This is a genomic window from Bifidobacterium felsineum, assembly GCF_002802915.1.
Taxonomy (GTDB): Bacteria; Actinomycetota; Actinomycetes; order Actinomycetales; family Bifidobacteriaceae; genus Bifidobacterium; species Bifidobacterium felsineum.
The window spans coordinates 57,672-288,357 of record NZ_PEBJ01000001.1 but is presented as its reverse complement, the minus strand read 5'-3'; the positions used below and the strand labels follow the sequence as shown (position 1 = coordinate 288,357).

Below are 230,686 nucleotides of genomic sequence, written 5' to 3'. Positions count from 1 at the left end.
TAGTACTGGTAGTAAGCGTTGTTCACCAGCGTGGCGCCTTTGGCGCCGTCGCCGGCTGCATAGGCCTTGTAGGCATTGTCGAGAATCGGGGTCATCTCATTGGCCACATCGGTCCAGGAGCGGTTGCCCTTGCCTGGGTTCTTCTTCTTTTTGGCGTCGAGCTCCTTGCGCTCCTTGGCCAGCTGCTTCTGCAGGGCTTCGGCGTAGGCCTTCGGCTTGGCGAGCGATGTGTTGGCGTCGAGCTGCTGGGCTGTGGCGTCGAGATCGGCGGTCAACGCGTCGATCTGCTGAGAAATCTGATCATCGTTGCCCGGGGTGTAGGAGAGATTCTGAATGCTTTGGAATGCTTGCTGCTGAGCGAGCTGCTTGTCTGCGCCGATGGTGTCGTGCACCACGGCGGTGAAGTTCGAAGCCACGTAAATCTGGTTGTAGGCGGACATGAAAGCCGAGGTAGAACCAGCGGTGTTGCCATCCTTATAGGTCTTCTGGCCTTCCTTCAGCTGCTTATCCATCGCCTTGGAAATGTCAGCCCAGGTGGCATAGTCCACACTGCTGGACGAGCTGGAAGTGGTGTTGCTATCGGCGAATGCCTGCGGCACAGCGACCACTGCAGGTGCGACAGTCGCGATGACGAGAGCAAACAGGAATGCAATGGCAGCCAAAACCCGCAGCTGACTCACGCTGTTATGCTCAGCGGATTGTGCAGCAGACTGTACGCGGGCGCGACGAACCATGCCATATTCCTCTCTCTATGAATGGTCTTCAACCAAAACCAACTTCACAAAATACAGAAAAAATTTTTGAAGAACAGTCTTGATTTTTTTGATAGTGCGAGGTAATTAAGGCACTGTTTGCATCAGATATTGTTGAAAATTGTCTCACTATTTGACCATAGGTGGCTCAGCGTCACTTCCTTTCCCGCAATGTGAACGCCGTTGCCACAAACAACGGCAGCGTGAAATACACCGGAATCGGATACCAGAACAGCGCTTCGGGCGAGGCATAGAGCGACAGCACGGTGAACATCAGCAGACCATAGGCGGCGAGCGCCTGAGCCGGCGTAAATCCGGCAGACCTCTGAACGGTACTGCCATACTGTCCATCATCATGACCGTCTCCGGCTATGCCTGCCGACAACGCATCACCTTTATCCTCGCCTCGCGCACGTTGCTTCCGCCGAATAGCCTGCACGATCAGTGCGATACCCAGACCGAGCGGAATCCAAGTCACATACAAGGCCATTGCAGTCAGCGGATTGTCCGCACGCACCCAGCGGTGAATGGACTGCAGCACATCATGCTTCCACTGCGGCTTGCGCGACGTGCCCATCAGCGGGGCAAGATCGCGTTTGATGGTGCGCAGTCGCTGTGCTGCAGTCGTCGATTCAGTGCTCGCGACCGCATCGCTCGCTTTCTCCCCTACCTCTGCCGGCAAAAATGATGCCCATTGCTTCAAGTATCCTGGTGTGAACAGGTAGTCGGAATCGGTTGGGTAGGCAAAGTTCCTGAGCGGATCCCACCATCCGCGCATCACACCGGCGTAGGCCTTCACATATTCACTTGGATTTGCGGCACCGAGCTGAACCCATGTTGCGAGCGCCGCGGTTTTTTGAGATGCGGTCGGCAATGGGTGCCCCGGCTCGGATTTGGTATACAACGTGGCGAATGTTTCATTCGTGCGCTGCGGTTCGATGTTGGCGGCCGCTTTATCCAAATCCATGATGGCATTGAGACTGTTGCGCTGAGAGTTGCTGATGGCTGTTGGATCATCGTGCGCGACCTGGGCGACTGGCTGGGTGATCAATCCCCATACTTCGCGCCCGGGTGAATGGTTCGCCTGTGTTGCGGCGGCTGCAAGTGGCGACCAGAGAGCTTGGGCTGCGATGATGGCGATGACGAGGCATACGAATGCGCGGAATCGATTGCTTGCACGCCAAGATATGGAACCTTGTGAACGACCGGCACATGCAGCAATCATGCCGATGCCGGTGTACAGCACGATCACCAGAGCTGTTCGCTTAGACGCGATGGCAGCGAACATCAGTACAGTGAAGACTATGGCCACCGGCATTCTGCGCAGCACTGCACCTTTCGTACGGCAGACCTCTGCGAATATCACAGCAAACGGCAGGAAGAACACCGTGTGCAGCGAATCTTTGCCCATGGTGGCGATGGAACCGACCACCACGTAGCTGGTCGCGAGATATATCAGGCTGAATATTCTCACCCATCGCGGGGTGCCGATTTTGCGGATATAGCACAGCAGAAATGCACTACCGGCGGCGAGCGCTGCAGTTTGAACGATGGTGTAGATGGCCTGACCGGCGAGCGGCGTGCCGAAAAGTACGCGGCCAGCATCCCAGAAGAGCTTGAAGATCAGCGTATCGAACAGCGGATGTTGCGTGTAATAGTGATGAATGCCGGAGGCTTGGAGGTATTGCGCGAGGGTGTCGTCGCGCATGGAGCCAGGCCAAGTGAGGATAAGCCAGGGCAACCATGCAATTACGATGATGAGCACATATGGCAGAAAGCGAACTCTGAGTGCTTCTGTCAGCGTGGACGGACGACGAGCACCCAACCAATGCCACGTCATGCCGCCGCAAGAGAGCGCTTGTCTCACGAGTTCGAATCTCGTATCCTCCGCCAACAATTTCGAACCCCTACCGTGAGCATAACCGTCGCTTTGCACTTCTCCTCGCATGGTTGACCAGCCTAGGTTGATTACGCGTGGAGGCGTTCCTCACTTATCAAGAATTCATGCAACCGTCCGAATTTGTTTACAGATAAGCGGTTTGCAGTCGCGTTAGTGCGCCTCGTCGCGCGAGCCCAACAGCACTAACGCGACACGCCGAATATGCATTTTTCCGCGAGCTATGGTAGCTTATTCGAGTTGCCTACGGAGCTTGCTTCTAGCAAACACTGCAGTGCATGGAGGATTCGCCTAGTGGTCTATGGCGCACGCTTGGAAAGCGTGTTGGTGTAACAGCCTCACGAGTTCGAATCTCGTATCCTCCGCCATCACCCCGAAGTCGTTACGATTTCGGGGTTTTTGCTTATTGTTTCAATTTATTGAGCGGTTTCGGACACGATTCGATTCAGCATCGAAAATACTGAATCAGTCAAGGAGGCCTAATGGACGCCACAGAACTGAATCCGATACTCAAGCGCGGCGAGAACATCTCGGTCGAGTTCAAACGCTGCGGCGTCCAGCCCGAGATGGACACGTTCGAGACGGTATGCTCGTTCAACAACCGATTCGGCGGGTCGATCTACCTCGGCGTGCTCAACGACGGCACCGTCGAAGGCGTTGATCGCGGTCAGGCCATCGCCATCGAGCGCAATCTCGTGAACGTGGTCGGCAACCCCAAACTGTTCAACGTCGCGCCAGCCATCGAGACCGAACGCATCGAATACGACGGCAAGCTCGTGATCCGCGTGTGGGTCCCCGCCGGCCCCGCCGTCGTCAGCTTCAAGCACGTGATCTATGACCGTGTGGCCGACGTGGATCGGCGCATCACCAGCGAGACGCAAATCGCGCAGATGCATATCCGCAAACAGAACCACTTCAGCGAACAGCGCGTATACCGGTACCTCAAGCCATCCGACTTCCGATTCGACCTGCTGCCGCGCGTGCGCAAGATGGCCGCGTTGAAGACGCCCGGCCACCCGTGGGCCGAAATGGACGACATGGAGCTGATGCGCAGCGCCGACCTGTACGGCGTCAACTACGACACCGGCGAGGAGGGCTTCAACCTCGCCGCCGTGATGCTGCTCGGCAAGGACGAGGTCATCTCACGCATCGCGCCCGCCTACAAGACCGACGTGATCGTGCGCCGCGAGAACCTGGACCGCTACGACGACCGGCTCATCGTGACCACGAACCTGATCGAGGCGCAGGCGCAGATCTCCGAGTTTGCGAAATGGTACCTGCCTGATCGGTTCATGCTGGAAGGCGACCAGACCGTGAGCCCTCGCGACATCATCATCCGCGAGCTGGTCTCGAATCTGATGATCCACCGCGAGTTCGTCAGCCCCTACCCGGCCAAGTTCCTCATCCTTAACGACGGTATCCACACAGAGAACGCTTCCAAAGCCATTTTCCAAGGTCAGCTCGCCATCACGAGTTTCAAACCAGTATCCAAGAATCCGTTCATCGCGAAGTTCTTCCGCAACATAGGTCTGGCCGACGAACTCGGCAGCGGCATGCGTAACCTGTACAAGTATTCGAAACCCTACTCCGGCAAGGATCCTGTGCTCGACGACGGCGACGTGTTCGAGGCATTTGTCCCTGTACGCTGGGTGGAGGGAGGTACCGCCGAAGGCGACGCGACGATCCGTGATGAAACCGCACGTGACCCGAATGAGACTGTACATGACCTTCATGAGCAGGAAAATGACCCAGATGAAACTGTAAATGGTCTCCATGAGCAGGAAAATGAACAGGTAAACGACCCTCATGAGCAGGAATATGAACAGGTACAAGCACCTTCCAGGGAGCAACTTATCCTCGACCTGATTCGCGAAAACCCGGCTATTACCTACCATGGGGCAGCAGACATTCTGAACGTGTCCTATTCCACGGTCCGAAGAGGTTTCCAAGCGCTACGGGAATCCGGAACGATCGAGCGCATCGGTTCGGACAGACGCGGCACATGGCGCATCCTCACCCCATCGCAGCCATCCCACGAGTGACTGAGACTCCTCGTCGATGCACTGGCAGTGTGATACAGGAATGGCTTCCCATCAAAATACATCAAATGAGCGCGAAGATGAGTCCACGGAACCGTCAAAACATGAAACGCCTGTCAGCAGTAAGGACGAAAGGGCGTGAAAGTCGGCGTCTCGTATCCTCCGCCATCAGGGTTTTGGCTTTTGCCAGAGCCCTTTTTTGTTACTCGCACAAGGTCTTGAGAAGCAAATGCCCCAGAATGCCGTGCACAATCGCGCATTTTTGGCCGTTTTGCAATGACGTACCACAGCACCCTTTACAAGCGCATTCAGCAGTAACGAAATATCAACGGTTTTCATGGTACGAAAATGCGCAACCTCCAAAAAATGCACTTTCACGCCACATTCGGATGGTACGAAATTGCTAATCGGCCAATTATGCGCTTTTGTGCACACTCATCACTCTTGCAGACTTCCTCCGCTCTCCGTCCTGCAGTTCAATCGCGACGCCCCACGGCATCGCAAAGGGCAAGGAGCACGACGAGTCAAAGCGCCGCACCCCCAACACAAGCGTCGACTTGCGTAATATGCGATTGCGTGTATTCTTGTGCAAGTTGTCTAACGGACAGCGAATCATCGCCCCGATAGCTCAGTGGTAGAGCACTTCCTTGGTAAGGAAGAGGTCGTGAGTCCAATTCTCACTCGGGGCTCTCTTTTTCTTTCACTTCGTACCGCGCTTGCCTGCAATCTTTACCGCAGTAACACTCGTAAGCGCCACCACGAACAGCACAGTCAGCACCGGAATCAATGCCGCATACCGATGCGCTTGATCCGGCGCATGCGTCACCACGAATGATGCCAGCTGGTTGCCGGACAATCCCGCGAATGCCCACGCGCTGAGCGTCAAACCGTGCGTGGTGGACACGGTTTTAGTGCCAAAATGCTGATCCAACAGCACCGGCAGCGTGGAGAAACCACCGCCATAGCCGGCGTTAACAAGGAACAGCATGGCGAGCACAGCCCACAACAGTGCGTTGTCGATGCTGTTAATCACCAACTGAAGCACGCATACGGCGATCGACATCACGAAAATCACCTGATACACGCTTTCGCGACGCTTAAGATAATCGGACAGTGCGGAGAATCCCACGCGACCGGCAGTGTTGAACACTGAGTCCACGGCAAGTACCAAACCGATTACACCGGCAATCGCAGCAGCAAAATCAGCAGTATTCAGCAATGCGTACTGCGGCAAAGCCTGCAGCACATCGTGGAGAATATCCTTCTCCTGGCTGATCAGCGCCAGGCCACAGGTGATATTGATATAGAACGCGATCCAAATGCCCCAAAACACCGGCTTCTTCAGAATCGATACGCGACTAACATGCGAGGCCACAGGATCATACGTCCACCCTGCCGGGCGACGAATCAGCAGGAATCCGACGAACATCATCACCGCATATACCGCGGCGAGCACATAGAACATGCCCACAAGACCCACGGCACCAATCAGCCATTCCATCGCCGGGCTTGCGAGAGCTTTGGAAAGACCGAATCCCGCAACGGCAACGCCTGTGGCCAGTCCTTTATTATCGGCGAACCAAAGCATCAGATTCTTGACCGGCGTCAGATACCCCACGCCGAGGCCCACGCCCATAATCGCGCCATAGCAAATGAACACGCCCGGGAGGAATCCCAAAGCGATGCTCACACCGGTGCCTGCAAAGCCAACCACGAAGCAGATCATCGAAACCAGCGCGGATTTCTTAATATCCTTCTCCACCATCGGGGCCGGCGAACGCCGCGGACATGCCAAGGAAGAAGATCGCAAGCGAGAAACCCCACTCCACCGATGCAGAACTGACGTGCAGCTGATCGGCGATGAGCTGCTTGAATACACTCCAGCAGTAGACGGTACCGATCGGGATATGTATCAACAGTGCGGGAATGATTGCGCTGGTCCAGCGGTTTCCGGAAGACTGCTTGACGGTGGCCATGCAGGTGGATCCTTTCGACTCTCGTACAGTTCTCGTCAGCCGTACGGAATCACCAACACCCATAAACACCACATAATGAATGTGCGTTTCTCCGGCGTCGTTGATTCCGTCGACGCCGACAAACAGCACTGTACCGCCACTTCATCGGCAGCACGCACACATCATTAGAGAACACAGCATGATATTGTTCACATTCGGATTGCACAGCAGAACAACCACCAACCGAAGAAAGCCCCGAACACCATGAATTCACACCTTGCCGAAGCAGGACGCACGCTGATTCCCCGCAAGGATGACCAGTACGGTCTGCTTTCGCCGGCGCTGGTCATTCTCACGTTCGTCGCCGGGCTGGTGGATGCCTTAAGTTACTTGGCGCTGGGCCATGTGTTCGTGGCCAACGTGACCGGCAACATCGTGTTCCTCGGTTTCGCGTTCGCCCACGCGCAAGGCTTCGTTTGGTGGACTTCGGCGCTTACGCTGGCCACGTTCATGATTGGCGCGTTTATCGGCGGGCGCATTATTCATTATTTTGGCGCCAATCGCGCACGCCATCTGCTGGTATCCACAGCCATCCAGCTGGCATTTGTGGTCGCTGCTCTGGTCGGCATCTATCTGCTCAACCAGTTCGCACCCGAGCCATCGATGGGCGGCACCGATGCCTCAGCCATCGCTCGCGCCGCGCAGCCCAGTCTGAACTTTCCTACCGCAAGGCATATTGATCTGCATATCATTCTGCTGATTGTGCTGCTCGCCCCGGCCATGGGCATCCAGAATTCCACGGCACGCAAGCTTTCAGTGCCTGATTTGCCTACGACTGTGTTGACGATGACGCTGACCGGCATCGTCGCCGATACGTCCGCACATGGCCATGAGCAGTCCAAACTTGGCCGCCGTGCCATTGTGATGCTCGCTTTGGCGCTCGGCGCATTGACCGGCGCCACACTGCAGACGCGCGGTCATGAAGACATGATTTTGATGGTGATGATCGTCTGCCTCGCCGCAGTCATCGCCATGATGCTGCCCTACATCCACTCTGATGCCCGCTGGATTACGGACAGCAAATAATTCCGTCCTTTACCTCATCAAACGTACGTTGAGGAACAATCGGCGTACGTTTATCGAGGGCAATCAGCACTCGATGCCGTATTCGGCGTACATGTAGGCGTCGTACTGATGCTCGCCGCCGAAGTACGCGTCGTTATGATGTGATTCCTGATGATTGTTGTTCGACTGCATGATTATTCCTTTTCCTAGCCTCATCGGTATTACGATCAGATATAGCGAACGTGCGTTACCGATCTATGCGCGACTAGCGAATCACAGATGAACTCACGGAGAATTTCAAACAATTCCCATTCATCGTCGCCTCAACATAAAGGAGGTTCATCATGCGCATTATCGAGCAGTTCTGCCAAGGTAAACGGTCGGATCAGTCGCGCAACGAGGATGGACTCATCGTCACAGATGGATTCGCGGCGGTGGTGGATGGCGTGACCAGCAAAAGCATCCGACATCTGTGGCAACCCAGCGGCGGAGTGGTCGCTAAAAGCCTCGCGCTTGAGACCATTGCCAAGATGTCCGCAACTTCCACGATGCGCGAGACCCAGCAGGCAATCGATGCGCGCTTCCAGCAGGCCTATCATGAGCGCGACTATTACGACATCCTCACTCGTGAGCCCATCGAACGGCTGCAGGCCAATACGGTGATTTATAGTGCATACCATCGTGAGGCATGGCTATTTGGAGACTGCCAAATCATGGTCAATGGTCAGCAGATTCCCACAGTCAAGCGTGTGGATGAACTTCTGGGCGAGCTGCGCGCGTTCACTGCGCTTGCTTTGCGCAAGCAACAATCATCTGCCAGCACCGCTGAAGCCGGCAGCGCTCTGAACAGCAGCGACCCCGCCCGCGACATGATTCTGCCATTCCTGCGTCTGCAATCCCGGTTTGCCAATGTGCGCGGCCCTTATGGGTATTTTGTGTTCGATGGATTCACGGACCCGACATACCCGATTCGCACAGTGCCCGTGAATCCCGGCGACGAAGTGGCGCTCGCCTCCGATGGCTATCCGATACTGCGGCCTACGCTCAGCGCCAGCGAAAGCGAATTGCAGCGGCTCAAGCGTGATGATCCAGAACTCATCAATGAATATCAGTCCACCAAGGGTTTCGTCAAAGGCTACGATTCGTTCGACGACCGCACCTATCTACGATTCATTGCATAAGGCCGCACCCCCAAAAAACTTCGGAATGCGGCCTTCACCATAATTGCTCAGCTGGAAACGCTTACTTCTTGGAAGCGTTCACAGCATCCACAGCCTTCTTGAGGGAGGTGGTATGAGCCTTGTACCAATCGGCCTGTTCGTTGAGCTTGTCAGTGGCGGACTTGAAGCCTGCGGTATCGTCGGCCACGCAGCCTTCATACACCGGCAGTTCCACGCTTAGCTCCTTGTTGAGGGCATCCAGCGCAGAGGCATCCTTCACATCCTTCCTGGTGAGGGACGCCGCCTCGGATGCATCACCATTGACCAGGTTGTTGTAATCGTTGGTGGCGTTACGCACGTTTTCGGAAGCTGCGGCACAGGCGGCGACCGCGTTGTTGTATTGGGCGTCGGAGTAAGCACGGAAGCCGAATACACCGGCAACGACGATAATGGCCACGACTACCACGGCGATAATGGCGACGGCCACCTTAGACATGTGCTTTTTCTGTGCACCGTCGTTGGTTGCGTTGGCGTTGTTTGCTGGTGCAGTCTGCTGCTCAGCGGACATACTTCGATCTCCTTTGTTCTCAGATCTCTCACCCGGTCAAGGAACTTGTCACACATTCCCGGGAAAACAAAAAACCCTCGCATCAGCGAGGGTCATTGGCTGGGATGCCTGGACTCGAACCAAGAATGGCTGAACCAGAATCAGCTGTGTTGCCAATTACACCACATCCCAATTTGGCTTGGCGTAGCAACTCCGAGGAGTTGTTCGTCGTACCCCCAACCGGATTTGAACCGGTGTTGGCGCCGTGAGAGGGCGTAGTCCTAGACCGCTAGACGATGGGGGCATATTCAGTTTTTCAACCGGCTGCTCGGCGAACCGCGCAACGAGTGATAAATATACGCAACTATTCACCCTCACGCAACTTACGGCGTGTCGCGCGGAATTGCAACGTTTTGGACGCCAAGCAATAGTTTCACTGAAGAACTCAATTAATCTTCATTCGTCATTCATCACATCAAAAAGACGGGCATCTGCTTGAAACAGACGCCCGCCTTCTCTCCCTCCGTCGCGCTTCGCGCGCCACCTCGAACGCAATTAAAGATAGCTTTCAGCTGACTTCATACTGGCTCACTGTCGTTCGCCCTCGCCTGAAAATACCTCCGGTGTTTTCTTTACAGCTCGGCTCATCAGAGGGAGACTCTCAAAAGGATCACAGGTGCTTGCGAAGGCCCTTCAGACGAGCGATGGAAATCGGCTTGCCGACGATTTCCATGGACTCGAACAGCGGCGGGGAGACGCGGCGGCCGGACATGGCCACACGCACCGGGCCGAAGGCCAGACGCGGCTTGTAGCCACCGTCTTCCACCAGAGCCTTGTTCAGAGTCTCGTGCAGGTTGTCGGTCTTCCAATCAGCCTCATCCACGCCTTCCAGTGCGGCGATGGCGGCGTCGAGCACTTCGCCGGCGGATTCCTTGAGCTGCTTGCGAGCGTCGGCGGCCGGTTCCAGGTACTCCTCAGTGGAGAGCAGGGAGCCCACCATGCCGGCGACTTCGCCAAGCAGACGCACGCGCGGCTGCACCAGCGGAGCGGCAGCGGTCAGGACCTCACGCTCGCGGTCGGTCAGCGCATCCCAATTGTCAGCGGAAACTACGCCATCACGGTGCAGATACGGCACCGAGCGGCGCAGGAAGTCCTCGGGCTCAAGCATGCGGATGTGCTCGGCGTTGATGGAGATGGCCTTGTCCAGATCGAAGCGAGCCGGGTTGGCCTTCACGTCGCGTACATCGAACTTGGCGATCATCTCGTCCATGGAGAACACATCGCGGTCGGGAGCGATGGACCAACCGAGCAGAGCCAGGTAGTTGAGCAGGCCTTCACGGATGAAGCCGGCGTCGCGGTGGTTGAACAGGTTGGATTCCGGATCGCGCTTGGAGAGCTTCTTATTGCCCTGACCCATCACGTACGGCATGTGGCCGAACAGCGGGGTGGTCTTGGCGATGCCCAGCTCTTCGAGGTAGCGGTACAGCACGATCTGGCGCGGGGTGGAGCTCAGCAGATCCTCGCCGCGCAGCACCACGTTGATGTCCATCATGGCGTCGTCCACCGGGTTGGTGAGCGTGTACAGCGGGTCGCCGTTCGGACGCACGATCACGTAGTCCGGCACGGAACCGGCCTTGAATTCGATGGTGCCACGAATCAGATCGTCGAAAGCGATGTCTTCGTCGGGCATGCGGATACGCAGGGCTGGCTTGCGATCCTCAGCGCGGAAAGCGGCCTTCTGCTCTTCGGTGAGGTTGCGGTCGTAGCCGTCGTAGCCGAACTCGGCCGGGCGGCCGGCGGCAAGGTTGCGCTCCTTGATTTCCTCAGGAGTGGAGAAGGATTCATAGGCGTAGCCGGCTTCGAGCAGCTTGGCGGCGACGTCCTTGTAGATGTCAGTACGCTCGGACTGGCGGTATGGGCCGTGGGGGCCGCCCACATCGATGCCCTCATCCCAGTCGATGCCCAGCCAGCGCAGGGCTTCAAGAATCTGGTTGTAGCTTTCCTCGGAGTCACGTGCGGCGTCGGTGTCTTCGATGCGGAAGATCAGCTTGCCGCCGGTGGCGCGGGCCTCAGCCCAGTTGAACAGGGCGGTACGCACCATGCCGACGTGCGGGGTGCCGGTCGGAGAGGGGCAGAAGCGAACACGAACGTTCGCGGGGAGTTCAGGTTTGGTGTTTTCAGCATCAGTCATAATCCCCTATTGTGCCGCGCGCGCCGGACGCGCATGGCCCTGCTGCAATGCATCCAACCCCGAACTCACTTTTCGTGCGAATAGTACGTCCAAGAGCTAAATAGTGGACAGTTTGCGTACTATTCGCGGAAAAGTGCATGGGCAGGGCAAACTAGCAGGCGAGGCCGCTGAAGAGTTCGGCCCAATCCTGTGAATCGTCTTCCCGAATCTCATGGAAGTCGGTGGATGCGTTGTTCACGCTCATGCTCATGTAGTCGTTGTTCATCGTTATCCCCTTATGTTCGCACCGGAAGCTTCCATTGCTTCCCGCCTTCGTCGCCGAAGTCGTGTGCAAGTCTTGTTTAACGATAACAAATCACACAAAAGCGCACATCTTGGCTTGATATCGATTTCATAACAATCCTGCGTTTTCTCCTTTGCAGCGCAATCTCGGGAAAGAGGCACGCAGAATTCAGACAATGTTCCGCTGATTTGCTTGGTTTTCGCAGAAAAGCTGGAAGAATGGACATTGACGATATCGTCTTTGATGAAAGGGGAATCAATGACCGATCCCAACAATAACGCGCCGCTGCCACAGGTGCCAGCGCCCAATAACGTCCCAGTCCCGCAACCGCAGCAGCCACAGTACGGCGCCCAGCCGCAGTATGATCAGCCTCAGTACGGTCAGCCGCAATACGCCCAACCGCAATATGGCCAGCCAGATGCGCAGCAGCCGCAATACGAGCAGCCCGCGCAGCAGTACACTTCCGAGAACCCTTTCACCCAGCCGCAGCAAACCCCTGCCTATGGTCAGCCGACCCAGCCGACCGAACCGCAGTATGGCCAGCAGTACGCTCAACCCACCTACTCGAGCCAGTACGGCGACAACGCTTACGGCAACCAGTACAACACCAATCCGTATGGCGCTCCGCAGTCCGCACCCGTCTACTCCACCTCGACTCCGGCCTCCGGAGCCCCGAGCGCGGCTACGGTTCCGCTGGATCAGCCATACTATGGCTGCCCATTCCCGGAAGCCTTCCTGCGCTTCTGGAAGAAGTACGCCGTGTTCTCCGGCCGTGCCTCCCGCAGCGAATTCTGGTGGTGGACGTTGGCACAATGCGGCGTCACTTTCGTACTCGGCGTTCTCGCCAACATTACAGATGACAAGCTCGCATTCCTTGGTGATTTGTGGTCTCTCGCCATCATCGTGCCCAGCATCGCCCTCGCGGTCCGCCGCCTGCACGACACCAACCGTCCCGGCTGGTGGGTTGCCGTCTATTACGGCGCATTGGTAGTCGGCGTCATTCTGATGATTGCCGGCGGCGCAGGCGCGATCTTCGGTGGCATCGGAGGCATGTCTTACGGCGACACGTACAGCAAGGGTTATGGTGCCGTCGCAGCCGGCGGTATCGGCCTGATTGTTGTCGGCCTAATACTTATTCTGGCTACCGCCATTGTGTACATCGTGTTCATGGCTCAGGACAGCAAGCCTGAAGGCGCACGCTTCGATAAGAACCCCGCACCGACCGGTTACACTGCAGCTCCGACCGCCACTCCGGAGGCCCCATACGGCAACCCCTACGGCCCGCAGTATGGCGCGCCGACGGCCCCAAACACCCAGCCTCCAGCACCGGGATTCAATGGCACAGTGCCCGCTCCTGAGGCGTCGGCTCCTGAATATGGCACTCCGGTTCCACAGCCGCAGACTTACGCCCCGGCTCCTCCGGCACCAGCCTATGGAACACCGACTTATGGGCAGGCAGCTCCATCCACTCCGGAAACCCCAACTTATGGCGCTCCTTCAACCCCTGCCGGATCAGCTGGTTCATCTACCAGCACTGGTGATGACGCCAACGCGCAGAAGCCTTGGCAAGGTCAGTGATGCGGTAATATCGCAGCCGCAATCCATAACATAAGCAATCCCCGCTCGACAACCATCGGGCGGGGATTGCTATAGGCAATGCAGCAAATCGTTATGCCACGCTCAAGCTCTGGGAAAGCGCATGGGATTCGCCAGGGGCCAGTGCCACCGCGTGTTCACGGCAGGAGGCGGCTTCGGCGCAGATGAATCCACGCCATTCGCCGGCAGTCTCGTCATTGACAAACGTGCCGTACGGCTTGCCAGGATTCCAGACCACGGTTTGCGGGGAACCGGACTTGGCGATGCGAATCGTGCGCTGTAATCCGGCGTCATGCAGCTCGAGAGTGCTATCGGACTCATAGACACGATCCACTGTGCCATTGAAGGTCACCTCCGGGTCGGACTGCACGCATGGCTTGAATCCATCGGTGGCATCGGCGTAGTGTGCACCGCCCAAACCAGCAAGACGCACGTTAGACACATCGCTCACATGGAAGTACGTGTGCAGCGCCGCCTCATAGGAGAACGGCACTGTGCCCGTGTTGGCCACGGTCAGCGTCATGGTTAGCGTATCGGTGGCATGTACTTCGAAATCTGCATGGAATTGCGGAGTCGGAGCGCTTTCGTTTGCTTCGGCCGGCTCAAGCCACGGCACGTCGCCGGGCTCAAGATCAGCGGAATCAAGCGTGTAATGCGCATACTCATGGCTGAAGGACTCAGCGTCCAACTGCCAAGTGCGAATGCGGCCAAAACCATGATTCGGCTTTTTGCCGAGTCCATGGCCGTCAGCGAATCCCGGGCCGAACCACGGGAACACAATTGGCACACCGCCGACAATCGCCTTGTTATCAGCCAAAATCACCGAAGAAGGGCTCCATACCACGTCTTCATTCTGGTCAGCCGGACGCCAACGCAGTACGTGTGCGCCATAGTCGCTCACGGCAGCGCTGCCGCGGCTGTTATTGAGATTGCGAAGAGCGAACCCACTGCTCATATTGCCTCCTATGCAAACAACGATTTCAATAGGAAAGTCCCAATATCATAAGCCCGGCTCCCCCGAGGAAGGAACGAGGAACCGGGCTTATGAGGTTCTGATTCAGGCTTCGATGAAGCCAAGATCGGCAAGGAACGTGCGCGTCTGTTCCTTGGTCTTGAACACGGCGGTGTTGCCAAGGATTCGCTCGCATACGCTGCCGAGCTCGTCCTGTACAGCAGCATGGATGGCATCGCGGTCGCGGTTGCCGTTCAGAGCGGCGGTCAGCTCATCCCATTCCAGCGAGAACTCGCTCACCGATTCCGGCAACGGTTCACCGGCTGCGAGCGCGTCTTCGATCCGACCAAGCTGATCAACCAAGCGGCCGGGTAGAATGAACAGGCCCTGCGCCTCAATCAGACCAACCGGTTCCTGCTTGATCGGCCAGAATTCGGGGTGCGCGTGGAAGATGCCCTCCGGATACTCCTCGCTGATCGCATTGTTGCGGAAGATGAGGCTCATCTCGTAGCCGCGCTCGGTGATGATGGCGCTCGGCGAGACCGCGGATTGGCGGTTGCCGTCGGCGTCATGGCTGGCGATGTTCGCGGCCGCATCGTCATACTGCTGCCAAGCCAAGCGGATCTTGTCGCTGGCCTCGATAATCGAGTCGCGATTCTTGGAGACCACACGCACTGCAGTACCGGGCCAATCCAGAATCTCGACTGTGGCATCCGGGTAGCCTGGCACCTCGAACGTAGCCCAAGCAGCCGCCTTGTGCATCGGCAGCAGTTCGCCGCCGCCCTGATAGTGATCATGGGCGAGCACCGAGCCGCCGATACGCGGCAGTGCCGCGTTGCAGCCGAGGAAGTAACCCGGGAAGCGGTCCACGAAGTCGAGCAGATGGCCGAACGTGTCACGGTCGACGTGCATCGGCGTGTGCTCCATGTTCACGCAGATGCCATGCTGGTGGAAGTAGCCGTATGGGGAGAACTGCCAGAACCAGGGCTCGCCACCGAGCGTCACCGGAATCGTGCGCAATGTGCGCTTGTTGCGACCGGCGAAGCCTTCATTCTCATGGCAGATTGTGCACTTCGGGTAGCCACCGGCCACCGCATTGCCAGCAGCGGCCTTCTTCATGTTCTTGAACTCCGGCTTGGCCAGGTTGATGGTGACCACCAGACCATGGGAGTCGAAGCGCGGGTTCTTGTCAAGCACCGCCTTCTTTACGTAGTTATTGGCCACGCAGTAGCGGTAAAACCAGTGCATGGCTTCCATGCCGCTGTCCGTGCCTTCCTCTTCCTCGAAGCTGTCTTCGATGGAGGACGGTGTTCCAGAGAGCAGACCCATGATGATGTCCGCGTAAACCGGGCCTTCTTCGGGCTCGAACAGACCGGCTTCTGTGGCTGCGGCGCGGAAGCCGGCTATCAGGGCGTCCGGGTAGGCGAAGGCGGATTCATCAGTATCGCTGTCTCTCCCCCAGTCAGCTTCGCTGCCAGCCCCCTCGTCAGAGGGGACCGAGAGAGGAGCGGCCCCCTCACTCAACGGCAAGTCTCCACCAGAGAACGCCGAGGCGGCAGGCGCACGGTAGGAGTCAAGGCCGAACAGGGCGAAGATGTTGTTGCGCGTCCAGTCGGCGTCGCGCTCGTCCAAGCCCAGATTGCGTTCGGCGAATGCAACCAATGCGTCGATGGAGTCATACACCTTGTCGAGGTTTGCGGCGGTCATCAGCGAGCCTCGCCTTCCAGCACATCGGCCACAATGGCCTTGATTTCGCCGGCCTTGGCTTCCATCTCCTCAACCAGTTTGATCTGCGTGCGGGCGCGGACCAGATTGTGCTCCGGGTACTTGGTGGCGAAGTAGGTGTCGCCAGCCAGGTAGTCGGCAAGGAAGCGCATGCCGCATTCCATCGTGAGCAAATTGCCGGCGAATGCGAACAGCTCGCCCTCGCGCGGCGCGACGCTTGCGCGCACGGCACCGACGAAGCCTTCGGTATAGGAGCGGAAGTACTCAGTGCTGAAGTGCACCTTGTCGAGGTCCTGCTCGTCCTCGAGGGCAGTGGAGGCGCCGAAGCGAATCGAGTCGCCGAAGTCGAAGAGCATGGAGCCAGGCATGATGGTGTCGAGGTCGATGATGGCGCGAGCCTTGCCGGTTTCGGCATCCATCAAAATGTTGTTGAGCTTGGTGTCGTTGTGGGTCACGCGCAGCGGAATGGAACCGTCCGCGAGACCATCCATCACCACTGAATACTGATTCTCATGGTTCAAGAAGAAGTCGATTTCACGCTGGCAGGTGGCGGCGCGACCGAGCTTATCCTCGGCGAGCGCGGCCTTGAAATCGGCGAAACGATGCGGGGTGTCGTGGAAATGGGCAATCGGCTCGGTGAGCTGGGAGGCGTCGAACTCGGCCAGCGTCTGCTGGAATTCACCGAATGCGCGGCCGGACTCACGGAATACATCCGCGTTCGGCACGAGGCTGTATGACTTGGTGTTCTCGATGAAGGCATATACACGCCATGCGCCGGATTCACGGGTCACATAGGTTTCGCCGCTCTTGGTGGGAATGATGTCGAGGGTTTCCTGGCCGCGCTCCCTGAGGAAGCTGGTGACCAGTTCGATGTTGCGCATCAGACCCTTGGTGTCCGGAAAGACGCTGGTGTTCATCTTCTGCAGAATATAGCGGCGTGCGCTCGTGGTGACGAGGTAGGTCACGTTGATATGGCCATCGCCATACGGTTCGATGCTGCGCACATCGCCTTCCAGCTGGAAGAGATCGGCCACAGCCTTCAGCTCGGTATCCTCAACTGCCATCATGCATTCCCTTCGTACTTGTCGTCTTGTTGCCGACTTCTTCGCCGGCAAACAATCCACAGATATCGCTCACTACTATTGAAACATAGTTAACAATTACCCTGCTGCAGGTCGCACGTACAGAAAACGTTGCAATAGTAAGGTTTTATCACCTATCGATAATTGCCATCTATGATTGCAGCAGTACAATTTTCATGAGTATCAGAACAATTTTTTGATATGAGGTAACTATGACACCGGTTGAGCATCATGTTGACACGGCGGTTTCGCATTATTTCGTGTACGTGCCCAGCCGCAATGCCCTGCGCATGTTCCTCTACCCCACGCGCATCGGCCTGTATCGCTATCTCAAAGGCTATTGGCTCAACCGCAGTTCGTTCGACAGTTTCATTCTGATGGCCGTCTACAGCGGCACGTTTACCTTCACCGTGAATGGGCAACGTTCGGTGGCTCATACCGGCGACCTGGTGTTGCTCGATTGCCACAATCCGAACGTCTACCAAGCGCAGGCCGAAACGGACTGCACGCTGCTGTGGATGCATTTCGACGGGCGACTTGCACATGATTATTTTGAGGCCATCCATACTGAGCTCGGCAATGTCATCGCTTTGAAGCGCGCCACATATGCCATCAGCCGATTCCGCATGATCTATGACACGTTCGCCGAGGAACGCAAGATGAGCGAAGCGCGCATGAATCTGGCCATCACCGAGATTCTCACCGAATGCCTGACCGCCGGCGAAGACGCCGAACGGGCCGGCACACCATATAACCAGCATGCCATCGAGGAGACGCTCGCATATATCGCCGCGCATCTGAGTGAACCGCTTCCGGTCGCCCAACTGGCCGCGATGGCACTGATGAGCGAATACTATTACATTCGCGTCTTCAAGCAGGTCACCGGCTACACGCCGCACACGTACATCGTCAACGCGCGCATGCATGCGGCGAAATACCTGCTCCTGACCGGCGAGGCCACATTAAAGGAGATCTGCGCCGAATGCGGCTTCTCCTCCACCAGCGCCTTCTGCGCGGCCTTCAAGAAGCGATTCGGTGTAACTCCCCTGGAGTTCCGGGCAGCGTCTCGAACGTGATCATTTGCCGGACGAGGCGAAAGCAACAAACGCCGCTATAGCTCCACGGTTTCCTTGTTGTCGTTCTTGACGTGCGCGAACTTGGCGGCGAGCGCCTCCTTGTTGCGCTTTTCGTCTTCCTCCTTGGCCTTCTTCTTGGCCTCGGCGGGATCCCAGAGCACATCGTCATGATGCTTGTTCCACTCGGCCGCGGCCAACGGCGCCACGAACTGTGCGGTCGCGGTCAACGTATCGGAAGCTTTGGCACGCAAATCAATCAGCTCCGCAATCTGCTCATCGGTCAGGAAGATACGCGGAATGGCGTACTGCTCGCGCAGTTCATTGACATACAACAGCACCGGCAGGGACTGCTTCGCCACCTCGCGATCGCTTTCGCTAGGGTCAGCGCCTGCAGCGACGCTGCCCAGCAATGCATCACACACGGCGAGCGCAAGAGCGAACCGAGAGGCCACGTCGGCGGCGGAACCGCTCAGCCCAGCCGCATCCTCGCCCTTCGCCTTGTCAACCTCGGCTTCGACCGAGGCGACCGTCTGTCTGACAGCGGCATCGGTAGCCTCCGGCCATTGCACACCAAGCGCCTCGGCGGCGGCATGAATCAGCGAAGCATCACCGGACTGCGCGTATTCCCCCATCGTCTCGTACGCGTCGTTGGCATCGAGCAACGCATCCACGATCTCCTGTGGGCGGCCTGGAATTACATCGGCGCCCTCATAGACGAATTCGGCGTCCGGCACGGTCACGTCTTCGCCGGTCAGAATGCGGGCGAACGCACGAGTGACGCGAACCTGCAGGTTCTCTCCGTATTTGACGTCGTTATCCATGTGCATGGCTTCGGTCAGCGGCCAGAGCGCAATCAACGCGGCACCCGTTTCAGCAGCCTTGGTGACTTCCGGCAACTCAGCCACACGCGCGATAGCATCACGATTCAGGTCAACGGTCATTACAGTGCTCCTTTGCTTCAATGCTTTCGCCCTTCAGTGGGCCGGCATGTTCTGTGATTGATTGTAGTGCGCAGCTACTTCACGTCCGCAGCCGGATCCACATACGTGATGGACATCACACGGCCCGTCTCATTGTCATAGGTCACGGAGGTCACAGATGCGAGCGCGGTTTTGCGCAGGAACATCCAATGCTCCGGGTGACCGGTCTCCAAGTAGTGACGGTAAGACCAAATCGGTGATTCATGGCTGACCACCACGATCTGCTGGCCGGGGTGCTGGGCCACCTTTTCTCGCGCGAACGCATCCATGCGGGCAGCGATATGCTGGTATGACTCGCCCCAACTGGGCTTGTAGAGGTTCAGCACCAGCTTCCAGTTGCCATTCTTCCACAGTGCGCCTTCGCCGTGGCCTATACGCTTGCCACGGAATTCGTTGCCGGCTTCGATCACGCGCTCGTCGGTGGTGAGCTTGAGCGGCGCTTCACCACGGGCCTCACGCACACCATTGAGCGCTTCGAGAATCGCACCTGCGGTCTCGCGCGTGCGATCGAGCGGCGAGGAATACACAGCGGAAATCGTATTGGTTTGCGGATTATTGGCCAGATAGGACGCCGTGGCTTCAGCCATCCGACGGCCTACATCGGACAGATGGAAATCGGGAAGACGCTCATAGAGCAGATGATCGGGGTTGTAGACCTTGCCATGGCGAACGAAATGGATGGTGGTGGCGGTCATCAGGCTCTCCTTTACGAACAATCACAAATCAGAATCAATCTTAGTGAAGCAGGAGCCGGCACAGCACAAGTGAACTTGATGAATAACTATCGTAAATTACCGCGTGTCAATCGAGGTCACCGCATAGAGTAGCGCGTGACGCAAATATGCGGGCTGGGGTTCGGTCCACGAATGGCGCGGCAAAGGCAGCGGCCATCACTCGTGCAAGCCAGTTCAATCCACGCAAACTTTGCGCGACCATGGACAACACATCATTCGATGAGGGCTTCGCCACCCAACGCCACGGGCAGCGAGGGACATCCAATCGGGAGCGGAAAGGAGCGTAGTGCTGTTATGTCCAATACGAACACCGTTACGGCCGCCATCAAGGAAGTAACCCACAAGGTTTTTGGCGGATACGCTGAGTTGCTGCGCATTCCGCATACCGCACGCTATTCAATCGGCGGCGTGCTCGCTTGTATGCCGTTCCCGATGGTGGGTATGACCATCACGATTTCCGTGCAGCATTACTACGGCAATTACTCGCTGGCAGGCATGTTGACGGCCATTCAGGCGATCGCACTGGCTGTTGCGACCCCACTGCTCGGCAAGCTGACCGATAAGTTCGGTCAGCGCCAGGTTTCGATTCCAACCATCATCGTGTGGATCGTGGCCGCGATTGCCCTGACCACCTCCATCACCAACCGTGCACCTGAATGGGTGCTGTATGCACTTACGCCGTTCCTGGCTGCGATTCCGCCGTGGGGCGCAATGAGCCGCGCGCGTTGGACCAAGATTCTGAAAGGTGATCATGAGCGCACGAATCGCGCGCTTTCGCTGTGCGGCGTGCTGGACGAGTGCATGTGGGTGGTCGGCAATCCGCTGGCCTCCACACTGGCCGTGATTTCCGGTCTGCTGGCGTTCTCGTTCACCGGTGTATGCGTGGTGGTGGGTGCGCTGATGTTCCTGACCGAGCTCACCACCGAGCCGCCGTCGCAGTCCGCTCTGGCTCGCGCGGAAGGCATCACCCGTAAGGAATACCGCGAGCGCGAGGCCGCCCGCGCCGAGGCATTGAAGGTGGAGACCGCCGCCGAGGAGACCCGTCACCGCTTGGAGCGCGAAGGCGTCACTGATGAGGCTCAAATCCAAAAGGCCATCGATGTGGCCGTGGCTGAGGCCCGCAGTGGCAAGAAGGCTTCCATCTGGGGGCCGGGCCTGATCGCCGTATGTGTGACCTGGTTTGGCTTAGGCGCATTCCAGTCGGCCGCGGGTATTTCGATCATCGCGTTCGCCACCGAGTCGAACATGAAGCAGTACACCGGCTTTGTGTTCGCATGCTTCTCCATCAGCTCGCTGATGGGCGCGCTGGTGTATGGCGCGAAGAACTGGGCGATTCCGCTGTGGAAGCGCTTCTACTTCTGCTTGGCTGTGGTAAACCTCGGCATCGGCACGTTCATGTTCGCCAAGCACCTGTGGGTGATTATGATCATCTATCTGTTCATCGGCGTATGCCAGGCACCCACGTGGATCAACGGTAACCAGCTGATGCTGCATCTGGTGCCGCCGTCTCGACTGACTGAAGGCATGGCTTGGATGGGCGCGATGAACTCCATCGGCTCCTCTGCCGGCTCCGCCATCGCCGGCCAGTTCATCGACCGCATGGGTTCGCACGGCGGCTTTATGGTGGTCACCACTTTGGCTATCGCCTCACTGGTGATTGCACTCGTCGGCTTCAAGCAGATCAAGGGCTCCACCGAGCAACCCACACTCACCGAAGTCACCGTGTGAAAGGGCCAAAGACATACGAATAGCGGGGGATGCAACTGCACAAAGGTCATTATCGCAGTTGCATCCCCCACGACGCTTAGCCTCGGAAAATAAGAAATGGCGGAATTCCAAGGTTTTACGGCAATAAAGAACGGGACGCAACCGCAATAATGGTGATTATGCAGTGACGTCCCGTTACCTTGTGGGACTCAATTGCATAATGTCCGCTATTGCAGTTGCGTCCCGTACTCCGCGACCGTTACTTCGGCCAGCCTTTGGGCGTGTGCTCGATGGACCAGACGCCGAGCTTATGGGAGAAGCTGCTCTGCCATTTGGCTTCCAGCTCTTCAGCGGTGAGGCGGTTCTCCTTGGACTTCAAACGGTTCATCGCATTGGTGTGCGTATCGTCAAGCAACCACTTACGAATCAGGAAGTTCCACACCATCACCACCGCGGTGGCCACCAGCTTGCCGATGTTCGTGCGGAGCAGATACTCGGCATGCTGCGAGACGAACGCGTCACGGTTCATGCCATAAGTGGAAATCCAGATAATTGCGTCATTCATGAACAGACCGATGATTGCGGCGCCCACGAAGATCACAATCTCCATCCAACGGGCCATATCGTCGCGGTGCTTGAACACGAATTTCATGCTCGCCAGATAATTGAAAATCAGAGAGATGATGAAGGAGATGGTTGCGGCAATCACATTGTGCATGTGGAATACACCGACCAGAAGGTTCAGGATGCCCCAGTCAATGATGAAGGCGATAACGCCCACAATGCCGAACTTCATAAGCTGTGCAATCAGTTTTCTCACAGTGGGTATTCAACACTATTGGGCTGACTGCCGGGCGGCATTTCGGCTGTTCTGGCGAATAATCTCCTCATTTCAGGCCTTGTGGATTACTACACTGGCAGGTGTACGCCATTCCAGTGCGTCATTCCATAAGGAGGAATCCATGCCCGTTATTCACACTCACGTTTCCGTCTCCACCACTCCCGAGCAGCGCGAGGCACTGAAAGCCGCCTACGGCAAGGCCATCACCGCTGTGCCCGGCAAGTCCGAGGGTTGGCTGATGTGCCCGTTCGAAGACAATATGCCGATTTACTTCGGCGGCTCCGACGATAAGCCGGCCGCCTACGTTGAGGTCAACGTGTTCGGCCGTTCCGTGCCGAGCTCCTCCTGGGAGAAGCTGACCGAGTCCATCATGGCCGCGTTGAACTCCACGTTGGGCATTCCTGAGGACCGCACGTACATCCGCTACACCGCCACCACCGACTGGGGCTGGAATGGCGGCAATTTCTGATTGCCACCACTACTGATGAGGGAGCTGTCAGCAAAGCCGACTGAGGGGAAACACCACTCAACATGAGAAAGCCCGCCATAAAGGCGGGCTTTCGCTGTTTTGTCTCTGCGACGCTCGCGACGCTATCGCTGCTCGCTGCTACGAAGAGCCCACTGGGCTCTTCGTCACACGATCTTCGGCATCGGGGTGGTCAGGCTCGTGGTCAGGTTGACGTGAGCCAGGCCGGCGCCGGCGTGCACTTCGACCTTCTTCAAGGTCACAGTGCGCTCCTCTTCCGGTGCACGATCGTTGTCGGTCATCGTGGCCGGGGACTTGACGGCCACGAAGGCCAAATCGTCCAGCGAGATGCCGGCGGACTGGCACAGCTCGTTGGCTTCAGCCAGGGAATCCAGGAAGCCGTCCTTGAGCAACACACGCTCAGCCGGCACACCGTAAGCGTGCTCGGCAACCCACTTGGCGTTGTCGATGATCGGCATGCCCTTGTGGCTGTGCTGGGCCGGCGGCATGGAGCCGTTGGACAGCACGTCCACGAAAGCGTCGATCTGGTCGGCGAGGCCATCGCCGCCATCGCGGTACAGGTTGCCGATAATCGGGTCGCGGAACTCCAGCTTTGCGGCGGTTTCGCGCAGTGCCGGAATCTGGTCGTCCTCGCCTTCCCACAGGTTGATGAGCGGGAATGCCGGAATATCCAGCTGCTCCAGACGGTCGACGTGGAACGGGTAGCGCCATGCGAGCTCCTCGTCATCGCGCCAGGTGGAGGCGCGGGTCACCACGATGGCGGCGGACGGCCACTGAGCGCCATACTCGCGGCATGCGATGTCCAGCCACTTCTGGGCGCCAGCGTCAGTGCCGTAGCCGGCCTCAACGATGACCACATCGTGCAGGGCGCAAGCCATTTCCACGGCGATCAGGGTCGGGATACCGATGGACACGTTGGCGAACGGACCACCGTGCACGTACACCGGGGAACCGTTCACGGTCTCAGTCAGCGCGGGCTTGACGGCATCGGACAGAATGCCGGTGATGCGCCACAGGTCCACGAATTCGCCGAAAGTCACGGCCTTGCCATCCTTGGTGCCGGCGATCATCTTGGAGACGCGGTCGGCGATCTCCTCCATGGAGCGGGAGAGCACCACGATCTGCATGAGCTCGCAGGTCGGGGTGAGCACCATCTTCTCCTTGACGTTGCCCTTGCCGTAATCCACGGCGATGGAACGCAGGGAGCGGCTCGGCACTTCGGAGACACGCGGCACGAGGATGTCGTCCAGCTTGCCCTCATCCACAGCCTTCTCGGCGAAGGAGACGATCAGGTTCTGGGCGGCTTCGATAGCACCCATCTCACCGCACAGACCCCAGTCGATGAGCTCCGGATGGGTCAGGGAAGCCTTGCCGCCACCGGAGGCACCACCCTTGGAACCGGCTGCGGTGATGCCCATGCTTGGCTGGCGCAGCACTGCGGTTGCGTCGATGCCGCGCTTGTTCAGGGCGTCGATCAGCGCGATGGTGGTGGTGGTCTTGCCTTCGCCACGGGATGCCTTGAGCGGCGTATCGGCGGTGACGAGCACCACCTTGCCGTGCTTGCGCGGGGCGTCCGGGTTTTCGGCCAGGTACTTCATGTAGCCGAATGCGTCAATCTTCTTGACCAGACCGTACTGGCTGGTGAAGTCTTCGATAGTGGTCATTGATAGGCCTTTCTATTGAAATCTAATGCGGATTATTACGATCAGAAATCGGACATGTGGAAGCCGTTCTTCATCTCCATGCTGCGGGTGTAGAGCACGGAGTCGAGCAGCTTATCGGTTTCTTCCTTGAGCTGGTCAGCCATGGTCTGGTTGGCGGCGGCCAGAATGCCGCGCACCTCGGCGTTGCGGGTGGCTTCGACGATCTCGTCCGGAATCATCGGCTGCACATCGCCGTCCACGTTATCGGCTTCAAACTCCTCTTCGGCAGCCGACTGTGCGGCTTCCTCGGCGGCAGTCAGGCCCAGGCGAGCCACCTGCTCATCGGTGGCGGCAACCAGACGGTGACCCATCGCACCGGTCTTCTCCTGGTAACGTTCGATGGCGTTGGAGGTGGAGCGGAAGGCGCCATCGCACAGGGCGGCGATGATGCGGTTGACCCAGTAGAAGTTCTCGGAGGTCACGCGGGTGGTGGTGTCTTCGAGGTAGGCAGGCGTAGTGTCCACGTTCGGGAAGAACGGCACCAGCGTGTTGAACGGGTTGGAGCCGTAGGCGATCCACTGCACGGCACGGGAAGCCTGCGGACGGTACGGGCGAATCTGCATCACCGAAAGCTGGCTCTGGCGGTTGATGCCGATCGGGCGATACATGTGGCGGGTGCGCTCATCGCCAAGCTGCCCGTACGGATCGTACGGAGTGCCCTGATAATGGGAGCTCAGCACGTACTTGATGTCCTCGATGGTCACCTTGCGCTCAGGCTGGCGGGCCCACGGGATGTCGTTGGATTCCGGCTTGTGGTCGGCGTCCGGGCCATCCCAGACCTCGTCATACGGGTTGAGGAAACGCTGCATGGACCATGCGCGCGGGGTGTTGTAGACGTGGTCGGAATCGGAGTGGGAGCCGAAGGCGTCACGCGGGTTGAACGGCGTGGTGTTCTCCACGGCCAGATCCAAATGGTTGGCTTCGATGAACTCGGCCAGATCGGCGGAGCACATGTGGTCTTCCTGATCGCCCAGAGCGTCGGCCAGATCGAATTCATCGATGCCCAGCTGGTTCGGCATGGTCACGTAAGCCTCATCCGGCACTCGCTTGGCAATCCAGTGATGACCGCCCACGGTTTCCAGCCACCAGATCTCGTTGACGTCGGAGAAGGCGACACCGTTCATCTCGTAGGTGCCGTATTCCTCGAGCAGCGCGCCGAGACGCTGCACGCCTTCGCGTGCGGTCTTGACGTACGGCAGCACGATGGTCAGGAAGTCCTCTTCGCCGATGCCGCCGGGTACTTCGGGCTCATCGCCCTTGGCCGGAGTGTATTCCACGAACGGATCGGCACCGAGCACGCGCTCGTTGGTGGTCAGGGTTTCGGTGGCGCTCATGGCCACGTTCGCCTCGTTCACGCCAGCTTCGCCCCAAATGCCTTCCTTGAGGTCGGCGTTCGGCACTGCGGTGTATTGCAGCGGATCGTCCGGCAGATTGATGGTCAGATGGGAGATGACCGATTTGTATTCGCGAGGCTGCTCCTCAGGCTTTACCACGATGAAGCGCTTCGGATTGAATTCGCCGTTTGAGGAATCCTCGTTGCGAGCGATGATGGTGGAGCCATCGTAGCTCGCATCCTTGCCTACCAGAATGGTGGTGCAGGCCATATTGCCTATGTGTCCTTTCTTGTGTTACTGAATCACGCTTTGCCGGTGACGAACATGCCGCCCTGATCGGGAGCTTCGCCGCATTCGCGCAGCTTGTGCAGCAGTTCGTTCATCCAGAATCCCTGATTGAGGCCGGGCAGCGGTTCCTTGGTGGCCCAGACATGCAGGTAGTAGTCGTGATCCTTGTCCGGCGGCTGCGGGCCGTTGTAGCGCATGATCACGGCCGGGTCATTATCGCGCCCCACGAACTTGGAGGCGGAAGAATTGCGGCCCTGCACGGCTTCGGGAATCATGGCCGGCATCTGGCGGGAGAAGTCCGGCGGAATGGCGAGCGCATGCGAGTCATTGAAGTCGAACATCAATGCGTCGATAGGCAGGTTCGCCACGGTCCAATGAATCCATTCGAAACCACAGACCGGAATGGAATCAGGGTCGGTGAATGTCCAATGCAGATAGCGGGCTTCCGGGTTCACCTCGTCCACGTAGAACGGGAAGGAGATGACCGGGACGCCGCCCGCCCGATATTCGGGCGCGGCCGCCTTGGCGAAATCGTCAGGCACCACCGTGAAATCAGCGGAAATCTTCATACGTTCCAGTGTATCGCGGGGCATGTTACCGCAAGACTTGCCGCGATAACAGCTTCGCATCCTTTCGCTACGGTACTACCGGTCGGTACTACAGCGCATATCAGACGAGGGTCTCTCCCCGATGGAAGAGACCCTCGTGATTATTGGCGATAAGCCGCTGATTACTGGATCAATGAGTCAGCAATCAGGCCTGATGACGGCGGTAAATCACCACGCTAGCGCCAGCGACCAGCAGTGCGACTGCGAAGAATGCAATCACCAGAACACTGCTGCCGGTGTTGCTCAGCTTCTGCTGATTCTTGTTGGCAGTGTTGTTCTTATTGGTGTTGGCAGCCGGCTTCTTGTTGTCGGTCGGCTTGTTGGTGTTCTGGTTGTTGCCAGAATTGTTCTGGTTATTGGAACCGCTGTTGTTCTGGTTACCGGTGTTGCCCTGGTTATTGTTGTTCTGGCCAGCGGCAACGGTCACTGGGGTCCAGCCGAGGAGGTTGCCGTCGTTGTCGTAGAGGGCGATCTTGTGGTCGCCGTTCACGGTATCGGACGGAATCTGGTATTCGACGTAAGCCTTGCCGTCCTTATCCACGCGGACTGCGGAAGCCTTGCCATCAGCGGAGTTCAGCTGCTTCGGCGTGGAATAGATGTAACCGGTCCAGTAGCAGTATTGGCCAGAGGCGATGGCGGTCTTGCAAGCGGCGGTGTCCTTGAGGCTATCCACGTACACGCGGTAGGTGAAGCCGGCCGTGGCCTTGCCGTTGTTATCGGCAACAACACCATTCTTGTTGGTGTCGGTCAGCTGCTCGGAAGCAACCGGGCCGTTCGCGGCGGCCTTGGTGGTGAAGTCCTGCGGCAAATCCTTCATAGCTGCTGCGTTGGAGTCCGCGGTTGGAACAAACTGGGAGCCATCCTTGAAGGTCAGCACGATGCCGGAGTAGATCATGGAAACTGGATCCTTGGCGGTCGTCTCAGACTTCGCGGTGTCGTATACCAGCTCCATATCAGCCGGAGTGCCGGTGAAGCCCCAGTTGCCATACTTGGTGTTTGCCAGCAGACCAGGAATCACGGATTCGATATCACCGGAAGCAGGCAGGGTCTTATTAGGCTGGTCCTCGGCCTTGTCCGTGTGACCACGGCTGAACCACTGGCCCATCACAGTCTGAGTAGAGATATACGGAGCCACGATGTTGCTCACCTTGTAAGCATCACCGGTTGTATCATCCTCATCCGAAATGGCGTTGGTCACGCAGTCCCAAGTAGCACGGGGGCCCCAGCCAACTTGCCAGTTTTCAGTGAACTTGCCGCTTACAGTGTAGATGCGAACAAGCGTGGTGGAGTAGCAAATCTTGGACACTTCGTTAATCAGCGACGAATCGACGGTGTAATGGGCCTTGAGACCAGCAGTGTGTGCACCGACATCCTCCACGGACTGGCTGTCGAGGGTCACCGGGGTCTTCCCATCCACATCAATGACCTTCACCTGCACGCCGCCAAAGGTGGCTACCACAGTGCCGTTCAGAGACGTGTAGTCACCGCTGCCGTTGATAGTATCGCCCGAGATAAGAACAAACGTCACCGTAGACGACGGCTTATGAAGACCGCGATAGAACACATCTACCGTCTGGGTTGCCGCAGAAGCAGTGAATACCGGATCGAAGTAGTTATTTGCTGTGGCCGAAGCGCCCAAAGCGGGCAAGTCGCCATAGTTATTCATGCTCGACAGCACACCGTACGGCTGGCCTGGAGTCAGACCGGTCAGCGTCACCTTGAACGCGGCGGACTTATCGACGTTCTGATAATCCGCACCATACATCAGCGGAGTGGACGGAGCCTCGACATTACTGATGGCCGGGCCGGCGGCTGCGGCCTTGGCCTGAGCCTTCGGAGCAGCCTGCTTGGTGGTCTTCTTGGTCTGCTGCTTCTCAGCGGTAGTCGGAGCCGGGGTCTTGGCAGCATCCTTAGTGGCCTGATCGTTCTGGTCAGCCTGCGTCTGAGCGGCGTCGGCCTGTGCCTGCGCGTTGGCAGTGGCCTGCTGCGACTGCGTTGTCTGCGGCGTGGTATCAGTGCCGGCGGTATCGTCGGCGTATGCCGTGCCAGCGCCTGCGAGCATCATGCTCAGACCGGCGAGGACGGCAACGACTTTGCCCATCTTCTTCATGGATATCTCCCTAATAGTGCGTAGCCACAGCGGCTACACTCCTAGACCGCAACGATACCCCCCCCGAGGCCAAAACCGTTTCAACAGATGGACAAGCAGGGCTGAAATTGGACGGGAATACGGCAATGTTCCATCAGGGGGAGGCAGAATCACGCCAACTATTTACGGAATGAGAGCGCAGAAGAGGGCTTCAAAGGTGAGCAGAGGGTTACCATTGCCGGCCAAACGCTTGCGGGCATGGGCCACCTCGTTAAGACGCGCCACAGCACCAGCGCGATCAAGCCGCACCGACAGCTCGGTGATGGCCGTACGATTCTCGAGGTTGATCAGCCCCACCGAATCTTCGGCATTATTCTGCAACACGGCCACATCTCGGTAGATGGAGGCCACGGAGTTCAACGCGCGGTCCAGCACGTCGCGCGTACGGCGGGTGGTGAATCGCTTGATGTCGTCTTTTTTGGCCACTTGATTGAATGCGCCACGCAACTTCGGGGGTATACGCTCCCCCTCCTGCAGTCCGTTGATGCGGCGGAATTCCGCCTCTTGTTTGGCGGACCATTCGTTGGCATCCGCTTCGGCCTGGCCTTTGGCGTTATCGATGAGATTGCCGGCGAGCAGCACGGCATCCGAGGCGCGGGCAAGGTTCAGCACACCGACAATCAACTCGTCACGGTCGGACATGACCCGTTCGTTCGTGGCATAGAGCCGGGCAATACCGATATGGCCTTCGGAAAGACGCGCGGCTCGCTGTGCGATTTTCGGCTCAGCCCCGGTATTCGCGATCAAGAAATCAGCCACGGCCGAAGTGGACGGCACAGCGAGATTCACCACACGGCAACGGGAGCGAATGGTCGGCAGTACATCCTGGGCGCTGGGTGCGCACAGCAGCCAGATGCAGCGCTCGGCCGGCTCCTCGATCTCCTTGAGCAGCACGTTGGTGGTGCGTTCGAGCATGCGATCGACGTCTTCGATAATGATGATGCGCCACGGCGCGGTGGCTGGCATCTGCTCGGATGTGGCGATGATGTCGCGCACCTGATCGATGCCGATGGTCACCTTATTGGTGGTGAGCACGGTGACGTCCGGGTGTGTGCCGGCGAGCACCTGCTGCGTGACGCGCGTGGGTTCGGCGCTCATGCCATGGTCCGGACTTTCCAGCGCGGCTGCGAACGCGCGGGCCATATTGGAGCGACCGGAGCCGGGAGGGCCACAGATCAGCCATGATTGCGTAATCTGGCTGGGCTCGCCTTGTGCGATGCGGCTCAGCATGTCAACGATGGGCTTCTGCCCCACCAATGAATCCCACACGCTCATTATGTCTCCCCCGTCCCCGTTGCCAGCGCTGTTTCGACTTCCAATTACTGTAGCAATCTGGCAATATCCGTTTCGATGGCAAACCACACCTGTTCAATGGTTTGACTGGCGTCGATGACGCGGAATCGGTCCGGTTCGGCAGCAGCCAAATCGAGGAAGGCTTGGCGTGTGCGAGCTTGGAAATCATCGCCAGCCGATTCCATACGGTCTTCCGCATGCTGGAGACGGTTATGCGAGAGCGCTGGATCCATATCCAGCAAATAGGTGCGGGCGGGCAGCAGGTTATTCGTGGCCCACATGCTTAAGTTTTTAATTTCCTGCGGCGTGAGTTCGCGGCCGCCAGCCTGATAGGCCAGAGAAGAATCAAGATAACGGTCTGTAATCACCACTTCGCCGCGTTCCAGTGCTGGGCGAATCGTTTCGGCGACATGCTGCGCACGGTCGGCGGCAAACAGCAAGGCTTCAGTGCGTGGAGCAATATCGGCCGAACCGCCTTCAACGCCGTGCAGCAGCATCCGACGAATCGCTTGGCCGAGCGCAGTACCACCTGGCTCGCGCGTCACCACGACCGTGCGGCCCTGAGTCTCCAGATATGCGCGCAACCGCTCAACCTGCGTGGTTTTGCCCACGCCGTCAACGCCTTCAAACGAAATAAACAGACCGGTCATGCCTCCGACCTTAGCGTGAGGCAGCGAAAGGGTCTACTTCTTCTTAGGCTTGGCGGCTACGACTGGCGGGCGGGTGAAGCCTTCGTTGGTGGTGAGCCAATCGATGTCGGCCTTTACGGTGGCTGCAGTGGAGCCGAGCTTCTCGGCAATGCGCGTGTTGGCCCAACCCTTGCCAGCCAGCTTCTTCACCTCAGCACGGCGTTCGGCACGCTTCGCTTCGACTGCACTCACTTTGGGCGCGGCCTTGGCCGCAGCGCCCTTGCCCTTAGCACCACGCCCGCCACGGCCTCGTCCACGCGTGGACGGGCCGGCAGCACGCTTCTCGGCCAGCAGACGGAACGCATCATCCGGGGTAATGGTCTCCGGCGTGTACTGGCGCGGCACCGTGCGGTTCGTCTCGCCATCGGTGATGTAGGCGCCAAAACGGCCGTCCTTGATGGTCACGTTCTTACCGGTTGCCGGATCGGTGCCGAGCTCACGCAACGGCGGCTTGGCGGCACCGCGACCGCGGCCACGGCCATACTTCGGCTGGGAGAACAGCTCCTTGGCCTTGGCCAAGTCCACGGTGAAAATCTCATCTTCAGAACCGAGCGAACGCGTCTCGGACTTGCCGTCCGCACCAGTCCTGGTCAGGTACGGGCCGTAACGGCCGTTATTGGCGGCCACAGTGAACTCGGAGACTTCCCCGGTTTCGGCGTTGGTCTCTTCATACTTGCCCACTTCGCGCGGCAGGCTGAGCAGGCGCAGCGCATCTTCCAAAAACAGTGATTCCGGGCTCATCGTCTTGAACAGCGACGCCATCTTCGGGCGTGGAGCCTCCTTGGCTCCCTCAGGCGTGGGCAGCACCAAAGCCACATATGGACCGAATCGGCCGTTGCGTACTTCCACCGTGCCGCCGGTGGCCGGATCGGTGCCGAGCTCGCGCGGTCCGCCGGAATGGTTGTCGATCAGGTCACGCGCCACGGCGACGGTCAGCTCATCCGGCGCAATCGTATCCGGCAAGGAGGCACGCTTCGGGTTGCCTTCGGCGTCCATGTGCTCCATGTCTTCCAAATACGGGCCGTAGCGGCCGACGCGCACATGCAGCCCATCGCCAATATCAATGGTGTTGATGGCTCGCGCGTCGATTTCGCCGAGCTGTGCCACCTGCTGCTGCAGGCCTTCATGTGCCTCGTCGGCATTGCGCGCGGCTCCCTCACCGGAGCCGAAGTAGAAGCGGGTGAGCCAATCGCGACCGGTTTCCTCGCCATGGGCGATGCGGTCGAGGCCGTTTTCCATCTCGGCGGTGAACTGGTAGTCTACCAGCTTCGGGAAGTTCTGCTCCAAGAGCTTGACCACCGAGAACGCCAGCCAGCTTGGAATCAGCGCACGCCCACGCTCGTACACGTAACCGCGATCCATAATCGTGGAAATAATGCTGGCATAGGTGGATGGGCGGCCGATTTCCTTGGCTTCCAAGGTCTTCACCAGTGTGGCTTCAGTGTATCGTGCCGGCGGCTGAGTCTCATGGCCATCCGGCTCCACGCTGGTAGCGTCAACGTGCTGGCCAACGGTCATTGGCGGCAGAGAAGTATTCGATTCGGAGGCATCGCCCTTGGCCTTGGCCGATGCGCCAGCGCCAGCGCCCGCCGCAGCGGCATCAGCGCCAGCAGCAGCCTTGGCCTTGCGCCCCTCGCCAGTCGCCTTCATAAAGCCCGGGAACTCAATCACCGTGCCGGATGCCTGGAATACCGCCTCGCCTTCCTCGGCCCCCGCCGGAGCGGACAGGCGCACGGTGGCGGTGGAACCAGTGGCATCGGCCATCTGGCAGGCAAGCGTACGCTGCCAAATCAACGTGTACAGTCGCAGCTGATCGACCGGCAGCTTAGATGCCAGCTCATCAGGGTCATGGAAGCGAGAGCCGGCCGGGCGAATACATTCGTGGGCTTCCTGGGCGCCCGCGGTCTTGGTGGCATACTGCTTCGGCTCAGACGACAAATACGCCTCGCCAAAGTGATAGCCCACCGCATTGCGAGCAGCGGCAATGGCCTCTTGGGACAACGTCACCGAATCGGTTCGCATATAGGTGATGTAACCGTTCTCATACAGGCTCTGCGCCGCGCGCATCACCGCACGAGCACCCATGCCGAGGCGATTGCCAGCGGTCTGCTGCAGCGTGGACGTAGTGAACGGCGGCTGCGGGCGGCGGCGATACGGCTTGGTCTCCATAGACATCACCGTGAAATCAGCAGTCCGCAACGCAGCAGCCACAGCAGTGGCCGACGCCTCATCCAGCTGGCGAACGTTGGCCTTGAAGCCATCCGGAGTCAGCTGACCGTCAGCGCCGAAGTCCTTGGAGCCAGCAAGTCGCTTGCCGCCGAGGGAAATCATGCGAGCGCAGAATTCCGCGGCCTCACCCTGCACATCAGGCGCGGCGAGCGTCGCCACGATATCCCAGTAGGGCGCGCGCTTGAATGCCATACGTTCACGTTCGCGCTCCACGATCAGGCGGGTGGCCACCGACTGCACACGGCCTGCGGAAAGGCCCGGCCCGACCTTGCGCCACAGCACCGGGGAAAGTTCATAGCCATAGAGACGGTCGAGAATACGGCGGGTTTCCTGGGCGTCCACCATATGCCCGTCCACATCACGGGTCTTGGTCAGTGAAGCATTGATGGCGTTCTTGGTAATCTCGTGGAACACCATGCGCTTGACCGGCACCTTGGGCTTCAGCGTCTGCACCAAGTGCCATGCGATGGCCTCGCCTTCGCGATCCTCATCAGTCGCGAGGTAGAGCTCATCGGCGTTTTTCAGCGCGGACTTCAGCTCGCTGACCGTGCGCTTCTTATCGCCGTCCACAATGTAATAGGGCTTGAAACCATCATTCACATCCACGCCGAACTTGCCGAACTTGGCCTTGTCCGCCGCCGGTACCTGGCTGGGCTGTGCGAGGTCACGAATATGGCCCACCGATGCCATGACGGTGTACCCTTTGCCGAGGTAGTCACCGATCTTGTGGGCCTTCGTTGGGGACTCCACGATCACGAGCTTGGTAGCCATGCCCTACTCCTTATTATTTTCTCGAAACTCACGGTGTTTCTGGCGTCATAATACTCATGAATGGTGTGCAACTGCCAAATTTGCGGCCGGTTGGCGGCTAAACAGTGGGTGAAAAGCCGGTCAACTCCGCGTTCGGTAGCATGCGCGATGCGTGCTCATCGCGTACCACGTTGCGCGCCTTGCACCGGCGGCGCAGGTGGCGCGCCAATCAATCCCAAACGGCTCAGCGGCGCTGCGGTAATGTGCCGCAATGCCAGCAGCAGGCCGAACGCGAGCGCGGTGACGCCGATAATGCCCACCACAGAGCTGACAATCGACCCCTGCACGGCCCAGCTGGCGATGACGTTCAGCCCCGGCAGCACCTGCCAAATCACGTATGCGCTGTAGAGCATCAGGAGCAGTCCGCCGGTAATCAGCACGCTGCCCACAATCTGCACGCTCACCGAAGAGACGCGGCGGCCGGGATCATCCATACCGGACGTGCGCGTGAAGGCCAGAACAATCAAGGTCAGGCCGACGACCAGCAAAATCGACATCAGCACGTCCGACGTGCGATGCCACTGCCCCACCATCACAGAGACACCAACCAGCACCGTCCAAGTACCGCCGACTACCGCTGCGAGCGCGCGGACCGCGCGGGGCACGGCGATCAGCAGCACGACGGCTGCTGCTGCGGCCAGCACCGTATGACCGGAGGGTGCGGAATTGACTACCGGCGAGTCGGTTTGGATGATGAACGGACGCGGCAGCACGCCTTTGAGTAGCGTCGAGGCCCAGCACAGCGCGGCTAGCACCGCTATCTGCCCCACCAGCCACCAACGGCGGCGAACCGCGGCTGCGACCACGCCGAGGGCACCCAACACACAGCTCACGGCGATGACCAGCCATGACTGCGCCACCACATTCATCACGCCGGAGGCCCAACCCGGCAGATTGCTCGGCAGCTGCTTCCAAACGATTTCGTCGTACGACTGGCCGTTTTCGGTGTGCACGCACAGCCACCAGATGCCGAATGCGGCGGCAATCATCAGCAGACCGAACACTGCGCACAGCACACGACTGGAGATGCGCGGCCGCACAGTCAGCGGGTCCAGACGGGCAAGACCGCGATCAAGATCATAGCTGAGGCCGCGATCGAAATCGACGACAGGCTCAGCCGTACGCTCTTTGCCAGGCGCTGAGCCTAAGGCCGCCAAAGGATCATGGACTGCACGTTGAGTTGCAAAATCCATGGAATCCACCATATTTGCAGGCGCGTGAGGATCGCGAATTACAGGATGCTGTGCGTCATTCATACCCATGACTCTACGGCCGCGCCCCGGACAGTACGCCGCAATACTCCGCGCTCAGGGCCAAATCCGCACAAACGAATAGAAAACCCCCACGCACCCGCAAGAGGCCACTTACCCTTGCTGCATTCCTGCCCTGGGGGAGTTGGGTGACATAGCGCCGCGTGGAGGCTTTGTACAGTGTAAGAACACGGGTGGACCAGCACAAGTCATATCGACTCCAGCTAGCGTCCAGCGGCCGTCCAGAGTCTGCTCATAGCAGGCCATATTTGTAAGGATTCGGCGTAAATACCCTGCTTTACGGACGGAAAATAGGCCAAAATTAGCCTGATTTTCAACCCCCGCGGTTACGGTGGCATGCATGGCCTCATATCAACGTCGCGCACGGGCCGGCAGCAATGGCCCCACCATTCGCAAGCCGCGCACCGCACAAAGCAAGACCGGACAAGCCGCTCAGGAAGGCGCATATTCGTCCGCGGCAACAGCATCAGGCCGCCGCAGCGGCGGTCGTGTAAGCGGTCACACCGACGCTGGTGCCGGCACTCGTCGCGCCGCCCGCAACTCTAGCCGCAACGCGCACGGCATTCACAGCACCAGCCATCGCCGCAATCATAAGAAGAACGGCGGCAACGGCAAGCATCGCGTACTGAAGTGGATTCTGCGCATTTTCTTAGGATTGTTCGTCTTGGGAGCGCTGGCCGGCATCGGCGTATTCGCATACCTGTATTCCACTACCGAAGTGCCGCAGCCGGAAAAGTTCGCGCTGGCCGAGAAAACCACCGTCTACTACTCGGATGGCACCACGGCCATCGGCTCATACGCTGAGCAGAACCGCGAAATCATCTCCTGCACCGATTTGCCGGATTATGTGGGCAATGCGATTGTGGCGTCGGAGAACCGCACGTTCTACACGGATAAGGGCATCGACCTCAAGGGCATCGCGCGCGCGTTCCTCAACAATGTGACCACCGGAACCCGTCAAGGTGGTTCGACGATCACTCAGCAGTACGCCGAGCGCTATTACTTGGGTGAGACCACCACGTACACCGGCAAGGCTCGCGAGGCGATTCTGGCCCTGAAAATCGCACAGACCGAATCCAAGGAGGAAGTGCTGTGCAATTACATGAATACGATTTATCTGGGCCGCAATTCCTACGGCATTCAGGCCGCCGCCAAAGCGTACTTCAATAAGGACGCCAAGGATCTGACGCTTTCCGAAGCCGCGATGATCGCCGGCATCATCCCCGCACCCTCCACCTGGGATCCGGCGGACAATCCGAAGATCGCGCAGCAGCGTTTCAAGCGCGTGCTGAACATCATGCAGGAAGACGGCTACATCACCGCAAAAGAGCATCAGGATGCGTCCTTCCCGCAAACCGCCGCGGTGGCGCAGCAGAACGAATATCAGGGGCCGAACGGCTATCTGCTCACCATGGTGAAGCAGGAACTGGTGAATTCCAAGGCGTTCACGAAAGAAGACCTGGATACCGGCGGCTACAAAATCGTCACTACCATCGATAAGGCCGAGCAAGACGTAATGCAGACCGTGGGCGATACGCGCGTCGATGGCATGCCCGACACCCTCCAAGTGGGCGGCATCGCAGTGGAACAGAAAACCGGCGCCGTGGTGTCGATTTACGCCGGTTCTGATTACCTCACCAAACCATTGAACAACGCGAATCAGGCTGTATTCGAGCCCGGCTCGACCATGAAACCATTCGCATTGCTCGGCGCGGCACAGGAAGGCGTGAGCTTTGACACGAAATTCAACGGCAACTCACACCAGCATTTCTCCGGCATCAGCGCCGAAGTGAATAATGCATTGAACGTCAATTGGGGCACAATCAATCTCTACCAAGCCACAGCCAACTCGGTAAATACGGTGTTCATGAACGTCAACGAACACCTGACGCCTCAACGCACGGCCAAAATCGCGCATGAGGCCGGCATCACCGGTGACATCGACGAAACCTCGCCATACAACGTGCTGGGCATCAATGCGCTGACCGTGTGGGATTTGGCGCAGGGCCACTCGACAATCGCGAACAATGGCGTGAAGAATACTCTGCACATGGTGTCTCAGGTTCTTGATTCCAATGGCAAGAACCTGTACAAGGCTCCTAGCGAGAACAAACAGGTATTTGACGCCAATGACTGCGCCCTTGTGCAAAAGGCCATGCAAGGCACTACCACCACCGGCACAGCAGCAGGCGTGTCCGCCGCTCTTGGAGGGCGTCAAGTGGCCGGCAAATCCGGTACCGCCAACGATGAGCTGGCCGCCTCCTTCGTGGGCTATACGCCAAGTTTGCTCAACGTGTGGGCTATTTGGAATCCGGACGCCGACGGCAATCCACAGGTGGTGCCTGCGTTCGGCGGATACGGTGTGACTTCCACCGGCTATCCTTCGCACTTGTTTACCGAATACATGTCTCAAGCATTGAAGGGCACGGCGGCCGAGCAATTCGCCACGGCGAAAGACACCGGTAAGGTCGGCGGCCCGGATGGCACATGGGGCTTAGGCTCTGGCTCGTCGTCCAAGTCTTCAACGAATAATCAATCCAATTCGGATAATTCTTCGGCTACCAACGATTCCAGCAAGACCGACAGCAATCAGACCGAAGCCCAAAAATTCGCTCAGCAGTGCCTCGCCAACCCGAGCTATTCCACCGATTGCCCGAATTATCCGGGCAATTCCAGCGGAGACGGCAACGGCGGGAACGGCGGGAACGGCGGGAATAGCGGCGGTAATTCAGGCAACGCTGATGCTGGTTCGACTGATACCGGCAATACAGGCAATACCGGCAACAGCAATGCCAACGCCGGTAACGGCAACAGCAACGGCAACGCCGGCAGCACTACTGGCGGAAACTCGTAAAGCCTGAAATCAACAGCTGAACAATAACGAAGAAGCTCCCTGAAATCTCAGGGAGCTTCATTTATATCCGCTGCGGGTTATGCGGGGTTATCCGCTTTTACGACTCAGCGAGCGCGACGGGAACGGTTGATGGCGGAGATGATGGCCTTCAGGGCGCTGGTGGTGATGGACGAATCGATGCCCACGCCCCAGACGATCTGCGCGTCATCGGCCTCACCGACCTGGCATTCCACGTAGGAGGCTGCCATGGCGTTGGTGCCTACGGACATCGTGTGTTCCACGTAGTCCATGATGGAGGCATCCACGCCGAAGTTGGAGATGGCGTTGAGGAAGGCGGCGATCGGTCCGTTGCCCATGCCGGAGACCTCGCGCTCCACCGGCTCGTCCACGCCCACGTTCACGCCGCGGTCGAGCAGGCGGGCCTTGAGCACGGTGTCGGAGCCGTCTTCGCCGGAGCTGATGGACACCTTGAGGAGCTTCAGGCGGCCCCATGGAGCCAGAGAGGCATCGTGAGTATCGCCCACGACCACGCCGGCGGCGGTCATGCCGGACTGTTCGACCGGCAGGTACTCGTCCTTGAACAGACGCCAGATATCCTCGTCCTTGACTTCCTTCTTGGTGTCGTCCGCGTACTTCTGCACGATCTTGTCGAACTCCACCTGCAGGCGCTTCGGCAGGTCGAGGTTGTGGTTGGTCTTGAGCAAGTAGGCCATGCCACCCTTGCCGGACTGGGAGTTGACGCGGATGATGGCCTCGTAGGTGCGGCCGATATCCTTCGGATCGATCGGCAGGTATGGGACCAGCCAGACGAAGTTGTCGAGATCGGCACCAGCGCGCTCGGCGGCCACCTGACGGGCTTCGAGGCCCTTCTTGATGGCGTCCTGATGGGAGCCGGAGAAGGCGGTGAACACGAAGTTGCCGGCGTACGGGTGGCGCTCGGAGATCTTGATCTGGTTGCAGTATTCAACGGTCTTGCGGATTTCCGGCACGTTGGAGAGGTCGAGCTGTGGGTCAAGGCCCTGGGTGAGCATGTTGAGACCCAAAGTCACGAGATCAACGTTGCCGGTACGTTCGCCGTTGCCCAGCAGGCAGCCTTCCACACGGTCGGCGCCGGCGAGCACGGCCAGCTCGGTGGCGGCCACGCCCATGCCCTCGTCGTTGTGCGGGTGCAGGGAGAGCACCACGGCATCGCGGTCGTCCAGATGGGTGGAGACGTATTCCACTTCGTCGGCGAACACGTTCGGCGTGGTCATTTCCACGGTGGCCGGCAGGTTGATGATCATCGGATGCTCAGGGGTGGGCTTGATCACGCCGATCACGGCGTTGCACACCTCGACGGCGTATTCCGGCTCGGTGCCGGTGAAGGATTCCGGCGAGTACTCGTAGTAGAGATCGATGCCCTTGGCTTCGGATTCGAGGTCCTTGCACAATTCGGCGGCATCGGTGGCAAGCTTCTTGATCTCTTCCTTGTTCTTGCGGAACACGACCTCGCGCTGCAGCACGGAGACGGAGTTGTAGAAGTGCACGATGGCGCGCTTGGCGCCCTTCAAAGCCTCGTAAGTACGACGAATCAGGTGCTCACGGCACTGGGTCAAAACCACGATGGTCACATCATCCGGAATCAGTTCACGCTCGATGAGCATGCGGATGAAGTCAAAGTCGGTTTCGGAAGCGGACGGGAAGCCCACCTCGATCTCCTTGAATCCCATGGAGACCAGAAGATTCCAGAAGCGCAGCTTACGCTCAGAATCCATTGGGTTCACGAGGGCCTGGTTGCCGTCGCGAAGGTCGACCGAGCACCAACGCGGTGCACGCTGCAGTCGCTTACCCGGCCAAGTGCGCTCCGGGTAATCAAACGGAACCTGCTTGTCGTATGCCACGTACTTGTTGTAGGGCATGCGGCTGGGTTTCTGCGGGTCGCCGATGAATCGTGCCGGAGGCAGCAGCGGGTCGTTGTTCCCCCCATTGGACGCTGCGGCAACCGCTGCGAGATCAAAAACGGATGATTGATCCTGACCCATTGTTCCTCCTTTTCTTATGGTTACGCGAGGCTTGGTTCTTCTGATTTGTCAAGAGCTCCGCGGATTTGTTAATGTGCACGAAACATCCTACAAGCCGGCTAGGGCAACAGCCAGCAAAATCGCCGTATTGTGGCGGATTCTCCAGACTTGCACCGTTCCGAAGGCACGGTAATACTTACATCCGCTATCACTATGGATACTCAGGAACATCCTCTACGGCATCGCAGGACTACAGTTGGGCTGCAACGGCAGCGTTATCGCCGCAACCGATATGTGATGTAAGGAAGCCACGCTCATGATTTGCCCCAAGTGCCATGCCTCGAATGCTGAAGACAGTAAGTTCTGTACCTCATGTGGCGCCCAATTGTCCGCCGCGCAACCGCGAACGAATAAGCGCCTCATCATCATACTTACAGCGGTGCTCGCAGCTCTTATCATTGCCGGAGTCGCGCTGTTCGTAACCTATCGCATGGAAGTTTGGGGAGGCAAGACGCTCCCGGATGCCAGCTCAATCGCGCAGGAGACCACCGATGTATCAGGCAAGAAGAAATCAGCGGTCAAGGCCAAGGATGTAATCAAAGCGCTGGAGGAAAAGGGTCTTGCCACTAAAACCGCGCAGGTCTTCTCCGGCGAGGAATCTGGCACTTTCCTCGGCTATCAAGGTGCACAGGCCGGCGAACGTGTGAAAACCGGGCAGACAGTGGTGATTCGGGAATCCGCGGGCCCTGGTGTGCCCAAGAATACGCTGGGCCAGCAGGCGCAAAAGGTGACACAGATGCTGGCTGATATGAACGTGCCGGTGCATTACAAGAAGATTTATGTATCTGACACCAAGAAGAATCCTGAAGGCTCTGTAGTGGCCACATTGCCGGAAGCCGGTCAGGCGGTCGTCAAAGACGCCAAGGATACCGGCATTTACGTTGGCGTGGCCACCAAAGCCGATGACAATGCGCTGCCGCTTGATGTGATGGGCAAAAGCGTCGATGAGGTAAAGTCCCAGTTGGAGTCCCAGGGGCATAGCGTGACGGTGAAGAAGCATTTTTCCTCAAAGGCATATGTAGGTAAGGTTTCAGGCGCTTCACCGGAGCCTGGCTCTGAGCTGAGCGCCGGTGAGGATGTGGTGCTGTATCAGGGCATCGACGCCTCCCAGACCAAGGAAGCGTTCACCGACACCAATACAACGGGATATTCGTTGGAAAACATGGCCGACGTTCCTCTGGCCGGTAGCACCAGCGCAACCGACGGACGTTGGTGCACCAATGCGGGCAAATGCATCACTATCAGCAATCAGCGTTTGGTCAAAAATGGTGCCGACGACAATAACAGCGACAGTTCATCCTATGACAATAAGCTGATTGCCTGCGACTCTATCCAGCAACCGTTCTGCAGTAGCTCCAAGGCCGACTATCTGGTTGAGCAGAACTACGGCGCATTCGAGCTGATGCCATACGACAGCATGACGAGTTACTGGTCTGATGGCACGAAGTATTCCCTTGGCGCTGTAAGTGCCATGCCTCTGCCAACCAGTGGAGAATACCGCATGCAGGATTTGTTCTTGGTGGTGCCCACAGGCTCCGACTTGAAGGGACTGGAAAGCAAAGGGTACTTCGATAAGGATGCTCTGACTGAAGCCGCCAAGCAGAAGGCCGTGGATACCGATCGTCCGTTTATCCTCTGGCGTGACCCTTCGCAGTACAAAACCACCACTGCCCCATATGGCCCCGACAAGGCCAATCCGTTCGTACCGTTCGATGGCCGTACCGGCAGCACAGCTGATACGGTCAAGATGAAGCCCGCCCCAAGCGACGAGAACGCCTACTATCTGGTGGAGTCCTCCGAACCGGATTGGCAGAACCTGCCCGATGCCGATGTGAACGCGCCGGAGTCCGGCACTTCCAAGAAAGCCGACTCTTCCTCCGCAGTGGATACTTCGCTATTCAAGCAAATCGCCAATCAATATCGATTCTTCTCCACTGGCGAGGGCTCGCAATGGGTGGGCCTGACAGTCAAGGACGATGGCACCTTCACCGGCGAAGTCAACGAAGCAGATGTCAGCAGTGGTGGCCCGATAGCCACCGCGCCACGTGTTTCCTATCCGTTCCACGGCAAGTTCTCGTCCATTAAGGCGAATAGTGCCAACGGGTACGACATGGAATGCGATGCATCCTCATTCGGATGGGACGGCAACGAATATCAGTACACCGACAGCATCGGCATCGCGCCGTGCGGCACATGGCACTGGTATCCGGCTAATACTCCGTTCTCTTCAATGGCATCAGGCACTGTTGTGCAAGAAGGATTGTCCATTAATTTCACCACTGAGGCAGCGGGCACATCAAGCTCCAACGTGCTGCTGTATGACGAGTCCGCCAAAGCTTCGGCGTTCATCCCATATACCCAGCAGTAACGCTGAACAAACCGCTGTTCCCTGTCAGCGTTTGCCGCTGACCAGCGAGCGTACCATCGCTAGGAATCCGAGGCTCATCGCGCCAGCGAGCACGGCGAAGACCTGCGGGCGGCGCAGTTCGTTGCGCAAGCTCACCGCTCCGGTCACGCAATGGTCCTCAAACCAGACGCGTACCTCATTGCTGGAGTATCGGCCCACCAAATCACCCCATGTGAGCATACGGGTCACGTAACCGGCCGGATTGCTTTCATGGAATTCGAACAGCCGGATGCCACGGTACCGGGACTTCGGCCCGTAGCATTCGAAGCCGCAGGTGGGCGCATAACCCAAATCGAGCCCATGCACATGGCCCACGAACGCGTTCTTGTGATCATGTCCGCAGAACAGCGCGAAATAGCCGCCGGCAACATTGAGCGCGGCGACCTCCCCCACGTTTTCGTCCGCGCAGCCGATGGCTTCGCCCAAGCGGGAGCCCGGGCGGCACACCTCGTGGTTCAACACATAGCAGTGGCCTTCGTGGGTGCGCGCACCTTCCACGGCGTTCGGCGTCCAGGCGGGCACCTCCTTCAAGCAGTCGTAGAACTCCTGCGGCGGAATGTGCTGGAAGGCGATGGCCGGCACCGGCTTGCCGTCGCCGTTGCGCGCACCCAGCTCATCCTGCACCGCGCCCAGCCATTCGAGCGCTTCCGGGGTCGGGGTGCCGTAGCCATCGGAATCAGCTAGGTCGAGGCCACGCGAGTTGACCACATAGGCGGGGTATTGGGCGTCGTTTTCACGCTCGCCAGCGACATCGACATCGGCCGCGTAATCGCCGGAGTTCACCATCATAACGGACATGGCCACGCGGCCCGAACCATCGGAAGCCTCGATGGGCAGTGCGAAGGTGCCGGGCTCGAGACTGTCGGCGGGGTTGAGGCAGCCTGGGAATTCACGGTAGATGTCATCCTGCTCGTCGGCCAGGATGCCGCATTGGAAGTCGTGATTGCCGTAAGTCGCGGCGAACGGCACGCCGGCTTCGATAATCGGCCCCAGGAAACCGGCGAAGGTGCGGCGGACCTTGTCGCGGGTCTGGTCCATCAGTTCGTCGATGGTGGGGGCATCGGGGTGCTCGGCGTCTTTGGCAAAGTGGCGCTTGACGCCGCGAAGTTTGGCTTCGACCTCGGTGACCGCACGCACGCGGGCGCCCGGCTCCTCGCCGCGGCGGCGCAGAAAGGTGTCGATGTAGGCGGGGTCATAGCCTCGGATTTGGTCGCCGGTGAATACCACCAGATCGGGGTCGGCTTCGCGAATGGCCTCGCGGATGAGTCGGATGGTGTCGGGTTGCACATCAGGGCCGTCTTGCACGTCGGCCATTTGCAGCACGCGGAAGCTGCCGTCTTTGCGAAATCGCAGGCTTGTCATGGTTCTTCAGTGTACGAGCGTGCGATGGTTTGCGCCCGGCTATTCACAGGACCGGCACAGGGCGTTTGGTGGGTGTTCAGCGGAAGAGGCTGACGCCACGGCGTGCAGCGCAGTATGCATTGCCAAGCCACGTATGGCGGGAGTTCGGCCAGACTGCCCCCAGGCGAGGCGCGTTCTGGCTCATCCAGATGCTGGGTACGCGGCCGTCCGCGGAGCGGGACCCGAGCAGATTGAAGCCGTTCTTGACCATCAGCCATTCCGGATGCTGGGTGGCGATGGCAAGGCCCTCTTCAAGGGTGAGCGGCAGTCGGTCGTCGGAATCGAGCAGTTTGCGAGCCACGTCCGGCTCGCGGTTGATGTAGCAGGTGCCGGTGTGCGGGTCGACCACCAAATAGAACGGGCCTTCCGGCGGCGTGAAACCGCTGATGGGCAGGAAGCTGGCGATATCGCGCGGGGGCATGGTGGTAAAGCCGGCCATGCGATTGATGGAGGTTCGCGCGATCAGCGATTCGGGCGAGACCAGCTCGCGAGTCGGCACCAGGAGAATATTCGAGCCGAGGTCGGAATGCTCGAGCGCGCCAATCAACGGGCGGGCCAATGCGCGGAATGCGGCGGCGGACATGTCCGCCACATCCGGGTAACCAAGAGCCACGATACGGTCAAGCTGTTTTTGCGCCTCTACTGATGCAATAGACATGGCTACAAGCCTAGCAACGTGGCGGCACAGGCGGTGCGTGAAGTTCAGGTGCAATGCCCCGCGGCCACCAGCACCGGCCATCATCATATGGGAAACGCGGCACTGCGAGTGCGTGGATTCCGTACAATATTGACCCGTATTCGGCTTCCGCTGTTTTGCGTGGCCGAGCGATCGTGTTCCTTGGACCCAGAAGGTAATTATGTCCGAAAAATTGAAGGTCGGCATTCTTGGCGCCACCGGTATGGTGGGCCAGCGTTTCGTAACGTTGCTGGAGAATCACCCGTGGTTCGAGGTGGTCACTCTTGCCGCTTCCGCGCACAGCGCCGGCAAGACGTATGAGGAGGCCGTGGGCGACCGTTGGAAGATGGAAACGCCGATGCCCGAATACGCCAAGCACATGGTGGTCGTAGACGGCGATAATGCCGAGGCCGTGGCGGGCGGCGTGGACTTCATGTTCTCCGCGGTGAACATGCCGAAGGACCAGATTCGCGCCATTGAGGAGCGTTACGCGAAGACCGAGACCCCAGTGGTCTCCAACAACAGCGCGCATCGTTGGACGCCGGATGTGCCGATGGTCGTGCCGGAGATCAACCCGGAGCACTTCGCGGTGATCGAGCATCAGCGCAAGCGTCTCGGCACCACGCGCGGCTTCATCGCCGTCAAACCGAACTGCTCGATTCAGGCATACACCCCGGCACTGGCCGCTTGGAAGGAATTCGAGCCGCATGAGGTGGTCGTGAGCACGTATCAGGCCATTTCCGGCGCGGGTAAGACGTTCAAGGATTGGCCTGAAATGGTGGGCAACATCATTCCGTTCATCTCCGGCGAGGAAGCCAAGAGCGAGAAGGAACCGCTCAAGGTGTTCGGCCATGTGGATTCTGAGCGCGGCGAGATTGTGCCGTTCGATGGTCCGCTGAAGATCACTTCGCAGTGCATTCGCGTGCCCGTGCTGAACGGCCACACCGCCACCGTGTTCCTGAACTTCGGCAAGAAAGCCACCAAGGAGGAGCTCATCGACCGTCTGGTGAACTACACCTCCCAGGCTGCCGAGCTGGGTCTGCCGCATGCGCCGAAGCACTTCATCCAGTACCTGACCGAGGACGACCGCCCGCAGGTCAAGCTGGACGTGGATTACGAAGGCGGCATGGGCGTCTCCATCGGACGCTTGCGTGAGGATTCCATTTTCGACTGGAAGTTCGTGGGTCTCGCGCACAACACGCTGCGCGGTGCCGCCGGCGGTGCTCTGGAATGCGCCGAAATGCTCAAGGCCTTGGGCTACATCACGAAGAAGTAGCACCACGCCAGTATGAGATAGCCCGTTGCTGCCGCATTATGCGGTGAAGCAACGGGCTTTCTCGCTTACGAGGGGTTGATTTGTGACTTCCGGAACATTTATCTGTTTTACGAGGGGTACCTCGAGAACGAAACCACGAGTATGAACCGCGTTCTCTCAACGTCATTACGCCATTTTGGGGGTGGCTCTACTTGGGGAGGAACCCCTCGTAACGGAGATAGACCTCCGACATAAGCCAAATCAACCCCTCGTAACGGAGAAAGCCCTCCAGATGGAGGGCTTTCTCATGTAATAGCGCGAATGACCTGCGATTACGCGCGCATACGCACAAGCTCAGCGGCCGGTACCGCCGTAAACCACGGCTTCAATCTGCTTGGCGTCGAGGCCGTAAGCGGTGTGCAGCGCCTTGACGGCTTCGTTGAGCTGCTCAAGCGGCACCAGGGCGGCGATGCGGATCTCGGAGGTGGAGATCATCAGCACGTTGATGCCCTTCTCGCTCAAGGCACGGAAGAACTTGGCAGCCAGACCGGAGTGGGTCTTCATGCCGACGCCCACCACGGCAACCTTGCCGACGTTGGTGTTGATGTCGAAGGAGTGATAGCCGAGCTCATCCTGCTTGTCGAGCAGCGTATCCTGCACCTGCTTGACGGCGGCCTCCGGAACGGTGAAGGAGATGTCGGCAGTGCCCACGGATGCGCCGGCCTGCACGATCATGTCCACGTTCACGCCTGCGGAGGCTAGCTCGGTGAACACCTTGGCGGCCATACCCGGTTCATTCGGCACGCCGCGCACGGTGGCCAGCGCTTCGGAGCGGTCATGTGCGATGCCGGAGATCACCGGGGCTTCAGGGCCGAGGTCGGGGAACAGGTCACCCATCGATTTTGCTTCTTCTTCAGTCATGTCTTGCCTTGTCTTGTTGAAAGTTTTACGTTTTCTAATGTCTTAATTGCACCGACAGCTCGGTCTCAGTCGATGTTCGGCAGCGTGCGCGGATCCACACCTTCCGGCACCACCAGCGTGCCCGGGCGGTGCGAGAACGAGGAGCGCACGTGCAGCGGCATGTTGAATCGCTGGGCGTATTCCACGCAGCGCAACGCGAGCACCTTGGAGCCGCAGGACGCCATTTCGAGGATGGAATCGTAATCAATCACCGGAATGCGGCGGGCGGCGGGCACGATGCGCGGATCGGCGGTGAAAATGCCGTCCACATCGGTGTAAATCTCGCAGATGTCCGCACCAAGGGCCACGGCGAGCGCCACGGCGGAGGTGTCCGAACCGCCACGGCCGAGCGTGGTGGCGTCACCCTTGGCGTTGATGCCCTGGAAGCCGGCCACAATGGCGATGTCGCCCAAGGCGAGCGCGTTCTTCACGCGGTCCGGCTTGACGGCCTTGATGTGGGCCGCACCATAACGGGCGTCGGTGAAGAAGCCAGCCTGCTGACCGGTGAACGAATGGGCGCGGCTGCCTTCGGCGTGAATGGCCATGGCGAGCAGGCTCATAGAGATACGTTCGCCTGCGGTCATGAGCATATCCATCTCGCGCTCCGGCGGGTTGGAATCGATGCTCAATGCCTGGTCGATGAGGTCATCGGTGGTGTCGCCCATGGCGGAGACCACCACGGCCACCTTGTTTCCTTTTTTCTCCGTCTCAACAACGCGCTTGGCCACACGCTTGATCGAATCGGTATCGGCGACCGACGAGCCGCCGTACTTCTGCACGATGAGAGCCACTGTTGTCCTTCGTTCTTCTCTTCAACTGCACTTCGAGCTACGGATACACTTGCGATGCCGCCGTTGCCCCACGTTTTGCGCTTTATTCTACGTAAGCGGCACGATTATAAGGAGCGCACGCCTTGCTATATGGCCGCACACCCATCATGCGGACGTGAACAATGCATGAATTAGCAGGCAGGATTTGCCCGCCACCTTACGGTTATTAGGCAATACGCCATAAAATGGTGGTACGTCGTGGAGGTTGCAATCGGCGCATCATTACCAGCAAGGAGGCCATCATGGCCGGCAAAAAAGATCATTCATTCAACTACTGGGCTATGAATTACCGCGGCAAGTTCCGTCGTACTAAGAAACTGATGCCCTTTACCATCGGCCTGTGTGTTCTTCTGCTGATTCTCGGAGTGCTTGCCGATGACCTTGTCAGAAGCCTGATTTGGATTGTCATCATCGCGGCGATCATGGTGGCTCAGTATTACTACACCAAAAAGAAGGCCGAGGAAGAGGAAGCGCAGGAAGCCGCTCAAAAGCAGGCCGCAGCACGCGCGCAGGCCCAGGCCGCTCAGGCTCAAGCGCAATTCCAAGCCCCTACTGCTCAGGGAGCTCCTACTCAGCCACAGGCACCGCAATCACCTCGCCAATAATGGAATTCTACTTCTCTCGCTAATGGCCCAGCTGCAACACCGTGCAGCCGGGCCATTTTCATGGAACGCATTACATCATAATGACGCCGATGCCGTTCCCACGATTCTTTCAGGCTATTGCCTCGCGGTTTTGAGGCAAACGCATCGAGCCGCTCAGGTTCAGGCGCTTATATAAGAACTACCGGCAAGCAAAGCCCCGGAAACGATTCGAAAGGATCGTGGCCGCAACCCTGCAAGCCAGCGAGGCACATGCTTCAGCGATGTTGATTGACCGCAGCGATCGCACCGCCCGGCAGCCCCATAACTATAATTGAACCCCTTTCTTCTTCTCTCTCCTTCTCTCAAAAGGCCCGGCCGCAGCACCTCGCAGCCGGGTCTTTTTCATGGAGTGCGTTTGACGCGTGTATGCGAAACAAGAGGTCTGTGGGACATGCATTTCTATTCGCATAGGCGTCTTGGAATAGAACTGGGTCGTGCGGGCGCTCTAGTGTGCCATTCGATTTCAGAAACGAGCTTTCTGATGTTACGCGGCACCCAGCTGCGGGACGCAACCGCAAAAACGCCGATTCTGCAGTTCCATCCCGTTTGATTCCGTCACAACAGTGCGGTCAAACGTTATACGCGACTATTGTGCCACACCACCACAATCAGAAAACCGCGGAAACAAGCCATTCTTGAAAACTGCGCCGTACCGGCGACACTATAGCGAGTGGGACGGAAATGCAAAAATGCCTATTTTGCAGTTACATCCCACCTGCTACCACTTAGATACGCTAGAAACGCATAGGCTTTTTCGATAGCACAACAAATCCAATCAGCAATGCAGCAAGGATGAACATCAGAGCAGCCTAGATTGATTGATTCTGCTTTCCGCATGGGTGAGCCACACCTCATCGTTGGCGAAATTTCCGTTTTGCTGGAGCGATTGTATGCGTAATGATACACGGGAATAACGCGCGTGAGATCAGGCACATATCAAGCAAGGAACTTCTGGACGGCACCGACGGAACACAGCCGTTATGCAATTGCTCGGCAAACTTCTTTTTCTCCTCCACCAATTAAAAAAGCGGAGCCAGCAAACTGACTCCGCTTAATGGATTAAGTTATTCTTACTTGTTCTCTACCCTAAGCATGGAGAGCACGCTTGGTGGCGCGGGACTTGAGGTAGACGGTCACGCCAGCACCTGCGAGGAGGGCGGCGATGACGAAGAACAGAGCAATGCCTGCAGCACCGGTCTTCGGCAGCTCGGTGATGTTCTTAACGTTCTTCACCTTGTAGTTGGTCAGGTTGTTGTCACCGGAGGTCGTCGGGTTGTCGAGGCTCAGAGCAAGGCCAAAGAGATCAGTTCCCTGGAATTTAGTGGCCTCGCCATCCTTGATAGTGACCTTGAACTTCGCGGCAACAGTTGGGTCACCAGAGTCGACATGGCCGAGGAAGCCCTCAGGCACCTTAGTCTCAGTCACTTCATACACACCATCGGCAAGACCGTCGAAGGTAACCACACCGTCGGAATTAGAAGTTGCAATCCTATCCGCATCCGTCGGAACGGTCGGATTGTCATCCTTATCGTTGCTGGTGTCATCTTCAGCAGCGGTGATGGTGAACTCGGCACCCTGCAGCGCATTGCCCTGAGCATCAGTCTTGGTGAAAGCGAACTTACCAAGCGTGAGCTTGGTCTTGTCTTCGGCCTTGGAGTTGTTGTCGTTCACCTCAACGGTGTTCGGCACGGAGTGATTTGTCTTCGCATTCTCGTTGATAGTGGCTTTGTAAGTCACTTCAACAACACGAGCAGTATCAGCGAGAGGCTCATCAGCCTTTTTCGAGTTCACATACTTGCTGAGATCGATGATAAAGGCCTTAGATCCATTGCCATCGAACTTCTTGGCGGTCTGCTCTACTTGTTCAACCTGTTTATTGAACGTCAATTCATATCCAGTTGGATTGGTGGTCTGATCATGTGCGGCAAGTTCCGCACCTCCAACCTTCACGATGAAGTCCTTGCTCAGGTCAACAGTCTGGCCGATGCCTGGCGTATCGGTGAGGGTGAACTTGTAGTTGTCAAAACCAGTGGTAACGGCCGGCAGCTCACTTGTAAGCGTGTAGGTAACGACTTGGCCAGTAGAAACTGTCTTGTCATTATCGTTCACAGTCTTGGCGACGGGAGAAACGTGATTCTTCAATGCAACGATGTTATCGCCGCTAGCATTGTTCGTTGGATCCGTCGTGTCTTTGAGCGGGTCAGTGATAGCACCATCAGAAACGGTACCGGAGGCAATTACAATCGGAGCAGATTGGGTAACAACCTTGCCGCCCTTGTCTCCGTTCTCGTCACCTTGCTGAATGTTGCCATTCTGCCCTTCAGTAATTGTGGCGTCGGTGATAGCCGCAGTATCAAGGAACAGGTAGACACCAGCCGGCAAGGAAACCGTGCGGTCCGTACCAGTAACGGCGAGCGTCGCTTCCTTCAAGTTTGTCGTATCACCAGTTACCAGAGCATTAGTCTTCAGCGACTGTGCGAAGTTACGAGTAGAACCCGTCCACGGTTTAGCAGACTCCTTATCAAGTGCACCTTGCTGCAAAGCCCATGCCATCAAATCAGTCGTATTATCGTTTGGAACGGTAAGAGCCGGTGTCGTATTAGCAACAGCAGCCTCAAGAGCTGTCTTGATGGCTGCGCGGTTCGCACCAGCTGCAGTCTGCACGCCATACTGTGCAGCGGTAGTATCAGCGGAGTTGGCATCATACTGCACATAATCAGCCAGCTTGTAGTACTTGATAGTGCGACCGGTCCACTGGCTTGCATCATCAGCGGTGAACTTAAACGTGGCATTGCTCGTCACCACGTTATTGCCGTCCACATCCACCGCGTTGGCGGTCATGGCGCCCATTGCCAGGCCACCGAAGAGGGTGGCGGCGGCAGCGAGGCCGGCGAATAGCTTTCTCATCTTCATGAGAAACCCTTCTTTCTTGTTTTCCTTCTTAATGTGTTTTGCTTTCGCGGAGAACGGGGCTGAACCGAAATACACCCCTTTCGGCCAGGTCTCCGCGATCCGCAAGTCTTGAATTGTGGAGGAGAATTGTGTTTTTCTGGGGCTCTTCCTCCGACCGCCTTTAGCGGTCACCTCACTCGTCAGAGGGAGGCATGAACTATGCAAGCCCCTTTCTCTTGCGATATTCATTAGTCAGAGCAAGCACTATCGCAGCGGCCACAGCCGCAATGCCGCCAATCAGCAGCCAGCTGCGTGCATCCGTGCCACCGGTGAATGGCAATGCAGCGATACTCCGCACGTTGGTCAACACACATTCGGAGGCTGAACCAGCGCGGGTTGAAACAGAGGTTGTAGCCGACGGAGCAAGGCAAACCGTGGCGTTCTCCAGCTTGGGCTGATTCCACAGACCATGCAGAGTCATATACGTATCACCAGTATCGGTAACCGTGATAATCGCATACGTATTGTTGGGATCAGGCAACGTATAACCATTCGGAGCCTGCGTCTCAGTCAACTTGTATTCCGTACCACGCTCCAAATTTTGAATACCGAAATGCCCTGCTTCCGGATTCTTATCCACGTACGCCGTATCGCTGTTGGACTTTTTCGAACACTCATTGGTGGTGCAGTCAACAACTTCGCGGGGATTCGAAGTCTGCCCATTGCTCCACTTGGAGATAGTCCACTTCGCGCCGTTCAGCACTTCGCCATGATCATCAGAGGCAACCTTTTCCCATGCAATCTCGGTAGGAACGTTGATTACCTCAGTGTCAGGCATCGCGGCGCTATGCCCGTTCTCCCACTTGGTAAGCGTTGCAGTCTTGCCGTCTTCAACAGTGAAGGTGTAATACGTGCCGGAATCGGGCTTAACATACCCTCCCGGCACTGTGGACTCCACCAACTTGTAGGTTCCCAGTGGAAGACCGGTTACCGTAAAGCGACCTACTCCTGGATTAATGTCGCAATATTTGGACTGGGTATTCGCTAGACATGTACGGTCAGACGTCTGCTCCGAAACGTAATCATTGATAACCACCGAGCCGAATGAGTCATCCATATCACTGGACGACGTATCCGTCTTGTACTTAGTCAGAGTCCAGCCGCTGTCCTTCAGATAAGCCTGATTTGTAATGTTCGCGACAGCCTTATTAACCTTGCTCCAACTCACACCACCAGAGCGAATGGTGTTGCCGATGGCGGTACCGTCATTGGCAACTGGTCCCAAATTATCAGGAGCATCATTCTGCTGGTAAAGACTGATCTTCGGCTCTTCTTTCTGAAGACCGTCGGCTTCAGCCACAACCTCAAATGTATAGACATTAGTCGTTAGCTTGTAGTTATCCGGAGCCGCCTTTTCCGTAAGGTAATACTTACCCGGTTTCAAATTATCGACACCGATTTTGCCTATTTCCGGATTGGTGTCACGGGGACCGTTATCCGCAATCTCAACGGACAGCCATTGAGTAGTATTGCCATCCGCATTCTGCTCGGTAACAGTTTGCCAGCAAGAAGGATTGGATGCCTTAGCGCTAGCCGTGCAATCCGCAGGGCGCAGACTCGGATTCATTGCACCACCAGCCTCAGTGCCGGAAGCCGGAGTCTTCAGCGTCCATACCGAGCCCTTCAAGAACTTGGTCGCGTCGGCAGCATCGACTTTGTCCCAGGAGGCCGCATACGGGTTGGAGAAGGAAATCACACCATTGCTGCCGAATGCGCCACCGGAAAGACGAGCCGCATTATTAGTAAATAGAACCGATGCATTGCTCTTTGCCGACTCTTTATTGGCATTACCATAAGCAGTCAAATCAGCCTTTAAAGCGATACCTGTATATACGGTCAACGTGCCCTTCGACTCGTCCCACGTACGGCTATTATCGTCTACCTGCTTATTGATGCCATATCCCCTTGGATTGGTGACCAATAGGTTAGAAGGTGCTTGTACAGGGAGTTTGTTCATAGACCCGTCTGCAGCACTAGCTTGGAAACGTTGCGGATAATTAGTCTCGCTATCGCCGTAGCGGGTCACATTATTGCTACTGGCCCCAGCAAAACCACCGTAATCACCTTCCCCATCATGGTCCGGCCAACCTGGCGCCTGATATTTATCCGCGAAACCATTGGCCTTGGTCTTCGGCGTACCATCCCAATACCAATTCACAGCTTTCTCAGAACGATCCATGAACCAAGTATTCAATAGGCGAAACACTGATTGAGCCTGCCCAGCACTCCCAGCACTCTGACCACGGTTCTTGCCCTTAGGATTCATCATGGCAAAATCTTCACCAGCCATGTACTGGTCACCATGATTGTCAGTATTGGAGTCGATGTTGTAATCCAACTTGTTGTCGAACAATGCAACGTTGCCACCCTCGGAAGCCTGTGCGCTTCCAGATGGGCACAGCCACAAACCGCCACCGAAATGACCCGCAACATTGTTCTCCGCAACAGCCTTGCCCATGAAAGACGTGGAATTTTCCTCAGTGTAGATAGCTCCACCAAGATAGCCAGACGTGTTGTTCCGATAAACACCGCCCATGAAATAGCCCTTGGATCCACCGTCCTGCAAGAAGATGGCCCCACCGGCACCACCGGTAGGCAACACTTTCTTTACTGTATCGTTGTTGAGATATTGGGTGTTTTCAGAGCCAACACCAGTAGCAGTCCAGTTACCATCGAATAGCGGCTTCTTGGAACTGTCATTCATATCATTGAGAATCCAAAGCGTGCCTTGCGCATAAATCGCGCCACCGCCAGACATGAATGCGGAAGCGTTAGCATGATTGCCCTTGAAGGTTACGGCACCTTGGATGCTCACCGTTCCGCTATTTGAATGGATTACTCCACCGCCGTAGCGCTGATACTTACCATCGCGGCATTCATTGGTCGTATCACCGTTCTTCTGACGCGTGCATTCAGCTATTTCCTGCGCATTACCAGTGAATGAACCACCGGAAATCGTGGTAGTACCAGAAGTCTGATAAATCACGCCACCATTAGCGGCTTTGTTGTTGTCAAAAGTGCCGTTGTAAATGTCTACAGTGCCACCGTTGTTGTAGACCAAAGTGCCCATGTCATGGCTCTTGCTCTCAGTGGTGTCATTGCCACTGAAGCTTCCGTTGTTGATGGTTAAGGATGCGCCCACATTCAGGTATGCGAAAAAGCGTTTCCCGTTCTTATACGAGAAGGACTTGTCCTGTGCGTCCTTGCCGATAATGAGATTGCCGTCATCAGCAACCGAAAAGAACGTGTCTCCGTTTGCCGTACTTGTCAGCACCGGATCCGCTGTAGTGTTCGCGGTAAGAGTAATGGACTTCGTAATGGTGGCTTGAGCCCCAGCCGGAACATCGATTGTCCCTGCAGACGTAATCGTTACCGTCTGATCAGTCGTGCTTTCCACACAGGACTTGAGCGTTGCCCAATCGGTCACATTAGCGCAATCGAGGTCAGCGGCAGGAACAGCGGCATTCGACGAATCTGACTGTGAGGACTGGGACTGACCGGATTGAGTCTGAGACTGTGACTGAGCGCCTGTGGTCTCCGGAGTGGGCACTGCGGATACCTCACCGTCAGCCTGGTCGGCCCACGTACTTGTTTCATTGGATTGCGCAGACTGGCCTGCGGAACCAGTACCGGTCTCCGCTATTCCCTGTGCGGCGTTCTCCGCCATTGCCGGCGTGGAGCAGACGAATAGCATGGCCGCCGCAAGCACAACGGCACAAACTGCCCATACCATCGCCTTTACGCGTTCGCCTATGCGCTTATCTTTGAACATAGATTCCCGTTCTGTCCCTTGATTTCCCCTGAACAACTGTTGTTACCCATCGAGTTATTCGGCCTCGTCGCCTTTTGAAGCAACTGCTATCGATGGTCTCTCTTGTTATTTCAATACCCCCTTAATACCCCTTTGTCAAAATAATTAGGGGGTACTTTACCGCTGGTCATATTTGCGAAAACCGCGAAAACATTGGTATTGCGCGAATCCGCTCAATACCTCGTATCATCCATACAACACCCTGTTATCAAATTGTTATATTTGACAATTCGTCAATACTTTGTCAACTCATTTACCATTTGAAGAAAACCACTTCGGGGGTATGAATGATGCAAGTTCGGGGGAACAGCGAATTTGCCGTGCGCTGAGGGGTTTGTGATTCGGCTTCGCCACAGAGTAACGTGGCCTGCGAAAGGCATAAGCATACAAGCACTCAGGCGCATGGTGCATGGCAGACACAGGGCACATGCGCGCACGGCATACGGCAACGATGGGGAGGCACTGCGGATGATATTGCGACGCAGCCATGCAGTGAAAAAGCCAAGCCGCAATGTATCGGCAAACACTGATACCGACGAATCCAGCGAAGCTCCGACTTCCAGCACTGCCACTTTTACCCCTGTCCCGTTCGCCGCAGCCATTGATATCTCCGACCTTACGGCCGAGCGCCGCCGGCTGAAGCGCAATCTCATTGCGATGCGACTGCTCACCATCGTGCTGCTCATCGCCGCTATCTCTGTGGCCTGTTTCCCATTGGCCTTGCAATTCCAGTCAGGCCTGGAATTGGCGAAAACTGCAGCCACCAGCGCGCAAAATGTGGCGAATTGGCCTTATCCGCAGGCTGATGATGCATTAAAAGCCGCGCGCGCATACAACAAGAAGCTTGCCGAATCCGGTCAGCCCGTGCTGGGCGAGGCCGTGGATCCGTTCTCTGGCGCGCAAGGCGGTTCGCAGGCAAGCGGCGAAGATTCCGCATCCGCGAAAGACAAGGAATACCAAAGCCTGCTCAACGCCGGCGGCGAAGTGATGGGCACCATCAAAGTGCCGAAGCAGTCGATTGACCTGCCAATCTACCATGGCACTTCCGAGGAGGCGCTGGCTTCCGGCGCCGGCCACTTGTATGGCACTTCGCTGCCGGTGGGCGGCGCTTCCACGCACTCGGTGATCACCGGGCATCGCGGCCTGGTGGAGGCCATGATGTTCACACGCCTCGATGAGGTGAAGGAGGGTGACTTCTTCTACATCGAAGTGATGGGCGAGACATTGGGATATAAGGTGGATCGCATTTCCGTGATTCTGCCGAACGACACCTCGCAACTCAAGATTGTGCCGGGCGAGGACCGCGTGACGCTGATGACCTGCACCCCGTACGGCGTCAATACGCATCGACTGCTGATTTCCGGGCATCGCGTGGCCATCCCGGTGCCGGCCCCTGAACCGAATGACGTGCACGATGCGCGCAATATCGCGATTGTGGTGGGCGTGGGCCTATTGGCTCTGGGCTGGTTCTTCGTATGGCTTGCGCGGCGACATCAGGTAACATTCGTGATGCGCCACGGTGCATGGTGGCCATATCAGAAGCGCCGCGGCATGCACGCGAACAATACGCTTGGGCCGCTTATGTAGACAGCTATTTCAGGCTTCGCGACGGCCTGCTAGGGCTCGGCCCAAGGTGACTTCGTCGGCGTATTCGAGGTCGGAGCCAACTGGAAGACCGCTGGCGAGGCGCGTGATCTTGACTCCTACCGGGCGCAGCAGTTGGGTGAGGTAGCTCGTGGTGGCCTCGCCCTCGATATTCGGGTCGAGCGCCATGATGATCTCCTTGACGTCCTTGGTCTCCAGACGCTTGAGCAGGCCCGGAATCTTGAGGTCCGCTGGGCCGACGTTCGCCATAGGGTTGATTGCGCCGCCGAGCACATGGTACAGGCCGTGGTATTCGCGTGTACGTTCGATGCTCATCACATCCTTAGGCTCCTCCACCACGCAGATGATGGAATGGTCGCGCCGTGGGTCGGCGCACACCGGGCAAGGGCTTGTTTCACACACGTTGCCGCAGATATCGCAGAAGCGCACTTTGTCCTTGACTTCTTCGATGGCCGAGGCCAACTCTCGCGCTTCTTCCTCCGGCGCGGAAAGCAGATAGAACGCGATGCGCTGCGCACCCTTCGGACCGATGCCGGGCAGGTTGGCGAACGCATCAATCAAACGTTGAATGGCGCCATCGTAGGCAAGTGCCATGGTATGTGCTCCTTATTGCTACTCACCAATATGCTTTTTGGCGGGTTGGGCGTTCTTCGGGTTCTTCGGATCGTCCGCTGCGAACTCCTTGACGTCCTTGACCTCAAACATCTTCTTCAAATCATCCAAGCTCATGGCTCGAGAGTCTCCAAGCGATTGGTCACTCATCGAGTATTCATCTTCGTCCGGGTCCACTTGCGGAGCAGGCTGGGCGCTGTGCTGCGGTTGCACCGCTTCCGGAACAGGCTGGTTCCACGGGTCAGGCTCAGGCGCGTATGCGTCCTGCGGCATCTCCCAAGCACTCTGAGGCTGCTGAGGCTGCGCCTGTTGATGCGCTTGCGCCTCTTGAGCCTGTTCCCATCCGCTGGGACCGGCAGACTGCTGAGTTTGAGGCTGGTTCCACGGGTCATTATCCGGGGCCGATGGTTGTGCCGGCTGTGGCTGATTCCAAGGATCATTCTCGACAGTGGCTGCCGGGCTCGGCTGGCTCCACGGGTCGGTCTCTTGTGCCGGCACCGATGACGTTGCTTGGCCGGCAGGCTGCTGAGTGACAGCTTGGGCGGCCTGCTCAGGCTGCGCAACCTGGGTGGGCTGCGCCCATGGGTCTATGCCATCGCTGACATCCGGCACTGCCACATGCTTTTTGTGATGCTCCTCATGCGGAGACAGTGCTGTGTCCGTCGCTGATATGGCAGATGCAGCAGTCTTAACTTCGGATGCAGCCGGCGCAGGTTTGGCCCACGGGTCATCATCCGGGAGCTGCGCAGCAGCTCGGTGACTGTCATCGGCGTCTTCGGATGACGCGTTCGCCGCTGCCGCCTTCTGTCCCTTAGGCTCACTGCCCGCATGCGTAACGGTCAGTCCAGAGCCCAGGTTCGCGGCGGCTAGGCCGGCCTTGGCCAAGGCAATCTGCTGCTTGACTTTGGCAAGCTGCTCGGGGCTCATGCGCTTGATTGACTCAACGCGTTCGCCGTTGGCGGCAACGGCTGTAGGCGCAATAACGGTTGTCAGGCCGAACTCGTTGCGCACCGCATCCTGCACCACGATTGCGGCCTTCTTGCCATTGGAATCCACGGCAAGAGCAAACGCATGCTGGCTCAGCGACTGGTCGAAGGTCAGCGACAGGCATGGCAAACCCTTGCGATTAGTGCCGAACTTCACGGTTGGTACTTTGGCTCGGGTCACGTATTCACGAATCGTTTCCGGCAGCTTGGCCACAGCGGCATCCCACTTCTCATCCACGGAGCGGGTGTCGTTTACGGGAGCGGACGTTACCGGCGCGGGCTGCGACACGTTCGCGGCGCCTGCCCAATCGGACGCATTGGCAGGGCCGGAGGGCTGTGCAGTCGGCTGCGGTATTGGCGAGACAGCTTGGGCGGCCATAGACTGCTGCACCCGATTACGGGCGGCGTCGGCGAAACCGCTCTGCGGCGCGCTTTGGGACGCACCTGCGAATCCACCACGAGGCGCATTCTGAGCGGGCGCGTTGTTCGCTGCATTGCGGGAAGCGCCCACGAAACCACCGGAAGCCGCGTGATGTTGCGCGCCAGAGCCAGTAGCCGCACCTGCCGCCGGCACATTGGCCGGAGCCCCCGCAGTGGGTGCGACGGAAGCGGTAAGAGCGAAACCGGATTCGGCACCGGCAAGCAGGCGGGCGGCCAACAGTTCAAGCCTCATGCGAGGTGAGATGGCACCGGTCATCGAACTCAACGTGGCGTTGATGATATCCGCCATAGCGGTAAGCGGCCCAAGCCCAAGCGCCGCAGCCTGGCGATGCAGATCATCCATGTCCTCGGCTTCAGCCATATCGGAAAGCACCGCCTCAGCGGAGGCACCGGCCAACGTGAGCACCAGCAAATCACGCACGCGTGCCAGAAGATCCTCCACGAACCGGCGTGGGTCGAATCCGCCCACCACAACCTTTTGAATCACGCCATACAGGGCTTCGCCATTATGGTCGATTACGGCGTCGATGGCCTCACCGATCAGAGCTTCAGGCGTGAAGCCGAGAAGAGCCACGGCGGCATCATGGGTGATGACGCCTTCCACAGAGCCGACCATCAGCTGGTCGAGCACGGAAAGCGTGTCTCGCATGGAACCGCCGCCCGCACGCATGGCAAGCTTTAAGACGCCGGGCTCGGGCTTGATACCTTCTTTAACGCAGATCTTTTCCAGATATGGGCCCATAACCTCCTGTGGCACCAGGCGGAACGGGTAATGATGGGTACGGGAGCGAATGGTGCCGATCACCTTGTCTGGCTCGGTGGTGGCGAAGATGAACATCACGTGCTCCGGCGGCTCCTCAACGATTTTGAGCAGCGCGTTGAAGCCCTGCTGCGTGACCATGTGAGCCTCGTCGAGGATGAAGATCTTGTAGCGGTCGCGCGCGGGGGCGAAACCGGCGCGTTCGCGCAGCTCACGGGCATCGTCCACACCGTTATGGCTGGCGGCGTCGATTTCCACCACGTCGATGGAACCCGGACCTCCTGTGGCCAGGTCCTTGCAGCTTTCACATTCGCCGCAGGGGTGCGAGGTGGGGCCTTTTGCGCAGTTGACGCAGCGCGCGAGAATACGTGCGGAGCTGGTTTTGCCACAGCCTCGTGGCCCGGAGAACAGGTATGCGTGCGTGAGTTTGCCCTCGTCAAGGGCTCGCATCAGCGGAACGGTAACCTGGTCCTGCCCGATCACACCTTCGAAGGTGTCCGGACGATAGCGTCGATACAGTGCAAGTGCCATAGTTACTAACCTACCTTGCCCTCGATAATTTGCGCGCGAATCGGCGGACAATCGTACACGCATACAGGTATTAACATAGTGTCAATAACGGTTGTCATCAGGAGGTACTCATGGGCGAGAACTTCGAGGAGCGGCACATCACCCGCGGCGACGCGCGACGCGAAGCCATTGTGCAAGCCGCACGCAAAATCTGCCTGGAAAAAGGGTTCTCCAAAATCACCGTTTCCGACATCGCCGGAGAAGTGGGCATGACCCGCTCCCTGTTCTACCATTACTTTCCCGATAAAGACGCCGTGGCCGACGCCGTGCTCGACGATGTGATCGACGAGATTCTCAACCGACTCGACCAATGGAACCACGCCCGCGAAGTCGGCAACGTGAACAAGGCCATGGATGACATGGTGCACCTGATTCGTTCGCTCATCGCCGACGAAAGCCCGTTCTCGAACCGTATGATTCAGGATGGTAATGCCGGGTTGTACATCAGATTCATCGACCGAGCCGCTGATCGCATCGCCGACTACATCGCCCAGACCACTGTGCGTGATTTCGAACAGCTGCATGGACTGCCGATCACCAACGTGCATGAAACATTCTTCACCCTGATTGTGGGGCTAATCTCGCTGGTCCGTTCGCACCCGGCAATCGCCGATTCGACCATTAAGCAGGTCATGGCACAAACGCTGCATATCGAAGGATATATAGCGTAGCCGCTTTGCTCGGGGCGGGTCAGGCAAAGGCTCCGGTAATGGGGTCGCGACCATCTCGAACTATTGCTTCGGCGACGCGCTCCTTGGAGTCGATCTCATGCGCAGCCACAGCCGGCGGCACGAGCACACGTAGCGCACAATCTTCCGCCACTACACGTACCGGCAGATGACCCACATACTCGCCATCCGCCATGAGAATCGGCGGCTCGTCGCCTTCCTGCGCACGCGTGATTTCAATCTCACGCACACGCTTCCAACCGAATATGTTGGAGGCAAGTAGTTTGCCGTTGTAGGCATTCGAAATCGCCACTACGCACTCGTGGAAGTTCGGCACATGATCCATCCATACCAAGTCGAGCAGGCCATCAGAGAAGCATGAATATGGCGAAACTTCAATACCACCGCCGATATGCCGCGAGTTCGCAACCGTGAGCAATGGGGAGATGATGTCCCGTTCCTCTACCGAGCCATCAGCCAGCGTGGCTTTGATGTGGTAGCCATACCGCTTCATATGCGTGAGCTCGACCAGCACCGCCGCGAAATACCGCAGACTGCCGTTGGGCAGATGCGAATGGTTCGCACGGTCGTTGATGCTAGCATCGATGCCGCAGGACAACATGCCGGCATAGTATCGATCAATGGGATGCACATGGGCGGCCGATTCGCCTTCCGGTGTCTCATATTCACTACCGGTGGAAGGATCCACCGAGTATCCACCCTCCAGGGAAGTCACCCTGCCCATGTCCACATCGATATGCGAGCCTCGCACGATGGCACCCACGATGCCTTCCACCGCGGTCTCGATACGATTGACCGGCAGTTTGAGGCCTCGAGCGAAATCATTGCCTGACCCCATGGACACAATGCCGAGCGGCTTACCGCTGCAGCCCACTGCATTGGCACCAAGCGCAATCATGCCGTCTCCGCCGACCACCACCAAGTAGTCGTATTCATGTGCCCGCTCTCGGGCTCGATTCAAGGAGTCGTTGAAACTTGTTCCCGTAAGATCGAGCACGTCGAAGCCATGAACGGTACCGGCTTCACGCAGCAGACTAAGCACCTGTGCGTCGACTTTGGCGCCACGGCCCTTATCGGACGTGGGATTGCCCACTAGCCCCACGACTGTGCGGCATTTGCTGCGTTCACTCTCGGTCATGCATCTCACCATAGCCAAAGGCGGCGAAAGCGCGCCAGAGACCAATGGCATGTTCTTGCCGCAGTGGCGTGTGATCAATCGCATTCCACAGGTCCGGCACGAGCCTCCTTGGTGACTTGCGGCGTGAAAGGCACTTGCGTGGCGAGCGCCATCACCACACGCACGTCATCATCAATCACCTCACATTCGACCATGACAGCGTTATTGGCCTCCGCCACCTTGTTGGCGAGCACGCATGGGGCTTCCATATCGGAATGCCACAATGCGTACGCCGTATTGAAGGCCGCCAAATCCGCGATGGAGCGCGCCTTGTGCTGGCAAATCAGCAGATTGCCCACACTGGCGATCAGCGCGAGCGCCGCGGCCGCCACCATAACGAGCATTGCGCCGGCGATAGTGCCGGAGCCTTCTTCAAGACGCGCTTTCATCGTGGGGAGTCCCTTCCATGTCATAGCAACCGAACACTGCCTGCGGTGGCATCATCTGCCGCTATTGCATAATCGCCGTGGATTCACCGACCACTTGTGCTGGAGTCAGATTCATCGGTCCAGGCAGCACTGGGCAGGTGACCCGAATATGGACCAGCTGTTCCGACTGCCGGATGGCGACAGCAACATCAGCCTCCATCACTGCGGATGCCATATGTTGTGCCGCGGAGCGATCACCAGTGACCACGAGTTCGCGTGCGGCCGCTGAAGCCGCGCTTGAACAATCCATAGACACCGCGACCACGCGCCCCAACGCAAGTACCAACCCGGCAATCGCGATGACGCTGGGCAACACCACAGCGAATTCAGCGGTGGCTGAGCCTTCATCGGTGCAAGGCGGAAGCCGGGCCAGCCAATGGCGATAGTTTTTGCGCGACATCATGTCACCCCACGTTCAGTGCTTTCTTCACGATGTTGAGCAATAGCGTTTTTACGGCGTCTGATTTCAAAATGGCGACCAGCAGGGCTGCGAACCCCGTAGCCGCTATCAGCACTACCGCGTATTCGGCCGTGGCGGCCCCCTCTTCAGGATGTTCCATGAACATCCGTATTTGGGAATCCAGCAGACATATGCGCCGGTTAAGCCGGGAACGAAGAGGCTCCGTTTCCGTCTTCAGGCTGGGTACGGCGGGTAGCGCTGGCTGATGGTGTGATCGAGTGGGAAGAGCGAGCATATCATGTTTCCTTTCTTGCAAAGTGGCACATCGTTGTGACGCACATCAGTGCACATCGTTGTGATTGTTGTGGTTGGCATGGCCCCCATGCCGGGCGAACCCAGACATGGGGTGCAATCCACTGTGGGGTATGCGGCGCGGAAATGCGAGCCGGAACGGGGTATGTGGTCCGAGCTTGCCAAGTTATGCACATCCCGGAGTGTCGTCCACAACAAATGTGGATAACTAGCCACATGCATCAATAGATACATCAGCAGTCCATCAGCTGCATACAAGGCAGCGAACCGGATTAATCAACGTCGCACTAACCGAAACTCGAATCAATCATGCACGCAACGCAGAGGAAAACTCACATCACGAAGGATGCGATGGACGGAATGACACCGATCATGATGAATGCCGGCAGAAAACACAGCCCTGTGGGCAGCAATAGTTTGACGGAAAGCTTCGCGGCATCTCGTTCGATGGCGCTCCGGGCGTCCCTGTCCAACTGTTCCACTGTGGATTCCAAACGTATGCCTGGAGCGTCACCGTGCTTCCATGACGGTTCCAATGCCGAACGAATCACCGCGATATAGGCGAGCACAGTAGTCGCATTCGCGTTTGTTGGATTGATCCCATGGTTGCTGACGCCGCTATTCGACCCGATTTGAGTTCCATGATCGGATTGCTCATGCTCCGCAATATGCCATGCATCAGACCATGTCACACCTCGTTGCATCATGTTTCCCGCACGAGCCACTGCTGTTCCGATACCGCCTCCCACGGCAGCACCCACCACTTCGCAGGCAGCTGGAATCGAAGAACCTTGGGTCAAAGCCACGCGCAGCAATCGCAGTATCAGCATGGTTTGCAAGACATCAGCCGGAGAATCCTGACGTTCGCGAACACAATCATTGGTCTGCACGTCATCGGCCCGTACGTTTGGCATCCGATTGTGAATCACCCGCGGCCGCAGACGCAACCACAGTGCAAGCGCGCAACTTACCGCGGCGACCCAGGTACCGTCGCCGGCCATCACGCACGCTCCCGCAGTAGCGCGCATACCCATAGCAAACCAGCTGCATAGCAGCAGGCTCCCAACAATAGACAGACCAGTCCACGAGTCTGATCAAGCAGGAACTCCAACGGGCGAGCGCCCAATAGTTCACCGAGCAGTATTGTTACGATCGGCAAGGCACTGAGTAACGCAACCGTGGCTTTGGGCACTGCGAGCGCTTGCGTTGTGAGGTTCTGCAGGAGTCTCATCTGCCGGTAGGCGGTCAGCGTCACCTCCAGGCATGGCGAAGCGCGGCACCCCAGCCGACTGCTGACTTGGGATGCCGCATACATGCTTTGCGCTATTCGCGTGACTTGTTTAGGGGTTTCGTCAGGCAGTTTGACTCGTTCGCATAGCCTCCGCAATCTTGCCTCAGTGAGCTCGTGAGTCGCAAAACGACTGCCGTATTGTTCTTCGGCGGCTTCAATCAGCGTGCCGCCACTGTTCATTCGCGCGATCAGCGCGGTCAGCATCGACGCAATGCCGATATGCGCGGCATGTGAGGCGGGGTCGTTCGTTGCAATGTCGGAGTGCGGCTGCCGGGAGGTGTGCTGGGCGTTATCGGCGGCCGTCATGCGCACGGCGACAGCAATTGGGCGCGGCCATATCAGAACGGCAATCGCCAATAAAACGGCACACCAGAATCGCATTTCAATCACCTCGGTTAGTTCATTTCATTACGCTCCACGCCATCAGGAATTGCAACCATTCCGGCTCATACGTCGGCATTCCGGAACCTGACCATGAGGCCAACGGCACACCTTGCAGCTTCCCGGCTACAGTGCACAACCGACCAATCTGAGCGATATGCCGATTCCCGTGTATTCGCTCTGCATGGAGCACAACGTCAAAAGCGCCTTCCGCGAGCATGGCCATGGCCTGCGGCGTGATGTTGGCTAATAAACCGAGCGACACCAAGCGCGAGGGCACACGGCTCACACTGTCCGCGTGCAATGTGGTTATGCCGCCACGATGCCCTGAATTGAATGCGCGCAACAGGTCCACAATCTCCTCGCCTCGGCATTCGCCCAGCACCACACGATCCGGACGCATACGCAATGTGGCTTTCACCAAGTCGGTGAGACTCACCGCGCCAGCTCCCTCAACATTGGCTTCCCGACCAATCAGCGAAACGTGATTGGCTCGGCCGAAATCACCAAGTTCACGGATTTCCTCCACAGTGACAATGCGTTCCATTTCTCCGCATTGCGCGAGCAACGCTTTGACGAGCGTAGTTTTCCCTGAACCAGTACCTCCGGTGATTAGAATCGTGGCCTTTCGGCGCGCGAGGCCCTGCAACACCGGCAGCCAATCCATCGGAAACATCTGATTGCGCGCCAATTGCAGCAATGACATGGCCTTGCCGGCGGGAAAACGTATGGAAATAGACGCGCCTTGCGGCACAAGCGGAGCGATTACCGCATGGACTCTAATGCCCTCGACGCTGGAGGCATCGGCAATAGGGCAGGCGTCATCAAGCCTGCGACCCATTTGCGCGCAGAGTTGCACCGCATATTCCCTCACGACTTGCGGCGAGCGGAATGGGATGGCCAACCGATACTCCTGCATGCCGCTGCCGCTATCCGCCCAAACACGTCCATCGCAGGTCACTGCCACGTCGGTTATGGCGGGATCGGCCGCCAATTCATCCAGCAAGCCTAATGAGAATGCGTATTTACGCGCTTGCACCTGCGTCATATATGTCCCGCTCTCTTTGCTTCCCCAGCTAGCGAATTATTAGCTTCTGGTTTCAGGATTCGATGTCTGTGGGCTGCTTATCGCAAATGGTTCGCTCCACAAGATCGGCGAGACGCTCGATGGCTTTGCGGTTATTTTTGGGTACCGCTTGGATGCCGAGCCCTTCCAACACATCACCACATAGACTGGTGTTTGGCTTGATGGGCCCTAGAATCTCGGCCAGCATATAGCCTTCCGCTTCCTCCATGCTCACACCTCCTCGGCCGCGTGGGGCACCACGAGGAGCGAATCCTATGAGATGCGGCGAGGAGCAATCCCAAGTGGACAGCTTGGCCCGATGGGTTCTGGCGCGAGCCAGCCCCACCACGGAAAGTTCCACACCCATAATCTGCATACTGCTTGTGAGATCAGGGACCGCTTCCACCAATTCACCCTGCCCAGCATCCACAACCACCACGTCATTGGCACTGGAAAGCGCACGCACCACAGCTTGCACCTCCCACCAGGTCGGTCTCAAACCAATCCAAGGGTTATACGGCAGCACGCGAACGCCATCCCATGCGATGAGCTCATCATTGAGCGCCTCACCTTCCACATTGCCCAATGGCGCGACTATCTGGTTGAATCGCAAACCTGATTCACGTTCGACGCCCAGCAGCAGGTCCATGCAACCGGATGCGAAATCGGCATCTATCAAAGCACATCTGCGGTCTCGTCCAGCCAGCGTCCGCGCCAGCATGGCGGCGGCGGTACTTAGGCCCATGCCACTGTGACTTGCCGTGAGCGTCACGACATTGTGCAGCTTCACGGACGTGGAGGCTGCATTGCGAGGCGCGTCTTCGGAGCGTTCCCTTCGGCAGGAGCTCAATGGTTTAGGAGGCCGGGAGGCCGGCGAATAGTAATGCAGCCTCGGCTGGGAATCAGGCAGCGAACGCGGATCGAGCTGAGGTTTGGCATGCGGTTGGCCGGGAGGCGCGGTTGCGGGTTTTGACCGTACAGACTTGGTTGCCAACCGCACTGAGGGAATTTCAGGTAATGGCACTGGATCAATGGCCGGTGCACGATCCGGAGATTGAGGCATGCCGGTCTCGCTTGTGCCGGCGCTTTTGCTTTTAACTGTGGTATTCATAGGCCGATTGAATCGCAGGGAACGCAAACGAAGCAATCGGGAACGACCTATGTGGTTCGAGCTTGCCTAGTTATCCACAAGCTGGCGTGTCATCCACAACAAATGTGGATAACTGGAAACCGGGCAAAACGACCTATACAAAAACCGAGCCTGTTTCACGAGATGTTTCACATTTAAACCACTCGCGAATAGGCTCGGTTTGCTCGTTACTATCTATGCAGTGCGCCTTTGCTTTCAGCACATCTCAGCACATCGCATCACTGCTTGATCACTTGTTATCCAGATGTTCGATACCGGATTCCAGTGTATCCAGCTGAGAATCAGTCACCTTCACATGAGCGCCGGACACCGATTCGGCCTTCTTCTTACCGAACTTGGCCTTGAACAGACCCACGATGGTCGGAGCCAGGGAGACCAAGAGAATCAGCACGATCACCAATTCGAAGTGATCCTGCACAGCCGGAATATTGCCGAAGAAGTAGCCCAGCAGTGTGAACAGCGTGGACCAAGTCAGACCGCCCAGCACAGAGAACGGGGTGAAACGGCTCCAGCGCATGCCGGAAATACCGGAGATGAACGGCATGAACGTGCGGATGAACGGGAAGAAACGGCCCAGGAATACGGCCAGCGGGCCCCACTTCTCAATCATGCCTTCGGTCTTGGCGATGCGTTCCGGAGTCATGGCCTTAACCTTGCCGGACTGGATGATACGGCGGCCGAAGAAGTGACCGATGAAGTAGTTGCACTGGTCGCCGACAATCGGGGCGCACCACACCACCGGCAGCAGGTAGAACAGCGGCAGCGCGGCCTTGCCGGTTGCGGCGTCCGGAGCCGCGAACACACCTGCGGCGAACAGCAACGAGTCGCCGGGCAGGAACGGGAAGAAGACCACACCGGTCTCAATGAAGACAATCAGGAAGATGAAGCCTAAGGTCGGCGCCACACCCATGGCAATCCAGCCGGCGATGGCCGCACGCGGATCCTTCAGTAATTCAAGAATGAAATTAATAAAACCCATACTATTCCTATGACATTCGAGCGAAAGCAGTTATTCGCATTCGTTCTACGGCGTTGCCCGAACCAAGGTTTGACCAGTCAGACATTCGCCTTGAAACCGTCAACCACACTACCAGCAGGCCACATCAAAAAATAACGCCCAGCCACTAAGGCTGGGCTAACAATTCACGCTTCCAAACGCTGGCGTACGAAGTCATCCAGCGCAGCGGCATTGATACCGTCATAGGAATCGATGGAAGCGAATTGGCCGAGGCCGGAGTTATCGGTGCGAATCCAACCGGTTTGGGCAATCAGCGTGGCTCCGGATGCGGCACCGGCCTTGAGACCGACCGCGGAGTCCTCCAATACCACGCACTTGGCCATGTCTTCCTTGGCGATGCCGAGCTTGGCGGCAGCGGCCAGATAGGGAGCGGGATTCGGCTTGTGCTCGTACGGATCGTCGCCGCATACATAGCCGGCGAACAGACCTTCGGACTGGGCCATGATGTTCTCCGCCATGCGTCGCGGAGATGTGGTGACCAGCATAGATGGGATGCCGGCGTCCTTCAGCGAGTGCAGTACCTCGCGCACACCCGGAATCCATGGCAAACGCTCCACCTCGGCCTTGAAGACATAATCCTTGAGCTGCTTGTCAATCTCTTCGACGCTCAGCGTGCAACCGCGCTCGATCATGTTGCGGGCCACGTTCGGCACCGGAGTGCCGGAGCACATCCAGCCGAGGTCTTCATTCCAGTCGCCACCATTGGCGTGAGCGATTTCGATTTCGCCGTCATGCCAAAGCGGCTCGGAATCGATAAGTGTGCCATCCAGATCCCAGAATACGGCTTTCAGCAGCATGGTTCCTCCGTTTGCGGCTATTCGTGCGGACTAAATTGTTGCTGCATCCATTGCACCAAGCCGACCAGACAGCCGGCGAGGGAGCGACGAATCAACGAGGAATCACCAGCCCCAGAGGACCATGGACTTGGAATCGTCGGCGGCATCAGCATCAGTGTTGCCATAGGCTCCGGCCTGCGAAGCCGCGGAGGTCGGGCGGCCCGGCAGCTCGCGGGTCTCGCGGCGAATCGCATTGCGCCATAGGCGGGCACGGTTCGAACGAGGCACTTCCACAATGTTGCCATCGCGGCCCGCGGCGAACACGCTTTCCTCACCACTGGTCTGCATGCGTTTGACTTCGCGGCGCAATTGACGGTTCTCCTCTTCGAGCTCCAGAATGCGCGCGATGCCGGAAAGATTGATGCCCTCGTCCTGGCTCAGGCGCTGTGCGCGGGCAAGACGGGCGATATCGCGCAGGCAATAGCGGCGAGCGCCACCGCCCGTGCGCTGCGGGCGAATCAGACCCAGCCGGTCGTACTGACGGAGGGTCTGCGGGTGGATATTGGCCAGTTCAGCGGTCTGGCCAACGGTGAAGATGGGCAGTTCGATATCGAAACCGACGTCATCGGCTCCGTCCAAATCAGCCCTGCCCATCACCAGTGCGGTGGCGCACATGGCGTACAACTGCCGCATTTGATTGGCTGTTCTAGCCATAGTGCACCTTCCTGAATTACGGTTTTATAGGCATTCTCCTCAGTCTGCCGAGGGCGGCCGGCTCCCCTCAGAGAGGGGAGCCGACGAGAAGAGCAAATCACCGGCTCAGATAGTCGCCGGCTTTTTCGTCGAACTCCTTGGCTGCATGCTTGAGCATCAGGCCCGGCTTGGTGGGGACCATGATCTGCACGCGACCAACCAAGTCGCCCGGCTGGTTGCCTCGCTTGACACCGAGGCCGGAAAGCTTGATTTCAGCACCGGAACTCGAGCCTGCAGGCACCTTGAAAGTGACCGGGTTGCCGTCGATATCCTTGGCTTCGACCTTGCCACCGGCAACGGCCTCGCCCACGGTGACAGGTAGGTCCATCACGAGGTCCGAGCCGCGCATGGAGAAGGTCTTGTCCGGCTTCACGGTGACGTGCAGGTACAAATCGCCCGCACGGCCGCCGTTGATACCCGGCTTGCCCTTGCCGGCCAGCTTGATCTTCTGACCGTCCTTGACGCCTGCGGGCACATGGGCCTTGAACTTCTTGCCGTCCACGGACAGGGAGACCGTGGCACCCTTGACCGCTTGACGCAGCGTCAAGCTGATCTTGGAGTTACGGTCCTCGCCGTTTTCAGGGCGCGGAGCCTCCTCATAGGAGTAACCGCCGGCATTGCCGTACGGCGACTGACCGCCGAAGCCGGCACCAGCACCTTGGCCGGCAGCACCACCGAACATGGAGAAGATGTCGTTCAGGTTCGGATTACCGCCGCCCGACGTGGAGAAGCGGATGCGCGAGCCATTGCCGCCCATGCCAGCGCCAGAACCGGCACCGAACATGGAACCGAAGATATCGGAAAAACCAGAAGCATCGAATCCACCGGAGCCAGAACCGCCGGCGAAGCGGGCGCCACCCATGCCGAACTGGCGAATCGCATCATACTTCTGGCGTTCGTTCTTATTGCTCAGCACGTCGTAGGCCTCGGAGATGTCCTTGAACTTTTCCTCGGCTTCCTTGGTCTTGTTCAGATCAGGATGGTACTTGCGAGCCAGCTTGCGGTAGGCCTTGGTGATTTCAGCTTCAGTAGCGTCCTTGGAGACACCAAGGACTTTGTAGAAGTCTTTGTTCAGCCATTCATTCTCAGCCATTCATGTCTCCTTTCTTAAAAGTATTTGATTCAGTATGTAGTCAGCAGTAGGCCGCGTGGGGCAGAGAGGGGCATCGCCCGACACACTCAAGGCTGCTGAGCCGTCTAATGGACAGTCCAGTGGACTGTCCATAGGCGAAGGGAGCAGCTTGCTGCGACGATTGCACGCAGTGCAATAGCCAAGCTTACGGTCTGGCGATGCCCCTCTCTGCCCCACGCTCCGTTGCATATATGCCGCAGATTTTACAAAGTCCCTTTTAGGGGGATGGATTAGTTGTGGGGGGAGGCTACTACTACTCGGGCGGCGCGGATGACGCGGTCGCCAATGCGATAGCCGGCTTCGACCACGGTATCCACCGTTTCCTTTTCAGCCTCGGCATCCGGCTTGTGCAGGATGGCCTCGTGCTTGGTCGGGTCGAACTCCTCGCCCTTTTCACCGAACTTCTCGACACCGAACTTCTCGAACGCCTTGTCGATCTTGGCGGCCACAGCCTTGAAGGAATCATCCATCTCGCTGTGTTCGCGGATACGGTCGATATCGTCGAGGGCCGGCAGCAGCGCGGTCAGCACGTCGATGATGCCGTGCTGACGGAAGCGCTCCTGCTCCTTGGCCGCGCGATTGCGGTAGTTGATGAACTCCGCACGTTCGCGCTGCAGGGCTTCGAGGTATTCAGCGGCTTCCTTCTTGGCCTTGCCAAGCGGAGTAAGGGTGTCGTCACCGGCGGCCTTGCCATCGGCATCAGCCGGCTTCTCTCCCTCAGCTTCGCCGTGCTCAGCAGCGGACTGGCCCTCGCCAGACTGCTTGTCGCCGGCGTTCGCCGGGGCCTCTCCCTCAGTCGCGGGCTTCGCCGAGCCAGCTCCCTCATCAGAGGGAATCGAGTCGCCAGCCGATGGAGCCGGCTTCTCCTGCGCAGCACCAGCTGCGGCGGAAGAAGCCGAGGAGGCTGCCAAATCGTCTGCGTCAGGCAGGTCGTTCAGGTAGTCGTCCTTATTGAACTCGGACATCACTTGTTGTCCTTGTCGTCATCGTCATCCACAACCTCGGCCTCGACGGTGTCATCGTCGGAGGAAGAGGAGGTGGAGCCAGCGGAAGCACCAGCTGCACCGGCACCGGCTGCGGCGCCAGCGGCACCCTCAGCACCCTGCTGGGCGTAGAGCACCTGACCGATCTTCTGAGCGGCGGTCATCAGCTCGGTCTGAGCGGTCTTGACCTTCTCGATGTCCTCGCCCTTCAGAGCTTCCTTCAGAGCGTTGACCTTCTCGGTGACTTCCTTGACGATGTCGTCGGAGAGCTTCTCCTTGTTGTCGTTGACGAGCTTCTCGGTGCTGTAGGCGAAGGCCTCAGCCTGGTTGCGGGTCTCGGCCTCTTCCTTGCGCTTCTTGTCCTCAGCCTCGTGAGCCTCGGCTTCCTTGACCATACGATCGATCTCGTCCTTCGGCAGACCGGAGCCGCCGGTGATGGTCATGGACTGCTCCTTACCGGTGCCCTTGTCCTTGGCGGAGACGTGCACAATGCCGTTGGCGTCGATGTCGAAGGTGACCTCGATCTGCGGGACGCCACGCGGAGCCGGAGCGATGCCGGTCAGCTCGAAGGTGCCCAGCGGCTTGTTGTCGCGAGCAAACTCACGCTCGCCCTGGTAGACCTGAATCAGCACGGACGGCTGGTTGTCTTCAGCGGTGGAGAAGACCTCGGAGCGCTTGGTAGGAATAGCGGTGTTGCGGTCGATGAGCTTGGTCATGATGCCGCCCTTGGTCTCGATACCGAGGGAAAGCGGGGTCACATCGATGAGCAGCACGTCCTTACGGTCGCCCTTGATGACGCCGGACTGCACGGCGGCGCCGACAGCCACAACCTCATCCGGGTTCACGGACTGGTTGGCTTCCTTACCACCGGTGAGCTCCTTGACGAGCTCCTTGACGGCAGGCATACGGGTGGAGCCACCGACCAGCACCACGTGGTCGATGTCGGACACGGAGATGCCGGCGTCATGCAGCACGTTGTTGAACGGAGTGCGGCAGCGACCGAGCAGGTCGGAGGTCATTTCCTCGAAGTGAGCACGGGTCAGGGTCTCATCCAGGTGCACCGGGGTACCGTCAGGGGTCATGGCCAGGTACTGCATGGAAATGCTGGTGGAGGTGGAGGAGGAGAGCTCCTTCTTCGCCTGCTCAGCGGCTTCCTTCAGACGCTGCAGAGCAATCTTGTCCTTGCTCAAGTCAACGCCGTACTTGTTCTTGACTTCGGAGACCAACCAATCGATGATCTTCTGATCCCAATCGTCGCCGCCCAGGTGGTTATCGCCGTTGGTGGCCTGCACCTGAATGGTGGAGAAGCCGTCGTCATCCTTGCCAATCTCCAGCAGGGAGACATCGAAGGTGCCGCCGCCGAGGTCGAAGACCAGGATGCGCTCGTCCTGCTTGCCCTTCTCAAGGCCGTAGGCCAGAGCAGCTGCGGTCGGCTCGTTGATGATACGCAGAACGTTCAGGCCTGCGATCTTGCCAGCGTCCTTGGTTGCCTGACGCTGAGCATCGTTGAAGTATGCCGGGCAGGTGATGACGGCGTCGGTGACAGGCTCGCCGAGGTAAGCCTCAGCGTCCCTCTTCAGCTTCATCAGAATCTGCGCGGAAATCTCCTGAGGGGTCCACTTCTTGCCGTCGATCTCGACGGTCCAATCGGTACCCATGTGACGCTTCACGGAAGAAATAGTGCGGTCAACGTTGGTGACGGCCTGACGCTTGGCCACTTCGCCGACGAGGATTTCGCCGGACTTGGAGAATGCCACCACGGACGGCGTGGTGCGTGCACCCTCAGCGTTGACGATAACGGTGGGCTCGCCACCTTCCAGCGTTGCGATGCAGGAATTCGTAGTACCCAGATCGATACCAACTGCACGTGCCATAATGTGTGCTCCTTTTGTTTGTTATTCGTTCTTACGTTTATCGCCCAAGTTCCTTGGGAATCCTTTGGGGATTCCTTGGTAGGTTCTCGGACCTTCCAAACTTGAGCCTACATCACTCAACTTCCCGATTGCAAGTTCTATTCCCAAATTCCCCACAAAAAGTTGAGCGTGTTGCGCTCAGGTTTTGACGCAGCCTATTTTTCGCTATGCGAGCCCCCCCTGAGCACCCCATGCAGCACATCCCGCAAGAAAAAAGGCGCAGCACGCAAAAAAGGCGCGAAGAGCAGATGCAAAGGGCACGCACGGCAAGCAAACGCGCCAATCCCTCCCAAAACTCCGCATTATTGCAATCGTTGTCAATTTGAGTTACTTTTATATCAGCACGTTTCACCATTGTCTTGCCAATTTTGACGGTACCTCAACGCAGAGAGGCCCTTGAGCAGCAATGCAAACGAAGAGCAAAGCAGCAGAGAAGCAAGGAGTTACCATGACTGGTGCATGCAGCAATGAAGCAGCATCCCCGCACAGTGACCAGCGCACCGAGAGTCCAGCACGTCTGGCGAGACCTCTTATCAAGCTCGCCAAGGCCGCAGGCGTGGCTACATCATTCATCGACCAGCTTGGCACCTATACCGAAATCAGCGACGCGGCACTGGTCGCCGTGCTGAAGGCCCTTGATATCAATGCCTCCAGCGATGAAGCCATCGAGCAATCCATCGCACATATTGAAGACGAAAACAGCAAACGTTTGCTGAACCCGACCATCGTCACCACCTGCGGCAAACCCACCACCATCGAACTGAACTGTCCAGCCGACACCGACGTCAACGCAACCGTCACCTTGGAAGACGGCAGCGTCTACGAATCAATCGTCCTTATTCCCAATCTCAATTCAGGCAGGCTGAGCCTGACCTTAAGCACCGACCTGCCGATGGGATACCATACGCTCACCGTCGACGCTGGCGAGCGTCACGCCACCGCAACCATCATCAATGCGCCCGAGCGCATCCCGGTGCCGAAAGCGGTAGTGGAACATCAGCGGTGGGGCTGGATGGTGCAGATGTATTCCGTACGCTCCCCCGAATCATGGGGCATTGGCGATTACGGCGATTTGAAGCGGCTCGCGCAGGACGCCGCCGAGAAGTCCGGCGCTGATTTCATGCTGATCAACCCGATCCACGCCGGAGCGCCGATCCCGCCGCTCGAGCCTTCGCCGTATTTGCCGGAATCCCGCCGATTCCTGAACGTAACCTATATCCGCCCGCAGGATATTTCCGAATATACCGCCTTGCCGGCCGACGTTCGTGAACAGGTGGACGCATTGCATGATTCCGTGGCGGCTCGCAATAATGAGTCCACGCCAATGGACATCAATGCGGCATGGGAAGCCAAGCGCCCGGCCTTGCGCCTGATCTTCGACGCCGGCCGCAATGCCAAGCGTGAGCTCGAATTCGAACATTTCAAAGCCGCCGCCGGCCCGGATCTCGACTCCTTCGCCACGTGGTGCGTGTGCTTCGAAATCTGGGGCGCGCCTTGGGGAGAGAACCGATGGTTCTTTGAAAAGCGCATCGATGATCCGGCCGTGCAGTCGCTGGTGGCCGAGCACCACGACCTGTTTGAGTTCAACCGCTGGTTGCAATGGATCGCCGCCGAGCAGGTGAACGAGGCGCAGCACGCGGCGCTGAATCACGGCATGGCTTTGGGCCTTATGCAGGATATGGCCGTCGGCGTGCATGGTCTCGGCGCGGACGCCTGGGCCAATCCGGAGCGCTTCGCCACCGGTTCGGTCACGGTGGGATGCCCGCCGGACTTTTATAACCAGCAGGGCCAGGATTGGGGCCAGCCGCCGTTCAATCCACGCCAGCTTGAAGCCACAGGATACCAGGTGTACCGGGAAATGGTGCATTCGATGTACGAGCATGCCGGGGCCGTGCGCATCGATCATGTGCTCGGGCTCTTCCGTCTGTGGTGGATTCCACAGGGGCTCGGCGCCAAGAATGGTGCGTATGTGATGTACAACCACGAGGCGATGCTGGGCGTGCTATCCATCGAGGCCACACGCGTAAACGGCATGGTCATCGGCGAGGATCTGGGCACCGTGCCGGCATATGTGCGTCGTATTCTCGCCGACCATGGCGTGCTCGGCACGGACGTGGAGTGGTTCGCGCGCGTGGACGATTCGCCGAATGCCGGCGACCCGTATAAGGAGCCAAGTGAATACCGCCGGCAGGCCTTGGCCTCGGTCACCACCCATGATTTGCCGCCGACCGCCGGCTACCTGAACTTCGAGCACGTGCAGTTGCGCGAGAAATTGCATCTGCTGAGTGAGCCGGTGGAATCATTTGCGGCTTCGGCGCTGGCCGAGCGCACGGCAATGATGAACCGCCTGGTTGCCAGCGGATACATCGAGCAGTCCGTGGCGGACGATGTGCCGAATCATATTCAGGAAATCGTCGAGGCGATGCATGCGATGCTTACCGATACGCCTTCCCTGCTGTTGCAGGCGGCGTTGGTGGATGGCGTGGGCGAGCATCGCACGCAGAACCAGCCAGGTACCTCAAGCGAATACTCGAACTGGCGCGTACCGCTGGCCGACGAGCATGAACATGTGGTGCATACCGGCGAGGTCTTCAATCTGCCGCGCGTGCAATCGCTTGCCGCCGTGATGCGAGGCGAACGCAAGTAACACTCAATCACGCAGATACCGCCATAAAGGCCCGCTTCAGCCGCTATGATATCGTTGTCACGAATGATTCATCGACAATGAGATGAGCGGAGGCGGTTATGACCAAGGCAAGCATCCAGGCAGTGGCACGCGAAGCCGGCGTTTCCGTATCCACCGTGTCCCGCACCTTCGCCAAGCCCGATCTAGTGCTCCCCGAAACTCGCGACAAGGTAATGGCGGCCGCCGAAAAGCTCGACTACTCGATCTCCCGTTCGGCAGCCGCCCTGAAATCCGGGCAGTCATTCCGCATCGCGCTGCTAGCCAGCGAAACCATCACCACATGGTTCAATGCCAATATTTTCGCCGGTCTTGACTCGGTGCTGCGCCCCGCCGGATACGACACGGTCCCCTACCCTATGCGCAACGCGGGCGAGCGCCAGGCATTCTTCGCGGACCTGCCTGTACGCCGCAATGCGGACGCCGTGGTGGTCAGCTCTTTCAACATCGAGCCTGCCGAGGTCGAGCGCCTCAAGCATATGCACGTGCCGATCATCGGCATCAATATCCCCTCCACCGACGGATTCGACGCAGGAGTCAGCATTGACGACCGCGCCGCCACGCGCTCCGCAATCGAGCATCTGATAGCCCTCGGCCACCGCCATATCGCTTTTGTGGGTGGCGAAACCATCGTGACCAGCATGAAATACAGCGCCGAGGCGCGACTGCAGGGTCTGCTTGACGCCGCTTCCGCACATCCAAATGTGACGGTGACGCATTTGCAGGTGCCGCGCAACGAAATGGAAGCCAGCGCAGTATTGAATGCGGTACTTACCGCTCCGGCCGACGTGACCGCTTTCTGTTTTGAGGACGATCAGATGGCGCTGCCGGCACTGTTCCGTCTGCGCCAATACGGTCGCCAAGTGCCGCAGGATGTTTCCATCGTGGGCTTCGACGATTTGGATCTGGCGCAGGCCGTGGGCTTGACCACGCTGCATCAGGATCCATTCGCCATGGGTGCCGCGGCAGGCCAGATGGCGTTGGACGCCATTGCCGGTAAGCCAATCGAGCCCGCGTTCCAGCAGCCGGATGCGCCGCTGATGCTGCGCGAGACCACCGCGCCACCACGCGCGTAACCTTAGCTATTCAACAACATTCTGACTACGTTGCCACGCAACGCTTAATAATACTTTATTTCTCTTTTTCACATTTGCATGATATCGTTGTCATGACATAAGCAACGAAGCACGTTCGCACTTATCCAGCCATAATCAAACGCAGCCTCTATCGCACACCACGCAAAAGGAGCCCACATGACCGCCAACAACCTCAATGACGACTGGTGGAAGCAGGCAGTCGTCTACCAGATCTATCCGCGCAGCTTCAAGGACGTCAACGGCGACGGTCTCGGCGACATCGCCGGCGTCACCGAAAAGATGGACTATCTCCAGCATCTCGGCGTGGATGCCATCTGGCTGTCTCCGTTCTATCCGTCCGACCTTGCCGACGGCGGCTACGATGTGATCGATTACCGCAACGTCGACCCTCGCCTCGGCACCATGGCAGACTTCGACGCGATGGTCAAGGCCGCGCACGCCGCCGGCATCAAGGTCATCGTCGACATCGTGCCGAATCACACCTCAGACAAGCACGTCTTCTTCCAGGAGGCACTGGCCAGCGAGCCTGGTTCCCCCGCGCGCAACCGTTATATCTTCCGCGAAGGCCGTGGTAAGAACGGCGAGCTGCCGCCGAACGATTGGCAATCCTTCTTCGGCGGCTCGGCCTGGGCCCGTGTGGCGGACGGCCAGTGGTACCTGCACCTGTTCGACAAGGCCCAGCCTGATGTGAACTGGAAGAACCCGGACATCCACGAGGAGTTCAAGAAGACGCTGCGCTTCTGGTCCGACCATGGCACCGACGGTTTCCGCATCGACGTGGCCCACGGTCTGGCCAAGGATCTCGAATCCAAGCCACTCGAGGAACTCGGCCGCGAATACAACGTAGTCGGCGTGCTCTGCCACGACTTCTCCCACCCGCTGTTCGACCGCCGTGAAGTGCACGACATCTACCGCGAATGGCGCCAGGTGTTCAACGAATACAATCCGCCGCGCTTCGCCGTGGCCGAGGCCTGGGTGGTTCCCGAGCACCAGCACCTGTACGCTTCGATGGACGAGCTGGGCCAGTCCTTCAACTTCGATTTCGCCGAGGCCAACTGGTTCGCCGACGAGTTCCGCGAGGCTATCGCTTCTGGTCTCAAGGCCGCCGCCGAAACCAATGGCTCCACCACCACGTGGGTGATGAACAACCACGATGTGCCGCGCAGCCCATCCCGCTACGGCCTGCCGCAGGTCAAGGGCGCACCATACCACCAGCTGCCGCACGACTGGCTGCTTCGCAACGGCACCACATACCCCGAAGATCGCGAACTGGGCACCCGCCGCGCCCGCGCCGCCGCCCTGATGGAGCTCGGCTTGCCCGGTGCCGCCTATGTGTACCAGGGCGAGGAGCTCGGCCTGTTCGAGGTTGCCGATATTCCGTGGGATCATTTGGAGGATCCGACCGCGTTCCACACCAATCAGGCCACGATGGATAAGGGCCGCGATGGCTGCCGCGTGCCGTTGCCGTGGACTGCTTCCGATGAGCCGAAGCTTGCTGATTTCAGCCTGCCGATTCCGGCCGACGATGGCACCGGTGAAAATCATGTGCCGCTGTGCGCAGCCGGTCAGTTCGGCACGGGAGCGTCGTTCGGCTTCTCCCCCGCCGTCTGGTCCGACGGCAGGACCCCGGCCGCAGACCCGCATCTGCCGCAGCCGTTGTGGTTCAAGGATTACTGCGCCGACGTCGAGCAGGCCGATCCGGATTCGATGTACACCCTGTACCGCACGGCCCTTGAGATTCGCCAGCATCAGCTGACCGCCACGCGCGATACGACTGCCGCTCAGGTTGACATGGGCGATGACGCAGTGGCGTACACGCGCACCGCAACCGAAGGCCGCACGTTCACTTCCGTGACCAACTTCGGCGCCACTCCGCTGGCTCTGCCCGCAGGCGAGGTAGTGCTCGCCTCCGGCCCGCTCACCGCCGACGGCAAGCTCCCGACCGATACCTCCGCCTGGATTATCGAGTAATCCGCGCTACTGCCAAGTCAATAATGCATCAAGGCCGCCGTCCGAACGAATCCGGGCGGCGGCCTTTATATCATGCTCTAATCAACTAAGCTCACTGAACCTGGGCGCGAGCGATCTTGCCGGTGAAGGAGTTGGCCTCATCGGCGTCCTTGACGCCGTCCTTGTTCCAGGAGAACATGGCGCGCAGCTTCGGGCCAACGGTCTCGATGCGCTCGTTGGAGTACTTCTCCTGCAGCTCCTTGAAGTGCGGGGCGCCGGCATCCTGATCGTCGATGAACTCCTTGGCGAAAGAGCCGTCCTGGATGCGCTGCAGGTGGTATTCCATGCGCTTGCGGCAGTCCTCGTTGATCACGGTGTTGGTGTAATCGCCATACTGAGCGGTGTCGGAGCAGGACCAACGAGCCTTGTTCAGACCACCCTCGTTCATCAGGTCGACGAGCATCTTCAGCTCGTGGCAGACCTCGAAGTAGGCGATCTCCGGCTGGTAGCCGGCGTCGGTCAGGACTTCGAAGCCCATCTCGACGAGCTTGTTCACGCCACCCATGAGCACGTTCTGCTCGCCGAACAGATCGGTCTCGGTCTCTTCCTTGAAGGTGGTCTTGATGGCGCCAGCGCGCAGAGCGCCGAGAGCCTTGGCGTAGGCCAGGGTCAGAGCCCAGCCATCGCCGCGCGGATCCTGCTCGACGGCCACCACGACCGGCACGCCACGGCCAGCGGCGTACTCACGACGAACGATGTGGCCCGGGCCCTTCGGGGCAACCATGAAGACCGGATGGTCCTCGGACGGCTTGATGTAGCCATAGTGGATGTTGAAGCCATGAGCGAAGGCGACGGCAGCGCCCGGCTTGATGTTGGGCTCGATGTCGTCCTTCCAGATGTTGCGCTGGTACTGATCCGGAGCCAGAATCATGATGACGTCGGCCTCGGCAGCAGCCTCCGGCACGGACTTGACCTCAAGACCCTGCTCCTTGGCGAACTCCACGGACTTGGAAGTCGGGCGCAGGCCGACGACCACGTCGACACCGGAGTCACGCAGGTTCAGCGCATGAGCGTGGCCCTGAGAGCCGTAACCGATGATGGCGACCTTCTTGCCTTCGAGCACGGAGAGATCGCCGTCGTTTTCATACCAGATTTGTGCAGCCATTGAGCACTCCTTTAAAAAAGCTTGCGTACCGTCATTCTTGCCGGCACACGGTGTTGTTGGTTGCGCATGATGTGCGCGTTTGGGCGTCCGGTTTGCCGGACTATCTCAAGCGTGGCGGGTGGAGCCTTGTGAGCGCGACCCGGAAACTGAGCTCTATCCTATCGGGAAGCCGGCGCGCGCTGGGCTGCCGTCCACAACGTGAGCCAGTTCACTAATTGACTTTTGCGCGCATTTGGACATTTTCTTATGATGCGGACGATTTATGGAAGGTCGAGATGATATTCGGCGGTACGTAATCGAAAAAACCGCGGCAACGCGACATCGTACCGCGCGACTTTATGAGCAATCTCTAAGAGCTAACGAAATTACGCCATTCTGCTTGTCACAAACACGCAAAAGCAGCGCACATACAATCGTGTGACACGGTGATGTGGTACACGATTACGAAACCGCTCATAATACAATCTCGTGGCACGCTGCAGAAGACACAACCGCAAAATCAATCGCCCGAAAAGCACAATGAAACATATCAATAAGGCCACCATCCCGCGCACAATCTAGTGCAACGAGATGGCGGCCTTTTTTCGCAATACGTTCAGCGGCTACTGCCGCTCAGTCTCACTGAACCTGAGTACGAGCGATCTTGCCGTTGAAGGACTCGGTCTCGTCCTTGTCCTTGGCAGCGTCGTTGTTCCAGGAGAACATAGCGCGCAGCTTCGGGCCGACGGTCTCGAGGTGCGGGTGAGAGTACTCTTCCTGCAGCTTCTTGAACTTCGGAGCGCCAGCAGCCTGGTCATCCATGAACTCCTTGGCGAAGGAGCCGTCCTGAATGCGCTTGAGCTGGTATTCCATGCGCTTCTTGGTCTCTTCGGTGATGACGGTGGAGGTGTAGTCGCCGTACTGAGCGGTGTCGGAGCAGGACCAACGAGCCTTGTTCAGACCACCCTCGTTAGCGAGGTCGACCAGCATCTTCAGCTCGTGGAACACCTCGAAGTAAGCGATCTCCGGCTGGTAGCCAGCCTCGGTCAGCACGTCGAAGCCCATGTCGCACAGGTGGTTGATGCCGCCCATGAGGACGTCCTGCTCGCCGAACAGATCGGTCTCGGTCTCCTCGGTGAAGGTGGTCTTGATGGCGCCTGCACGCAGAGCGCCGAGAGCCTTGGCGTAAGCCAGGCACAGCGGCCAGGTCTTGCCGTCCGGGTCCTGCTCAACAGCGACGACAACCGGGACGCCACGGCCAGCGGCGTACTCACGACGAACGATGTGGCCCGGGCCCTTCGGAGCAACCATGAAGACCGGATGATCGGCGGACGGCTTGATGTAGCCGTAGTGGATGTTGAAGCCGTGAGCGAAGGCCAGAGCAGCGCCCGGCTTCAGGTTCGGCTCAACGTCCTTCTTATAGACGGCTGCCTGGTACTGATCAGGCAGAAGGATCATGACGACGTCAGCCTCAGCGACGGCTTCCGGGACGGACTTGACTTCCAGGCCCTGCTCCTTGGCGAACTCCACGGACTTGGAGGTAGGACGCAGGCCGACGACCACGTCGACACCGGAGTCACGCAGGTTCAGTGCGTGAGCGTGGCCCTGAGAGCCGTAGCCCAGGATGGCGACCTTCTTGCCATCGAACACGGACAGATCGGCGTCCTTCTCGTACCAGATAGTTGCTGCCATTTTGGCGCTCCTTTATATCTATTGTTTATTTATGGGGTGAGTATTACTTACTGCATTGCGCTCGTGCGCTGCAGAAATCTTCTTTGGTTTTCCTTGTGGGCTTTTCCGATATGCAGGTTTAGTCCTGTTGATTTGGAAAAGCCCTCAAGGGGTTCACGTTGTGGAATCAAAAAATTTCACGCTGCGAACCAGTTTTTAGTTATAAATTTGGGTGATTTCACTGGGGGTGCGGAAAGCTGCCATGGGGTGAAAGGCTTATGATCTCTCTCCCAGTCAGCTCCGCTGCCAGCCCCCTCATCAGAGGGGGCCAAGGAAAAGTCACTTCGTGAAGTCAACGTCTTTGGTTTCCTTGCAGGTCAGCACGGAGACCAGGCAGCACACGGCCATCACGCCGAGGTAGAGGCCCACGGAGTGCACGCCCCAGTTGTGGGACAGCCAGGTGGCGATGGTCGGCACGAAGGCGGCACCAACGATGGCGGCCAGGTTGTAGCCGATGCCGGAGCCGGAGTAGCGCACGTTGGCGTCGAACAGCTCAGGCAGGAAGGCGCCAATCGGGCCGAAGGCGATGCCCATCAGCGCGAAGCCAATGCACAGGAAGGCCATGTTGGCGGCGAAGTTCTTCTGCCCCACAAGCTGGCCGTCCAGCAGGAACGGGAAGAGCAGGGCGAAGACCACGAGTGCGCAGGAGGAGAAGGTGAGCACGCGACGGCGGCCGAGCTTATCCGCGTAGAGGCAGGAGAGCACGATGAACAGGGCAAACACGCAGATGGAGATCATGAGCATGAGCAGGTACTCCTGGTTGGTGAAGCCCAGGTTGCCACCGCCGTTCGCGGTATCCTTGGTGCCCCATGCGAGCGACCAGGTGGCGAGCGTGTAGAACAGCGTGTAGGTCACAGCCACGAGGAAGGTGGCCTGCAGCACCTGGCGCCAGGACTTGCGGAAGACCTCGGTCAGCGGGGACTTGACGACCTTCTTCTGCTCCTGAGCCATGCGGAAGACCGGGGTCTCCTCCATGTGCACGCGCACAACCAGACCGATGATCACAAGCACTGCGGAGAGCAGGAACGGCACACGCCAACCCCAGGAGAGCATGGCGTCCTGATCATTGAAGGATTCAAGCACGAAGTAGGTGCCGTTGGATAGGAAGAAGCCGATCGGTGCGCCGAGCTCCGGGAAGGAGCCGTAGAGTGCGCGCTTGTCTTCGGGTGCGTTCTCGGTGGCCACCAAAGCGGCACCGGACCATTCGCCGCCCAGGCCGATGCCCTGCACGAAGCGCAGCAGGCACAGGATAGCGACTGCGAAGACGCCGGCCTGTTCGTAAGTGGGCAGGCAGCCGATCAGGAAGGTGCCGACGCCCATGGTCATCAGCGAGACGACCAGCGTGGTCTTGCGGCCCATGCGATCGCCGAAGTGGCCGAACACCAGCGAGCCGAGCGGACGGGCGATGAAGGCGATGGCGAAAGTCAGCAGGCTCATCAGCAGGGCCACGGTCGGGTTGGCCTTGTCGGAGAAGAAGATGTGCGGGAAGTAGTTTGCCGCGGCGGTGCCGTAGGCGTAGAAATCATAAAACTCAATGGCGGTGCCGACCATCGATGCTGCGATCACGGTTTTGACCGAATCGCGGACCATGGCGGCGGCCTTGCCAGCCGCTGCGCTTGCTGCGCTGGCCGTCTGTTCCAGACCAGTCTCTTCGAGAGCTGCAGTCATTATTGCTCCTGTTGGTTCTCACCCTGCGCTAACCCAACTTGTCAGGGCGACTGTTCCGCAGTGTTCCACGGTATGTTTCACACTGCATTGCTTCTGTTGTCTTACTTGTTACTGCTTGCTATCTGCCCGCTGTTTCCGTCCTGCGGGGTTTGCCTAAGCCTTGTGAGCGCAACAAAAAAGCCCCGCAACTTGCAGGGCCTTACCGATTGTGTCAGCTTGATTGGCCCTGCCTTCGTTGACGGGGCTTCAAGCATCATGCCGAATTAGTCCGCCAGCGAAGACGGGCTAATAATTCGTGCGGATACAAACGCAGAAGCATTGAATCCAGTCATCGCGTGGCCTCCTTTCGGTATCGAGCGAGTCCGTATGACCCGAACTGGAAAGTTAAGATAGGTTCGCTTTGCCCGCCAATCTAGCAAGGGTTCACATTGTGGACAAGGCGAATAAAACCTACCGCGTGGTCTCGCCGGCGATGAAGGATACCGGCACTACCTGCCCGGGCTGTGCGGATTCGCTGGCATTGCTCGGTTCGCCGGCTTGCCCACTACGCTCCGATCCATTCTCAGCTTCGATTTGCTGGTCCATCTGCTCGGCGAGCGCCGCTGCGATGCCCGCGAAATCCTGCCGCACCATGGTCAGTCGCTTACCTGCCAACTCGGCGGCCATAGTGCCGTCGTACGCAATAATCTGCAGCTCATCAGGCACATTGATGCCGCGGCGTTCAGCTTCCTGCAACGCCATCGCAGCGACCACATCGGAGCCGACGATGGCATCGACGTCGGGATACCGCTGGAATATCGCGGCGGCAGTGGCTTCGTGGGCCACGACATCGGTGACGGAACCGGCTTCCACATAGTCGCAGGCAATGCCGGCTTCAGCCGTCATCTGCTCCACGGTCAGGTGGTAGCGGACAGTGGGGAAAGTGGTGCCTTCGGCGAACTGCGAGCGCGGGCCGCCGACGAGCACCACATGCCGCGCGCCGGAGCCGATGAGTTGGCGTGCGATCATTCGGCCGCCGGCCTCATGGTCGGAACGCACCGAGGGCACGCCTTCGCCCAGGATGCGGTCGAATGCCACAATCGGACGGTTGATGGAAGTCCAGTAATCAGGCTGGTGTTCGGTGTGGGCGGCCATGATGATGCCGTCCATCATGTGCCGTTGCAGCATGTTCACGTATTCGCTTTCGCCGGTTGCGGCGTCGGCGGTGGAGCACAGTAGGGTTTTGAGGTCGCGTTTGGCGAATTCGCGCTGCAGATGCGCGGTGAGCGTGGCGAAGAACGGATGGAGGATGGTCGGCACGATTACGCCGATGGTGTTGGTGCGATTGCGGTAGAGGTTGCGCGCCAGTTCATTGGGAATGTAATGAAGCTCATGCATGGCCGCCTCAACTTTGGCGCGCATGTCATCGGAAACATAGCCGGTGCCGTTCACCACCAACGACACTGTGCTTACGGATACTCCCGCTTCCTTGGCCACGTCGCGCATGCCAACCATGATTGTTCGCCTCCATCGGTTCGTTCGTCACATATCGCGCATCGCCTCAAACAATCATCATCATCGCGATACGCGAACGGGGGCGTGCATCTGCTGCACACCCCCGCATTTTCGCACTGGAGACCAGTGTACTCGAACCGGTTTTATTCGGCTGTCTTATTCTTTGGTTTCCTCGATTTTTTCGGCACCGATCAGCGTTACGATGCCGGCGAGCAGCACCATCACGATGCCTGCCGGGAAGAGCAAGTAGTAGCCGAAAGAGTGGGCAAACGCGTTCACCAATATGGCACCGATGATGGCGGCGAGCGCCAGACCAGCGGAGTTCGCGAGCGCGTATACGCCAAGGTCATGGCCGGCGTTGCGCGGGTCGGGCAGTGAATCCATCACCAGCTCCAAGCCGAGCGCATCGTAAATACCGAATGCAAAGCCGGAGATGAGCGCGAAGATGATCATGCCGTTTTCGCGTGCGGTGCCGGTGGACCAGACGCCGAGGCCCCAGGCCAGAGCGAGGCCGATCGCATAGGTCAGGCAGGCGCCGGCCACCACGGTGGAGGTGCGGATGCCGCGCGCTTCAATAGCCTCGGAAATGGGGGCTGCGGACCAGGAGGCGATGGCGGCGCCGATCAACGTGGCCACAGCCATTGCGGAAATCAGGAATCCAGCGGGGATGGTCAGCGGAGCGGAAGTGAATTGCACGGTTTTGCCATACACCCAGAAGCGCACGAGGTACCACAGGAATACGCTGGTCAGCCCAACGCCGGTCATCATGCAGGCTCGGGCGGTGAAGACGCGGGCGAATGCAGGCGCAGCGGTCGGCGGGCGCAGCTGGTCAAGTACCTGGCCGCTGTCGAACCGTTGACGCGGCAGTTCGGTGCTGGAGGGCTCGCGCGGCAAAATCAATGCTGACGCGATGCCGGAGATAGCGAACAGAATCGCAGTGTAGATGAACGGCGAATAGGAGTCGAACATCACGCCGAACGCGGCGAGCAGTACGCCGAGCGCCTGGGCGAGCATCACACCGATGCCATGCCAGCGTTCGATGCGCGGACGGAATTTATCCGGCACACGCTCGCTGATCGCGCTGGCCAGGGGCGCGGAGAGCATGGCATAGGCGAATTGCATGAGCACCCAGAAGAAGCACATCACCACGATGCTGGTATCCTGCCCCAGCACCAAGGTGAACAGCGCGCACAGGATGCCGCCGCCCACCATCCACGGGGTGCGGCGGCCAAACGGGGTGCGCGTGCGGTCGGACAAGGCGGAGACCAGCGGGGTGAGCAGGGCCGCTGCCACCACGCCGACGATCACCAGCACGGCCAGCGGCATGGCGAGTTCGGTGGCCACGGGGAATGGGCGGCCTGTCACCGGGTTGATGGTGATCTGCAACTCAGTGGTGTCGTAATGGAACAGTCGGGCCACGGCATTGGGCAAGGCGATGGTGTTCAACGCAACCCATGGAGCGCCGACGAGGATGGATGCGGCGAAGAAGCCCCAGTTGAGGCGGCTGACCTTGCGGGCATCCGGCTTTTCACCGTTGGCGGCCACCATCGGGTCGCGCATATCGAGGTAGGCGGAGGCCATATCCGGCGCGGGGGCATCCACGCTGGCGGCGGCGGCGACCGCGGTAGCGGTGCTGGATGCCGCGAGGCGCACGGCCTGGGCTTCAGGCTGATCGGCGGATGCCTCAGGCGGGCGGCGACGGTTTTTGATAGCCAGTCGGGCTACTGCGGCCTTGTCTTCCGGGCTCAGCGCCTTATCCAAATCGGGGCGATCATCGATGCCCGGGCGCACATATGGTTCCAGCATGGTTCGATCTTCTCTCTCGTTGCTCTCTCGCTTGGCGTTGCTTGGGCTCGTTCCGCGGTGTCGCGGATTTCTCGCGCCATGCAACGTAACGCAAAGCCGCCCGCACGCACTTACCTCAGTGCATTGCAGACGGCTCATCTTTTCATGCGTTTATTTTACGCCGGGGCAATACCGGCGGCATATCGCGCGGCAGGGCGTGGTACTAGAACAGCAATCATAAAAAAATCGGCCCGCCTCGGTTCCTTGTGGGAATCGAAACGGGCCAATCACTAAGGGAATTCTTCGGGAGAAGATTAGGTTATGGGCTACTTGATGCCCTTGATTTGCATGATCAGGAAGGCGGCGATGAGCACCACCACGATGCAGACCGGGAACACCAGACCGTAGTTGCCGCCGGTGGCCATCACCACGCCAGAGGTGAGCAGGGAGCCGAGCACGGTGGAGAGGGTGTTGGCCATGTTGAGCACACCGAGGTCCTTACCGGCTTCCTTCGGGTTCGGCAGGATGGAGACGTTCAGAGCCTGGTCGATGGCGTTGTAGACGCCGTAGCCGAAGCCGGCGATGGCGGCGAACAGGTACATGCCCCATGCATTGTGGAAGATCCACGGCATTGCGGCGCCGATGGCGAACAGCACGCTGGCGGCAGCGACCGGAATCTTGCGCATGCCGAGCTTATCGGAGATCGGGCCGGAGACCAGGGCGGCGATCAGGGAGACGACCATGGTGATCACGGACATGGTGGCGATCACGCCGGCGGCCGCGGTCTTGAGCTGTTCGGCATCGTAGCCGGAGTCGGAGAAGGTGTAGTACTTGACCACGTAGAGCAGGTAGCCGTTGATCATCTGGTAGCCGGCGACCATCATCAGACGGCCGAACAGAGCGTAGTAGAAGTTGCGGGAGCCCTTGCCGTGCGGCGGGATGAAGGACTTGAGCACCATCTTCACGCTGATCGGATCGCGCTCTTCGTCCACATTGGAGGGTTCGCGCGGCCAGATGCCGACCACGATGATGCCGACGAGGGCGAAGCCGAGAGCGCCGATGGCGAAGCCGAGGTCGATGTTGCTGATGAGCATGGAGCCGACCAGGGAGCCTGAGGTCTGGCCGAGCACGCCGCCTGCACCCATGAAGGAGGAGACGGAGCCACGGAACTTGTCCGGCACGCGGTCAGACAGGGTGGCGACGAACGGAGCGTTCATCCAGTTGTAGAACAGCTGCATGCCGCACCAGAGCAGCAGGATGAGCGGCAGGGAGCGGGTGACGAGCAGGCCGGCCACGCAGGCACCGCACAGGATGCCGCCGCTGATGATCCACAGCGTGCGCTTGCCCCACTTGGAGCGGGTGATGTCGGAGAAAGTACCGAAGATGATGTTGGCGAACAGTGCCACCACGGAGCCAACGGAGTTGATGCTGGCCATGAAGGCCTCGCGCTGGCCGGGGGCGATCTGATCCACGAGCTGCGGCACGAGGATGGAGGACAGCGACACCCACACGATGCCGGTGATGATAAGGCTGATGGTGAAGCCGGCGCCCAGACGGAACACGTCCAGGACGGACGGGCGGCGACCGTAGCTGTCGAGTTCGTTTCTATTGACTGCGGGTGCGTTTGGCGCCGCTGCAGTTTCGATGGTGTTTTCCATGGTTCTCTTCCCTGTGCTGATGGGTTTACAGGACTCTTCGATGACGTCTGTAGTTATGCGGATCGTGGAAGGCGGCAACCGTGGTGCGAACTGCGGGGTTTCCGATGGTGAGACTTTCAGTGTCTCTGACCTATGAGGCCTCTTGCGGCAACTCCTGCGTTGACTCGTATGTCGTCTGCTTCGAACCGGTTCGATAATACCGCGGAGTCAATCGTTTGACCTAATTGATTCGGCGTGTCGAACCGGTTCGAGACGTGTGTCTCTCATCCTCCCGCACTTTTGAATACTTTTCGCACGAAAAGCGCGCAAATTAGCCCATTTTTGCACCCTAAGCGCACGTTTCGCACGAAAAGCGCGCAGAGGCACAAGAACTCAGGGCGTCTACTAGGAGAGGCTGGCCACCGGCGGATCGCCCAGCAGATCGTCGGTGCGGTGTTCGCCGGTGGAGTCAGTCCAGACCAAGCTGGCGACCGGCTCGGTGTTATCCGCACCGAGGCCGCGGCCGGGCTCGAAGATGAGTGCAGCAGCGGTTGCACCGTCGGCGGCAGTCCAACGGAAGGTGATGGACTTATCACCATCGACCTCATAGCTGAATTCGCCGTCGAATGCGGGCAGTTCATTGCGGAACTTGGCAAGCGCGTTCAGCGCACGCACTACCGGGCGGGCGAGATTCTCATCGATCTCAGCCGTGGAGTAGTAGTGACGGTTGATATCGCGGCCGTTGTTGGTCTTGCGCAACAGTTCCATATCATTTTTGCCGGCAAGCGCGCCCACGTAGTAGACCTGCGGCACACCAGGCAGGAAGAACTGCACCGCGCGGGCGGCGATGTAGTGCTGGTCGTTGCAGCCGAGCGCGGAGTAGTAGGTGCTATTGACCTGATACAGATCAAGGTTCGACGCGGCGGCGCCGGTGGCGGCCTGGGATTCGCCGTGGGTGTTGGCATGGATGGTGTTGACCAGATTATCCACATCCTCGTCCGGCACAAGGCCCTTCAAGGAACGGTCAAGCTGGTCGGAGCCGATGTCAATCACGCCGATGCCGTCGTGCGTATCGAGCACGGTGACGGCGTTGTTCGGGCGGATCTCGGTCCAGTGCGCAACCGGCTCGACATGGCCGGTGAACAGGGAGTGAAGGAGCAGCGGAGGCAGGGCGAAGTCGTAGACGCGGTCCACCTTGGAGGCGATTTCGACCTGCTTCTTGTAGTAGGAATGCACCTCGATGAGGATTTCAAGGCCGCGCTTCATGCCCTCTTCGCGCAGACGGGAGATGAGTTTGAAGGTCTTCGGGGTCATGAAGCAGCTGGTGCCGGCTTCCTTGGCGCCGTAGCCGACGGCATCGAGGCGGATGTAGCTCACGTGACTGGCGGCCATCTGGTCGAAGATGGACATCAGGTATTCCCAGCCCTTGTCGGAGTCGGTGTCGATATCCACCTGCTGCGGGGTGAAGCTGACCCATACCAGGCGGGTCTTGCCGGCGAACTTGTAGTGGGTGAACGGCAGGCCCGGGCGCGGGCGGTAGATGCCGGCCAGGTCTTCCTCGGTGGCGCCGTTCGGGAAGACGGAGCTCATCGTGAGGAACATCGGGTAGTATTCGGATTCCTCGCCCTTGGCGAGTACGTCCTGGAACTGAGCGGATTCCCAGCTCATGTGATTCACGATGGCGTCCACCATGATGTTGTGGGTCTTGGAGAGTTCGGCCACGTCGTTCCACGAGCCGAGGCGCGGGTCGACCTTGGTGTGGTCGATCGGGTCGAAGCCAGCATCCGCTCCATCGAATGGGGTGAAGAATGGCAGGATGTGCACGCCGTCGTAAATGCCGTTGAAGCGCGTGCGCAGGATGTCGGTCATGCTGGCGATGGTGCCGTCGCCGAGGCGATCCGCGTAAGTGATGAGTTGGACTTTGTTCTTCACTGCAACTCCTGTGTTGTATCGGGGTGCGATGTACCGGGCGGCCGCGACCCCTCTACCACTGAGTCACGTATTCGCAACCTCTGAAGCGCTCAATGCTGACCGTTTCAGACTGCCGTCGGATCACACCTTCTGTATCGAACCGGTTCGATATTATCGCCGCCGCAACCCAACCGCCAATCCACCCGGCGTGTCGAACCGGTTCGATACCGAAACATAAAAAAGTCCCGCCGCTCAAACGGGACTTTTTTAGCCTACTAATCGCCTAACAATCAGCAATCAGAGTCATGCTCATCGTCAGTCGGTCGGAACCTTGCCTTCCTGGGTGTGATCGAACTTCGGCACGTTCTGGTCATCGAACACGTAGACGCCGATGTTCGCGGAGCTCGGGTCGTTGTTCTTATTGAACGGACCGATGCCGGTCAGACCCTTGTAAGTGATCTCCTTGCCGGACTTCAGCGCGGCCACGCAATCCTTGTAGGTGCTGCACTTGGTGCCACCATTCGCACCCGAGACCGCGGCCATGTTCTTCTGGATGGTCGCGCCATCCGCGGAACCGCCCTTCTGCGCGGCGAGGGCCGCGAGAATGATGCCGTCATAGGTCTCAGCGCCGTAGGTAAAGGTGGAAATATCCTTGCCGTATGCCTTGACGAGCTTCTTCTGGAATTCGTCGGAAGCCATCACGCCCGGAATGGTGCCCTTGGCGCCTTCGAGCAGACCGGCGTCAAGATCCTTGGAGTAGTCGGCAGTGTTGCCATCCACGAAGTACAGCTTGTGCGTATCCACGCCCTGGGATGCGAGTTCCTTGACCAGCGACTTGGTCTGGTCGAAGGCCACAATTGCGATGGCGTCCGGGTTTGAAGCCTTGATGGCGGTCACAATTGAGGAGAAGTTGGTCTCAGTTGGGTCGAAGGCGCTGTCTGCGCCATACACCACGTTCACACCAGCACCCTCAACGGTCTTGACGATGGTGTCGCGCAAACCGGTGCCGTATTCATCATTAAAGACTGCGACCGCCAGGTTCTTCACGCCATCTTGGGCGATGACTTGGCCAAGAACCGCGCCCTGCACGGAGTCCGGCGGCACAGTACGGAAGAAGTATGGGCTTAGGCCGGAGAAGTCGGAGCTGGTAGCACCCATCGAAAGCATCGGCACATTGGCCGAAGTGATGGTCTTATACACGTTCTTGACCACGGCGCTGGAGGCCGGGCCGATGACGAACGACGGGTTCTTGCTCATTACGGATTGGGTTGCGGAGGAGTTCTGATCGGCATGATCGGCGTCGGATGTATCGGCGTCCGTGGTGGTGATGTCTTTGCCCAGCACGCCGCCGGCCGCATTGATATCCGAAACAGCCAGCTTTTCGGCGGCCAGCTCAGGCGGCGCCAGGTATGCCAAGGAACCGGTTTCAGGCCACAGCCCGCCGAGTACGAAGGTATCGGTCTTCTTGGCGGACGCGCCGGAATCGCCAGATGCCGAGCCGCTCGAACCGCAGCCCGCGAGCGCCATGACCGCAGCAGCCGTAGCGGCGATGATTGCCATGGACGTTTTCTTAATGTTCTTATTCATAAAGCCACCTATCCTCTCTATTCCCTTTCGGGCAGTGGTCTTTTCGATTGAGATAAGGAAACGCGGTGCCGAATGATTGATGCAATTGATTGAGGCTGGCAGTAGGAGAAAAACAGGAGCTGCGCCTTGCAATCGGGTCTTGCAATCGGTTGTGGATTGTTCCCCGTTCTCAAATCTTGGCTTTGAGCCTATGCGCTGGTTGATTCGTGCAGATTGTTCGCATGTAACCAGCTGATGAAGCCCGAAAACTGTTGGAAACATGCGGTTTTGAGGCATTTTTTACAGATGATTTTGGGCATGCTTGCGCCCGGCCGATCTCTCCCTCAGTCTCGCTATCGCGAGCCAGCTCCCTCATCAGAGGAAGCCAAAACTCAACGCCTTTCTACAAGAAGGCAAGTGATGTGTGCGGAGACGCCCGTCCGAAGCCGAAGGCGTGACCAAACACGTTATACGCACGTATCATCTGCCGTCTGCAAGAAGGTCGTTGATGCGCGTGGCTTCTAGGCGCACCGAGGGAAGGCGTACGAAGGTACGTCGACCGAGGAGCAACGACGAAGACACGCCATCAACGGCCTTCTTCGGCGACCTCCTGTTCGAGGTTGCCCAAATACAGGGAAATCACCTTCGGATCGTTGAGCAGATCGCGCCCGCGGCCGGAATACGCATTGCGCCCCTGGTCGAGCACATAGCCTCGATCGCAAATCTGTAAGCATCGGCGGGCATTCTGCTCGACGATAATCACGGAGACACCGGCTTTGTTGACCTGCCGCACGCGGATGAAGGTCTCGTCCTGCAGCATTGGAGACAAGCCGGCTGAAGGCTCGTCAAGCAGCAGCACGGATGGGTTCATCATCAGGGCGCGGGCCATGGCCACCATCTGCCGTTCGCCACCGGAAAGCGATCCGGCGAGCTGGTCCTTGCGCTGCTCGAGTTTGGGGAAGATCGAGCAGACGTAGTCGAATCGTTCGTTGAACTTTTTGGGTGCCTGGTAGGCGCCCATGTGCAGGTTTTCGGCGATGGTGAGCGAGGGGAACACGTTCTCGGTCTGTGGCACGAAGCCCACGCCGAGGGAGACGAGCTTGTCGGCGCGCAGATTGGTGATGTCGTTGCCTTTGAAGATCAGCTTGCCGGAATGGATGTGCACCAGACCAAACAAGGACTTCAGCAGCGTGGATTTACCAGCTCCGTTCGGACCGATAATGCCCACAATCTCGCCTTTATGCAGGGTAAGCGAAGCGCCATTCAGGATATTGACGCCGGGCAGGTAGCCGGCCACCAGATCCACGGCGTCGAGCAATGGCTCACCGGCCGGCTCTCCAACGTGGATTTCGGAACGCGGGCAAGTATCGACAGTTGAAGTGTCTTCGTTGTCAGTCATCAGTGTTCCTCGCTTTCCTTCAAATCGAGGACGGAATCATCGCCAAGGTCGATGTTGGCATGCGCGCCAAGGTAGGCGTCGATCACCGCTGGATCGTTCATCACGGACTTCGGCTGGCCTTCGGCCACGATTTTGCCTTCGGCCATTACGGTGACCCAGTCGGCGATGTGGCGCACCATGTTGATGTCATGCTCCACGAACAACACGGTGGTGCCCTCCTCGCGCAGCGACATGATGTGGTCTAATAGCGATTGCTTCAACGCCGGATTGACGCCGGCCATCGGCTCGTCAAGCATCACTAGTTTCGGGTCGCGCATCAGCGCCCGTGCCATTTCGAGCAGTTTGCGCTGGCCGCCGGAAAGCGAACCGGCGAAATCATCCTTCTTTTTGATGAGCAGGAAACGTTCAAGCAGCGCCTCGGCTTTCTCGACGTTCTCCTGCTCCTGCTTCTTCCACAATCCGGGGATCAACGAGCGGAACATGCCTTCACCCGGCTGCACGGGAGCGCCGAGCAGCATGTTGTCAAGCACGGTTAGTCGGCTCATCACTTTGGTGAGCTGGAAGGTGCGCACCATGCCCATACGCGCCACTTTTTCCGGCTGCATGTGAGCCATGTCCCGCCCATCGAATCGCCATTCGCCGGTGTTCGGCGTATCGAAACCGGTCATCAGATTGAAGAACGTGGTTTTGCCGGCACCATTCGGGCCGATCAGCGCGGTGATGCCGTGGCGTTCGATTTCGAAATGCTCAACGTCCACAGCGGTCATACCGCCGAATTTGCGGGTCACGTGGTCCGCCACCAGAATCGGGTCAGGTTTGTGCACGCCGGGCTTGTTGTCCACGAATTTCAGGTCTTTGGTGACCTTGTCGCCGTAGGCGGTGGAGATCAGCTTCTCGCCCTCTGGGGCTTTGGTGGCCCACTTAGCAAGATCTTGGAACGGCTTTACCTCAGGCTTTACTTCCTTTATTTCACGCATCGAACGCCAGCTCCTTTCGATCTCCCAGGAGGCCTTGCGGTCTGAATATCACGAGGCACATCAGGGCCACGCCTACGATCACCCAACCGAGCGATTCCACCTGGTTCGAGGAGATCACCGTGTCTGGAATGGCCCCGCGCATCACTTCCTTGACGAAGGTGAGCAGCACCCACAGCAGGCAGGAGCCCAGAATCGGGCCGAAAATCGTGGCCGCACCGCCGAGCAGCAGAATCGTCCATGTATAGAACGTCACCGCACGGCCCAGCGAATCCGGCTGCACCGAGCGCGGCAGCACGAAGATGATGCCGCCGAGTGCACCGAAAATACCGCCGAGAATCAGCGCCTGCATCTTGTAGGTGGTCACGTTCTTGCCGAGCGAGCGAATCGCGTTCTCATCCTCGCGGATGCCTTTCAGCACGCGTCCCCACGGGGAGTGGAACCATCGCCAGCACAGCAGTGCCGCCACAGCCACCAGTATCCAGGCCACGATGCGCAGCCACCAGGAGTTCGCGATGTTGTTGTTATACGTCCACAGCAGGAAGGTTGTCGCGCCATTGGGCAGCGGCGACGTGCCTTCGAACTGGGTGGTGAAGTCCTGCGGTGAGATGCCTGCGGAGCCGCCGGTAATCTTGGTCATGGCTGTGGAGCGGCCAATAATACGGATGATTTCCGCGGCGGCGAGCGTCACCATAGCCAGATAATCAGGGCCGAGTTTCAGGGTCGGAATGCCAAGCAGCAGCGCATAAATCACAGCGAGCGCGATGGCCGCGCACACCGAGGCGAACAGGTTCGCGCCCATCGACTGGGTGACGGCGAATCCGTAGGCGCCCAGCAGCATGAATCCCGCCTGACCCATGTTCATCAAACCGGTCATGCCGAAGTGAATATTGAGGCCGATTGCGGCCAGCACATAGGCCGCAGTGGTCGGGGCGATCAGTTCGCCCAATGTATCGGAAATAATAGTGAGAAAATCCATGATTCAGCCCACCCTTTGCTGCTTGCCGAACAGACCCTGCGGGCGAATCAGCAAGACGATGATAAGAATTGCCAGCGCGCTGGCGTAACGCATGTCATTGGGGATGATGAGCGAGCTCATATCCGCCACGATGCCGATGATCAGGGAGCCGACGAGTGCGCCGTTCGCGGTACCGAGGCCGCCCAATGTAACCGCTGCGAACATCAGTAGCAGCAAGGTTGCGCCGGTGTTCCAGGAGATGCCGTTCAGGTAGATGCCCAGCAGTACGCCGGAGAGCGCCGCCATGCCGCAGGAGAGAATCCATACGATGCGCACGACTTGTTCCACGTTGATACCGGATGCTGCGGCGAGCGCGGCATTGTCGGACACAGCTCGCGTGGCGCGGCCGAGTCTGGTGCGATATAGGAACAGGCTCACGCCGACGATCACGATGATGGCGATGGTTGCCGCGATCAACGTTGGTGCATCAGTGGTGACCGGGCCGATATTGAAGCTGGCGGACACTGATTTGGTGATGCCTTTGATATCGCCGCCGAAGAAGAACTGGAAGGTGTACTGCAGGGCCATGGAAAGACCGATGGTCACGATCATCTGCTGCATGGTACCCACGCGCTTGCGGCGTAGCGGCGCCCAGATGATTTCGTTCTGAATCCAGCCGGTAAGCGCGCCGATGAGCACTGCGAAAATCGCGGATGGGATTAGCGGCCAGTGCAGCACCTGGGTGCCGACGTAGGCCATCAGACCGCCAAGCGAGACCTGCTCGCCGTGGGAGAAGGAGCTCAGCCCTGTGGTGCCGTACACCAGGTTCATGCCCACGCTCATCAGGCCGAGCATCAGGCCGAAGATGATGCCGGAGAACAGCTGCTGCCAGACGCGTTTGCCGATGTTGGCGCCGATTGCGGAACCGTTGGTAGTGGTTGCGGCGTCGGAGTTGGTGTTGGCGGATGTGCTGGTTTTGCCTGAGCTGCTCGCGCCGCTGCCACCGCTGCCGGATGTTGCGGCGGCCGGCGCGGGTTTATCGAACCTGACCACTTGGCGAGCTTTGTCGAAACTGTTCTTTTCTATCTCCACCTGTGCGGTGGCGGCTTTGAGGCCATATTGCTTGGCCACCGATTCGTCCATGGTGACGGTGTATTTGCCGTCCGCGGAGACCGAGAACGCCCAGTTGCCTTGTGCGTCCGTGGTTGCGGTGGCGGATTCCTTACCGGAAAGTTTGAGCTCGACGTTGGCGATCGGCTGCTTGTTGGCATCCTGCAGGATGCCGTTGACGCAGCCATTGGTCGCAGTTGGATTGCAAGTGGGAACGGCTTCGGCTGCGAATGCGCGGCCGGGCGAAGTAAGACTGATACATAGCGCCATCAATAGGGCGAAAATTGCGGATATAAGCAATAATCCCAGTCGATGACGCCGCACTGATAGAGTTACGGCTGTCATATAACTGTCCTCTCTGGATTGATTTTCAATCTAGAGAGGCAATCCACGGATGCCGTTGCACCAAGGTTTCTCTTGCGTTACCGTGCGCGCGATTCGTTACACGCGCATAACGTGGAGGCCGGCTAGCGGATAATCAGTGCACAGTGCTGCCGACGAGCCAGCCGAGCGTCACGCAGATGATCGGCACCACAATAGTCGCGATCAAATAGAACGTGGCCATGCCGAAGTGACGGTTGCGGAACAGCGAAACCATCTCGTTGATCGCCGTGGAGAACGTGGAGAAACCGCCGAGGAAACCGGTCACGAACAGCAGATACGTGGATTCCGGCACCACCTGCTGGGCATAAGCGGCGGCAGCCAGACCTGCGCAGAATGTGGCGATCACATTGATGACGAACGTGGATAGAGGGAACAGTCGCTTCCAGGTCTGCTGAATCGACGTGTTCAATACGAAACGTGCAGTGGCGCCAAGGCCGCCGCATAGGCACACGAGCAAGTAAGTCATCAGTGGGCCTCCCCGGTAGTTGGATCTCCAGTGAGGGGGATTTCGTCGGTGATGGGTGCCGGTTCGAACGATGGTTCAGCGGGCGCCGTTGGGGCCAGCGGAGCGGCCGTTGGAGTTGCTGGAGCATCGTTTGGATTCTCGGCGGGTACAGGCGTACCGCCGGTAAAAGCGGACGGAACATCCGCGGCAGCAGGCGCAGCAGTCGCCGATGCATCAGCTGATTGAGTCGAAGCAGTCGAATCGGCTGCATTTGGCGAGTTGAGCAGCACAGTTTCGCCGACAGTCACATGGCGACCCGATCCACCTTGTGCTTGTTGACGCTGCAGTGCTTCAGCGGCAAGTCGAGCGGTTTTGCGAGCGGTGATCACCAAGCCGAGCTTGGCGCCGACCGCGGCGACAATCAGACCGCATACGAAGCTGAACAGCAGATAGAACACCGCGCCAAGTACATGGCTGGTCTGCAGGGAGGTCAGTTCCTCGATCGCCAGGGCGGAGAGCGTGGAGAAGCCGCCGCACATGCCCATGCCAAAGCCGCGGGACACCAGCTGCCGTGTGCGCTTGCGGATCCAGGCCGCTTGCGAAAGGTACGAGGTCAGGCATGCGAAGATGAAGCATGCGCACATGTTCGCGATGAATGTGGGCAGGTGGAAGAAATGCCAGAAGCCCAGCGGCTGCGCGGTGGCGGGCACGAGGAAGCTCAAGCCATAGCGCAGGGCGGTGCCGAGCGTGCCACCGAGGAAGACCACGAGGTAGACCATGCCGTCGGCCAGCGGATTGAATCGGGCCTGCATTTTCTTCATTGGGGCCAGCGGAATCTTCGGCGGATTGGCTACGGCCGCGGCGCCCTGTGGCTTGGGCATGGATTGTGCGCGAACCTGGGCCGCGGAGATTTCCATCGTGCTGGGTTGCGGCTCGGCAGTGGGAGCCGGTGCGACTACTGGGGCTGGAGCTGCTGGAGTTGTTGGGGCTGGGGTTGCGGAAGCAGCAGTAGAAGCCGCGTCCGCAACCTCAGCGTTAACGTCATCGCTTGTGTTATCGGACATGAGTCATATATCCAACTAATAAGCCTAGGGCCAAGCGGACGGGCTCAGTCGATCAGCGAGTGCACGGAAATGATGTGATCGCGCTGCGGGCCGGTGCCGATGGCGGAGATGCGGCAGTTGCTGAGCTCCTCGAGGCGCTTCACGTAATCCTGGCAGGTGGCGGGCAGCTCCTCGAACGTGTGGCAGTCGGAGATGTCTTCATCCCAGCCCGGCATGGTCTCGTAGATCGGCTTGGCGGCGGCGAAAGCGGCCTGATCGGTCGGCATATCGTCGTGACGTTCGCCGTCCACGTCGTAGGCCACGCAGATCGGGATTTCCTTGAGGCCGGTGAGCACGTCGAGCTTGGTGAGCACGATGTCGGTCAAGCCGTTGACCTGGGAGGCGTAACGGTTCACGACGGCGTCGAACCAACCGCAGCGACGTGGGCGGCCAGTGGTCACACCGAATTCGTGGCCCTGTTGGCGCAGCCATTCGCCGGACTCGTCAAACAGCTCGGTGGGGAATGGGCCTTCGCCCACGCGGGTCGCGTACGCCTTGGAGACGCCGATCACGCGGGTGATCTTGGTGGGGCCCACGCCGGTGCCGGTGCAGGCGCCGCCGGCGGTCGGGTTGGAGGAGGTGACGAACGGGTAGGTGCCGTGGTCCACATCGAGCATGGTGGCCTGTGCGCCTTCGAACAGCACGGTCTTGCCCTCATCGAGCGCCTTGTTCAAGATCAGGCCGGTGTTGGCCACGTACGGCTTCAGGCGTTCGCCGAGCTTCAAGAGCTCATCAGTGGTCTGGTCCACGTCGATCGGGCGACGGTTGTAGAGCTTGACCAGCATCTGGTTCTTCTGGTGCAGGCTGGCCTCAACCTTGTCGTGCAGGTGCTTGGCGTTGAACAGGTCGTGGACGCGGATGCCGACGCGGTTGATCTTGTCCGCGTAGGCCGGGCCGATGCCGCGGCCGGTGGTGCCGATCTTGTGCTTGCCGAGGAAGCGCTCGGTGACCTTATCGAGCGTGCGGTGGTATGGGGCGATGATGTGTGCCGCCTCACTCACCTTCAAGTGGGAGCAGTCGATGCCGCGGGCCTCGAGGCCGTCAATCTCCTGGAACAGCACTTCCGGGTCGACCACAACGCCGTTGCCAATCACCGGGGTCAGGTGCGGGTTGATGATGCCGGAGGGCAGCAGGTGCAGGGCGTAGGATTCGTTGCCGACCACGACGCTATGGCCAGCGTTGTTGCCGCCGTTGAAACGTGCGACGTAATCGACCTTGGTGCCGATCAGATCGGTTGCCTTGCCTTTACCTTCGTCGCCCCACTGGGCACCAATAAGAACAATTCCAGGCATGTTGGCCTCCCCGATTTGCACACTGTTGTACGTTGTTTGGTACGTGTTTTGCGCGTTATTCTGCACGTTTTCGCGCGTTGCCGCCGCGTTCCCACGTACGTTTCCGCCGGGGACTAGGTTACCTTACGGCCTCTACTCGCGGAAGGCCCGGTCTCACGCCACGCATGCCCCCGCGCCGGAGAACCAGAGCTCAGAGGCAATCCCATGTGTACAGCACATGGGAGAAATCGAGCTGTTCGAGATCCTCGCGGCGAATGAGGAAGTTCGCGCAGCCGGAATCGCCCCACATCAGCACGTCGTCGTAGCTATCCACCTTCAGCAGCACGAGCTCATCGTCATAGTCCTCGCGCACGTCGGACTGGGTGAACACCGGGTGGCCGCCCATCTGGAACCACGAACCGGGAGACACTGCGTTGAGTTGGTCCATCACCGCTTGATCAAGATCGCCCACAGCATCCTCGGTTGCCTCGATCACAGCGGGGTCAAACTCCGCAATGATGCTTTCGTACGCCGGCTCGAACTCGTCGCATTCGTGCGACACAGGATCTTCGATAAGCGCCGGCCGCAGCGCGCAACCATGGAAATTCGACCGGAATGGCGTGTGCAGATCAGGGTCGGAATCAGCACCGATATGCGGAAGCCGCACAATCTCAGCACCGCTAAGCACGGACGGAACCTCAGGAATATAGCGCACGCACCGATTATCGTTGTCGGCTTCGCTATCGTAGTCGGCGGATAAATCACAGCCATACATAATGTCCGTGCCGATGAAGAACTGAAGCAGCCCCCGCGTGGGGTACCCTGGCAGACTGGGCTCCGTGCAGCGGATCTGCATCAACGGGTACAACGGGGAACCGTCCGCCGATGTGACCGGAACGCCCTGAGGCGACCAATATGAATCGCCTCCGATAAAATTCCCCAGCAAATCAGGGCGCACATCGAGTTCAGGCGTGAACGAAACAGCCATTTTGCTCGTATCACGCACAATACGACGTACGATTTCTTGCACCAGCGCTTGCGCAGCGTCACTATTTTCCAATGTCATAACCCCGCCATTCCTTTCCTACTGCTCAAATCTTGACTATTTCAACAAGTACTGCGCCATAACAGCTGAAAGCTGTAGAGCCTTGGATGGCCCGGAAAAGAGCTGACGACATCGGCACTGAAAGCTGCACATTGGAAGGCTGGGACTAGAGCCAGCAGGCCGCTCCGCCGATGCGCTTACTTCAGCGCCTTACCGGCGGAACCGAGCTGCTGGCAGGCCTCGATCACGCGCTGGGTCATGCCGGCTTCGGCCTTGCGACCCCAGGAGCGCGGGTCGTAGAACTTCTTCTCGCCCACTTCGCCGTCGATCTTCAACACCTTGTCGTAGTTCTCGAACACATGGTCGGCAATCGGGCGCGTGAAGGCATACTGCGTATCGGTGTCGATGTTCATCTTGACCACGCCGTAGCTCACCGCCTCCGCGATCTCCTCCGGGCGCGAACCCGAGCCGCCGTGGAACACGAGCTCGAATGGTTTGCCGTTCGGGAATTCCACCTGGCCGGCAGCGCTCGGCAGTTCGCCTTCCGCCACGGCACGAGCCACGCGGGCCTGAATCTCACCCAACAGTGCCGGGCGCAGCTTCACGACGCCGGGCTTGTATGCACCGTGCACGTTGCCGAAGGTGAACGCGGCCATGTAGCGTCCGCGCTCCCCCAGTCCGAGTCGACGGGCCACTTCCAGACCGTCCTCCGGCGTGGAGTATAGCTTTTCGTTGATTTCAGCGGAGTGGCCATCCTCTTCGCCGCCAACCGCACCGATTTCAATCTCAAGCACGGTGTGCGCCGCCTGGGATTTCTCCAGCAGCTCCTCGGCGATGTTCAGATTCTCGCCCAGCGGCACGGTGGAGCCATCCCACATGTGCGACTGGAACGTCGGCTCCTTGCCGTGCGCCACTTCGTCCGCCTCATAGGCCAGCAGCGGGCGCACCCAGTCGTCCAAGTACTGCTTGGCGCAATGGTCGGTGTGCAGCGCCACGGTGATGTTCGGGTACTTGGCCGCAACCACGTGCGCGAATGCGGCGAGCGCCAGCGAACCGGTGACGCGGTCGTTCACGCCCTGACCGGACACGTACGCCGAACCGCCCACGGAAATCTGAATGATGCCGTCTGACTCGGCATCGGCAAAGCCCTTCAACGCGGCGTTCAGCGTCTGCGAGCTGGTCACATTGATGGCAGGGTAGGCGTATCCGCCACGGCGGGCGGCGTCAAGCATTTCGGCATAACGTTCCGGTGTTGCAATTGTCATGGTTTCATTATGTATCGCGCCCTGCCCGCCGAGTCGCCCGCTCGGTTACGTATGGCTGTGCGATTGGTCACATCTCGGTAAAATTTTGAAATAAACCGCGACTTCGTGAAAAGAAGCCACTGACGAACTCTCAGTGGCGTAAATTCTCGAAATGAGCCCACACTTCGTGAAAAGACGTCACTCACATCATCTCAGTGTCGTAATTTCACGAACTGTACATTTTCTTCGAAATTTTGAGCCGCTGAATCACCGTCAGCGGCTCATTTTCACGAGGTTCCCTATCTTTTCGAAAAAATAAGCCACTGGCTATCGCATCCTCACCGCACCAGGAACACCATGATCAGAATCATCGCGAATCCGGCCAAATCAGTGGGAGTAAACACCGCTCCGGCGAACAGCACGCCGGTGATCGTGGCGGTGACCGGCTCGCTGGTGCCGAGCATCGTGGCGCGCATCGCCCCGCACCGCTGTGTTCCGGCCAAAAACAGCCAATATGCGCCGAATGTACCGCCGACAATCGTGAACGCCACCAAAACCAGCCCGAATGCGTCCAATGAGGGCGCATTGGCCCACGGCCGCACAATCGGCAGTAGAATCAGCCCGGAAATCACGAACATGATGCCGTTGACGGTGAAGTTCCCCCACCGTGCCATCATCGCAATCGGCGCAATCGACATGATGGAAGTGCACAGCGCGTCCAATAATCCCCAAAACAGTCCGGCGAGCGGCAGACTCAGTTGGCTCAAATCGCCTCCGGTGGCGATGAGCACAGTGCCAGCGAACGCCAGTGCGATGCCGATGCTCTCCTTAATTCGCGGCAGTCGCTGACCGCGCACGCACACGATGGCCAGCACGAACAGCAGGTTCAGCGTCTGCAGCACGGTTGCGGTGCCCGAATTGGTCCAATCGATGGCTTTGAGATATGCGACCTGCACGAACAGTACGCAAATCAGCGAGCACGCCACAAGTTTCAGATAGGAGCGACGGTCCTTGAGCGCGCCAATCAGCAGCTTCGGTGTGAACGATGCGGAGCATGCGATGAAGATTGCGCCGGCCGCCAGTTCGCGCACACACGCGATCCACAGCGGGTCGGCATGGTAGTTGCCCATCAGCAGTTTGGATACGGTGGCGTTGACGCCCCACAATGTACCGCCCGCAAGAACCAGCAATGCGCCAATCAGGATGTCGTGCGGGGTGCGTTCGAAGGTCGGCGTTCGCTTGGTGCGCGGTGAGGAAACTACGGAATCTTTCATCGCGCATCACGATACGCGCGATATTGAAACGACACGGGCATGCCGCAGATGTATACGCAGATATATAGGACCTCTAGGCAACCCGTCAGCAGCGATGCTCTACTTCACTCGCCGTTCCCGTTTGATGATGGCCCGCAGCCGGCGCACTTCGTTCTCCAATGTGACGATGTGCATGGCTTGCTCGCGAATCAGCCGCTCTCGCCGGTCTTCATTGTCGTCCGAGAGCATTGGATTCGTCTCGCCATCTTTATTCAAAGCGTCTTGCAGACTGGGGTCGGAGCGCCAACGGCTCATGCAGCGCTCGATGCGCTTGGGCCCCAGCACTTCGGGAGCGAGCCCGTATTCGCGGAATACACGCGTTGGCGATTCACCTTTGCGATCGCGCGCAAGGCACTCCAATTTGAACGCGTCCTCATAGGTGATGCGCGTTGGCGAAGCATGCCGCACCGCCGGCAACGTATTGAGGTATTCCACTTCCTCGTCCCGGAACACCCTTTTCCCATACTTCATAAGCGTCTATTTCTCCGCGTCAATGTCGGAAATGATTCATCAACGTCTTTGCTGACTAGTTCAGTTGTGATGGCTACTACTTCAATAAACGATTGATAGCGCTAAGCGTGATTTATGCGAGGAGGCCCGCAGAAATATATCCGCGGACCTCCTTGATTAGCTAGCTGGAAGCGGACTGGAATACAGCTTGGTTCCAGCGGTCAGTTCAGGCTTGGAGGGCCTTGCTGGTGCGGCGGCTCTTGGCGAACACGGTGGCGGCTGCGCCCGCGAGGAGCAGGCCGATCACGGTGAACAGGGCGGTGCCCGCGGCACCGGTTAGGGGCAGCTCGGTGATGTTCTTCGCGTTCTTCACGGTCACGATGGAGGCAACACCACTGCCGAACACGGAAGCGAAGGTCTGCAGGCCGCCGCCCGCGACGATCTCATACTTCACGTCCGTCAGCTCGGCGTTCTCCTTCGTGCCGGACACGGTAGCACTGATCTTCACCTTGAACGTCGGGTCGGAGGGCAGCACATGGTCCTTAGGAGCCGTGACCTCCTTGACGGTGAACGTGGACTCGTACTTCGTCTTGTCGTTCGCATCCTGCTTGAGACCAAGCGAAGCGAAGGATGCGAGACCGTCCGCACCGGAGGTGGCGGTCAGATTCTTCGAAGTAAGGTTAGTGCCATCCTTATCGATAATCTGGAAGACAGCGCCGGACAGCGGCTGGCCGGAGGTCTTGTCGGTCTTCTTGATCTTCAGCGGCACGTTGAACACCTTCTCGTGATCCTCGCGCTCGGTGACGGTCGGAGTGTCACCCTCGTCGTAGATCTTCGGGTTGTTGGAGTACTGCAGCTTCACGTCGTTCTGGGCGCCATCGGTGCCGATCTCGGCGGTGACCAGGGCGTTGTAGGTCAGGGTCACGGTCTTGCCGGTCAGATCCGGGGTGCCGGCGGTCAGCACGGTCGCGGTCTTATTCGGGGTCGGCACGCCGTTCACATATTCCCTGTTGATGGTCTTGGTGCCAGCCTTGGATTCGATGTAGGAGGACAGGTCGACGGTGAAGCCGGCAGCGCTCTTGGTCAGCTCGTAGCCCGGAGTGGTGGGGGTCTGGGCCGGGATGGGGTCCGTGACGCCGTCGATCGTGACCTTCAGGTCGAACTTGTCATCGAACTGAATCTTGGTGGTGTCATTGCTCGTGGTGTCGTTCCTGATGGAATCGATGATCTTGAACACGTACATGCCCTTCTGGTAGCCCACGTAGTTCGGCACGGCCGTGGTCACCTTGAAGTTCGCGTACTCGCTCTTGCCGATCACCTGGTTCGTGACCGTCTTCTCGAGCGGCGGCACGTTGTTCTTCACCTCGACCTTGCCGGAGGCGTTGGTCACGTCCTTGACGGACGTGCCCACCAGAATCGGGATGGAGTTCGAAGCCAGCTTGCCGTTCGCGGCCTTGTCGATGATTAGGTAGATGCCACCCGTCACGCCATTGTTCAGCGTGTACACGTTCTCACCGGTCTCATCCGGGTCACCGCTGTTGGCCGTGGCCTTGTAGCCGGACCACTTGCCGTCCGTGTTACCGGCCGTGCCCTGGAGCTGGTGGGCCAGATCGGTCACGAAGTTGCGCAGCTCGCCCGAATACGGGCTGGAGGTCGAATCCTTCAGGTTGGCGGCCACCCACGCCATCGGATCGCCATCCTTCGACGCGTTGTAGGCCGTGCCCGACAACGCGTTCTTCACGTTCTGCTCGACCGCGGACTCGGTCGCGACGTCCAGGCTTGCGCCCTCGTCGAAACCGGCCAGACGGATGGCCGTGAAGCTACGCTCCTTCAACGCGTTCGCCGAACCAGTCACCGTGATCGAGTGACCGTAATCGGCGGCAGTCAGACCATCCGCCGCGCTGGCGGTGGTGACGCCCAGGGCCAGGCCGCTCACGCCGACCGCGAAGGCGGCAAGGGCGGCGAACCCCTTCTTCAACAATGAACCCTTCATCAGAGATCATTCCTTTCTCCGCCCCCTTGGCCGGCTTCCTACACCGGTAGACTGGAGGCTGGTTGTGGTTAATACCAACTGCAATCACCCGTTCGGCGGCGCACTCACGCCAATGAACCACGCCGCCGAACGGCCTTATGCACACCCGCCATGCAATGCACCTCACACAGCGGGAAGTCTTTAATTTCTATTCAGTTACGAAGCGGACGGCCTTGCGACCGGCTGTGTCCCTACGGGCTACGCCCGCTTCTCTCCCTCAGGCGGCTTCGCCGCCAGCTCGTCCAGCAATTAAGGACGAACTTCGTTCGCCTCTCTTGTTGGCTCGACTGTCGTCTCGCACATTGCCTACAAACAGCTCTGCTGTTTGCTTCACGGCAATGTCCCATCAGAGGGGGCCAAGAACAATCCCGAGTGGCTTTGGCTCCCTCTGATGAGGGAGCTGTCGAGCGAAGCGAGACTGAGGGAGAGATCGCAGGCGAAGCCCGCAAGGACACTGCCCGGAGCGAAGCGACGGCCCTGGGCTCACAGGAGTAGCTCCTCCTTCCGCTTGCGCCATTCGTGCCAGATGGCTCCAGCAACGACGATGAACAGCGCCAGTCCGCCGCCAATGGCAAGCATTCCGCGCGCAGTCCCCACGCCACCCGTCAGCGGCAAGAACGACAACACCGGCTTCTTCTCGTTCTCAATCGAAATCGACTCATCTTGTGCGCCATCTACGTAATTCCACGCCCAATGCCACTTTCCGTTCGCACCTTCAGTAGAAACGTAGTAGAGATACAAAGTATGAACCGTTTGATCGAGCTTGTAACCGTCTGGAGCCTTCGTCTCCGTCAGCTCATAGGTGAGCGGGTCACTGAAAGTGGCCATACGCGTGGGGTTAACCTGCACAGTGAAGTACCCCGATCTTTTATCCAAATCCTCACCTGAATATGAGCCGCCCTTGTCATGAGTCTCGTTATCCGTGACCTGCAACGAGTCATACTGATTGCGCGTGTTCACGAGTTTCCACTCGGAACCGCCCAACGCGTTAGCCAGGTCATCGGTCTTCTTCCACGCCACCTGCACAATCGGGTAGTTCGGCACGTCACCAGAACCGTTGACCTTCACCTCCTGACCGGGTAAAACCGTCACCTTATACTCTGCGTCATCCGGCAAGGCATAACCGTCCGGAGCCTTAGTCTCAGTGAGCTTGTAGTCGCCCGGCTTCAGCTTGGATACCTGGAATGTGCCCGTTTGATAAGTACTCTCGTTCATACCGTTGTCGTTGTTCACATCGCAACCACCCTGATACGAACACTTCGACCACGGGGCATCCGCCGGCGCTGAACCCTCCACTGAATCCACTGCCTCCAAATGCCACTCAGAACCATCCAACGGATGGTAGGTGTCGCTGTCGGCACCATCCACCTTCTGCCAAATCAGAGTTCCTGGCTTCTGCTTATCCGTGACCAACAAGTCCAGCTTTCCGCTCGAACCCCCGTGCGTGTCACTGTTCTTATTGTTCGTCCACTTATAAGTGATGTCGCCATTGGTCTTGGAGATTTTCAACGTCCAAATGGCATCCGACAATTCGTATCCCTCTGGAGCCTCCGTCTCCTTCAGCTCATATGTTATGCTCCACGCACTGCCACTTGGTATTGGCAGCATAACTTCAAATTTGCCGTCGGTCTTATTCAAATCGGAAGCATCATTATCCGCGATGTTGCGAACGATACCGTTAAAATCTTCAAAGCAGATTGAAGTGGAGCCAACGGCCACCATATCTGTACATGTCAGACTCCATTTGGATCCAGGTAACGGATCACCATTAGGATTGGAAGCGTCTTTCTTCTCCCAAGTGATTGGCACACCCACGGAATTGGAATACGGTATAAACGTATTGCTATTAGACGTGGAAGCGTTTACCTCTCTGTCATACGACGTGGTATTAATCACATAACCGTCAGGGGCCTTAGTCTCGCGCAACGTGTAATGGCCATACGCCAGATTGTCCACCTTGAAAAAGCCACTGCGATTGTCTGAATCCAAATCCCCGTTATCAACGATATGCAGTTCCTGAGCAGACGGGTTATTATCACCGAGCTTGCATTCTCCAGATGATTCGCAAGGACCAATCAAAGACCATTCGGACCCTGCCAAAGGCTTGTTCAACGCATTATCTTCTATCTTCTTCCAACGAAGAGAGCCCTTGAGTTTCTCGTTTGGGATTCTCTGCACTTCTTGGCCCTGAAGCGTCGGATACGCATAGGAATACGGATCGGTAACATTTAGCGTGTACACGCTCGTATTCAACTGATAGTTATCCGGAGCCTTGGTCTCCTCCAACGTATAGGAACTATTCAAGGGAAGATTCTGTATCACGATATAGCCGGGGACCTCACTCCAATCCCACTGGGCCTCGTTACGGTTATCGTCCGCGGATACCTTATCCACAATCTTGCGGCTCCACGGATTATTGTTTTCCTCTAAATCCTTGCACTCACCACTCGAACATGTCAGCAGCCATTCAGAGCCAGCAAGCTCTTTGTTCGATGTAGCGTCGACCTTGTACCAGGCCGCTTTGCCCTGATACGCGGTGTTTGACACTTTGCCACCGTTCACAGGCAACGTGGTAATTCCGTTACCGGTTACGGTAAAACTGTAACGCGTAGTGTTAATTTGATAGCCATCTGGGGCCTTAGTTTCGGTCAGCCAGTAAGTCTTATCTGTAGACAAACCCCTTACCTGCAAATAGCCCGGACGTGAATCGGCATCATTCTCGCCGTTATCAACCACAGTTGCAACAGTGTCAGACCCACTCGTGATCTTCCACTCGGAGCCGGAAAGTACCTTCGCAGTCGAATCCTTGTCGACCTTCGACCACTCGACCGTGCCGGTGACCGGGCAGGAGGTCATCGCGTTGCCAATCCACGGGAAGTTGTGGTGCTCCTGAGCCATGCCCACACCGAAACCGTGGTTGCCATCCGAACGGAAGTCGTTCTGCGGATAGGTCTGGGAGAGCCAGAGGTCGCCTCCCACATATAGACGACCATTTGTGCTCACCCATGTCTCGGTAGACTTCGCGTTCGCAGCCAAGACACTGCCCGGAAGAGCAGCACCGGCATCACTGCTGGCGTTGTCGTCCTCGTAGCCGTTCGCGTACATCTTGTAATAGTTGGCAAGCCCGTCGTTCTTCATGCTATCCGGGAAGGTCTTCCACTTATCACCGTTGCGAATCTTCAACGTACCGGTTACGTCAGCGAAGTTCCACATGATTGAACCCGACGCCACGGCGTAATCATCATCCTGGTCGGCAACCTTCTGAATATCTTTGCCATTCCAGCCAAAATGCCAGCCCGTGTTCATGGTCAGGTTGGAACCATCATCGGTATGTGTCACGTTCACAAGTACAGATGCGCCCTCCGGAATATTCTGGAAATCGTAGTAGACGCCAGTTGCATTATCGTTCTTGAACTGCTGGTTCACCTCCGCCATGTTCAGAGTGAACACCTGCAGCTTGTTCTTCGGGTTGTTATCGCCCTTGAACGTGACATGTACTTCACGGATGTTCGTCAGCTGGGTATACCGGTAGGTGCCACCGCCGGACTTGATACTGCTAACTCGTGAATCACCCTTATTCGCGTTGTAACGAGGCGAATCCAAACCTCTGATCCATTTACTCGTGCCAGTAGCAGGCGCAGCCTCAATGGAAGCGTCCGCGAAGTTCACATTCTCGTACACCACGCCATTGCCGGGCCTCGTGTCCGCCAGCGTCTTGGAAAAGTCCTTAATCTCAGTGTCGAAGTTGTTGTAGTCAACACCGTTCACATCACTGAGAACCTTCTGAGTCCCTTCGCGCTGGTAAACCTTACCGTCATCAGTCGGGTTAATCGCAGGCGTCAGAGGCGAGTATCCACCCGCATTCGAGTTCGCCAAACCAATATGCCCATACGTACCAAGCCACTTCTGCTGCTGCGTATCGTATGAACCACTCAGATAGACAACCGTGCCATACGAGTTCGCATTGCCTCCGACTGCCAACGCGGTTCCGTGATTCGGCGCTGGATGTCCACCGCCCCAAGACACTCGGCCCATCGGTGGATTGCCCAAAGCAATGGGCTTGTTCAAGGAGAAATTACCGCCAACTACCGTGACGCCCTCGGACTCCACAAAATATCCTGGAGTACCGGTATCGAACGGATGGCCGTCACCATTAATCAACGTTTGTGTGTGGTCGCCCTTGCCGTTGCCGTTGCCAAGAACCGGAACTGCCATGTGCATGTTCCTCTTCGCATAAATCGAAGCGCCCGCGTCCGTGGACAGCACTGTCGTACCACCCCACTTCAATGGATCGTCCGGGGTACATGGCTGCACACTTGACGCAATACGAACTGAACGGCGACTCTTCAATGCCTCATACGACTGCGGATCAATCTGATCTTCCGCATTAGTGGAATCATCCTGCGCATCGGCACTGTCGGAAGCGGAAGCATCATCGCTGTTATCGCTCTGATTTGACTGAGTGTCGGTCTTATTCGCCGTATCCGCTGAGGAACCACTACCGGCATCCTTGCCGTCATTCTTAGCCTCAGTTTTCGCCGAATCACCCTTCGTATCAGTCTTCTGCGAGCTCTGCGAATCCTGGCTCTGCTGCGTTTGCGCCTGCGAAGTCGACTGATCAGACTGCGGCGCAGCCTCCACAGCGGAAGCAATCGGCACCCCCACGAACAACATCGCGCCTGCGACCAAACCAGCCACGACACGATTAGTTAGCTTGGAGAATACCCCCCCCCAACGCGTTTTCTATCGTTCTTACGCATAGGACTTATCTCCTTCGCCTCTTCTCGCACTACGGACCCGGCCCTCAACCTCAACCGGCATCCGTATGACTCTGAGACGGAGTATAAGATTCATCCACCCTAAAATGCAGAAAATCCCCCGTTATATGCCCCTATTTTGAGATTTATACCCCCGTTTTGAACACAGAACAACACAATACAGACTCAGGATGCGATACGAATATCACCAACCGGAAATCTTCATTCCACTGCCAGTTCCGCATGCGGAACGAATCATAATCAAAAAAAGATTGAAGAATCGCAAAGCAGAAGAGCGGACAACGGGAGTCGAACCCGCCTCTAAAGCTTGGGAAGCTTTCATTCTACCGATGAACTATGTCCGCATGTGCTTCAGGGGCAACCGAAAACCACCAGTTGCGAGTGACGCACAAATAGTTACTGTAGCACACGCTTAGTGGAATCGGCTGTGCCGATGCTGTTTTTGGGCTTCGCTCCTACTACCCCTCAGTCCCGCTTCGCTGTCCAGCTCCCCTGACAAGGGGAGCCAAGTTCGCACTAGCGCAAGGCGTGCACGGAATATGGCGCTGCTAGGGGCTGGCCGCCGTTCATTTCCTGGGCCATCTGCATCAGGCGGGCGATGCGCTGGTCGGTCGGCGGGTGGGTGGAGAACAGCTTCGAGAAGCCGACTGAGGAGAACGGGTTCGCAATCATCATCGCACTCACCGACTGGGTGCCCGCGGTCTTGCGCATCGGCGTGGTCTGTGCACCATAGGAAATCTTGTTCAACGCGGAAGCCAGCGCCTCCGGGTCGCCGGTCAAGAGGCTGCCGTCTTCGTCCGCATCGTATTCGCGCGTGCGGGAGATAGCCATCTGAATCAGAGAAGCCGCGAGTGGAGCCAAAATCGCACTCAGCAGCACTCCAATCAAACCCAATCCACCGGAATTATTGTCTCGACTATCGCGCGAACCACCGCCAAAATACATCAGCGAATAGCCAAGGTAGGAAATCACCGTTGCCATTGCGGAAGCTACCGCGGAGGTCAGAATATCGTGATTATAAACGTGCATCAGTTCATGGCCCAGCACACCGCGCAATTCGCGGGCGTTCAAGATCTGCAGAATACCCTGGGTGCAGCAGACGGCCGCGTGACGTTCGTTGCGGCCTGTGGCAAAGGCGTTGGGGCTCATCGTAGGCGCGATGTAGATGCGCGGCATCGGCTTGCCGGCCTTGGCGCTGAGCTCGCGCACAATGCCGTAGATCTCCGGAGCCTGCTGTTCGCTGACTTCATGCGCGCCCATCGAGGCGATGGCGAGCTTGTCTGAGAACCAATAGGAGGCAAAGGTGGTGCCGAGACCAATCAGAATATAGATGCCGAGCGTGCCGCGACTTCCACCGGTCGCCCACCAGATCAGCATGATGATGGCCCACATCAAGCCAAACAACAGCGTAGTCTTCAGGCCATTGAAATGACCATGCACCCTTACCTTGCCATTCATGAGGCCCAGCCTAAAGATGCTAGCTGGATGATTGCTGGATATGCGCGGGGAGAAATGCGGGCAGCGACGAAAACGGCCCCTCTCCGTAGAGAGGAGCCGAATAGAAGCTATCGGAGACCTATCAGGCCAGGGCGAGCTCGCGCATCTGGTCGGGCTCGATGACCTTCTTGTGCTCGCGGCCTTCCTTTGCGCCTTCTGCGCGCTCGAAGGCGTCGACCTTCTTCCAACCGGCGAAGTCGATCGGCTTCACACCGCGCTCGGCGAGCAGGCGGTCGATGGATTCAGGGTCGCGGTCCTCCGCCACGCGGCCACCTTCAGCGGCCTTGGCCAGATCCTCGAGCATGTTGGTCACGATGGCCAGGGCGTCGGACTTGGTGGAGCCGATCAGGCCCACCGGGCCGCGCTTGGCCCAACCGGTGGCGTACAGGCGGTCGCGCACTTCGCCGCCCTCAGCTTCGGTGGTGATGCGGCCGTCGCCATTGGCGTTGGCCAGGTGGGCGCCGTGCTCGTCGTAGGCAATGCCCGGGGCCTCGGCCGGCTTGTAGCCGATGGCATGGTAGACGGCCTCGACTGGATAGTCGGTGAATTCGCCGGTGCGGTGCATCTTGCCGTCGGCGCCGGTTTCGGTGCGCTCCACGCGGATGGCCTTCACCTTGCCGTCTTCGCCTAGGATTTCGGTGGGGGCGGAGTTGAAGTGGATGTAGTACTTGCGATCGGCCGGGTTGCCTTCGAAGTCCACGTCGCCGTCATCTTCCATGTCTTCGGCCATCTCGCGCACGGCGAACAGCTCCTCGACCATCTGGCGGGTGAGCTTGTCCTTGCCGGCCACCTCGATGGTTTCATCATCCAGATCGAAGTCGTCTTCGTTGATAATCAGCTGCACGCCGGGCAGCTTCTCCATCTCGCGCAGCTCCTGCACACTGAACTTGGCCTGGGCCACGCCACGGCGAATGAACAAATGAAGCACGCGCGCCTTGTTCTGACCGATGCCTTCGTACACGTTGTCCGGAATGTCGGTCTTGGCCTTAAGGTCGTCGGCGTTGCGCATCAGCTCGCGGGCCACGTCCATGGCCACGTTGCCGCCGCCGATCACGGCCACGTTCTCGGCAGTCAGCGGCCATTCGCGGGCGCCCGTGGGGTAGCCGTCGTACCATTCGACGAACTTGGCAGCACCATAGACACCGTCGAGGTCGGCACCGGGCAGGTTCAGCGGCTTGTCCTTCACAGCGCCGGTGGCGAACAGCACGGCGTCATAACGGGCGAGCAGGTCCTCAAGGGTCACATCCTTGCCGAATTCCACGTCGCAGTAGAGGTGGATGTCCGGGTTGTCGAGCGTCTTCTCGAGCGCGGAGGCGATGAATTTGATGGACGGGTGGTCCGGAGCCACACCGTAGCGCACCAGGCCGAACGGCACCGGCAGCTTCTCGAACAGGTCGATGCGGGCCTTGGTGCCGAGGCCGAGCTCCTCGCCCAGCTTCTTGAGCTGGCGCAGGAAGATGTCGGAAGAGTAGACGCCGGCCGGGCCAGCGCCGATCACAGCAATACGCAGTTCATTATTCACAGATTCAGTCACGCGTTACAGGTTATCGCAAAGCCTGCCGCGGCAACAGGGGTAAAGCGGTGGGAATTCTGTGATGTTGTGCGGGGTGGACGAGAGCGTGCAGTTCATAAACGCTTATCCGCTAGTCCGTCAGCGGAGCAAATCCTCGAGCCAATCGTGATTGCGCGCCGATCACAGGTTACCAGCGAGGCGAATTCTCGATTCAGCCATAGGTTTGTTCCACTGTCAGACTCTTAGCAAGGCAAAGCCTCGAACCAGTCCTGGAAACACCCCGCTGACAAGTCACTAGAGGAGCAGAATCTCGGTTAGACCGACGAAGTACCCCACTGAACACATCTCAGCGAAGCAAATCCTCGGGCCAGCCGCGATTCGGCTCCGCTTAAATACTGCCAACAGGGTAAATCCCCTAGTCAATCGCAATTTCACCCCGTCTAGACACTATCAGCAGAGCACAGTCTCGCATGGCCCGCGGAAACACCCCGCCGAACACCCCTTATTGAGGCAAAACCTCGAGCCAACCGCGCGCGTAAGCCCGTCAACCGCCCTACTGCACGATTATGGGCCTCGCTAATGTCAGATTATGGGGATTCCTAATGTAGGATTATGGTAATTGCTAATGCAAGATTATGGGAAAGAGGCTGTGATGATTCCGCGAATACTGGGAAAACAGGCGCAAAAGCTGGCGCAATGGTTTCCGGTTGTTTCCATCACCGGCCCACGTCAGAGCGGCAAATCCACGATGGCTAAGTCCATATTCCCGGATTACGACTACGTGAATCTGGAGAATCCTGAAACTCGCAAGGCTGCAATCGACGACCCCGTGGGATTCATCCGTCAGCGTCCATCCAAACTCATCGTGGACGAGGCACAGTATGCCCCGGATCTGTTTTCCATGATTCAGGTCGTATCCGACGAGCGCGGCGAACAAGGCCAGTATGTGCTTTCAGGTTCCCAGAATTTCCTGCTGTTGAAGCGAATCCAACAATCATTGGCAGGCCGAGTCGGGCTGGTCAAACTGCTGCCGTTCTCATACCAGGAAGCATGTGCCGCGAATCCTGCACTCACCGTGGATTCGTTCATGCTGCAGGGCGGCTATCCTCGCATTTACGATACGGGCATGCCGCTCGACCTGTTCTTCTCCAATTACATCGACACCTATATCGAACGCGACGTCGCCGACTATCTCGACGTACGCAATTTGGCTGATTTCCGCCGATTCCTAACACTATGTGCATTGAGTTCCGGCGCATTGGTGAACTATACCAACATCGCCAACGAGCTAGGCGTAAGTCCGCGCACGGTAAAGGCGTGGACCTCAATTCTGGAATCCAGCTACCTCGCGTTCCATCTCATGCCGTTCTACACGAACGCCCGCAAACAGGTCGTCAAGACGCCAAAGCTGTATTTCTACGACACCGGCTTGATGTGCCATTTGTTAGGAATCCATACGGTTGAGGCGCTGGTCGCTCATCCGAAATTCGGCGATATTTTCGAGAACCTTATTATTGCGGAGACCATGAAGTGGCATCTCAATGCCGGTCGGGATCCACAATTGTTCTTCTACCGTGACGCCAGCAAGGTTGAAGTAAATCTGCTTGATTTCACCGATGCAAGCAACCGCTTGATGATTGAGATCAAATCCGGTCAGACCTATCACAACCGATTCGCCCGGCACCTGACTCTGATTGGCGACGCGCTTGGTATTCCGAAAGCACAACAGTACGTAGTGGGCCGAGTTGAGCACAGCTATACATCGCAGGGCATTCACGTTGCTTCTGCAACCGATTGGCTGAATGGCAAACGATAACTCATGCGGTCAACCCAACCCACAGTTTTGCGGATCGCCGTCTCGTTTGCAGCGAAGCACAACCTCAGGCAAATCAATGAAATACTTCACCGGAACACACCTCAGCGGGGCAGGACCTCGAACCGATCATGGTTATATACCACTCACAGACCGTTAGTGGGGCAAATCATCGAGCCAACCACGAAAACACCCCACTGACAGGCCGCCAGCAACGCACAATTCCTGGTCAGCCGACGAAACACCCCGCTGACACAGCCGCAACGACGCAAATCCTCGAGCCGCCCGAAAAAATGCCCTGCTAGTCCCGATCGAGCACGGCGGTGAGGGCCCAGAGGATGGAGACCACGTCGATGGCTTCTTGCAGGAATGCACCGACTACTACCGGAATCAGGTTGAAAGCGGCGGCAATCATGCCGATGACGGCGAGCGCGAGACCGGCGACCACGGCCTGCAGCATGATGCGTTTGGTGCGGCGTGCGATGGCAATGGCGCGCGGTACGGCGGCAATATCGTCGTTCATAATGACGATCTGCGCGCTTTCCGACGCGGCGGTGGAGGTGCCGTCGGTAATCGCGACGCCGAGATCGGCGGCGGCCAACACCGGGGCGTCGTTCACACCGTCGCCCACCATCATGGTGACCGGCTTTGCCGCGGAGGATTCACGAGACAGAGGAGCTCCTGTGCGCGCCTTGGACGGGACGTAACCACCCAGTCGCCCGTCATTTATACGGTCATCGGATCCGCCATCGGTCGCTGCCTTTACCGCTGCGACCTTGTCTTCCGGGAAGAGTTCGGCGTGCACTTCGTCAATACCGACTTCGCGCGCGATGATTTCCGCCGAAGCGCGCTTGTCTCCGGTGAGCATCGTGAGCTTGGATACGCCAAGCTCGTGCAGGGCGGTAAGCGCAATCTTGGCGTTAACGCGCGGCACATCGCGCAGCACGATGCGGGCGATCAGCTGACCGTCCACGGACACGTAGGACGCCATCTCATCCGGCTGCAGCATACCGAATCGAGTGCGCACCTCGCGGGAACCAGCCGCCAGGAAGCCATCTTCCTGCGCGGCCGCAAACGACAGTCGTCCGACGCGCACCGTATGTCCGTTCACTTCGCCGGATACACCCTTACCGGTCTCCTCCTCGATGCGCTTGACTACCGGATAGTCACGCCCATGCCCGGGCATACTCGCCTCCGGCTCCGGGCAATCGCGCTGACCAGCTGCAAACCGGGCACGCAATCGAGCCATCGCCTCCGCGCCAGCCTTCGCAATGCCTTTGGAGAGAATGTGCACCGAGTAGCCTTCCACCACACCGGCCATCATCAGCACATGGTCTTCATTGAGCTGCGTCTCCACGCCCGGCAGCATCTCCACGCGCACTACCTGCGGCTGCTTGACCGTGAGCGTACCGGTTTTGTCGAAGAAAATCTGTGTGACGCGGCCCAAATTTTCCAGCACATCCTGGGTTTTGATGAGCACACCGGCCGCAGCCAGTCGGCCAGTGCCGGCGATGTAGGCCACGGGCGCTGCAATCAACAGCGGGCAGGGTGTGGCGAGCACCAGCACCTGGGCGAATCGCGTCGGGATGCCAGATACCGCCCAAGCAACACCGGCAATCACCAACGCAAGCACAGTGAACGGCACTGCCAATCGATCAGCGGTTTTGACTACGGCTGGGCGGGATTCCTGGGCGGACTCCACCAGCTGGAGAATGCGTTGGTACTGGGATTCGGCGGCCGGCTGGGTCGCGCGCATAGTGAGGGCTGCGGAACCGTTGATTGCGCCCGACATCACGCGAGCGCCCGCGAACACCGTGCGAGGCACCGGCTCGCCATTGATCGCGCTCAAATCCAGCGTCGCCTCGCCGGACAGCAGCTCGCCATCCACCGGCACGATTTCGCCGGGCAGCACCATCAGCACGTCGTCCGGCTGCACCTGAGTAACCGGGACCGTAGTGAAATGCTGGGCCGCCGAGAATCTCATAGCATTCTTCGCTTTGTTTACAGCCGAATCGCAATCTTCTGGATTGCGGCCAGTGATGGCGCAAGCATCTGCTTGGGTCGCGCCTGCCGACGAGCTTCCCTCAGCCAGCCTCGCCGGCATCTCCCCTCCGAGAGAGGAGCCTAACTTGTATGTCGTGGCAGTGCGACGGAAGCCGTCGTCAGCTGAATCATCTGCGGACTTGCCGCGACCCACGCCGGGCAGGGTGACGATGTGCGCGGTTTGCGGGGCGGCCTTGACCAGTGCGGTCAGGCTGTGCTCGGCCTTGTTCTGCGCGTATTCTTCGATGGCCTCGCCGGACGTGATCATCAACGTGACCGCCCAACTGGCCCAATATTCGTGGACGGCAACGGTGGAAAGCATCGCCATCACGGCGAGCAGATCGACGCCGACCTGACCGTGGCGAATGTCATCGAGCATACCGCGGACGGTGTCGGTCACAATAATCAGCACCAGCACGATGACCAGCCACTGGCCGACACCAGGATTGTCAAGGATGGGAAGAGTAACCGCACTCCCCCACGGGCGCCAATCGCCAAGTACAACCAGAGGGATTGCGGCGATAATGACTATCGGCAGCATCGGCACCAGTTTGCAGACGCGGATGGCTGCGGCGGTAAGTCGTGTGAAGAATCGGACGAGATTGTGCATCTCATGCTCCTTACGCTCGTATACGGGGCCGATTGCTGCGGTCAGTTGTCGCAGCGAGGCGGGCGCGAGGCGTATGCGGGTATGCAGTCGCGTGGCCAGCCATCAATCGGCACATGGTCACGCCTTGTTAACCCACCGGCGTCTATGCCGGGCAGCTGGAGCGAATGTGGATGAGGCTTTGTTTGGCCTTCCGCTTATGCGAGCTGCGCCTGCGCGACTTTCCGATACACGGCGTAAAGATTATTCAGTTATCGCAATGCGATTGCATCTGCAATGGTGCCGCATGCGGAGGACTTTGCTATTTATTGCGTTATTGCGCACACGCGAATTCCCATGTGAATCCCACGTACGTTCCCGCGCAACGCAAAAGGACCGTGGGGATTGCCCTCCACGGTCCTTTGGTTGTCTGACATGGCGTTCAGCGGCGGCCGCCCAACGTCATGTGACGTGTGTGGTGTGGTTTACCAGAGGCCGAACGGATCGGTGAAGCCACCGTCGTCGCCGGTGCCGCCGTCGCTGTTGCCGTTGCCGTTCTGGTTGTTCTGGCTATTGCCGTTGCCGTTCTGGTTGTTGCCGTTGGAATTGTTCGAGTTGGAGCTGGAGGAGCCGTTCACGGAGGACTCTTCCTGATCCAGCGTCACGTCCACATCCATGGTCTTGCCGTCGCGCACGATGGTCAGCGTTGCCTTGTCGCCCAGAGCGGAAGCGCGCACGAAGCCGAGCAGCGAGTAGTTGTTGTTCACCGCGTTGCCGTTGAAGGCCACGATGGTGTCGCCTTCCTTGAGGCCTGCCTTGTCGGCCGGGCCGCCGGAGACCACTGCGGAGCCGCCGGAGGTCGGCTTGGTGATCGTTGCGCCGCCGCGGGTCACGCCGTCTGCCTCAACGGTGTCGGACTTGATGGTCACGCCGAGGGCCACGTGCTTGGCCGAGCCGTCCTTGATGATTTCGTTGGCCACACGCTTGACCAGGTTGGACGGGATGGCGAAGCCGATGCCGATGGAGCCGGCGGAATCAGAAGAGGTTGCGGTGGAGGCAATCGAGGAGTTGATGCCGATCACCTGGCCGGCCGCGTTGAAGGTCGGGCCGCCGGAGTTGCCGGGGTTGATGGCGGCATCGATCTGCACGGCGTTGGTCACGATTTCGTTGTTGTTGTCGTCGGTCACGGTCACCGGGCGGTTCAGGGCGGAGACGATGCCGGTGGTGGCGGTGTCGTCGTAGCCGAGCGGGTTGCCGATGGCCATCACGTTCTCGCCGACGGCGAGCTTGTCGGAATCAGCGAACTCCACGGCCTTGAGGTCGCTCGGCGGGTTGTCGAGCTTGATGACGGCGATATCGGTGGTGGTGTCAGTACCGACGAGCTGGGCGGTGTACATGGTGCCGTTGGCGAGCGTCACTTGAATCTGCTGGGCGCCGGAGATCACGTGGTTGTTGGTCACGATGTAGCCCTCGGTGCTGATGATGGCACCGGAGCCCTTGGCCGTGCCGTTGCTCAGCTGGGTCTGGATGGAGACCACGGAGCCGGAAACGTCGCTGGCGACGGTCTGCCAATCGGGGGCTTCACCGGTCTTAGCGGTGGCGGAACCCGAGCCGGACTTGTTGGAGCTCACGTTGGCCAGGGAGCTGGAGGTCGGCACGGTCACCCAGCCGTAGGTGATGGCGGCATAGCCGAGGCCGAGGCACAGGGCGGCGGCCACAACGGCGGCAATCACAGCGGAGATGACGCTGGCTGCAACTTTGCTCGGGGCCTTGGCGGCTGCGCCCGTTTGCGGGAAACCGGGCTGCGGCGCGCCCGGAACCGTACCGTTCGGAGTGCCCGGATTGCCTGCGGCATTGGCGTTGTTCGCATTGTTGCGAGCGCCGAAGCCAAAGAATCCGTGTGAGCCGTTGTTGGAGCCTTGACCGTTCTGCGGAGCGCCCTGCGGGGCAAACGGGTTGCCGTTGGACGGTGCCGGGTTATTGGTGAAGTACGGGTTGCGGTTGCCCGGCTGGCCAGGCTGCTGGCCGAATGGCAGCGGCTGGGTGGGCTGAGCGCCCTGGGCAGGTTGCTGACCGGACTGGTTGGGGGTCGGAACCGGGCCGTATGCGCCGAACTCAGGGGCCGGGCGGTACAGCGGGGTGGTGGAGGATGAATCAGAAGCCGGGGCACCTGCGCCATCGCCCGTACCGGCAGAAGGCGCAGAGGAAACCACTGTGCTCTCGCCCTTAGCGGACGCATAATCCGGAATCGGCTCGGTCACCGCGCTCTGCGGTGCAGTCGCAGTGACGTCCGGGCTGGCAATCGGCTGGGTTGCATCCAGTCCGGTACCAGTGGAAGCCGGCTCATTGGCGGCCGGTTGCGATTGAGTGGATTGCGTGTTGTTTTGCGAATCAGTCTGCGACTCCTGCGGGGTCTGGTCGACGCCCTGCGGGTTGAATTCGTCAGCCATTGCTGCTCCTTTGATGATGTCTATTACGTCTCTTGGCGCAGCGCCCTTACCGTTTTCACCGGCTGGCCTGCGCCTCTCGTGCTCTACCTCTGTAGTAAAGGCATTCAATCTGGAGGTTTTCTGAATGTTAGTTGAAAGTCTATGCGTAATCTGCGCAGAGTCGTATGGATATCGCCCATATCTCGGTTAGCAGGGGTACATTCCGCCCATTGCAGAAGCCTACCTGCTTTACGAGGGGTACCTCCACCCCTGCAAATCATCATTTCGCTCCGCCATTACGCCATTTATGGGGCCTTGATACTGATGCAAGCACCCCTCATAACGCAGATAGATGTTTGGCAGTGCCACAATGTACCCCTTACAACCGAGATACCCGACTATCGCATCGACATGAACACGCCCCAGCCATCCGCAGACGCAGCACCCACGATTTCTTCGCGTTTTCCCGCCCTTTTGCCTAAAGTGAAACCATGACGAGCCTTCTTGAATATCCACGTGGCGCTCAGCCCGGCCAGCCCGGCGACCGCAGCGCATTCAGCTTTGAAACCATCACCCGACTTTCGTCCACGGCGAACGGTCTCGGCCGCGACGGTGCACGCTACGGCCGTACCGGCATCATCCACACGCCCCACGGCGATATCAAGACCCCGGCGTTCGTACCGGTTGGCACGCAGGCGGCCATGAAGGCCGTGCTGCCTGAGCAGATGAAGGATCTCGGCGCGCAATGCCTGCTCGCCAACGCATTTCACCTGTTCGAACGCCCCGGCGAAGACGTGCTGGACGCAGCAGGCGGCCTGGCCCGCTTCATGAACTGGGATGGCCCGACCTTCACTGATTCCGGCGGCTTCCAGGTGATGTCTCTGGGCGTCGGCTTCAAGAAGACGCTGGCCATGGACGTGACCGGCATGAAGTCGGACGACATCATCGCCAAGGGCAAGGAGCGCATGGCCTGGGTGGATGAGGACGGCGTGACGTTCAAGTCTCCGCTCAACGGCGATTCGCACCGCTTCTCCGCCGAGATTTCAATGGGCATTCAGCACAAGCTGGGCGCGGATATCATGTTCGCATTCGACGAGCTCACCACGCTGATGAACACCCGCTCTTACCAGGAGGATTCGGTGGAGCGCACGTTCCGCTGGGCCAAGCGCTGCGTCGCCGAGCATGAGCGCCTGACCGCCGAGCGCCTTGGCAAGCCGTATCAGGCACTGTATGGCGTGGTGCAGGGCGCGAATTATGAGGATCTGCGTCGTCACGCGGCCGAGCAAATCGCCTCGCTTGATTTTGATGGCGTGGGCATCGGCGGCGCGATTGAGAAGCGCATCATCGGCGACACGTGCGCCTGGATCTGCGACGCGATGCCGGAGAACCGCCCGCGCCATGTGCTGGGCATCGCCTCCGTGGACGATATTTTCGCGTGCGTGGAGAACGGCGGCGACACGTTCGACTGCGTGGCCCCCGCCCGCTGCGCCCGTAACGGCGCGATTTTCACGCGCAACGGACGCTACAACATCAAGCGCGCCCAGCATAAGTTCGATTTCGGCCCGCTGGAGGAAGGCTGCACCTGCTACACCTGCCAGCATTATTCGCGCGCTTATGTGGATCATCTGCTGCGCGCCCGCGAATTCAACGGCTTCACGCTGGCCACGATTCACAACGAGCACTTCTTCGTGAAACTGCTTGATGATATCCGCGCGTCGATCGACGGCGGCTACTTCGAAGAGTTCCGTGACGAAGCGCTGGCTCACTTCTACGGCAACGGCGAGCGCAAGCCAGGCCTGTGAGCCGGAGACGGAAGTCAGAACTGCGACGGTAGGCATACACGCCTAGTGCTGCTCTCGCGAGCAAAACCTGAATCGGATATCGCTAACTGCTCGTGGGGGTTCAACTCCCCCACGAGCGAATGAACGAGGCAGGCTAGGTCAGCCCCAAGCACTACGCGACACGCCGATGATTGTGCAATTGCGCCTGCGGGTGTAAATTAGCCGATTGTCTGCGAGTGTGGCGGAATGGTAGACGCGCTGTCTTCAGGTGGCAGTGAGTGTATGCTCGTGGGGGTTCAACTCCCCCCACTCGCACCAGCAAATAAAGGGCTGGAACCGAAAGGTTCCGGCCCTTTTGCTTTATTCCGAGTTATTGATATTTGGGGTTATAGGCCAAATATCAAGGAAACGACGACATGTCATCAAGACACCATCGATGACCTCTTATACCCCATCAGGGAAAGCATAATTCTCCGGAAAACAATTTGTATTGCTCAAACACACTCTATATAATTACCTATACATACCGTATACCTATAAAATGCATAGCAATCAACAACATGCCAGAAGGAGACAACGATGCCCCCACGAATCCGGAAAAGTAACGACACCCTCGGCACATTGATTCAAACACGCCGCCTTGAACTAGGAATGACCATAGAGGAAGCAGCAGCAAAGGCTCAGGTGGGCGCGAAAACTTGGGGCAAATACGAGAACGGGGAATCTATGCGCCAAGACAAAGTACGCGGCGTCTGCCGAGCCTTGCGCTGGAAAACGCTGCCGGACACCGTGCAGTCAGATATACGACTCAAATCATCCATTGGGGATTCACCTTCGTTCAACGATGACGGAATCACCATCGACGAATCACATGACGCTTGGTCTGCGTATCTCGCAGAAACATTTGGGCGGGATGCCGCAATCGCATTTGCATATGGCAGCGACATTCAGTTTGATCAGATCAGCGAAGACCTCGCCGAATTGGGAAAACTTCCGCGAGGTTCACACCTGGGACAATTAGATTGCTCCTGGACTGCCGATCTGCTGCCGGAACAATTTCTCACAAGGTACGACTACGAATTCGTCTATGCTCTGCGTCAAACCGTCAATGCCCTTCGCACACGCTTTACACGCGGTTATACACGCTTGCATAGCGTAATCGAAGAGCTGACTTTCTACCTTATTCTGCAGGAAGCTGATTCGCTGCCAGACGTATATCCCCCATTCGCGCATGGAGACTACCACGACGGCGAATGGGAGGAATGGTTCGGAGACGTCTGCGGAGACACTGATTTGATAGATCTTCTTTACGGCGACTATGTGATTAGTCCTGACAACATCTATCACTTCGACCACTGGCTGAAACAACAATTTTATATGCCTCAGCCAAAGGGCGATCATCAACCCGACGATACGCAGGATGACGATCACCTCATTAAATAGCCAGACCAAAATCGACCTCTCAGAACGAGGTGACACTTCAGACAGGCATCCAGATAACTTGATGCAACCCGGTTTTGTTCCGCTCAACTATAAAACGTTCCAGCAGCCTAAGGGGAAACTGCCCGATAGCACTATCCCATCGGCAAAATAAGGCACATACGAAGAACTCCTGGACTACCGGCTATTAACGCACTTCTACCAGAATTAATTAATAGCCGGTGGCACCACTTTCGGTTCTCTACAGCCCGCCAGCGCAAGGCAACAATTATGTCAGGGTTAGCAATAACGATATTGTTCACATGTATTCCCACAACAGAGAGCTTACCCAAGCGCCCGGTCGTGTCACGACCCCGCCTGCCGACCAGCACCTCAGAACAACCCATAGCATAAAGCATGCAAAATGGCTGTTCCCTGGTCACAGATTCATAAAATTCCATTAAACAGTCGGCAGCTTGCCCACCCTGCCCGGTCATGGTCACGACCCGCCCGCCCCTGTCCCACACAAAAGGTACCGTAAACATCATGGCAAGTAGCGAACTGACGACAGCGCAAGTAGCAGAAATATTGGGTATCGCACCTCGCGCGGTGAGAAGATTGCAGGAAAGAGGTGAACTGCACGGGCGCAAAAACAAAGGTCTTCTCTATTTCTCCAAAGAGCAGATAGAGGCATATGCCAAAATGACACAGGACAAAAGACCGGCAACGCCAACAAAACACTGGGGCACAGCTCCGAAATCAGAGAACGATGATTTCCAAATTCTAATGAATACGATATCAGCTCAGCAACAGGCGTTGCTTAAGCATCAGCTGCAAATCATCGAAGAAACGGAGAAAATGTTACATCAGCAAATACTCGCATATGGAGATTTGCTATCTCATTTACTTCCTGATCACCAAACCACTGCGGAGAAAACGGAAGAGTAAAGCAGACAAAAGTGTGACGTTTTTCATGTTTCCTTAACGGATTAACGAACCACACAGTCACACACAGTCACACACAGTCACACACAGTCACCACACAGTCACACACATAAGAAAGCTATAACAATGAGCATCCTCGACGAATCTCTGGAAAATGCCATCCAGCGGCTGCGCAAGCAGAAAACCGATGATGCAGATTACGAAGCTAAAGCATGCCGAAGCCGTATTAGTTCCGATGTGTGGGACAGTGTGAGCGCGTTCGCCAACACATCTGGCGGAACGTTATTACTCGGCATCGATGAAACAAACAGTTTCTCCGTGGTTCCCGAATTCAATGTGAACAAAGTCCGCGACCAATTTATAGAGGGAATAGGCGATGGCGGCGCAACTGGAGCTAAATTAAGCCTGCCTCCTGAATACAGCTTGGAACGAACCAGTCTGGATGGTAAGCAGTTTTTGGCGATCCGCATACATGAGAATTCAGCAGATAAGAAACCTTGTTACGTAACCGCCAAAGGTGTAGAAGGAGGTAGCTACAAAAGGGTAGACGACAAGGACATTCGACTATCCGCGGCGGAAATCTATGAATACCAAAACGCATTACGGCCGAGCACCGCTGATTTGGAACTCGTTAAAGATGCTGATCTGACTGATCTGGACGACAACATCATCAAAAATATCCTCGCTCGCCGCAAAGATTCGAAGGCATTACGCGGAACTTCGAACAATCAGGAACGCCTGTCTCGTCTCAACATCACCAATAAGCAAGAAGCAGTGCGTATGACAGGCATACTGGTCGCAGGCAAGTACCCTCAACAGTTCTTCCCTCGGCTCATCATCGATGTAGCAGTTCATCCTGGTGTTCAAAAAGCCCAACCTGGCATGCCACGATTCCTAGATAGAGCCGAATGCGATGGGCCAATGGCTGAGATGGTGAACGATGCAGTAAACGCCGTGGCTAGAAACCTGCGGACATATTCCATTGTGGAAGGAACAGGCCGCAGAGATGAACTGGAAATTCCACGCGAGGTGCTGCGCGAAGCCATCGCCAATGCGGTAATTCATAGAGAATACCATCCATATTTCCAAGGCCAACCTGTAAGCGTTGACGTATTCCCAGACCGAGTGACAGTCACTAGTCCTGGAGGACTATGGGGCGGAAAAACACTGTTGAATATCGGCGATGGTGAGTCCAAGTGCAGAAACACTGCGCTTATCCAACTCATGCAGGCGGCGCCTCTCTCCGGTAGCAGTAATGTCACAGTAGAGGGCCAGGGGACCGGAATTATGTTCATGATTCGTGAGATGGAAGCAAGGGCCCTCTCCCGACCTGATTTTGAAGCTAATCCAGACCAATTCAAGGTAACGTTATGGCGCAGCGGAATAGAGATTTCCTCGAATCGCCGTTGGCTTCACGAACACGCAGGACGGGAACTATCCCGTCAAGAGGATGCCATTCTCCTCGTTGCCAAGGAAAATAATCTGGTTAGCGTACCAGAAATCCGTCAACAACTCGGGTACGATTCCGATGACATCCGCGCAGTGGCAAACAAACTCGTTAGTGATGGGCTGCTCATATCAGTCGGGAAAGATACCTTCGCTATCGCAGACGAAAACGACCAACGCCTCGGGAATGGCGAGGATATAGCTGTCTCTCAGCCGATAGTCATGGAAGATAAGGATCTTCTGGAGCTCATTCCCGAAAACGGCGCCATCACCACTCGTGAGCTCGCCAAAAGAACAGGAAAATCCGTAGAAACCATCCGTCGAATGATTCGTCGACTAAGCCAAAACGGCGATATCGTTTCCATCGGCAAACAGCAAAGTCGACAGCGAAAATACACCCGAGCCCAGCAGTCGAACTAGCTGGGGCCGAAAGGTTCCGGCCTTTTGCTTTATCATGATGCTGGACTGTTGCCAATCTGCGCCACCCTGCACTCTGCCGAGTTTGCGACGGCAACGCGAAAGGACGGACGGATTATGGCAGCGCTTAGCGGCAAACGCGTACTCATCATTGGCGGGACTTCGGGATTTGGGCTGGAAATCGCGAAGAAGGCTCTCAGTGAAGGAGCCGACGTGACCGCAATCGGTCGCTCACCCGAGCATATCGAATCCACAAAGTCTGTATTGGAAGCAATCGTTGCGACGGCGAGCAATAACGCCAGCGTCAACGCACGCGCAGAAGTCGTCGCCCTAGATGCGACGGACCCGCAGCAGCTCACAAAATTCGTCGAAGCCATCGCGCCATTCGATCACGTCGTCTCCATGATGGGCGGCGCGATGGGCGGAGGATTCCTCGACAACACGGACGATGCCATCCGCGCAGCCGTGGACGGTAAGTACCTTACCGCGTTGCGCATTGCGCGCGTTGTACTACCACATATTTCAGCCGGTGGCTCACTGACGCTAACCGCCGGCGCCGGCGGCCGCCCATACAATGCTTCAGGCGCAGTACTGGGCAATCAGGCCCTTGAAACACTGGTGCAAGGCCTTGCCATCGAATCGGCACCTCGCGTACGAGTAAATGCAGTGGCGCCATGGTGGACGCCGACTGGGCTGTGGCGCAGCATGACGCCGGAGCAGCTCGAAGCACAAACCGAGCAGATGGCTGCAGCCAACCCGCTCAAGCGCCTCGGCACCATCGGCGAAGTGGCGGACACCTACCTCTTCCTGATGCGCAACGGATTCATGAACGCCGAAACCATCCACGTTGACGGCGGCGTCAGCGCGCTATAGCAATCAAAACATCGCAGCAATCACCGCGATTTTCTGGTCTTGAACGCCCCCTACATCGCGGACTGCGACGCGCTCGGTTCGTCCTCCACCAGCAAATACTCACCATTTTCCTTGTATTTGGGCCGCGGGTTCAACCGCTCCCCTGCCGCCTTGCCCTCCAAGCACACCCGATCGCCGGAAATCAGCAGCGTGATCTCCTCAGCCTTGCCGCGCTCCCCGACCTCACTGCCTGCGGGATAGGCGAGCACATCAATCCTGCGGTCCCATGCCACCGGGCGAAACAGCAGTGTTTTCACCGAAAAGGCAACATAAGTCGGCATCATACTGTCGTCATTGGGATTGCTGTGGTCATCGCCGCCAACAAGCTCATACCCCAGCTGATCGAACAGTACCGTCTCCACTCCGAGCAGATCATCCGGCATATGCCCGCGATGCCACAGCACAATCAGATTCGCCACTACGCGCGAAAGTACGAACGTCACGACAGCCACTATCGCCGCCTCGAATTTATGGTTTTCGAAGTCAGCGAAAAACGCATGCGTATACGGAATCACCCAAGAGACCGCGACCATAATCACCCAACAGGCAAAGAACAACAGCATCGACGCAATCCCGCTCGCCGGCCGCACGCGATTCCATGCGTCGCGCGCAGCACTTGCCCTGCCCTCAAACCAAGCTCCGTTGCCTGTGCTCGCACCTGTATCTGCACTCATAATCTAATTATGGTGGCTCATACTTTGGCAATCGCGCGGCGGCAGTAAATACTGCATGAATTCGCACCAAGGTTGACTATTCCACCGGCATTGTTGCTGTAGGCGGGACGGATCAGTATGGTGGGAAAGCCATCAAAGCGCGGGGAGGGAGATGCGATGAGTGCCGCCAACAGCAACCGTACGCGGAAACCTCGCAAATCTGCCAAACCTGAGAAGTATGCGCGCGGCACTCGGTCGTACACGATGTCGCATATTCGCGGCAAGGACACATCGATTGAAGTGCTAGTGCGCAGCTACTTGTTCCGTCGCGGCCTGCGATTCCGTAAGAACGACAAGCGCTACCCCGGTCACCCGGATGTGGTGCTGCCGAAATATCGCACAATGGTGTTCGTCAACGGCTGCTTCTGGCACATGCATGAGGGATGCACGAAGCATTCGATGCCGAAGTCGAACGTGGAATTCTGGACGGCAAAGCTACTGCGCAATCGTGCGCGCGACGCTGCCCAGCATGCCGAGTTGGCAGCGGCTGGATGGCGCGTGATTGTGGTGTGGGAGTGTGAGCTCGCGAAGTCCATGCGCGAGGAACGGCTGGGCAAACTGTATGAGCAGATTGTTGGCGGTGATAACACCGAGAGCAATCCGAACTTTTACTAGTACAGTAGTAAAACTCAGCGATACTGTGGGACTGTGTACTACCATGCTAGTACACAGTCCCACAGTTCTTGGCTGGGATTGATTGCCCGATACGCGCGATTATTTTGCCTGGCCCAGCGGATTTCAGCCCTTGCGCGCGAGCTGCACGGCAGTGCCGGAAGCAGTGACCATGAGCATGGAGCCGTCCGCACCGAGCACTTCGTAATCGATGTCGACGCCGACCACCGCATGCGCGCCCATCGCCTCGGCACGCTGCTGCATCTCGGCGATAGCTTCATTGCGCGCGTTCGTCAGTTCCTCTTCGTAGCCCTGGCTGCGGCCGCCGAACACGTTGCGCAAACTGGCGCCGATGTCCCGGAACATGTTCACGCCGGCGACCACTTCGCCGAACACAATGCCTTGATAGTTGGTGATGACGTAGCCGTCGACGGACGGCGTGGTGGTGACGAGAATCATGGTGGGCCTCCTTTGGCTTTTGTTCGCTGGTGCGAAGCGATCACACAGGCCAAATCGATGGCCCATTACTGCAATCCTATAGGCAAACGCGTTCAAACCGGCGAGCAGTCAGCCGAAAGGACCTGCATGTCGCAGGTAAGGTGGCGATTCACGAATTGGGAGCGTTTTTTCGCTGTCCGATTGTCCCGATTGTGCGATGCAACGTTTCAGCTCGCTACCGGGACAATGATTTGTGGCACGGAACCGCATTTCAGTGCATTTTGCAGTTCCGTGGCACAGTTCTCCGCGCGAACACGCGTAGCGAGCATCGCCCAATTTTAGAAATCCTTGGAATTCCGCCATTCTCCCAGTAAGGAATTTCGCGCTTCTCACCGCGCACACCAGAAAAATTGCCACGCAACTGCAAAATGCCTTGAAATGCAGTTCCGTGGCACAGAAATCTGCCACGATACCGCCAGAACGTACTTTTCGCTCTATCGGGACAAGAAAAGACCCTTACATATCCTCGGTCAAACCCGCATACTCATCCGCAGCTGCATCATCCCCTCGAAGTGCTGCCCGAAGTAGCGGAATCAAACCCTCAGGCACGAATGCAATGGACTTTACTTGCGGTGTATTCTCACGAAGCAGTTGTATAAGATCATCCCGCGAATTGATACTGGTTCCATCTTCTGTTTCCGCCTCCACCGCCTTGCACAACCAGCGAACATGCTCACCACCCGGCATAACTAATGTGATGCATGCTCCAATATGCATGTACATGATTCCCCCTTTTTACTAAATAGGCGTGCGCTGAAAGCCATATCTTTCATTGAGGCCAATCATGATCAGAACAACAGTTGCCAAATGCGTTCTATCGGTGAGATCCACGATCGATCTACAACGGATTCGAATGTCACCCGTTGTATCCTGGCTGCATGGATTCGGAACGCAAAATCATCAACGTTGTTGGGGCTGCAATCGTCAAAGATGGCACGGTGTTGTGCGCGCAACGTGGGACCGGCAAATCACTTGCGGGTTATTGGGAATTCCCCGGCGGCAAAATCGAACCCCATGAGACGCCACGGCAGGCGCTTCACCGCGAAATCGAAGAAGAATTACTGTGCGACATCGAAGTCGCCGACGAAGTATGCACGAGCGAATATGCCTACGACTTCGGCACTGTCCGACTCACCACATTCATCTGTCATCTGCACAACGGCTCTCCCCGTTTGACTGAACATACTGCAATTCGATGGCTTGCACCTTCTGCCATGCCTCAGTTGGATTGGGCTCCCGTTGATAGAGCAGCAGTCAGACTGATTGCAGCACGATCTTTTGCCACGAAGCAAACCAATGCATAAGTAGCCGACCAAACACTGCAAGTCCGACTCCAGTCACATTCAGTACATAGTTCAGAACATCCGAAAGCAGCACCATCATGACTGACGTAATGGCAACTAGCGCCCCGCAAAGCATGCAGGCCACCAACGCCGAGAACGACGATACCTCAGCCCTTGATATCAGCGCAGCCCCGCAGTCCATGCTCGAAGATGTCATCTCGGGTCTGATTCAGCCACAGCGCGACAATCTCGGCGAATATGCGCCGACGCTGATTGCCAACAGGCCGGGCCTCACCATGTACGACGCGCTCAATGAGGAAATCAGCGATAGTGACAGTTTTGACGTATCCGTGGCCTTCGTGTCTTCAGAAGCTATTCTGAGCCTGTTCGAGGCGTTCCGAACGCATCATCGGAATCAAAGCGCAGGAGCCCCGAGCCGTTTAATCACCTCCACCAAGAATCATTTCAACGATCCCAAAGCATTCTGGCAGCTGCTGCATTTGAAGCAAACCACCGGAGTCGACGTACGCATCTGGAACGAAAGCGATAGCGACGATCAATCCTCATCTGCGCAGGGCCAACCGTTCCACCCTAAAGGCTATGTGTTCGCCCGTCACATGAAAGACGGTCGTCCCTACTACAACCTGTACGTTGGCAGTTCGAATCTCACATCGTTCGCGCTAAGCCGTCAACGCGAGTGGAATCTTAAAGTCTCATCGCTGGCCGAAGGCAACCTCGTGGATCAGGTCCGCCAAGAACTCGACTCGCAGGTGGCAGATTCAACGCCACTTACCGAAGACTGGATTCGCCAGTACGAAGAGGATTTCAAACGGTATGCTCCGCCTCGCCAAGAAATCCTCAAATCACTCAACGGCAGAACAATCAAACCCAACAGCATGCAACAAGAGGCGCTGCGCAACCTCAAGAAACTGCGCGACCAAGGCGAACACCGCGCGATCATCATCTCTGCCACCGGCACCGGCAAGACCTATCTGTCCGCGTTCGATGTTCGTGAATACAAGCCCCAACGCATGCTGTACATTGCGCAACAGCAGCAGATTCTCACCAAGGCAATGGAATCGTACCAGCGCGTACTGGGATGCGATGAATCCGAACTTGGTCTCTACTCAGGCACTAGTAAGCAATCGGACCGCAAGTACGTGTTCGCCACCGTGCAGACCATGCGTCAGCCGGAAGTACTGAAGCAATTCGCTTCCAATGAGTTCGACTACATCCTTATCGACGAAGTGCATCACGCTGGCGCCGCGGGCTATCAAACCGTGATGGAGCATTTCAAGGATGCCGACTTCATGCTCGGCATGACCGCTACCCCAGAACGCACCGATGGCATCAACATTTTCGAGCTCTTCGGCCACAACATCGCCTACGAAATTCGTTTGCAAAAGGCACTAGACGAGAACATGCTGTGCCCGTTCCATTACTACGGCGTAGCTGAGTATCTTGGTTCTGACGACGACCCAGATCAGGCTGCACATCGTATTGATGTCGCATCCGGCGCTTCTGAATCAGATAACGCCCAACTCAAGTACGAGATATCCCAGCTCGCTACCGAGAAGCGCGTGCGATACATCATCGATAAATTGCAGGAATACGGGCAGTTCAATCTGCCGGTCACCGGTTTGGTATTCTGCAGTCGCCAGGAAGAAGCACATGAGCTTTCCCGACTGTTCAATCAACAGATGAATCAACAAGCCGAGCGGCCATATCGGACTGCAGCAGTCACCAGTAAAGATGCCAACGGGCGCGCAATTTCACAGGAGCAGCGCGAGGCATATATCAGGCAGCTATCAGATGGCAAGCTGGATTACCTATTTACCGTCGACATGTTCAACGAGGGTATTGATATCCCTGCGGTGAACCAAATTGTTATGTTGCGCAGCACGGAATCGAGCATTATCTTCACGCAACAGCTAGGCCGTGGCCTGCGCAAATTCCCGCATAAAGACAGTGTTGTAGTCATCGACTTCATCGGTAACTACAACAACAATTACTTGATTCCGGTGGCCTTGTATGGCAATACCGGCGACCGTGATCGCGCGCGCAAAAACTTGCAGCGTCAGTCGATTGGATTGTCTTCTATCAGTTTCGACCCTATTGCCAAGGAGCATGTGCTGAAGTCGCTTGATACTGCCGATTGGTCCGATATGAAGCGACTCTCTGAGCAGTATCGTCAAGTGCGGTATGAGCTCGGACGAATCCCCATGTTGGAAGACATTTATAGGCACGACTCCTCGCTACCGTTCACCATGGCTTCGAGAACAATTACCTTGACTTTGTTCGTTCTCGCGAGCGCAGCCTAAGCTCCAGCAAACATCCCGAATCCAATTTCATCGAGCAATTGGAGCCTGTATCTGAAGTAGAAGATGCGATTCTGAAGATGGCCACCGAGCTGCTACTGCCAGGATTGCGGCCTCATGAATTGGTGATCCTCGCTCAGCTGTGCGGTTTCGCACGGGAGAGTCTTGGAGCTGATGCCGCTGCGGATTGGAAGCCGGCAGAAGCTATCACACGCGAATCATTGATGGCAGCAATCCGCGAACAGTATCCGCAAGCCGATCTCTCTAGCACGCAGTTTGATTCCGCAATCAGCGTGCTTGATTACTCGTATTTCACCGAATCGAATCGCAAGCGCTTTGGTGGTCTGCCTTTGGTGGAAGCTATTGACAGTGAATCCGACAATCCAAGTTATCGATTGAGCGAGCAGTTCGTTGCTTTGCTCAAGGAGAATCGCACCTTCCGTATCTTCTTTACCGACACCTTACGTGTGGGCCTAATGAACTGCTCTGACATGTTCCAGGAGTCTGTAGAGAAGCAGCGCTCGTTTGATCGCGCGTTCCTGTATGAACATAAGTATTCCTTGGCTGATGTCATGCGTTTGTGCGGCTGGAAGAAGGAGAATACTCCACAAAATGTGGGCGGCTATCTGCTCGACGAGGAAAGCGGCACGATGCCGATTTTCGTGAAGTATGCGGCCAGCCAATATGAAGATGAATTCCTTAGCCCGCAGGAGATGAAGTACTACAGCAAGAATGGGCGCAGTCCGCAGTCGCGCGAATTCCGCTGGGCACGCGATGGCGAAGGTCCAGATTGGCAAGATACGCATTTCATTCCACTGTTCGTGATGCGCAAGGCCGAGTCCAAGGACACCAAGTATTACTACGTGGGTCGAGTGGCGGCTGTTGAGCATCCCACGCTTACCACGAAACCGGATGCTTCGGGAGAGAAATCGGTCAAGGTTACGCTGTCAACCTTGCGATTGGCGAGGCCGTTGGATCCAGAGCTGTACCGGCATTTGATTGGGTGAGCCATGCGCTGTTAGTTACGCCTCTCGCATGGATGCCCGCTATACACTTTATGCATCATTTTCTGCATCATCAGCTAGTTTTCTGCCTCATTTTGCGCGAAAATGAGGCAGAAAAGCTCTCCAAAGCGACCATATATAGCATATATGCTATATTGAGTGCATGAAGACAATTGCTGAATTGCGCGAGGAACGCATGCGTTCACATATCAGCCAGAGCGAAGCCGCGAAAGAAATGGGCACCACCCAATCAGCGCTTTCGCGCGCGGAGCGCGAAGGCAATCCGACGCAGGATTTCTTGCAACGCTATGAGCGCGCACTCGGTTCTCTACGCCCCAGCACATCTTCCACATCTAATCATGAAGATCGACCAGAAGGCGCATCATCTAGCAGCACTCTAGAAATCACTACGCTTAAACTCATCATGGCCAAGCTCGTTGAACGGTATGGTATTGAGGAAATGTATGTATTCGGATCCGTGGCAAGAGGAGAAGCACTACCCGATTCAGACGTGGACCTGCTATATCGATTTAAGCCCGACGTCTCATACACAGCACTAACATTGCAAAACCTTACCGACGATTTGGAATCGATGCTTGGGCGCAAGATATCGCTCATGTCCTATCCCGCGCTGCTTCGCAATGCACAGCGCAGTCGGGCCAGCAAACTCTTCCTTGACCACATCACTCCAGACCTGATCAAGGTAGCATGATGGTAAGCGAGCATAATCACTCAGACCAATCATTCCGCGACAAGATCATCCTTATCCGACTCGTAGAACACCTTGATCACGCCGTCGAGGATTTGCAACACGTCAATTCTGCAGATGAGCTGGAAGCCCATCGCATATTGTTTAATTCAGTCGCCATGGAGATGACTCAGGCGCAAGAGTGCGCACGAAAGCTATCTGAGGAGTGCCGCAACGCCATGCCAGATTTGCCATGGAATGATTTACGCGCATTGCGCAATATAATCGTTCACGATTATGACGAAGTAGACCCCGTGTCTCTATACAACACAGTTCACCAAGACGTTCCAGCGCTCAGCGCACAACTCCGACCATTCACGAAAATTTCTGATTAATCACCATCACCATCTACGGCGGGAATCCAAGCGGCGTAGCCTTGGGCCTCCATTTGCGAGCGCGGCACGAAACGCAAGGCCGCCGAGTTCATGCAGTAGCGCAGACCGCCGCGGTCGGCGGGACCGTCCTCAAACACATGGCCAAGATGAATCTGGGTTTCGGCAGTGCGCACTTCGATGCGGTCGCGGCCGGGGATGCGATGGTCCTCATGCTCGGTGAGCAGCGACCCCTTCAGCGGGCGAGAGAATGCCGGCCAGCCGCAGCCGGAATCGAACTTGTCGCGCGAAGAGAACAGCGGCTCGCCACTGACGATGTCCACGTAGATGCCGGGCTCGAATTCCTCGTCATACTCGTTGACGAATGGGCGCTCGGTTGCGGCCAGCTGCGTCACCGCGAACTGCTCCAACGTCAGATCCCAGATGCGCTCCACGTACTTCTGCCGGCGCTTCACGTTTGCGATCGCGGCAATCGGCACATGGCAGTAGCCGCCGGGATTATTGATCAGGTAATCCTGATGATGGGCCTCGGCAGGATAGAAGTTACGCAACGGCTCGACCAGCACGGCCGGGCGCTGCGGCTGACGATCCACCAGCTGCTCCAGCGCCGCTACATACACGGACTTCTGCGCATCATCCGTATAGAACATGCCCGTGCGATACTGCCGGCCGCGATCCTCGCCCTGCTGGTTCACGGAGAACGGATCAATCACCTCCAAGAACAGCAGCGACAACGTGCGCAGGCTCACCTGAGCCGGGTCGAACACCACTTTGACCGTCTCGGCAGCATCGGTTTCGCCCGAGCACACCTGCTCATAACTGGGTGATTCCACCGTGGACTGCGCGTAACCGACCGTGGTATCCACTACGCCATCGACGTTCTGGAAGTATCGTTCCAAGCCCCAGAAGCAGCCGCCGGCAAAGTAGGCGGTCTGCGTGTCAGGCTGTGCGGTGGCAGTCGAACCAGCGTCGACGCCGGCCACTGCGGCCGCACCTGCGGCCACGTCCACGTTATTCGAAGCATTCACGTTCTCACTCATATGCCTCACGGTACTCCTCTTCCAACAACCGCCGCTTGAATCGCCCATGGTTTGCCTACTGCCGCTATGCTCGCAGCGTCTTGAGCATGCCCGCCACCTCGGCCGGCGTAACGGACGGCACATAAGCGCGCATCACGGCAAGGCCAATCTGCGGCAAGGCTGCCGGATCCGGATAGCACACATAGACGGGCGCCTCAGCGGGCTGGAACTTGCGCTTGAAGTTGAACAGCGAATGGAATCCGTATGCCGGCTCCATCCAATCGGCCACAATCTGCAGCGCATGCTGCAGCATCTGAACGCCTTCAGTCTCGGGGCCGGCCTGCACATCAGCACCAGCATCGCCACCAACCGTAGCGCCCGCAACGCCCGCATTGTCCCGCTCCGGATTCATGCCCGCCAGCGGTGCGGCGGAGAGGCTCATGAACTCCACAGCCTGATCGGGATCAGCCTCGCCGGCATCGCGCAGGCGCTCGGCCATGCGAGCAATCAGGAACTCCATGATGCCGTTCGGACTGTCTGGACGATGCCGCATGAAGTCCAACGTCCAGCCGATGATCCGGCCATCGCGCCACGTAGGCAGCCAACTGGTGACAGCGAGCACGCGACCATCCACGTCCACAGCATACAGCAGCCGGACGCGCGGATCGCGCAATTCCTCGACGCCACCCAACGTGAACTTCATCTCCGGCAGCGCCTTGCCTTGCGCCCACTCCTCGGAAATGTCCTCGATCTGTTCGCGCACACCGAGGGGCGCATCAAGGAAGGTGGACTGCACATCAACAATCCCGCTGCGCTTGGCCTTATTGATGGCCGTGCGCACGTCCTGCCATTTCTTGCCGGTGGTCTTCCATCCGCGCGGATCGACCACCATCTCACTGCCGACCTCGACGGATTGCCAGCCGCCCGCCACCAGCCGATCGCGCTGCTCACGATGCACGCTGTAAAACACCGGCGAAAGCGACCGATCAAAACAGTACCGGGAGAACCCGGCAAGATCATCCATCCATTCGGCCGGGTCGCCAAAAGGCCCGGTGCAGGTCAGCGCAATGCCATTGAGCACACGATACGCCACCGCGGAACGGCCCGTGGGCGACATCCAATAGTCGTTGCCTTCCCACGTGGTCATAAAGCTCATCGATTCGCCGCCGGCCTCAACCAGCCGTCCCGCGCGAGCACGAGCGCGCTCATCTACGGCAGTTACATCGCCCAGCCAATGCAGCACCACGGCCAGGACCACAATCCAGAACACCAGACCCACACCCTGATAGACCAGCGAAGCGAACGGCGTGCGCGGCACAAACGAGAGCCGCATATGGCTCAGGAATCCAATCGGCAGGAAGCGCCCGGGCAGTTCAGCCATCAACGCCGATGCCGTGGCACGTGGCGAGAACTCCTCAGGACGCACCAATCCATACAGCAGATAGGCGCCCGCGCAAGCCAGCAGCGCAACAATCACCGCTCCAACGCCGCCGATGAGCCGACGCCACCCAACACGAATCGGGAAGTACCGGAGCGACACCAGAAGGGTGAACGCAAACAGCAACGATGGCAACGTGTTCGCCACGCACGCGGCAAGCGCTCCATGTTCAATCAGCACATCCCAACCATCATGCGTAATGCTCAGCGGCGTGATGAGATAGTAAGCCACCGCCACACCGGCGGTAAATATATTGATGGCGATGGTGAGCAAGGCGGCAAAACGACGCCCACGATACAGACCCCATGCCAGCAGCAAAGCGACAACCGTAGGCAGCAACGAGCGCAATACAGCACCCGGCATGGATGCGCGCAGCAAATCAAACTGCAGGAAACACCCGGTATGGGCAGCGCCGGCCAAGCAATGATCCAAGGTGCGCTCGTCCACTGACACCGGGCTCATCAGCAGTCCGATGGTGCTGAGTGGGCCGGCATGGTTATGGGACGTGATGGCCACGACCGGACCCAGCGCCAGCACTGCATCAATGGCTGCAAACATACGACGCGCCTCAAATGAGGTGCTGTGCAGCCAGTGCCAGCCTGTCTCCACGGGATCAGCAAGCTCAGCTGTGCTAAAACCGAACGCATGTGCGCGCGCCAGCCAGTATCCTGCCGCGTGGCCGATAAGCGCGGCGGCCAGAATGCAATAGTCACCGGGGTTGCCACTGTAGAGCAACGCCACAAGAATCGCCGCGTAGCCGATAAGCCGAATACGACGACGCCACAAGTGGCTGCATACGGCGCTGGCTGCCATCAACGCACCGATTGGCAACACCAAAGGACTCAACGTGAAGCTGATGCGATCGACGAAGCGAGCATCCTGGAACACCCAGCCGATCACCCAACACAGCCCAAGTCCCAGCACTGTGCCGGCCGCAGCACAAGCAATCGCCATCAGTACCGAGCGTCGAGCGCCCAGCCGCGCTTGTGCAATCGACAACATGACCAGCCACAACGCGGCGTCAATCGCCAGCTGCAGCACACCTCGCGCGAGAAACAGCGTGACAAGTAGTTTACTGAGATTGAATTCGGCCATGCTGGTAGCGAGCATATGCAAGGGGAAGGGCACCCCCGCGAGCGCAGCAATCAGCCATACCAGCAGATTCACCAGTACCAATGCTGCAGTGCACGCTACCGCAAACTGATGTTGGCGAACCCACTGGCGCGCATCGTTGGCGACATTACGCCAATCATTTGCCGCACTGGCGGTCTTGCCCGTCCTGCGTTGGCCTTCATGCCGAACGCGCGGTTCCTGCGTGCGCTGTTCTTCGCTCATTGTTGCGCCTCCTGCCGCTGCACATCCACTTGCGGGTAATCCTTTACCGCTTTCGTCATATCGCCGAGACCGGTACGTTGGCCAAACCAAGCGAGACCGGGCCGCCAGACAGCCTGCACGGCGTGCCAGTCGTGCCCAGTGCCGTGAATCATCACCGTGGTGACTTCCATGCCGGCTTTGTACGCGGCATCAGCGATGGTGTCCATGTTCTTGATCGCTTCGGTATCCTGCTCGCCGGCTCCCGCGAACAGCGCCTGGCTCGACGATCCAGTGGCCGCGATGGCGTTCACCGGCACCTGTGCGTCATACGCCGCACGATTGCCACCGAAATACGTGCGCACCATATTCTCGACGGACCCGCTGGTCGGCTTCAGCTCGCCATCCACCGGCAGCATGGCGCCATACAGTTCAGGATGGCGCGGTGCCAGCTGGGTGGTGCAGGTGCCACCTTGCGAGAAGCCGCCAATCGCCCACATAGCGGCATCTTTGGCGACCGGTAAGTGCTGCTTGGCCCAGTCGACCACATCCTGTGTCAGATAGGTCTCGGCTTTACCCTGCGTGGTGTCCGCGCACAGGCTGTTATGCGCGTCGGCACCGTTCTGATCCGGCACCACAACAACCGGAGCCAGACCATGATGAGATGCGGCATACGAATCCATCATCGCGGCGATGCCGCCGGCCGCCATCAGTCGCCCCGGACTGCCCGGCTGCCCAGCCAAAAGCTCCATACCCGGCAGCGAAGGCGTGCGCTTGGCCAGTGCGGCAGGTGGCAGGTATACCATGGTCCGTCGGGCTGCGAACTGCGATTTGGTATTGGGAATATCAACGGTCAGCACTTTGCCATGCGTTGGCACGTCAGCTGGCAGTGTTCCGGCTGCAGCGGCCTTGCGCCACTGCGCAACGGTCATTGTGGGCTTATGCAGCGTCACATCGTTGATTGACTCGTATGGCGAATAGCCCACGAGACTGCCCACGGTCTGGTATTCGCCATAAATGCCGTCCACGTGCAGTGCAGAGGACAGCAACGCCAGCGGAATCAACAAGGCAGCCAACACACGTTGTACGTGGTGCGTGCGCACAGTAGCAGCAATAGCGAATCCCATGCCGGCGAATCCGGCGGCAATGGTGAAAATCACTGCCCAGCCAAAAGAGACGCCAAACACCATAATCACATCGGAAATCAACCATGCGACTACCAAGCCGACGATTCCCGTGCCCACAGCCGCCACGACCGCCACTGGCAACGCGGGCATATGCGCAGATCCCTGAACCCCGCTGCCGGGCCAATTTTGACGGCTATCGCCGCTGGCACTGGCACTCGTCAAGGGAGCAACCGTGTCACGTCCATGAGGGCGCAACAAAGTCATGACCATCATCACCAGCAGGGCCACCGACACAATCGCGGTTAGTGTCCATATCGTCCACGGTAATGGACCTCGAACTAGAGAGATATCCATGAGCGTTCTCAGCACATGCGAATTAGTCATGCGACCCTCCCCTCGCATTCACGCAAACCGCGCGTAACAGTAACGCGCAATTCATGGAATATGGCCATATTTCATGGAATTTATCGGGAGTTCTCAAGGTTTCTTCAGGCTTTTGTTCAGAAGTGCATCAGGGGAATCTCGTTCATGAAGAACTGATTCCCTGATTCCCCAAACATCTATCTCGCTTGCGAGGGGTACATTCATAATCTTGCAAATATCTATCTGCTTTGCGAGGGGTACCTCGTCCGCAAAAGTGCAAGTATCTAGCGCGATATACCACCATTCATACTCGAACTTTTGCGGACGAGGTACCCCTCGCAAAGCAGATAGATGATCTCAGACGGCCGAAAGTACCCCTTGCAAGGCAGATACCACAAATTACACGCGCTACTACCTCTAATCACCCCATACTGGGGCATATGCTAAGCAGTATGACTAAGGCAACTCAAAATCAGCAGCGCAAGAAAGCAACTTGGTTGAAGGTTTCCGGGCCGAAGCAGGCACAACTGACCATTGCGGTCACGGCGGTTGCCGTAGTGCTTATTGCGCTGGGGATTGGCTTCTTTGTGAGCTGGGGATTGGCTGCGATTGCGGTGATCATTATGGTTCCGGGCGCGATTTCGCTGGCGATCATCGCCAAGCACCCGGAATCGACGGGCGGGCGCAGCATGCTCGGCATCTCCAACCCGGATACGCTGCTTGATCCGCTGCGCCGGCCTAGCGAGCGCCGTGGGAAATAACCGACCGTTTATTTGCGCGCGCTGACCAAGTAGTTCAGCACGGAACCGGCGGCAACGAGCAGCGCGCCCAACCAGAACGGCACGGACAAGGCCAGGCCGAGCAACGCGGCGCTGGCACCGGTGGAGAGCACCGGCGTGGCGTAGGATGCGATGGCCAAGCGTTCCATTGAACCGTGCAGAATGCCGTAACCCCAGCAGGCATAGCCGCCTGCAATCACCACTGCGGTAATCGCCACGAACAGCCACGACTTGAAGCTTGGCATCTGTGCCGGCATACCCTGACCGGACGCGAAGTGGATAATCCACAACGCCACGGCCACACACGGGAAGAACACGGATGTGCCATCCACGCCTTTGGACCATGCCGGAGTGAACACCGCATAAATCGACCATGCGAAAGCGCCCAGGAACGCCAGCACATACGGCAGTGGATTTTCTGCGATGTGCGCAGCTGCGGCGTGCCAGTCAAGCCCGGAATTGCCGCCGACCGCCAGCACTACACCGGCCGTCGCCACAATCGCACCCGGCAGTACCTTGAGTACTGCATGCTTGCGATGCGAGACGCCGGCCGCGAGCAGCACCATCATCGTGGGCCACAAATAGTTGACCAAACTCACCTCAACGGATGAGGTGTCGGTGGACGCCAAACCCAACGACAGCGAAATCGAGGATTCGTAGAATACGAACAGCAGGCCGCCGCCAATCAGGTATTTGCGCGGAAATTGCTTAAGTGGTGCAGGACGGCGGAAAATCAGCAGCAGAATGCCGCCGAACGTGTAAATCAACGCGGAGCCGAGCGTGGCGCCGAAGCCCTCGGAGACGATACGCACCGTGCCGGCCATGAAGCTCCACAGCACAATCGCCATCAGTCCTACGACGGTAGCACCCGAGGAGACCACATGACCGCCAGCCAGCTTATTCTCCGCCACGACAAACCCCTTCTATCCCCGTGTATTCCTCGGCCACTCTACCTTCTGGACACGTACAACACGTACAATTAGCGGCTCTGCGGAAAGGATGGTGCAACGAGTACGCGGGTCATCATTGGGTAGGCATCCTTGCCGTTCGTAAGTTCGCGTGGGCTCGCAATCACGCAAACATACGAACAAAAATGCCGGGCGAGGTATTGCCTCACTCGGCATTTTCTTGGCTATGTTTCCCGCCGCCCGTTAACTAGTCAGCGTAGAAAACGTAGAACGAGCAGCGCAGGGAACATCAGCTGCATAGGAACTCCGGTTCTTAACAACCCAGTCGATTGCCTCCTCGTTCGGAGGCTGGCTCGGCGGACAATGCCGCCGGGTCATATGCTTCACAGCTGAGCTTCAGAACGAAGTTCGATTGGACTGTCCGCTTAACGCGTCAGCCCTGCAAGAACGGACTTCGCTTCGCGAAGACTCAATCCAACCTTCGCTCGGCTACCGCCTCGCTCAGGCTGACGCTACGCACAGTCCACTGGACTGTCCGCTTAACGCGTCAGCCCTCAATCGCAATCTGGTGCTTGGACTCGACTTGCGGCTGAGCTTGCATCTTCGGAACTTGGATGCACAGCGTGCCGTTGTTGTAGCTGGCGTGAATGTCGGATTCCTTCACATCGTCGCCGACGTAGAAGCTACGAGAGCAAGAGCCCATGTAGCGTTCACGACGCAGCCAACGACCCTCATCGGAAGCGCAAGCGCACTTCTGATCGGAAGTATGAGCGTTCTCGCCGTTTGCGGACTCAGGAGCCTTATCCTCATGCTCGCTGCTGCGAGATGCGGACACGGTCAGATAGCCGTTGTTGAGTTCGAGCTTGATATCGTCCTTCTTGAAGCCAGGCATGTCGATGTCGACATCGTAGCCGTTGGCGGTCTCACGCACATCCGTGTTCATCATGTTCGCCGGCATGGCCGCAGCCACCTGGTTGTCCATGTTGCGCCAACCCTCAAAGAACGGATCGTCGAACAGATCAGAGAACATCGTGTCATTCATCAAAGCCGGAAACATTGCCATAATCGGTACTCCTCAACTAGGAGAGAACCTGTTTGGCTACCAACCGCCAGCCCCATGCAGGACCGACAGCGGTTATCGTTGCAGGCTCCGGAACCCTCTCGGGCTCTCAACCTTTGACCTTCACTTCGCCCAATTCCCGTGGGCGGCAATCATTCCGGAGTTTTACCCACAGTGAAATCACGCAGAGCCGAGATTACGAGCTGCAAACAGTGTGCGCACTTGACTGTAGGAATTTCAACACTGACTGTAGGATTTTGAACACTGACTGTAGGATTTTGAACGTATTTCGTTGAAATTCCTACAGTCAGTGCTCATTTCCCTACAGTCAACGTTCAAAATCCTACAGTCAGCTAAACTACGCGGAATATATGGGCGCTAACCTCGGAAACCACGCAAACTCACATCTGCTGAGCGTTTTCGATCAGCGCGTTCTTCAGGTCGGACTCAATCTGGCGCATCTTGACTTGCGCGGCCTCGCGGTTGGCCTTGCCTTCCTTCTGAATCTGCACGGTCTCCTTCAGGGTGGCGATGAGCTCGGAGTTGATTTTCTCCAACGTGTCGATTTCCACCACGGAACGCTGGTTGGCCTTCTCGGCGTCCACCGCACCCTTGTGCAGGGCGGCCGCGTTCTTCTGCAGCAGCTTGTTGGTCACGTCATCGGCCTTGTTTTGCAGATCCAGGGCCTTGCGCTGGTTGGACAGACCCAGTGCGATCACCATCTGGCTCTTCCACACCGGGATTGTGGTGGAGATGGTGGTGTCAATCTTGTCCACGATGGTCTGGTCGGCGTTCTGGATGATCTTAATCTGCGGCGCGGTCTGCAAGGTCACCACAGAGATGCGGTCAAGGTCGTCGAGGCGCTTCTCGAAGCGGTCCAGCTTGGACTTGAAGTCCTTCAAGAGCTGCGCCTGCATCGGGTCGCCGCTCTTCTGTGCTTCGGCTTCCAGAGCCGGCAGCTGGGTGGCACGGAAGTCGGCGAGCGCCTTCTTGCCGGCCAGCACGGTGATCTTCAGCTCGCGGTACTGCTGCGCATTCTGCGTGTACATCGTGTCGTACATCGAAATGTCCGCCACCAGGCGCGACTGTGCGGCCTCAAGCTTGACGATAATCTCATCGATCTGCGAATCGACCTTCTGGTAGCGGCGGCGCAGTTTATCGATGGAGACGGCCACCTGTCCCAAAATCGGAATCTTGCGGAATCCGCCGAGCTCGGCCTCATCGATGGTCACGAGCATGGTATTGAGCAGTTCGCCGGCCTCGCCTGTGTCTTTGGAGCGAGTTTCGGAGAGGATTTCGTCCGCGAATGTGGAAGTGGCGCGCTGGGCGTCCTTGCCGTAGGAGGATTCGATGCCTTCGCGTGTGAAGTCGATGCCGCCGGCGATTTGTGCGATCTGCTGCTGGTCGGCTTCGGGCAGTTTGGCAATCTGCTGGTCCGGGGTCAGTGCGGCGGCGGCCTGTGCCTCGGCGGCAGTGGGCACCAATGCCCCATTCGAAGCACCAGTGCTCAGCGCGGGGCTGGTGACAGCGGCGGTGTTGCCCTTGGCTAAATCTGCGAGGGTGATTTGTGTGGTCATTTGGATTCCTTTCGTAACGACTCAAGTCTGTGACTGCTCCCCTTTAGTCAGCTGCTACTGACAGCTCCCCCACCAGGAGGAGCCAGAGAGAAGAAAGAATTACTGTTGTAAGTCGACGCCTTTCAGGGTGTTGATGAGCTGTTGCATGGCGTCATTGTTGGGCAGTTCGGAAACAGCTGGAACCTGCTCAAGGGTGCCGGGCACGCCGAAACGCTTAATGGAATCGGTGCCGGCGAAGTTGGCTGCGCGGAAGCCGTGACGCTCCCATGCCAGCTTCTGCACTTTCTGGCTCTTCAGCACACTCAACAGCTTGGAGCCCTTGTCATCCAGCGCCATCAAGGTGTGTGTGCTCCACACGGTCGGTGTGGGGTAGACGACCACCACGTCATCCTTGATCTGCTTAAACGCATCCGGCTGGTTCACAGCCAAGTCCAGCAGCTGTGACTCGTAGCCCACCATCATCGGCTTCGAGCCCACGCCGAGCGTCAAGAACTGGTTGAAGGCGTCTTCCGACGAGGTTTCCATCCAGCCTGATTTGGCGAAAATCGCCTTGATTTTCTCGCCGTCGCGCGCCACGGAATCCGTGGTGGCCGGCTGTCCGCCGTTCATCACGGTGGCAATCAGCGCCGCGTATTCGTTGCCCGAGTTGGATTGCACCGGGTCAGTGGAGTCGATGCGGAACTGTCCGTAACCGTTGGCGTACCCCACATCCGTCCAAGTCTTATTGTTGACCATCGCATCCACGGCTTTGGCCATGTCCATGTGGTACGCGCCGGAATCATCCTTGGTGATCAGCCCGCTGGACACCAGCCCTTCGGCCACCGTCTTATGCGTATACAGCACAATCGGCGAGTTGAAGACAATGTCGCTCTGCGTGGCCTTCACGCCCTTGGCCTTGCCATATTCCACGGCCGCCCTGGAAGAGGGGAACAGGTAATCCATGCCCTTGGTGTCGGCGTCCATCATGGCCAGCGACCCGGCCTTGCGGTAGTCGATATTGAGGCCCTGCTCAGCGGCGAGCGCCTTGAACTTCGCATCGTCGAACAACCCGATTTTCTCGCCGCCCAAATAGCCGTTCACGCTGACTTGCTCCACGGGGGCGGCGGGCTTCGGCTGGGCTTGACGCCAGACCAAAGTGCCGCAGATTACTGCCACTACCGCCAGTAGAGCAATAAGTCCGATGATTTTCGATTTCGATAGTTTCATTCCTGCTCCTGCCGCCCTTCTGCCGGTTTTTGGGCCGGCTTGGACCGCACTGGTTCCGGTTCTGGCTGGTTCACATTCGCCCAGCTCAGTCGGTCAAACTGTTCCAATTGATCCGATTGCTCCCGCTGATTCGTCAGCTGAGGCTGCGCACTATGCCGTACTGACTGTTGCGCCGACCGCTGAGATTGTGCCGATGATTGCGTCGCGGCATCATACCCATCCATGCGCGCCAAGCGCTGAATCGCATCGGAATCAGCTGCGATACCCAAGGTTTTGGCACTGACTGCGCGGCTGAGCTCGCCAGCCGCGGTCTGTTCGAGCACCTGCAGCGCCTCAATGGTTTCCGTGCGCGCTTTGGCGATCTGATCGCGCGCGCCCGAGCTTTCCACGTCCACATAGGAGCGCAGCAGCTGTTCGGTCTGCTCGCCGTACACGGTGATGTAGTGGCGCAATGTCTGGTAGGCGGAGGTGTCGCGGGTCACGTAGTTCACCAAATCGCGTGTGGCCACGATGAAGTCGTTGGCTTCCGAGCGCACAGCTGGATCGCGTACCTGGGATGTCAGAGCCGAAATCGAATGCAGACGCGTATTCGCGCCATCGATGGCATCCGCGGCCTTCTGACCGTTCGGCAGCGCGGAGGCCAGCATTTTGCCGATTCGCCGTTCCGGCTCGGTCAGTGTGGATACGGCCACATAGCCGAGGCCTGCCAGCACCACGGCCACACCGGCACCAACCACGCCGCCGCCGGCCAGCCAGAAACCGAAACCGGCGAGCGCTAGCCCGGCTATGAATCCACAGATTACTTGGAGCATCAGTTGAACCCCTTGACCTGGCGGAACACGGAGGCGAGATCACCGGAGCGGCCATCGAATACCTTGGCGTTGGTTAAGGTGGCGAGCGACTTCAGCTGGCTGGGGTCGGCGTCGCCGAACATGATGGAGAAGACCGGCACGTCGCGGCCGTTGTATTTGTAATCAGCTTCGAACGCTTTCTGATCATCGGTTACCGAGCGGCCGTCGGTCATCAACACGATGGCCGTGGTGTATTCAGTGGAGTCCGCCTCATCCGGCAGCTGCTGCAGCGCTTCTTCAAGTCCGCGATAAATATTGGTGCCGCCACTTGCTTCGGTGGCCTGTGCATCATTCAGTAATTTAGCGGTGTCGGTGCCTTCAGCCTTAATCGGATTATGCGCCTCGGATTCGAATGGGATGAGAATGTTCACATCGCCGTCCGCGGGCTCGATGTAGGCGGCCTTGGCCTGGGCCTGATTGAGTGCGGCGTTGAGACCCTTGACCACGCCATCCTTGCCTTCACCGGACATGGAACCGGAGTAATCGACCACCCATACGGTCCAGCTGGGCTTGCGTAGTGCGGTCTGGTAGACGTTGAGCGCGCTGTTGATCACGGATGCGGTAGGCAGCGGAATGGTCTTGAGCGCGGAGGCGTCGGTATTGATGCCCCATTCGGCGCGGAAAGACTGCTGCACTTGGGAATCGGAGGAGTAAGCGAGTGCGCCGCCGAGTCCGGTGCGGCGGCCCGCGCGTTCGAATTCAAGCTTGGAATCCCTGGAGCTCAACGCCTTGGCGAAGGAATCGAACGCATCCTTGAGCTTCTGGCCACGGTCCACATAGCCGAGCGGCGAATCGGAGACCGCGATGCCGTCGGATGGATAGACGGCCACGAGCGGGTCATGGCCATTCTTGGTCAGAGCCTTGTCGGCCTGAATCACCAAGGATTCATAGTTGACCATCGAATCGAAACGGTCGGGATTGGCCACCACCATATCTTTGAGCCAGTCCGAGGAACCGGAGGAGCGGTCCACACCGGAGAGCAGTTTGGCCACGGAATCCTTGAGCGTGGCGTCGCTCAAATCCTGGTCGCTTAAAGGCTGGTCGCCGCCGCGCAGCGCGGTCATAAAGGCCAGATAAGCGGAGGCGCCTGAGTTCGATTGGGTGGCGGAAGTCATCGAGAATTTGAGATCACCATTGCTGACTGCAGAGAGAATGTCCGCAGTGGAGACCGGCTTGGTCTTTCCTGAGTCATCCGCCCAGCCGAGGCTAATCGCTTTGGATTTGGCGATGCCGAACACGATAGGCGTGGTGGATGTGCTGGTGGCGTCCTTGACGATGTGCTTGGTGTCGCCCATCGAAATCCACATGGAGGAGGCCGGCCAGACGGCGTCATAATTCTCGCCACCGTTCTTGAGCGCGTTCATGATGTCCAGCGAACCCATGTAGTGCATGGTGATGGCCACGTTGGATTGATCGGCAGCCTTCTGGATGGCGGCGGCCACTTCCTTGTTCTCGGAGCCGGAAGCAATATTGAGCGTGGCAGTCGCTCCCTTGCCGCCTGAGGGCTTGAACGTTTGGACGTTGGCGTTAGCGACATCCGAACCGTCATCTGAATTTCCACCCAAAAGATTGGACGAGCAACCGGCTAGTGCAAGCGCGCCGGCGCATACTACTGCCGCAACCGCTGCGGCGCGGCGACGAAGAGAAGAGACAATGCCCATAATTCCATTCTTCTCCCGCCTTATAAAGAGGGCTATACCTCAAGGTGACAGAAAAATGAACTCTAAATGAAGAACTACACTCAGCTACGTAGTTAATAGGAAGCGCTGGCGATCATCGGGTCGTCGTAGAAGCTCAGAATCTTCTCCAGATACGGCTTATAGGTGCTGTTCGGCATCGAGAAGATCTCATGGCGCGACTCGGGGAATCGTACCAATGTCGCTTCGCCGCCACCGTCTTTGACCAGTTGGATGAACTTATTCTGCGGCTTGTTCAGCACCCAGATATCGTGGCCGGATTGGAAGAGCAGAACCGGCGTCTCCACTTCCGAGCAGGCGGATGGCTTCAGGATCGCATGGTTGAGCTTCAACGCCTGACGCACCCATTCGAATGCCGCGCAATAGGTCTGGTATTCCGGGTTTTCGCAGCGCAGTTTGAAATACCAACGTTCGCGTGCCTCGGATGCGCCTTCATTGCCCTTCATCGAAAACTCGGGGGTGAAATCACTTTGGCCAAACACACGCTTCTTGCCAAAGCCCAGACCGCACAAAGCACCCACGAGAACTCGGGCCACGTTCAACGGCATGCCGGTGGCAGGAGCGATCATCGGCGCGGAAAGCACGGCCTTATCGAACAGGGTCGGATACTGTTCGAGCACCGCGGCACCGATGCCGCCGCCCATCGAATGGCAGAACAGATTCAACGGCATGCCGGCTGCGTACTGCTGACCGATGGTCTGGGCGAACGCAGCCAAATCTGCCACATAGCGCCGCCAATCATCAATCCACACCATGCAGGGGTTTTCGACGTCGCGCGCGGACTTGCCGTGGCCGCGATGCTCCAGTACGCACACTGAGTAGCCGGCGAGCAGGAAGTACCAGACGAGTTCGTCGTATTTTTCGGCGAACTCGGTAAAGCCGTGGCTGATCACGATGGCACCGCGGAATGTGGCGGTGGCGCCCTCCTCGCGGATGGCGTCGAACTTGCCGGCGTCGTAGCACAGGTAATGCAGCTGACCGGATCGGCCGCCCGTGTCCATAAGTCCGGAAAACGGTTCAAGGCCGGCCGCCCGCTCGGCGGCGGAGGGGTCGAACCAGCCTTCATCGCGGCACTGTTCGAGTGCCGGCAACACGGTGTTGCGCATGGTTTCGGCGTATTTGTTTTCGTCGATCATCGTCAGCTGCATGCCCCTATCTTAAAACCTTCCGCTTTAGGTCAGGGCATCCTTGAGGAAATCGCGCTGGAGTATGAGCAGGTTCTCAGCCACGGTTTCGTCGTTGGTCATGTGTGTGATGCCCGTCAGCGGCAGGAAGGTATGCGGGCGACCGGCAGCCATCAGCGCCTGCGAGAGCCGCAGGCTGTGTGCGATGGTGACATTGTCGTCGGCAAAACCGTGGATGAGCATCAGCGGACGTTCCAGCTTCGGCGCATCCTGAATGATGCCGTTGCGGCGATATACCTCTGGGTCGAGGCCGAGGTATCGCTCGGTGTAGTGGGTATCGTAGAGCGTCCAGTCGGTGGGCGGAGCGCCGGCGCAGGCGGCCTTGAACACATTCGGCGCGTCAAGTACGGCGAGTGCGGAAAGGAATCCGCCATAGGACCAGCCGATCATGCACACCTTGTCGAGGTCGGGAGCGGGGATACCGGCAGCAGCTTCACCGGCTTCGTTGAACTCGGCAATCGCCTCGGGCAGCGCGTTTACGGCCTCGATCTGATCGGCAAGCGTCACATCCTTCATATCCTCGAAGATCGCGCGATCCCATACCGGGCCACGGCCGGTGGTTCCGCGACCGTCCGCCGTGACCACCAGGAAGCCCTGGTCGGCCCACCACTGGCCTTCCCAATAGAAGGACTGCGCATCCACAACCTGCTGGAAGCCAGGGCCACCATAAGGCTTCATCAGCACAGGCAGATTGGCGGCATTCGCATACGGGCTCTCCGCGCTCGGCGCGATGATTGCGGTGTAGAGGCGGTGTTCGCCAAGGCACGTGAAGTGCACGTTCGGCGTGAAACCGGGTTCGTCCGCATAGTTGGCGATGGTGGCGATGCCGCCGTGCGATTGCGGCAACTTGCCATGCAATACGGCATCGGCAACCGCATCGGTCACTTGGCCGGATGCCACCACATGCGTCATCTCCACCTTGGCGTGCTCCAGGTCACGGCCGGTGATCACCATGCCGCACTTGCCCGCAGACGCCGTCCACACACCGGGACGAGTCGTGACCGGGACCGCTGCGCAACCGGAATCATCACCATAAGTGCCGTTGTAATCGAAAAGCACCACATCGAAGCTGCGTGCATCGTGCTCATCTCCGCGCCCGGCCCAGGCAGCCGGCACTTCAGGAGCCAAATCAGGCTCACGCTGCACCACGGCCATCACTTCGGAATCATCCACGCTGAGTACTTCGCGCACATTCCAGCCGGCAGGCGTGAACGGGCGGCCGTCCACGGTCAGGCGGTTCGTATCCGCCTCCATATCGTTCAGCGAGCACACCAGATGGCCACTCGGCGTATAGGCGGGGGTGCCAGGCACCAAGTCAATCCACTGATCGTTCGTGTGCTCTTCAAGGACGCGCGTCGCACCAAGCTGCGGAGCATCACCTTCATCTGCCAAGTCAGCGACATCGCCGGAATCGATGGCATCGGCGACGGTCAGCTGAGCCCAGGCCGCGGCAACAGGCTCCTCCAATGATTCCGGCTCCTCGGCGGCGGCCACAGCGACTTCGAGCACCTGATCGGCGGTTTGACGGCGGTTCTGCACCAGCACCAGCGGGTCGTGGCCTTCCGCCCAGTTCACGGCGGCCACGTATTCGTAGGCTTCACGGTCCCAGTCCACATCGGCGTTGGCGGTGATGCCGGCATACCGGTCGTTTTCGTCAAAAGCCAGGGTGATCACGGTCAGATACACGTCGGCGTTCTGGGTCAGCGCACGCGGGTAACGGCGGCCGACTGCGGCATGTTCGGGATCCGCCGGGTCGCTGATGTACCAAGTCGGCTCATCCGCGGTATCGAAGGATTCGAACAATACATGGCGGGAATCCGGCGACCACCAGAAGCCGTCATACCTATTCATTTCCTCGCCAGCCACGAATTCGGCCAAGCCGATCTTCCATGTGTTCTCGGCCGGCTTGCCGTCCTCGTCTTCAACACTAACGCCGTAGATGGCGGTGATGCGGTCGGTAGAAGCGTCATCCCAATCACCGATATCGACCAGCATCAGATAGGCGCCGGTGGTGTAAAGCACGTGCTCGCCATCCGGTGCGATACGCGGATTCAGCACCGGCGAATACGTGGAGGGATCTTCATCCAGCCATGCGCCGGCCAGCTCGCGGGTGCGGGCCATAGGGATCTCAATCGCGGCTTCGACGGCTGCGCCTTCTTCGGAGCCTTCCTCAGCCCCTTCGGCAGCGCTCACCGATTCAACGGCATCCTGCCAGTTGATTTCAGTCAAGTACAGGCGGCCGTTGATCGTGAAGACCACACGATCGCCGGCATCATCCACCGAATAGCTCACGATGCCGGTGCCGCCTTCGCGCGCGCGTTCGCGGCGGGCGCGCTCCTCGGCAGGCACGTTCTCGCTGTCCGCATCAGCACCCAGCAGTTCGCGCGGATCGGCGAGTTTGGTCTCATGATGCTCGCCGGCGGCGTCGAACCAGCTCAACCAGAGTGCCGTCACCAGATCCTCCGGCCCATCGGAGCGCAGGAACAGCGCAGATGAACCGTCTCCTATAACTTTGGCCGAGCGTGGCGCACCGCTCGTGAAGCGCAGGGTGCGGGCCTTGCGACGAGGAAAATCCTTGATTGCTTCATTGATATCAGTCGTTCCACTCATGCCTTACAACTTACGCGCCAACCAAGTCATGCACCCATGCCACGCCGCGCAATCCGAGTGGCACCTCACCCAATTTCATGTGGCATATCGCACAGCATCAGATGGCGCGAAGTGGTGCGCCGCGCCCATACGCGCCCTAAATCAACCCCGAATTTTTGTAAATTCTGCACTCATCATGCCTGAAATGGCTGTATTTTTGCACCATATTCCCACGGCCGCGTAGGATAGGTGACGATTAGAAAGGGAGGACTATGAGCGTTCTCGACCGTTTTGAAAAAAGCGTGGAGGGTGCAGTCAACGGAGTGTTCGCCAAGTTCGGCTCCAAAGATCTGCAGCCTGTTGATCTCTCCAGCGCCCTTGAGCGCGAGATTGACGCGGAAGCCATGCCGGTGGGCCGCGACCGCACGGTGGCCCCGAATGAATACCGTTTCAAGCTCAGCACCCCGGACTTCGACCGTATCGAGGCATGGGGCAGCGAGACCTTGGCCAATGAGCTTGCCGATAACCTCACCGAATACGCCAAGAGCCAGCATTACGCATTCGTTGGCCCTGTGGTGGTGATCTTCGAAGAGGATCTGAACCTGACCAAGGGCAACTTCAACCTCACTTCCGAATCCGTGCAGGGCAACGCCGTGCCCGTCACCACCGACGCGCAGGCTGAAGACAGCCCGGTGCTCGAGGTCAACGGCAACCAGTACCTGCTCACCAAGGAAAAGACCGTAATCGGCCGCGGCTCCGGCTGCGACATCGTGATTGATGATCCGGGCATCTCCCGTAAGCATCTTGAGATCGACATCACGCCGAACGGTGTGATCGCACGCGACCTTGGTTCCACCAACGGCACGTATGTGGAGGGCCATCAGGTGCCCGCCGCCACGCTGCTCGATGGCAACACCATCACCATCGGTCGCACGCGTATCCTGTTCTGGGCTTCCGCTCAGGCGCAGGAGTAGCCCCGAGCGCCCGCTCAAAGGTCGTTGCCATGACCGAATTGACTTTCGCCCTACTGAAGTATGGTTTTCTAGCCCTACTGTGGGTCTTCATTTGGCTGGCGGTTCGTTCGCTGCGTCAGGACATCGAAACGTTCAGCCCGCGCCCTTCTCGTTCTCGCCGTCGCCGCGAGCGTGAGGCGCACAAGGTGAAGTCCGAGGCACCCCAGGTGCCGGCCGCCCGCAGTTCCGCAGCGCCCGCTCCAGGTCGCCATACTCAGCAGCCTACGTTGTTGGTGATTATCGATGGCCCGTTGGCCGGTAGCTCCGTGCCGCTTGCCGAGTCTGAAATCACCTTGGGCCGTGCCGCCTCGAATACCGTGGTGCTTGACGATGAATTCGTCTCCTCCCACCATGCCCGTGTCTATTTGGATGCCGCCTCTGGCCAGTGGGCCATTGAGGATCTGCACTCCACCAACGGCACTGTGGTTAACCAGCAGCGCATCAATCGTCCGACGATTCTGCCTGCTCGTATTCCCGTGCGCATCGGTGCCACAACCTTCGAACTGAGGTAGCCGCATGCCTAATTCCGCCGCTTCACAACCGCTGTTCTTATATTCCACCACTGTGTCCGACGTGGGCACGGTCCGTGCGAATAATCAGGATTCCTCCTTCGCCGGCGAGCATCTGATCGCCATTTGCGATGGTATGGGCGGTCATGCGGGCGGCGATACGGCTTCCACCATTGCCATCCGCTCGCTCGCCCATATCGAACAGGACGATACCGGCGGCGACGTGCAGGTGATCTCCAAGATGATGGAGACCTCCGTGATGGCCGCGCATGACGCCATCGTGGGCAAGGCCAAGCGCGAACGCAAGCTTGCCGGCATGGGCACCACGGTGACTGCCGTGGCCTTGGTCGCCGGCTACTGGGTCATCGCCCACATCGGTGATTCGCGCGCCTACCTGCTGCGCGACGGTCATCTGAGCCGCATCACCAATGATCACAGCTACGTACAGCATCTAATCGATACCGGCCGCATCACGCCTGCTGAGGCGAAGAACCACCCGCAGCGCAACGTGGTGATGCGTGTGCTCGGTGATTTCGACATCGATCCGCACCCGGACATCTCCATTCGCCGAGCCCATCCGGCAGACCGTTGGCTGCTGTGCTCCGACGGCCTGTGCGGTGTGCTCGAGGACTCGACGATCGAAGAGACGATGACCACGCTCTCCGATCAAGGCGAATGCGCGCAAACCTTGGTGCAAATGGCCCTGCGTGCCGGCAGCACCGATAATGTGACGGCCGTGATCGCCGACGCCACGCTGGCGTTGGATGCCGATGCCTTCGACCTGCCGCATCAGACGCCGCTGATCGGCGGTGCCGCAGGCAATAGCTTGGAGACGATCGCCGATATCGTCAATGAACCCGTGGCCACCGCGCCGGCATTGCGTGTGGATAATTCCCCGGCCCAGCGCGCGGCCGCATTGATGCAGCCGGCCAGCGCTCACGACAACGCTCCCGCTCAAGGCACGGCCGAGCCGTCCGGTGCACGTGTGGCGCAACCGTCCGCGGTGCGCGAGGAAACCGGTGAGCGCGCAAACCCCGATACCGGCGAAATCCCGGTGGTGCAGCGTCCTGATGGCCGTATTTCCGCCGACCCCAACGATCCGGTGGTGGCGCAGGCCATCCGCAAGGAGCAGGCGCAGCAGACCAAGGCCACGCATGTCAAGAAGCGCAGGATTCGTGTGGCATTGATCTTCACCGTCATCATCGTGCTCGCCGCACTGTTCGGCGTGGGCGGCGGCACATATTTGTGGAGCCAGACCCGCTATTACGTGGGCAACAGCAACGGAAAGGTTGCGATCTACCAAGGCGTGCCCACCAATATCTTCGGCATGGAGCTCTCCCACGAGGTGAGCAGCACCACGATTTCGCTTTCCGAGCTGCCGCAAACCTGGCGTGACCAAATCAACCAGGGCATTGCCGTGGATTCGTTGGAAGAGGCGCAATCCCATGTGGGCATCATTCGCACTGAAATGAACAAATTCCTGAAGCAGCAGGAGGACGCGGCCAAGAAGCAATCCGGATCGTCTGATTCCTCAAACGATTCCTCGTCCAATTCCTCCGATAATTCCTCGAGCTCCAACAGCTCCGATCAGCCGAACATCGGTGCGGCGAATGACGCCGCCACAGGGGGCAATCAATGATCGTCACCCGCTTACGCCAGATTGGCCTATTGCTTGTCGCTATGGCCATCAGCGCAATCGCCATTGTTCAGATGTTCGAGCGCACCACCAATGCGCTGCCAGCGGACTATCTGATGATATTCGGCATCGCCACTGTACTGTTTCTGGTGCTATGGAGCTTAATCGTGCGCTTCCAGCCGTACGCCAGCCAAGTGATTGTGCCATGCGTACTATTGCTCACGGCCATCGGCGTTACGATGATCGCGCGCATCGATCAGAGCCTTGACACCACAGTGGCCAAACGCCAGCTCATGTGGCTGTGCATCGCCCTGGTGCTTTCCGCACTGATCATCGTGTTCCTGAAGGATTACCGCGTATTGCGCCGATTCTCCTATGTATCGATGGTGGTGGGCCTGGTATTGCTGCTCTCCCCGATGCTGCCGGTGCTCGGCCAGGAGGTCAACGGAGCGCGCATCTGGGTGAAGATTCCCGGTCTTGGCTCATTCCAGCCGGGCGAATTCGCCAAACTGTTCCTCGCGTTCTTCTTCGCCGCGTACCTGTTCGATCATCGCGATCAGCTGGCTGTAGGCGGCAAGAGGATTCTTGGCCTGCAACTGCCGCGCATCAAGGATCTGGGCCCGATTATCGTGGTGTGGATCGCCTCGATGGGCGTGCTTGTCATGCAGCATGATCTGGGTACTTCCCTGATGTTCTTCGCCATGTTCGTGGCGATGCTGTATGCGGCGACCGGCCGTAAAAGCTGGATTGTGATTGGTCTGATCGCCTTCGCCGCCGGTGCGGTGATGGCCGCCAGCGTCTTCAGCCATGTGGGCCAGCGTGTGGATGCCTGGCTGCACCCGTTCAGCAACGAGCAGTACAACATGAAGGTCGGCGGCTCCTGGCAGCTGGTCACCGGTATCTTCGGCATGGCTTCGGGCGGTATGGTCGGCACTGGTTTGGGCCAAGGCCACCCGGCGTTGACCACATTCGCCAATTCCGATTTCATTTACACCGCTTTGGGCGAGGAACTAGGCTTGACCGGAGTGCTGGGCATTCTCATGCTGTACTTGATCATCATCGCCTCCGGCTTCATCGCGGCTATGAAAATCAAGGATGGTTTCGGCAAGCTCCTGGCCTCCGGACTGGTGTTCACGATGGCATTCCAGGTGTTCACCGTGGTCGGCGGCGTGACGTTGGTGATTCCGCTGACCGGTTTGACTTTGCCGTACATGGCGGCAGGCGGTTCGAGTCTCATCGCCAATTACATTCTTGCGGCTTTGCTCATCGTCATCTCCGACGCGGCCAACCAGCCTGAACCTGAACTCACGTCCAAGGAATTCCAGTACGAGGCATTGGCTGTACTGCGCGATAAGGAACTTGAGGAACGCGCCCGGGCCACGGAGCCAATCGCCCGCCCGCGCACAGCTTCAGCCGAGTCCAACCGATATGGGCTTGACGATTCGGATGGCGAGATCGTGGACACCACACGCCGCGCTCCGGAAACCGCCCCCAACACGCGTGACTTCGACGAATACACCGCGCCCACCGGCACCATGCCGCCCATGCAATACGGCCAGTTCGCCGTGCCCTCCGAGGTCGCACATGCCGAGCACGCGGCTCACGCAGCGCATGCCGCAGCCATGCCTCCCACTCCGCCGATGCCTCAGATGCCCGATGTTCCACCGATTCCACCGGTATCCGCATCCGGCTATTCCACTGATTCCCAATCCGCCCATCACGGTCCACGACATGGAGGTGCACGCGCATGAATAAGTATCTGCGTCAGCTGTTCACCGCCGTCGTATGCCTGTTCGTGGTACTCGGTCTGTCTTCGTCGATCATTATGGCCGTACGAGCCAATTCGCTGAACAATGACTCGCGCAACGCCCGCTCGCTGTACCATCAGCTCGGTGCATACCGCGGTGCGATTCTGGCTTCGGATGGCACAGTGATGGCGCAATCCGAGCCGGTGAACGATGCGTTCAAGTATCAGCGCACGTATTCCAACGGCCCGCTGTATGCCCCCATCACCGGTTTCTTCTCCATCAACCAGACCGCCGACCGCGGCTTGGAAGCCTCCCGCAGCATGCTGCTCAACGGCGAAGCCGATTCCCTGATTTGGCAGCGCGCCAAAGCCATGCTGACCGGCAGCACGAACCAAGGCGCTTCCATTGAAACCTCCATCGATCCGAAACTGCAGCAGGTCGCCTACGACCAACTCAGTTCGCGCGATGGCGCAGCCGTGGTTCTGGAAGCCAAGACCGGCCGCATTCTGGCCATGGTGAGTACGCCCAGCTATGACCCGAACCAGCTGGCCACCCACGATGCCACCGCTGCAGCCAAGGCCTACAACGATCTTGCCGCCGGCGAAAACAGCCCGCTGATCAACCGCGCCACCTCGCAGCTCTACCCACCAGGGTCCACGTTCAAAACCATCGTGGCATCCACCGCACTGGAAACCGGCGACTATCAGCTCGATACGCAAATTCCCGCAGGCACCACCTATACTTTGCCTGGCACTACCACGCAGTTGCCGAACGCGGCACCGCAGGCCAACGGCACCGACGGCAAAATCACACTGCAAAACGCCGTGGCATATTCGTCAAATACCGCATTCGCACAGCTCGGTGTGGCATTGGGCGAGGACAAGGTCAGCGAAATGGCCACCAAGCTCGGTTTTGGCAGCACTATTACCATCGACGGCACCAATTCCACCGGTACGCCGATGACGGCCACCGCTTCCACCTTCCCGTCAGGAACCACTCCTGACCGTCTTGCGTTGGCCTCCATCGGTCAGGGTGACACGAAGGCCACGCCGCTCCAGATGGCCATGGTGGCCCAAGCTATTGCCAATGACGGTAAGCTGATGCGCCCTACGATCGTGGACCGCGTGCGTGCTTCGGATTTGTCGGTGATCAATCAGACCACACCGCAGACCATGGCCAAGGTGTTCAGCAAAGACACCGCGGATAAGCTCACCACCGCCATGGAAAGCGTAATCACCGAAGCCAATCCCTCACTGGCGATTAACGGCATCAAAATCGCCGCCAAAACCGGTACCGCTCAAATCGGCGTCGATAACACCAGCATCGACGGCTGGATCATCGGATTTGCGCCTGCGGACAATCCGCAGATCGCAGTGGCGGTAATGGTACACAATACTGATCTGCTCGGTTCGCTCGCCGCTGGCCCGATTATGCGTGCGATTATTCAGGAGGCTCTGCAGCAATGAAACTGATTGAAGGACAGCTCATTCACCGCCGCTACCGCCTCGATGCTCGCTTGGCGCAAGGCGGTATGGGCGAAGTGTGGAAGGGCTATGATATTCAGCTCGGCCGCCCGGTGGCCATCAAGGCATTGCGTTCCGATGCCACGAACGCCGAGGCCAAGCTGCGCCGTCTGCGTGCAGAAGCGCATAATTCCGCCAATCTCGCACACCCGAACATCGCCGCCCTGTTCGAATACTATGAGCACGACGGCATCGGCTTCCTGATAATGGAATACGTGCCATCCAAGTCACTGGCCGACCTGTTCCACGAAAAAGGCGCCATGGATCCGATTGAACTGCTGCCGATTCTGATTCAGACAGCGCGCGGCCTGTTCATTGCCCATTCGCATGGTGTTATCCACCGCGACGTGAAGCCGGCCAACATCATGGTGTCGGATACCGGCGAAGTGAAAATCACTGATTTCGGTGTGAGCTACTCCACCGGTCAGGGTCAGATCACCCAGGACGGCATGGTGGTGGGTACCGCGCAATACATCTCCCCCGAGCAGGCTCAGGGCAAGCAGGCCACACCACAGTCCGATATCTACTCCCTGGGCGTGGTGGCCTATGAAGGATTGTCCGGCCACCGCCCGTTCACCGGAGCCACTCCGGTGGATATCGCGGCCGCGCATGTGAATAATCCCGTGCCGCCGCTGCCGGATACGGTGGATGTGCAGCTTCGTGAATTCGTGATGTCCATGCTGGCCAAGGATCCGCTGGACCGTCCGAAGGATGCCCTGGTGGTATCCCGCACCTTGGCCCGCATCGAACGGCGTCTACTCGACCAGCAAACCGAGATGGCCGATCAGACCATGGTGACTTCCAGCGTGCGACCCTTGCGCAGGGTGATGAGCACGCCACGCATCGTGTTGGATACTCCTGCCTCAAGATTGGGAGGGAATAAGCAATGAGCAACATGCCTAACGCACTGGCCGGTGGCCGTTATCAGCTGGGCCAGCTCATCGGACGCGGCGGCATGGCCGAGGTCCGTGTGGCCCTCGACACCCGTTTGGGCCGTACCGTGGCCGTCAAGATCATGCGTGCGGAACTGGCCAATGACGAGATCTTCCTCGCCCGATTCCGCCGTGAGGCACGTTCCGTGGCGCAGATGAACAACCCGAACATCGTCAACATCTACGATTCGGGCGAAGAGACCATCACCACGGACGCCGGCGATACCGAACGTCTGCCTTACATCGTGATGGAATACGTCAAGGGCCAGACCCTGCGCGACATCATCAAGGTGAACGGCGCACTGAGCCAGCGCGACTGCGAGCAGGTGATGCTCGGCGTGCTGAGCGCTCTGGACTATTCGCATCGCATGGGCATTATCCACCGCGATATCAAGCCCGGCAACATCATGATTTCCGAGCAGGGCGTGGTCAAGGTCATGGACTTCGGCATCGCCCGCGCCTTGGATGATTCCGCCGCGACGATGACCCAATCCCAGGGCGTGGTGGGCACCGCGCAATATCTCTCCCCCGAGCAGGCTCGCGGCGAGACCGTGGATATGCGCTCCGACCTGTATTCCGCAGGCTGCGTGCTCTATGAGATGCTCACCGGACGGCCGCCGTTCACTGGCGACTCCGCCGTTGCCATCGCCTACCAGCATGTGTCTGAGGTGGCGACTCCGCCAAGCGCCGTGGTGCCGGGACTGCCTAAGATGTGGGATTCCATCGTGGCCAAGGCCATGGCGAAGGATCGCCAGAACCGTTACGCCACCGCGGCGGAATTCAAGAACGATATTCTGACCTACATGAACGGTGGCGTGCCGGTGGCAGCCGCGTTCAACCCGCTCACCGACCTGTCTAACGTGAAAGCCCGCAAAGAAGCCGAGCGCGAACAGCCGACCGCGCCGATGACCCAGGCTACGCAGGCGTTTAACCCGGTGACCGGCCAGTTCGAACAGGTTCCACCTGCGAATGGCGCTGCGCAAAACGCATTGAAAACGCGCGCCGAGCAGCGTGCAGCCGCCGCAAAGGCCAAAAAGAAGAAGCAGATTATCATCGGCGCGATTATTGGCGTTATTGTCGGTATCGCCATTGTTGCAGCGGTGGCTTTCGGCATGAACACGGCCAAGAAGAACTCCGTGGAAATGGTGACCGTGCCCGCTTGCACCGCCACCACCTCGAAGGATGGTCTGGAGGCCAAGCTCAAGGCTTTGGGTCTTGAGATGGTGGAGAAGCAGGATACGGATTCCACCGAGGCGGCAGGCACTTGCACCAAGATCACGCCGGAGGCCGGGTCCAAAGTGGCCAAGGGCTCCAAGGTGACCGTCTGGTTCTCCGCAGGACCGCAATCCGTGTCCGTGCCGGATGTGAAGAATATGAGCCAAGAGGAGGCTCGCACCGAGCTTGAAAGCGCCGGTTTCAAAGTGAGTTCCACGGTCAAGACGGAGGATAGCGCCGACATCGAGAAGGACAAGGTGACGCGTACCGATCCCGCGGCCGGCGCGCCTACCGCCAAAGGCTCGACGATCACCATCTATGTGTCTTCTGGCATGACCACGATGCCGAATCTGGTCGGTCAGACCAAGGATGCCGTGATTTCGCAATACAGCAGCCAGTTCAACTTCGTAGTGGAAACCGAGGCTTCGGATACCGTGGAGGCCGGTTCCATTAGCCGAACCAATCCGGCGGCCGGCACATCGATTGAGCAGGGAAGCACGATTACCATCTGGGTCTCCACCGGTAAGGAGAAGGTCACCGTGCCAACTATCAGCGCCGGCACCGACTATGCCACAGCCAAGCTGCAGCTAGAGGCTGTCGGACTAGTGGCGGCCGCCAGCGGCCCGACCGACAGCACCGCCGTAGTGGTCAGCATCAACCCGGGCGCCGGCACACAGGTGGATAAGGGCTCCACAGTGACCATCACCACCAAGGCAACCACGACGACTGGCAGTAATACCAATAACGGCAACACTACTGGTGGCACCACAGGCGGCGCTGATGAGAAATAGCGACGCTCAAGGAGACTCATATTTTGGGCTCCCTCTGATGAGGGAGCTGCTGAGCAAAGCAAGCTAACAGTAGAAACCAGAAAGGCATCAGCTGCAATGCTGATGCCTTTCTTCATTATTGCTCGCCGCTACTTCGTCACCTTGGGCTGCAGTCCGGCGGACTTGGCCACGGCATTATCCTGGCCGCAGACCTTCAGCCAGTTGGCCAGCAGACGGTAGCCGTCCTGGGTCATCACAGATTCCGGATGGAACTGCACCGCGTACATCGGCTTGTCCTTCACCTTGATGCCCTGCACGATATGGTCACCCTGCGTCCACGCGGTCACCACCAACGTGTCCGGCACGGAATCCGGCTCAACCGCCAGCGAATGGTAGCGGGTGGCGGTCATCGGATTGGCCACGCCCTCGAAAATCTCGTCATCGACGTGTTCCACCAGGCTGGTTTTGCCGTGCATAATCGTTGGCGCATGATCCACTGTGCAGCCATATACCTCAGCGAGCGCCTGCAGGCCCAGGCACACACCAAACATCGGCACATTCTTGGCCGCGCACAGGCGAATCATATCCTCGCTGGCGCCGGAGTCGGCCGGAGCTCCCGGGCCGGGGGAAATCAGCACGCCGTCATAGCCATCGAGCACGCCTTCGGCTGCAGGATCGACGGCATCATTGCGTACCACGTCCACTGTGGCACCAAGCGTTTTCAGATAGCCCACAATCGTGTAGACGAACGAATCGTAGTTATCCACCACCAGAATGTGTGCGGAATCGGTCATGCTGCTCTCCTTGAAGTCGACTTGCATGCCATACTACTTCAGCAGCGCCGGTTTTACTCCGGAACGGCCACGAAGTTCGACATCTGGCGCAGGAACGGGATGTTGCTGGCCGCCCAGGGGAATGTCCACTGGAACAGTGCGGCAGAGGCTGCAAACAGCAGCAGAATCAGCAGCAACCATCGAATCGGCATCACACCGGGCTGCAGTCTGACCAGCAGGCCATAAATGCTGGCATCCGGACGGCGACGTTCGCCTGAGCGAATGGCGCGCAGCACCGGCCAGCGCCAGGCCACGGCGGCGGCAATGAATAGAATCAGCCAAGTCACCAGCGCCAGGTACACGACCTTGTCCAACGAGCCGATTTTGGAGGCGATGGATGGTGTTTCGGAGATGGCGAACTTCACCGCGCCGGACGAATCGGTGGTGGCCAGTTCCTTCGGCACGCCATCGGACACTTTGGCCCAGTAGGAGAGCTCGCCGTAGCTGATCCAACGATGGGTTGGCGTAGTGTATTTCGGCTCGCATGTGGTCATCGTGATCATACGCTTGGTGGGATTCACGCTGGAGTTTTCAGGGTTGGGGGCAATTACCCAGATATCAGTGGGCAGCACGATCTCATAGCGTGTGTAATGGTAGACGTACCAGTAATCCTGCGTACGCACGATAATTGGGTCGCCTTCCTGGAGCTTGTCCACATCACCAAGCGGCTGACCATAGCCATTGCGGTGGCCTGCGAGCGCAAAGTTACCGATCTGACCAGGCATTTGCGAACTCTGATAATGGCCCAGACCATGGCGGTTAATCTGCTCGAGCGTGGTGCCTTCCACCAAATTGCGGTGCCATTGGCTGCCGAAACGCGGGATGTACACTTGGGCAATCAGGTCGCCGTACTTCGGATTCTCCGGCTGCACTGGCGGTTCGCCCTCCTGGGCTTTGGCAATCTTCACATCGCCGCCATTGGCCGCCGGGTCGGACCAGTTCACGGATTTAGTGGTTTCATTCTGGACCTGCTCGGCCTCCACACCGGTCCACCACATCTGCCAGACGATGTACAGCGCGCATACTGCGGCTGCCGTGAGCAAAATCTCCGCTACAATACCCAGCGCCTGCCATAGTGGGCCGCGGCGAGACTGAGGAGTCTGCACTCGCACTGCACGATTGCTATGTGTACCATGCCTCATGACGTCTTGCCTCTACTCTTCATCCTTGGTCTTCGACGTATCGACTGTGGCGTATTTGAACTGCTGCAGCAACGCGGTGGTGGCTTCAAACTGCAGGTCATCCTTGTTCTCTACTTTGTATCCGATGCCGAATGCACTGACGTACTGTTTCAGAATGGTAATGGCCTTCGAATCGTTCAACGCCTTACGCATCGCAACCGGGTCGCCGATAGCGGAGATGGTGAACGGCGGCGCGTATTTCTTACCGTGGATGGACAGCACATTGCCCGAGCAGATGACCGCCGAGTTGAACAGCACGCGCTGGTCCATGATCTTCATGGCTTCCGCGCCACCTGCCCACAATGCGTTCACCACGGACTCCACATCCTGCTGGTGGATCACATAATCATTGATATTGGCGGTGGTGCCGTTGTCGTTCACCGCGTTCTCCCACAGCGGAGAATCATCCAGTGTTACTGTGATTCCTTCGCCGGAGAGCGCGGGCAACATCAGGCTGGAGTCGCCGCCATCGGTGGCGTCGCTGGAGGTATCGGTGCCGTTGGACTCACTGGAGTTCTCTGAGGTATTGGAATTGGAGCCGGTCGCGTTGATGGCATCGGTAAGATTGTTGACCTGTTTTTGCAGATCATTGACGTCGGTTTGCAGCTGGGAGACTTCCGCCACACTATGCTCGACCAAGTCTGCGGTGTCGTTGTTGACGGTGGTGGTGCGGTTGACGCGCACATTGGTGCTCAACAGGAATCCGGTCAACGCAATCAGCACAAACGCGGCCACTCCGCTGAGCATGGAGCGGCGCACACTGTGTTTTCCTTGATGCTTGGCCATAAAAATCCCGTCTTTTTACACGGTTTGTCCACTGGTTTCGAGTCTAGCCACTATTATGACTTTTAGCCTATTGAATGGAGAATACGCTGATGGCTGACGAAGAGCTGCACGAAAACGACTCGAAGGACCAGAAGGACTGGCAGAAGGAGACCGCATCCGCAGATGCCAAGGCCACGGAGAGCACTGACACCGACACCAACGCCGCTGCCGACGAAGATGAGACTTACGGCGTTGATATGGACAAGGTGCAGGCCGTGCTCAACGCTACTGCCGATAAGGCTTCGCTGACCCCGCAGATGCAGCGCATGATGAACCGCCAGGCAGAGAACACCAAGCGCGTTGAGGAGACCATTAAGGGCACCAAGTCCAACCCGCGTTGGTTCGTGCCGGTGTTCTGCGCGTTCATGATCATTGGTCTGATTTGGTGCGTGGTGTACTACCTCTCCCCGTCCGGCGCTTGGCCGATTCCGAACATCGGTGCTTGGAACCTGGCAATCGGCTTCGCGCTGATCATGATCGGATTCCTGATGACAATGGGATGGCGCTGAGTTCCACGTCAACAGGTGGCTGCACCGCCTAATCGTTGTATTGAAGACCGACTCCTTGAGAAGGGGTCGGTTTTTTTATTTCTTTTTATTCTAGGCAACAATTGATTGATCCAGCGCTTATGCACATCCATGTGGGCCAGCACCGACTTACCCACAGCTATCCACCACTTATCCACTAGTTATCCACATGCTTATGCACACAATGTGGATGAATTACATTTCTGTAGTTTTCCACCGAATGTGGAAAACCTTGTGGATAAGTAGTGGATAACACGTGGATAAGGGGTATTCAGCGGTGTATAAGTAGTGGATAACTAGGGATTGTTGACAAAAAGCGCCATTTATACACCTTGAGGGCTGTGGATAGTACCGAGTTATCCACAACCCTTAAGTGATGAGTTATTCACCGCCGTTATTGTGGATTACTCGGTTATCCACATTGCACTTGAGTTATCCACCGTCTTTTCCACAATTGTGCACAACTATCCACTCGTTTTAGTGGATTGGTTGTGAGCACCCCTATATCTAGCGTTTTGGCCTCCAAACGGTCCCCATATTTTGTCACTGGGATGAAAAGGCTGTGGATAACCATCGGAGTGGCTTATTTTTTCGCGGATAAGCCACTTTTCGTGAAAAGAAGTCGCCGAGTATGGCTGAGTGGCGCATTTTCACGAGAAGATCCCCAACTTCGTGAAAATAGGACACTGACGGGTGCTCAGTGGCCGCTTTTCACGAAATAAGGTCTTATTTCGAAAAACACGCCACTTAGTCATATTCAGTGGCGTGTTTTCACGAAGTCAGGGATTTTCTCGAAAAAATGAGCCCCTAGGAAGTTCGTATCATCGCTAGGCGTATGGATTGGCGATATTGCACAGCAGAATCGCCACCACCACTATCGCAGTGACGGACCATCCGTAAACCTGCATCCGCCATGTGAGGCTTTTATGCCGCCAGAACGGCAATCCGCTGGTCAGCAGCCAGGTCAACAGACCACCGATCAGGAAACCGCCGATATGCGCCTGCCAAGCCACACCGCCCACAACGAACGGCAATGCGAAGTTGATGGCCATCCAGATCATCATCGATCGAATATCGGCACCAATGCGGCGATACACCACCAATATGGCGGCGAACAGACCGAAAATAGCACCGGATGCACCATAAGCGGCCATCTGCCAGCCTTTGCCGCCCGGGGCGAATACGCCCCAAAGCATCAGGCCCAGTGCTCCTCCAAGACCTGAAATGATGTACAACCCAAGGAAGCGCCAATGCCCCATCATGCGCTCAAGCACCGGCCCCACGGAATACAAGGCGATCATATTGAACAGAATGTGCATGATGGTGTTCGGCGCGTGGAGGAACATTGATGTGATTGCGGTCCACGGGCGGGACACCATCGTCATTGGCGACATCATGCCCTGATAGATCAGCAGCCCCTGCAACAACGGCGAAATAAGGCCCAGCAGTACTTCGATCAGCCATACGACTGTGCATGCGACGATAATCGCCCATGTGATCACCGGGCCGCCGCGGTCCCACGAATATTTGATTTCACGTTTAGTCGGCATATGCATGCAGACCACTGTATCGGAAACGAGGCAACGTGGGTCGCCCGGCAAATCGCCCGGGCACTGCAATCCACCCAATCGACACAATCATCGGCCTAGAATAGGGAGCAGAGTCGGTCTTGAATGGGCATGCCGACCAGACGATCCCTCAAAGAAAGGAGCCGTCATGGAGAACAACTCTTCTTCTAACGGTTGGAAGTTCTTCGCACTGCTGTTTGGTGCGGCACTGGCTGCAGTCATTGGTCTGTACATCTACAAGCAGCAGAATCCGGATTATGATCCGTGGGAGGAGCCGTGGGAGAACAGCTCTTCGCCGGTGGATCTGGGCCTGAACAAGGCTGAGGATAAGGGCGATGAGGAGGAGCCCGAATCCGCACCAGCCGAAGCCTGATTCTTTAGGTTTCCCAACAGATACGAAAGTCCCCTGCAATCACTTGGTTGCAGGGGACTTTCGTATGTACTGAAACTGACGCTGGAGGGGCGGGAGTGTGCATCCAGCTACGTCCATCAACCAGCGAGCTTGCTGGTGCGTCCTGATTACGTCAGGCCAGCAGAGCGAGCTTGCTGGAACTGATAATGCGTGCGGCCTCTAGGCGCAGAAGGCGACGGCGTACGAAGGTACGTCGAGCCTTCTGCAACGACGAGGACACTCCATTATCAGGCGAGCGGGCCGGTGTGCCAGAGTGCGGAGCCGTTAAGCGGGAAGCCCGGTGGGCTTCCCGTAGGCGACGCCGAGCGGCTATGCCGCGAGGTAGGAACCAGCACGTATCTGGCGTACTGGTTCCGAGCCGTCAGGCGAGCGGACCAGTGTGCCAGATACGTTCCAAATAATCCTCGATGGAGCGATCGGAGCTGAAGTAGCCGGAGTTGGCCACGTTGAGCAAGGCCTTGCGGTTCCACTCGAGCGGATCGCGGTAGAGCTTCTCGATCTGAGCCTGGATGTCGGCGTAGGAGGAGAAGTCGGCGAGAGCCATGAACCAATCCTTGGTGAGCCAGTCGGCCACGAGCGGAGCGTAGGCGTTGCGGTCACCGTTGGAGAAGGTGCCGTTGGCCACGAGGTCGACGGCCTGCTTCAGGCGAGGATCGGCTTCGTAGTACTTGGCCGGGTCGTAACCGTCGGCGTAGAGCTTCTCGACCTCGTCCACGGTCATGCCGAAGAGGAAGAAGTTCTCGGCACCGACCTTCTCACGAATCTCGACGTTGGCGCCATCAAGGGTGCCGACGGTCAGAGCGCCGTTCAGAGCGAACTTCATGTTACCGGTACCGGAGGCTTCCTTACCGGCCTGGGAGATCTGCTCGTCGAGTTCGGTGGCCGGGATGAGGTTCTGTGCCATCTCGATGTTGTAGTTCGGGAGCATGTAGACGGCGAGCTTGCCCTTGACGTCCGGATCGTTGTTGATGACCTTGGAGACGTTGTTGATCAGCTCGATGGTCATCTTGGCCAGGTAGTAGCCCGGGGCTGCCTTGGCGCCGAAGAACACGGTGCGAGGCAGGATCTCTTCAGCGTTGAGGGTGCCGTTCTTGAGGGCGGCGTACTGGGAGATGACCAGCAGGATCTTCAGGCTCTGGCGCTTGTACTCGTGCAGACGCTTGACCATGGTGTTGAACAGGGTGTTCTCGTCCACGTCGATGCCGTAGTGGTCCTTGGCGAAGCCCACGAAGGCGTGCTTGTTGGCGGCCTTGACGGCGGCGAACTTCTTGACGAACTCGTCGTCCTTGGCCAGCGGGACCAGGCCCTTGAGCAGCTCAAGGTCGGAGATCCACTTGTCGGTGCCGAGGCCCTCGGTGATGAGGTCGGACAGGCCCGGGTTGGCGAGCTTGACGAAGCGGCGAGGGGTCACGCCGTTGGTCACGTTGGTGAACTTGGTCGGGTAGGCGTCAGAGAAGTTCTTCAGGGTGACGTCCTTGAGCAGCTGGGAGTGCAGCTCGGCAACGCCGTTGACGTGAGAGCCGCCGTAGGTGGCGAGGTAGGCCATGCGGACTGCGTCACCGGTGTAGATGCGCATGTCTTCGATGGTCTTGTCGTCGATGCCCTTGCCCTTGAGCTCGTCCTCGAACTGCTCGTTGATCTTCTTGATGATCTCAAGGTGACGCGGCAGCAGTTCGCCGATCAGGCTTGCCGGCCAAACCTCGAGGGCTTCCGGCAGCAGCGTGTGGCATGTGTAGTTGAAGGTCTTCTGGGTCACGGTCCAGGCGGTATCCCAGTCGTAGCCGTACTCATCGATGAGGATGCGCATGAGCTCCGGGATGCCGATCACCGGATGGGTGTCGTTGAGCTGGAAGGTAATCTTGTCCGGGAAGGTGGTCAGATCCGGCTTGTCCTGACCCGGGTAGAAGACGCGGATGGCGTCATGCAGGGAGGCAGAGACGAAGAAGTACTGCTGCTCGAGGCGCAGCTCCTTGCCGACCTTGGTGGAATCCTCCGGGTAGAGAATCTTGGAGATGTTCTCGGCCTTGACCTGCGGCTTGACGGCGTCCATGTATTCGGAGCGGTTGAAGGCGAGCAGATCGAACTCGTCGTAGCTCTTGGCGGTCCACAGGCGCAGGGTATTCACGCGGCCGGAAGCATAGCCCGGAACCAGGTAGTCCACTGGGACGGCGCGCACGGACCAAGCCGGCTTCCACACCTTCTTGCCGTTCTCCTCAACGACTTCGCCGCCGAAGGAGACCTTCTGGTCACGGTTGTAGTCGATGTGGCCCCACGGCTCTTCGTTGTTCAGCCAGTAATCAGGGGTTTCGACCTGCTTGCCGTTCTCGTCGAAGGTCTGCTTGAAGATGCCGTACTTGTACTGGATGCCGTAGCCGAAGGCCGGCACGCCCAGGGAGGCGAGGGAGTCGATGAAGCAGGCGGCGAGGCGGCCCAGACCACCGTTGCCAAGGCCCGGCTCGTACTCGGCGTCGATGATGTCCTTCGGCTGGAAGCCCAAGGCTTCAACAGCCTTGTCGAACTGCTCGGTCAAGCCGGCGTTGAGCAGGGCGTTCTCCAGCTGCTTGCCCATCAGGAACTCAGCGGAGAGGTAGCCGACAGCCTTGGTGTTGCCGTTGACGGTGTCGGCCTGGGTCTTGAACCAAGCATCGGCCAGATGGTTGCGCACGGCCTTGGAAGCGGCGACATACACATCAGCAGCGGTTGCCTGCTCGGCAGTGACGTTTTGAGCGTACTTGAGTTGTTCACGAATCTCGTCAGCGAACTGGTCCGCGGTGACGGGAGATTTTGGTGCGGTAATTTCGGTCATTCTGACTTTCCTTCCGGGATAAGTGCCCGAGATTATTATGCCGCGCGCTTGGTAGCGCGGCATAAACGTAAGCATGAACTCTTTGTAACGTCATCGACATCGAGGGATGCATACGTTCTCATATCGAGGCTATCACAAGGCATCATCATACGCCTCCACACTCATATGTCATCGTTTTCATGGAGCAATCATTGTCTGAATAGATGTGGAACGGCGGCCACTTGGCTCCCTTGGTAGACGGCGTGGCGGGCAACGTAGTTTCCTGTTGAAAGCCTGCCCAAGCACGGCAATTTCGCCGTTCCCGTGCCATGATGGAGGGCATGGCAGTCATACTGGAAAAAGATGTGGATCGTGGGCGAATCGCCTTTGAGCAATGGCGCGAAGCGGCTCACGAAGCATCGGCACCATTGCAATCATCGGGCAATATAGACCCAACGGCGGCAGTCGCCGTTCATCCCGCATTGCCGCGCGGCACGTGGGCCATGGCCGTGCGCTACTCGCTGTTCCTGCTGGAGCGGCGGGCACCAGGGCCCGGCGTGGAAGTGCGCGTGGCACCGTGGGGCGCGGTCAAAATTTTGGACGGGCCGGAGTCGGACCCGCATAATCTGACGCCGCCGGACGTCATCGAACTCGACCCGGATGTGTGGCTGCGGCTCGCCTGCGGCATCACCAGCTGGGCACAGGAGAAGGACGCCGGCCACATCAGCGCGGTCGGCGAACGTGACGATTTAAGTGATTTGCTGCCGCTGACGCGCTAGCTGATATATGGCACTACGGCATGGCTGGGTGGGGAGGTATGCATCTCGACACACTCAAGGCCGTTCGGCCAAGCTTACGGTCGAGATGCACACCTCCCCACCCAGCCGTCAACTACCCACAGCAGTCCGTCACAATGAAAAAGGCACCTGCCGCGAAACAGGTGCCTTGAAGTATGGTATTTGCCACCAATCACTGCTTGGGCTTGAGCGCGCTCGGAATCGGGCGAGGCTTCGGCATCGGAATTGGCTTATGCGGAGCTGCCGGCTTGGCTGAAGTCTTCGGGAATTCACCGCTGGTCGCCTTGGCCGCAGCCTCGGCAGCCCACTTGGCGTACTCGTCAAGATCATCATCCGCAACAGGAGCCGATGTGGAATCAGCGGATTTCGCATCAGTGTCCACATATTGATCTTCGACGTCGGCAAACGGGTCCACGGACCCGGTTCCCGGCTCTTGCTCGCTCAGTTCCTTGGCCAGCTCATCGTAATCAGTGTCGGTGGTCAGATACTTCAGCTTACGGGCAATTTTCTGCTGTTTTGCTTTCTGACGTCCGCGGCCCATCTGACCCCCTGAAATTACTGTGCTGTTCGATTCATCAACTTAAGAGAGTACCACCTAATATGTGCATGTTCGTTGTCGGCTCACACTTTTACCATAAAAGCGTTTATTTTAAGGCTATTTCAAAGGAATCCGGCATGACCGACGAGCAGAAACTGACAGCGGCAGGCAACGAGATGAGCGCAAGCTTCCTCGCAGCGAAGAAGCGTTCCGACGAGACGCTTGCCAAGCTTGAGTCCAACCCCTCGTCCTTCACCATGCTGACCGGCGACCGCCCGACCGGACGCCTGCACCTGGGCCATTACTTCGGCTCCATCCGTGAGCGCGTCGCCATGCAGGAGCGTGGCGTGAACACGAACATCATCATCGCCGATTATCAGGTAATCACCGACCGCGACACCACCGAGCACATCCAGGACAATGTGCTGAACCTCGTGCTCGACTACATGGCCGCCGGCATCGACCCGAACAAGACGATGATGTTCACCCACTCCGCCGTGCCGGCCGAGAACCAGCTGCTGCTGCCGTTCCTTTCCCTGGTCACCGAGGCCGAGCTGCACCGCAACCCGACTGTGAAGTCCGAGATGGAGGCTTCCGGCCACGCACTGACCGGCCTGCTGCTCACCTACCCGGTGCATCAGGCATGCGACATCCTCTTCTGCAAGGCCAACGTGGTGCCGATCGGCAAGGACAACCTGCCGCACGTGGAAATCACCCGCACCATCGCCCGCCGCTTCAACGAGCGTTACGCCAAGAAGAACCCGGTGTTCCCGGAGCCGGCCGCCATCCTGTCTGACGCGCCTGAGATCCCGGGTCTGGACGGCCGCAAGATGAGTAAGTCCTATGGCAACTCCATCATGCTAGGCGCCACCGCTGAGGAAACCGCCAAGCTCATCAAGAAGAGCCCTACCGATTCCGAGCGTCGCATCACCTTCGGCCCGATCGCCCGTCCGCAGGTTTCCGCCCTGCTGACCACCGCAGGACTCGTGACCGGCCGCGACCCGAAGGAAATCGCCGAGGAGATCGGCGATGCCGGCGCCGGCGCGCTGAAGCAGTACGTGATCAAGTCCGTCAACGAGTTCCTGGCCCCTCACCGCGAGCGCCGCGCCGAGCTCGCCAAGGACATGGATTCCATCCGCGACATTCTGCACGACGGCAACAAGCGCGCCAACGCCATCGCCGAGGAAACCCTCGACCAGGTGCGCGAGGCCATGGGCATGAAGTACTGAGCCATACCCGCTGAATCTTCTTCAGGGCTTGCGTTGTTCCCATCCGGGAGCAGCACAAGCCCTTTTTCATACGCCTATTTGTGTTATAAGGGACCAATCCACGTCGCTGGAACACCTATCTGCTCTGCGAGGGGTACATGAGCAATGTTGCAGATATCTATCTGCCTTGTGAGGGGTGCTCATTCCTCCAAATCGCATATATGAGCGCCGTCATTGCGCCATTCATACACAAGTTTTCGAGCAATCGATACCCCTCGCAAGGCAGATAGGCATTTGCAGAAGCACAAAAGTACCCCACACAAAGCAGATATTTCTTCACCCTGCGCTTTTGCAATGCATATGTGCGCGACTGTCTATCCATACAGGCTTTCATCCCCCAATTGAGTTGCCGGCATCAACGGCTTGAATCTCAATTTTTCATACAGAGGCCGACGCCGCTTTCCACGACTATCGCACATCTGAAGAATGGTTTTGCGTCGGGTCAATGCCACTTGTTTGCCGGTAACCTCCTGTATGTGCTTGGTAATTCGTAGTGCAAGCGCTTCTTCGGCGCGTTCGTCACCGATATCCAATTTGGTCACTTGGATGTAAATCCATCCTGCATCTTCGATAGCCTGTCTTCTTCTAACATCATTGAGCCATTGCCCCGCATGATGAGCCCCCTCATATTCAATGCAAATCTTGAATTCGGGATACGCCATATCGAGGTAAAGCGGCTTTCTGCTGCTCCCAAGAAAGATTGGATAATTCACTTGTGGGCAATCCAACCCATATCGCGAGGGAACGAATCGTGTACGGCTCTCCATCGAGGAATCCGTTCCGCTTCTCGCTAAAATCAGCGCACGTCTGCAATTCTCATAGCCTTTAAACAACTTCGCCATGACTCCCTTGGCACGTATTGATTGAACTCGCGACTCCGCAGCGTCGAGATACGCTACGAAATCTTCAACTCTCGCTCGGCACAAACGCCTGTCGCGGCGCATCATTGAATCAGCGAGTACAATCAGCTCCTCCAGGTCCAAATACGACGCGAGCATAGCCCATGTGCAAACCGGCGACGTGCAGGAAAATTGCCTTTCAACGACCACCTTGTCTAGAGAGAATGACCATACCATTGCTTTCATTCCACGAACGCGGTATTTGGCATTAGCATGAGGAACCGCAACAAATGTCACGTCTCTCAGCACTTTGCTTTTCGCAGGGAAGCGAGGCAGCTCAATCGCCTGCAGCTCCAATGATGTCGTTAGAGCATAAGGCGGCCTCCAGCTACTGCGCTGCTGGATTTCGAAACATGCTTTCATACGTTGATGCTTCACTGTGGTCAATTCCGTCAATGCGATTGAACTGCCCATTACAATCACCCCTTCGTGACGTGTGGCACTGAGTGATCGCAGTCTAAGGTCTTGCACCCTCGCCTGTCGACCGACTCATTTTTTTGGTGGATAAATGTGGATAACTCGGTGGATAACTTTTGTGGTGCCCAAAGAAATGGGGAACATTCCTTCTTGCCAGTCAATGTGCATCTCAATCGCATGAGCACGGTAAGGCACTGACTCCGTATCAGTGGCATGATGGCGACTATGAGTAACTCAGTGCGTATTGCTAATGCCAGCATCCCCGGTTCTGAGACCCGCGTTGACATCGTTTTGCGAAACGGCATTGTCGAATCGGTCACGCCATTAGACAGTGACAACAATCAGCGCGAATATCATGATTGGGCTGCAGGCGAAACCATTGACGCCGATGGACTCTGGATTATTCCTGGCCTGTGGGACTGCCACACGCATTTCACGCAATGGGCTAAAACGCTTGGGCGCTTGGATTTGATTGGCGCACGCTCAGCATCTGAAGCCATGAGCATGCTGAAAGCGCATTTGGATGAGCGCCGCGCAGCAGGCACACTTGACCCGGATACGTTTGTAGTGGGTATGAGATTTCGTCATTCGCTCTGGTCCGATGACGAACAGCCCACGCTTGCCGCTATCGATGCGGTGACCGGAGAGCAACCAGTGGCGCTTTCCAGCGCGGATATGCACTGCGGTTGGGTGAATTCCGCAGCCGCGCGTCGCCTCGGCGTGCATGTGGATGAGCGCACCGGGCTTGTAGGCGAGCTCGAATGGTTCGATGCCTATACGCAATTCGACAAAGCACCCGGTGCCGCCGAGGAGACCGACCGACTGTTGCGTGAAGCGGAACAAGACGCGGCATCCAAAGGCATTGTGGGCATTCGCGACTACGAGATGGCCGAAAACATTGATACATGGATTAACCGCTTTGCCGCAGGAATCAGCAAGCTGCGCGTGGACGCTGGCGTATACCCCGAGCGTGTGGAGGGCGCCATTGCCGCTGGTTGGTACACCGGCAAAACACTGCCGGGCAGTAATGGGTTAGGCCGCGTCGGTGCTATGAAGCTTATTTCGGACGGCTCGCTCAACACCCGCTCCGCCTACTGCTCCACCCCATATTCCGGTATTGACCCGGCGACCTATGGCGTGTTGAGCTACACGCCGCAGCAAATCGAGGACTATATGCGGCTGGCCACTGAGCATGATTTCGACATCGCCTGCCATGCCATCGGCGATGAGGCGAACACGATTGTGCTCAATGCGGCGGAAGCCACCCATGCCCACGGTTCCATCGAACATGCGCAAATGCTCAAACCGGTTGATATTCCACGATTCGCCAAGCTGGGGCTCACGGCCAGCATTCAGCCGCAGCATGCGATGGATGATCGTGACGTCATCACCCGTTTCTGGGCCAATCCTGCCGGCATCCCATATCCGTTCCACGCGCTCTACGATGCTGGAGCGAAACTGCGCATGGGCTCCGATGCGCCCGTTGCGCCACTTGACCCATGGCTGGCCATTTCCGCCGCTGTGTTCGGTACGGAGAGCTCCGACCGAGAGCCGTTCCAACCCGAACAGTGCTTGCCGGCCGAAGTGGCACTGGCTTCTTCAACGGCAGTCGGACGAGACCATCTTGAACCCGGAGACCCAGCGGATATGGTGCTGCTTGACACCGACCCGTACGCCCCCACTACTCCAGAAGCCATGCGCGCCATGCCGGAACATGTCACAATGACATTCGTGGCCGGCATCCGCGTGCATTACACGCATTAACTGCACCTCATCATGCAGCTTTCTGCCTTGCAAGGGGTACATTTCCGCTTCTTCAAATGTCTATCTGCCTTAGCAGGGGTACTCATTCCGATAAAACGCATGTATGAGCGTTGCAATTACAACGCTCATACACAGGCTGCAAGGAATCAGATACCCCTCACAAAGCAGATAGACATTCGCGCCGTTATAGATGTACCCCTCGCAAAAGAGATACAACACAAAAGAAGGACGGCAGACGTTTCAATATCTTCATCGAAGTCCACGATGATGCTGCGATGGTGAAAACTCCGCCTCATTGCCTCACTTTTCGCCGCGAACTTCGGCCTCCATGGCTTCCATCGGCTCGTCGACCAGTACGGAACCGGAAGGCAGGGTGCCGGGCAGTGGGTCATCCATGTAGTGGTCGAATTCATAGAGCATCTGCTCGTTGGGCTTCTCGGTGAGCAGTGACACCACCACGATGAGCAGCAGCGAAATCAGGAACGCCGGCAGCAGCTCATAAATGGCGAAGATACCGCCCAGCGGCTTCATCACGTTATGCCAGATCAGTACCGCAGCCGTGCCGGAGAGCATGCCGGCCACCGCACCGGCCTTGTTGGCGCGTCGCCAATATAGCGAGCACAGCATCAGCGGGCCGAAGGATGCGCCCAGACCGGCCCATGCATAGGAGACCACCTGGAAAATCGAGGAGTTCTGGTCGTAAGCCACCAGCACGCCGAAAATGAACATGAGCACCAGCGTCAGGCGGGCCACGATCATCACCTGGCGATCGGAAGCCTTCTTGTGGAACAGGCCGCGGAAGATGTTCTCGCCCATCGCGGAAGCGCCGATGATCATGTATGAGGAGCTGGAGCTCATCGAAGCGGCGAAAATACCGGACACCACCACGCCGCACATGAAGCTCGGCAGCAGGGTCTGTGCCAGCACGATGAAGATGGTTTCGGCGTCGGTGGAAGTGAGTAGATGCGTCGGCATCATCGCGCGGCCCACCAGACCGATGCACACGGCACTGGCGAGTGAAAGCACGCACCACAGGGTGGCGATGATACGGGACTTGCGCACTTCCTCAACGCTTCGAATCGAGAGGAAGCGCACCAGCACCTGCGGCATACCGAAGTAGCCCAAGCCCCACGCCAGCATCGAGACGATGGTGATAATGCCGTATTCCTTGGGCGCGCCGAACACCGCACGACCGGCTTCAATCAGCTGACGACCGGTCTCCGGATCAAGTTTTGGAGCCGCAACCTGGGTGCCGGAAAGGTAGCCGGGAATGGACTCAAGGAACGTCACCGTGTTCTCAATGCCACCGGCATTCGCCACGGTGCCGATGAACACCACGGCCAGTGCGAAGAACATAAGCAGGCCTTGGATGAAGTCGGTCATCACCACGGAAAGGTAGCCGCCCACCACGGTGTAGACGAACACCACGAGCGCGCCCAGAATCATCATCAGGTGGTAGTCGAAGCCGAAGAGCGTGGCGAACAACTTGCCCACGGTCACGAAGCAGCTGCCGACGTACACGCTGAAGAACACCAGGATGATAATCGCCGCGATGGTGGAAATCACGCCTTTGGTGTCGTGGAATCGCTTGGCGAAGAAGTCCGGAATGGTGATGGCGTCGCCGGCCACCACCGAGTAACGGCGAAGGCGACGGGCCACGATTTTCCAGTTCAGATACGTGCCGATGGCGAGGCCCAATGCGGTCCACATCGGGTCGGCGGCACCGGTGAAGTAGGCGAGGCCCGGCAGGCCCATGAGCAGCCAGCCGGACATATCCGACGCCTCGGCGGAAAGTGCGGTCAGCCACGGACCGACGCCACGGCCGCCTGCGAAGTACTCCTTGGAGGATGAGTTGGATCGCTTGGAGTACACGAATCCGATGGACAGCATGGCCGCAAAATAGATGACCATGGCCAACAGAATCCAGAAATCGCTTGCCACACTAACCGCCTTTTATCAGTACTTTCTCTCCCGCCGAGATTTCCTGAAAGTACGGACAATCTCATAACAGCGTCTCAAATGGTGGCCCTAGGGGCACCAAAGCCGCATACCTTAAATGTCGTAGCGCCAGGATTTATCGGTAATCACGCGGGCCATAGCCAAACCAATCGGCAGGCAGATAATCACCATGAACGCGCGGAACGCCCAATCCAACGCGGACTGCGTATCGAATGATCCCAGATGGAACATGGCCTGATACATATACAGGCCGGGTACCATGATCACGATTGACGGCACGGTCAAGCAGATGCGCGGATAGCCAAGGTGCGGCGCCAGCCAGCCCTTGCGCACGGAGGAACGCCAGGCGGTAGCGAGCAGACCGGCCAGCAGTGCGCCGATGAAGGCGCCGGCTTCCGCGGGCACGCCCATATCAACGATTTCCAAGCGCAGCGTATCGGTGATTGCGCCAATCACCGCGGCCACCAGGCACATGCGCTGCGGGGAGTTGAACATAATCGAGAAGCCCCACACGCCAAGGAACGCGAACACGAATCGCAGTACTCCATTTGCCCACACATTGAGACCCAACGGCTCGAATCCAGTGGGGTTCAAATGCACGAGTGCGGCCACCATCCAGCCTGCGAGTGTGGCCATCAGCACGATGCACAGGAAGTACGCCAGCCTCTGAATGCCTGAGGGGAAGTCGATTTTCGCCATATCAAGACCGCTGGTGATCAGCGGAAATCCGGGGATGACGAACAGCATCGCACCTATGTATGCGGTGTCGTGCTGCAAGGCAATCGGATCAAACAAACCGATGAGTCGTAACGTGCCGGTGCAGGCCAGCGCCGCCACCGCCACGCACACGAAGGTGACGAAGAACTGGTTCAGATGATGCTTGAATAGCCGGCGACGCAACCAATGGCCGAGGCCGGCGCCTACGAATGCACCGATCATGTCATACGGGCCGCCGCCCAGCAGGAACACGAAGGATGCGCAGGCGATGGCCGAGGCAAGACCCGCGAACGCTGGCGAGTACAGCGGTTTACGGTGCTCGATCATGTCAAGTCGCTCATGTGCCTGACGCACGGTGATGCCAGGAGCATTCTTCGGCTTGGGCACCGCACCGATATGGTCGAAGTGCTCAGCGTACTCCTTGGGAGGCTTGTGATTGGCCAACTTGTGCTTGCGCGGAGCTGCGGATTCCTTGGTTTGCGGCTGCGACTGCGCGGGCCGGGCCGGCTCGGCATCCGGGAAGTCCGATTCCATCGCGTCCGGTGCCGGCTGACCTGCCTGGCTGCGCTCAAATTCCGACTGTTCGGCGGACTGCGCCACCTGACGCGCCCGCTCATCAGCCGCACGGGCCGCCAGAGACTGGGTCATGGCCGACTGGGACCAATCGGTTTCATGCACATGCAGCTGATGAGCGCGCGGATCACCCGGATCCGTATGCTCACTGGCCGCCTCCAATGCGTCCAATACTGCATCCTGACCGGCGGTCTCGGCCTTGCCTTCCTTCTCCTCTTCGCGCAGCTGCTTGGAGAGATTGGCGGAGACCTGGGAGGCATCTTTGGTATCGAGGTGCTGCATCAGGCCTTGTGAAACCTCAGGCTGTACGTGATACATCGATTCCTCACCGAGGTTCACGCTGAACCAATCGGCAAAATGCTCAAGTAGCCAAATACGTTCGGTGTTGACGCCGGTAGTTGGCAAATCGATGACTTCGGTGATGCGATCCTTACCATCCGTGCAGGCGGCTTCGATATCGGTTAGATTCACATCGGCGCGCACGTGCACGCCGAGCGGATAGGCGATGCGGTGCATCATCTCGCGCACACGGAAGGAACCCGTGCCGGCGCTCAGGTCGAGTAGGCCGACGCGCACAATCACGCTGGCTTTAGCGGCGATGCCCGCCTCGGCAATGGGCTTATCCCAATCGCGTTCGATGTCTTCCATGTCCAGCGGAATGGAATGGGTGTGGAAATGCTGCACAGCGATGGCGCCATGCTCCTTGTGGTCCTCTTGATGATGGGTCTCTTGGCTCTCACTCACGTGTTCCATTACTAGCGCGCGCAATCGACCAAAAAACCAGCGGAAAATGGACTTCGTAACGTAAATGGCGATTACCCAGCGATACACTATTGCCCACACAACAACCACGTTGAATATGGGCTGTGGGCTCGCAACGATTGGCCTCAACAACCGCGGAGGAGCCGCGGACGACCAATAGACCGAGCAACCTAATATTCGGCAAAGGAGGTTATATGGCAACATCCGAAGAACAGATCACTCCGGCTGACGCTGCCATCGTCACCACCGGGACCGGCCGAAAGGGCCCGGAGGAGCATGATCTTCCCCAAAACCTCAAGTACGACATGGATTTGTGCTTGCGAATCCTGCGCGACGTACTGGGCGAATACAACCCCGAGATGCTCTCCACCTTCGATACCGTGCGCAACTACGCGGTCGAAGCCAGCGCTGAGCACTTCGGTGGCGTTGAGGATCCGAACCCCGGCCATGATGGTCTGAAGGCCGCCGTTGAGGTTATCGACAAGATGAACCTGCACGACGCCCAGCTGCTGGCCCGCGCGTTCGCCACCTACTTCCATCTGGCCAACCTTTCCGAGGAGAACTACCGCGTCTCCGTGCTGCGCCAGCGCGAAAACGAAGTCACCGACGATCAGGCCTATGACCCGGTCAATGAAATGACTTCCGCTTATCACCAGCTCATCAATGAGATGGGTCCGGCCAAGGCCAAGGAGCTGCTCGACAAGCTCGAGTTCCACCCGGTCTTCACCGCCCACCCCACTGAGGCTCGCCGTAAGGCAGTGGAAGGCAAGATTCGCCGCATCTCCGAACTGCTCGAAGAGCACAAGACGCTGGGCGGATCGGATAAGAAGGAGAACTGCCGTCGTCTCTACAACGAGATCGACGCACTGTTCCGCACTTCTCCGATCGCACTGAAGAAGCCGACTCCTGTTGAAGAAGCCGACACGATTCTCGACATCTTCGACAACACGCTGTTCCACACCATCCCCAAGGTGTACCGTCGCTTCGACGACTGGGTCTTGGGCGACAAGGCTGGCTTGGTGCCGCCGGTTTGCCCGGCGTTCTTCCACCCCGGCAGCTGGATCGGTTCCGACCGCGATGGCAACCCGAACGTGACCGCTAAGGTCAGCCGTCAGGTGGCTCGCAAGTTCTCCGATCATGTGCTCGCCGCCCTTGAGGAAGCCACCCGCACTGTGGGCCGCAACCTCACGATGGAGGCCGAGACCACGCCGCCGAGCTCCGCGCTGCGCATCCTGTGGAGCCACCAGAAGGAAATGAGCGAGCGACTGACCGATAAGGCCGCCCTGATTTCCACCAAGGAACTGCACCGCGCAGTCATGCTGGTGATTGCCGATCGTCTGCACTACACCATCGAGCGCGACGCCGATCTGATGTACCACACCTGCGAGGACTACATCGCCGATCTGAAGACCGTGCAGCAGTCCCTGGCCGATGCCGGTGCCAAGCGTTCCGCCTATGGCCCGCTGCAGGACCTGATCTGGCAGGCCGAGACCTTCGGCTTCCACATGGTGGAGATGGAGTTCCGTCAGCATTCCGTGGTGCACTCCCGCGCTCTTGCGGACATCCGCGAGCACGGCCTGCACGGCGAACGCGGCGAACTACAGCCGATGACCCACGAGGTGCTCGACACCTTCCGCGCCCTCGGCTCCATCCAGAAACGCAACGGCACCAAGGCCGCACGCCGCTACATCATCTCCTTCACCAAGAGCGCCCAGAACATCAAGGATGTCTACGAGCTCAACCGCCTGGCCTTCGCCCATCCGGAAGACGTGCCGACTATCGATGTGATCCCGCTGTTCGAGCAGCTTGAGGATCTGCAGAACTCGGTGGACGTGCTCGAGGAAATGATCAAGATCCCCGAGGTCCAGGCTCGCCTCAAGGCAACTGGCAACAAGCTCGAGGTTATGCTCGGTTACTCCGATTCCTCGAAGGACGCCGGCCCGACCTCCGCAACGCTGGCCCTGCACTCCGCTCAGGAGCGCATCGCCAAGTGGGCTGAATCGCACAACATCGACCTGACCCTGTTCCATGGCCGCGGCGGTGCCGTTGGTCGTGGTGGCGGCCCGGCCAACCGTGCAGTGCTGGCCCAGCCGGTCGGTTCCGTGAAGTGCCGCTTCAAGCTCACCGAGCAGGGCGAGGTCATCTTCGCCCGTTACGGCAACCCGGTGCTCGCCATCCGCCACGTGGAGTCCGTGGCCGCGGCAACCCTGCTGCAGTCCGCTCCGAGCGTGGAGAAGCGCAATACCGACATGACCGAGAAGTACGCCGACATGGCGCACGCACTCGATGATGCCGCTCACGAGCGCTTCCTCGATCTGCTGCACACACCCGATTTCGCTCAGTGGTTCTCCACCGTGACGCCGCTGACCGAGATTGGCCTGCTGCCGATTGGTTCCCGCCCAGCTAAGCGTGGCCTCGGCGCCAAGTCGCTGGATGATTTGCGTACGATTCCGTGGATCTTCTCCTGGGCTCAGGCTCGCATCAACCTGGCCGCTTGGTACGGTCTCGGTACCGCGTGCGAGAAGTTCGGCGATCTGCAGACGTTGCGCGATGCCTACGAGGAATGGCCGCTGTTCTCCACCTTCATCGACAACATTGAGATGTCCCTTGCCAAGACGGACGAGCGCATCGCCAAGATGTACCTCGCTCTGGGCGACCGCGAGGACCTCAACGAGAAGGTGTTAGGCGAGATGGAGCTCACCCGCAAGTGGGTGCTCGACATCGTTGGCGACAAGTGGCCGCTGCAGCACCGTCACGTGCTCGGCCAGGCCATCCGCATTCGCTCCCCGTACGTGGACGCGCTGTCCGTCACCCAGGTGCTGGCCCTGCGTTCGCTGCGTAAGAAGGTGGATAAGGAAGAGCTCAGCCAGAGCCAACAGGCCGGCTTCATCTACCTCATCCTCTGCACCGTCTCCGGCGTCGCCGCAGGCCTACAGAATACGGGCTGACGTTTTGGCCGGCGTTCGCGGCTCGCGCCGCGTAACGCCGTTGGTGAAGTCCGGTGGACTTCACCAGGCCAAAACGTAGCGGGGTTTTTGCATAGTAACTTTGCGCATGCAAAAACCCCGCAGCACAGCACCACCGCGGCTCAGCGGTGGTTCCTTTTTCTAATGAGGAAGTCTCGCTCAACCGAGCGGGGCTTTCCTCATTTTTATATTCTTTTATATTCTTTTATAATATTTTATATTCTTTTATAATCTTTATATTTAGGCACGGGGAATCGAGGCCACAATGACTTCAATGCGACAGAGCAATCCATTCAAACCGACTGCCGGCCGCATGCCTCCACTGCTCATCGGCCGCGATGCCATCATTGACGACTTTGAGGAAGGGCTCGATGACGGCCCCGGCGCGCCCGGCCGCCTCATGCGTGTCACCGGCGCACGAGGAGTGGGTAAAACCGTTATTTTGACCGAATTTGGGCGCATTGCTAAAGCTCGAAAATGGGAGGTCATTGACGAAACCGCTTCAGAAGGGCTGGCTCAGCGGCTTCTGAACCGCCTCGCGCCAGACAAGCCTTCAGTAAATCTATCTCTTAAACCTTCGGTCTCCATCGCCGGACTTGGAGGAATCAGCCTCGGTGAAGCTAGCGTGTCATCAAAACAAATGCCATTGACGCTGCGAGCCGCAATGGGCCAACGACTCGATGCGTTGGAGCGCAAGAACGCCGGCCTGTTGGTGACTATCGACGAAGCTCAGGCGGCGGACCGATCCGATATGGTCGCCATCGCTACAGCCGTACAGCATTTGATTCGCGAAGAACGCAATATCGCCTTCGTATTCGCCGGGCTGCCCTCCATTGCCTCCAAATGGCTCAATGATGAGGTGCTCACGTTCTTACGACGAGCCCAGGCGGAGCAGCTGGGCGATATTCCTCTGCAGGATGTCCGAGATGCCTTCGAAGACACCTTCGAGGACTCCGGCATAGCCATTGAGGGAAAAGCATTGGACATGGCAGCCAAGGCTACAGAAGGGTATCCGTTCATGATTCAGCTGGTCGGATACCATATTTGGCGCATCGCCTATCGCCGAAGCAGAAACATCGACAGCAAGAAACCGGATGCCATCACCGTAACCGAGCAAGATACCGAACAGGGCATCGCCAATGCGCTCAGCAGACTCGGCGACGCCGTGCATGGCCCGGAACTTGATGGCCTATCCCCCATCGACAAAACATATCTGCTTGCGATGGCCCAGGATGATGGGCCGTCTTCAACCTCCACCGTGGCAGAACGCATGGGCAAGGATGTAGCATACGCGAACATCTACCGCACCAGGCTCATCGATGCGCAGGTCATTAAAGACATGGGTTATGGAAAGGTGGATTTTGCTATCCCCTATCTGCGCCAATACTTACGCGAGCACGCGGCCTATATCCGCATGAATTCTTCCGGAACCAGCCTGTAAGCCGCATGAGCCCAGGCCAACATCACCGACTTGTGGATTCGCGTTCGATGAGCTTGTAGCCCACGCTCACCGTCTGGGGGAAGAATTCCTCATCCGGATGCTCGATGCGGCGCATCAACAGCGTCAAAGCAGAGTTTGCCATGCCTTTGAAATCGGTAGCGACGGTGGTGAGCGTCGGCACGGTGTAGGCGCCCTGGCTCAGACCATCGAAACCGATCACCAATACATCATCCGGCACATGCACGCCACCGTCGGCCAAGCCGCGGAGCACGCCGATGGCGATGCCATCGTTCAGGCAATACAGGCCATCGTATTTGGTGCGCCCTTTGGCAATGGCCCGACCGGCTTCGATACCACCGTCAATCGACCATGCACACTTGATGAAGTCCTTCTTGACGTCGAATTTCAGCCCAGCTTTGGCGATTTCATCGGCCGCGGCACGCATACGCATATCTCGGGAGCCCGGGATAATGGCCCGACTGGGATCGCGGTTATCGCCGACGATGCCGATGCGCTTGCAACCACGCTCGATCAGATGGCGAACAGCCACGCGGGAGCCCGCATCACTCGGAGCATTCACCGTGTCAATCTGCAGGTTGGTGTCATAGTTCTCCAGCAATACCGCTGGGTGATGGCGAAGAATATCAACGGCACGTGGCGCATTGATAGCGATGATGCCGTCCGAGAAGCTGTACGAGAGGTCGTTATCGTCGGTGAGGTAGCGGGAGAGCTCAATCAACATATGAGATCCGCGCTCATGCACCGCCTCAGCCACACACATGGCGAGATTCGAGAAGTAGTCACCTTCAATGCCCGAGGTGAGGAAGGTGATGGTGTCGCTTCGGCCTGAACGCAGAGACCGTCCGGAAAGGTTCGTTTTATAGCCAAGTCTGCGGGCTGCATCTTTGACGCGCTGCATAGTCTCCGGCTTCACGTAATCCTTGCCGCGCAAGGCTGCCGAGGCAGTGGTGGCAGTCACGCCAGCTAACTCACCTACATCTTTTAACGTAACCATGGCCACACAGCTCCTGATGATGGTTAATCTGATATCTCTTCATCGTTGAGATAGCTATCAGAGTAGCGACAGCCCCCGAAATGCGTGTGCCCCCTCTCTATCGAGGAGGCGCACAGGCTTGGAAAGGAAAAAGTAAGAAGGATTGAATTGCGCCACAGGGCTGGAGAAGGGAGGCGTATTTGCAGTAAACCATCCCTGTGGCGCGGGTGTTCAGCAATTTCGGAGAAGTTCCGAGGTTGGCTATTGGAAAGAATTGCTGAAGAGTGTAGTGAGCGGATCAGGCCTTGTTGGAGACGTTGATCACGTTGTTGTGGCCCCAGCACTTCTCGTACGGCATACCGGCGAGATCCTCGACAACCTTGCGGGTCTCTTCGGTAACGTCGTCCATCGAACCGCCGTTGCGCAGGCGTGCGGACTCGCCTACGAGGATGTCGTGGGTCTTCTCGTTCAGGTGCATGCGGTAGGTCAGCAGAATGCCGACGAGGGCGAGCACAACCACAGTGCCGCAGTACATGTAGAGCAGCACGTTGACCACGAGCGGGGACTGGGTCTTGACGTCGGCACCGGACTGGAAGCCGACGGCCTGCAGGATCACACCCACAAGGATGGTGACCACGGTGTTGACGATGACCTCGAGCGTGGACTGGATGCCGGCGTACTGGCCTTCACGACGCTTACCGGTAACGAGCTCATCAACGTCCGGCACGAAGGACTGCACGTAGGTCTGAGCGTTCACGATACCGGAGTTACCAAGGGTGAACAGGGTGATCAGAATGGTGAAGACCAAGGTGACAGTGGCCTTCGGCATGGAACCGTGGGTCAGACCCAGGATAAAGATGCCGACGAACAGAACGATGGTGAACCAGGAGCCGAGGCGGTAGGCGCGCATGCCTCCGAGCTTGGTGATCAGAGTGGCCCAGATGACCACGCAGACCATGCCGAACAGGAAGCTGAAACCAGTGGACAGGGAGACCTCGGCCGGGGTCAGCAGCAGTACGAACATGATGAAGTAGGCGTTGATCTGGCCACGGACGGTACGGAAGGTCATCTGGGAGAGGTAGATGCCCAGGTAGTTGCGGAAGGTCTTGATGCGCAGCACCGAGAGGAAGTTCCAGAACACGGAGACCAGACGGCCGAAGAAACCGACCTTCTCGTCGGAACCCTTATCGGCGGAGGAGATATCGGTGGTCTCGTCGTACGGACGCTCCTTGATGCACAAAGCGCCAATTACCAGCAGGACGGTACCGAGCACGGCGTAGATCATGGCGATCTTGAAGTACGGCTCCCAGCTGTCGGCGCCCCAGATCTTGAACAGGTAGGCATTGAACATGGACAGTGCGAAACCGCCGACGCCGCCGCCGATCTGCTGGACGGCCACGAGCTGGGCACGATCCTTGGAATCATCGGTCATCTCGGAGGGCAGGGAGTAGACCACGGTGTTGATGCCCGGGTACACGCCGTAGTAAATGATGTTGACGAGCAGGTAGTACCACACCGGCATACCCGGAACCCACAGCAGCACGTAGAAAATGAGGTTCAGCGGAGCGGCGATGAGCAGCGTGCCCTTACGACGGCCGACCTTGCGGCCGAAGGCGGTGGAGTACATACGGTCGGAGATGTAGCCCCAAATCGGGGTGATGAAACCACCGATGGCTTTGCCAACCGCGAGCATCGTGGTGACGATACCGATGGAGATGGCGAGCGGCTGGGTGTAGTAGATCATCTGCCAGGTCATGACCATCGTGGTCATGGTGAATGACAGAGGCAGCAGGGCATAGGTGAGCTTCGTCACCCACGACAGTTTGCGGCCCACTGCAGGCGATGCCGAGTTGGACATTGGATTTTCTCCTATTCTCCAATAGAAATCGACGCGATGGGGCACGGCGCAGGGCCATTGATACGGAGCTGCTTCCCGGGGGACTTCACCGTCCGTTCCCGGCTCATCTACTTCAGAACCTTATCGTTGAGATTTTGAAGCTCGATTTCATTGCTTGATGTTTGCAAAACAAACCATATCACAAATCTTATCGATGAGATTATTTTGCGATTATGGCGTGTCGCAGCTGGCGACGTACCAGTAAATACGTCAACAGCACAATAAAAAAGCTCCCCTCGGCGAAGGGGAGCTAGATGAAAATGCGCACATGCACAGTACTCAGCGCTCAGTCTTTATGCGTTACATTGATCACGTTGTTATGGCCCCAACATTGCTCATAGGGCATGCCAGTCAGGCTTTCGACCAGCGCGCGCGTCTCCGGCGTTACCGCCTCCATTGAGCCGCCAGAGCGCAGACGATCGATCTCATCAAGCAACAGCTCATGATTCTTGCGGTTGAGCTTCAATCGGTATGTAAAGACAATGCCGACAATGCAAATCACAATCGGCACGAACGAGAACAAGCACGCCAACGCAAACACCGTCTGCGGCGGCTGCGATTGCGCGCCTTCCACGAATCCTGTCGCCTCCAGCACCAGGCCAATCACAATCGTCTCCGCAGAGGAGAAGATGTCGTCGATAGTCGAATTAATGGCGGCATACTGCCCTTCTCGGCGTTTCGAAGTGATGATCTCATCCACATCCGGGATGAACGTATACGTGTACTGGGTGGCATTCACCACGCCGGTGATGCCGAAGTTCATGAACAAGCCAAGGCCGATGTAGAGCACGGCGCGCGTGCCGACTGGGATATGGCTGGCGGTCATAGCCAGCACAAACATGGCCAGGAATACGAAAATCACTTCGATACCGCCCAGTCGGTAGGCGCGCGGGCCGCCGATTTTCGCGGTAATCCAGATGAAGAAGCCGACGCACGCGATGCCGAACAGCAGATTGACGCCGGTGGCAAGCGAGACGGTCTGCGGATCAAGCAGCAGCACAAAAATCACGAAGTAGGTATTCAACGTGCCGCGCACTGTGCGGAACATCTCCTCGGAAAGGTACAGGCCGAGATAGTTGCGGAATTCCTTGACTTTTAACACTGAAAGGAAGTTCCACACCACCGAAACCAGTCGTTTGCCTACACTGATGCGCATCTCACTATCGTTGCCGGCAGTCCCGTCAGCGGTGGATACGTTCGTGGATTCATCGAATGGGCGCTCCTGAATCGACAGGAAGCCCAGCATCAACACCGCAGTGCCGACGATGCCGTACAGCAACGCCATGTTGAAATACGATTCCCAGTTGTCCTTGCCCCAGATGGTGAACAGGTACACGTTGAGCACTGAGAGGAAGGTGCCGCCGATGGCACCGGCAATCTGGTTGACGCCGACAAGTTGCGCGCGTTGGCTTGGGTTCTCGGTCATTTCACTTGGTAGGCCGTACTGCACCGTGGTAATACCGGCGAAGAACGCCCAATACAACAGATTGGCAAAGAAGTAGACAGCTATCGGCAGATTCGGAATCCACAGCAGCAGATAGAAGATAAAGTTCGCCGGAATGGCGAAAATCAGAATCGATCGGCGGCGACCGAAGCGCCGGCCGAGCGCATTGTGGTACATGCGATCGGAAATGTAGCCCCACACCGGCCCGATCACCGAGGCCACGATCTTGCCGGTGGCGATGAGCACCGCGGTAATGGCCATCGATACGTTGAGGAACGTGGTGAAATAGAACATCTGCCAGGTCACGATCATCGTCTGCATCACATACGACAGCGAGAATGTGGCGTAACCGAGCTTGGCCTTCCACGGCAGGGCGGCATCCACTGCTTCAGAAGCCGGATTGGCTCGATTGACACGGTTCCCGCCGCTGTTCGTTCGTGGCATCGTCGCTCTCCTTTCTGAAATGCCGAGCACGGCATCGTGCCTTCGGTGTATCAGATTTCTTAAGGTTATTGGCCGGCATGTCTGCATCGTCGCGACACGCCGCTCGCTTGTTCTGGCTTAGAACTCTATCATCGTTAAGATTTATGCGCCATATACGGCGTTTTGAACACCATGAAAACCTTGGTTTGTTAGCAATCTTATCGTTGAGATGTTATGATGTGTCTCGTCAAAGACGAACTCCCCTGGCTCCCTCAACATAAAGAAGCCAGAGTCCCACGTTTCGATTGATTCGCCCCGATGCAGGAGCAAGTAATCATCCACCCACATCATCCAAAGGCATGGAGGTCTTACGATGACGACAAATAACCGCCCGGCAGCCGAAGAGGTACTCACCGGACGCTCCAACAACTTCAACTCGGGCTGGCGGTTCTTCCGCGGTACTCCGAACGGTGCCGAGCGAGCCAACTACGACGATTCCGCATGGCGCGAAGTCACCCTGCCTCATGATTACGGCGTGGAAGGCAAGTTCTCCCGCAACGCCCGCGCCACCGTCGGCTACCTCAAAGTGGGCGAAGGCTGGTACCGCAAGACGTTCACTGCTCCGACCGAACTTGCCGGCAAGTATGTCACCCTGGACTTCGACGGCGCCATGGACCGCGCCGAAATCTGGCTCAACGGCGAAAAGGTAGCCGAACATCACTACGGCTACACGAACTTCGCTGTTGACCTGACCAGCACAATCAAGCCCGGAGAGGTCAACGTGCTCACCGTGCGCACCAACAACGAGGAGCCAAGCTCCCGCTGGTACGCCGGCGCCGGCCTCTACCGCGGCGTGACCTTGACCGTGGCCGACCCGGTGCATGTGGCCCGCTTCGGCACCCAGATCACCACCCCGACACTTGAGGAAGACACCAAGGATGATCATGCCACTGTGATCGTCTCCACCACCGTGGCCAATGGTACCGACACCAATGCAACCGTCACCCTGCGCCAGGAAATCCTGGACGCGAACGGCAATGTCGTCGCCGTAGGCGATGACAATGTCATCGTACCCGCGAACACCCCGGACACCACCGAAGCCGCCAGCGCTTACGATGCCGCGGAAGCGCCAAACCGCTTCTCCACCACGCTCTCGGTCCTCAATCCGCACCTGTGGAGCACCGCCGACCCATATCAGTACACCCTGCGCACCACGGTGCTCGACACCAGCAGCAATGCTGCAGACACCACTGAAACCAAGTTTGGCCTGCGATGGATCATCCTGGACCCGAAGAGGGGCCTGTTTCTTAACGGTGTGAACATGCGAGCCTTGGGTATGTGCATGCATCACGACCTCGGTTCCCTGGGCGCCGCCACCTACCGCCGCGCCGTAGTCCGACAGCTCGAAATCCTCAAAGATGCCGGCGTGAACGCCATCCGCACCTCGCACAACCCATGTTCCAAGGTGTGGGCCGAGGAGTGCAGCCGCATGGGCTTCCTGCTGCTCGAAGAGCTCACCGACATGTGGACCGCACCGAAGAACCGCAACGATTACTCCAATTACTTCGCCCAGGATTATCCGGAAGATCTCGCCGCGATGATTCTGCGCGACCGCAACGAGCCGGCAGTATTCATGTGGGGTATGGGCAACGAGGTGGCCTGGCAGGAGCATGAGATTCCGATCGCCGCCGACCTGACCCGACGCTGCCATCTGCTGGATCCAACCCGCCCGAACTCCGTGAACGATGCCTCGTACCTGTCCAAGGGCATCGACGGCATCGGCAACAAGATTCACGAGCAGATGGACGTGCGCGGCTACTCCTACATCAACCGCGACCAAATGGAGCAGGTGCATGAGAAGCATCCGAACGATGTGATTCTGAACTCCGAATCCGGCAACTGCACACCATGCCGCGGTTTCTACGTGCACCCGACGATCCTCACCGACGAATGGCAGCTGCGCGGCCGCGACTACCCGTTCGCCAAGGGGCGCCAGCCATGGAAGGGAGACACCTACGAGATCTCCGACTACAACGTGACCACCAACCGTGGCTACCCGCTGGATATCGCGTTCGATCGTCTGGTGAATCTTGAGTTCAACGTCGGCGAATTCGCCTGGACCGGCTTCGACTACATCGGCGAGCCTGCTCCGTACATCTCCAACTTCTACTGGAACAAGCCGGATATGCCGGAATCCGACGGCACTGTGCTGGCTCCTCTGCGCTCTTACTACGGCATGGTCGATACAGCCGGCTTCCCGAAGAATCCGTGGTGGCTGTACAAGGCGTTGTGGACCGACCCGGATGATGCCCCTGTCGTGCACCTGCTGCCGCACTGGAACTGGGATCAGGGCGAATCCGTGGCTGTGTGGGCCTACACCAACGCCGCTTCCGCCGAACTGTTCCTCAACGGCAAGTCCCTAGGCAAGCGCGAGTTCGAGTCCCACCAGGCCAGCTTCCACTTGAGCAACAAGTACGCGGACAAGCCGTTCGAATACCGCTACCAGAAGGACGGCAACGAGTCCAAGCAGCTCACCCTGCAATGGGAGGTGCCGTTCGAGCCGGGCACGGTTGAGGTAGTGGCTTACGACAAGGCTGGTCACGTGGTAGCCCGTGACTCGATTACTACCGCAGGTGCTCCGGCTGGCATCAAGCTCATTCCGGACCGTCATGTCATCGATGGCGATGGGAACGATCTGAGCTTCATCGAAGCCGATGTAATCGACGATGCCGGTGTGATTGTGCCGCGTGCGAACAACGAGCTGACGTTCCACGTGGAACATGGCCGCCTGCTCGGCACCGACAACGGCTATCAGGCCAACACCGAACCGCTGCAATCCCCCGTGCACAGCGCATACAGCGGCAAGGTGCTCGCCATTGTGGCCTCCGACGGCTCCGGCAAGCCAATCCGCGTAACCGCCACCGCCAAGGGATTGAAGGCTGACACCGTGAACATATTCGTCACTGAATCCCTGCCAGCCGACGCCGATGTGCTCGAGACCCGCAATGTAGCCGTGCGCGTGCGCGCCGGAGAAACCCCTGTACTGCCGCAGACTGTCACCGTGCTCAAGGCTGACAACACCACTGCCGAGGCTATCGTTGCATGGCAGGATGTCTCCTTGGCCAGCGACCTGCAGGCTGCTGCAGCCAGGTCAGGTGCACAATCGTTCACCATCACCGGCAAGGCTGCTGGTCTGCCAGTTGCCGCAACGGTGACTGTGACGCACCCGGTTGCCGCTCGCCCGGTTTCTCTAGCTGCGCCGGCTGGCAATGCACCTGCGCTGCCTACCAAGGCATTGGTCATCTTTGATGATGACAGTGCCGTTGACGCTCCGGTGGCTTGGAATGCCAACAAGGCCGACTGGAGTCAGACTGGCACTGTGGTGCTGAACGGTACTGTCGAAGGCTACGAGCTGCCGACCACCGCAAGCGTGCGCCTAACCGATAGCGAAACTGCTGCTCATGACACCACTGATTTGATTCAGGTTCTGGTGGATGGCAAGCCAATCGAGTTCGACGATCAGCATCGTGCTGTGCTGCACCGCGCCTACACTGCCAGCGCTCCGACAATCAGCGTGGAGGCCGCCGACAATGCTGTGGCATACGTAGTGCCGCCACTCAACTACCCGTACGGTTCTTACGTGATTCGCGTCACCTCCGAGGATGGCGAGCAGCATGCCGCGTACGCGCTTGACCTGGATGTACCGCCGGCACCGGTTGCCGAAGTCACCTTGGTGCCGCCGACCTTCACGTTGGCCGAGGATGAAACCATTGATCTTGCGGTGTCTGCCACCGATGAGACCGGTGCCGCCATCAATCTGGACGAAGGCAGTGAAGCTGCAATCACGTTTGCCTCCAACGACGAATCCGTGGCCAGTGTGGACGGCAGTGGCATCGTCACCGGTCGCTTGTCCGGTACCGCGAACATCACCGCCACCGTCACATACGGTGGAGTGGCCAAGACCAGCACGCCGGTCATCGTAACCGTTACCGAAGGCGCCCAGCCGAAGCAGCCGACCGATGTTCAGGTTTCTGCCGTGCGCACGGTGGTAGGCACGGTACCTGAGTTGCCTTCCGCAGTTACCGTGAACTTCGACCACGGTGTAGCCGCACCGCTGCCGGTCGCATGGGAAGCCGTGCCGCCTGCCGCCTACGATCACGCTGGCGAAGTGAGCGTTACCGGCAAGGTGACGCGCTTCGATCTGGATGTGACCGTCAAGGTGCAGGTTGTTGAAGTGCTTGAGGTACAGTCCGTGGCACTGGACACCATTACCGGCATCGAGCCACTCATAGGCGAAACCGCTCCCGAGGTGACCGTCCACTGGTCCGATGGCGCCAAGGAACAACGTGCGGTGACGTGGGCCAAGCCTGAGGCCTCGCTCTACCGCAATGCCGGTGAATTCACCGTACTGGGCGATGTCGATGGCTTGGAACAGAAGGCTGTGGCTCATGTGCGCGTAACCGATGACTACGTGCAGAACCGCGACCTGTTCTCCTACCGCAACGACGTGTATCCGCAGGTGCGCGCTTCCTACACGAACCCGGATCCGAAGGCTCAAGAGGACGCTTCGCTGCTGATGGACGGCATTGTGTCCTACACACCACGCGTCGGCTACAACCTGAAGAACCGCTGGTCCACGTTCGGCGACCCGTCCAACACCGCTTGGCTGGAGTACCGCTTCGGCTATGGCGAGGAGGAACCGTTCATGCTCAACTCCTTTACCATCTACTACTGCTTGGATGGTGAGAATGTCGCACTGCCCGAATCCGTGGAGGTGGACTATCTGGCCGCCGACGGTTCCTGGCAGCCAGTGCATGGGTTGAAGGTATCCTCCAACCCGGTTGAGCAGACCAACGATGCCGCTTGGGTATACGCCACGGTTGGAGATAAGCCCGGCTCCTCGATGAGCTCGAACGGTGATGAAACCACCTACTCCTTCGATATGGTGCGCACATCTCGTATCAAGATCACGTTCACGTCCGTCGAAGGCAAGTGCGTGGCAATCACCGAAGTTCGCGGTGATGCTCGCATTCCAGCCCCGCGCAGCGAAGCTACACCTGAGGAAGCGAGGTGATGCCGCATTAGCGTAGATTACTCATTCCGATCCTAGCTTGGTAAATGTCAAGGCTGCCCGGCTCTCTTTTGAGCCGGGCAGCCTTTTGCATGGCATTGCGACTAGTCAGCGCTGGAAACGGGGGCAAGCAACGCCGGAGTAATCAGCACCTGGTCAGCGTCGGCGGCGGTCCCGCGCAACAGCACCAGGTTGCATCCATAATTGGCCGCCCACGAGTAGGTCAGATCGCGCGCGTGAAGCGGATCCTGATTGCGCGAATGCGCGCCGGCAATAGACACCGGCACCCCGGCAAACGTGGCGAAGGAGGCCAGATGCACATGGCCGCACAATATCGCACGCACCCGGCCGCGCACCACCGGTGTCAGCCATGCGGCATCGTCCGGGTGCATGTGCCATAGCCTGGCACGGTCCTGCCACGGTGCCACTGGCGGGTGATGCATCACCAGAACCGTGCTGACTGCCGCATCAGCACCGGCACCGGCCTCGTCGCCACCAGCCTCCACCGGTTCTGCCAGCAACGCATCCAGCCAAGCCAGCTGTTCGCCAAGCACCGTACCTTGGTCATCGGCGATGTCCGGGATGCTGGTGTCCAGCACAATCACGCGCAAGGTCCCGGCATCGTTGCCAGCGGGCACAGTCAGCACATAATCCACCGGATCGTTCAGTACATTGGAGCGCAGCGCGAAACGTACCCGAGAATCGCGTTCGGCCTGGGCGGCCACCGAGGCCAGCAGCACATCGCGGAAGGCTGCGCGATCGTCATGATTGCCCATCGCATACACCACCGGGCATCCCAGCTGTGCGGCGAGCGCCTCCGTGTGATCGCGCACATAGCGGTACGCCTCGCACGCACGCACGCTCGCCCACCTCGGCGTCACAGATATCGCCGCTGACCGCGATGAGATTCGGGCGCAATCCTGATTGGGCGATACGCGCGCAGTCCGCATCAAAGGCCGCGCGGGAATCATATTGGGGATTCGGACGGGCTGGGTTTGTGCCGGCCGCGGATATATGCGTATCGCTCAAGTGAATGATCAGTGCATCATCCCGATCGTCTCGTTCCTGCTGATCTGCCGCATCGTGCCGTATGGATTCGCTCATAGTGCCCGCCTTCTAAAGTCTTCGCTGGTTTCCGACCGCCTGTCATAACGCCAATGCGAGGCCAGCGCAACCGTACTTTCATCATTGCAACGAATGCGCAGCCTGGCATCACAACCGACTGTGAGCTAGGGCACAGTCCACCAACTGTTCATATTGGGGACTTGTTAGCGTTCCCAACCACCTCCCCAAGATTCACTCTGGACTGTTAAACCAGTTGCCGGCTGGGGGATGAATGCAATGCTTACTTCCCACCAGACAAGTTGCCTATACATCTGCATCATTTGTAATCACAATCCACAACCTATATAGGCAGCTTCATTGCGAATAGAAGGGGACTCATCATGAAGAAACGCACGCTTACCGCTGCCGTCGCGGCGGTAACCGCCCTACTGACGCTCGCCTCCGGCTGCGGCTCCGCACAGAGCAGCACCACCGCGGGCGACGACGGCAAGGTGGAGCTCACCTGGTACTACCCGGTTAACGTGGGCGGCGCCATCACCCAGACCATCGAAGGACTGGCCGCACAGTACACCAAGGAACATCCGAACGTCACCATCAAGCCGGTATACACCGGTGATTACGACGAGACCCGCACCAAGGTGCAGGCCGCCGTGCAGGCCAAGAAGCTGCCAGATATCGCCGTCTCCCTGTCTTCCGAGCTGTTCATCTACCGCGATATGGGCGCCATCCAGCCGCTCGACGACCTGATCAAGGCCGATTCCGACGGCCAGAAGTACCTGGATGACTTCTACCCGGCATACCTGAAGAACTCCCAGGCCGATGGCCAGACTTGGTCCATTCCATTCCAGCGCAGCACCGTGGTGATGTACTACAACAAGGACCTGTTCAAGCAGGCCGGTCTGGATCCGAACAAGCCGCCGACCAGCTGGGATGAGCTGCGCGAATACGCCAAGAAGCTCACCATCGACGGCAAGCAGTGGGGCGTCGAGCTGCCCTCCACCGTGAGCACCTACTGGATCTTCCAAGCGCTGGCCATGCAGGCAAGCGGCGAAGGCAAGAACATCATGAGCAACGACGGCAAGAAGGCGTACTTCGATACATCCGAAGACATCGATGCACTGAAGTTCATGACCGAGCTGTCCCAGAAGGACAAGGTCATGCCGACCGGCACCATCGATTGGAAGACCTCACCGAACGACTTCATCAACGGCAAGACCGCAATGCTCTACCAGACCACCGGCAACCTGACCAACATCAAGAAGAACGCCAAGTTCGACTTCGGCGTGGCCTTCCTGCCGGGCAACAAGCGCTTCGCCACCCCGACAGGCGGCGGCAACTTCTACCTGTTCAAGGGCATTTCTGAATCACACAAGAAGGCCGCGTGGGACTTCATCCGTTGGATGACCACCCCTGAGCGCGCCGCCAAGTGGAGCATCGACACCGGCTACGTCGCACCGTCCAAGAGCGCATACGACACCAAGCTGATGAAGGATTACATCGCCGGCTTCCCGCAGGCCGCCGTGGCTCGCGATCAGCTGAAGTACGCGGACAAGGAGCTCTCCACCCACAACAACGGCCAGGTCATGCAGGCGCTAAATGATGCCGTGCAGGCCGCCGTCACCGGTGAGAAGACCCCGGAGCAGGCGTTGAAGGACGCTCAGGCCAAGGCCGATCAGGCCCTTGCCCCGTTCAACAAGTAAGCCATCGCCAGTGTGTATTGCGAACGACCGTCCGTGCCATGCGGGCGGTCGTTCGCAATCGGCATGTGCATGGAAGGCATCAATCGTGAAGCAATCAACACCTATTCGCCGCCGCAGTGAAATCAGGCAGGCGCTTACCGCCGCCGCGCTGCTGCTGCCATCGTTCCTGTTCCTCGCGGTGTTCACCATCTTCCCCATCGGCCGCACCTTGGATAAGAGCCTATACAAAACCGACCTGGCGCTGCCTGAGCCGGAATTCGTCGGGCTCGGCAATTACCAGGGACTGCAGTCCGATCAGGTGTTTTGGACCGTCCTGGACAACTCGCTGATCTACGTCGTGTTCATCGTGCCGTTCAGCGTGGCGCTGGCCTTGGTGATGGCCATGATGGTCAATCGCACATTCATCGGCAACTCGCTGGTACGAGGTCTGTTCTTCTACCCGGTGATCCTCCCGCTGGTGGCCGTGGCCAACATCTGGCTGTACCTGTATTCCACGGATGGCGTGATCAGCCAGGCATTGTCGGCGGCCCATCTGATGGACCAAAGCCCCTTAAGCAACAGCGGCACAGTGAAGGCCGCGATCATCGTGATGCTGGTGTGGAAAGACGCCAGCTTCTACATGGTCTTCTATCTGGCCGCTTTGAAGAATTTGCCGCAGGACGTGTTCGAGGCGGCGGCACTGGATGGTGCGCATGGCTGGAAGATGTTCCGTTACATGACCTTCCCGCTGCTGATGCCCACCACCATGTTCTGCCTCATCATGTCCACCGCAGACGCATTCCATCTGATCGATCACCTCATCGTGATGACCCAGGGCGGACCGAACAACTCCAGTGCATCGTTGCTGTACTACATCTACCAAGTCTCGTTCCAGTTCGTGGACGGCAGCAAGGCATCCGCAGTCACCGCAGTGCTGCTGGTCATTCTGCTCATCATCTTCGGCGTGCAGATGGCCGCCACCGAAAGGAAGGCCGATTATGCAGACTGAAAATCACGTGCAGCGCGTGGCCAAAACCGCAGGCACCTGGCTGTTCGCATTCATATGGACCGTGCCGCTGATCTGGGTGGTGTGGCGCTCGCTGCGCCCTGACGGCGGCGACGGCTTCTCGCTGGCCAACTACCAGTCGGCATGGGCCACCGCGCCATTCCCCCGTTACTATCTCAATACGATTCTGATCGCCGTGGGCGTGCTGATCGCGCAGATCATCACCTCCACGCTGGCCGCCTATGCCTTTGCGCGCCTCAGGTTCCCGTTCAAGAACTTCCTGTTCGTGCTCTACCTGCTGCAGATCATGATTCCGAACGAGGTGCTGATCTTCCCGAACTATCAGACCGTAGCGGATTTCGGCCTGGTCGATACGCTGCTGGGCATTATGATCCCGTACTTCCTCTCCGCATTCGGCGTCTTCCTGCTGCGCCAGACGTTCCAAGGTGTGCCGATTGAGATTGAGGAGGCCGCGCGACTGGATGGGTGCAACACCCTGCAGGTGATCTGGCACTTCTATGTGCCGCTGGCCCGGCCGACCTATGTGGCGTTCGCGCTGGTTTCCGCCAGCCACCAGTGGAGCAACTTCCTGTGGCCTCTGGTGGTGACGAATTCGCCGGAAAACCGCCCGCTTTCGCTCGGCATGTCACTGTTCGCGAAAACCACCGAAAGCAGTGCGCAGTGGGGTCAGCTTTCCGCCGCAACCATGCTGGTAATCGCTCCGCTGCTGATCGCGTTCTTCATCTTCCAGCGGCAGTTCATCTCCAGCTTCATGATGTCCGGCGTGAAGTGATTGGAGTAGCTGCTGTCTGATGCAGTCGGATGGTAGTAACGCCTCACCAGCATAAAGGGCGGTGTATTCGTGTGAATACACCGCCCTTTTGTTGCGCTGTTTGACTTGGGACTTATGCCTATGCACCCAGCAGATCGAGCATTTGCGGGATGCTCTTCTTGCCGAATTCGACGGTCTGGCTGCCGTCGAACTTGTTGATCACGATGCAGGGCACGCTCATCGCACCGTACTGGTCCTTGAGCTCGGGGAAATGCGAGACATCGTAGGCTTCGGCGCGCACGTTCGGGTTGAGCGAGGCGATACGCTGCGAAGCGAGCACAGTCTCCGGGCACATCGTGCAGGTCAAGGAGACCAGAATCATCACGTCAAGCGGGCTGCTGATAGCTGCGATGCGTTCGCGCAAATCATCATCAAGCGGCTGTCCCGGGCCGGCCGCATTGTAGAGACCCAACACGAACGAGTTGAACTCGTGGCCGGACGGCACACCATGGAATGCAAGACCGGTGAAGGTGAGCTTGCCATCCTCGCTCGCTGTGCAGATGCGCACAGCCGGACGGGCCAGCGGCAAATCTGCGGCCACATCAAATTCAGCACGACCGGAGTCATCAAGCGAACCATAAGTAGTCAGCGCAGAGTCATCGCTCGGCAGCGAAACCTCAAGCGGCTCCCCTACCACCAAACTTGTAGGTGCAGAATCACCATTAATTGCAGTAATCAGCCCATCGGCACCGACGGCCACCGAATTCAGCTTGCCACCGGACAAGGCAACCATCTCACCGATGAATCCTTGCAATTCCGTGGAAAGCGGAGTGTTGTCGAGCTCAAGAGCCAACGTCACCGGGCGGGTCATGCGGCCGAACACCACGCTGAGCTGCTGCTTGATGGCTGCGGAGAACAGCTCGCCAGGCTTCTTGGCGGTCTGCGCGGCGGCGGCCGCAGCATCGGCGCTGCGCTTGGCCGGTGCGGGGGAAGGAGTCGTGCCTGCGGCTGCGGTCTTGGCAGCGGCCGTGGCTTCGGCCTGTTCGTAGGCGGACGTGGTCGGGCGCGGCGGCACGAGGCCGGTTTTCTCGCTCAGCTGCTTGGCGTAGCGCTCCAGTTCCACGGCTGCGATGGCACCGTCGGCGGTGGCGGTGACCACCTGACGCAGGTTCTTGACGCGCAAATCGCCGGCGGCATACACACCGGGCACCGACGTCTCCAGATAGTCGTGGGTGACTACATAGCCATGATCATCAAGCTCGACCACACCACGCACGAGGTCGGTGGCGGGCACGTAGCCAGCGAACACGAAGACACCGAACGTACCGTTGTCGGCCGGCTTCCAGGTCTCGGTTTCGCCGGTCTCACGGTTCAGAATCGTGGCTTCGCGCAAGCCGCCTTGGCCAGCAGTGACACCCTTGAGCTCAACGTTGTAACGCACGTCAATCTTCGGATTGTTCTTGGCTTCAGCGGCGACAGAGGCATCACAGGTGAAGTCGGGCTCGCGCACGAGCACGGTAACTTTGGAGGCGTACTTGGTGAGGAACACGGACTCCTCTGCCGCAGCGAAACCGCCGCCGACCACGAGCACTTCCTTACCGGTGAAGAATTCACCGTCGCAGGTGGCACAGTAGGCCACACCACGACCGGCGTATTCACGTTCGCCTTCGAAGCCGAGCTTGCGTGGAGATGCACCAGTGGCGATCAAAATGCCGAAGGTCTTGAGGTCGCCGCGCGAGGTGTGCACGGTTTTGATATCGCCCTCAACGTCAAGCCCAGTGGCCTCGGCGGAAAGGAACTCGGCACCGAAATCCTTGGCCTGCTGGCGCATGGTTTGGGTGAGCGCGCGGCCGGTGGTGCGGCCGACACCCGGATAATTCACCACTTCATTGGTGATGGTGATCTGCCCGCCGAAATCATCCTTTTCGAGGATCAACACACGGTAGCGAGCGCGGGCGAGGTATAGGCCAGCGGTCAAGCCTGCCGGTCCCCCGCCGATGACCACAACGTCATAGAGATTGTTTTGAGGCATATTTGACTCTTTCTTTCACAAATAAACAAAGAGGCTCCCTACGGGAGCCCGTTTTTATTACTGCGACGCTCGCGACGCTATCGCTGCTCGCTGCTACGAAGAGCCCACTGGGCTCTTCGTCACAGCTGGCCGACGAGGTCGAGGCTGGGCTCGATGGTCTCTTCGCCTGGGGTCCAGTTGGCGGGGCAGACCTGATCGCCGTGCTCGTAGACGAACTGGGAGGCCTGCACGCGGCGCAGCAGCTCATCGGCGTTACGGCCGACGTTGGAGCTGGTGACTTCGTAAGCCACGACCTTGCCCTCAGGGTTGATAATGAAGTCGCCACGCTCGGCCATGCCGTCAGCCTCGTTGTAGGTGTCGAGGTCGCGGGCCAGCAGGGCGGTCGGATCGGCCAGCATCGGGTACTGGATCTTGGCGATCTTCTCGCTGGCGTCATGCCAGGCCTTGTGCACGAAGTGGGTGTCGCAGGAAACGGAGTAGATCTCGCAACCGATCTTCTTGAACTCCTCGTACTTGTTGGCGAGGTCCTCGAGCTCAGTCGGGCACACGAAGGTGAAGTCAGCCGGGTAGAAGAAGAACACGGACCAGTGGCCCAGCACGTCTTCCTTGGTCACTTCATGGAATTCGTTGTTCTGGAAAGCTTGCACTTTGAAATCGGTCAGTTCATGCTGCAGCAGAGTCATCATCGGTCCTTTCAGGAATCCTGTTGCATTACCGTTTTCCATCGTAACGTGGCAGCTCCAATAACGTCTCTGTGTTCCCTATGAGCCTTATCACAGCCATATCGCTGAGGTGTTACTGGAATAGCACCACAGCGTTGTCGATTCCAGCGGTTTATTTTTTCGGAGAAAAGCCATACTTCGTGAAAAAGAGCCACTGACGATTCACCAGTGGCTTATTTTTTCGTAATACAGGGGAACTTCGTGAAAATAAGCCACTGAGTTAGTCTCAGCGGCGTCTTTTCACGAAACCTTGCCTCATCTCGAAAAAATAAGCCACTGAGAACTCATCAGCGGCACATTTTCACGAACTTAAGTCAAATCGCGAAAAAATCAGCCGGTACCACCTCTCCAGCTACTATGAGGAACTAGCAACAAGCCGATTATGGAGGTTTCATGACACAGTCGGACTTTGACAACGAAGAGAACATCGAACAGAACGTTGAGGCAGCGCAGCAGACACCGGAGCCGGCCGCGGAATTCGCCTCTCCCCTACCCAGCGAATTGCACGAATCCACCGCGAATGCCACGTGGAGCCGTATGCTCCAAGGCAACAAGCGTTTCGCCGAAGGCAAGGCCGAGCACCCTTGGCAGGATAAGGAAACCCGCCATATGCTCACCGATGGCCAGAAGCCGGACGCGGCCGTGCTCTCCTGCTCTGATTCGCGCGTGCCTCCGGAAATCATCTTCGATCAGGGTCTGGGCGACCTGTTCACCGTGCGTACTGCCGGTCAGATGATCGATGATGCGGTAATTGCATCGCTGGAATACGCGGTCAAGAAACTGCATGTGAGCCTCTTGTGCGTGCTGGGCCACGGCCGCTGCGGCGCACTGGAGGTCGCCGAGCGCGAATTCAACGAACTCGTGCGCACGGTGACCGCCGAAGCCGAGGAAAGCCAGGATTCCATCGAAGCCGAAAACATCATGGATGACTTGGATGAGCGCATCGCCCAGGCGGATTCCATTGTGTTGCGTCAGGCCGGCATTTCCGTATGGCAGGCGCGCGAGGCCGAGCTGGATTGCCTCGACGACATCGAGCGTGTGCATGTGGCGCATACCATCGAGGCTCTGGTGGAGCGCTCCGAAGTGATTCAGCAGGCGCTGGCATCCGAACAGCTCATGATTGTTGGCGCCCGCTACCAGCTCGACACCGGTCGCGTCGAAGTGCTGAGCTTCTGAGGTAATTGACTCCCCACTCCCCTAGAGTTGGTGGCATGTCTGTTGGTTTGAATGTCTTCCTGATTTTCGTCTTCCTCGTCATCGGTTCGGTGTTCTCCGGCACGGAGCTGGCGCTGGTCTCGCTGCGAGGCTCGCAGATCGAGCAGATGGAGCAGGAGGATGCGCGTGGCGCCAAAGTCGCCAAAATCGCGCGCGACCCGAACACCTTCCTGTCCACTGTGCAAATCGGCGTGACGCTCTCCGGCTTCCTGTCGGCCTCGTTTGGCGCCTCCTCTATCGCCCCGTATCTGATTCCGGTTGTAGAGGGCTGGGGCGTACCGGTCGGTATCGCCGGCGGCTTGGTGAACATTGTGCTCACCTTGATTATTTCCTACTGCTCCATCGTGATTTCGGAAATGGTGCCGAAGCGCATCGCCATGCAGCGTACGGAGCAAATCGCCCGCGCTGTGGTGCCTGCGATTGATGCATTCGCCACAATCTGCCGCCCGATTATTTGGCTGATTGGCAAGAACACGAACGGCATCGTGCGCTTGCTTGGATTTGATCCGCAGCAGACCGAGTCTGAGGTGTCCGATGATGAGCTGCGCGTACTCGTGAGCTCCAATACGAATCTTTCCAAGGATGAGCGCACGATCTTGGACGATGTGTTTGACGCTTCCGAAACGATTGTGGCCGAGGTGATGCGCCCGCGCGCCGACGTGGTGTTCATCGAAGGCGATCAGCCGATTGACGAGGCTGCCGCATTCGTGCGCGATCAGCCGTATTCCCGCTACCCGGTGACCGGCAAGGATTTCGATGATGTGATTGGCTTTGTGCACGTGCGCGACCTACTCGATGTGCGCGACCCGAATGCCAAAACCGTGCGCGATGTGGTGCGCGAAGGCATCTCGCTGCCTGGCACCTCCAAGCTGCTGCCAAGCCTAGAACTGTTGCGCAAGCGCGGTATCCATCTGGCTGTGGTCATCGATGAGTACGGCGGCACGGATGGCATCGTGACGCTGGAGGATATGACTGAGGAACTCGTGGGTGATATTCGCGACGAGTATGATCTGCCGACCGAAAAGGGCGGCGAGCGCAAGCCTCGCACGGTCTTTGTGAATGGCGTGGCCACGATTGAGGCCAGCATGACCATCGAGGATTTCGCCGATCTGACCGGCATCGAACTGGAGGATGGCCCATACGAGACGGTGGCCGGCTACTTCCTGGCCCACACCGGCAAGATGGGTGCCGTGGGCGATGTGCTTCATTCGGATGACGGCTATGACATGGTGGTCACCGAGGTCGATGGTCGTCGCATCGAAACCATCGAAGTGCGCAAGTCGTCTGAAGCACAGTGATTATTCACACGTCTGCTCCGGGCTTGTGGCGGAGGCAAACAATCTAGACTGGAATGACTGTCCCCAAACATGAAAGGAAGGAGCATCATGACACTTGCATTTGTGGTGCCGGGTCTCGATGAAGCGACCAGTGAGAAGGCCATTGCGATCTTGCAGAACCGTTTGAGCCAAGAGCAGGAGGCTGCTCTGGTGCTGAAGCACACACACTGGAACGTGACCGGCCCGAACTTCATCGCCGTGCACGAGATGCTCGATCCGGAAGTCGAATCCGTGCTGGCTCAGGCCGATGAGACCGCCGAGCGCATCGCCACGCTGGGTGGCACTCCGGACGGTCGCCCGGATGCGATTGTGCGCAATCGTACCTGGAAGTCGTTCGATGTGGAAGGTCGTGCCGGCACCGAGGAATATCTCAAGGCACTGATTGAATACTACGATGCCTTCATCGCCGAAGATCGTAAGGCTGTGGCCGAGCTGGATGAGCTGGACTTCGTCAGCTCCAACATCATTCAGGATCACGTCCAGCAGCTCGAGAAATTCCAGTGGTTCATGCGCTCTCACCTGGCGTGAGCTAAGACATGGAACTTAAGTAGGGCTAAAACCCATTATTTGTGGTCTTAGTGATCCTAAAGCTTGTCCCGGTAGTCACATCAATCGATTGGTATGGCTACCGGGACAAATTATTATGTCTCGGTAAGCAATTCTGATTGTTTTCCATGAACCGGGACAAATCCATTCATTCCCTTTTCTCCCTGCCCCGTATCAAAACCGTGGAATAAAGCCGATTCTTGATTTATGGATATGTGAATCATCACTCATCGAGCGCGAGATTCTGCCACGGTAATCGCAAAAACGCGAAAATCATCTACCGGGACACAAAAGTTGTGGCTCCCTTCCGAAGAGGGGAGCCACAACTTATGTATCCTCATCGTTGAGGATGCCAGCGATGCTGTGCAACCGCGCAATCACACGCAACCACTCAGTGCGTAGCGATTTCGTCCACCTTGGTCACATGGCCACCGAACTGGGCACGCAGTGCGGTCACGACGCGCAGAATGTCGTCGGCACCGCCGCGAGAAGTCTGGCGCTGCCACAGGGCCGCGGCAGTGGTGGGCACCGGAACGCCGAGCTCGAGGGCCGCCTCGACCATCCACTTGGCTTCACCGGACTCGTTGGCCACAGCCGGCACGCTCTTCAGCTCCGGATCCTCCTTGGTGGCGTTGTCGAGCAGATCGAGCAGCCAGCTGGCCACAACGGAACCAGTGCGCCACGAGGTCATGGTTTCGGCCGGGTTGGTGACGTATTCGCTGCGCAGCATCGTGGCGAAGCCTTCACCGAAGGCCTGCATCATGCCGTATTCGATGCCATTGTGCACCATCTTGGCAAAGTGGCCACCGCCCACCGGGCCGGCATGTACCAAACCGTACTCACCTTCCGGCTTGAGGCTTTCGAAAATCGGCAGCACAGTCTCGTAATCCTTGTCGGAACCGCCGATCATCAGCGCGTAGCCGCGTTCGGCACCCCAGACGCCGCCGGAGACACCGCAGTCCAGGAATCCAATGCCCTTTTCAGCCAAAGCGGCCGCATGCTCGCGATCTTCGGTGTACTTGGAGTTGCCGCCATCGACCACGATGTCGCCCGGCTCGAGCAGCTTGCCCAGTTGTTCCACGGTGGAATCGGTGGGTTTGCCGGCCGGCACCATCACCCACACCACGCGCGGGGCATCGAGCGCGGCCACCAGAGCTTCCAAAGAGTCCACATCACGCGCGGATTCCGGGTTCATGTCGAAGCCGACGATCTCATGGCCGTCTTCGCGCAGGCGCTTGACCATGTTGCCACCCATACGGCCGAGGCCGATCATTCCCATCTGCATTGCAATTGCCTTCTTTCGCGTTTCGTACAGCGTTGTCGATTCGTTACAGGTTCAGGGCTCCGGCCACGGCCATGGCCTCCTGATCGGGGTCGGCCAGGCCGATGTGCACGTTGACGTGCACTTCATCGCTACCCGGCTCTTCGAGGATGTCGAACTGGCTTTGCAGCATGCTCGGCTTCATGAAGTGGCCTTCGCGGTGGGAGAGGCGCTCCATTACCTCGTCGAAGGTGCCCTGCATGTAGACGAATACGACGCCCGGGCGGCGCAGCTTGTCGCGGTAGACCTTCTTCAGTGCGGAGCAGGTCACCACGGCTGCTTCGCCGGCAGCGATGCGCTCGTCAATCCAAGAGGCCAAAGTGTCGAGCCAAGGCCAGCGGTCCTCGTCGGTAAGTGGGATGCCGGCGGCCATCTTGTCGATGTTGGCCTGCGGATGGAAGTCGTCGGCTTCCGCGTACTTCAGTCCGTAGCGTTCGGTCAGGTGTGCGGCCACGGTGCTTTTGCCGCAACCGCAGACGCCCATCAGCACGATGATCGGCTTGGTGTTGGCGAAGTAGTCGGCTGGGATAGTGTTTGCAGTGATGATGTCGGCATGTGCCTCGGTTGCGATGGTCATAAGAGTCTCTTTTCGACTAAGTAGGGGAGAGGATTACGAATGATTGATGATGGCTGCTAGACCAGCGGCACGAAGATGCTGCAGATCATCACGAGGGCGAGCACCACGACGGAGAGCAGGCATTCGAGTACGGTCCAGGTCTTGAAGGTTTCACCAACCTCCAGGCCGAAGTATTCCTTGATGAGCCAGAAGCCGGCATCGTTGACATGGGAGAGGAATACAGAACCTGCGCCGATGGCGATGACCAGCAGTGCGATGGCCGGAGCGGTGACGCCCATCTGGTCAACGACCGGGCCGAGGATACCGGCGGTGGTGATGATGGCCACGGTGGCGGAACCGGTGGCGACGCGCACGAAGGCGGCGATAAGCCAGGCGAGCAGGAAGATGGAGATGGCGGAGCTTTCAACGAACTTGCCGATGATGTCGCCGATGCCGGTGTCCACCAGCACGCCCTTGTAGCCACCGCCAGCGCCGACGATGAGCAGGATGCCTGCGATGGGCGGCAGTGCAGCCTTCAGGGAGTCGTTGACGGTCTTCCAGGACATGTGGGTGGTGCGGCCGAGCACGATCATCGCGAAGATCACGGCGGTGGCCAGTGCGATGGCGGGCTTGCCGAAGAAGGCGAGGACCTGGGCGTAGACGGCCTTGGAGCCGGCTTGGTCAGGGGCCACGATTTCGAAGATGGCGTTGCCGAGCATCAGGATGGCCGGCACCAGAATGCACAGCACGGACAGGGCAAACGGCGGCTTGGTGGTGATTGGGTTGCCGTCGGCATCCACACGGCCCTTGCCGGTGTCGAAGTTCTCGGGAGCGCCGACCGGCACCCACTTGGCGGCGAACTTGGAGAACAGCGGTCCGACGAGCGCTGCGGTGATTACGGCGATGGGCAGGCCGAACATCATCGTGATGCCCACGGAACCGTTCTTGAAGCAGCTCAATGCGGCGAGCGGGCCGGGCTGAGGCGGCATGCAGGCGTGCATCACGGACAGGCCGGCGAGCGTAGGAATGGCGACGCGCATCAGCGGCAGCTTGGAGCGGCGGGTGATGAGGATAATCACCGGCACGAGCACCACGAGGCCGACTTCGAAGAACATCGGCAGGCCGATTAGGGCGCCGATCAGGGCCATGGTCCACGGAATCATCTTGGTGGAGGTCTTGGCGAGCAGCGTATCGACGATGCTGTCGGCGGCGCCGGTGTCCATCAGCACGCGGCCGAGCATGGCGCCGAGGCCGACAAGGATGCCCACGGACGCCATCGTGGAGCCGAAGGTGGTGGAGAAGCTTTCCACGGTGGCCACCGGGCCGTAGCCGGAGCCGATGCCGACCACGAGGGAGGAGATCAGCAGGGAGACGAACGGGTGCAGCTTCGCGACGGTAACCAGCAAAATCAGCACGACGATGCTGGCCACCACGCTGATGCCGAGCTGGGTGCTGTTGAGCTGGACTGCTGCGTTCGCGGCTTCAGCCAAAACAAGCGTATTCATAATCCATCTCTTCTTTGAGTAATTGTATTTGAATGACGTTTCATTGTCACCGCATACATTTCGTATGTTGTTATCTAGTATAACGGCCGATTATGGAATACGCAATACTTTTGCGCACCGGTGTGTCGAATATGTATGCCATAACCAACCGAACGTGCGATACTTGTCTTATGACTTCTGCGACTTCTCCGATTACTGCGACACCCGGTGCTACCACCGCCCACGACACCGGCAGCACCACCGAGCTTTCCCTGCATGACCGGCTCCTCGACGAGTGGGGCATGGCCGTAGTGAGCGGCGAAGTAGCCACAGGAGAACGACTGCCCGAGCCGAATATGGATGGCGACGCCGCACCTTCGCGCACGGTGACGCGCGAAGTCACGCGCGTATTGGAATCGATGGGATTGGTCAGCGTCAAACGCAAGGCCGGAGCCACTGCAAACCCAATCGAGCAGTGGAATATTCTGGATCCGCAGGTAATCCAGTGGCGACTGCGCGGTCCGCATCGCATTTCCGCACTGCATGAGCTCTCGCAGCTGCGCGCCGCCGTGGAACCCGTGGCCGCACGGCTGTCCGCCTCGCACGCCACCGCAGAGCATTGGGCCACGCTGACCCGCGCGGCCATTGAGATGGTGGCGCATTCCGATCATGCCGACGAAGCTGAGTATCTGGAAGCCGATATTCTCTTCCATCGCACATTATTGGAGGCTTCCGGAAACCTGATGTTCGCGGCGCTCGGCGACGTGATCGCCTCCACGCTGACCGGCCGCACGCAGCATGAATTGATGCCTAAGGTGGCCGATCAGACGGCACTCGGCTGGCACACCGAAGTCGCCGCGCTGATTCGCAAGGGTGATGGCGCGGCAGCCGAAGCCACCATGAGGCAAATCGTCGACGAATCCGATCAGGCCATCAGCCATATTGCCGGCGACAGCGTGCAGTAGCTACAGCACCACACGACGATTGAGATCACGGCGCAATTCGCGCCAGTTCGGCAGATAGGAGCCGATGCGCCGCTGGAAGCCCACTCCATGGCCACGCTCCCATAAGTGGGTCATTTCGTGCACCAGCACGTATTCAAGGAACCGCGGCTCCATGAGCCCCAATTGCAGATTCAGTCGAATCCGCCCGGTTTTCGGCGTACACGACCCCCAGCGCGTGGTCATCAATCGCAATGTGATGTGCGTGGGAGTTCGGCCAATCACCGGCCCCCACTGGGCCAACAGCCCCGGCAGCTGCGCATTGATATTGGCTGCAGCCTTCTTGCGCAAACCATCAGTCCAGACGAATCCAGTATGCTCCGGCTCCGACACCAATGACCGCTGCCGCGCATGCTGCATTTTGCGCACATTGCCATCAATCCAAGCCCTGCGCCCACGCACAAAATCAACAATGGTTCGCTCGCTCATGCGCTTCGGCGCCGACACCACCACGTCCCCGTTCGGCGGCTTGATGCGCAGATACATATTCTTGATGGGTTTGCGCACCACCGTAATCGACAATCCATCAACAATAAGGCTGCTGCTGGTGCTGACTGAGGAGCGGGAGCGAGATGATGGACGATACGGCATGTGCGCCATTGTCACGCACGGAACCGACAGTCAGCGCAAGCAGTCAGCGCAGACGGCCGATTCCAATGCCGACTTTGCCACCGGCCAGCAGGAATCGTTTCATATTCCGCTGCAATGATGTGCGCTCAGGCAACTCGGCAATCGGCGCATTATTCCGCTGGAACACCCATTCACGCCAATCATCCGCATCCGGATTAGTCTCACAAATATCAAACCGATGCTGGAAAGCCAGAATATGCGAGCGCTCAGGCAACAGTTGATTCAACGCGGGGGAGAGCAGCCATGATTCGCACCAGTATGGCAAGCCTGCCCAATTCGGGAAGAATGAGGCGAGAAAGTCCCGCGACGAAGCGATAGACGCATCGCAATGTTCGGGGTCGAGCGATGCGTTGGATGGAATATGAATATTGATGATGCGCGGCATACCTGCAATTGCCGGCACGTCATCGGCTTCGTAGGCCAGCTCGAATTCCAGTGTTCCCAACCGAAACAGACGCGCACTGAGCTCGCGGTATGTCCAGAAATCACGGTCGAATCCGTACTTTCCGTAGCTCACTTGATGCTCGTCAACGAACCGCGAGAAGCAGCCCATCGTGTCATCGAAAACCGTGGCCGGTATGCCCATCCGCGCATATGTTGGGAACGTGTACCGTCCGGCGGCATAGAGCATCCAATACAGCATGCGGAACCCATCCTGATCATCACCAAGCGTGGATTTAAGGGCACGCCACGAGGCAACCCGCTGCGATGGATCAGTCAGACCACGCACAGCTGCATTGCCTTCCGGCGCCAGGGTTTCGCCTGACTCCTGAATCTGACGTAATACATCGATAACCGGTTCGGCCATACCGATACGCTTGGCCACCTGCATCACTGTCAATTCAGTGCCGTCAGCATCATCACCGTGCATTTCGCTCACCGTTGGTTTCGTTCCTTCCGAAATTATTCAGCCGCAGCTATCACTTAGCTACGCAGCAGATCGGCATAATGCCAGATCACATTGGCAATGCGCCTCAGCTCTGATTCAGCACTGACCGTACGCCATACTGCCGCATAGGTTTCAAACCATTGTTCAAGACCGCGGGCAACCTGCTGAGGGAATCTGTCTGGCAATACCTCGCCAGTGATTTCATCTTCGGCGATGACTCCGTCGCGCAACGCCAGGCACACACCCAGTTCATTGAACAGGCGCTGCCCTTCTGCCGCGACCAACATCGGCTGCAATAGTCCGCCGCGTGTGGCTCCTGAATCATAAATCGCCGCTTGGGCCGTAATCGCACCAAGCCGGGCAACATCTGCGCGCAATGCCGTGTTGGCCTCAGACCAGCGCAGTATGTCGGACTTCAGCCAAGTGAGCAGATTCATACGCGCCTCGCGCAGCGTTGTACTGGCATGAATCAAATCGGCATAGTCGACGCCGTCAGCACTATCATGTTCGTCGGTCCAAATCGAATCACGCACATCAGCGTTCAGCAAACCATCGCCATAGTCAAGTTCCAGGTATCGGACGATATTGTCCCAGCCAAACGCCACTTGATGGCTTGCGTCACGCAGCACGGCGACGAATTCGCCGGTGCTATCGCCATATTCCGCAATCGAGATGCGGCGGTCGAGCTCAACATGCGCATCATCGCCCGATCCATCAGCCCATTGCGAATCCCATGCGCACTGCGCGCCATAAATCATGCCGGGAACCGTCATACGAGGATCGTTGACGTGCCCATAGTCACCCCAATCAGTAACCAAGAATCCCGCAGCTCCATAGTGCCTGCCGTACTGAGCCAGACGCGAGATGTTCTCCCAAGCCCAGTCCAGTCGCGGCAGCAATGTATTCCAGCACCACACGGCCGGGCACACGTATTGCGTGGCACCGGACTCGGCCACAAGCCGCACCTTCTCGTCGGTAATGTCCGGCGCATAGAGCCAGTTCAGCAGCATCACATCCTTCGGCAATCGCGCGAGAATCTCCGGCATTTCCACGGCGATATCGCCCCAGAACAGCGGCTCGCGGCCTTGTTCGGACAGGTGGCCACACAGTCGCGACACGTAGTCGGCATACATGGTGGCGACCCCGCGTTTATCAGCTTCCGGCTTGGAGCGACCTTTGCCGAGATCGAATGTCTCATCGCCGCAGATATTGAATTTACGACTGCGGAACAGCTGAAGATAATCATCGATAAGCGTGCAGGAGAGCGCGAACGCGTCCGTCTCGGTGATGTTCAGCGTGTGATGCTCCATACGCTCGATCAGGCTGTATGGGCGGTCGGCTTGTTCGGGAAATTCGCCCAGGTGACGCAGCTCACGCGTGCGCAATGCCATGTACAGGTGGCCGAATGTGGAGACTGATGGCACCAGTTCAATGCCACGTGCCGCGCAGTATTCATCGAACGCGATGATGTCGGCCGGCTTGAGCGGACTGGTGCCGCGCCAGGTTTCGCTCATGTCGTCGAATGCAAACGTGTGCTCTACATAGAGCTGCAGCTGATTGTATTTGTAGAGGCACAGCTTGTCGGCCCAACGCTTCAGCCAATCGAGCGTCGGCACACGGCCACGCGTGGCGTCAAGATAGTAGCCACGGGTTTGGTACGCGGGCTTGTCTTTTATGTCGATCTCGGGTAGCGACGGTGCGCATTGGCGGATAATCTGGCGCAGCGTTTGGATGCCATCGCGCAGGCCGGCGGCGTCACCGCCAACAACGGTGATGCCCTCTTGGGCGATCGTCAGGCGATATTCATCCCGTCCCAGATCATCAGTAGAAGCGATGGACAGCGTAATGAACGACTGCCATCGGTCGCCTTTCGCGATATCCCATCGCAGACCGGTGGCTGCTTCGATATCATCAGCGACTTGATTGGCCCACACATCGGCCACATCCCACTCGCCTGCGTTTTCCACAATCCGGCCTGCATATGGCAGCACAACCACTGAATCTGGGTTTATTTCCACCGTGCGAGGCTCGGGAATCAGCTCGAAATCCTTCGTTTGCCCCTCAATGCAATACTGCATGACGCTCCTCACTTCATCGTTCTCTGAAGCCATTCAGGCATCAAACGCCCCTGACTGCTCAGTCAGCCTTTCACCGCGCCCAGTGCCGCACCTTCGGTCACTTTCCGCTGCACTAGCAGGAACACAATCACCACCGGAAGCGAGAACAGCGTCGCCGCTGCCATCTGGCTGCCGTAATCGACTCCACGAGGCGTGGTGAACGACGCCAGCCACACCGGCAGAGTGTACATGCTTTGGTCCTTCATGAAAGTGTATGCGGTCAAGTAGTCATTCCAAGCGGAGATGAACGCGAAAATCGAAGTCGATACCAGGCCGGGAACAAGCAGAGGGAATGTGATGTGCCACAGGATCTGCCATGTGTTCGCACCGTCGATCATGGCTGCCTCTTCCACTTCAATGGGAATATTGAGGAAGAAGTTGCGTAGGTTCCATATGGAGAATGGCAATACTGCAGACACGTATGCCAGTATCAATCCCAGATACGTGTTCAACAACCCGAGCTGATTGAATACCAGGAACTGCGGTATGAGCATTGCCGTACCAGGAAGCATCTGAATCACCAAAATGCCGACCATGAAAGCGGCACGCCCGCGAAAACAGAAGCGCGTGAGGGCATAGCAGGCGAAGAATGCGAATATCACTGAGAACACCACGGCGCTGAACACCACGATCAAACTGTTTTTCAGATTAATCATGAAATTCGTTTGCGTTATGGCCACCACGAAATTCTGCATTGTGATGTGCTTCGGCCAGAACAGCGGGGTAGAGGTCATAATCTCGCTGCGCGGCTTGAGCGCTGAGTTGACCATCCAATAGAACGGGAAGAAATACGCTGCGGCAAACAGCAGCCCCAATACCGTCATTACCGCATGGCGTATCGGCTTATGCGAGTTCATACCAAATCCTCCCCGCTCTTCAACAGACTGCGGATATACACCGCAGTCAAAGCAAGCAACATCAGCGTGGTGATCACCGAAATCGCCGCACCATTGCCGATGTCAAACCCCACAAATGCTTTCTTGTAGGTGAACACCCCAAGATTGGCGGTGGCGTTGTCCGGGCCGCCTTTGGAAACCAGCCATATCTGATTGAAAATGTTGAAATCCCAGATAATCGAGAGCACGGTGACCAAAAGCAAGGTCGGCTTGACCAGTGGAATAGTGATCATCCAATACAGGCGAACGGGTCCTGCCCCATCGATTTTCGCCGCTTCGATACAGGAGGGATCGACCTGCTGTATGGCGGCGAACATGGTGACCGCCACGAATGGTATGGCCTGCCAAACCACGAGCAACCAGATGCAGATGTAGGCCAGTCGCGCATCATTGGCCCATGACACATTGGTCACGTCACCGAACACATGCAATTGCGTCAGTAGCCAATTGATCACGCCATAACCCGGCTGGAACAGCCAATTCCAGACTTCAGCCGAAGCGACTTCCGGCATGGCCCAGGCCAATATCATCGTCACCGTCACAATGTATTGCGTGACTTTCCCCAGCTTGGTCATGAACTGGGCGACCGCCATGCCCAGCAGGACGGTGCCGGCCACGCACGCTGCCATCAGCAGCACCGTGCGTACGACCGACCACCAGAATTCCGAATCTGCAAGCACAGCAGCGTAAGTGCTCAGCCCAACGACGTTGAACTCCCCGGTGAACAGGGTTCGCTGGTTGAAATCCGTGAATGACGTGAACACGAGGAAGATGAGCGGCACTACTACCAGCGCGCCCAGAATCAACCCTGAAGGGGTAAGCAAGAGCATCGCGGTTTTCGTTGAATACCCCAGCTTATGCTCTTCACGCACGACCGGATGACCGTTGCGTCGACGACTGATCTTCACTGAACGTGTTACTTCACTCATGGCTATTCCATCACCTTGATCGCATTGCAATCATTGATTCAACAAATCATTGAGCTGAGCATCGGTTTTCTCGCCGGCCTGTTGCGGAGTGGATGTGCCGGAAGCCACAGATGAGAAGTAGGTTTCCATCACTTTATTGCCTTCGACCTTCAGCCAGCCTGCAGCCATCGGCGTAGATACCGCGGCTTTAGCCGAATCAACATATCCCTTAAGCGAATCCGTCATCGCAGAGCTCTTCATGATATGCTCATTGCCCTCAACGGTGTTCGGGTTAAGGAATTGCTTCGGGAACACATAGTTTTCCTGAATATCAGGGCTTGCGGCAATCTTCACCCACTTGATGGCCAGATCGCTCTTGGCGGACTTAGCAGGAATCACCCAATCGGAGCCGCTAGTGAAAGTGGGCTGCGGCTTGCCGTCCTTGCCGGGGATGGCGAACGAGCCGATATCATCCTTGGTGACTTGAGATTTCAGATTCACTGCAGTGCCGATGGAAGAGCTTGGTGCAATGATGGTGGCCGCTTTACCGTCCGCGAAAATCTGCGTCTGATCCGGAGAATCGGTGGCAAGCGTACGAGAGGCCGGCGCAGAGTACTTGTTTTGGAAGGCCTTCCAATCGGAGACGCCAGTTACCGAATCCTCAGATTCCAATGAACCGGACCATTTGCTGCCACTCTGCTTGGCGATATTGCCGCCATCGTTCCAAATCCACTGCAACGCGGAATACCAGTCCTGGCCGCACAGGTAGAACGCGGAGAAGCTGGAATCATCCGCATGCTTGGCCTTAATGGCATCAAGGTCCTTCTCAAGCTCGTCATATGTTGTCGGCACAGTGGTGATGCCGGCATCCGCCCAGATCTTCTTGTTGTACAGCACAGCAAAAGGCGCCAGCAGGCCAGGGACACCATACAGCTTGCCATCGTAGGTGGCACTGTCTTCCAAACCCTTCACCCAGGTCTGACCTTGTTCAAGATCGCTTTTATGCGAGGTGAGGTCCAGAAGACCTCCGTTCGCCGCATAACCGGAAACCTGCGTATTGCCGACATCGATCACGTCAGGCGGGGTGCTGGTGGTCAGTGCGGTGGTCACCTTAGTGGTGATGCCATCCCAGTCATGCATTTCGAGCTTGACTTTCGCACCGGTTTCTTTGGTGAATCGTGCATTGATCTCGTTGAGCACTTCAGGGCTCAAATCACCGTTCATGGACCAGACGGTGAGCGTCTTGCTGTCGGATGCACTAGCGGAGGCTTGCGGTTTGCCCATAGAGCACCCCGCGAGCGAGACAACCAATGCAGTAATTGCCGCCACAAAGGCAGTGCGTCGTGTTGTTTTCATTGTTCCTCCCTTTCACCGGCTTGCACCAGTTCGCCATAATTGTTAGCCAAGCTAACAAGTTTTGACATTGAAACGGAGAGTAAGTTTGCTTTGTTATTTCAAGATTACAAATACATTATCGATTGCGCATATGCTTCATACATTTGTAATAAAGCAGTTGAGCTAACAAATAGAACTATAGGTACATGCCGCAGCAGCCGGCATCAACAACGATTGCCCCCGCAATCACAACACCATCCATTCGATGCGCGGCGAACCGGATATAGTCGAATACAACAGTTGGAATCAGAGGAGATATCATGTCGGACCGAAATGCGGTTACAAACACCGAATCGCCTTCGGCCGCACCGTTCTTCCCCATCATCACGCCACATACCGCAACAAACGGCATCAATAGCACCATTCGGCCCATCGACATGCGCCGCAACAACGCATCATTGGTATTCAGCACGCTGTTCCCCGACCGCCAGCTCTCCAGAGCGGACATCGCAAGAGCCACCGGACTATCTCGCGTGGTGGTCTCAGAAGCGGCCGCAACACTGATATCCAAAGGATTCATCCGTGAAGTCGGCCCTCAACCGAGCAGCGGTAAGGGGCCAGGAAAACGCGGTACATTGCTCGGGACCAACCCGGAGCGACTTCGGCTCCTGAGCATCGACCTGTCTCAGCCGCATCTCATCCAGGGCGCGATACTGAATCTCTTCGGACAAACCATTACACGAGCCGAAATCACACTCGGCGCATCCGATCAATTCACGGTAAGCGATGTAGACGACCTCATCGCACAACTTCTACGTTCAGGCCAGCATCCCGTCGGCATCGGCATCGCCGCCCCTGGCGTGGTGAAAAACGAGAGCAATGTGCTGTCATACACCTATTCGCAATGGCACAATACCGACTTGCGCGAACCCATCGAACAGAAATTCGGAATCCCCACGACCGTCAACAACGATGCCGCAAGCGCGCTGATGGCCGAGCGATGCTTCGGGCAAGGCGGCCCTAATCTGCTGTTCATACAACTCGCGCGAGGAGTTGGATCAGCATTGCTGATCAATGATATGCGCGTGGCCGGCAGCAACTATGCAGTGGGCGAAATAGGCCACATCCCGGCCAGACAGGACGGGCCGCAATGCTCCTGCGGCCGGCACGGTTGCTTAGATGCAATTATCGGCACGCCTGTATTGCGAGCACGCATGCAAGGGCATCCGTCCGACTGTGAACGCATCATCGCCCAAGCCGGACGAGATCTAGCTGCGGCATTATCAATGCCGGTTGCCATGCTCGATATTGACGACATTTGCGTGTACGGCCCATCCGACATAGTCAATGACACGTTTATCAGCGCCGCCCAGCAGCAACTTACCCGAGACACCACTTCGGTTCTGCATCCACGCACCATCATCCGAAGATGCCAAATCGGCGGCGACATTGTAATTCGCGGCGAATTAATACCTATTTTGCAGATGTCACTATCGCGCTTGTAGCCAAAGCGCACAGCCCTCTTTTACAAACACCAATTCCCGCGACACGCCGAAGAGCATATCATCGTTGACACTCACGCGTTCAGTGGTATTGTAATCACTTGTGCGCTTTTGAAGCGTGCGGATCGGGCCCGTAGCTCAGCTGGTTAGAGCGCATCCCTGATAAGGATGAGGTCGGAGGTTCAAGTCCTCCCGGGCCCACGGAAAAATGAAGCGGCCAGCGTGCCGCTCTTTTTTTCAACAATGCAACATGGGGCTATAGCGCAGCTGGTAGCGCATCTGCTTTGCAAGCAGAGGGTCGCCGGTTCGAACCCGGCTAGCTCCACAATTCAAACCCTTGGAATCAAGCCGATTCCAAGGGTTTTTGCGTTCTGCCATCAACAAGCGTTACACGACGTTACTCGCCTACATGGCACACTTCGCTATCCCAGCTGCGGCATAGAATGGTCCTCCGAAGAGAGCAGGCAGTTTGCAGAAAAGTGGTTCATCGATGACGGATTTCCGCCCGACGCGCATCGCATCATCATCGCAGCATCATTCCGTCAGCACCCACTTCACCGCCATCGACGGTCTGCGCGCGCTGGCGATTCTAGGCGTGGTCGCCTACCACACCCGCCCCTCGCTGCTGCGAGGCGGATTCCTCGGCGTCACCATCTTCTTTGTCATCAGCGGGTTCCTTATCACCCGCAGCATCACCGGCGAGCTCAACCGCACCGGCAGCATCTCTTATGGCACGTACCTCGCCAAGCGACTGAAGCGCCTCGTTCCGCCCACGGTCGTCATCATCGCCATCACCGCCCTAGCCGCATATCTCACCTCGCCGAGCCTTCTGCCCAAAGCCCAGGCCGACGCACTGCCATCATTGTTCTTCGTCAGTAATTGGGTGAACATTTTCCGCCACGTGTCTTACTTTGCCGCCGCCGGCCTGCCCTCACCGCTGACGCACCTGTGGTTCCTCGGCGTCCTGATGCAGTTCTACATATTGTGGCCATTGGTGTTGCCCGCCTTCCGCCGCGCCAAACTGCAACGCAAAGCACGGCTCAGCATCGTCGCTGCGCTGACGTTGGTCTCCACACTCGCTATGGCGCTCCTCTTCGACCCGAACGCCACGGGCAGCCGTTCATACTATGGTTTGGATACGCGTGCCGCAGAGCTGCTGGCCGGCGCGCTCCTGGCGATGCTCATCACAGGCAAGCAGCGATCATCGGAAAGCAGCAATCCAACCTATTCCAGAAAACAGCCTTACCATCTCGACTTCGGCGACGCATTGGCACTGGTACCTTTAGTGCTGCTGATCGTGGCCTTTGCTGCCGTCAAATCAAGCTGGATTGTGCTCTACCGAGGCGGCTACCTGATTGTGGCATTGCTCACCGCACTACTGCTGGCGGCAGCCATCGTGCCGGGCAATATGGTGGGCCAAGCACTCTCCGCCCGCCCACTCAAGTACATCGGCTCACGTTCGTTCTCGCTGTACCTAGTGCATTATCCGATGCTGGAGATGATGAATCCGGCCACACGCACTACCAAACTGGCGTGGTGGGAATGGATTGTGCAAATCATCGCACTGTGGATCACCACCGAAGTGTTCTATCAATTGATTGAGCACACAATTCGCTTGGATGTTCAAGAGAAGCATGTCGTACGCACTATTGCTCTGCATACGCTGCAAATCTGCCGTCGAATCATTATTGTGCTGTGCGCGGTCGGCACTGTGCTGCTGTGCGTGCTGCCGCTTGATTGGGGTGCGATTGCGCAGGCTCGCTCCGCGCAGCTGCGTCCGGCCGCTGCCAAAGTCGAAGCAATGCCGGCACAGACCCAGTCGGCGCCCAAGCCAGCGGATAAGTCAGCGCAACAGGCCGACCAACAGACCCAGAATGCCAACAAATTGGTACCGGTCGCGGAAAAGGTGCCGAATAATTTGGATACTTCCGGTTGGACGTACGACGCATCCACGGGTGTGTGCAGCGCTGACCCACTGATTATCAGTGATTCCGTGGAGATGGGCGCACAGCGTGTGCTGGTGAACACCATGCCGAACGCGATTCAGGACAATGAAATCGGCCGCCGTCTAGCTGCCTTCCCGTCTACCTACCAGCAGCATCTGGCTGCCGGCGACGATAAACGCGTGGTAATTGTGGCATTGGGCACCAATAACGCAGGGCCGAATCCCGAGCAGTCGTTCGAAGATGCGGTGACCGCGGTGAAGGGCAAGGCCTTGTATTTCATTACGATTCGCAATCCTACGACGGATGCCGAGGGTGTGAATGCGGCCATGCGCGCTGTGGCTGCACGCCATAAGAATGTGGGCATCATGGATTGGTATGGGCTGAGCGAAGGGCATAGCGAGTACTTCTATGATGACGGCGTGCATCTGACCATCGGTGAGGGATTGGGACGTGAGGCTTACTCGCATATGATCATCCAAGCGTTGTGCGGACAGTGATTTCCCGACAAACACCCTCTTTTGACACAGCGTCAAAAGAGGGTTTACAATATGCTGCGAGAGAAATTGACGCTTCGTCAACAATGTGTGTTCCGCAGCGATTGCAGAGCACAGCACCTCGAGCCAAGCGCCAATAAGCCCGGCCCGGCATCCAACGAGGGATGACGAGCGCAACACACAGCACATGAGGAAAGGACCGTTATGCTGTTTCAGGTCTACGGCGACAATGCCGTCTATCAATGGATCGGATGGATTCTCGTATTCTGCTGCCTTATCGGCGCGAACGAGCTCGCCCGACGCACCAAAACCGGCGGTGTGGTGGCGTTCCTGGTCATACCCGCAATCCTGACCGTCTACTTCATCACCATCTACGCGGCCGCCGCCATGGGTGCCGAGTGGGCCCTCAACAACCCCACCTACGTGCACATGACGTCGTGGTTCCATTACGCCAAGCTGTACGCGGCCACCATCGGCTGCATCGGCTTCATGGCGTTGAAATACAAGTGGGGTTCCATCGGCAAGTCGCACTGGTTCAAGTGCTTCCCGTTCGTCATCGTGGCCATCAACATCCTGATCGCCGTGGTCTCCGACTTTGAATCCGCCATCCGCGGCTGGGGCGGCACCTGGATCTCCACCGAAGGCGTGACCTTGTACGGCGGCTGGCACAACGTGTTCAACGGTCTGGCCGGCATTCTCAACATCTTCTGCATGACCGGCTGGTTCGGCATCTACGCCTCCAAGAAGAAGGACGACATGCTCTGGCCAGACATGACCTGGGTGTTTATCGTGGCCTACGATCTGTGGAACTTCTGCTACACCTACAACTGCCTGCCCACCCACTCCTGGTACTGCGGCCTCGCGCTGCTGCTCGCTCCGACCGTGGCGAACTTCTTCTGGAACAAGGGCGGCTGGATTCAGAACCGCGCCTTCACGCTGGCCATCTGGTGCATGTTCGCCCAGGTGTTCCCGATGTTCCAGGATTACTCCGTGTTCTCCACCCAGTCCGTGAACAACCCGAACGTGAACCTCGTGGTCTCGCTGATCGCGTTGGTGGCCAATGTGCTGGCACTGGGCTACATCCTCATCCGTGCCAAGAAGCAGGGCATTAACCCGTGGATGCAGGAAGTCTTCAAGGGCACCAAGGACTTCGAGCAGGCCATCGCCCGCGCCGCGTGATTACCTCACGACTGCCGTCGCCCGGCGTCGCCCGCGCCGCGCAACCACTGCATAATCACATAAACGCTACATAACACATGCGCCAACGTCTCGTTTGTGGGACGCTGGCGCATTTTCATTTGATTTGCAGTTGCGTCCCACTGAGTTGCGGGACACCACTGCATAATTAAGCAATTTGCAGTACCGTCCCACACAGCGATAACCATAATTGGCAGAATTCCGCCAATTTGAAAAAAGAGCGAATAACGGCGAGTGGGACACCCGTGCATTTTCGCCCATTTTGCAGTTGCATCCCACACCGCATCACTATCAACGCCTGCGAGAGCTGTAATCCTTACGAACCTCGCTAAGCGCAGTCGCAGCTTCCTGCTCAAAGTCACGAGCCCCACCACGCACGGCAGTTGCTGCGCACGATACAGCCACAAACGAAGCTTCCACACCTTGCCCATCCGCATGGAAGTTAGCTGCATACATCGGATCAATGCCAAAATCGTCAGCAGTCTGTACCGCATCAATATTGGCGCCAAGGAACACGAACTCCCAATGGTATTGCTCACGTTCATGAGCAATCATCTTGCGCACCTTCCTCAATGAATACCGTCGGCTCGCGTTCTCATATCCATCGGTGATAATCACGAACAGCACACGACTTGCGCGATAGGGCGCTGCAGTATGACGTTGGCGGGAAACCACACGATCAATGGTTGAACCGATAGCGTCAAGCAGTGCAGTGCTGCCGCGAGCCCAATAGTCATCCTGTGTGAGATCCCTGACGGCGCGCAAATCGATATGGTCATGCAAGGTTTCGATGTGATGGTCAAAGAGCACAGTCGTCACCGAGCAATCGCCAGGAATCACGCGCTGCTTGGCAAGCATGCTGTTGAATCCGCCGATTGTATCGGATTCAAGGCCGGACATCGACCCACTGCGGTCCACAATGAACACGAGTTCCGTACGGTCAGCATTGGTGTTGTTCGTCGTCATGATGCATCCTTTCCTTCATCTCGGCGCTGTTTGTGCCGAAGATGGGATTAGCATCGCATCACTGAAACTCGCATTGGTCGCTTCGCAAGCGACATTGCTCACTACAGTCCAAACCGAAGAACGATTACTGTCCGAGCAGAGGTTGATCGTACCGGAACAGCGATTCATTGATCGTAAACACGTCGAAAATACCGTGAGTAATGAAGAACTCCACGATGACGTCGAACTTCATACTGTGCGAGAACGCATATCCGGCACAAGCCAGTAGGTCTTCCGTCTCATCAATGTTGAGTCGTAGGGCAATCGCCAGCGCAAGCACGGTTTTCTTGCTCGGCATATAGCCGTTGCCGCAGCGGATTTTCGAGAACAGTTTCCGACTGATATTCGCCCGCTTATATACCTCCACATCGGAGTAGCCTTTAGCGTCGATGATTTGCATCAGAATCACGTCGAAAGGCTCATCCAAATCAGCGAGAATCTCATCATCGAGGTAGCTCAAGGATTCTGACCTTGATGACGCAGGTGTGGCAGAGGCTTGGTGAGCGACTGGTGCGGACGCGGACATCTCACGCGGTGACTGGGCACTCCATTCCTCTGCAGAGTATTCCTGTTCAGCGGATACACTGGAGTACCCCAGTTCCCGCATTTCCTGTGCGCGGGAGCTGGGCTGACCTTTGTGCTTGGCTACATAGTGATCATCGATGTATGACTGGATTTGACGGTCAAGTGCCGTGACGGCATCGAAAGTAGCGCGGTCGAATACGCACAGATATACATCGAAGTCATCGGCTGATTGTTCCAGAAAACCACGGATCTCGTCAATGGCCACATGTAAGGCCTCCGCTTTGGGATAACCAAAGATACCGCTGGAGATCAGCGGGAATGCAATGCTCGCGCAGCCCAAATCGGATGCCAGTTGCAACGAATTGCTATAGCAAGCACGCAGCAATCGTTCCTCGCCGTGATCTCCACCTTGCCAAACCGGACCGGCCGTATGAATCACGTACTGCGCAGGCAAATCGAATCCCGGCGTAGCCACTGCGTCTCCAGTATGAATGGGCGAGAGTCGGTCGCACGCCTCCTGCAGTCGGCTCGCACCAGCGGCACGGAAAATAGCGCCACACACGCCACCGCCCATAAGCAGTCGGGTATTCGCGGCATTCACGACGGCATCCACCTGCATCTTTGTGATGTCTTGCCGGACCAATTGCAATGGCATAGTGCGTCCCCTTCGTGCCACAAACCCTATGCAGAAGCTCTAACTCTATGGTATGGCGTCTCACCCGTGAAGTGTCAGCGCATTGTTATCGCAGTGTCCACCTAGTGAGGAATCTCGCAGGCACCTCTTGAGTGTTTCCAGAGTTCACGCCTACAATCGGAAGCGTCTTATTTGATAGTCCAACCCAAAGGGGAGTTTCACTATGCTCACTAACGAGTACGTCAAGCGCGTCTACGATCAGGTGCAGAAGCGCGATGGCGATCAGCCCGAATTCCTGCAGGCCGTCTACGAGGTGCTGGACACCCTGCAGCCTGTTATCGCCAAGCATCCTGAATACGAGGCCAACGGCGTGCTGGAGCGCCTCGTCGAGCCTGAGCGCGTGGTGAAGTTCCGCGTGGCCTGGGTTGATGACGCCGGCAAGGTGCAGGTCAACCGCGGCTACCGCGTGCAGTTCAACTCCGCGATCGGCCCGTACAAGGGCGGCCTGCGCTTCCACCCGACCGTGAACGAGGGCGTCATCAAGTTCCTCGGCTTCGAACAGATTCTGAAGAACAGCCTGACCACGCTGCCGATGGGCGGCGGCAAGGGCGGTTCTGACTTCGATCCGAAAGGCAAGTCCGACGCCGAGGTCATGCGCTTCTGCCAGGCCTTCATGACCGAGCTGAGCCGCCACATCGGCCAGTTCACCGATGTCCCGGCCGGTGATATCAACGTTGGTGCCCGTGAGATCGGCTACCTGTTCGGTCAGTACAAGCGCATCCGCGACGAGTATTCCGGCGTGCTGACTGGCAAGGGCTTGGAATTCGGCGGCTCCCTCGCCCGCACCGAGGCCACCGGTTACGGCCTGTGCTACTACACCGCGGAAGCCCTGCGCGTGCTCAAGAACGATTCCTTCGAAGGCAAGACCGTGGTGATCTCCGGCTCCGGTAACGTGGCCATCTTCGCCACCGAGAAGGCCCAGGAACTGGGTGCCAAGGTTGTGACCGCTTCCGATTCCAACGGCTACGTCTACGATCCGGATGGCATCAAGCTGGACATCGTCAAGGACATCAAGCTGGGTCACCGCGGCCGCATCAAGGAGTACGCCGAGCGCGTGCCGGGTGCCGAATACCACGAGGGTTGCTCTGGCGTGTGGACTGTGCCGTGTGATATCGCCCTGCCGTGCGCCACTCAGAACGAGATCGACGAGGCTTCCGCCGAAGCTCTGGTCAAGAATGGCTGCAAGGTGGTGTGTGAGGGCGCGAACATGCCGTCCACTCCGGAAGCCATCGCCGTCTACCAGAAGAACGGCCTGCTCTATGGCCCGGCTAAGGCCGCCAACGCCGGTGGTGTGGCAGTCTCCGGCCTGGAGATGAGCCAGAACAGCTACCGTCTGTCTTGGACCTTCGAGGAGACCGATGCCAAGCTGAAGTCCATCATGGAATCCATCGTTGCCGAGTCCCTGGCCGCCGCCAAGGAATACGGCGAGGAAGGCGACCTGATGGTTGGCGCCAACATCGCAGGCTTCGTCAAGGTGGCCAACGCCATGGTCGCCCAGGGCATTCTGTGACGTGTAACCGTTAAAAAACCGAGGTGGGGCACCGCAACGCTCCCGCCCATTGGGGTGGTGATCTCTTTACGGAGATTGCCACCCCACTTTGTTATTACCTGGTTCTAAAACCACCCTCAGCGTCCAAAATTCGGGAGAACAACCTAATCTCCCCGAATATTGGACACTGAGAATGGGTCAGCATCCAGAATTTGGGTTATTAAGGCTGTCTCCCTGAATATTGGACACTGATTGACGCTGAGCGTCCGAAATTCAGAGTGATAGGAGCATTTCCCCGAATTCTGGACGCTTACTGAAGCGCCACGCCCAGGATTCGGGGAAAGCACAACATCACATCAGTTCCAACGTCACATCGAGCTTCAGCGGCTTATCGGCGGGCAGCTGGAATTCCGGGTGCACCGGAGCGCCCCAGGTATCGTCGCCGCCGACACCCATCTGGGCCGCCAACAGGCGCAGGAACGTGTGGCGCACGGGCGGCAATTCGTCCGGATGCAACGCATCCTCCAGCATCAGCGAGCTGTACGGCAAGAGGCTCACCGCGAACGGTTGAGCATCGGCACCAGCCGCCGAAACGCGCATGCCATGTCCCTCGGCATCGGTGATTTCAGCCCAGCGCACACCCTCATGGTTGCCGGTTTCCTGCGGTACCAGATACGGCGCGAAGTCTTCAGAGGCCGTACGAGAGAAGATGCCCAGCTTGCCGCCATGCAGACGATCGCGATACGTCTCTTCAGGTCCCAGACCGTAGAAGCGCAGGTGATCATATTCGGCCGGCAGTGTCCATTCGAGACCGAACGCCGGCAAGGTGGCAGCATCCGCTTCGCCAGGGAATTCGGCGGTCAAATGGATGCGCAAAGCAGCATCAATCTCATAACGCACAGTAACCGGCGTATGTGCCTCATCGGCCAGCTCATAGGTGTACGTGCCGGTCAGACCGTCGACATTCTGCTCGATGACGGTGCCGGTCACGCGCGCATAGCGGCCGGCTGCGAACCATTGCGCACGATTGAAACCGGACTGGTTGCCGCGATCGTTATCCACCAGAGCACGGAAGGTGGTCAGCGAAGGTCGGCGAATCACCATCTCGCGACCATCACGCTTGAAGGACACCAATCCGCCTGCGGTCTTGGAAAGCAATGCCTCAGCGGCATCATTGTGGATGCCGGCGTTGAACGGATCTTCGGCAACCACAGCCAGCGAAGCATCAGCATCCTCAGTAGAAGCCTCAGCCACGTCAACCTCACTATCGCCAAAGTCCACGCTCGCCACATACTGCCCGAACGTCAGCTCATAGCCAGCCGGTGCCCAGTCAGTGGCCGCAGCCAGTCGCTGATCGACTGCGTACACTACTTCCGCATGACCGCTCAGCGGCACCAGATCGGTGACGCGCGGGAAAGCGATCGGCAGGCGCTGGGTGTCTCCTGCCGGCACATCGAAGCGATAATCCGCATGCCAACGCTCAACACCGTTCACCAGCACGCGCGCGGTGAACACATAGTCGGCGGTGGAGATGAACAGGTTGTCGTTGACGATGGTCACGCCGGATTCATCCGGAGTCAGGCGCACGTTGGCGTACAGCTGTTTGACTTCCTGCGCCTTAGGCGTGGGGGTACGGTCGGCGAACACGATGCCGTTGCCGCTGAATTCGTAGTCGGTCGGGCGATCGTCGAAATCACCGCCGTAGGCGAGGCGCTCGGTACCGTCGCCGAGGGTCTGGAACAGGGCCTGATCCACGTAATCCCAGATGAATCCGCCCTGGTACTTCGGGTACTGCTCGAGTGCGGTGTACAGGTGCAGGCCGCCGGTGGAGTTGCCCATTGAATGCGAGTATTCGCAGGAGATGTAAGGCTTCTGATCGTCGCCGAACAGGTACAGGTCCTTGATTTCGTCAGGCTTGGCGTACATGCGGCTCATGATGTCGGTCACATCGCTGTACTCGGGCTCGTTGTAGACGCTCTCGTAGTGCACCGGACGCATCGGATCGTTGGTGTGCACGAAGTCGCGCATCGTACGGAACACGTCGCCGCCGAACGACTCGTTGCCCAGCGACCAAATCACCACGCTTGGATGGTTCCAGTCGCGGCGCATCATGCTGTTGAGACGGTCCACGCAAGCCGCACGCCATTCGTCACGGCTGCCCGGCACGGCGGTCTCCGGATGGAAAGTACCGTCCGCATAGGTCCACGTGCCGTGGGTCTCGAGATTCGTTTCGTCGATCATGTAGATGCCGTATTCGTCGCACAGCTCGTACCAGCGGGTCTGGTTCGGGTAGTGGCAGGTGCGCACGGCGTTGATGTTCAGGCGTTTGAATTCGCGAATATCCTGCAGCATCACGGCTTCGGAGACCGTGCGGCCGGTGCGCGCATCGAATTCGTGGCGGTTCACGCCCTTGAACACCACACGCTTGCCGTTGATCTTCATCAGTCCGTCTTCGATGGCGAAATGACGGAAACCAATGCGTTGCGGTACAACCTCAATTACGCGGCCGTCCGCATCCAGCACAGTGACAGTCAGGGTGTACAGGGTCGGCTCTTCCGCACTCCACGGGCTGACGGACCCGACGTTCGCTTCCCAGCTCAGAGCAATGGGGGAGCCATCAAAGTTCTCGACAGCGGGCACGTCATCGATGGTCTTCCGCCACACTTCCGTACCGGAGGCGTCCGTCAGCACAGCCTCAACGCCATTCGCCCCAGCGATATTGCGCACGAAAAGGTCAACGTTCAGATTGCCCTCGCCAGCCGCGACATCGTAATCAGCGATGACGCGCAGATCCTGAATGTGGACCGCCGGCTGAGCAGTGAGCTCAACTGAGCGGAACAGGCCGTGCATGCGCCAGAAGTCCTGATCCTCAAGCCAGCTGGCGGATGTGTACTGGAAACAGGCCACGGCGAGCACGTTCTCGCCCGGCTGCAATGCGGCAGTCACATCGAATTCGCTCGGCGTGTAGGAATCCTCGGAATAGCCAATAAAAGTACCGTTGAGCCACACGGCGATAGCGGTAGAGGCGCCTTCAAAAGTCACGGTAATAGGACGCACAGGATCCTCTCCGGCCGCAATCGCCTTCGCGTTCACAGCTGCCGCAGCCGCCACTTTGTATTCCGGCATGAACGTACGACGGTAGAACGCCACATGATTATGCTCGGGGATGCCCGGCGCCTCGGGAGCCTCATGACCGGACCATGGGTACTGCTGATTCACATACTTGTGCGGCAGGAATCCCTTGACTTCCAAGCAGGACGGCACTTCGATGGTTTCATACGCGGAATCATCGAAACCGGGGGCCGCAAATTCGGCGGCAGCCAATGCCTCGGTACCGTAATCAGCCAAGTCGGCGAGAGCCACCACCCATTCGCCATCCAAGCTTTGGCGCAGATCCATCGATTCGCCGGCAGCTGGAGTGTGATCGTAGAAACGGTGGCTGGAATGAGCATCAATTCGATTCACTTCGAATACCAGTGGATCGTCGAGCCATGCCGGATCGAACTGGTGGGCCGTCGTCATTGAACTGGTCATGAATTCTTCTTTCTTTCGTATGCACTACGCAGTGCAAGCCTGCAAGGAACATGCACCAACACACTACGCAAGCTGTTTCAGGAAACTACTATAGACTATTTGTAACCGTCACATAGAGGTGACGCGCGCCGCTCAGCAACCGATTACGTACAGTCATGACGTAGTCATTTGCTGCCACGCAGCGCACAGTATTGGAGGTTGATATGACGGCGGCGAACAGCAAGGTGACCATCCGAGACGTGGCCCGTCTGGCCGGCGTATCGTACGGCACCGTATCCAGATACCTCAACGGCAACGAGCATGTTTCCGCAGATGCCGCACACCGCATCGCCAAGGCCATAGAAGCGTCGCACTACACACCGAACAAGGCGGCCCGCTCGCTCGCCCAGCAACGCACTTTAACCGTCGCGTTCATCGTGCAGGTTGAATCCATCGACACCCTCCTGCAGGCAAGTAGTGCAGCCGCCATGGCGGAAGCCAATCAGATTCTGGGCGAAGCTGGCTATCAGATGGTCACGCTGATTGCCAATTCCGAGGATTCCACGCAGCGCATCGCACAGCTGGTGCAAAGTGACTTCGCCGATGGCTACCTGCTGTTCTCCTTGAGCGAGGACGATTCGCTGATTAATATTTTCCGCACCGCGCATCGCCCGGTGGTATTGTCCGAAGCCAATGATCGCAGTACCGCGGTTTCCTACCCAACAGTGGATTTCGCCAATATCGATGGCCAGCGCGATATCACTCGCTATCTGCTCGACCAAGGTAAAACCAAGCTGGCCTATGTGTGTGGGCCCGGCTATTCCCCCTCGTCCAGCAAGCGACTGCATGGTTTCAAACAGGCTTTGGGCGAGCATTTCGATGACAGACGCGTGTATTACGCCGACGACTGGGAAATCGGCAGTGGCGAGATGGCAGCCGCGGAATTCCAGCCGATACTGCATGATCTCGATGGCATCGTATGCGCCAACGATAATATCGCCCTTGGTGTGATCAATCAGCTCCATCGATTCGGCTACCGGGTCCCTGAGGATATCGCGGTCACCGGTTTCGATGATTCGCCCATCGCCACGATGATGGACCCGAAGCTCACCACAGTGCGGCAAGATTCGTGGCTGCACGGTCGCGTGATGTCACAACTCTTGCTTCATATGCTGCATGGGGAGACGGTGGATCCTCATACCGTCAAGTTGCTACCCACCGAGATTGTGATTCGGCAGTCGGCATAGGTAATTCATCGCCATCACATACAGCAAAAAGGTGCTGCGATCGAGGTAATCGCAGCACCCTCAAGGAAGGAAAGTAGAGACAGGAGCGATTACTCCTTGACGGCGCCTGCGGCGGCACCGTTCTCGAGGTTGACCGGCATCCAAGCGCCGGTCAGCAGGGAGGCGATGGAGCCGTCGCCACCATCGGAGGTGATGTAGCTGCCCACGGCCTTTATGATCTTCCTCATAATGTCTCCTTCGACGGGTGCCACAGTAGGCTTCTGTACCCACCACAGTATGTATCGATGTTTTTAATTTATCGATAACTTTATCGATACACGTCATGGTATTATCGATAATATTGATTGTCAAAATCGGCGACGTCAGCGTTATCGAATTGTTATGAAGGAGTATCCATGGCGGATATCACGGCACAGCAGCCTGTCACCATATCAGTGCACAACAAGCAGCACGGCAAACCCATCAGCCGCGACCTGTGGGGCATCTTCCTCGAAGACATCAACTATGCGGTGGATGGTGGTCTCAATGCCGAGCTCGTGCAGAACGGCGCGTTTGAATACAACCGCACCGATAACCCCCGCTGGAGTCACCTGTTCGGCTGGACGCTCGGCCACATCGGCAATGGCTACCGCGACGTATCCATACGCACTGACGAGCCGGCGGCCACGGAAAACCCGCACTATCTAGCCATTCGCCTGACCGGCGGCATCACGACGCTCACCAATCGCGGATTCGATGGCATACCGTTGCACGCCGGCGAACGATACCAATGCTCGGCTTGGGTCCGCGCGAACGGTACCGATGTGCAAGTTGCGGCCGAGCTGATCGACGAATCGAACGCTGCCGTTGTCTGCCATGCCGCGGTCGCCGTGCCCGCACACGACGGCTGGCCCCGCATCCAGTTCATCTTCGACTGCCCTGTGACTACCGCTCAGGGGGCATTGAAGCTCTCGATCACCGCACTTGGCACCAGCAACGCCGAGCACGCCGACGAGGAATCCAGCGTTCATATCGATTGGGTGTCGCTGAAGCCCTGTGCCGCCGACGGCACTCCTCACATATTCCGCGAGGACCTCGTACAATCATTGCGCGATCTTCATCCGCGCTTCATGCGCTTCCCCGGCGGCTGCATCACCCATGGCGTGGAAGTGGACAATATGTACCGCTGGAAGCGCACTATCGGGCCCGTGGAGCACCGCCAGCATCAATACGGCTACTGGGGCTACCATCAGTCCTTCAACATTGGTTTCCACGAGTATTTCCTGTTGTGCGAAGCCATTGGCGCCAAGCCCTTGCCGGTGCTGCCAGTGGGCGTCTCCTGCCAGAACACCGCCGGGGGAGTGACCACCGTACCGATGGAGGATATGGATGAGCTGGTGCAGGAAACATTGGATCTCATCGAATACGCCAACGGACCAGTGACCTCCGTCTGGGGCGCGAAACGAGCCGCCGCTGGTCATCCCGAACCATTTGGACTTGAATATCTGGGTCTTGGCAATGAGGACGTAATCAATGAAGCATTCCGCGAACGGTTCACGATGATTCACGATGCCGTTAAGCGCAAGTATCCGAACATCGCCGTCATCGGTACGGTTGGTCCGGTGCCCAATGGCGAGAACTATGACGCCGGCTGGGCATTCGCCCGCGAAAAGCATCTTGACATGATTGACGAGCACGCCTATAAGTCCCCGCAATGGTGGTTCTCGCATCTCGACCATTACGACGGCCGCGACCCGCAAGGCCCCGCCACCTATATCGGCGAATACGGCTCCTGGTCGAATATGCATATCAGCGCGCTTGCCGAGGCTGCGATCATGAGTGCCATCGAAC

At 58.1% G+C, this 230,686-nt stretch carries 165 protein-coding genes, 8 tRNA genes, 1 other RNA gene and 3 pseudogenes (2 of these 177 only partly in view); 62 read left to right on the top strand and 115 right to left on the bottom strand.

Annotated elements, in window-relative coordinates; translation table 11 throughout:
• Both CSQ86_RS01085 and CSQ86_RS01080 read right to left on the bottom strand, forming a co-directional pair.
• Nucleotides 1–734: the 5' portion of an FTR1 family iron permease gene (locus tag CSQ86_RS01085; RefSeq protein WP_100493308.1), read on the bottom strand. It extends 1,060 nt beyond the left edge of the window; 734 of the gene's 1,794 nt are visible here — the first part of the coding sequence; it begins with the start codon at nucleotides 732–734; the stop codon falls past the left edge of the window.
• A 172-nt stretch (nucleotides 735–906) separates the two neighbouring features.
• Entirely contained in the window at nucleotides 907–2,592 is a 1,686-nt protein-coding gene (locus CSQ86_RS01080) for a DUF6020 family protein (protein WP_133119259.1), read from the bottom strand.
• A gap of 337 nt (nucleotides 2,593–2,929) precedes the next feature.
• Here CSQ86_RS01080 and CSQ86_RS01075 point away from each other — a divergent pair.
• The 3 genes from CSQ86_RS01075 (at nucleotide 2,930) to CSQ86_RS01065 (ending at nucleotide 5,377) form a co-directional block, all read left to right on the top strand.
• Nucleotides 2,930–3,017: transfer RNA gene (locus tag CSQ86_RS01075), tRNA-Ser, on the top strand.
• A gap of 114 nt (nucleotides 3,018–3,131) precedes the next feature.
• The gene (locus tag CSQ86_RS01070; protein WP_100493306.1) at nucleotides 3,132–4,691 is read left to right on the top strand and encodes an AlbA family DNA-binding domain-containing protein; all 1,560 of its coding nucleotides are present in this window, start codon (nucleotides 3,132–3,134) and stop codon (nucleotides 4,689–4,691) included.
• 614 nt (nucleotides 4,692–5,305) lie between these two features.
• Nucleotides 5,306–5,377 (top strand) — tRNA-Thr (locus CSQ86_RS01065).
• Nucleotides 5,378–5,388: 11 nt separating this feature from the next.
• Here the strand turns inward: CSQ86_RS01065 and CSQ86_RS01060 are convergent.
• Nucleotides 5,389–6,664, bottom strand: a pseudogene (locus CSQ86_RS01060) (OFA family MFS transporter).
• 243 nt (nucleotides 6,665–6,907) lie between these two features.
• Here CSQ86_RS01060 and CSQ86_RS01055 point away from each other — a divergent pair.
• Nucleotides 6,908–7,729 carry a YoaK family protein gene (locus CSQ86_RS01055; RefSeq protein ID WP_100493305.1) on the top strand — a complete coding sequence of 274 codons (822 nt, stop codon included), beginning with the start codon at nucleotides 6,908–6,910 and terminating at the stop codon, nucleotides 7,727–7,729.
• Between the two features lie 323 nt (nucleotides 7,730–8,052).
• Nucleotides 8,053–8,889 (top strand): hypothetical protein, encoded by an 837-nt coding sequence (locus CSQ86_RS01050; RefSeq protein WP_100493304.1) that lies wholly within the window; start codon nucleotides 8,053–8,055, stop codon nucleotides 8,887–8,889.
• A 61-nt stretch (nucleotides 8,890–8,950) separates the two neighbouring features.
• Here the strand turns inward: CSQ86_RS01050 and CSQ86_RS01045 are convergent, their stop codons facing one another.
• From CSQ86_RS01045 to gltX, 4 genes are all read right to left on the bottom strand, one after another.
• Nucleotides 8,951–9,436 carry a hypothetical protein gene (locus tag CSQ86_RS01045; protein WP_100493303.1) on the bottom strand — a complete coding sequence of 162 codons (486 nt, stop codon included), beginning with the start codon at nucleotides 9,434–9,436 and terminating at the stop codon, nucleotides 8,951–8,953.
• Between the two features lie 96 nt (nucleotides 9,437–9,532).
• Nucleotides 9,533–9,607 (bottom strand) — tRNA-Gln (locus CSQ86_RS01035).
• 39 nt (nucleotides 9,608–9,646) lie between these two features.
• Nucleotides 9,647–9,719, bottom strand: a tRNA-Glu gene (locus CSQ86_RS01030).
• Between the two features lie 366 nt (nucleotides 9,720–10,085).
• Complete coding sequence (gene gltX, locus CSQ86_RS01025; protein WP_100493302.1) at nucleotides 10,086–11,606, bottom strand: glutamate--tRNA ligase; 1,521 nt, start codon at nucleotides 11,604–11,606, stop codon at nucleotides 10,086–10,088.
• Nucleotides 11,607–12,147: 541 nt separating this feature from the next.
• Here gltX and CSQ86_RS09980 point away from each other — a divergent pair.
• Nucleotides 12,148–13,467: a DUF805 domain-containing protein gene (locus CSQ86_RS09980; RefSeq protein ID WP_100493301.1), complete on the top strand. Its 1,320-nt coding sequence runs from the start codon at nucleotides 12,148–12,150 to the stop codon at nucleotides 13,465–13,467.
• Nucleotides 13,468–13,558: 91 nt separating this feature from the next.
• Here CSQ86_RS09980 and CSQ86_RS01015 read toward each other — a convergent pair whose 3' ends face one another.
• From CSQ86_RS01015 to CSQ86_RS01005, 3 genes are all read right to left on the bottom strand, one after another.
• Nucleotides 13,559–14,440, bottom strand: a complete 882-nt coding sequence (locus CSQ86_RS01015) for a D-hexose-6-phosphate mutarotase (RefSeq protein ID WP_100493300.1) — start codon at nucleotides 14,438–14,440, stop codon at nucleotides 13,559–13,561.
• A 102-nt stretch (nucleotides 14,441–14,542) separates the two neighbouring features.
• Nucleotides 14,543–16,144 carry a UDP-glucose--hexose-1-phosphate uridylyltransferase gene (locus tag CSQ86_RS01010; RefSeq protein WP_100493299.1) on the bottom strand — a complete coding sequence of 534 codons (1,602 nt, stop codon included), beginning with the start codon at nucleotides 16,142–16,144 and terminating at the stop codon, nucleotides 14,543–14,545.
• Nucleotides 16,144–17,226 carry a phosphotransferase enzyme family protein gene (locus tag CSQ86_RS01005; RefSeq protein WP_100493298.1) on the bottom strand — a complete coding sequence of 361 codons (1,083 nt, stop codon included), beginning with the start codon at nucleotides 17,224–17,226 and terminating at the stop codon, nucleotides 16,144–16,146. The genes CSQ86_RS01010 and CSQ86_RS01005 overlap by 1 nt, the downstream gene beginning before the upstream one ends.
• A 230-nt stretch (nucleotides 17,227–17,456) precedes the next feature.
• Between CSQ86_RS01005 and CSQ86_RS01000 the strand changes: the two genes are divergently transcribed.
• The gene (locus tag CSQ86_RS01000) at nucleotides 17,457–18,320 is read left to right on the top strand and encodes an AraC family transcriptional regulator (RefSeq protein ID WP_100493297.1); all 864 of its coding nucleotides are present in this window, start codon (nucleotides 17,457–17,459) and stop codon (nucleotides 18,318–18,320) included.
• A gap of 35 nt (nucleotides 18,321–18,355) precedes the next feature.
• Here CSQ86_RS01000 and CSQ86_RS00995 read toward each other — a convergent pair whose 3' ends face one another.
• Both CSQ86_RS00995 and CSQ86_RS00990 read right to left on the bottom strand, forming a co-directional pair.
• Entirely contained in the window at nucleotides 18,356–19,261 is a 906-nt protein-coding gene (locus CSQ86_RS00995; protein ID WP_100493296.1) for a hypothetical protein, read from the bottom strand.
• 74 nt (nucleotides 19,262–19,335) lie between these two features.
• Entirely contained in the window at nucleotides 19,336–19,995 is a 660-nt protein-coding gene (locus CSQ86_RS00990) for a histidine phosphatase family protein (RefSeq protein WP_100493295.1), read from the bottom strand.
• 333 nt (nucleotides 19,996–20,328) lie between these two features.
• Between CSQ86_RS00990 and CSQ86_RS00985 the strand changes: the two genes are divergently transcribed.
• Complete coding sequence (locus CSQ86_RS00985) at nucleotides 20,329–21,762, top strand: MFS transporter (protein ID WP_100493294.1); 1,434 nt, start codon at nucleotides 20,329–20,331, stop codon at nucleotides 21,760–21,762.
• Nucleotides 21,763–22,000: 238 nt separating this feature from the next.
• On the opposite strand, the gene CSQ86_RS00980 is transcribed toward CSQ86_RS00985, so the two are convergent.
• The gene (locus CSQ86_RS00980) at nucleotides 22,001–22,537 is read right to left on the bottom strand and encodes a GtrA family protein (protein ID WP_100493293.1); all 537 of its coding nucleotides are present in this window, start codon (nucleotides 22,535–22,537) and stop codon (nucleotides 22,001–22,003) included.
• Nucleotides 22,538–22,703: 166 nt separating this feature from the next.
• On the opposite strand from CSQ86_RS00980, the gene CSQ86_RS00975 reads away from it, so the two are divergent.
• Nucleotides 22,704–23,051, top strand: coding sequence for a phenylpyruvate tautomerase MIF-related protein (locus CSQ86_RS00975; protein ID WP_100493292.1), 348 nt, complete (start codon nucleotides 22,704–22,706; stop codon nucleotides 23,049–23,051).
• Nucleotides 23,052–23,215: 164 nt separating this feature from the next.
• Here the strand turns inward: CSQ86_RS00975 and CSQ86_RS00970 are convergent, their stop codons facing one another.
• The 9 genes from CSQ86_RS00970 to ffs form a co-directional block, all read right to left on the bottom strand.
• Entirely contained in the window at nucleotides 23,216–24,733 is a 1,518-nt protein-coding gene (locus CSQ86_RS00970; RefSeq protein ID WP_100493291.1) for a formate--tetrahydrofolate ligase, read from the bottom strand.
• A gap of 41 nt (nucleotides 24,734–24,774) precedes the next feature.
• Nucleotides 24,775–26,376, bottom strand: a complete 1,602-nt coding sequence (locus tag CSQ86_RS00965) for a C69 family dipeptidase (RefSeq protein WP_100493290.1) — start codon at nucleotides 26,374–26,376, stop codon at nucleotides 24,775–24,777.
• A 32-nt stretch (nucleotides 26,377–26,408) separates the two neighbouring features.
• A complete protein-coding gene (locus CSQ86_RS00960) occupies nucleotides 26,409–26,963 on the bottom strand; it encodes a YbhB/YbcL family Raf kinase inhibitor-like protein (protein ID WP_033890810.1) in 555 nt (184 codons plus the stop codon).
• A 184-nt stretch (nucleotides 26,964–27,147) separates the two neighbouring features.
• On the bottom strand, nucleotides 27,148–29,112 hold the full coding sequence (locus CSQ86_RS09775; RefSeq protein ID WP_165773691.1) for a hypothetical protein: 1,965 nt from the start codon (nucleotides 29,110–29,112) through the stop codon (nucleotides 27,148–27,150).
• Nucleotides 29,113–29,274: 162 nt separating this feature from the next.
• Nucleotides 29,275–30,426, bottom strand: coding sequence for a DNA polymerase III subunit delta' (locus CSQ86_RS00945; protein WP_100493287.1), 1,152 nt, complete (start codon nucleotides 30,424–30,426; stop codon nucleotides 29,275–29,277).
• A 44-nt stretch (nucleotides 30,427–30,470) separates the two neighbouring features.
• Nucleotides 30,471–31,094: a dTMP kinase gene (gene tmk / locus CSQ86_RS00940; protein ID WP_100493286.1), complete on the bottom strand. Its 624-nt coding sequence runs from the start codon at nucleotides 31,092–31,094 to the stop codon at nucleotides 30,471–30,473.
• Nucleotides 31,095–31,127: 33 nt separating this feature from the next.
• The gene (topA, locus tag CSQ86_RS00935) at nucleotides 31,128–34,133 is read right to left on the bottom strand and encodes a type I DNA topoisomerase (protein ID WP_100493285.1); all 3,006 of its coding nucleotides are present in this window, start codon (nucleotides 34,131–34,133) and stop codon (nucleotides 31,128–31,130) included.
• Nucleotides 34,134–34,288: 155 nt separating this feature from the next.
• Nucleotides 34,289–35,434, bottom strand: a complete 1,146-nt coding sequence (locus CSQ86_RS00930; RefSeq protein ID WP_423734791.1) for a phosphatase PAP2 family protein — start codon at nucleotides 35,432–35,434, stop codon at nucleotides 34,289–34,291.
• A 68-nt stretch (nucleotides 35,435–35,502) separates the two neighbouring features.
• Nucleotides 35,503–35,599: signal recognition particle sRNA small type (gene ffs, locus CSQ86_RS00925), an RNA gene on the bottom strand.
• A 184-nt stretch (nucleotides 35,600–35,783) separates the two neighbouring features.
• Here ffs and CSQ86_RS00920 point away from each other — a divergent pair.
• Entirely contained in the window at nucleotides 35,784–38,297 is a 2,514-nt protein-coding gene (locus tag CSQ86_RS00920; protein WP_243387536.1) for a transglycosylase domain-containing protein, read from the top strand.
• A 104-nt stretch (nucleotides 38,298–38,401) separates the two neighbouring features.
• Here CSQ86_RS00920 and leuA read toward each other — a convergent pair whose 3' ends face one another.
• Nucleotides 38,402–40,318 carry a 2-isopropylmalate synthase gene (gene leuA, locus CSQ86_RS00915; protein ID WP_100493282.1) on the bottom strand — a complete coding sequence of 639 codons (1,917 nt, stop codon included), beginning with the start codon at nucleotides 40,316–40,318 and terminating at the stop codon, nucleotides 38,402–38,404.
• A 295-nt stretch (nucleotides 40,319–40,613) separates the two neighbouring features.
• On the opposite strand from leuA, the pseudogene CSQ86_RS10045 reads away from it, so the two are divergent.
• A pseudogene (locus CSQ86_RS10045) lies at nucleotides 40,614–40,679 on the top strand (zinc-ribbon domain-containing protein); the annotation flags it as partial.
• Between the two features lie 108 nt (nucleotides 40,680–40,787).
• Complete coding sequence (locus tag CSQ86_RS00910) at nucleotides 40,788–42,725, top strand: PASTA domain-containing protein (RefSeq protein ID WP_165773671.1); 1,938 nt, start codon at nucleotides 40,788–40,790, stop codon at nucleotides 42,723–42,725.
• Nucleotides 42,726–42,749: 24 nt separating this feature from the next.
• Here CSQ86_RS00910 and CSQ86_RS00905 read toward each other — a convergent pair whose 3' ends face one another.
• Nucleotides 42,750–44,126, bottom strand: a complete 1,377-nt coding sequence (locus CSQ86_RS00905) for a metallophosphoesterase family protein (protein WP_165773690.1) — start codon at nucleotides 44,124–44,126, stop codon at nucleotides 42,750–42,752.
• Between the two features lie 76 nt (nucleotides 44,127–44,202).
• A complete protein-coding gene (locus tag CSQ86_RS00900) occupies nucleotides 44,203–44,823 on the bottom strand; it encodes a DUF5701 family protein (RefSeq protein WP_100493280.1) in 621 nt (206 codons plus the stop codon).
• Between the two features lie 199 nt (nucleotides 44,824–45,022).
• Between CSQ86_RS00900 and asd the strand changes: the two genes are divergently transcribed.
• On the top strand, nucleotides 45,023–46,117 hold the full coding sequence (gene asd, locus CSQ86_RS00895; protein ID WP_100493279.1) for an aspartate-semialdehyde dehydrogenase: 1,095 nt from the start codon (nucleotides 45,023–45,025) through the stop codon (nucleotides 46,115–46,117).
• Between the two features lie 333 nt (nucleotides 46,118–46,450).
• Here the strand turns inward: asd and CSQ86_RS00890 are convergent, their stop codons facing one another.
• Together CSQ86_RS00890 and CSQ86_RS00885 are read right to left on the bottom strand one after the other, a co-directional pair.
• Nucleotides 46,451–47,017: an ACT domain-containing protein gene (locus CSQ86_RS00890; protein ID WP_100493278.1), complete on the bottom strand. Its 567-nt coding sequence runs from the start codon at nucleotides 47,015–47,017 to the stop codon at nucleotides 46,451–46,453.
• 65 nt (nucleotides 47,018–47,082) lie between these two features.
• Nucleotides 47,083–47,847, bottom strand: coding sequence for an aspartate kinase (locus CSQ86_RS00885; RefSeq protein ID WP_100493277.1), 765 nt, complete (start codon nucleotides 47,845–47,847; stop codon nucleotides 47,083–47,085).
• A 281-nt stretch (nucleotides 47,848–48,128) separates the two neighbouring features.
• On the opposite strand from CSQ86_RS00885, the gene CSQ86_RS09820 reads away from it, so the two are divergent.
• Nucleotides 48,129–48,491, top strand: coding sequence for a hypothetical protein (locus CSQ86_RS09820; protein WP_207761535.1), 363 nt, complete (start codon nucleotides 48,129–48,131; stop codon nucleotides 48,489–48,491).
• A 1,125-nt stretch (nucleotides 48,492–49,616) separates the two neighbouring features.
• On the opposite strand, the gene CSQ86_RS00875 is transcribed toward CSQ86_RS09820, so the two are convergent.
• Nucleotides 49,617–51,443, bottom strand: a complete 1,827-nt coding sequence (locus CSQ86_RS00875) for a SpaA isopeptide-forming pilin-related protein (RefSeq protein WP_165773689.1) — start codon at nucleotides 51,441–51,443, stop codon at nucleotides 49,617–49,619.
• A gap of 196 nt (nucleotides 51,444–51,639) precedes the next feature.
• Nucleotides 51,640–55,254: an MSCRAMM family protein gene (locus CSQ86_RS00870; RefSeq protein WP_100493275.1), complete on the bottom strand. Its 3,615-nt coding sequence runs from the start codon at nucleotides 55,252–55,254 to the stop codon at nucleotides 51,640–51,642.
• Nucleotides 55,255–55,761: 507 nt separating this feature from the next.
• Here CSQ86_RS00870 and CSQ86_RS00865 point away from each other — a divergent pair.
• Nucleotides 55,762–56,880 (top strand): class C sortase, encoded by a 1,119-nt coding sequence (locus CSQ86_RS00865; protein ID WP_100493274.1) that lies wholly within the window; start codon nucleotides 55,762–55,764, stop codon nucleotides 56,878–56,880.
• A 9-nt stretch (nucleotides 56,881–56,889) separates the two neighbouring features.
• On the opposite strand, the gene recR is transcribed toward CSQ86_RS00865, so the two are convergent.
• Nucleotides 56,890–57,492, bottom strand: coding sequence for a recombination mediator RecR (recR, locus tag CSQ86_RS00860; protein WP_100493273.1), 603 nt, complete (start codon nucleotides 57,490–57,492; stop codon nucleotides 56,890–56,892).
• An 18-nt stretch (nucleotides 57,493–57,510) separates the two neighbouring features.
• Nucleotides 57,511–60,228 carry a DNA polymerase III subunit gamma and tau gene (locus tag CSQ86_RS00855; protein ID WP_100493272.1) on the bottom strand — a complete coding sequence of 906 codons (2,718 nt, stop codon included), beginning with the start codon at nucleotides 60,226–60,228 and terminating at the stop codon, nucleotides 57,511–57,513.
• A 110-nt stretch (nucleotides 60,229–60,338) separates the two neighbouring features.
• On the opposite strand from CSQ86_RS00855, the gene CSQ86_RS00850 reads away from it, so the two are divergent.
• Nucleotides 60,339–60,938 carry a TetR/AcrR family transcriptional regulator gene (locus CSQ86_RS00850; protein WP_100493271.1) on the top strand — a complete coding sequence of 200 codons (600 nt, stop codon included), beginning with the start codon at nucleotides 60,339–60,341 and terminating at the stop codon, nucleotides 60,936–60,938.
• Nucleotides 60,939–60,957: 19 nt separating this feature from the next.
• On the opposite strand, the gene CSQ86_RS00845 is transcribed toward CSQ86_RS00850, so the two are convergent.
• The 14 genes from CSQ86_RS00845 to dnaK all read right to left on the bottom strand — a co-directional run bounded on the left by CSQ86_RS00845 (nucleotide 60,958) and on the right by dnaK (nucleotide 73,697).
• Nucleotides 60,958–62,094 (bottom strand): diacylglycerol/lipid kinase family protein, encoded by a 1,137-nt coding sequence (locus tag CSQ86_RS00845; RefSeq protein ID WP_100493721.1) that lies wholly within the window; start codon nucleotides 62,092–62,094, stop codon nucleotides 60,958–60,960.
• Nucleotides 62,095–62,168: 74 nt separating this feature from the next.
• Complete coding sequence (locus CSQ86_RS00840) at nucleotides 62,169–62,522, bottom strand: Rv3654c family TadE-like protein (RefSeq protein WP_100493270.1); 354 nt, start codon at nucleotides 62,520–62,522, stop codon at nucleotides 62,169–62,171.
• A 61-nt stretch (nucleotides 62,523–62,583) separates the two neighbouring features.
• Nucleotides 62,584–62,964, bottom strand: a complete 381-nt coding sequence (locus tag CSQ86_RS00835; protein ID WP_240542211.1) for a TadE/TadG family type IV pilus assembly protein — start codon at nucleotides 62,962–62,964, stop codon at nucleotides 62,584–62,586.
• A gap of 1 nt (nucleotide 62,965) precedes the next feature.
• Complete coding sequence (locus CSQ86_RS00830; RefSeq protein ID WP_338069963.1) at nucleotides 62,966–63,199, bottom strand: DUF4244 domain-containing protein; 234 nt, start codon at nucleotides 63,197–63,199, stop codon at nucleotides 62,966–62,968.
• Nucleotides 63,200–63,605: 406 nt separating this feature from the next.
• Nucleotides 63,606–64,274: a hypothetical protein gene (locus CSQ86_RS00825; protein ID WP_165773721.1), complete on the bottom strand. Its 669-nt coding sequence runs from the start codon at nucleotides 64,272–64,274 to the stop codon at nucleotides 63,606–63,608.
• Complete coding sequence (locus tag CSQ86_RS00820; protein ID WP_100493718.1) at nucleotides 64,274–64,945, bottom strand: pilus assembly protein; 672 nt, start codon at nucleotides 64,943–64,945, stop codon at nucleotides 64,274–64,276. Before CSQ86_RS00820 ends, CSQ86_RS00825 begins: the two co-directional genes overlap by 1 nt.
• A gap of 19 nt (nucleotides 64,946–64,964) precedes the next feature.
• A complete protein-coding gene (locus tag CSQ86_RS00815; RefSeq protein ID WP_100493268.1) occupies nucleotides 64,965–65,993 on the bottom strand; it encodes a TadA family conjugal transfer-associated ATPase in 1,029 nt (342 codons plus the stop codon).
• Nucleotides 65,994–66,045: 52 nt separating this feature from the next.
• Nucleotides 66,046–67,122, bottom strand: a complete 1,077-nt coding sequence (locus tag CSQ86_RS00810) for a CpaE-like family protein (RefSeq protein WP_243387534.1) — start codon at nucleotides 67,120–67,122, stop codon at nucleotides 66,046–66,048.
• Between the two features lie 268 nt (nucleotides 67,123–67,390).
• Complete coding sequence (locus CSQ86_RS00805) at nucleotides 67,391–68,140, bottom strand: DedA family protein (RefSeq protein ID WP_100493267.1); 750 nt, start codon at nucleotides 68,138–68,140, stop codon at nucleotides 67,391–67,393.
• Between the two features lie 164 nt (nucleotides 68,141–68,304).
• On the bottom strand, nucleotides 68,305–68,976 hold the full coding sequence (locus tag CSQ86_RS00800) for an HAD family hydrolase (protein ID WP_100493266.1): 672 nt from the start codon (nucleotides 68,974–68,976) through the stop codon (nucleotides 68,305–68,307).
• A 102-nt stretch (nucleotides 68,977–69,078) separates the two neighbouring features.
• Nucleotides 69,079–69,669, bottom strand: coding sequence for a heat shock protein transcriptional repressor HspR (locus CSQ86_RS00795; protein ID WP_100493265.1), 591 nt, complete (start codon nucleotides 69,667–69,669; stop codon nucleotides 69,079–69,081).
• Nucleotides 69,670–69,766: 97 nt separating this feature from the next.
• Nucleotides 69,767–70,801, bottom strand: a complete 1,035-nt coding sequence (locus CSQ86_RS00790) for a DnaJ C-terminal domain-containing protein (protein WP_100493264.1) — start codon at nucleotides 70,799–70,801, stop codon at nucleotides 69,767–69,769.
• A gap of 269 nt (nucleotides 70,802–71,070) precedes the next feature.
• Nucleotides 71,071–71,805 (bottom strand): nucleotide exchange factor GrpE, encoded by a 735-nt coding sequence (gene grpE / locus CSQ86_RS00785; protein WP_100493263.1) that lies wholly within the window; start codon nucleotides 71,803–71,805, stop codon nucleotides 71,071–71,073.
• Nucleotides 71,805–73,697, bottom strand: coding sequence for a molecular chaperone DnaK (gene dnaK, locus CSQ86_RS00780; RefSeq protein ID WP_100493262.1), 1,893 nt, complete (start codon nucleotides 73,695–73,697; stop codon nucleotides 71,805–71,807). Before dnaK ends, grpE begins: the two co-directional genes overlap by 1 nt.
• 487 nt (nucleotides 73,698–74,184) lie before the next feature.
• Between dnaK and malQ the strand changes: the two genes are divergently transcribed.
• The 3 genes from malQ to CSQ86_RS00765 all read left to right on the top strand — a co-directional run bounded on the left by malQ (nucleotide 74,185) and on the right by CSQ86_RS00765 (nucleotide 79,487).
• Nucleotides 74,185–76,383: a 4-alpha-glucanotransferase gene (gene malQ / locus CSQ86_RS00775; RefSeq protein WP_165773688.1), complete on the top strand. Its 2,199-nt coding sequence runs from the start codon at nucleotides 74,185–74,187 to the stop codon at nucleotides 76,381–76,383.
• Nucleotides 76,384–76,481: 98 nt separating this feature from the next.
• On the top strand, nucleotides 76,482–77,495 hold the full coding sequence (locus CSQ86_RS00770; RefSeq protein WP_100493260.1) for a LacI family DNA-binding transcriptional regulator: 1,014 nt from the start codon (nucleotides 76,482–76,484) through the stop codon (nucleotides 77,493–77,495).
• 177 nt (nucleotides 77,496–77,672) lie between these two features.
• Nucleotides 77,673–79,487, top strand: a complete 1,815-nt coding sequence (locus CSQ86_RS00765; RefSeq protein ID WP_100493259.1) for a glycoside hydrolase family 13 protein — start codon at nucleotides 77,673–77,675, stop codon at nucleotides 79,485–79,487.
• A 91-nt stretch (nucleotides 79,488–79,578) separates the two neighbouring features.
• On the opposite strand, the gene ilvC (CSQ86_RS00760) is transcribed toward CSQ86_RS00765, so the two are convergent.
• From ilvC (CSQ86_RS00760) to CSQ86_RS00645, 24 genes are all read right to left on the bottom strand, one after another.
• Complete coding sequence (gene ilvC / locus CSQ86_RS00760) at nucleotides 79,579–80,631, bottom strand: ketol-acid reductoisomerase (RefSeq protein WP_100493258.1); 1,053 nt, start codon at nucleotides 80,629–80,631, stop codon at nucleotides 79,579–79,581.
• 618 nt (nucleotides 80,632–81,249) lie between these two features.
• Nucleotides 81,250–82,302, bottom strand: a complete 1,053-nt coding sequence (gene ilvC / locus CSQ86_RS00755) for a ketol-acid reductoisomerase (protein ID WP_100493257.1) — start codon at nucleotides 82,300–82,302, stop codon at nucleotides 81,250–81,252.
• Between the two features lie 318 nt (nucleotides 82,303–82,620).
• Nucleotides 82,621–84,009 carry an MFS transporter gene (locus tag CSQ86_RS00750; protein ID WP_165773687.1) on the bottom strand — a complete coding sequence of 463 codons (1,389 nt, stop codon included), beginning with the start codon at nucleotides 84,007–84,009 and terminating at the stop codon, nucleotides 82,621–82,623.
• 450 nt (nucleotides 84,010–84,459) lie between these two features.
• Entirely contained in the window at nucleotides 84,460–85,503 is a 1,044-nt protein-coding gene (locus CSQ86_RS00745) for a LacI family DNA-binding transcriptional regulator (RefSeq protein ID WP_100493256.1), read from the bottom strand.
• 156 nt (nucleotides 85,504–85,659) lie between these two features.
• A complete protein-coding gene (locus CSQ86_RS00740; protein WP_100493255.1) occupies nucleotides 85,660–87,309 on the bottom strand; it encodes an MFS transporter in 1,650 nt (549 codons plus the stop codon).
• A 305-nt stretch (nucleotides 87,310–87,614) separates the two neighbouring features.
• Nucleotides 87,615–88,946, bottom strand: a complete 1,332-nt coding sequence (locus CSQ86_RS00735) for an MFS transporter (protein ID WP_100493254.1) — start codon at nucleotides 88,944–88,946, stop codon at nucleotides 87,615–87,617.
• Between the two features lie 384 nt (nucleotides 88,947–89,330).
• Nucleotides 89,331–90,857 (bottom strand): sucrose phosphorylase, encoded by a 1,527-nt coding sequence (gene gtfA / locus CSQ86_RS00730; RefSeq protein ID WP_100493253.1) that lies wholly within the window; start codon nucleotides 90,855–90,857, stop codon nucleotides 89,331–89,333.
• Nucleotides 90,858–91,151: 294 nt separating this feature from the next.
• Nucleotides 91,152–92,423 carry an ABC transporter substrate-binding protein gene (locus tag CSQ86_RS00725; RefSeq protein ID WP_240542210.1) on the bottom strand — a complete coding sequence of 424 codons (1,272 nt, stop codon included), beginning with the start codon at nucleotides 92,421–92,423 and terminating at the stop codon, nucleotides 91,152–91,154.
• A 565-nt stretch (nucleotides 92,424–92,988) separates the two neighbouring features.
• Nucleotides 92,989–93,801, bottom strand: a complete 813-nt coding sequence (locus CSQ86_RS00720; RefSeq protein WP_100493252.1) for an ABC transporter ATP-binding protein — start codon at nucleotides 93,799–93,801, stop codon at nucleotides 92,989–92,991.
• Entirely contained in the window at nucleotides 93,801–94,778 is a 978-nt protein-coding gene (locus tag CSQ86_RS00715; RefSeq protein ID WP_100493251.1) for an ABC transporter ATP-binding protein, read from the bottom strand. The genes CSQ86_RS00720 and CSQ86_RS00715 overlap by 1 nt, the downstream gene beginning before the upstream one ends.
• The gene (locus CSQ86_RS00710; protein ID WP_100493250.1) at nucleotides 94,771–95,754 is read right to left on the bottom strand and encodes a branched-chain amino acid ABC transporter permease; all 984 of its coding nucleotides are present in this window, start codon (nucleotides 95,752–95,754) and stop codon (nucleotides 94,771–94,773) included. Before CSQ86_RS00710 ends, CSQ86_RS00715 begins: the two co-directional genes overlap by 8 nt.
• Nucleotides 95,755–95,757: 3 nt before the next feature.
• Complete coding sequence (locus CSQ86_RS00705; protein WP_100493249.1) at nucleotides 95,758–97,188, bottom strand: ABC transporter permease subunit; 1,431 nt, start codon at nucleotides 97,186–97,188, stop codon at nucleotides 95,758–95,760.
• Between the two features lie 133 nt (nucleotides 97,189–97,321).
• Entirely contained in the window at nucleotides 97,322–97,693 is a 372-nt protein-coding gene (locus CSQ86_RS00700) for a fluoride efflux transporter FluC (RefSeq protein WP_165773686.1), read from the bottom strand.
• The gene (locus CSQ86_RS00695; protein ID WP_117434547.1) at nucleotides 97,693–98,736 is read right to left on the bottom strand and encodes a fluoride efflux transporter FluC; all 1,044 of its coding nucleotides are present in this window, start codon (nucleotides 98,734–98,736) and stop codon (nucleotides 97,693–97,695) included. Before CSQ86_RS00695 ends, CSQ86_RS00700 begins: the two co-directional genes overlap by 1 nt.
• A gap of 44 nt (nucleotides 98,737–98,780) precedes the next feature.
• Nucleotides 98,781–100,067: an adenylosuccinate synthase gene (locus tag CSQ86_RS00690; RefSeq protein ID WP_100493714.1), complete on the bottom strand. Its 1,287-nt coding sequence runs from the start codon at nucleotides 100,065–100,067 to the stop codon at nucleotides 98,781–98,783.
• A 190-nt stretch (nucleotides 100,068–100,257) separates the two neighbouring features.
• A complete protein-coding gene (locus tag CSQ86_RS00685) occupies nucleotides 100,258–101,112 on the bottom strand; it encodes a YwqG family protein (RefSeq protein ID WP_100493247.1) in 855 nt (284 codons plus the stop codon).
• Between the two features lie 176 nt (nucleotides 101,113–101,288).
• Nucleotides 101,289–102,356, bottom strand: a complete 1,068-nt coding sequence (gene fbaA / locus CSQ86_RS00680; RefSeq protein ID WP_100493246.1) for a class II fructose-bisphosphate aldolase — start codon at nucleotides 102,354–102,356, stop codon at nucleotides 101,289–101,291.
• A gap of 317 nt (nucleotides 102,357–102,673) precedes the next feature.
• The gene (locus CSQ86_RS00675) at nucleotides 102,674–103,609 is read right to left on the bottom strand and encodes a DMT family transporter (RefSeq protein WP_100493245.1); all 936 of its coding nucleotides are present in this window, start codon (nucleotides 103,607–103,609) and stop codon (nucleotides 102,674–102,676) included.
• A 99-nt stretch (nucleotides 103,610–103,708) separates the two neighbouring features.
• Nucleotides 103,709–104,119, bottom strand: a complete 411-nt coding sequence (locus tag CSQ86_RS00670; protein ID WP_100493244.1) for a hypothetical protein — start codon at nucleotides 104,117–104,119, stop codon at nucleotides 103,709–103,711.
• A gap of 205 nt (nucleotides 104,120–104,324) precedes the next feature.
• Nucleotides 104,325–106,091, bottom strand: coding sequence for a SpaA isopeptide-forming pilin-related protein (locus tag CSQ86_RS00665; RefSeq protein ID WP_100493243.1), 1,767 nt, complete (start codon nucleotides 106,089–106,091; stop codon nucleotides 104,325–104,327).
• Between the two features lie 522 nt (nucleotides 106,092–106,613).
• On the bottom strand, nucleotides 106,614–110,828 hold the full coding sequence (locus CSQ86_RS00660) for a SpaA isopeptide-forming pilin-related protein (protein WP_133119257.1): 4,215 nt from the start codon (nucleotides 110,826–110,828) through the stop codon (nucleotides 106,614–106,616).
• Nucleotides 110,829–111,181: 353 nt separating this feature from the next.
• A tRNA-Gly gene (locus CSQ86_RS00655) sits at nucleotides 111,182–111,252 on the bottom strand.
• Between the two features lie 172 nt (nucleotides 111,253–111,424).
• Entirely contained in the window at nucleotides 111,425–112,366 is a 942-nt protein-coding gene (gene htpX, locus CSQ86_RS00650; RefSeq protein WP_100493241.1) for a zinc metalloprotease HtpX, read from the bottom strand.
• A gap of 121 nt (nucleotides 112,367–112,487) precedes the next feature.
• Nucleotides 112,488–113,939: an FAD-dependent oxidoreductase gene (locus tag CSQ86_RS00645; RefSeq protein ID WP_100493240.1), complete on the bottom strand. Its 1,452-nt coding sequence runs from the start codon at nucleotides 113,937–113,939 to the stop codon at nucleotides 112,488–112,490.
• A gap of 604 nt (nucleotides 113,940–114,543) precedes the next feature.
• Here CSQ86_RS00645 and CSQ86_RS00640 point away from each other — a divergent pair.
• Nucleotides 114,544–115,734 (top strand): ATP-binding protein, encoded by a 1,191-nt coding sequence (locus tag CSQ86_RS00640; RefSeq protein ID WP_100493239.1) that lies wholly within the window; start codon nucleotides 114,544–114,546, stop codon nucleotides 115,732–115,734.
• 298 nt (nucleotides 115,735–116,032) lie between these two features.
• Here CSQ86_RS00640 and CSQ86_RS00635 read toward each other — a convergent pair whose 3' ends face one another.
• Nucleotides 116,033–118,384, bottom strand: coding sequence for a heavy metal translocating P-type ATPase (locus tag CSQ86_RS00635; protein WP_100493238.1), 2,352 nt, complete (start codon nucleotides 118,382–118,384; stop codon nucleotides 116,033–116,035).
• A gap of 461 nt (nucleotides 118,385–118,845) precedes the next feature.
• The gene (locus CSQ86_RS00630) at nucleotides 118,846–120,810 is read right to left on the bottom strand and encodes a trypsin-like peptidase domain-containing protein (RefSeq protein WP_100493237.1); all 1,965 of its coding nucleotides are present in this window, start codon (nucleotides 120,808–120,810) and stop codon (nucleotides 118,846–118,848) included.
• Between the two features lie 470 nt (nucleotides 120,811–121,280).
• On the opposite strand from CSQ86_RS00630, the gene tgt reads away from it, so the two are divergent.
• The 6 genes from tgt (at nucleotide 121,281) to CSQ86_RS00600 (ending at nucleotide 127,670) form a co-directional block, all read left to right on the top strand.
• Nucleotides 121,281–122,591 carry a tRNA guanosine(34) transglycosylase Tgt gene (gene tgt / locus CSQ86_RS00625; RefSeq protein ID WP_100493236.1) on the top strand — a complete coding sequence of 437 codons (1,311 nt, stop codon included), beginning with the start codon at nucleotides 121,281–121,283 and terminating at the stop codon, nucleotides 122,589–122,591.
• Nucleotides 122,592–122,802: 211 nt separating this feature from the next.
• Nucleotides 122,803–122,888 (top strand) — tRNA-Leu (locus CSQ86_RS00620).
• Between the two features lie 261 nt (nucleotides 122,889–123,149).
• Nucleotides 123,150–124,013 carry a helix-turn-helix domain-containing protein gene (locus CSQ86_RS00615; RefSeq protein ID WP_100493235.1) on the top strand — a complete coding sequence of 288 codons (864 nt, stop codon included), beginning with the start codon at nucleotides 123,150–123,152 and terminating at the stop codon, nucleotides 124,011–124,013.
• Nucleotides 124,014–124,535: 522 nt separating this feature from the next.
• Nucleotides 124,536–124,937 carry a helix-turn-helix domain-containing protein gene (locus tag CSQ86_RS00610; protein ID WP_165773685.1) on the top strand — a complete coding sequence of 134 codons (402 nt, stop codon included), beginning with the start codon at nucleotides 124,536–124,538 and terminating at the stop codon, nucleotides 124,935–124,937.
• Nucleotides 124,938–125,060: 123 nt separating this feature from the next.
• Nucleotides 125,061–126,800 (top strand): ATP-binding protein, encoded by a 1,740-nt coding sequence (locus CSQ86_RS00605; protein WP_100493233.1) that lies wholly within the window; start codon nucleotides 125,061–125,063, stop codon nucleotides 126,798–126,800.
• Between the two features lie 114 nt (nucleotides 126,801–126,914).
• On the top strand, nucleotides 126,915–127,670 hold the full coding sequence (locus CSQ86_RS00600; RefSeq protein ID WP_100493232.1) for an SDR family oxidoreductase: 756 nt from the start codon (nucleotides 126,915–126,917) through the stop codon (nucleotides 127,668–127,670).
• A gap of 50 nt (nucleotides 127,671–127,720) precedes the next feature.
• Here CSQ86_RS00600 and CSQ86_RS00595 read toward each other — a convergent pair whose 3' ends face one another.
• Nucleotides 127,721–128,383, bottom strand: coding sequence for a hypothetical protein (locus CSQ86_RS00595; protein WP_133119256.1), 663 nt, complete (start codon nucleotides 128,381–128,383; stop codon nucleotides 127,721–127,723).
• A 156-nt stretch (nucleotides 128,384–128,539) separates the two neighbouring features.
• Here CSQ86_RS00595 and CSQ86_RS00590 point away from each other — a divergent pair, with 156 nt between their 5' ends.
• Entirely contained in the window at nucleotides 128,540–129,037 is a 498-nt protein-coding gene (locus CSQ86_RS00590) for a very short patch repair endonuclease (protein WP_100493230.1), read from the top strand.
• Between the two features lie 123 nt (nucleotides 129,038–129,160).
• Here the strand turns inward: CSQ86_RS00590 and CSQ86_RS00585 are convergent, their stop codons facing one another.
• Together CSQ86_RS00585 and CSQ86_RS00580 are read right to left on the bottom strand one after the other, a co-directional pair.
• Entirely contained in the window at nucleotides 129,161–129,493 is a 333-nt protein-coding gene (locus CSQ86_RS00585; RefSeq protein ID WP_100493229.1) for a putative heavy metal-binding protein, read from the bottom strand.
• Nucleotides 129,494–129,988: 495 nt separating this feature from the next.
• The gene (locus tag CSQ86_RS00580; protein ID WP_100493228.1) at nucleotides 129,989–130,255 is read right to left on the bottom strand and encodes a hypothetical protein; all 267 of its coding nucleotides are present in this window, start codon (nucleotides 130,253–130,255) and stop codon (nucleotides 129,989–129,991) included.
• Nucleotides 130,256–130,410: 155 nt separating this feature from the next.
• On the opposite strand from CSQ86_RS00580, the gene CSQ86_RS00575 reads away from it, so the two are divergent.
• From CSQ86_RS00575 to CSQ86_RS00560, 4 genes and pseudogenes are all read left to right on the top strand, one after another.
• The gene (locus tag CSQ86_RS00575; RefSeq protein WP_100493227.1) at nucleotides 130,411–130,836 is read left to right on the top strand and encodes a (deoxy)nucleoside triphosphate pyrophosphohydrolase; all 426 of its coding nucleotides are present in this window, start codon (nucleotides 130,411–130,413) and stop codon (nucleotides 130,834–130,836) included.
• A 179-nt stretch (nucleotides 130,837–131,015) separates the two neighbouring features.
• Nucleotides 131,016–134,140 (top strand): annotated as a pseudogene (locus CSQ86_RS00570) (DUF3427 domain-containing protein).
• Between the two features lie 160 nt (nucleotides 134,141–134,300).
• The gene (locus tag CSQ86_RS00565) at nucleotides 134,301–134,849 is read left to right on the top strand and encodes a nucleotidyltransferase domain-containing protein (protein WP_240542208.1); all 549 of its coding nucleotides are present in this window, start codon (nucleotides 134,301–134,303) and stop codon (nucleotides 134,847–134,849) included.
• On the top strand, nucleotides 134,846–135,220 hold the full coding sequence (locus CSQ86_RS00560; protein ID WP_243387532.1) for a HepT-like ribonuclease domain-containing protein: 375 nt from the start codon (nucleotides 134,846–134,848) through the stop codon (nucleotides 135,218–135,220). The genes CSQ86_RS00565 and CSQ86_RS00560 overlap by 4 nt, the downstream gene beginning before the upstream one ends.
• Here the strand turns inward: CSQ86_RS00560 and msrA are convergent.
• From msrA to CSQ86_RS00545, 3 genes are all read right to left on the bottom strand, one after another.
• On the bottom strand, nucleotides 135,217–136,257 hold the full coding sequence (gene msrA, locus CSQ86_RS00555; protein ID WP_243387530.1) for a peptide-methionine (S)-S-oxide reductase MsrA: 1,041 nt from the start codon (nucleotides 136,255–136,257) through the stop codon (nucleotides 135,217–135,219). The two genes, CSQ86_RS00560 and msrA, sit on opposite strands and share 4 nt — an antisense overlap.
• Before the next feature lie 64 nt (nucleotides 136,258–136,321).
• Nucleotides 136,322–139,009, bottom strand: coding sequence for a bifunctional lysylphosphatidylglycerol flippase/synthetase MprF (locus CSQ86_RS00550; RefSeq protein ID WP_100493225.1), 2,688 nt, complete (start codon nucleotides 139,007–139,009; stop codon nucleotides 136,322–136,324).
• On the bottom strand, nucleotides 139,006–140,496 hold the full coding sequence (locus CSQ86_RS00545; protein WP_100493224.1) for an alpha/beta hydrolase: 1,491 nt from the start codon (nucleotides 140,494–140,496) through the stop codon (nucleotides 139,006–139,008). Before CSQ86_RS00545 ends, CSQ86_RS00550 begins: the two co-directional genes overlap by 4 nt.
• A gap of 431 nt (nucleotides 140,497–140,927) precedes the next feature.
• On the opposite strand from CSQ86_RS00545, the gene CSQ86_RS00540 reads away from it, so the two are divergent.
• Nucleotides 140,928–141,236 (top strand): hypothetical protein, encoded by a 309-nt coding sequence (locus tag CSQ86_RS00540; protein WP_240542204.1) that lies wholly within the window; start codon nucleotides 140,928–140,930, stop codon nucleotides 141,234–141,236.
• A gap of 8 nt (nucleotides 141,237–141,244) precedes the next feature.
• On the opposite strand, the gene yddG is transcribed toward CSQ86_RS00540, so the two are convergent.
• From yddG to CSQ86_RS00500, 8 genes are all read right to left on the bottom strand, one after another.
• Nucleotides 141,245–142,165: an aromatic amino acid DMT transporter YddG gene (yddG, locus tag CSQ86_RS00535; RefSeq protein ID WP_243387526.1), complete on the bottom strand. Its 921-nt coding sequence runs from the start codon at nucleotides 142,163–142,165 to the stop codon at nucleotides 141,245–141,247.
• A 544-nt stretch (nucleotides 142,166–142,709) separates the two neighbouring features.
• A complete protein-coding gene (locus CSQ86_RS00530; protein WP_100493223.1) occupies nucleotides 142,710–143,225 on the bottom strand; it encodes an Hsp20/alpha crystallin family protein in 516 nt (171 codons plus the stop codon).
• Nucleotides 143,226–143,623: 398 nt separating this feature from the next.
• Nucleotides 143,624–144,799 carry a toxic anion resistance protein gene (locus tag CSQ86_RS00525; protein WP_240542203.1) on the bottom strand — a complete coding sequence of 392 codons (1,176 nt, stop codon included), beginning with the start codon at nucleotides 144,797–144,799 and terminating at the stop codon, nucleotides 143,624–143,626.
• A gap of 99 nt (nucleotides 144,800–144,898) precedes the next feature.
• A complete protein-coding gene (locus CSQ86_RS00520; RefSeq protein ID WP_100493222.1) occupies nucleotides 144,899–146,005 on the bottom strand; it encodes a substrate-binding domain-containing protein in 1,107 nt (368 codons plus the stop codon).
• On the bottom strand, nucleotides 146,002–146,817 hold the full coding sequence (locus CSQ86_RS00515) for a hypothetical protein (protein WP_243387510.1): 816 nt from the start codon (nucleotides 146,815–146,817) through the stop codon (nucleotides 146,002–146,004). The genes CSQ86_RS00520 and CSQ86_RS00515 overlap by 4 nt, the downstream gene beginning before the upstream one ends.
• Complete coding sequence (locus CSQ86_RS00510; RefSeq protein WP_100493221.1) at nucleotides 146,817–148,517, bottom strand: vWA domain-containing protein; 1,701 nt, start codon at nucleotides 148,515–148,517, stop codon at nucleotides 146,817–146,819. Before CSQ86_RS00510 ends, CSQ86_RS00515 begins: the two co-directional genes overlap by 1 nt.
• A 92-nt stretch (nucleotides 148,518–148,609) precedes the next feature.
• Nucleotides 148,610–149,701 (bottom strand): alpha/beta fold hydrolase, encoded by a 1,092-nt coding sequence (locus CSQ86_RS00505; RefSeq protein ID WP_100493220.1) that lies wholly within the window; start codon nucleotides 149,699–149,701, stop codon nucleotides 148,610–148,612.
• Between the two features lie 24 nt (nucleotides 149,702–149,725).
• A complete protein-coding gene (locus tag CSQ86_RS00500; protein WP_100493219.1) occupies nucleotides 149,726–152,347 on the bottom strand; it encodes a prolyl oligopeptidase family serine peptidase in 2,622 nt (873 codons plus the stop codon).
• Nucleotides 152,348–152,598: 251 nt separating this feature from the next.
• Here CSQ86_RS00500 and CSQ86_RS00495 point away from each other — a divergent pair, with 251 nt between their 5' ends.
• Genes CSQ86_RS00495 through pknB form a run of 7 tightly spaced genes read left to right on the top strand, consistent with a single transcriptional unit; the run spans nucleotide 152,599 to nucleotide 161,693 of the window.
• The gene (locus CSQ86_RS00495; protein WP_100493218.1) at nucleotides 152,599–153,300 is read left to right on the top strand and encodes an FhaA domain-containing protein; all 702 of its coding nucleotides are present in this window, start codon (nucleotides 152,599–152,601) and stop codon (nucleotides 153,298–153,300) included.
• A 29-nt stretch (nucleotides 153,301–153,329) separates the two neighbouring features.
• Nucleotides 153,330–153,851, top strand: coding sequence for an FHA domain-containing protein FhaB/FipA (locus CSQ86_RS00490; RefSeq protein WP_100493217.1), 522 nt, complete (start codon nucleotides 153,330–153,332; stop codon nucleotides 153,849–153,851).
• 4 nt (nucleotides 153,852–153,855) lie between these two features.
• Nucleotides 153,856–155,487, top strand: a complete 1,632-nt coding sequence (locus CSQ86_RS00485; RefSeq protein WP_100493216.1) for a PP2C family protein-serine/threonine phosphatase — start codon at nucleotides 153,856–153,858, stop codon at nucleotides 155,485–155,487.
• On the top strand, nucleotides 155,484–157,235 hold the full coding sequence (locus CSQ86_RS00480) for an FtsW/RodA/SpoVE family cell cycle protein (protein WP_243387508.1): 1,752 nt from the start codon (nucleotides 155,484–155,486) through the stop codon (nucleotides 157,233–157,235). Before CSQ86_RS00485 ends, CSQ86_RS00480 begins: the two co-directional genes overlap by 4 nt.
• On the top strand, nucleotides 157,232–158,698 hold the full coding sequence (locus CSQ86_RS00475) for a peptidoglycan D,D-transpeptidase FtsI family protein (RefSeq protein ID WP_100493215.1): 1,467 nt from the start codon (nucleotides 157,232–157,234) through the stop codon (nucleotides 158,696–158,698). The genes CSQ86_RS00480 and CSQ86_RS00475 overlap by 4 nt, the downstream gene beginning before the upstream one ends.
• Nucleotides 158,695–159,645: a serine/threonine-protein kinase gene (locus CSQ86_RS00470; protein ID WP_100493214.1), complete on the top strand. Its 951-nt coding sequence runs from the start codon at nucleotides 158,695–158,697 to the stop codon at nucleotides 159,643–159,645. Before CSQ86_RS00475 ends, CSQ86_RS00470 begins: the two co-directional genes overlap by 4 nt.
• Nucleotides 159,642–161,693 (top strand): Stk1 family PASTA domain-containing Ser/Thr kinase, encoded by a 2,052-nt coding sequence (gene pknB / locus CSQ86_RS00465; RefSeq protein ID WP_423734790.1) that lies wholly within the window; start codon nucleotides 159,642–159,644, stop codon nucleotides 161,691–161,693. The genes CSQ86_RS00470 and pknB overlap by 4 nt, the downstream gene beginning before the upstream one ends.
• A 128-nt stretch (nucleotides 161,694–161,821) precedes the next feature.
• Here the strand turns inward: pknB and CSQ86_RS00460 are convergent, their stop codons facing one another.
• Genes CSQ86_RS00460 through CSQ86_RS00450 form a run of 3 tightly spaced genes read right to left on the bottom strand, consistent with a single transcriptional unit; the run spans nucleotide 161,822 to nucleotide 164,472 of the window.
• Nucleotides 161,822–162,466, bottom strand: coding sequence for an anthranilate synthase component II (locus CSQ86_RS00460; protein ID WP_100493213.1), 645 nt, complete (start codon nucleotides 162,464–162,466; stop codon nucleotides 161,822–161,824).
• 53 nt (nucleotides 162,467–162,519) lie between these two features.
• The gene (locus CSQ86_RS00455; RefSeq protein ID WP_100493212.1) at nucleotides 162,520–163,647 is read right to left on the bottom strand and encodes a class E sortase; all 1,128 of its coding nucleotides are present in this window, start codon (nucleotides 163,645–163,647) and stop codon (nucleotides 162,520–162,522) included.
• A 12-nt stretch (nucleotides 163,648–163,659) separates the two neighbouring features.
• A complete protein-coding gene (locus CSQ86_RS00450) occupies nucleotides 163,660–164,472 on the bottom strand; it encodes a DUF881 domain-containing protein (protein WP_100493211.1) in 813 nt (270 codons plus the stop codon).
• Nucleotides 164,473–164,561: 89 nt separating this feature from the next.
• Between CSQ86_RS00450 and crgA the strand changes: the two genes are divergently transcribed.
• On the top strand, nucleotides 164,562–165,020 hold the full coding sequence (crgA, locus tag CSQ86_RS00445; protein ID WP_100493210.1) for a cell division protein CrgA: 459 nt from the start codon (nucleotides 164,562–164,564) through the stop codon (nucleotides 165,018–165,020).
• Nucleotides 165,021–165,865: 845 nt separating this feature from the next.
• Here the strand turns inward: crgA and CSQ86_RS00440 are convergent.
• Nucleotides 165,866–166,594 carry a rhomboid family intramembrane serine protease gene (locus CSQ86_RS00440; protein ID WP_100493707.1) on the bottom strand — a complete coding sequence of 243 codons (729 nt, stop codon included), beginning with the start codon at nucleotides 166,592–166,594 and terminating at the stop codon, nucleotides 165,866–165,868.
• A gap of 160 nt (nucleotides 166,595–166,754) precedes the next feature.
• On the opposite strand from CSQ86_RS00440, the gene CSQ86_RS00435 reads away from it, so the two are divergent.
• Nucleotides 166,755–166,979 (top strand): hypothetical protein, encoded by a 225-nt coding sequence (locus tag CSQ86_RS00435; protein WP_100493209.1) that lies wholly within the window; start codon nucleotides 166,755–166,757, stop codon nucleotides 166,977–166,979.
• 400 nt (nucleotides 166,980–167,379) lie between these two features.
• Here CSQ86_RS00435 and CSQ86_RS00430 read toward each other — a convergent pair whose 3' ends face one another.
• Nucleotides 167,380–169,824, bottom strand: a complete 2,445-nt coding sequence (locus tag CSQ86_RS00430; protein ID WP_100493208.1) for a glycogen/starch/alpha-glucan phosphorylase — start codon at nucleotides 169,822–169,824, stop codon at nucleotides 167,380–167,382.
• 308 nt (nucleotides 169,825–170,132) lie between these two features.
• On the opposite strand from CSQ86_RS00430, the gene CSQ86_RS00425 reads away from it, so the two are divergent.
• Nucleotides 170,133–170,582: a sterol carrier family protein gene (locus CSQ86_RS00425; protein ID WP_100493207.1), complete on the top strand. Its 450-nt coding sequence runs from the start codon at nucleotides 170,133–170,135 to the stop codon at nucleotides 170,580–170,582.
• Nucleotides 170,583–170,772: 190 nt separating this feature from the next.
• Here the strand turns inward: CSQ86_RS00425 and CSQ86_RS00420 are convergent, their stop codons facing one another.
• Nucleotides 170,773–171,141: a DUF3073 domain-containing protein gene (locus tag CSQ86_RS00420; protein WP_100493206.1), complete on the bottom strand. Its 369-nt coding sequence runs from the start codon at nucleotides 171,139–171,141 to the stop codon at nucleotides 170,773–170,775.
• Between the two features lie 134 nt (nucleotides 171,142–171,275).
• On the opposite strand from CSQ86_RS00420, the gene trpS reads away from it, so the two are divergent.
• A complete protein-coding gene (gene trpS, locus CSQ86_RS00415) occupies nucleotides 171,276–172,367 on the top strand; it encodes a tryptophan--tRNA ligase (protein WP_100493205.1) in 1,092 nt (363 codons plus the stop codon).
• A gap of 353 nt (nucleotides 172,368–172,720) precedes the next feature.
• Here the strand turns inward: trpS and CSQ86_RS00410 are convergent, their stop codons facing one another.
• Nucleotides 172,721–173,719, bottom strand: coding sequence for a hypothetical protein (locus CSQ86_RS00410; RefSeq protein ID WP_100493204.1), 999 nt, complete (start codon nucleotides 173,717–173,719; stop codon nucleotides 172,721–172,723).
• Between the two features lie 219 nt (nucleotides 173,720–173,938).
• On the opposite strand from CSQ86_RS00410, the gene CSQ86_RS00405 reads away from it, so the two are divergent.
• On the top strand, nucleotides 173,939–175,486 hold the full coding sequence (locus tag CSQ86_RS00405; RefSeq protein ID WP_100493706.1) for an amidohydrolase: 1,548 nt from the start codon (nucleotides 173,939–173,941) through the stop codon (nucleotides 175,484–175,486).
• Between the two features lie 300 nt (nucleotides 175,487–175,786).
• On the opposite strand, the gene CSQ86_RS00400 is transcribed toward CSQ86_RS00405, so the two are convergent.
• Together CSQ86_RS00400 and CSQ86_RS00395 are read right to left on the bottom strand one after the other, a co-directional pair.
• Complete coding sequence (locus CSQ86_RS00400) at nucleotides 175,787–177,427, bottom strand: sodium/proline symporter (protein ID WP_100493203.1); 1,641 nt, start codon at nucleotides 177,425–177,427, stop codon at nucleotides 175,787–175,789.
• A 111-nt stretch (nucleotides 177,428–177,538) separates the two neighbouring features.
• Entirely contained in the window at nucleotides 177,539–179,488 is a 1,950-nt protein-coding gene (locus tag CSQ86_RS00395) for a threonine/serine exporter family protein (RefSeq protein WP_100493202.1), read from the bottom strand.
• Nucleotides 179,489–179,691: 203 nt separating this feature from the next.
• Here CSQ86_RS00395 and CSQ86_RS00390 point away from each other — a divergent pair, with 203 nt between their 5' ends.
• Complete coding sequence (locus tag CSQ86_RS00390) at nucleotides 179,692–182,445, top strand: phosphoenolpyruvate carboxylase (RefSeq protein WP_100493201.1); 2,754 nt, start codon at nucleotides 179,692–179,694, stop codon at nucleotides 182,443–182,445.
• Between the two features lie 331 nt (nucleotides 182,446–182,776).
• Nucleotides 182,777–183,904, top strand: coding sequence for an ATP-binding protein (locus tag CSQ86_RS00385; RefSeq protein ID WP_243387506.1), 1,128 nt, complete (start codon nucleotides 182,777–182,779; stop codon nucleotides 183,902–183,904).
• 22 nt (nucleotides 183,905–183,926) lie between these two features.
• Here the strand turns inward: CSQ86_RS00385 and CSQ86_RS00380 are convergent, their stop codons facing one another.
• The 3 genes from CSQ86_RS00380 to CSQ86_RS00370 all read right to left on the bottom strand — a co-directional run bounded on the left by CSQ86_RS00380 (nucleotide 183,927) and on the right by CSQ86_RS00370 (nucleotide 188,683).
• Complete coding sequence (locus tag CSQ86_RS00380) at nucleotides 183,927–184,919, bottom strand: LacI family DNA-binding transcriptional regulator (protein ID WP_100493199.1); 993 nt, start codon at nucleotides 184,917–184,919, stop codon at nucleotides 183,927–183,929.
• 277 nt (nucleotides 184,920–185,196) lie between these two features.
• On the bottom strand, nucleotides 185,197–186,756 hold the full coding sequence (locus tag CSQ86_RS00375; protein WP_100493198.1) for an MFS transporter: 1,560 nt from the start codon (nucleotides 186,754–186,756) through the stop codon (nucleotides 185,197–185,199).
• A gap of 325 nt (nucleotides 186,757–187,081) precedes the next feature.
• Nucleotides 187,082–188,683: an MFS transporter gene (locus tag CSQ86_RS00370; protein ID WP_207761534.1), complete on the bottom strand. Its 1,602-nt coding sequence runs from the start codon at nucleotides 188,681–188,683 to the stop codon at nucleotides 187,082–187,084.
• Nucleotides 188,684–189,035: 352 nt separating this feature from the next.
• Here CSQ86_RS00370 and CSQ86_RS00365 point away from each other — a divergent pair, with 352 nt between their 5' ends.
• Complete coding sequence (locus CSQ86_RS00365; RefSeq protein WP_100493197.1) at nucleotides 189,036–193,736, top strand: Ig-like domain-containing protein; 4,701 nt, start codon at nucleotides 189,036–189,038, stop codon at nucleotides 193,734–193,736.
• A gap of 101 nt (nucleotides 193,737–193,837) precedes the next feature.
• Here the strand turns inward: CSQ86_RS00365 and CSQ86_RS00360 are convergent, their stop codons facing one another.
• Nucleotides 193,838–194,566, bottom strand: coding sequence for a metallophosphoesterase (locus CSQ86_RS00360; RefSeq protein WP_165773683.1), 729 nt, complete (start codon nucleotides 194,564–194,566; stop codon nucleotides 193,838–193,840).
• A complete protein-coding gene (locus CSQ86_RS09765) occupies nucleotides 194,496–194,837 on the bottom strand; it encodes a metallophosphoesterase family protein (RefSeq protein WP_165773682.1) in 342 nt (113 codons plus the stop codon). The genes CSQ86_RS00360 and CSQ86_RS09765 overlap by 71 nt, the downstream gene beginning before the upstream one ends.
• Before the next feature lie 341 nt (nucleotides 194,838–195,178).
• Between CSQ86_RS09765 and CSQ86_RS00355 the strand changes: the two genes are divergently transcribed.
• The 3 genes from CSQ86_RS00355 to CSQ86_RS00345 all read left to right on the top strand — a co-directional run bounded on the left by CSQ86_RS00355 (nucleotide 195,179) and on the right by CSQ86_RS00345 (nucleotide 198,276).
• Entirely contained in the window at nucleotides 195,179–196,498 is a 1,320-nt protein-coding gene (locus tag CSQ86_RS00355; protein WP_100493195.1) for an ABC transporter substrate-binding protein, read from the top strand.
• Between the two features lie 85 nt (nucleotides 196,499–196,583).
• Nucleotides 196,584–197,486 (top strand): carbohydrate ABC transporter permease, encoded by a 903-nt coding sequence (locus CSQ86_RS00350; RefSeq protein ID WP_243387504.1) that lies wholly within the window; start codon nucleotides 196,584–196,586, stop codon nucleotides 197,484–197,486.
• Complete coding sequence (locus CSQ86_RS00345; protein ID WP_100493194.1) at nucleotides 197,476–198,276, top strand: carbohydrate ABC transporter permease; 801 nt, start codon at nucleotides 197,476–197,478, stop codon at nucleotides 198,274–198,276. The genes CSQ86_RS00350 and CSQ86_RS00345 overlap by 11 nt, the downstream gene beginning before the upstream one ends.
• Nucleotides 198,277–198,394: 118 nt before the next feature.
• Here the strand turns inward: CSQ86_RS00345 and CSQ86_RS00340 are convergent, their stop codons facing one another.
• Together CSQ86_RS00340 and ahpC are read right to left on the bottom strand one after the other, a co-directional pair.
• Nucleotides 198,395–200,287, bottom strand: a complete 1,893-nt coding sequence (locus CSQ86_RS00340) for an FAD-dependent oxidoreductase (RefSeq protein ID WP_100493193.1) — start codon at nucleotides 200,285–200,287, stop codon at nucleotides 198,395–198,397.
• A gap of 119 nt (nucleotides 200,288–200,406) precedes the next feature.
• A complete protein-coding gene (ahpC, locus tag CSQ86_RS00335) occupies nucleotides 200,407–200,970 on the bottom strand; it encodes an alkyl hydroperoxide reductase subunit C (RefSeq protein ID WP_100493703.1) in 564 nt (187 codons plus the stop codon).
• A 576-nt stretch (nucleotides 200,971–201,546) separates the two neighbouring features.
• Here ahpC and CSQ86_RS00330 point away from each other — a divergent pair.
• The 3 genes from CSQ86_RS00330 to CSQ86_RS00320 all read left to right on the top strand — a co-directional run bounded on the left by CSQ86_RS00330 (nucleotide 201,547) and on the right by CSQ86_RS00320 (nucleotide 204,089).
• Nucleotides 201,547–202,185, top strand: a complete 639-nt coding sequence (locus CSQ86_RS00330) for a carbonic anhydrase (RefSeq protein ID WP_100493702.1) — start codon at nucleotides 201,547–201,549, stop codon at nucleotides 202,183–202,185.
• A gap of 35 nt (nucleotides 202,186–202,220) precedes the next feature.
• Nucleotides 202,221–203,522, top strand: coding sequence for a hemolysin family protein (locus CSQ86_RS00325; RefSeq protein ID WP_165773681.1), 1,302 nt, complete (start codon nucleotides 202,221–202,223; stop codon nucleotides 203,520–203,522).
• An 87-nt stretch (nucleotides 203,523–203,609) separates the two neighbouring features.
• Nucleotides 203,610–204,089 (top strand): Dps family protein, encoded by a 480-nt coding sequence (locus CSQ86_RS00320; RefSeq protein WP_100493191.1) that lies wholly within the window; start codon nucleotides 203,610–203,612, stop codon nucleotides 204,087–204,089.
• Nucleotides 204,090–204,498: 409 nt separating this feature from the next.
• Here CSQ86_RS00320 and gnd read toward each other — a convergent pair whose 3' ends face one another.
• From gnd to CSQ86_RS00305, 3 genes are read right to left on the bottom strand one after another with little or no spacing between them, the layout of a single operon-like run.
• Nucleotides 204,499–205,392 carry a phosphogluconate dehydrogenase (NAD(+)-dependent, decarboxylating) gene (gene gnd / locus CSQ86_RS00315; protein ID WP_100493190.1) on the bottom strand — a complete coding sequence of 298 codons (894 nt, stop codon included), beginning with the start codon at nucleotides 205,390–205,392 and terminating at the stop codon, nucleotides 204,499–204,501.
• Between the two features lie 43 nt (nucleotides 205,393–205,435).
• Nucleotides 205,436–206,005: a gluconokinase gene (locus tag CSQ86_RS00310; RefSeq protein WP_240542200.1), complete on the bottom strand. Its 570-nt coding sequence runs from the start codon at nucleotides 206,003–206,005 to the stop codon at nucleotides 205,436–205,438.
• 56 nt (nucleotides 206,006–206,061) lie between these two features.
• Nucleotides 206,062–207,489: a GntP family permease gene (locus CSQ86_RS00305; protein WP_100493189.1), complete on the bottom strand. Its 1,428-nt coding sequence runs from the start codon at nucleotides 207,487–207,489 to the stop codon at nucleotides 206,062–206,064.
• Nucleotides 207,490–207,659: 170 nt separating this feature from the next.
• Between CSQ86_RS00305 and CSQ86_RS00300 the strand changes: the two genes are divergently transcribed.
• The gene (locus CSQ86_RS00300; RefSeq protein ID WP_100493700.1) at nucleotides 207,660–208,433 is read left to right on the top strand and encodes a FadR/GntR family transcriptional regulator; all 774 of its coding nucleotides are present in this window, start codon (nucleotides 207,660–207,662) and stop codon (nucleotides 208,431–208,433) included.
• On the opposite strand, the gene CSQ86_RS00295 is transcribed toward CSQ86_RS00300, so the two are convergent.
• The 7 genes from CSQ86_RS00295 to CSQ86_RS09760 form a co-directional block, all read right to left on the bottom strand.
• Nucleotides 208,434–209,060: a M48 family metallopeptidase gene (locus CSQ86_RS00295; RefSeq protein ID WP_100493188.1), complete on the bottom strand. Its 627-nt coding sequence runs from the start codon at nucleotides 209,058–209,060 to the stop codon at nucleotides 208,434–208,436.
• Between the two features lie 43 nt (nucleotides 209,061–209,103).
• Nucleotides 209,104–209,970 (bottom strand): acyltransferase domain-containing protein, encoded by an 867-nt coding sequence (locus tag CSQ86_RS00290; protein WP_100493187.1) that lies wholly within the window; start codon nucleotides 209,968–209,970, stop codon nucleotides 209,104–209,106.
• A 53-nt stretch (nucleotides 209,971–210,023) separates the two neighbouring features.
• Entirely contained in the window at nucleotides 210,024–212,066 is a 2,043-nt protein-coding gene (locus CSQ86_RS00285; protein WP_165773680.1) for a beta-N-acetylhexosaminidase, read from the bottom strand.
• 62 nt (nucleotides 212,067–212,128) lie between these two features.
• Nucleotides 212,129–212,962: a carbohydrate ABC transporter permease gene (locus CSQ86_RS00280; protein WP_100493186.1), complete on the bottom strand. Its 834-nt coding sequence runs from the start codon at nucleotides 212,960–212,962 to the stop codon at nucleotides 212,129–212,131.
• Nucleotides 212,959–213,930 carry a carbohydrate ABC transporter permease gene (locus CSQ86_RS00275; RefSeq protein ID WP_100493185.1) on the bottom strand — a complete coding sequence of 324 codons (972 nt, stop codon included), beginning with the start codon at nucleotides 213,928–213,930 and terminating at the stop codon, nucleotides 212,959–212,961. Before CSQ86_RS00275 ends, CSQ86_RS00280 begins: the two co-directional genes overlap by 4 nt.
• Nucleotides 213,931–213,960: 30 nt before the next feature.
• Nucleotides 213,961–215,265 carry an extracellular solute-binding protein gene (locus CSQ86_RS00270; protein WP_100493184.1) on the bottom strand — a complete coding sequence of 435 codons (1,305 nt, stop codon included), beginning with the start codon at nucleotides 215,263–215,265 and terminating at the stop codon, nucleotides 213,961–213,963.
• Nucleotides 215,266–215,440: 175 nt separating this feature from the next.
• Nucleotides 215,441–215,716 carry a hypothetical protein gene (locus tag CSQ86_RS09760; protein ID WP_165773679.1) on the bottom strand — a complete coding sequence of 92 codons (276 nt, stop codon included), beginning with the start codon at nucleotides 215,714–215,716 and terminating at the stop codon, nucleotides 215,441–215,443.
• Here CSQ86_RS09760 and CSQ86_RS00265 point away from each other — a divergent pair.
• The 5 genes from CSQ86_RS00265 (at nucleotide 215,682) to CSQ86_RS00245 (ending at nucleotide 220,365) form a co-directional block, all read left to right on the top strand.
• Nucleotides 215,682–216,749: an ROK family protein gene (locus CSQ86_RS00265; protein WP_165773678.1), complete on the top strand. Its 1,068-nt coding sequence runs from the start codon at nucleotides 215,682–215,684 to the stop codon at nucleotides 216,747–216,749. The two genes, CSQ86_RS09760 and CSQ86_RS00265, sit on opposite strands and share 35 nt — an antisense overlap.
• A 124-nt stretch (nucleotides 216,750–216,873) precedes the next feature.
• A tRNA-Ile gene (locus CSQ86_RS00260) sits at nucleotides 216,874–216,947 on the top strand.
• A 51-nt stretch (nucleotides 216,948–216,998) separates the two neighbouring features.
• Nucleotides 216,999–217,071 (top strand) — tRNA-Ala (locus CSQ86_RS00255).
• 165 nt (nucleotides 217,072–217,236) lie between these two features.
• Nucleotides 217,237–219,189, top strand: a complete 1,953-nt coding sequence (locus tag CSQ86_RS00250) for an acyltransferase family protein (RefSeq protein ID WP_100493182.1) — start codon at nucleotides 217,237–217,239, stop codon at nucleotides 219,187–219,189.
• A gap of 201 nt (nucleotides 219,190–219,390) precedes the next feature.
• Nucleotides 219,391–220,365: a DUF5692 family protein gene (locus CSQ86_RS00245; RefSeq protein ID WP_100493181.1), complete on the top strand. Its 975-nt coding sequence runs from the start codon at nucleotides 219,391–219,393 to the stop codon at nucleotides 220,363–220,365.
• A gap of 309 nt (nucleotides 220,366–220,674) precedes the next feature.
• Here CSQ86_RS00245 and CSQ86_RS00240 read toward each other — a convergent pair whose 3' ends face one another.
• Together CSQ86_RS00240 and CSQ86_RS00235 are read right to left on the bottom strand one after the other, a co-directional pair.
• A complete protein-coding gene (locus tag CSQ86_RS00240; RefSeq protein WP_100493180.1) occupies nucleotides 220,675–221,349 on the bottom strand; it encodes a vWA domain-containing protein in 675 nt (224 codons plus the stop codon).
• A 124-nt stretch (nucleotides 221,350–221,473) separates the two neighbouring features.
• Nucleotides 221,474–222,568, bottom strand: a complete 1,095-nt coding sequence (locus CSQ86_RS00235; RefSeq protein ID WP_100493179.1) for a macro domain-containing protein — start codon at nucleotides 222,566–222,568, stop codon at nucleotides 221,474–221,476.
• 202 nt (nucleotides 222,569–222,770) lie between these two features.
• Between CSQ86_RS00235 and gdhA the strand changes: the two genes are divergently transcribed.
• Nucleotides 222,771–224,117 carry an NADP-specific glutamate dehydrogenase gene (gene gdhA / locus CSQ86_RS00230; protein WP_100493178.1) on the top strand — a complete coding sequence of 449 codons (1,347 nt, stop codon included), beginning with the start codon at nucleotides 222,771–222,773 and terminating at the stop codon, nucleotides 224,115–224,117.
• A 330-nt stretch (nucleotides 224,118–224,447) separates the two neighbouring features.
• Here the strand turns inward: gdhA and lacZ are convergent, their stop codons facing one another.
• Nucleotides 224,448–227,630, bottom strand: coding sequence for a beta-galactosidase, LacZ type (lacZ, locus tag CSQ86_RS00225; protein WP_243387502.1), 3,183 nt, complete (start codon nucleotides 227,628–227,630; stop codon nucleotides 224,448–224,450).
• A 203-nt stretch (nucleotides 227,631–227,833) separates the two neighbouring features.
• Here lacZ and CSQ86_RS00220 point away from each other — a divergent pair, with 203 nt between their 5' ends.
• A complete protein-coding gene (locus tag CSQ86_RS00220; RefSeq protein ID WP_100493177.1) occupies nucleotides 227,834–228,856 on the top strand; it encodes a LacI family DNA-binding transcriptional regulator in 1,023 nt (340 codons plus the stop codon).
• 89 nt (nucleotides 228,857–228,945) lie between these two features.
• On the opposite strand, the gene CSQ86_RS09755 is transcribed toward CSQ86_RS00220, so the two are convergent.
• Entirely contained in the window at nucleotides 228,946–229,083 is a 138-nt protein-coding gene (locus tag CSQ86_RS09755; protein WP_165773670.1) for a hypothetical protein, read from the bottom strand.
• A 168-nt stretch (nucleotides 229,084–229,251) separates the two neighbouring features.
• Between CSQ86_RS09755 and CSQ86_RS00215 the strand changes: the two genes are divergently transcribed.
• Nucleotides 229,252–230,686, top strand: partial view of an alpha-L-arabinofuranosidase C-terminal domain-containing protein gene (locus tag CSQ86_RS00215; protein ID WP_100493176.1) — the 5' portion only. The gene runs 968 nt beyond the window's last position; only the first 1,435 of its 2,403 coding nucleotides appear in the window; it begins with the start codon at nucleotides 229,252–229,254; the stop codon falls past the right edge of the window.

Coding starts and splice junctions, on each gene's coding strand:
- CSQ86_RS01080 (WP_133119259.1), bottom strand. CDS start 2,592: ATGACGTGGCATTGGTTGGGTGCTCGTCGTCCGTCCACGCTGACAGAA.
- CSQ86_RS01070 (WP_100493306.1), top strand. CDS start 3,132: ATGGACGCCACAGAACTGAATCCGATACTCAAGCGCGGCGAGAACATC.
- CSQ86_RS01055 (WP_100493305.1), top strand. CDS start 6,908: ATGAATTCACACCTTGCCGAAGCAGGACGCACGCTGATTCCCCGCAAG.
- CSQ86_RS01050 (WP_100493304.1), top strand. CDS start 8,053: ATGCGCATTATCGAGCAGTTCTGCCAAGGTAAACGGTCGGATCAGTCG.
- CSQ86_RS01045 (WP_100493303.1), bottom strand. CDS start 9,436: ATGTCCGCTGAGCAGCAGACTGCACCAGCAAACAACGCCAACGCAACC.
- gltX (WP_100493302.1), bottom strand. CDS start 11,606: ATGACTGATGCTGAAAACACCAAACCTGAACTCCCCGCGAACGTTCGT.
- CSQ86_RS09980 (WP_100493301.1), top strand. CDS start 12,148: ATGACCGATCCCAACAATAACGCGCCGCTGCCACAGGTGCCAGCGCCC.
- CSQ86_RS01015 (WP_100493300.1), bottom strand. CDS start 14,440: ATGAGCAGTGGGTTCGCTCTTCGCAATCTCAATAACAGCCGCGGCAGC.
- CSQ86_RS01010 (WP_100493299.1), bottom strand. CDS start 16,144: ATGACCGCCGCAAACCTCGACAAGGTGTATGACTCCATCGACGCATTG.
- CSQ86_RS01005 (WP_100493298.1), bottom strand. CDS start 17,226: ATGGCAGTTGAGGATACCGAGCTGAAGGCTGTGGCCGATCTCTTCCAG.
- CSQ86_RS01000 (WP_100493297.1), top strand. CDS start 17,457: ATGACACCGGTTGAGCATCATGTTGACACGGCGGTTTCGCATTATTTC.
- CSQ86_RS00995 (WP_100493296.1), bottom strand. CDS start 19,261: ATGACCGTTGACCTGAATCGTGATGCTATCGCGCGTGTGGCTGAGTTG.
- CSQ86_RS00990 (WP_100493295.1), bottom strand. CDS start 19,995: ATGACCGCCACCACCATCCATTTCGTTCGCCATGGCAAGGTCTACAAC.
- CSQ86_RS00985 (WP_100493294.1), top strand. CDS start 20,329: ATGTCCAATACGAACACCGTTACGGCCGCCATCAAGGAAGTAACCCAC.
- CSQ86_RS00980 (WP_100493293.1), bottom strand. CDS start 22,537: ATGAAGTTCGGCATTGTGGGCGTTATCGCCTTCATCATTGACTGGGGC.
- CSQ86_RS00975 (WP_100493292.1), top strand. CDS start 22,704: ATGCCCGTTATTCACACTCACGTTTCCGTCTCCACCACTCCCGAGCAG.
- CSQ86_RS00970 (WP_100493291.1), bottom strand. CDS start 24,733: ATGACCACTATCGAAGACTTCACCAGCCAGTACGGTCTGGTCAAGAAG.
- CSQ86_RS00965 (WP_100493290.1), bottom strand. CDS start 26,376: ATGGCCTGCACCACCATTCTGGTAGGCAAGGATGCGAGCTACGATGGC.
- CSQ86_RS00960 (WP_033890810.1), bottom strand. CDS start 26,963: ATGAAGATTTCCGCTGATTTCACGGTGGTGCCTGACGATTTCGCCAAG.
- CSQ86_RS09775 (WP_165773691.1), bottom strand. CDS start 29,112: ATGAAGAAGATGGGCAAAGTCGTTGCCGTCCTCGCCGGTCTGAGCATG.
- CSQ86_RS00945 (WP_100493287.1), bottom strand. CDS start 30,426: ATGAGCGTGTGGGATTCATTGGTGGGGCAGAAGCCCATCGTTGACATG.
- tmk (WP_100493286.1), bottom strand. CDS start 31,094: ATGACCGGTCTGTTTATTTCGTTTGAAGGCGTTGACGGCGTGGGCAAA.
- topA (WP_100493285.1), bottom strand. CDS start 34,133: ATGGCTACCAAGCTCGTGATCGTGGAGTCCCCAACGAAGGCCCACAAG.
- CSQ86_RS00930 (WP_423734791.1), bottom strand. CDS start 35,434: ATGGGTATGAATGACGCACAGCATCCTGTAATTCGCGATCCTCACGCG.
- CSQ86_RS00920 (WP_243387536.1), top strand. CDS start 35,784: ATGGCCTCATATCAACGTCGCGCACGGGCCGGCAGCAATGGCCCCACC.
- leuA (WP_100493282.1), bottom strand. CDS start 40,318: ATGGGTCAGGATCAATCATCCGTTTTTGATCTCGCAGCGGTTGCCGCA.
- CSQ86_RS00910 (WP_165773671.1), top strand. CDS start 40,788: ATGGAAGTTTGGGGAGGCAAGACGCTCCCGGATGCCAGCTCAATCGCG.
- CSQ86_RS00905 (WP_165773690.1), bottom strand. CDS start 44,126: ATGACAAGCCTGCGATTTCGCAAAGACGGCAGCTTCCGCGTGCTGCAA.
- CSQ86_RS00900 (WP_100493280.1), bottom strand. CDS start 44,823: ATGTCTATTGCATCAGTAGAGGCGCAAAAACAGCTTGACCGTATCGTG.
- asd (WP_100493279.1), top strand. CDS start 45,023: ATGTCCGAAAAATTGAAGGTCGGCATTCTTGGCGCCACCGGTATGGTG.
- CSQ86_RS00890 (WP_100493278.1), bottom strand. CDS start 47,017: ATGACTGAAGAAGAAGCAAAATCGATGGGTGACCTGTTCCCCGACCTC.
- CSQ86_RS09820 (WP_207761535.1), top strand. CDS start 48,129: ATGGCCGGCAAAAAAGATCATTCATTCAACTACTGGGCTATGAATTAC.
- CSQ86_RS00875 (WP_165773689.1), bottom strand. CDS start 51,443: ATGAAGATGAGAAAGCTATTCGCCGGCCTCGCTGCCGCCGCCACCCTC.
- CSQ86_RS00870 (WP_100493275.1), bottom strand. CDS start 55,254: ATGTTCAAAGATAAGCGCATAGGCGAACGCGTAAAGGCGATGGTATGG.
- CSQ86_RS00865 (WP_100493274.1), top strand. CDS start 55,762: ATGATATTGCGACGCAGCCATGCAGTGAAAAAGCCAAGCCGCAATGTA.
- recR (WP_100493273.1), bottom strand. CDS start 57,492: ATGGCACTTGCCTACGATGGCGCCATTCAACGTTTGATTGATGCGTTC.
- CSQ86_RS00855 (WP_100493272.1), bottom strand. CDS start 60,228: ATGGCACTTGCACTGTATCGACGCTATCGTCCGGACACCTTCGAAGGT.
- CSQ86_RS00850 (WP_100493271.1), top strand. CDS start 60,339: ATGGGCGAGAACTTCGAGGAGCGGCACATCACCCGCGGCGACGCGCGA.
- CSQ86_RS00845 (WP_100493721.1), bottom strand. CDS start 62,094: ATGACCGAGAGTGAACGCAGCAAATGCCGCACAGTCGTGGGGCTAGTG.
- CSQ86_RS00840 (WP_100493270.1), bottom strand. CDS start 62,522: ATGAAAGCGCGTCTTGAAGAAGGCTCCGGCACTATCGCCGGCGCAATG.
- CSQ86_RS00835 (WP_240542211.1), bottom strand. CDS start 62,964: ATGATGTCGCGCAAAAACTATCGCCATTGGCTGGCCCGGCTTCCGCCT.
- CSQ86_RS00825 (WP_165773721.1), bottom strand. CDS start 64,274: ATGGCCGGCGACGGTACCTGGGTCGCCGCGGTAAGTTGCGCGCTTGCA.
- CSQ86_RS00820 (WP_100493718.1), bottom strand. CDS start 64,945: ATGCGATTCTGGTGTGCCGTTTTATTGGCGATTGCCGTTCTGATATGG.
- CSQ86_RS00815 (WP_100493268.1), bottom strand. CDS start 65,993: ATGACGCAGGTGCAAGCGCGTAAATACGCATTCTCATTAGGCTTGCTG.
- CSQ86_RS00810 (WP_243387534.1), bottom strand. CDS start 67,122: ATGAATACCACAGTTAAAAGCAAAAGCGCCGGCACAAGCGAGACCGGC.
- CSQ86_RS00805 (WP_100493267.1), bottom strand. CDS start 68,140: ATGGGTTTTATTAATTTCATTCTTGAATTACTGAAGGATCCGCGTGCG.
- CSQ86_RS00800 (WP_100493266.1), bottom strand. CDS start 68,976: ATGCTGCTGAAAGCCGTATTCTGGGATCTGGATGGCACACTTATCGAT.
- CSQ86_RS00795 (WP_100493265.1), bottom strand. CDS start 69,669: ATGGCTAGAACAGCCAATCAAATGCGGCAGTTGTACGCCATGTGCGCC.
- CSQ86_RS00790 (WP_100493264.1), bottom strand. CDS start 70,801: ATGGCTGAGAATGAATGGCTGAACAAAGACTTCTACAAAGTCCTTGGT.
- grpE (WP_100493263.1), bottom strand. CDS start 71,805: ATGTCCGAGTTCAATAAGGACGACTACCTGAACGACCTGCCTGACGCA.
- dnaK (WP_100493262.1), bottom strand. CDS start 73,697: ATGGCACGTGCAGTTGGTATCGATCTGGGTACTACGAATTCCTGCATC.
- malQ (WP_165773688.1), top strand. CDS start 74,185: ATGACTGGTGCATGCAGCAATGAAGCAGCATCCCCGCACAGTGACCAG.
- CSQ86_RS00770 (WP_100493260.1), top strand. CDS start 76,482: ATGACCAAGGCAAGCATCCAGGCAGTGGCACGCGAAGCCGGCGTTTCC.
- CSQ86_RS00765 (WP_100493259.1), top strand. CDS start 77,673: ATGACCGCCAACAACCTCAATGACGACTGGTGGAAGCAGGCAGTCGTC.
- ilvC (WP_100493258.1), bottom strand. CDS start 80,631: ATGGCTGCACAAATCTGGTATGAAAACGACGGCGATCTCTCCGTGCTC.
- ilvC (WP_100493257.1), bottom strand. CDS start 82,302: ATGGCAGCAACTATCTGGTACGAGAAGGACGCCGATCTGTCCGTGTTC.
- CSQ86_RS00750 (WP_165773687.1), bottom strand. CDS start 84,009: ATGACTGCAGCTCTCGAAGAGACTGGTCTGGAACAGACGGCCAGCGCA.
- CSQ86_RS00745 (WP_100493256.1), bottom strand. CDS start 85,503: ATGGTTGGCATGCGCGACGTGGCCAAGGAAGCGGGAGTATCCGTAAGC.
- CSQ86_RS00740 (WP_100493255.1), bottom strand. CDS start 87,309: ATGCTGGAACCATATGTGCGCCCGGGCATCGATGATCGCCCCGATTTG.
- CSQ86_RS00735 (WP_100493254.1), bottom strand. CDS start 88,946: ATGGAAAACACCATCGAAACTGCAGCGGCGCCAAACGCACCCGCAGTC.
- CSQ86_RS00725 (WP_240542210.1), bottom strand. CDS start 92,423: ATGAATAAGAACATTAAGAAAACGTCCATGGCAATCATCGCCGCTACG.
- CSQ86_RS00720 (WP_100493252.1), bottom strand. CDS start 93,801: ATGACTGACAACGAAGACACTTCAACTGTCGATACTTGCCCGCGTTCC.
- CSQ86_RS00715 (WP_100493251.1), bottom strand. CDS start 94,778: ATGCGTGAAATAAAGGAAGTAAAGCCTGAGGTAAAGCCGTTCCAAGAT.
- CSQ86_RS00710 (WP_100493250.1), bottom strand. CDS start 95,754: ATGGATTTTCTCACTATTATTTCCGATACATTGGGCGAACTGATCGCC.
- CSQ86_RS00705 (WP_100493249.1), bottom strand. CDS start 97,188: ATGACAGCCGTAACTCTATCAGTGCGGCGTCATCGACTGGGATTATTG.
- CSQ86_RS00700 (WP_165773686.1), bottom strand. CDS start 97,693: ATGACTTACTTGCTCGTGTGCCTATGCGGCGGCCTTGGCGCCACTGCA.
- CSQ86_RS00695 (WP_117434547.1), bottom strand. CDS start 98,736: ATGTCCGATAACACAAGCGATGACGTTAACGCTGAGGTTGCGGACGCG.
- CSQ86_RS00690 (WP_100493714.1), bottom strand. CDS start 100,067: ATGCCTGGAATTGTTCTTATTGGTGCCCAGTGGGGCGACGAAGGTAAA.
- CSQ86_RS00685 (WP_100493247.1), bottom strand. CDS start 101,112: ATGACATTGGAAAATAGTGACGCTGCGCAAGCGCTGGTGCAAGAAATC.
- fbaA (WP_100493246.1), bottom strand. CDS start 102,356: ATGACAATTGCAACACCGGAACGTTATGCCGAAATGCTTGACGCCGCC.
- CSQ86_RS00675 (WP_100493245.1), bottom strand. CDS start 103,609: ATGAAAGATTCCGTAGTTTCCTCACCGCGCACCAAGCGAACGCCGACC.
- CSQ86_RS00670 (WP_100493244.1), bottom strand. CDS start 104,119: ATGAAGTATGGGAAAAGGGTGTTCCGGGACGAGGAAGTGGAATACCTC.
- CSQ86_RS00665 (WP_100493243.1), bottom strand. CDS start 106,091: ATGAAGGGTTCATTGTTGAAGAAGGGGTTCGCCGCCCTTGCCGCCTTC.
- htpX (WP_100493241.1), bottom strand. CDS start 112,366: ATGAATGGCAAGGTAAGGGTGCATGGTCATTTCAATGGCCTGAAGACT.
- CSQ86_RS00640 (WP_100493239.1), top strand. CDS start 114,544: ATGCAAGATTATGGGAAAGAGGCTGTGATGATTCCGCGAATACTGGGA.
- CSQ86_RS00635 (WP_100493238.1), bottom strand. CDS start 118,384: ATGCACAATCTCGTCCGATTCTTCACACGACTTACCGCCGCAGCCATC.
- CSQ86_RS00630 (WP_100493237.1), bottom strand. CDS start 120,810: ATGGCTGACGAATTCAACCCGCAGGGCGTCGACCAGACCCCGCAGGAG.
- tgt (WP_100493236.1), top strand. CDS start 121,281: ATGACGAGCCTTCTTGAATATCCACGTGGCGCTCAGCCCGGCCAGCCC.
- CSQ86_RS00615 (WP_100493235.1), top strand. CDS start 123,150: ATGCCCCCACGAATCCGGAAAAGTAACGACACCCTCGGCACATTGATT.
- CSQ86_RS00610 (WP_165773685.1), top strand. CDS start 124,536: ATGGCAAGTAGCGAACTGACGACAGCGCAAGTAGCAGAAATATTGGGT.
- CSQ86_RS00605 (WP_100493233.1), top strand. CDS start 125,061: ATGAGCATCCTCGACGAATCTCTGGAAAATGCCATCCAGCGGCTGCGC.
- CSQ86_RS00600 (WP_100493232.1), top strand. CDS start 126,915: ATGGCAGCGCTTAGCGGCAAACGCGTACTCATCATTGGCGGGACTTCG.
- CSQ86_RS00595 (WP_133119256.1), bottom strand. CDS start 128,383: ATGAGTGCAGATACAGGTGCGAGCACAGGCAACGGAGCTTGGTTTGAG.
- CSQ86_RS00590 (WP_100493230.1), top strand. CDS start 128,540: ATGAGTGCCGCCAACAGCAACCGTACGCGGAAACCTCGCAAATCTGCC.
- CSQ86_RS00585 (WP_100493229.1), bottom strand. CDS start 129,493: ATGATTCTCGTCACCACCACGCCGTCCGTCGACGGCTACGTCATCACC.
- CSQ86_RS00580 (WP_100493228.1), bottom strand. CDS start 130,255: ATGTACATGCATATTGGAGCATGCATCACATTAGTTATGCCGGGTGGT.
- CSQ86_RS00575 (WP_100493227.1), top strand. CDS start 130,411: ATGGATTCGGAACGCAAAATCATCAACGTTGTTGGGGCTGCAATCGTC.
- CSQ86_RS00565 (WP_240542208.1), top strand. CDS start 134,301: ATGAAGACAATTGCTGAATTGCGCGAGGAACGCATGCGTTCACATATC.
- CSQ86_RS00560 (WP_243387532.1), top strand. CDS start 134,846: ATGATGGTAAGCGAGCATAATCACTCAGACCAATCATTCCGCGACAAG.
- msrA (WP_243387530.1), bottom strand. CDS start 136,257: ATGAGTGAGAACGTGAATGCTTCGAATAACGTGGACGTGGCCGCAGGT.
- CSQ86_RS00550 (WP_100493225.1), bottom strand. CDS start 139,009: ATGAGCGAAGAACAGCGCACGCAGGAACCGCGCGTTCGGCATGAAGGC.
- CSQ86_RS00545 (WP_100493224.1), bottom strand. CDS start 140,496: ATGACTAATTCGCATGTGCTGAGAACGCTCATGGATATCTCTCTAGTT.
- CSQ86_RS00540 (WP_240542204.1), top strand. CDS start 140,928: ATGACTAAGGCAACTCAAAATCAGCAGCGCAAGAAAGCAACTTGGTTG.
- CSQ86_RS00530 (WP_100493223.1), bottom strand. CDS start 143,225: ATGGCAATGTTTCCGGCTTTGATGAATGACACGATGTTCTCTGATCTG.
- CSQ86_RS00525 (WP_240542203.1), bottom strand. CDS start 144,799: ATGACCACACAAATCACCCTCGCAGATTTAGCCAAGGGCAACACCGCC.
- CSQ86_RS00520 (WP_100493222.1), bottom strand. CDS start 146,005: ATGAAACTATCGAAATCGAAAATCATCGGACTTATTGCTCTACTGGCG.
- CSQ86_RS00515 (WP_243387510.1), bottom strand. CDS start 146,817: ATGCTCCAAGTAATCTGTGGATTCATAGCCGGGCTAGCGCTCGCCGGT.
- CSQ86_RS00510 (WP_100493221.1), bottom strand. CDS start 148,517: ATGGGCATTGTCTCTTCTCTTCGTCGCCGCGCCGCAGCGGTTGCGGCA.
- CSQ86_RS00505 (WP_100493220.1), bottom strand. CDS start 149,701: ATGCAGCTGACGATGATCGACGAAAACAAATACGCCGAAACCATGCGC.
- CSQ86_RS00500 (WP_100493219.1), bottom strand. CDS start 152,347: ATGAGTGGAACGACTGATATCAATGAAGCAATCAAGGATTTTCCTCGT.
- CSQ86_RS00495 (WP_100493218.1), top strand. CDS start 152,599: ATGAGCGTTCTCGACCGTTTTGAAAAAAGCGTGGAGGGTGCAGTCAAC.
- CSQ86_RS00490 (WP_100493217.1), top strand. CDS start 153,330: ATGACCGAATTGACTTTCGCCCTACTGAAGTATGGTTTTCTAGCCCTA.
- CSQ86_RS00485 (WP_100493216.1), top strand. CDS start 153,856: ATGCCTAATTCCGCCGCTTCACAACCGCTGTTCTTATATTCCACCACT.
- CSQ86_RS00480 (WP_243387508.1), top strand. CDS start 155,484: ATGATCGTCACCCGCTTACGCCAGATTGGCCTATTGCTTGTCGCTATG.
- CSQ86_RS00475 (WP_100493215.1), top strand. CDS start 157,232: ATGAATAAGTATCTGCGTCAGCTGTTCACCGCCGTCGTATGCCTGTTC.
- CSQ86_RS00470 (WP_100493214.1), top strand. CDS start 158,695: ATGAAACTGATTGAAGGACAGCTCATTCACCGCCGCTACCGCCTCGAT.
- pknB (WP_423734790.1), top strand. CDS start 159,642: ATGAGCAACATGCCTAACGCACTGGCCGGTGGCCGTTATCAGCTGGGC.
- CSQ86_RS00460 (WP_100493213.1), bottom strand. CDS start 162,466: ATGACCGATTCCGCACACATTCTGGTGGTGGATAACTACGATTCGTTC.
- CSQ86_RS00455 (WP_100493212.1), bottom strand. CDS start 163,647: ATGAGGCATGGTACACATAGCAATCGTGCAGTGCGAGTGCAGACTCCT.
- CSQ86_RS00450 (WP_100493211.1), bottom strand. CDS start 164,472: ATGGCCAAGCATCAAGGAAAACACAGTGTGCGCCGCTCCATGCTCAGC.
- crgA (WP_100493210.1), top strand. CDS start 164,562: ATGGCTGACGAAGAGCTGCACGAAAACGACTCGAAGGACCAGAAGGAC.
- CSQ86_RS00440 (WP_100493707.1), bottom strand. CDS start 166,594: ATGCATATGCCGACTAAACGTGAAATCAAATATTCGTGGGACCGCGGC.
- CSQ86_RS00435 (WP_100493209.1), top strand. CDS start 166,755: ATGGAGAACAACTCTTCTTCTAACGGTTGGAAGTTCTTCGCACTGCTG.
- CSQ86_RS00430 (WP_100493208.1), bottom strand. CDS start 169,824: ATGACCGAAATTACCGCACCAAAATCTCCCGTCACCGCGGACCAGTTC.
- CSQ86_RS00425 (WP_100493207.1), top strand. CDS start 170,133: ATGATGGAGGGCATGGCAGTCATACTGGAAAAAGATGTGGATCGTGGG.
- CSQ86_RS00420 (WP_100493206.1), bottom strand. CDS start 171,141: ATGGGCCGCGGACGTCAGAAAGCAAAACAGCAGAAAATTGCCCGTAAG.
- trpS (WP_100493205.1), top strand. CDS start 171,276: ATGACCGACGAGCAGAAACTGACAGCGGCAGGCAACGAGATGAGCGCA.
- CSQ86_RS00410 (WP_100493204.1), bottom strand. CDS start 173,719: ATGGGCAGTTCAATCGCATTGACGGAATTGACCACAGTGAAGCATCAA.
- CSQ86_RS00405 (WP_100493706.1), top strand. CDS start 173,939: ATGGCGACTATGAGTAACTCAGTGCGTATTGCTAATGCCAGCATCCCC.
- CSQ86_RS00395 (WP_100493202.1), bottom strand. CDS start 179,488: ATGGAACACGTGAGTGAGAGCCAAGAGACCCATCATCAAGAGGACCAC.
- CSQ86_RS00390 (WP_100493201.1), top strand. CDS start 179,692: ATGGCAACATCCGAAGAACAGATCACTCCGGCTGACGCTGCCATCGTC.
- CSQ86_RS00385 (WP_243387506.1), top strand. CDS start 182,777: ATGCCTCCACTGCTCATCGGCCGCGATGCCATCATTGACGACTTTGAG.
- CSQ86_RS00380 (WP_100493199.1), bottom strand. CDS start 184,919: ATGGTTACGTTAAAAGATGTAGGTGAGTTAGCTGGCGTGACTGCCACC.
- CSQ86_RS00375 (WP_100493198.1), bottom strand. CDS start 186,756: ATGTCCAACTCGGCATCGCCTGCAGTGGGCCGCAAACTGTCGTGGGTG.
- CSQ86_RS00370 (WP_207761534.1), bottom strand. CDS start 188,683: ATGCCACGAACGAACAGCGGCGGGAACCGTGTCAATCGAGCCAATCCG.
- CSQ86_RS00365 (WP_100493197.1), top strand. CDS start 189,036: ATGACGACAAATAACCGCCCGGCAGCCGAAGAGGTACTCACCGGACGC.
- CSQ86_RS09765 (WP_165773682.1), bottom strand. CDS start 194,837: ATGAGCGAATCCATACGGCACGATGCGGCAGATCAGCAGGAACGAGAC.
- CSQ86_RS00355 (WP_100493195.1), top strand. CDS start 195,179: ATGAAGAAACGCACGCTTACCGCTGCCGTCGCGGCGGTAACCGCCCTA.
- CSQ86_RS00345 (WP_100493194.1), top strand. CDS start 197,476: ATGCAGACTGAAAATCACGTGCAGCGCGTGGCCAAAACCGCAGGCACC.
- CSQ86_RS00340 (WP_100493193.1), bottom strand. CDS start 200,287: ATGCCTCAAAACAATCTCTATGACGTTGTGGTCATCGGCGGGGGACCG.
- ahpC (WP_100493703.1), bottom strand. CDS start 200,970: ATGACTCTGCTGCAGCATGAACTGACCGATTTCAAAGTGCAAGCTTTC.
- CSQ86_RS00330 (WP_100493702.1), top strand. CDS start 201,547: ATGCTCCAAGGCAACAAGCGTTTCGCCGAAGGCAAGGCCGAGCACCCT.
- CSQ86_RS00325 (WP_165773681.1), top strand. CDS start 202,221: ATGTCTGTTGGTTTGAATGTCTTCCTGATTTTCGTCTTCCTCGTCATC.
- CSQ86_RS00320 (WP_100493191.1), top strand. CDS start 203,610: ATGACACTTGCATTTGTGGTGCCGGGTCTCGATGAAGCGACCAGTGAG.
- gnd (WP_100493190.1), bottom strand. CDS start 205,392: ATGCAGATGGGAATGATCGGCCTCGGCCGTATGGGTGGCAACATGGTC.
- CSQ86_RS00310 (WP_240542200.1), bottom strand. CDS start 206,005: ATGACCATCGCAACCGAGGCACATGCCGACATCATCACTGCAAACACT.
- CSQ86_RS00305 (WP_100493189.1), bottom strand. CDS start 207,489: ATGAATACGCTTGTTTTGGCTGAAGCCGCGAACGCAGCAGTCCAGCTC.
- CSQ86_RS00300 (WP_100493700.1), top strand. CDS start 207,660: ATGACTTCTGCGACTTCTCCGATTACTGCGACACCCGGTGCTACCACC.
- CSQ86_RS00295 (WP_100493188.1), bottom strand. CDS start 209,060: ATGCCGTATCGTCCATCATCTCGCTCCCGCTCCTCAGTCAGCACCAGC.
- CSQ86_RS00290 (WP_100493187.1), bottom strand. CDS start 209,970: ATGCACGGTGATGATGCTGACGGCACTGAATTGACAGTGATGCAGGTG.
- CSQ86_RS00285 (WP_165773680.1), bottom strand. CDS start 212,066: ATGCAGTATTGCATTGAGGGGCAAACGAAGGATTTCGAGCTGATTCCC.
- CSQ86_RS00280 (WP_100493186.1), bottom strand. CDS start 212,962: ATGAACTCGCATAAGCCGATACGCCATGCGGTAATGACGGTATTGGGG.
- CSQ86_RS00275 (WP_100493185.1), bottom strand. CDS start 213,930: ATGAGTGAAGTAACACGTTCAGTGAAGATCAGTCGTCGACGCAACGGT.
- CSQ86_RS00270 (WP_100493184.1), bottom strand. CDS start 215,265: ATGAAAACAACACGACGCACTGCCTTTGTGGCGGCAATTACTGCATTG.
- CSQ86_RS00265 (WP_165773678.1), top strand. CDS start 215,682: ATGCGCCGCAACAACGCATCATTGGTATTCAGCACGCTGTTCCCCGAC.
- CSQ86_RS00250 (WP_100493182.1), top strand. CDS start 217,237: ATGACGGATTTCCGCCCGACGCGCATCGCATCATCATCGCAGCATCAT.
- CSQ86_RS00245 (WP_100493181.1), top strand. CDS start 219,391: ATGCTGTTTCAGGTCTACGGCGACAATGCCGTCTATCAATGGATCGGA.
- CSQ86_RS00240 (WP_100493180.1), bottom strand. CDS start 221,349: ATGACGACGAACAACACCAATGCTGACCGTACGGAACTCGTGTTCATT.
- CSQ86_RS00235 (WP_100493179.1), bottom strand. CDS start 222,568: ATGCCATTGCAATTGGTCCGGCAAGACATCACAAAGATGCAGGTGGAT.
- gdhA (WP_100493178.1), top strand. CDS start 222,771: ATGCTCACTAACGAGTACGTCAAGCGCGTCTACGATCAGGTGCAGAAG.
- lacZ (WP_243387502.1), bottom strand. CDS start 227,630: ATGACCAGTTCAATGACGACGGCCCACCAGTTCGATCCGGCATGGCTC.
- CSQ86_RS00220 (WP_100493177.1), top strand. CDS start 227,834: ATGACGGCGGCGAACAGCAAGGTGACCATCCGAGACGTGGCCCGTCTG.
- CSQ86_RS09755 (WP_165773670.1), bottom strand. CDS start 229,083: ATGAGGAAGATCATAAAGGCCGTGGGCAGCTACATCACCTCCGATGGT.